This is a genomic window from Streptomyces sp. NPDC002926, assembly GCF_053591755.1.
In genome coordinates this window covers 55382-282904 of the sequence record NZ_JBSFUK010000005.1, presented here as the reverse complement: position 1 = coordinate 282904, position 227523 = coordinate 55382, and the positions used below count along the sequence as shown (strand labels likewise).

222 protein-coding genes, 4 tRNA genes and 1 riboswitch (2 of these 227 only partly in view) are annotated in these 227523 nt (G+C 69.3%); of the genes, 67 read left to right on the top strand and 159 right to left on the bottom strand.

Translation table 11 applies throughout. The annotated features are described in order from the left end of the window. Positions 1-1318, bottom strand: the 5' portion of a protein-coding gene (pcrA, locus tag ACWDZ6_RS12865; RefSeq protein ID WP_451502854.1) for a DNA helicase PcrA. It extends 1154 nt beyond the left edge of the window; the window shows 1318 of its 2472 coding nt (coding positions 1-1318); the start codon lies at positions 1316-1318; its stop codon lies beyond the left edge, outside the window. A gap of 288 nt (positions 1319-1606) precedes the next feature. Then, positions 1607-1769: riboswitch (cyclic di-AMP (ydaO/yuaA leader) on the top strand. 2 nt (positions 1770-1771) lie between these two features. Here pcrA and ACWDZ6_RS12860 point away from each other — a divergent pair. Further along, complete coding sequence (locus ACWDZ6_RS12860) at positions 1772-2950, top strand: NlpC/P60 family protein (protein ID WP_451502853.1); 1179 nt, start codon at positions 1772-1774, stop codon at positions 2948-2950. Between the two features lie 124 nt (positions 2951-3074). Here ACWDZ6_RS12860 and ACWDZ6_RS12855 read toward each other — a convergent pair whose 3' ends face one another. After that, on the bottom strand, positions 3075-3428 hold the full coding sequence (locus tag ACWDZ6_RS12855; protein WP_366730036.1) for a hypothetical protein: 354 nt from the start codon (positions 3426-3428) through the stop codon (positions 3075-3077). Between the two features lie 345 nt (positions 3429-3773). Here ACWDZ6_RS12855 and ACWDZ6_RS12850 point away from each other — a divergent pair, with 345 nt between their 5' ends. Together ACWDZ6_RS12850 and ACWDZ6_RS12845 are read left to right on the top strand one after the other, a co-directional pair. Continuing rightward, entirely contained in the window at positions 3774-4832 is a 1059-nt protein-coding gene (locus tag ACWDZ6_RS12850) for an NlpC/P60 family protein (RefSeq protein ID WP_451502966.1), read from the top strand. A 153-nt stretch (positions 4833-4985) separates the two neighbouring features. Then, on the top strand, positions 4986-5741 hold the full coding sequence (locus ACWDZ6_RS12845) for a GNAT family N-acetyltransferase (RefSeq protein WP_389174274.1): 756 nt from the start codon (positions 4986-4988) through the stop codon (positions 5739-5741). A gap of 73 nt (positions 5742-5814) precedes the next feature. Here the strand turns inward: ACWDZ6_RS12845 and ACWDZ6_RS12840 are convergent, their stop codons facing one another. From ACWDZ6_RS12840 to ACWDZ6_RS12830, 3 genes are all read right to left on the bottom strand, one after another. Continuing rightward, positions 5815-7059: an alpha/beta hydrolase gene (locus ACWDZ6_RS12840; RefSeq protein WP_451502852.1), complete on the bottom strand. Its 1245-nt coding sequence runs from the start codon at positions 7057-7059 to the stop codon at positions 5815-5817. A gap of 70 nt (positions 7060-7129) precedes the next feature. Continuing rightward, a complete protein-coding gene (locus ACWDZ6_RS12835; RefSeq protein WP_366730032.1) occupies positions 7130-7825 on the bottom strand; it encodes a response regulator transcription factor in 696 nt (231 codons plus the stop codon). Beyond that, positions 7822-9123, bottom strand: a complete 1302-nt coding sequence (locus ACWDZ6_RS12830) for a PspC domain-containing protein (RefSeq protein ID WP_451502851.1) — start codon at positions 9121-9123, stop codon at positions 7822-7824. Before ACWDZ6_RS12830 ends, ACWDZ6_RS12835 begins: the two co-directional genes overlap by 4 nt. A gap of 140 nt (positions 9124-9263) precedes the next feature. On the opposite strand from ACWDZ6_RS12830, the gene ACWDZ6_RS12825 reads away from it, so the two are divergent. Continuing rightward, entirely contained in the window at positions 9264-10580 is a 1317-nt protein-coding gene (locus tag ACWDZ6_RS12825) for a PspC domain-containing protein (RefSeq protein ID WP_451502850.1), read from the top strand. A gap of 168 nt (positions 10581-10748) precedes the next feature. Here ACWDZ6_RS12825 and ACWDZ6_RS12820 read toward each other — a convergent pair whose 3' ends face one another. The 3 genes from ACWDZ6_RS12820 to ACWDZ6_RS12810 form a co-directional block, all read right to left on the bottom strand. Then, complete coding sequence (locus ACWDZ6_RS12820) at positions 10749-11270, bottom strand: DoxX family protein (protein ID WP_389174262.1); 522 nt, start codon at positions 11268-11270, stop codon at positions 10749-10751. A 163-nt stretch (positions 11271-11433) separates the two neighbouring features. Next, the gene (locus tag ACWDZ6_RS12815) at positions 11434-12675 is read right to left on the bottom strand and encodes a hypothetical protein (RefSeq protein WP_451502849.1); all 1242 of its coding nucleotides are present in this window, start codon (positions 12673-12675) and stop codon (positions 11434-11436) included. Between the two features lie 136 nt (positions 12676-12811). Further along, positions 12812-13600, bottom strand: a complete 789-nt coding sequence (locus tag ACWDZ6_RS12810) for a class II aldolase/adducin family protein (protein WP_451502848.1) — start codon at positions 13598-13600, stop codon at positions 12812-12814. Between the two features lie 78 nt (positions 13601-13678). Here ACWDZ6_RS12810 and ACWDZ6_RS12805 point away from each other — a divergent pair, with 78 nt between their 5' ends. Beyond that, positions 13679-14167 (top strand): cupin domain-containing protein, encoded by a 489-nt coding sequence (locus tag ACWDZ6_RS12805; protein ID WP_451502847.1) that lies wholly within the window; start codon positions 13679-13681, stop codon positions 14165-14167. Positions 14168-14200: 33 nt separating this feature from the next. On the opposite strand, the gene guaA is transcribed toward ACWDZ6_RS12805, so the two are convergent. Further along, positions 14201-15796 (bottom strand): glutamine-hydrolyzing GMP synthase, encoded by a 1596-nt coding sequence (gene guaA / locus ACWDZ6_RS12800; RefSeq protein ID WP_366730025.1) that lies wholly within the window; start codon positions 15794-15796, stop codon positions 14201-14203. 309 nt (positions 15797-16105) lie between these two features. On the opposite strand from guaA, the gene ACWDZ6_RS12795 reads away from it, so the two are divergent. Further along, on the top strand, positions 16106-16387 hold the full coding sequence (locus ACWDZ6_RS12795; RefSeq protein WP_451502846.1) for a chorismate mutase: 282 nt from the start codon (positions 16106-16108) through the stop codon (positions 16385-16387). Positions 16388-16966: 579 nt separating this feature from the next. On the opposite strand, the gene ACWDZ6_RS12790 is transcribed toward ACWDZ6_RS12795, so the two are convergent. Continuing rightward, on the bottom strand, positions 16967-17398 hold the full coding sequence (locus ACWDZ6_RS12790; protein ID WP_451502845.1) for a hypothetical protein: 432 nt from the start codon (positions 17396-17398) through the stop codon (positions 16967-16969). Between the two features lie 394 nt (positions 17399-17792). On the opposite strand from ACWDZ6_RS12790, the gene ACWDZ6_RS12785 reads away from it, so the two are divergent. Further along, positions 17793-18773, top strand: a complete 981-nt coding sequence (locus ACWDZ6_RS12785) for an LPXTG cell wall anchor domain-containing protein (protein WP_451502844.1) — start codon at positions 17793-17795, stop codon at positions 18771-18773. A gap of 151 nt (positions 18774-18924) precedes the next feature. Here ACWDZ6_RS12785 and ACWDZ6_RS12780 read toward each other — a convergent pair whose 3' ends face one another. The 8 genes from ACWDZ6_RS12780 to ACWDZ6_RS12745 form a co-directional block, all read right to left on the bottom strand. Next, entirely contained in the window at positions 18925-20814 is a 1890-nt protein-coding gene (locus ACWDZ6_RS12780; RefSeq protein WP_451502843.1) for a GMC oxidoreductase, read from the bottom strand. A 28-nt stretch (positions 20815-20842) separates the two neighbouring features. Next, entirely contained in the window at positions 20843-22459 is a 1617-nt protein-coding gene (locus tag ACWDZ6_RS12775; protein ID WP_451502842.1) for a succinic semialdehyde dehydrogenase, read from the bottom strand. Between the two features lie 104 nt (positions 22460-22563). Then, positions 22564-24264 (bottom strand): serine/threonine-protein kinase, encoded by a 1701-nt coding sequence (locus tag ACWDZ6_RS12770; protein WP_451502965.1) that lies wholly within the window; start codon positions 24262-24264, stop codon positions 22564-22566. 264 nt (positions 24265-24528) lie between these two features. Continuing rightward, on the bottom strand, positions 24529-26154 hold the full coding sequence (locus tag ACWDZ6_RS12765) for a protein kinase domain-containing protein (RefSeq protein ID WP_451502841.1): 1626 nt from the start codon (positions 26152-26154) through the stop codon (positions 24529-24531). A 29-nt stretch (positions 26155-26183) separates the two neighbouring features. Beyond that, complete coding sequence (locus ACWDZ6_RS12760; protein ID WP_451502840.1) at positions 26184-27782, bottom strand: serine/threonine-protein kinase; 1599 nt, start codon at positions 27780-27782, stop codon at positions 26184-26186. Positions 27783-27936: 154 nt separating this feature from the next. Then, complete coding sequence (locus ACWDZ6_RS12755; protein ID WP_451502839.1) at positions 27937-30792, bottom strand: protein kinase; 2856 nt, start codon at positions 30790-30792, stop codon at positions 27937-27939. A gap of 140 nt (positions 30793-30932) precedes the next feature. Next, entirely contained in the window at positions 30933-33272 is a 2340-nt protein-coding gene (locus ACWDZ6_RS12750; RefSeq protein WP_451502838.1) for a serine/threonine-protein kinase, read from the bottom strand. 331 nt (positions 33273-33603) lie between these two features. Then, complete coding sequence (locus ACWDZ6_RS12745; RefSeq protein WP_351444808.1) at positions 33604-35310, bottom strand: glycerol-3-phosphate dehydrogenase/oxidase; 1707 nt, start codon at positions 35308-35310, stop codon at positions 33604-33606. Positions 35311-35538: 228 nt separating this feature from the next. Between ACWDZ6_RS12745 and ACWDZ6_RS12740 the strand changes: the two genes are divergently transcribed. Next, positions 35539-36780 carry a nucleotide sugar dehydrogenase gene (locus ACWDZ6_RS12740; protein WP_366730203.1) on the top strand — a complete coding sequence of 414 codons (1242 nt, stop codon included), beginning with the start codon at positions 35539-35541 and terminating at the stop codon, positions 36778-36780. A gap of 111 nt (positions 36781-36891) precedes the next feature. Next, complete coding sequence (locus tag ACWDZ6_RS12735; RefSeq protein WP_451502837.1) at positions 36892-37380, top strand: hypothetical protein; 489 nt, start codon at positions 36892-36894, stop codon at positions 37378-37380. 141 nt (positions 37381-37521) lie between these two features. Here the strand turns inward: ACWDZ6_RS12735 and ACWDZ6_RS12730 are convergent, their stop codons facing one another. The 4 genes from ACWDZ6_RS12730 to ACWDZ6_RS12715 all read right to left on the bottom strand — a co-directional run bounded on the left by ACWDZ6_RS12730 (position 37522) and on the right by ACWDZ6_RS12715 (position 41867). Continuing rightward, positions 37522-38646, bottom strand: coding sequence for a GuaB3 family IMP dehydrogenase-related protein (locus tag ACWDZ6_RS12730; protein ID WP_366730014.1), 1125 nt, complete (start codon positions 38644-38646; stop codon positions 37522-37524). A 112-nt stretch (positions 38647-38758) separates the two neighbouring features. Continuing rightward, entirely contained in the window at positions 38759-40261 is a 1503-nt protein-coding gene (gene guaB, locus ACWDZ6_RS12725; protein WP_366730013.1) for an IMP dehydrogenase, read from the bottom strand. A 164-nt stretch (positions 40262-40425) separates the two neighbouring features. Then, positions 40426-41001 (bottom strand): sigma-70 family RNA polymerase sigma factor, encoded by a 576-nt coding sequence (locus ACWDZ6_RS12720; protein WP_326652003.1) that lies wholly within the window; start codon positions 40999-41001, stop codon positions 40426-40428. Between the two features lie 254 nt (positions 41002-41255). After that, positions 41256-41867, bottom strand: a complete 612-nt coding sequence (locus tag ACWDZ6_RS12715; RefSeq protein ID WP_003948568.1) for a response regulator transcription factor — start codon at positions 41865-41867, stop codon at positions 41256-41258. Positions 41868-42298: 431 nt separating this feature from the next. On the opposite strand from ACWDZ6_RS12715, the gene ACWDZ6_RS12710 reads away from it, so the two are divergent. Beyond that, positions 42299-42622, top strand: a complete 324-nt coding sequence (locus ACWDZ6_RS12710; RefSeq protein WP_326652002.1) for a WhiB family transcriptional regulator — start codon at positions 42299-42301, stop codon at positions 42620-42622. Between the two features lie 51 nt (positions 42623-42673). Here the strand turns inward: ACWDZ6_RS12710 and ACWDZ6_RS12705 are convergent, their stop codons facing one another. Beyond that, entirely contained in the window at positions 42674-43588 is a 915-nt protein-coding gene (locus tag ACWDZ6_RS12705; protein ID WP_451502836.1) for a LysR family transcriptional regulator, read from the bottom strand. An 80-nt stretch (positions 43589-43668) separates the two neighbouring features. Here ACWDZ6_RS12705 and ACWDZ6_RS12700 point away from each other — a divergent pair, with 80 nt between their 5' ends. The 4 genes from ACWDZ6_RS12700 (at position 43669) to ACWDZ6_RS12685 (ending at position 47299) form a co-directional block, all read left to right on the top strand. After that, positions 43669-44337, top strand: a complete 669-nt coding sequence (locus ACWDZ6_RS12700; protein ID WP_451502835.1) for an MOSC domain-containing protein — start codon at positions 43669-43671, stop codon at positions 44335-44337. 96 nt (positions 44338-44433) lie between these two features. After that, positions 44434-45207, top strand: a complete 774-nt coding sequence (locus tag ACWDZ6_RS12695; RefSeq protein WP_326651999.1) for an SDR family NAD(P)-dependent oxidoreductase — start codon at positions 44434-44436, stop codon at positions 45205-45207. Positions 45208-45554: 347 nt separating this feature from the next. Beyond that, complete coding sequence (locus ACWDZ6_RS12690; RefSeq protein WP_451502964.1) at positions 45555-46541, top strand: hydroxyacid dehydrogenase; 987 nt, start codon at positions 45555-45557, stop codon at positions 46539-46541. Between the two features lie 62 nt (positions 46542-46603). Then, positions 46604-47299, top strand: a complete 696-nt coding sequence (locus ACWDZ6_RS12685) for an ester cyclase (RefSeq protein WP_451502834.1) — start codon at positions 46604-46606, stop codon at positions 47297-47299. A gap of 108 nt (positions 47300-47407) precedes the next feature. On the opposite strand, the gene groL is transcribed toward ACWDZ6_RS12685, so the two are convergent. The 4 genes from groL to ACWDZ6_RS12665 all read right to left on the bottom strand — a co-directional run bounded on the left by groL (position 47408) and on the right by ACWDZ6_RS12665 (position 51284). Beyond that, positions 47408-49030 (bottom strand): chaperonin GroEL, encoded by a 1623-nt coding sequence (gene groL, locus ACWDZ6_RS12680; protein ID WP_451502833.1) that lies wholly within the window; start codon positions 49028-49030, stop codon positions 47408-47410. A gap of 95 nt (positions 49031-49125) precedes the next feature. After that, entirely contained in the window at positions 49126-49434 is a 309-nt protein-coding gene (groES, locus tag ACWDZ6_RS12675) for a co-chaperone GroES (RefSeq protein WP_266486653.1), read from the bottom strand. Positions 49435-49722: 288 nt separating this feature from the next. Then, complete coding sequence (locus tag ACWDZ6_RS12670; protein WP_451502832.1) at positions 49723-50361, bottom strand: polysaccharide deacetylase family protein; 639 nt, start codon at positions 50359-50361, stop codon at positions 49723-49725. Then, complete coding sequence (locus ACWDZ6_RS12665) at positions 50358-51284, bottom strand: polysaccharide deacetylase family protein (protein ID WP_451502831.1); 927 nt, start codon at positions 51282-51284, stop codon at positions 50358-50360. Before ACWDZ6_RS12665 ends, ACWDZ6_RS12670 begins: the two co-directional genes overlap by 4 nt. An 83-nt stretch (positions 51285-51367) precedes the next feature. Between ACWDZ6_RS12665 and ACWDZ6_RS12660 the strand changes: the two genes are divergently transcribed. The 7 genes from ACWDZ6_RS12660 to ACWDZ6_RS12630 all read left to right on the top strand — a co-directional run bounded on the left by ACWDZ6_RS12660 (position 51368) and on the right by ACWDZ6_RS12630 (position 56674). Next, the gene (locus ACWDZ6_RS12660; RefSeq protein ID WP_451502830.1) at positions 51368-52546 is read left to right on the top strand and encodes a THUMP-like domain-containing protein; all 1179 of its coding nucleotides are present in this window, start codon (positions 51368-51370) and stop codon (positions 52544-52546) included. Positions 52547-52644: 98 nt separating this feature from the next. Beyond that, complete coding sequence (locus ACWDZ6_RS12655; RefSeq protein ID WP_451502829.1) at positions 52645-53034, top strand: WXG100 family type VII secretion target; 390 nt, start codon at positions 52645-52647, stop codon at positions 53032-53034. A 26-nt stretch (positions 53035-53060) separates the two neighbouring features. Beyond that, a complete protein-coding gene (locus ACWDZ6_RS12650) occupies positions 53061-53360 on the top strand; it encodes a WXG100 family type VII secretion target (RefSeq protein ID WP_389174199.1) in 300 nt (99 codons plus the stop codon). A 77-nt stretch (positions 53361-53437) separates the two neighbouring features. Next, on the top strand, positions 53438-55030 hold the full coding sequence (locus ACWDZ6_RS12645; protein ID WP_451502828.1) for an RNase A-like domain-containing protein: 1593 nt from the start codon (positions 53438-53440) through the stop codon (positions 55028-55030). Between the two features lie 9 nt (positions 55031-55039). Beyond that, complete coding sequence (locus tag ACWDZ6_RS12640; protein ID WP_451502827.1) at positions 55040-55684, top strand: hypothetical protein; 645 nt, start codon at positions 55040-55042, stop codon at positions 55682-55684. A 37-nt stretch (positions 55685-55721) separates the two neighbouring features. Further along, complete coding sequence (locus tag ACWDZ6_RS12635) at positions 55722-56021, top strand: RNase A-like domain-containing protein (RefSeq protein ID WP_366730001.1); 300 nt, start codon at positions 55722-55724, stop codon at positions 56019-56021. An 8-nt stretch (positions 56022-56029) separates the two neighbouring features. Then, positions 56030-56674 carry a contact-dependent growth inhibition system immunity protein gene (locus ACWDZ6_RS12630; protein WP_451502826.1) on the top strand — a complete coding sequence of 215 codons (645 nt, stop codon included), beginning with the start codon at positions 56030-56032 and terminating at the stop codon, positions 56672-56674. A gap of 46 nt (positions 56675-56720) precedes the next feature. On the opposite strand, the gene ACWDZ6_RS12625 is transcribed toward ACWDZ6_RS12630, so the two are convergent. The 7 genes from ACWDZ6_RS12625 to tsaB form a co-directional block, all read right to left on the bottom strand. Then, complete coding sequence (locus tag ACWDZ6_RS12625) at positions 56721-57371, bottom strand: hypothetical protein (protein ID WP_451502825.1); 651 nt, start codon at positions 57369-57371, stop codon at positions 56721-56723. Between the two features lie 169 nt (positions 57372-57540). After that, complete coding sequence (locus ACWDZ6_RS12620; protein WP_451502824.1) at positions 57541-58791, bottom strand: RNA polymerase sigma factor; 1251 nt, start codon at positions 58789-58791, stop codon at positions 57541-57543. 51 nt (positions 58792-58842) lie between these two features. Continuing rightward, entirely contained in the window at positions 58843-59199 is a 357-nt protein-coding gene (locus ACWDZ6_RS12615; protein WP_451502823.1) for a YciI family protein, read from the bottom strand. A 166-nt stretch (positions 59200-59365) separates the two neighbouring features. Beyond that, positions 59366-59626, bottom strand: a complete 261-nt coding sequence (locus ACWDZ6_RS12610) for a hypothetical protein (protein ID WP_351444844.1) — start codon at positions 59624-59626, stop codon at positions 59366-59368. A 13-nt stretch (positions 59627-59639) separates the two neighbouring features. After that, entirely contained in the window at positions 59640-60737 is a 1098-nt protein-coding gene (gene tsaD, locus ACWDZ6_RS12605) for a tRNA (adenosine(37)-N6)-threonylcarbamoyltransferase complex transferase subunit TsaD (RefSeq protein ID WP_451502822.1), read from the bottom strand. A gap of 15 nt (positions 60738-60752) precedes the next feature. Beyond that, positions 60753-61208: a ribosomal protein S18-alanine N-acetyltransferase gene (gene rimI / locus ACWDZ6_RS12600; RefSeq protein WP_326655346.1), complete on the bottom strand. Its 456-nt coding sequence runs from the start codon at positions 61206-61208 to the stop codon at positions 60753-60755. A gap of 29 nt (positions 61209-61237) precedes the next feature. Continuing rightward, the gene (gene tsaB / locus ACWDZ6_RS12595; protein ID WP_366729995.1) at positions 61238-61891 is read right to left on the bottom strand and encodes a tRNA (adenosine(37)-N6)-threonylcarbamoyltransferase complex dimerization subunit type 1 TsaB; all 654 of its coding nucleotides are present in this window, start codon (positions 61889-61891) and stop codon (positions 61238-61240) included. Between the two features lie 104 nt (positions 61892-61995). On the opposite strand from tsaB, the gene ACWDZ6_RS12590 reads away from it, so the two are divergent. Continuing rightward, positions 61996-62556: a L,D-transpeptidase gene (locus tag ACWDZ6_RS12590; protein WP_451502821.1), complete on the top strand. Its 561-nt coding sequence runs from the start codon at positions 61996-61998 to the stop codon at positions 62554-62556. Positions 62557-62683: 127 nt separating this feature from the next. Here ACWDZ6_RS12590 and ACWDZ6_RS12585 read toward each other — a convergent pair whose 3' ends face one another. From ACWDZ6_RS12585 to glmS, 7 genes are all read right to left on the bottom strand, one after another. After that, positions 62684-62875, bottom strand: a complete 192-nt coding sequence (locus ACWDZ6_RS12585; RefSeq protein WP_366729993.1) for a hypothetical protein — start codon at positions 62873-62875, stop codon at positions 62684-62686. 149 nt (positions 62876-63024) lie between these two features. Next, a complete protein-coding gene (tsaE, locus tag ACWDZ6_RS12580) occupies positions 63025-63564 on the bottom strand; it encodes a tRNA (adenosine(37)-N6)-threonylcarbamoyltransferase complex ATPase subunit type 1 TsaE (RefSeq protein ID WP_451502820.1) in 540 nt (179 codons plus the stop codon). Continuing rightward, entirely contained in the window at positions 63536-64762 is a 1227-nt protein-coding gene (locus ACWDZ6_RS12575; protein WP_366729991.1) for an alpha/beta fold hydrolase, read from the bottom strand. Before ACWDZ6_RS12575 ends, tsaE begins: the two co-directional genes overlap by 29 nt. 10 nt (positions 64763-64772) lie before the next feature. Further along, complete coding sequence (gene alr, locus ACWDZ6_RS12570; protein WP_451502819.1) at positions 64773-65930, bottom strand: alanine racemase; 1158 nt, start codon at positions 65928-65930, stop codon at positions 64773-64775. A 153-nt stretch (positions 65931-66083) separates the two neighbouring features. Further along, positions 66084-67520, bottom strand: coding sequence for an NAD(P)H-hydrate dehydratase (locus ACWDZ6_RS12565; protein ID WP_451502818.1), 1437 nt, complete (start codon positions 67518-67520; stop codon positions 66084-66086). Positions 67521-67524: 4 nt separating this feature from the next. Next, positions 67525-67893, bottom strand: coding sequence for a holo-ACP synthase (locus tag ACWDZ6_RS12560; protein WP_326651965.1), 369 nt, complete (start codon positions 67891-67893; stop codon positions 67525-67527). After that, complete coding sequence (gene glmS / locus ACWDZ6_RS12555) at positions 67890-69737, bottom strand: glutamine--fructose-6-phosphate transaminase (isomerizing) (protein ID WP_451502817.1); 1848 nt, start codon at positions 69735-69737, stop codon at positions 67890-67892. The genes ACWDZ6_RS12560 and glmS overlap by 4 nt, the downstream gene beginning before the upstream one ends. On the opposite strand from glmS, the gene ACWDZ6_RS12550 reads away from it, so the two are divergent. The 3 genes from ACWDZ6_RS12550 to ACWDZ6_RS12540 are packed head-to-tail and all read left to right on the top strand — an operon-like array spanning position 69736 to position 71987. Then, positions 69736-70005, top strand: coding sequence for a hypothetical protein (locus ACWDZ6_RS12550; protein ID WP_451502816.1), 270 nt, complete (start codon positions 69736-69738; stop codon positions 70003-70005). The two genes, glmS and ACWDZ6_RS12550, sit on opposite strands and share 2 nt — an antisense overlap. 17 nt (positions 70006-70022) lie before the next feature. Next, complete coding sequence (gene coaA, locus ACWDZ6_RS12545) at positions 70023-71018, top strand: type I pantothenate kinase (protein ID WP_451502815.1); 996 nt, start codon at positions 70023-70025, stop codon at positions 71016-71018. 21 nt (positions 71019-71039) lie between these two features. Then, positions 71040-71987: a DUF389 domain-containing protein gene (locus tag ACWDZ6_RS12540; protein WP_451502814.1), complete on the top strand. Its 948-nt coding sequence runs from the start codon at positions 71040-71042 to the stop codon at positions 71985-71987. Between the two features lie 122 nt (positions 71988-72109). Here the strand turns inward: ACWDZ6_RS12540 and glmM are convergent, their stop codons facing one another. From glmM to ACWDZ6_RS12520, 4 genes are all read right to left on the bottom strand, one after another. Beyond that, positions 72110-73468: a phosphoglucosamine mutase gene (gene glmM / locus ACWDZ6_RS12535; protein ID WP_326651959.1), complete on the bottom strand. Its 1359-nt coding sequence runs from the start codon at positions 73466-73468 to the stop codon at positions 72110-72112. Between the two features lie 142 nt (positions 73469-73610). Then, complete coding sequence (rpsI, locus tag ACWDZ6_RS12530) at positions 73611-74138, bottom strand: 30S ribosomal protein S9 (protein ID WP_351444868.1); 528 nt, start codon at positions 74136-74138, stop codon at positions 73611-73613. 42 nt (positions 74139-74180) lie between these two features. Beyond that, complete coding sequence (gene rplM, locus ACWDZ6_RS12525; RefSeq protein ID WP_108151540.1) at positions 74181-74624, bottom strand: 50S ribosomal protein L13; 444 nt, start codon at positions 74622-74624, stop codon at positions 74181-74183. Positions 74625-74956: 332 nt separating this feature from the next. After that, positions 74957-76579 (bottom strand): ABC-F family ATP-binding cassette domain-containing protein, encoded by a 1623-nt coding sequence (locus ACWDZ6_RS12520; protein ID WP_451502813.1) that lies wholly within the window; start codon positions 76577-76579, stop codon positions 74957-74959. 55 nt (positions 76580-76634) lie between these two features. Between ACWDZ6_RS12520 and ACWDZ6_RS12515 the strand changes: the two genes are divergently transcribed. Continuing rightward, complete coding sequence (locus ACWDZ6_RS12515) at positions 76635-77633, top strand: hypothetical protein (protein ID WP_451502812.1); 999 nt, start codon at positions 76635-76637, stop codon at positions 77631-77633. On the opposite strand, the gene truA is transcribed toward ACWDZ6_RS12515, so the two are convergent. From truA to rpsJ, 31 genes are all read right to left on the bottom strand, one after another. Continuing rightward, entirely contained in the window at positions 77601-78473 is an 873-nt protein-coding gene (truA, locus tag ACWDZ6_RS12510; RefSeq protein ID WP_451502811.1) for a tRNA pseudouridine(38-40) synthase TruA, read from the bottom strand. The genes ACWDZ6_RS12515 and truA overlap by 33 nt on opposite strands. Before the next feature lie 74 nt (positions 78474-78547). Further along, complete coding sequence (gene rplQ / locus ACWDZ6_RS12505) at positions 78548-79030, bottom strand: 50S ribosomal protein L17 (protein WP_326651955.1); 483 nt, start codon at positions 79028-79030, stop codon at positions 78548-78550. A 190-nt stretch (positions 79031-79220) separates the two neighbouring features. Then, positions 79221-80243 (bottom strand): DNA-directed RNA polymerase subunit alpha, encoded by a 1023-nt coding sequence (locus ACWDZ6_RS12500; protein WP_003956430.1) that lies wholly within the window; start codon positions 80241-80243, stop codon positions 79221-79223. Between the two features lie 131 nt (positions 80244-80374). After that, positions 80375-80779 (bottom strand): 30S ribosomal protein S11, encoded by a 405-nt coding sequence (rpsK, locus tag ACWDZ6_RS12495; protein WP_006376016.1) that lies wholly within the window; start codon positions 80777-80779, stop codon positions 80375-80377. Positions 80780-80844: 65 nt separating this feature from the next. Beyond that, a complete protein-coding gene (rpsM, locus tag ACWDZ6_RS12490; RefSeq protein ID WP_326651954.1) occupies positions 80845-81225 on the bottom strand; it encodes a 30S ribosomal protein S13 in 381 nt (126 codons plus the stop codon). Positions 81226-81415: 190 nt separating this feature from the next. Next, complete coding sequence (gene rpmJ / locus ACWDZ6_RS12485) at positions 81416-81529, bottom strand: 50S ribosomal protein L36 (RefSeq protein WP_003956441.1); 114 nt, start codon at positions 81527-81529, stop codon at positions 81416-81418. A 57-nt stretch (positions 81530-81586) separates the two neighbouring features. Further along, positions 81587-81808: a translation initiation factor IF-1 gene (gene infA / locus ACWDZ6_RS12480; protein WP_003956442.1), complete on the bottom strand. Its 222-nt coding sequence runs from the start codon at positions 81806-81808 to the stop codon at positions 81587-81589. Between the two features lie 140 nt (positions 81809-81948). Further along, entirely contained in the window at positions 81949-82791 is an 843-nt protein-coding gene (gene map, locus ACWDZ6_RS12475) for a type I methionyl aminopeptidase (protein ID WP_326651953.1), read from the bottom strand. 100 nt (positions 82792-82891) lie between these two features. Continuing rightward, on the bottom strand, positions 82892-83557 hold the full coding sequence (locus tag ACWDZ6_RS12470; RefSeq protein WP_366729984.1) for an adenylate kinase: 666 nt from the start codon (positions 83555-83557) through the stop codon (positions 82892-82894). Next, positions 83557-84876, bottom strand: coding sequence for a preprotein translocase subunit SecY (secY, locus tag ACWDZ6_RS12465; protein ID WP_351444878.1), 1320 nt, complete (start codon positions 84874-84876; stop codon positions 83557-83559). The genes ACWDZ6_RS12470 and secY overlap by 1 nt, the downstream gene beginning before the upstream one ends. Positions 84877-85127: 251 nt before the next feature. Next, the gene (rplO, locus tag ACWDZ6_RS12460; RefSeq protein ID WP_351444880.1) at positions 85128-85583 is read right to left on the bottom strand and encodes a 50S ribosomal protein L15; all 456 of its coding nucleotides are present in this window, start codon (positions 85581-85583) and stop codon (positions 85128-85130) included. Between the two features lies 1 nt (position 85584). Beyond that, the gene (gene rpmD / locus ACWDZ6_RS12455) at positions 85585-85767 is read right to left on the bottom strand and encodes a 50S ribosomal protein L30 (protein ID WP_093594204.1); all 183 of its coding nucleotides are present in this window, start codon (positions 85765-85767) and stop codon (positions 85585-85587) included. Beyond that, positions 85767-86369 carry a 30S ribosomal protein S5 gene (rpsE, locus tag ACWDZ6_RS12450; RefSeq protein WP_160506669.1) on the bottom strand — a complete coding sequence of 201 codons (603 nt, stop codon included), beginning with the start codon at positions 86367-86369 and terminating at the stop codon, positions 85767-85769. Before rpsE ends, rpmD begins: the two co-directional genes overlap by 1 nt. Positions 86370-86415: 46 nt before the next feature. Beyond that, positions 86416-86799 (bottom strand): 50S ribosomal protein L18, encoded by a 384-nt coding sequence (rplR, locus tag ACWDZ6_RS12445; RefSeq protein WP_093799540.1) that lies wholly within the window; start codon positions 86797-86799, stop codon positions 86416-86418. Positions 86800-86802: 3 nt separating this feature from the next. Further along, on the bottom strand, positions 86803-87342 hold the full coding sequence (gene rplF / locus ACWDZ6_RS12440; protein WP_108151519.1) for a 50S ribosomal protein L6: 540 nt from the start codon (positions 87340-87342) through the stop codon (positions 86803-86805). A gap of 21 nt (positions 87343-87363) precedes the next feature. Continuing rightward, positions 87364-87762, bottom strand: coding sequence for a 30S ribosomal protein S8 (rpsH, locus tag ACWDZ6_RS12435; protein ID WP_003966947.1), 399 nt, complete (start codon positions 87760-87762; stop codon positions 87364-87366). Between the two features lie 210 nt (positions 87763-87972). Next, entirely contained in the window at positions 87973-88158 is a 186-nt protein-coding gene (locus ACWDZ6_RS12430; protein WP_003956452.1) for a type Z 30S ribosomal protein S14, read from the bottom strand. A 2-nt stretch (positions 88159-88160) separates the two neighbouring features. Next, on the bottom strand, positions 88161-88718 hold the full coding sequence (rplE, locus tag ACWDZ6_RS12425; protein WP_351444883.1) for a 50S ribosomal protein L5: 558 nt from the start codon (positions 88716-88718) through the stop codon (positions 88161-88163). Then, the gene (gene rplX, locus ACWDZ6_RS12420) at positions 88718-89041 is read right to left on the bottom strand and encodes a 50S ribosomal protein L24 (protein WP_326651948.1); all 324 of its coding nucleotides are present in this window, start codon (positions 89039-89041) and stop codon (positions 88718-88720) included. The genes rplE and rplX overlap by 1 nt, the downstream gene beginning before the upstream one ends. A 2-nt stretch (positions 89042-89043) precedes the next feature. Beyond that, entirely contained in the window at positions 89044-89412 is a 369-nt protein-coding gene (gene rplN, locus ACWDZ6_RS12415) for a 50S ribosomal protein L14 (protein WP_023539336.1), read from the bottom strand. A 115-nt stretch (positions 89413-89527) separates the two neighbouring features. After that, positions 89528-89812: a 30S ribosomal protein S17 gene (rpsQ, locus tag ACWDZ6_RS12410; RefSeq protein ID WP_326651947.1), complete on the bottom strand. Its 285-nt coding sequence runs from the start codon at positions 89810-89812 to the stop codon at positions 89528-89530. Beyond that, positions 89812-90036, bottom strand: coding sequence for a 50S ribosomal protein L29 (rpmC, locus tag ACWDZ6_RS12405; protein WP_040024284.1), 225 nt, complete (start codon positions 90034-90036; stop codon positions 89812-89814). Before rpmC ends, rpsQ begins: the two co-directional genes overlap by 1 nt. Continuing rightward, complete coding sequence (gene rplP / locus ACWDZ6_RS12400) at positions 90036-90455, bottom strand: 50S ribosomal protein L16 (RefSeq protein WP_014047785.1); 420 nt, start codon at positions 90453-90455, stop codon at positions 90036-90038. The genes rpmC and rplP overlap by 1 nt, the downstream gene beginning before the upstream one ends. Before the next feature lie 5 nt (positions 90456-90460). Continuing rightward, entirely contained in the window at positions 90461-91312 is an 852-nt protein-coding gene (gene rpsC, locus ACWDZ6_RS12395) for a 30S ribosomal protein S3 (RefSeq protein WP_307661679.1), read from the bottom strand. After that, a complete protein-coding gene (gene rplV / locus ACWDZ6_RS12390; protein ID WP_004571827.1) occupies positions 91312-91659 on the bottom strand; it encodes a 50S ribosomal protein L22 in 348 nt (115 codons plus the stop codon). Before rplV ends, rpsC begins: the two co-directional genes overlap by 1 nt. A 40-nt stretch (positions 91660-91699) precedes the next feature. Then, positions 91700-91981 (bottom strand): 30S ribosomal protein S19, encoded by a 282-nt coding sequence (rpsS, locus tag ACWDZ6_RS12385; protein ID WP_003966956.1) that lies wholly within the window; start codon positions 91979-91981, stop codon positions 91700-91702. A 12-nt stretch (positions 91982-91993) separates the two neighbouring features. Beyond that, complete coding sequence (gene rplB, locus ACWDZ6_RS12380) at positions 91994-92830, bottom strand: 50S ribosomal protein L2 (protein ID WP_108151510.1); 837 nt, start codon at positions 92828-92830, stop codon at positions 91994-91996. 39 nt (positions 92831-92869) lie between these two features. Then, positions 92870-93193 (bottom strand): 50S ribosomal protein L23, encoded by a 324-nt coding sequence (gene rplW / locus ACWDZ6_RS12375; protein WP_266479168.1) that lies wholly within the window; start codon positions 93191-93193, stop codon positions 92870-92872. Then, positions 93193-93843, bottom strand: a complete 651-nt coding sequence (rplD, locus tag ACWDZ6_RS12370) for a 50S ribosomal protein L4 (RefSeq protein WP_451502810.1) — start codon at positions 93841-93843, stop codon at positions 93193-93195. Before rplD ends, rplW begins: the two co-directional genes overlap by 1 nt. 5 nt (positions 93844-93848) lie before the next feature. Next, the gene (gene rplC, locus ACWDZ6_RS12365) at positions 93849-94493 is read right to left on the bottom strand and encodes a 50S ribosomal protein L3 (RefSeq protein ID WP_326651944.1); all 645 of its coding nucleotides are present in this window, start codon (positions 94491-94493) and stop codon (positions 93849-93851) included. Positions 94494-94507: 14 nt separating this feature from the next. Continuing rightward, on the bottom strand, positions 94508-94816 hold the full coding sequence (rpsJ, locus tag ACWDZ6_RS12360) for a 30S ribosomal protein S10 (protein WP_003948644.1): 309 nt from the start codon (positions 94814-94816) through the stop codon (positions 94508-94510). Between the two features lie 570 nt (positions 94817-95386). Between rpsJ and ACWDZ6_RS12355 the strand changes: the two genes are divergently transcribed. After that, the gene (locus ACWDZ6_RS12355; RefSeq protein ID WP_451502809.1) at positions 95387-97513 is read left to right on the top strand and encodes a PIG-L family deacetylase; all 2127 of its coding nucleotides are present in this window, start codon (positions 95387-95389) and stop codon (positions 97511-97513) included. Between the two features lie 95 nt (positions 97514-97608). Here ACWDZ6_RS12355 and tuf read toward each other — a convergent pair whose 3' ends face one another. From tuf to ACWDZ6_RS12285, 14 genes are all read right to left on the bottom strand, one after another. Beyond that, the gene (gene tuf, locus ACWDZ6_RS12350; RefSeq protein ID WP_030351429.1) at positions 97609-98802 is read right to left on the bottom strand and encodes an elongation factor Tu; all 1194 of its coding nucleotides are present in this window, start codon (positions 98800-98802) and stop codon (positions 97609-97611) included. A 161-nt stretch (positions 98803-98963) separates the two neighbouring features. Beyond that, complete coding sequence (gene fusA / locus ACWDZ6_RS12345) at positions 98964-101090, bottom strand: elongation factor G (protein ID WP_366730989.1); 2127 nt, start codon at positions 101088-101090, stop codon at positions 98964-98966. 38 nt (positions 101091-101128) lie between these two features. Then, positions 101129-101599, bottom strand: coding sequence for a 30S ribosomal protein S7 (rpsG, locus tag ACWDZ6_RS12340; RefSeq protein WP_014047773.1), 471 nt, complete (start codon positions 101597-101599; stop codon positions 101129-101131). Positions 101600-101601: 2 nt separating this feature from the next. Then, positions 101602-101973: a 30S ribosomal protein S12 gene (gene rpsL / locus ACWDZ6_RS12335; RefSeq protein ID WP_003948652.1), complete on the bottom strand. Its 372-nt coding sequence runs from the start codon at positions 101971-101973 to the stop codon at positions 101602-101604. Between the two features lie 402 nt (positions 101974-102375). Continuing rightward, positions 102376-106290, bottom strand: a complete 3915-nt coding sequence (locus tag ACWDZ6_RS12330; RefSeq protein WP_451502808.1) for a DNA-directed RNA polymerase subunit beta' — start codon at positions 106288-106290, stop codon at positions 102376-102378. Positions 106291-106415: 125 nt separating this feature from the next. Continuing rightward, on the bottom strand, positions 106416-109898 hold the full coding sequence (rpoB, locus tag ACWDZ6_RS12325) for a DNA-directed RNA polymerase subunit beta (protein ID WP_351444897.1): 3483 nt from the start codon (positions 109896-109898) through the stop codon (positions 106416-106418). Positions 109899-110478: 580 nt separating this feature from the next. Continuing rightward, positions 110479-110862 carry a 50S ribosomal protein L7/L12 gene (gene rplL / locus ACWDZ6_RS12320; RefSeq protein WP_451502807.1) on the bottom strand — a complete coding sequence of 128 codons (384 nt, stop codon included), beginning with the start codon at positions 110860-110862 and terminating at the stop codon, positions 110479-110481. Positions 110863-110974: 112 nt separating this feature from the next. Continuing rightward, positions 110975-111505 (bottom strand): 50S ribosomal protein L10, encoded by a 531-nt coding sequence (gene rplJ, locus ACWDZ6_RS12315; protein ID WP_366730992.1) that lies wholly within the window; start codon positions 111503-111505, stop codon positions 110975-110977. Positions 111506-111760: 255 nt separating this feature from the next. Next, complete coding sequence (locus tag ACWDZ6_RS12310) at positions 111761-112663, bottom strand: hypothetical protein (RefSeq protein ID WP_451502806.1); 903 nt, start codon at positions 112661-112663, stop codon at positions 111761-111763. Between the two features lie 159 nt (positions 112664-112822). Beyond that, positions 112823-113545 carry a 50S ribosomal protein L1 gene (gene rplA, locus ACWDZ6_RS12305; protein WP_326651933.1) on the bottom strand — a complete coding sequence of 241 codons (723 nt, stop codon included), beginning with the start codon at positions 113543-113545 and terminating at the stop codon, positions 112823-112825. A 79-nt stretch (positions 113546-113624) separates the two neighbouring features. Continuing rightward, positions 113625-114059 (bottom strand): 50S ribosomal protein L11, encoded by a 435-nt coding sequence (rplK, locus tag ACWDZ6_RS12300; RefSeq protein WP_307661693.1) that lies wholly within the window; start codon positions 114057-114059, stop codon positions 113625-113627. Positions 114060-114233: 174 nt separating this feature from the next. Next, the gene (gene nusG, locus ACWDZ6_RS12295) at positions 114234-115205 is read right to left on the bottom strand and encodes a transcription termination/antitermination protein NusG (protein ID WP_451502805.1); all 972 of its coding nucleotides are present in this window, start codon (positions 115203-115205) and stop codon (positions 114234-114236) included. A gap of 75 nt (positions 115206-115280) precedes the next feature. Then, positions 115281-115568: a preprotein translocase subunit SecE gene (gene secE / locus ACWDZ6_RS12290; protein WP_326651931.1), complete on the bottom strand. Its 288-nt coding sequence runs from the start codon at positions 115566-115568 to the stop codon at positions 115281-115283. A 108-nt stretch (positions 115569-115676) separates the two neighbouring features. Continuing rightward, positions 115677-115749, bottom strand: a tRNA-Trp gene (locus ACWDZ6_RS12285). 170 nt (positions 115750-115919) lie between these two features. On the opposite strand from ACWDZ6_RS12285, the gene ACWDZ6_RS12280 reads away from it, so the two are divergent. Continuing rightward, positions 115920-117146 carry a pyridoxal phosphate-dependent aminotransferase gene (locus ACWDZ6_RS12280; RefSeq protein ID WP_366730995.1) on the top strand — a complete coding sequence of 409 codons (1227 nt, stop codon included), beginning with the start codon at positions 115920-115922 and terminating at the stop codon, positions 117144-117146. Between the two features lie 158 nt (positions 117147-117304). Next, positions 117305-118360 carry an adenosine deaminase gene (locus tag ACWDZ6_RS12275; RefSeq protein ID WP_451502804.1) on the top strand — a complete coding sequence of 352 codons (1056 nt, stop codon included), beginning with the start codon at positions 117305-117307 and terminating at the stop codon, positions 118358-118360. Here the strand turns inward: ACWDZ6_RS12275 and ACWDZ6_RS12270 are convergent. Next, the gene (locus tag ACWDZ6_RS12270; protein WP_351444909.1) at positions 118353-118946 is read right to left on the bottom strand and encodes a TetR/AcrR family transcriptional regulator; all 594 of its coding nucleotides are present in this window, start codon (positions 118944-118946) and stop codon (positions 118353-118355) included. The genes ACWDZ6_RS12275 and ACWDZ6_RS12270 overlap by 8 nt on opposite strands. A gap of 88 nt (positions 118947-119034) precedes the next feature. On the opposite strand from ACWDZ6_RS12270, the gene ACWDZ6_RS12265 reads away from it, so the two are divergent. Continuing rightward, complete coding sequence (locus tag ACWDZ6_RS12265) at positions 119035-119667, top strand: NAD(P)-dependent oxidoreductase (protein ID WP_451502803.1); 633 nt, start codon at positions 119035-119037, stop codon at positions 119665-119667. 65 nt (positions 119668-119732) lie between these two features. Here ACWDZ6_RS12265 and ACWDZ6_RS12260 read toward each other — a convergent pair whose 3' ends face one another. From ACWDZ6_RS12260 to ACWDZ6_RS12225, 8 genes are all read right to left on the bottom strand, one after another. Further along, a complete protein-coding gene (locus ACWDZ6_RS12260; RefSeq protein ID WP_451502802.1) occupies positions 119733-120788 on the bottom strand; it encodes a UDP-N-acetylmuramate dehydrogenase in 1056 nt (351 codons plus the stop codon). Between the two features lie 68 nt (positions 120789-120856). Beyond that, the gene (locus tag ACWDZ6_RS12255) at positions 120857-122299 is read right to left on the bottom strand and encodes an MFS transporter (protein WP_451502801.1); all 1443 of its coding nucleotides are present in this window, start codon (positions 122297-122299) and stop codon (positions 120857-120859) included. 93 nt (positions 122300-122392) lie between these two features. Next, complete coding sequence (locus ACWDZ6_RS12250) at positions 122393-122950, bottom strand: TetR/AcrR family transcriptional regulator (RefSeq protein ID WP_451502800.1); 558 nt, start codon at positions 122948-122950, stop codon at positions 122393-122395. 137 nt (positions 122951-123087) lie between these two features. Continuing rightward, complete coding sequence (locus ACWDZ6_RS12245) at positions 123088-123516, bottom strand: MaoC family dehydratase (RefSeq protein WP_389174100.1); 429 nt, start codon at positions 123514-123516, stop codon at positions 123088-123090. Next, positions 123516-123968 carry a MaoC family dehydratase N-terminal domain-containing protein gene (locus tag ACWDZ6_RS12240; protein ID WP_366731003.1) on the bottom strand — a complete coding sequence of 151 codons (453 nt, stop codon included), beginning with the start codon at positions 123966-123968 and terminating at the stop codon, positions 123516-123518. The genes ACWDZ6_RS12245 and ACWDZ6_RS12240 overlap by 1 nt, the downstream gene beginning before the upstream one ends. 98 nt (positions 123969-124066) lie before the next feature. Beyond that, entirely contained in the window at positions 124067-124231 is a 165-nt protein-coding gene (rpmG, locus tag ACWDZ6_RS12235) for a 50S ribosomal protein L33 (RefSeq protein ID WP_003956487.1), read from the bottom strand. A gap of 89 nt (positions 124232-124320) precedes the next feature. Further along, a tRNA-Met gene (locus ACWDZ6_RS12230) sits at positions 124321-124393 on the bottom strand. Positions 124394-124439: 46 nt separating this feature from the next. After that, a tRNA-Thr gene (locus ACWDZ6_RS12225) sits at positions 124440-124512 on the bottom strand. Positions 124513-124750: 238 nt separating this feature from the next. Between ACWDZ6_RS12225 and ACWDZ6_RS12220 the strand changes: the two genes are divergently transcribed. Together ACWDZ6_RS12220 and ACWDZ6_RS12215 are read left to right on the top strand one after the other, a co-directional pair. Continuing rightward, positions 124751-125983 (top strand): amidohydrolase family protein, encoded by a 1233-nt coding sequence (locus tag ACWDZ6_RS12220; RefSeq protein WP_326651918.1) that lies wholly within the window; start codon positions 124751-124753, stop codon positions 125981-125983. Positions 125984-126074: 91 nt separating this feature from the next. Continuing rightward, positions 126075-126731, top strand: coding sequence for an SDR family oxidoreductase (locus ACWDZ6_RS12215; RefSeq protein WP_451502799.1), 657 nt, complete (start codon positions 126075-126077; stop codon positions 126729-126731). A 215-nt stretch (positions 126732-126946) separates the two neighbouring features. Here ACWDZ6_RS12215 and ACWDZ6_RS12210 read toward each other — a convergent pair. Next, positions 126947-127028 (bottom strand) — tRNA-Tyr (locus tag ACWDZ6_RS12210). Between the two features lie 196 nt (positions 127029-127224). On the opposite strand from ACWDZ6_RS12210, the gene ACWDZ6_RS12205 reads away from it, so the two are divergent. The 3 genes from ACWDZ6_RS12205 to ACWDZ6_RS12195 all read left to right on the top strand — a co-directional run bounded on the left by ACWDZ6_RS12205 (position 127225) and on the right by ACWDZ6_RS12195 (position 129061). Further along, on the top strand, positions 127225-127713 hold the full coding sequence (locus ACWDZ6_RS12205) for a YajQ family cyclic di-GMP-binding protein (protein WP_326651914.1): 489 nt from the start codon (positions 127225-127227) through the stop codon (positions 127711-127713). 176 nt (positions 127714-127889) lie between these two features. Then, entirely contained in the window at positions 127890-128396 is a 507-nt protein-coding gene (locus ACWDZ6_RS12200; protein ID WP_451502798.1) for a methylated-DNA--[protein]-cysteine S-methyltransferase, read from the top strand. Continuing rightward, positions 128393-129061 carry an alpha-ketoglutarate-dependent dioxygenase AlkB family protein gene (locus ACWDZ6_RS12195; RefSeq protein WP_451502797.1) on the top strand — a complete coding sequence of 223 codons (669 nt, stop codon included), beginning with the start codon at positions 128393-128395 and terminating at the stop codon, positions 129059-129061. The genes ACWDZ6_RS12200 and ACWDZ6_RS12195 overlap by 4 nt, the downstream gene beginning before the upstream one ends. Positions 129062-129163: 102 nt before the next feature. Here ACWDZ6_RS12195 and ACWDZ6_RS12190 read toward each other — a convergent pair whose 3' ends face one another. Next, positions 129164-129433 carry a GlsB/YeaQ/YmgE family stress response membrane protein gene (locus ACWDZ6_RS12190; RefSeq protein WP_326651910.1) on the bottom strand — a complete coding sequence of 90 codons (270 nt, stop codon included), beginning with the start codon at positions 129431-129433 and terminating at the stop codon, positions 129164-129166. An 86-nt stretch (positions 129434-129519) separates the two neighbouring features. Here ACWDZ6_RS12190 and ACWDZ6_RS12185 point away from each other — a divergent pair, with 86 nt between their 5' ends. Beyond that, on the top strand, positions 129520-130746 hold the full coding sequence (locus ACWDZ6_RS12185) for an APC family permease (protein WP_451502796.1): 1227 nt from the start codon (positions 129520-129522) through the stop codon (positions 130744-130746). A 76-nt stretch (positions 130747-130822) separates the two neighbouring features. Here ACWDZ6_RS12185 and ACWDZ6_RS12180 read toward each other — a convergent pair whose 3' ends face one another. From ACWDZ6_RS12180 to ACWDZ6_RS12125, 12 genes are all read right to left on the bottom strand, one after another. Next, on the bottom strand, positions 130823-131215 hold the full coding sequence (locus ACWDZ6_RS12180) for a YccF domain-containing protein (protein WP_351444938.1): 393 nt from the start codon (positions 131213-131215) through the stop codon (positions 130823-130825). After that, positions 131212-132075 (bottom strand): zinc metalloprotease HtpX, encoded by an 864-nt coding sequence (gene htpX, locus ACWDZ6_RS12175; RefSeq protein WP_366731009.1) that lies wholly within the window; start codon positions 132073-132075, stop codon positions 131212-131214. The genes ACWDZ6_RS12180 and htpX overlap by 4 nt, the downstream gene beginning before the upstream one ends. Before the next feature lie 149 nt (positions 132076-132224). Continuing rightward, positions 132225-133766, bottom strand: coding sequence for an NADH-quinone oxidoreductase subunit N (locus tag ACWDZ6_RS12170; protein WP_451502795.1), 1542 nt, complete (start codon positions 133764-133766; stop codon positions 132225-132227). Continuing rightward, entirely contained in the window at positions 133763-135316 is a 1554-nt protein-coding gene (locus tag ACWDZ6_RS12165; RefSeq protein WP_451502963.1) for an NADH-quinone oxidoreductase subunit M, read from the bottom strand. Before ACWDZ6_RS12165 ends, ACWDZ6_RS12170 begins: the two co-directional genes overlap by 4 nt. Positions 135317-135343: 27 nt before the next feature. Then, a complete protein-coding gene (locus tag ACWDZ6_RS12160) occupies positions 135344-137350 on the bottom strand; it encodes an NADH-quinone oxidoreductase subunit 5 family protein (RefSeq protein WP_451502794.1) in 2007 nt (668 codons plus the stop codon). Continuing rightward, the gene (gene nuoK, locus ACWDZ6_RS12155; protein ID WP_451502793.1) at positions 137347-137718 is read right to left on the bottom strand and encodes an NADH-quinone oxidoreductase subunit NuoK; all 372 of its coding nucleotides are present in this window, start codon (positions 137716-137718) and stop codon (positions 137347-137349) included. Before nuoK (ACWDZ6_RS12155) ends, ACWDZ6_RS12160 begins: the two co-directional genes overlap by 4 nt. Then, entirely contained in the window at positions 137718-138278 is a 561-nt protein-coding gene (locus ACWDZ6_RS12150) for an NADH-quinone oxidoreductase subunit J family protein (protein ID WP_451502792.1), read from the bottom strand. Before ACWDZ6_RS12150 ends, nuoK (ACWDZ6_RS12155) begins: the two co-directional genes overlap by 1 nt. Next, complete coding sequence (locus tag ACWDZ6_RS12145; protein ID WP_451502791.1) at positions 138275-138940, bottom strand: NuoI/complex I 23 kDa subunit family protein; 666 nt, start codon at positions 138938-138940, stop codon at positions 138275-138277. Before ACWDZ6_RS12145 ends, ACWDZ6_RS12150 begins: the two co-directional genes overlap by 4 nt. Next, positions 138940-139908, bottom strand: a complete 969-nt coding sequence (locus ACWDZ6_RS12140) for a complex I subunit 1/NuoH family protein (RefSeq protein ID WP_451502790.1) — start codon at positions 139906-139908, stop codon at positions 138940-138942. The genes ACWDZ6_RS12145 and ACWDZ6_RS12140 overlap by 1 nt, the downstream gene beginning before the upstream one ends. Further along, a complete protein-coding gene (locus ACWDZ6_RS12135; RefSeq protein ID WP_451502789.1) occupies positions 139905-141206 on the bottom strand; it encodes an NADH-quinone oxidoreductase subunit C in 1302 nt (433 codons plus the stop codon). The genes ACWDZ6_RS12140 and ACWDZ6_RS12135 overlap by 4 nt, the downstream gene beginning before the upstream one ends. Beyond that, positions 141203-141862, bottom strand: a complete 660-nt coding sequence (locus ACWDZ6_RS12130; RefSeq protein WP_451502788.1) for an NADH-quinone oxidoreductase subunit B — start codon at positions 141860-141862, stop codon at positions 141203-141205. The genes ACWDZ6_RS12135 and ACWDZ6_RS12130 overlap by 4 nt, the downstream gene beginning before the upstream one ends. Next, positions 141853-142263: an NADH-quinone oxidoreductase subunit A gene (locus tag ACWDZ6_RS12125; RefSeq protein WP_326651895.1), complete on the bottom strand. Its 411-nt coding sequence runs from the start codon at positions 142261-142263 to the stop codon at positions 141853-141855. Before ACWDZ6_RS12125 ends, ACWDZ6_RS12130 begins: the two co-directional genes overlap by 10 nt. 200 nt (positions 142264-142463) lie before the next feature. On the opposite strand from ACWDZ6_RS12125, the gene ACWDZ6_RS12120 reads away from it, so the two are divergent. The 6 genes from ACWDZ6_RS12120 (at position 142464) to rarD (ending at position 150655) form a co-directional block, all read left to right on the top strand. Then, positions 142464-143648: a sensor histidine kinase gene (locus ACWDZ6_RS12120; protein ID WP_451502787.1), complete on the top strand. Its 1185-nt coding sequence runs from the start codon at positions 142464-142466 to the stop codon at positions 143646-143648. A 270-nt stretch (positions 143649-143918) separates the two neighbouring features. Beyond that, on the top strand, positions 143919-145232 hold the full coding sequence (locus ACWDZ6_RS12115; protein ID WP_451502786.1) for a sensor histidine kinase: 1314 nt from the start codon (positions 143919-143921) through the stop codon (positions 145230-145232). 186 nt (positions 145233-145418) lie between these two features. Continuing rightward, the gene (locus ACWDZ6_RS12110; protein WP_451502962.1) at positions 145419-146078 is read left to right on the top strand and encodes a response regulator; all 660 of its coding nucleotides are present in this window, start codon (positions 145419-145421) and stop codon (positions 146076-146078) included. A gap of 249 nt (positions 146079-146327) precedes the next feature. After that, positions 146328-148268, top strand: a complete 1941-nt coding sequence (locus tag ACWDZ6_RS12105) for a 2-oxoacid:acceptor oxidoreductase subunit alpha (RefSeq protein ID WP_366731020.1) — start codon at positions 146328-146330, stop codon at positions 148266-148268. Next, positions 148261-149310, top strand: coding sequence for a 2-oxoacid:ferredoxin oxidoreductase subunit beta (locus tag ACWDZ6_RS12100; protein ID WP_326651885.1), 1050 nt, complete (start codon positions 148261-148263; stop codon positions 149308-149310). The genes ACWDZ6_RS12105 and ACWDZ6_RS12100 overlap by 8 nt, the downstream gene beginning before the upstream one ends. Positions 149311-149668: 358 nt before the next feature. Next, positions 149669-150655: an EamA family transporter RarD gene (gene rarD / locus ACWDZ6_RS12095; RefSeq protein ID WP_451502785.1), complete on the top strand. Its 987-nt coding sequence runs from the start codon at positions 149669-149671 to the stop codon at positions 150653-150655. Positions 150656-150871: 216 nt separating this feature from the next. On the opposite strand, the gene ACWDZ6_RS12090 is transcribed toward rarD, so the two are convergent. Next, entirely contained in the window at positions 150872-151483 is a 612-nt protein-coding gene (locus ACWDZ6_RS12090; RefSeq protein WP_451502784.1) for a CGNR zinc finger domain-containing protein, read from the bottom strand. 22 nt (positions 151484-151505) lie between these two features. On the opposite strand from ACWDZ6_RS12090, the gene ACWDZ6_RS12085 reads away from it, so the two are divergent. Further along, positions 151506-151955 carry a VOC family protein gene (locus ACWDZ6_RS12085; protein WP_451502783.1) on the top strand — a complete coding sequence of 150 codons (450 nt, stop codon included), beginning with the start codon at positions 151506-151508 and terminating at the stop codon, positions 151953-151955. Positions 151956-151972: 17 nt separating this feature from the next. Here the strand turns inward: ACWDZ6_RS12085 and ACWDZ6_RS12080 are convergent, their stop codons facing one another. Next, positions 151973-152209, bottom strand: a complete 237-nt coding sequence (locus ACWDZ6_RS12080; RefSeq protein WP_451502782.1) for a hypothetical protein — start codon at positions 152207-152209, stop codon at positions 151973-151975. Positions 152210-152476: 267 nt separating this feature from the next. Here ACWDZ6_RS12080 and ACWDZ6_RS12075 point away from each other — a divergent pair, with 267 nt between their 5' ends. Next, positions 152477-153790, top strand: a complete 1314-nt coding sequence (locus tag ACWDZ6_RS12075) for a M28 family metallopeptidase (RefSeq protein ID WP_451502781.1) — start codon at positions 152477-152479, stop codon at positions 153788-153790. A gap of 98 nt (positions 153791-153888) precedes the next feature. Beyond that, positions 153889-154437, top strand: coding sequence for a flavodoxin family protein (locus ACWDZ6_RS12070; RefSeq protein WP_451502780.1), 549 nt, complete (start codon positions 153889-153891; stop codon positions 154435-154437). Between the two features lie 57 nt (positions 154438-154494). On the opposite strand, the gene ACWDZ6_RS12065 is transcribed toward ACWDZ6_RS12070, so the two are convergent. The 5 genes from ACWDZ6_RS12065 to ACWDZ6_RS12045 all read right to left on the bottom strand — a co-directional run bounded on the left by ACWDZ6_RS12065 (position 154495) and on the right by ACWDZ6_RS12045 (position 160113). After that, positions 154495-155373: an ABC transporter permease gene (locus ACWDZ6_RS12065; RefSeq protein WP_451502779.1), complete on the bottom strand. Its 879-nt coding sequence runs from the start codon at positions 155371-155373 to the stop codon at positions 154495-154497. After that, the gene (locus tag ACWDZ6_RS12060) at positions 155360-156298 is read right to left on the bottom strand and encodes an ABC transporter ATP-binding protein (RefSeq protein WP_451502778.1); all 939 of its coding nucleotides are present in this window, start codon (positions 156296-156298) and stop codon (positions 155360-155362) included. Before ACWDZ6_RS12060 ends, ACWDZ6_RS12065 begins: the two co-directional genes overlap by 14 nt. Positions 156299-156393: 95 nt before the next feature. Continuing rightward, positions 156394-157620 carry a LolA family protein gene (locus tag ACWDZ6_RS12055; RefSeq protein WP_451502777.1) on the bottom strand — a complete coding sequence of 409 codons (1227 nt, stop codon included), beginning with the start codon at positions 157618-157620 and terminating at the stop codon, positions 156394-156396. Between the two features lie 175 nt (positions 157621-157795). After that, positions 157796-158809, bottom strand: coding sequence for a CHRD domain-containing protein (locus ACWDZ6_RS12050; protein ID WP_451502776.1), 1014 nt, complete (start codon positions 158807-158809; stop codon positions 157796-157798). A 293-nt stretch (positions 158810-159102) separates the two neighbouring features. Next, complete coding sequence (locus tag ACWDZ6_RS12045) at positions 159103-160113, bottom strand: polyprenyl synthetase family protein (protein ID WP_451502775.1); 1011 nt, start codon at positions 160111-160113, stop codon at positions 159103-159105. Positions 160114-160292: 179 nt separating this feature from the next. On the opposite strand from ACWDZ6_RS12045, the gene ACWDZ6_RS12040 reads away from it, so the two are divergent. From ACWDZ6_RS12040 to ACWDZ6_RS11995, 10 genes are all read left to right on the top strand, one after another. After that, positions 160293-162293: a CocE/NonD family hydrolase gene (locus ACWDZ6_RS12040; protein WP_451502774.1), complete on the top strand. Its 2001-nt coding sequence runs from the start codon at positions 160293-160295 to the stop codon at positions 162291-162293. A gap of 84 nt (positions 162294-162377) precedes the next feature. Next, positions 162378-163610: a fumarylacetoacetase gene (gene fahA, locus ACWDZ6_RS12035; RefSeq protein WP_451502773.1), complete on the top strand. Its 1233-nt coding sequence runs from the start codon at positions 162378-162380 to the stop codon at positions 163608-163610. Continuing rightward, complete coding sequence (locus ACWDZ6_RS12030; protein ID WP_451502772.1) at positions 163607-164293, top strand: GOLPH3/VPS74 family protein; 687 nt, start codon at positions 163607-163609, stop codon at positions 164291-164293. Before fahA ends, ACWDZ6_RS12030 begins: the two co-directional genes overlap by 4 nt. 118 nt (positions 164294-164411) lie before the next feature. After that, positions 164412-165191 carry a GntR family transcriptional regulator gene (locus ACWDZ6_RS12025; RefSeq protein ID WP_451502771.1) on the top strand — a complete coding sequence of 260 codons (780 nt, stop codon included), beginning with the start codon at positions 164412-164414 and terminating at the stop codon, positions 165189-165191. Between the two features lie 61 nt (positions 165192-165252). Then, entirely contained in the window at positions 165253-165480 is a 228-nt protein-coding gene (locus ACWDZ6_RS12020; protein ID WP_266533934.1) for a 4Fe-4S dicluster domain-containing protein, read from the top strand. 22 nt (positions 165481-165502) lie between these two features. Further along, a complete protein-coding gene (locus tag ACWDZ6_RS12015) occupies positions 165503-166858 on the top strand; it encodes an ABC transporter substrate-binding protein (protein ID WP_451502770.1) in 1356 nt (451 codons plus the stop codon). Beyond that, positions 166855-167721: an ABC transporter permease gene (locus ACWDZ6_RS12010; RefSeq protein ID WP_451502769.1), complete on the top strand. Its 867-nt coding sequence runs from the start codon at positions 166855-166857 to the stop codon at positions 167719-167721. The genes ACWDZ6_RS12015 and ACWDZ6_RS12010 overlap by 4 nt, the downstream gene beginning before the upstream one ends. A 110-nt stretch (positions 167722-167831) precedes the next feature. After that, positions 167832-168614, top strand: coding sequence for an ABC transporter ATP-binding protein (locus tag ACWDZ6_RS12005; protein WP_451502768.1), 783 nt, complete (start codon positions 167832-167834; stop codon positions 168612-168614). A gap of 11 nt (positions 168615-168625) precedes the next feature. Next, positions 168626-171319 (top strand): fumarate reductase/succinate dehydrogenase flavoprotein subunit, encoded by a 2694-nt coding sequence (locus ACWDZ6_RS12000; protein WP_451502767.1) that lies wholly within the window; start codon positions 168626-168628, stop codon positions 171317-171319. 168 nt (positions 171320-171487) lie between these two features. Continuing rightward, a complete protein-coding gene (locus tag ACWDZ6_RS11995) occupies positions 171488-172096 on the top strand; it encodes a Uma2 family endonuclease (protein ID WP_451502766.1) in 609 nt (202 codons plus the stop codon). An 89-nt stretch (positions 172097-172185) separates the two neighbouring features. Here ACWDZ6_RS11995 and ACWDZ6_RS11990 read toward each other — a convergent pair whose 3' ends face one another. Next, complete coding sequence (locus ACWDZ6_RS11990) at positions 172186-172395, bottom strand: DUF397 domain-containing protein (RefSeq protein WP_451502765.1); 210 nt, start codon at positions 172393-172395, stop codon at positions 172186-172188. Continuing rightward, positions 172392-173264: a helix-turn-helix domain-containing protein gene (locus ACWDZ6_RS11985; protein ID WP_451502764.1), complete on the bottom strand. Its 873-nt coding sequence runs from the start codon at positions 173262-173264 to the stop codon at positions 172392-172394. Before ACWDZ6_RS11985 ends, ACWDZ6_RS11990 begins: the two co-directional genes overlap by 4 nt. Before the next feature lie 155 nt (positions 173265-173419). Between ACWDZ6_RS11985 and ACWDZ6_RS11980 the strand changes: the two genes are divergently transcribed. Continuing rightward, on the top strand, positions 173420-173833 hold the full coding sequence (locus tag ACWDZ6_RS11980) for an ATP-binding protein (protein WP_451502763.1): 414 nt from the start codon (positions 173420-173422) through the stop codon (positions 173831-173833). A 319-nt stretch (positions 173834-174152) separates the two neighbouring features. Here ACWDZ6_RS11980 and nuoN read toward each other — a convergent pair whose 3' ends face one another. The 14 genes from nuoN to ACWDZ6_RS11910 all read right to left on the bottom strand — a co-directional run bounded on the left by nuoN (position 174153) and on the right by ACWDZ6_RS11910 (position 190289). Beyond that, positions 174153-175802 carry an NADH-quinone oxidoreductase subunit NuoN gene (gene nuoN / locus ACWDZ6_RS11975; RefSeq protein ID WP_451502762.1) on the bottom strand — a complete coding sequence of 550 codons (1650 nt, stop codon included), beginning with the start codon at positions 175800-175802 and terminating at the stop codon, positions 174153-174155. Next, the gene (locus ACWDZ6_RS11970) at positions 175799-177370 is read right to left on the bottom strand and encodes an NADH-quinone oxidoreductase subunit M (RefSeq protein WP_366731042.1); all 1572 of its coding nucleotides are present in this window, start codon (positions 177368-177370) and stop codon (positions 175799-175801) included. The genes nuoN and ACWDZ6_RS11970 overlap by 4 nt, the downstream gene beginning before the upstream one ends. A gap of 1 nt (position 177371) precedes the next feature. Next, entirely contained in the window at positions 177372-179267 is a 1896-nt protein-coding gene (nuoL, locus tag ACWDZ6_RS11965; RefSeq protein ID WP_451502761.1) for an NADH-quinone oxidoreductase subunit L, read from the bottom strand. A 14-nt stretch (positions 179268-179281) separates the two neighbouring features. Then, a complete protein-coding gene (nuoK, locus tag ACWDZ6_RS11960; protein WP_069927518.1) occupies positions 179282-179581 on the bottom strand; it encodes an NADH-quinone oxidoreductase subunit NuoK in 300 nt (99 codons plus the stop codon). Continuing rightward, the gene (locus ACWDZ6_RS11955; RefSeq protein ID WP_451502760.1) at positions 179578-180423 is read right to left on the bottom strand and encodes an NADH-quinone oxidoreductase subunit J; all 846 of its coding nucleotides are present in this window, start codon (positions 180421-180423) and stop codon (positions 179578-179580) included. The genes nuoK (ACWDZ6_RS11960) and ACWDZ6_RS11955 overlap by 4 nt, the downstream gene beginning before the upstream one ends. Then, positions 180420-181007: an NADH-quinone oxidoreductase subunit NuoI gene (gene nuoI, locus ACWDZ6_RS11950; protein ID WP_451502759.1), complete on the bottom strand. Its 588-nt coding sequence runs from the start codon at positions 181005-181007 to the stop codon at positions 180420-180422. The genes ACWDZ6_RS11955 and nuoI overlap by 4 nt, the downstream gene beginning before the upstream one ends. Further along, entirely contained in the window at positions 181000-182418 is a 1419-nt protein-coding gene (gene nuoH, locus ACWDZ6_RS11945; protein WP_389173978.1) for an NADH-quinone oxidoreductase subunit NuoH, read from the bottom strand. Before nuoH ends, nuoI begins: the two co-directional genes overlap by 8 nt. Before the next feature lie 112 nt (positions 182419-182530). Beyond that, positions 182531-185032 (bottom strand): NADH-quinone oxidoreductase subunit G, encoded by a 2502-nt coding sequence (locus ACWDZ6_RS11940; protein ID WP_451502758.1) that lies wholly within the window; start codon positions 185030-185032, stop codon positions 182531-182533. Between the two features lie 97 nt (positions 185033-185129). Next, positions 185130-186479, bottom strand: coding sequence for an NADH-quinone oxidoreductase subunit NuoF (nuoF, locus tag ACWDZ6_RS11935; RefSeq protein WP_351454637.1), 1350 nt, complete (start codon positions 186477-186479; stop codon positions 185130-185132). Continuing rightward, positions 186479-187291, bottom strand: a complete 813-nt coding sequence (gene nuoE, locus ACWDZ6_RS11930) for an NADH-quinone oxidoreductase subunit NuoE (RefSeq protein ID WP_451502961.1) — start codon at positions 187289-187291, stop codon at positions 186479-186481. Before nuoE ends, nuoF begins: the two co-directional genes overlap by 1 nt. A gap of 17 nt (positions 187292-187308) precedes the next feature. Beyond that, positions 187309-188643, bottom strand: coding sequence for an NADH-quinone oxidoreductase subunit D (locus ACWDZ6_RS11925; protein WP_451502757.1), 1335 nt, complete (start codon positions 188641-188643; stop codon positions 187309-187311). Next, positions 188643-189359 (bottom strand): NADH-quinone oxidoreductase subunit C, encoded by a 717-nt coding sequence (locus tag ACWDZ6_RS11920; protein WP_451502756.1) that lies wholly within the window; start codon positions 189357-189359, stop codon positions 188643-188645. The genes ACWDZ6_RS11925 and ACWDZ6_RS11920 overlap by 1 nt, the downstream gene beginning before the upstream one ends. Further along, on the bottom strand, positions 189356-189910 hold the full coding sequence (locus ACWDZ6_RS11915) for a NuoB/complex I 20 kDa subunit family protein (RefSeq protein ID WP_326651827.1): 555 nt from the start codon (positions 189908-189910) through the stop codon (positions 189356-189358). The genes ACWDZ6_RS11920 and ACWDZ6_RS11915 overlap by 4 nt, the downstream gene beginning before the upstream one ends. A gap of 19 nt (positions 189911-189929) precedes the next feature. Next, positions 189930-190289, bottom strand: coding sequence for an NADH-quinone oxidoreductase subunit A (locus ACWDZ6_RS11910; protein WP_313944764.1), 360 nt, complete (start codon positions 190287-190289; stop codon positions 189930-189932). Positions 190290-190981: 692 nt separating this feature from the next. Here ACWDZ6_RS11910 and ACWDZ6_RS11905 point away from each other — a divergent pair. Then, entirely contained in the window at positions 190982-191782 is an 801-nt protein-coding gene (locus tag ACWDZ6_RS11905) for a C40 family peptidase (RefSeq protein WP_451502755.1), read from the top strand. 214 nt (positions 191783-191996) lie between these two features. Here ACWDZ6_RS11905 and ACWDZ6_RS11900 read toward each other — a convergent pair whose 3' ends face one another. Beyond that, positions 191997-193280 (bottom strand): geranylgeranyl reductase family protein, encoded by a 1284-nt coding sequence (locus ACWDZ6_RS11900; RefSeq protein ID WP_326651824.1) that lies wholly within the window; start codon positions 193278-193280, stop codon positions 191997-191999. Positions 193281-193379: 99 nt separating this feature from the next. On the opposite strand from ACWDZ6_RS11900, the gene ACWDZ6_RS11895 reads away from it, so the two are divergent. Next, on the top strand, positions 193380-193898 hold the full coding sequence (locus ACWDZ6_RS11895; RefSeq protein WP_326651823.1) for a GNAT family N-acetyltransferase: 519 nt from the start codon (positions 193380-193382) through the stop codon (positions 193896-193898). Here the strand turns inward: ACWDZ6_RS11895 and ACWDZ6_RS11890 are convergent. The 3 genes from ACWDZ6_RS11890 to ACWDZ6_RS11880 all read right to left on the bottom strand — a co-directional run bounded on the left by ACWDZ6_RS11890 (position 193895) and on the right by ACWDZ6_RS11880 (position 198352). Beyond that, on the bottom strand, positions 193895-196435 hold the full coding sequence (locus tag ACWDZ6_RS11890) for a zinc ribbon domain-containing protein (RefSeq protein WP_451502754.1): 2541 nt from the start codon (positions 196433-196435) through the stop codon (positions 193895-193897). The two genes, ACWDZ6_RS11895 and ACWDZ6_RS11890, sit on opposite strands and share 4 nt — an antisense overlap. 255 nt (positions 196436-196690) lie before the next feature. After that, positions 196691-197602 (bottom strand): glutaminase, encoded by a 912-nt coding sequence (locus ACWDZ6_RS11885; RefSeq protein ID WP_451502753.1) that lies wholly within the window; start codon positions 197600-197602, stop codon positions 196691-196693. Between the two features lie 6 nt (positions 197603-197608). Then, positions 197609-198352: a demethylmenaquinone methyltransferase gene (locus tag ACWDZ6_RS11880; protein WP_451502752.1), complete on the bottom strand. Its 744-nt coding sequence runs from the start codon at positions 198350-198352 to the stop codon at positions 197609-197611. An 81-nt stretch (positions 198353-198433) separates the two neighbouring features. On the opposite strand from ACWDZ6_RS11880, the gene ACWDZ6_RS11875 reads away from it, so the two are divergent. Then, positions 198434-198577, top strand: coding sequence for a hypothetical protein (locus ACWDZ6_RS11875; RefSeq protein WP_451502751.1), 144 nt, complete (start codon positions 198434-198436; stop codon positions 198575-198577). A gap of 1 nt (position 198578) precedes the next feature. On the opposite strand, the gene ACWDZ6_RS11870 is transcribed toward ACWDZ6_RS11875, so the two are convergent. The 3 genes from ACWDZ6_RS11870 to ACWDZ6_RS11860 form a co-directional block, all read right to left on the bottom strand. Continuing rightward, positions 198579-199226 carry an imidazolonepropionase-like domain-containing protein gene (locus ACWDZ6_RS11870; RefSeq protein ID WP_451502750.1) on the bottom strand — a complete coding sequence of 216 codons (648 nt, stop codon included), beginning with the start codon at positions 199224-199226 and terminating at the stop codon, positions 198579-198581. 7 nt (positions 199227-199233) lie between these two features. After that, the gene (mqnC, locus tag ACWDZ6_RS11865; RefSeq protein ID WP_451502749.1) at positions 199234-200433 is read right to left on the bottom strand and encodes a cyclic dehypoxanthinyl futalosine synthase; all 1200 of its coding nucleotides are present in this window, start codon (positions 200431-200433) and stop codon (positions 199234-199236) included. Between the two features lie 193 nt (positions 200434-200626). Continuing rightward, a complete protein-coding gene (locus ACWDZ6_RS11860; protein ID WP_451502748.1) occupies positions 200627-202273 on the bottom strand; it encodes a serine/threonine-protein kinase in 1647 nt (548 codons plus the stop codon). A 203-nt stretch (positions 202274-202476) separates the two neighbouring features. On the opposite strand from ACWDZ6_RS11860, the gene ACWDZ6_RS11855 reads away from it, so the two are divergent. Further along, a complete protein-coding gene (locus ACWDZ6_RS11855; RefSeq protein WP_451502747.1) occupies positions 202477-203526 on the top strand; it encodes an alpha/beta hydrolase in 1050 nt (349 codons plus the stop codon). A gap of 64 nt (positions 203527-203590) precedes the next feature. Here ACWDZ6_RS11855 and ACWDZ6_RS11850 read toward each other — a convergent pair whose 3' ends face one another. Further along, positions 203591-204466 (bottom strand): menaquinone biosynthetic enzyme MqnA/MqnD family protein, encoded by an 876-nt coding sequence (locus ACWDZ6_RS11850; RefSeq protein WP_366731057.1) that lies wholly within the window; start codon positions 204464-204466, stop codon positions 203591-203593. A 299-nt stretch (positions 204467-204765) separates the two neighbouring features. Between ACWDZ6_RS11850 and ACWDZ6_RS11845 the strand changes: the two genes are divergently transcribed. Together ACWDZ6_RS11845 and ACWDZ6_RS11840 are read left to right on the top strand one after the other, a co-directional pair. Then, on the top strand, positions 204766-204969 hold the full coding sequence (locus tag ACWDZ6_RS11845; protein WP_003967102.1) for a cold-shock protein: 204 nt from the start codon (positions 204766-204768) through the stop codon (positions 204967-204969). A 252-nt stretch (positions 204970-205221) separates the two neighbouring features. Next, on the top strand, positions 205222-205668 hold the full coding sequence (locus tag ACWDZ6_RS11840) for a DnaJ family domain-containing protein (RefSeq protein WP_451502746.1): 447 nt from the start codon (positions 205222-205224) through the stop codon (positions 205666-205668). Between the two features lie 8 nt (positions 205669-205676). Here ACWDZ6_RS11840 and ACWDZ6_RS11835 read toward each other — a convergent pair whose 3' ends face one another. The 4 genes from ACWDZ6_RS11835 to ACWDZ6_RS11820 form a co-directional block, all read right to left on the bottom strand. Then, positions 205677-206984: a M1 family metallopeptidase gene (locus tag ACWDZ6_RS11835; RefSeq protein ID WP_451502745.1), complete on the bottom strand. Its 1308-nt coding sequence runs from the start codon at positions 206982-206984 to the stop codon at positions 205677-205679. A 65-nt stretch (positions 206985-207049) separates the two neighbouring features. Next, the gene (locus ACWDZ6_RS11830) at positions 207050-211228 is read right to left on the bottom strand and encodes a Pls/PosA family non-ribosomal peptide synthetase (RefSeq protein WP_451502744.1); all 4179 of its coding nucleotides are present in this window, start codon (positions 211226-211228) and stop codon (positions 207050-207052) included. An 864-nt stretch (positions 211229-212092) separates the two neighbouring features. Then, entirely contained in the window at positions 212093-212740 is a 648-nt protein-coding gene (locus tag ACWDZ6_RS11825; RefSeq protein WP_451502743.1) for a TetR/AcrR family transcriptional regulator, read from the bottom strand. A 171-nt stretch (positions 212741-212911) separates the two neighbouring features. Beyond that, on the bottom strand, positions 212912-213532 hold the full coding sequence (locus tag ACWDZ6_RS11820) for a hypothetical protein (protein WP_451502742.1): 621 nt from the start codon (positions 213530-213532) through the stop codon (positions 212912-212914). Positions 213533-213905: 373 nt separating this feature from the next. Between ACWDZ6_RS11820 and ACWDZ6_RS11815 the strand changes: the two genes are divergently transcribed. Beyond that, complete coding sequence (locus ACWDZ6_RS11815; RefSeq protein ID WP_451502741.1) at positions 213906-214952, top strand: glycosyltransferase; 1047 nt, start codon at positions 213906-213908, stop codon at positions 214950-214952. A 149-nt stretch (positions 214953-215101) separates the two neighbouring features. Here ACWDZ6_RS11815 and ACWDZ6_RS11810 read toward each other — a convergent pair whose 3' ends face one another. From ACWDZ6_RS11810 to ACWDZ6_RS11790, 5 genes are all read right to left on the bottom strand, one after another. Continuing rightward, positions 215102-216451: a dicarboxylate/amino acid:cation symporter gene (locus ACWDZ6_RS11810; RefSeq protein WP_451502740.1), complete on the bottom strand. Its 1350-nt coding sequence runs from the start codon at positions 216449-216451 to the stop codon at positions 215102-215104. A gap of 349 nt (positions 216452-216800) precedes the next feature. Then, on the bottom strand, positions 216801-217097 hold the full coding sequence (locus ACWDZ6_RS11805; RefSeq protein ID WP_451502739.1) for a DUF4229 domain-containing protein: 297 nt from the start codon (positions 217095-217097) through the stop codon (positions 216801-216803). Positions 217098-217174: 77 nt separating this feature from the next. Next, positions 217175-217699: a GNAT family N-acetyltransferase gene (locus ACWDZ6_RS11800; protein ID WP_366731065.1), complete on the bottom strand. Its 525-nt coding sequence runs from the start codon at positions 217697-217699 to the stop codon at positions 217175-217177. A gap of 177 nt (positions 217700-217876) precedes the next feature. Further along, a complete protein-coding gene (gene mqnE, locus ACWDZ6_RS11795; RefSeq protein ID WP_326655336.1) occupies positions 217877-219043 on the bottom strand; it encodes an aminofutalosine synthase MqnE in 1167 nt (388 codons plus the stop codon). A 94-nt stretch (positions 219044-219137) separates the two neighbouring features. Next, positions 219138-219593, bottom strand: a complete 456-nt coding sequence (locus tag ACWDZ6_RS11790) for an Lrp/AsnC family transcriptional regulator (RefSeq protein ID WP_326651803.1) — start codon at positions 219591-219593, stop codon at positions 219138-219140. A gap of 122 nt (positions 219594-219715) precedes the next feature. Between ACWDZ6_RS11790 and ACWDZ6_RS11785 the strand changes: the two genes are divergently transcribed. Next, entirely contained in the window at positions 219716-219862 is a 147-nt protein-coding gene (locus tag ACWDZ6_RS11785) for a hypothetical protein (protein ID WP_326651802.1), read from the top strand. A gap of 6 nt (positions 219863-219868) precedes the next feature. Here the strand turns inward: ACWDZ6_RS11785 and ACWDZ6_RS11780 are convergent, their stop codons facing one another. From ACWDZ6_RS11780 to ACWDZ6_RS11770, 3 genes are read right to left on the bottom strand one after another with little or no spacing between them, the layout of a single operon-like run. Then, a complete protein-coding gene (locus ACWDZ6_RS11780; protein ID WP_366731066.1) occupies positions 219869-220543 on the bottom strand; it encodes a UbiX family flavin prenyltransferase in 675 nt (224 codons plus the stop codon). A gap of 53 nt (positions 220544-220596) precedes the next feature. Beyond that, on the bottom strand, positions 220597-221499 hold the full coding sequence (gene mqnP / locus ACWDZ6_RS11775) for a menaquinone biosynthesis prenyltransferase MqnP (RefSeq protein ID WP_451502738.1): 903 nt from the start codon (positions 221497-221499) through the stop codon (positions 220597-220599). Further along, the gene (locus tag ACWDZ6_RS11770) at positions 221496-222947 is read right to left on the bottom strand and encodes a menaquinone biosynthesis decarboxylase (RefSeq protein ID WP_451502737.1); all 1452 of its coding nucleotides are present in this window, start codon (positions 222945-222947) and stop codon (positions 221496-221498) included. Before ACWDZ6_RS11770 ends, mqnP begins: the two co-directional genes overlap by 4 nt. An 89-nt stretch (positions 222948-223036) precedes the next feature. On the opposite strand from ACWDZ6_RS11770, the gene ACWDZ6_RS11765 reads away from it, so the two are divergent. The 3 genes from ACWDZ6_RS11765 to ACWDZ6_RS11755 are packed head-to-tail and all read left to right on the top strand — an operon-like array spanning position 223037 to position 224815. Next, entirely contained in the window at positions 223037-223447 is a 411-nt protein-coding gene (locus ACWDZ6_RS11765) for a PLD nuclease N-terminal domain-containing protein (RefSeq protein ID WP_366731069.1), read from the top strand. A gap of 5 nt (positions 223448-223452) precedes the next feature. Next, on the top strand, positions 223453-223893 hold the full coding sequence (locus ACWDZ6_RS11760) for a nucleoside deaminase (RefSeq protein ID WP_451502736.1): 441 nt from the start codon (positions 223453-223455) through the stop codon (positions 223891-223893). Beyond that, entirely contained in the window at positions 223886-224815 is a 930-nt protein-coding gene (locus ACWDZ6_RS11755) for an isopenicillin N synthase family dioxygenase (protein WP_451502735.1), read from the top strand. Before ACWDZ6_RS11760 ends, ACWDZ6_RS11755 begins: the two co-directional genes overlap by 8 nt. Here the strand turns inward: ACWDZ6_RS11755 and ACWDZ6_RS11750 are convergent. The 3 genes from ACWDZ6_RS11750 to resB all read right to left on the bottom strand — a co-directional run. Next, a complete protein-coding gene (locus ACWDZ6_RS11750; protein WP_451502734.1) occupies positions 224802-225332 on the bottom strand; it encodes an SRPBCC domain-containing protein in 531 nt (176 codons plus the stop codon). The two genes, ACWDZ6_RS11755 and ACWDZ6_RS11750, sit on opposite strands and share 14 nt — an antisense overlap. A 109-nt stretch (positions 225333-225441) precedes the next feature. Beyond that, the gene (gene ccsB, locus ACWDZ6_RS11745; RefSeq protein WP_451502733.1) at positions 225442-226527 is read right to left on the bottom strand and encodes a c-type cytochrome biogenesis protein CcsB; all 1086 of its coding nucleotides are present in this window, start codon (positions 226525-226527) and stop codon (positions 225442-225444) included. Next, a protein-coding gene (resB, locus tag ACWDZ6_RS11740; protein WP_451502732.1) for a cytochrome c biogenesis protein ResB crosses the window boundary here: on the bottom strand, positions 226524-227523 show its 3' portion. 689 nt of this gene lie beyond the right edge of the window; only the last 1000 of its 1689 coding nucleotides appear in the window; its start codon lies beyond the right edge, outside the window; its stop codon occupies positions 226524-226526. The genes ccsB and resB overlap by 4 nt, the downstream gene beginning before the upstream one ends.

Below are 227523 nucleotides of genomic sequence, written 5' to 3'. Positions count from 1 at the left end.
AGACACGGGACTGGGCGTTCGTACGGTAGAAGACGGCGACGTCGCCGGCCTTCGCGTCGCCCGCGTCCGTCAGCCTGTCGATCTCGTCGGCAACGAACTGCGCCTCGTCGTGCTCGGTGTCCGCGACATAGCCGGTGATCTGCGCGCCGGCGCCGGCGTTCGTCCACAGGTTCTTGGGCCGGCGGCTTTCGTTCCGCTCGATGACGGCGTTGGCGGCGGAGAGGATCGTCTGCGTCGAGCGGTAGTTCTGTTCGAGCATGATCGTCGTCGCGTCCGGGTAGTCCTCCTCGAACTGGAGGATGTTGCGGATGGTCGCGCCGCGGAAGGCGTAGATCGACTGGTCGGCGTCGCCGACGACGCAGAGCTCGGCCGGCGGCAGGTCCTCGTGACCCGTCCCCACCAGCTCGCGTACGAGCGTGTACTGAGCGTGGTTGGTGTCCTGGTACTCGTCCACCAGGACGTGCCGGAAGCGCCGCTGGTAGTGCTCGGCGACGTCAGGGAAGGCCTGGAGGAGGTGGACGGTGGTCATGATGATGTCGTCGAAGTCCAGGGCATTGGCCTCGCGCAGCCTCGCCTGGTACATGCGGTAGGCCTCGGCGAGCGTCTTCTCAAAACCTCCCCCAGAGCCTCCGTCCTGGGAGGTACCCCCATCAGCCTGGTCGGCGAAGGTCTCCTCGTCGATCAGCTCGTTCTTCAGGTTCGAGATCTTCGCGCTGAAGGACTTCGGCGGGAACTTCTTCGGGTCGAGGTCCAGATCGCGGCAGACCAGTGCCATCAGGCGCTTGGAGTCGGCGGCGTCGTAGATCGAGAACGACGAGGTGAAGCCGAGCCTCTTGGACTCCCGGCGCAGGATGCGGACGCACGCGCTGTGGAAGGTCATGACCCACATGGCGTTGGCGCGCGGCCCGACGAGCTGCTCGACGCGTTCCTTCATCTCGCCGGCGGCCTTGTTGGTGAAGGTGATCGCCAGTATCTGGCCGGGGTGCACGCTGCGGGTCCCCAGCAGATGTGCGATCCGGTGGGTCAGCACCCGGGTCTTGCCGGACCCCGCCCCTGCCACGATGAGCAGCGGTGACCCGGTGTGCACGACGGCGGCACGCTGCTGTTCGTTCAGCCCCTCGAGCAGGGCGGCGGGGTCCACGACAGTGCGCGGGGCGCCGTCGCGGTAGTACGGGTCCCGGGCCGGAGGCACGTCGAACGCACCCTGGAAGAGATCGTCCGGGATCTCCTCCGGGGCCGAGTCCTCGGGCGGTGGCGGGTGCTGCTCCGCGCTGGGCCGGAGGTCCGCCAGGAAGCTGTCGTCAAAGAGGCTGCTCATCGCTCTACGAGTCTAGGCCGCCGCAGTGACAGCCCGCGGCCGCATCGGGATACGACTCCGGTCGCGATCCGGGCAGCGACTTCCGCGGCAACACCGGCGACGCAGCGCGACCGGGCCACTCCGCTGCGATGCCGTACGGCGCCGACCCCTGAGCGACTCCCCACTCAGTCGCCAAGGTCACGAAAATGTATCGGACATATCGAACATCAACCTTCACAGCAGCCACACGAGTTGGCTACCGTGCTCGATCAGGCGGCCCGTACCCCCCCTGGCGACTCACGCCGAATCGGGCGGCCTGCGCCGAATTCGGACTTCCCTCACGGGAGTTCGGAACCGGGGACCCACCATGCACAACCGGGGTGAATCGGACCTGTCTTTCTCGGTCCGTAGGGCGATCTTCCGTTCCGCCCGAACCCGACAGCTAACCCGGTAGGCGGTCCACGGAAGAAGGAGATGCCGGCCTTGGCGTCGCATCGCAAACCGCGTGCCCGTACCGGAATTGCCGGAATGGCAGGTCTACGCGCCAACTCCCCCGCCGTCGGGTTCACGACGGCTGCCCTCGCCTCCGTCACCCTGTTGTCGACGCAGAGCGCCAACGCCGCGCCCGCCGAGCCGAAGCCCTCCGTCGAAGAGGTGCAGAAGAAGGTCGACGACCTGTACCGGCAGGCCGGAACCGCGACCGAGAAGTACAACAAGGCCAAGGAATCCACCGACGAGAAGCGGCGCGAGGTCGACCAGCTGCTCGACGACGCCGCGAAGCGCACCGACAAGCTGAACGAGTCCCGGCGCACCCTGGGCAACTACGCGGCCGCGCAGTACCGGACCGGCGCGGTCACCCCGACCGCGGCGCTGCTGCTCGCGGACAGCCCCCAGGCGTACTTCGACCAGACCCAGCTGATGGACCGGATGACCGACCGTCAGCGCACCGTCATCGACGACTACGAGACCCAGCGGGCCGCGGCCGCCAAGCAGCGGGCGGAGGCGACGAAGAGTCTCGAGTCGCTCACGGACTCCCAGCAGGCGCTGCGCACCAGCAAGCGGGAAGTCCAGGCGAAGCTGAGCGAGGCGCGTTCGCTGCTGTCGAAGCTCACCGCCGAGGAGAAGGCGCGGCTCGCGGCGATCGAGCGCGAGAAGGAGGAAGCGGCCCGCCGTAAGGCCGAGGCCAAGGCCAAGGAGGAGGCGCAGGCCCGCGCCGACGCGGAGGCGGAACGAAAGCGCCAGGAGCAGGAGCAGCCGGGCGCAGGCACGGGCACGGGATCCGGCACCGCCGACAGCAGGTACGCGGCCAAGGCCGACAAGGTCCTGTCGTTCGCCCGTTCGCAGCTGGGCAAGCCGTACGTCTGGGGCGCGACGGGCCCGAGCTCGTACGACTGCTCGGGACTGACCCAGGCCGCCTGGAAGGCGGCCGGCGTGGATCTGCCGCGCACCACCTGGGACCAGGTGAAGGTCGGCACGCGGGTCGCGACGAAGGATCTGCTCCCGGGTGACCTGGTCTTCTTCTACGACGACATCAGCCACGTCGGCATCTACATCGGCGACGGCAAGATGATCCACGCGCCCAAGCCCGGCGCGAACGTCCGCGAGGAGTCGATCTACTACATGCCGATCTACGGCAGCGTGCGTCCGGCATAACGGAACAAGTGGAACGCCCGGGCCCGACCGCGCCCGGGCGTTGTCACGTACGGAAGGCGTTGTCACGTACGGAAAGCGCCGCTCTCACATCGGGAGCGCCGCTCTCACATCAGAAGCGGCGCTCTCACGTCCAGAGCGTGGCGATGAAGATGTTCGCGACCGTCAGTCCGCCCACCGCCCCGAACACCGCCTTGTCCACCTTCTCCTCGTCCCGCTTCACATACACCAGGCCCAGGATCACGATCAGCACCGCCATCTTGATGCCGATCTTGAGGTTGTTCACCGGCTGGTCGTCGGCCTGGTTCAGGCCCACCAGCACCACGCCCGTGACCAGCATCGTCAGCGCGCCGTGCAGCATCGCCGGGATGAAGCGCGCCTCTCCCGCGCCCATCGCCTTCATCTGAGTGAGGAAGCCGCCGAGCAGCGACGCGATGCCGATGATGTGCAGGGCGACAAAGACATTGATGAGTACGTCCATGAGGCGGAGCCTAACCGTCCCCATACCACCACCCTCCGGGGAGGTAGGCCTCGTTCGCCTCATCGGTCACACCGGTAGGGGAATGCGGTCCGGCATCATGAGCAGGGCTCTCACAAGGCGCACGCTCGTGTCCACCTTTGGCCAATATCGGTCCTTACGCCTCTTCGCCGTGACCGCCGCGTTTAGCGTCCTCCCTCAGGTGACCGACTTTCCATCGCCGCCGAGCTCCCGGGCGGCCGCCGGTCACCACCGCCGAGGGATCCGGCGGCGGGCCGCTCCCCCTGTGCGGTCCGCCGTCGGACTCCGACTCGGACCGGCAGGGAACGGAAGGACGTGGACGCCGTCGTGGCAGCGCACCGGAAACCCAGGCAGCATCCGCTCACCGGGCCCGCCGCCCGTACCGCCGCCACCCTCGCGCTCGCCGGCGCAGCGACCGCCACCGCTTTCGAAGGCACCGGGCAGGCCGAGCCCCAGTTGAGCCCCGCACAGGTCAAGGCCAAGGTCGACAGGCTGTACCAGGAGGCGGAGGCAGCCACCGAGAAGTACAACGGGGCCAAGGAGCAGGCCGCCGAGGCGCGCGGGTCGCTCGACGCGCTGCGCGACGAGGCAGTGCGCAGGACCGAGCGGCTCAACACCTCGCGGAATGCGCTCGGTTCGATCGCCACCGCCCAGTACCGCGCCAGCGGCATCGACCCCGGTCTGCAGCTCGCGCTCACTTCCGACCCCGACCAGTATCTGGAGCGCGCCGCTCTCGCCGAGCGGGTCGGCGAGCGGCATGCGGACGCGATCTCCGGCGTACACCGACAGCTGGTGGAGATCGCACAGTTGAAGGCACGGGCGAGCGAGCGGATGAGTGCCCTCAGGGCCCGCCAGACCGAGTTGGCGGAGCACAAGGCGACCATCCAGGAGAAGCTGGCCGCCGCGGAGCGTCTGCTGAACCGGATGACAGCCGAGCAGCGCACGGCGTACGACTCGTCCTACGGCGGCGTGGACGGTGCGACGGATGCCCGCGCCGACCGCTCCGCCGCCCCCCGCGGCTCGCTCCGGGCCCCCAATCCCCGTGCCGCGCAAGCCGTCGCGTACGCATACGGAGCACTGGGCAAACCCTACGTCTGGGGTGCGACGGGCCCGAATGCGTACGACTGCTCCGGTCTCACGCAGTCCGCCTGGCGCTCCGCCGGCGTCTCGCTGCCCCGCACCACCTACACCCAGATCAACACCGGCGAACGCGTGTCGCGCTCTCAACTAGCCCCTGGTGACCTGGTGTTCTTCTACTCCGGTGTCTCACATGTCGGCCTCTACATCGGCGGCGGACAGATGATCCACGCTCCCCGTCCAGGCGCCCCCGTCCGTATCGCGCCCATCGACCAGATGCCCTTCGCGGGTGCGGCCCGCCCCGCGTAGCCACCGCACGGCCCAGCCATCACACACACCACGGCTCCCCACACACCACGGCTCTCCACACACCGCAATGCGCTCGAAATCCGCTTGCCCGGCCGCGCACGGAAGTGACACCATCCCCGGCGTCCCAAGATCCCGATCGCGGCAGGAGCCCTCGTGGACCTCGACGTCCAGAACTACGTACGCACGCTCACGCTCCGCTCGCCCGATCACGTCCGCGTCGGCCCCTTCACGGTGCGCTACAACCCCGACTGGGCCATCCCGCCGGCCAATTACGCCATCCCGGACCACGGAGCGGAGCCGACCACCGAAGAGGTCAACGCTCTGATCGCCGTCTTCCGCGAGCGCGACCGGCAGCCACGCCTGGAGTTCCTGCCGTCGTGCGCGCCCGAGGTCGAGCCGGCCCTGCTCGCGGCCGGATTCAGGGTCGAGCACCGCGCGCCACTGCTGGCCTGCACGCCGGGAACCCTCATAGCTCCGCCGCCGGTCGACGGGATCAGCCTCTCCCAGCCCTCCGACGAGGCCGGGTACACCGCCGCGGCGGGCGTGCAGCATCTCGCGTACGGCGAGACGGGCGGCCCCACCGAGGGGGAAATCGCCTGGCTGCGCGGGGCCGTTGAGGGCGGCGGAGTCGCCGGCCTGGCCACGGACGACAAGGACGGCACACCGGTCGCCACGGGCGGCTGCTCCGTCCCGGTCGACGGACTGAGCGAGCTGTGCGGCCTGGCGGTCGCCTCCTCGCACCGCCGCCGCGGCATCGGCGCGGCCCTGTCCGCGTATCTGACGGCCAACGCCTTCGATCGCGGCTGCCGCGTCGTGTGGCTGGAGCCGGGCGACGCGGACATCGAGCGGATCTATGCGGGGATCGGCTACCGGCGGGTCGGCGACAAGACCGACATGTCACTCCAGTAGGCGATCGCTGTCACCTCAGCAAGCCGCCGCAGTCACTCCGGAGGTCACCGCAGTCACTCCAGAGGCCACGCTGTCACTCCAGCAGCCCACCGCCGGCGGCTGCCGCCTGGCCGTCGGAGGACCTCTGACCGTCCTGGGCCTCGTGGGACACCCCGCCGACGCTGGGCCCTCCCCCGTCCGCAGGCGTCCCGCCGTCCACGCCGCCCTGGTGCTGCGGCCGCATCTGCCGCGTCAGCCACTTGAACGCGTAGGGCAGCTCCCTGCTCCACACCTCCGGCAGATGCCCGCCCCACGTCTGCCGTACTTCCACCAGCGTCGGCGCCTTGGACGCCCGCCTCAGGGCGAGCCCCGGCTCGTAGCCGTCCGCGCCCTCGCCCATCGCCAGCAGCGACACACGTGGCGGCGTCTTCGCCGACTTCAGGATGTTCAGGACGTCGTTCTCGCGCCGCAGCTTCGGGTCGGCGCCCGTCAGCGAGCCGCGCTCGACGGCCGGATCGTTGTACCCGGAGAAGCTGACGGCCGCGCTGAAGCGGTCGGGGTGGGCCAGGGCCAGCTTGGCCGCGCCGTGCCCGCCCGCCGAGTAGCCCGCGATGGCCCAGTTCTCCGGGTTGGGGGAGACCCGGAAGTTGTCGGTGACCACCTTGCGTACGTCGACGCTCAGCCAGCTGTCCGCGTTGACCTCACCCGGTATGTTCGCGTACCCGGCGTCGGACTTGCCGAGCAGCATGGTCCGCGGCGAGACCAGGATGAAGGGCGCGACCTTGCCCGACTCGATCAGCGGCTGGACCTTGCTCTGGAACTTCAGCGCCCTGAACCAGCTCTTCGACGAGCCGGGGAAGCCGGAGAGCACCTCGACGGCCGGGAACTTCTTGTTGCGGTACGCGGGGTCGTTGTACTGCGGCGGCAGCCAGACGTAGACCTCACCCTGCACACCCGATATGGAGCCCTTGAGCGAGGTGCGCAGCAAGCCACTGCCGAGCTGAGGGTCGTTGACCTTCGCGAACTTCAGGGGAACCTTGGGCAGCGAGGAAATCTGTCTGCCGCCCGTGCCGCTCGGGCCGAGGTCGATCGCCGAGTCGACATGGTCGGTCGTGCCGAGCAGATCGTCCCAGCTGTCGTAGAGGCCATTGGCGTTGTTCACCGCCACGAAGACCAAGAGCACGGCGGTGGCCTGCGCGAAGAGCACCATGAACAACCGACCGGCGCCCCGCACCAGAGCGGGACCGCGCAGCCGGCTCCACAGCAGCAACGGCAGCAGGACGGCGATCACGACCAACACGATCGTGATCACGAAGAAGGTGTTCCCCGTCAAATTCATCACGCAAAACAAGAGGTGAACTCGGCACATCTGGTTGCCCGGCTATGTACCGGTTACCTCACAACGGACCTTAGACCAGGCGTCGGGCGGTCGCCCATCGGGTCAGTTCGTGCCGATTGGAGAGCTGAAGTTTCCGCAGCACGGCCGATACGTGCGACTCCACCGTCTTCACCGAGATGAACAGCTGCTTCGCGATTTCCTTGTACGCGTAACCCCGCGCGATCAGCCGCAGCACTTCCCGTTCCCGCTGAGTAAGCCGATCGAGGTCCTCGTCCACCGGTGGTGCGTCCGTCGAGGCGAACGCGTCGAGCACGAAGCCCGCGAGCCGCGGGGAGAAAACCGCGTCGCCCTCCTGCACCCGGAAGACCGAGTCGACCAGATCCGTGCCCGTGATCGTCTTGGTGACATAGCCGCGGGCACCGCCCCGGATCACCCCGATGACGTCCTCGGCCGCGTCGGACACGGACAGCGCCAGGAACCGGACGGGATTCTCCGTGGCCCCCATCAGCGAGGCGCAGCGGCGCAGCACCTCCACCCCGCCGCCGCCCGGCAGATGCACATCCAGCAGGACGACCTCGGGACGGGTCGCCGTGATCACGTTGACGGCCTGGTCGACATCGGCGGCCTCGCCGACCACCTCGACGCCGGTGCGGTCGGTCTGGCCGATCTCGGCCTGCACTCCGGTACGGAACATCCGGTGGTCGTCGACGAGCACGACCCGTACACGCCGCTCGGTGGTCTCTCCAGCAGCCTCGGTCTCGGTCATTCGCCCGCCCTCTCCATCTCCAGCTCGACCTCGGTGCCTCCGCCGGGAACCGAGCGCAGTCGCGCCGTTCCGCCGTGGCGCTGCATCCGGCCGATGATCGATTCTCTTACGCCCATCCGGTCCTGGGGCACCGCATCCGGATCGAATCCGGGTCCCCTGTCCCGCACGGACACGAAGACCGTCCGGCCCTCGACCTCCGCGTAGACCTGGACCGCGCCCCCCTCGCCACCGTACTTGGCCGCATTGACCATCGCCTCACGCGCGGCCTGCATCTGTGCGGACAGTTTCTCGTCGAGGGGGCAGTCGCCGACGACCACGACCTCCAGCGGGACCCCGTGCTTGTCCTCCACCTCGGCGGCGGCCTTCTTCACCGCCTCGGCGAGCGTGTCCGGCTCCTCGCCCTCGTCCTTCCCGGTGCCCCCCGGCTTGTAGAGCCAGTTCCGCAGCTCGCGCTCCTGGGCGCGGGCGAGACGGCGCACTTCGCCGCCGTCGTCGGCGTTCCGCTGGATCAGGGTGAGGGTGTGCAGTACGGAGTCATGGACGTGGGCCGCGACTTCGGCACGCTCCTGGGCCCGGATGCGCATGGTCCGTTCCTCCGAGAGGTCCTGCGTCATCCGCACCAGCCACGGCCCCGCGAGCAGAGCGACACCGGCGATGACGGCGATCGCGGCGGTCAGTACGTTGCCGAGCTGGGCCGCCGAGCCGCGGACCACCATGAAGACGGTCAGGCCCATACCGACCAGCGCCACACCGGCGAGTGCCCGGCCCAGCTGCAGCCGCCGGCGGCGCCGGCTGCCCGTCGACAGGGTGGCCCAGCGTGCGCGGCGGGCGTTGTCCGCCTGGCGCCACACCAGCACCACACCGGCACCGATCATCAGTATCGGCCCGACATAACGGTTCGCGCTGCTGCCCATCTCGACATTGCCGACGAAGATCGCGGCGCCGATCATCAACGCGATCGTCGCGAAAACCTGGCCCTTGTCGGGCTTGCGCAGCCGGCGCCGGCCGTCGGGCGTGGTCTCGAAGACGGAGCGCGGCTCGGGGGTCCTGCCGCCGACGCCGAGCGGTACGACGATCCAGAAGACGGCGTACAGCAGCACGCCGAGGCCGTCGGCCATGAAGAGGCCGAGGAAGACCAGTCGTACCCAGATGACGGGCAGTCCCAGATGCCCGGCCAGCCCGCGCGCCACGCCGCCGAGCATCCGGCCGTCGGCACTGCGGTACAGCTTGCGCAGCGGCTGCTCCTCCGGCACGGGGGCGCGGGAGGGACCGACGGGTCGGGGCGCGGCGACTGGCATGCCCCGATCGTCACATGCAAGGACAGGCCGCGGTATCAGGGGCGTCCCTTAAACCGACCCTGAGAGCCGCCCGCGATATCAGGGAAGGGCCAGGGTCGGCGTGGGTGCCATCACAGCGCGGCGCCCGTCACCATGGACATATGAATCAGCCGACCCCACCACCGGCGGCGCATGGCACGCGGCCGGAGGCGCAGCCCGCTGTGGCGCCGCCCGAGGCGCAGCAGTTGCGCCGCACGCCCCGCCAGAAAGTCGTGGCCGGCGTCTGCGGCGGGCTCGGCCGGTACTTCGACATCGACCCGGTGATATTCCGGATCGTCATCGGAGTGCTCTCCGTGACCGGCGGCGTCGGCCTGATCTTCTACGGCTTCGCCTGGCTGCTGATCCCGTCCGAGGACGAGGAGGAGAACGAGGTGCGCCGGCTGCTGTCCGGCCGGGTCGACGGCGCTTCCCTCACCGCCGTACTCCTCGCTCTCATCGGCTGCGGGCTGTTCCTCTCGATGCTGAGCAACGGCGGGACGCTCGCCTTCGCCGCGCTGCTCTCCCTCGCGGTGGCCGGCGCTGCCGTGTGGTCGCAGCGCCGCCGTCTCACCGCGCCCGACGGCGTACCGCTGGACCCGGCGACGGCGCACGCGGTGGCCGAGGCGCCACCCGAGACGAAAGCGCCGCCCGTGACCGACAAGCCCTCGTGGTGGCGGGACCCGATCGTCAAGGACGGCACGACAGGGCCGGTGCCGACCGGCTATCTGTGGGGTCCGGAGAGCGCGGTGGCGGAGGCCGGCGCGACGCGCCGGCCCCGTAGGACCGCGGCTGCCTCCTATGCGCGCGGGCCGCGCGGAATCGGCGGCACCGTCTTCCTTCTCGCGCTCCTCGCGGGCGGCATCGGCACCGGGAGCAGCTGGGACAGCCGGCCGCTGGGCACGAGCCTGCAGATCGGACTCGTCTGCGCGCTGGCGGTGTTCGGGCTGGGTCTGCTGGTCAGCTCGCTGTTCGGCCGAACCGGCTTCGGCACGATCATGATGACGGTGATCACGGCGGTGCTGCTGGCGGGAGCGGCCGCGCTGCCCAAGGACATCACCACCGAGTGGATACGTACGGAGTGGAAGCCGGCCTCGGTCGCCGCAGTCCAGCCGCGGTACGAGCTCGGCTCGGGAGACGCGACGCTCGACCTGTCCTCTCTCACCGTCCCGGCGGGCCGGACGGTTTCGACGAAGGCCGAGGTCGCGGCGGGTCGGCTCAGGGTGGTCGTACCGAAGAACGCGACGGTGCAGCTGCGGGCCGAGGCGGGCATCGGCGATGTCCGTCTGCCCGGCGACGCCCCGAACGACATCGACGTCTCGCCCGATCAGCAACGGCAGAAGACGCTGCCGGCGCCCGTCGGCGCGAAGCCGTCCGGCACGCTGGATCTACGTCTGGAAGTGGGCATCGGACAGGTGGAGGTAACCCGTGCCGCGTCGTGAACTCCGGCATGATTTCCGGCCCGGCAAACTGGTCGCGGGTCTCGCCGTGCTGGCCGCAGCGCTGCTGTACGCGGGCGATGCGGCCGGCTCCTGGCAGACACCGTTCTATGTGGTGTTCCCGGTCGTCTTCGGCGGTCTGTTCCTGGCCGGGGCGGTGAGCCTGATGTACTACGGCATCCGGCGCCGCCGTTTGGCCAGCAGCGCGTCGAGCGAGAACACCGCAGCGCCGGCGAGCACCAGCGGCAGCCAGGCCATCAGATAGGCGAGGTCATTGCCGTAGTAGTACGGCTTCGTCTGCCAGCTCACGGTCAGCCACAGGCTCAGCGAGATGAGCGCCCCGCCGAGCGCGGCCAGCCGGGTCAGCAGTCCGACGAGAGTGCCGATTCCGACGGCGAGCTCACCGAAGGCGATGGCGTAACCGAAGCCCTCGGGGTTCTTGAGCGCCAGGTCGACAAGGGCGGGCACGGCGGAGGTGTCGCGCACGCTGCGCATGATGTCGCCGACGGAACCGGCTCCGCTCGCCGCCATGAACTGGCTGTCCGTGAGCTTGTCGATGCCCGCATAGATGAATGTCACGCCGAGGAAGAGCCTCAGCGGCAGGAGGGCGTAGTGGCTCGCCCGCTCCTTCCAGCCGCCCTGCCCTCCGTCGACCGTTCCGTAGGCCGCTGTCGTGCTGTACGTGTGTGTCATTCCTGGTCCCGCCTTCGGTTGACCCGTCAACTGACCATACGTACGACGAAGCCGCGCGGCTCACCAGGCATGCGGCGCACTCTGTGACAACACCCGGTCCGGCGTAGGTCGTCACCTCAGCCGTCACTCCCGTCACGTGAGTCCCCGACGGGAGTCCCGGACGTCAGTCGGTCACGTCGATGACGCAGCGATTGCTCTCCGCGCCCGATGCCGTCACCACCTGAACATCCACCCGCCCGGGCTCGACCTCCGCCGGGACCGGCACGATGAGCACGGTGTCGGTCGGGTTGGCGAAGCCGCCCGACACCGGGATCAGCGGGACATGGACATGGACGGCGCCGATACGGACGACCATCCGGGCCAACCGGTCAGGAGCCGCGGCACCCGGCGGTACGAAGCAAGCGCCGCGGATCTCGATGTCGTCGCCGGTACGGATCGGGCCGTCCAGGTCCCCGGCCTCGCGGGCCCGGACGACCGAGAACACAACGGGCCGTCCTCCTTCCGCGTGCTTCGCTGCGAAGTACGTCATCGCCGAGACCGCGACCAGCAGCGCGAGCCCCCACGGCAGATCGGGCAGCTGCTCGGGCCGGCGGGCCAGCCGAACCAGCGCGAAGACCGCCGCGGCGGCACTCACCAGCGTGTACTGCACATCCGCGAAGCTGCCGCGGCCGGCGTCGTCGCAGAGCAGATCGGCCGGCCTCGGGCGGTCGGCGCGCACCTTCTGGAGCCGCTTGCCGAGGACGCGTACGGCGACCACGCGGCGTACGACGACGGCGATCGCGCACACGAGCGCGAGGACGGAGAGCACGCCGGCGCCACGGGCGAGACCGAGCCCTTCGATCAGCTTGTCCCGGTGGGCCGCGGTCGAGGCGAACGCCAGCTGGAGGGCCAGCACAAGGACCGCGAACACGACGAGCAGCACCCATGCCATGGCGACGGCGCGCGAGGTCGACAGGCGGTTGTCCTCGCCGATCAGCGGCGCGAGAAGCCCGCCGCGCGACCGGTGCAGGCGTGCCGCGCCGGTCAGCAGCCCGGCGACGGCGAGCGCGGCCAGCAGACCTGCCGTACGCGCAGCCGTCCAGCCCGCGCCGATCGCGGTCACCGTCTGCCCCAGCGCCAGGACCGCGAGGCCGCCCCATAAGACCAGCAGGGTGCGGCACCAGACCAGTCGGAGCCAGGCCTCGCCCACCTCACGGCTGCGATCGGCGACCGTGCGCGCCGATTGCGTCAGCTCGTCCGACACCCACTGGCGCGAGGCGACCGAAGAGTGCGAGAGAGCGACCGGCAGTCCCTGCCCGGTGGCCAGCTCGTCCCGTTTGGCGAGGAAGGCTGCCACTGCCCGCCGATGCCCTTCGCGCGCCCCGTGCGTACATTCGCCGCACTGTCCCGCTTCCTGCACCGCCACGACCGACGCCACCTTCCCCGCCCCGAACCGACTGAACTTCCCCTTGATTGCTGGGAATTGTGCCGTACGGAAGGGGAGCACGCCGCAGCGCCCGAGGCCACGGCGGGTGAATGCGCCACTGCCCGGTTGACCGCGCCTATTCCACGAGGCCGGGTTCGGACCGGCTGATCTGCCGCCACATGGGCTGGTAGTTGATCCATGCGACCAGATCGGTGCCGAGCTGCTCGCGCGTCGCGACCGCGTCCCTGTGCTCGATCAGCACCGGCTTGCCCGCGGCCCGCGCCGCGAGCTGAACCTGCGCGCAGCGCTCCATGGAGATGAACCACCAGGCCGCCGCGTCCACCGAGTCGCCCACGGTCAGGAGCCCGTGGTTGCGCAGGATGACGGCCTTGTACGCACCGAGGGCGCCGGCGATCCGCCGCCCCTCCTCCTCGTCGACGACCACTCCGGTGTAGCGGTCGACCAGGGCGTGGTCCTCGTAGAAAGCGCAGGCTTCCTGTGTGAACGGCTCGATGAGCTCACCGAGCGCGGACAGGGCCCGCCCGTGCAGGGAGTGGGTGTGCGCGACGGCGATGATCTCGGGCCGGGCGCGGTGCACCTGGGCGTGCACGGCGAAAGCGGCCTGATTGACGTGGTGCCGGCCCACCACGACCTGCCCCTCCCCGTTCACGAGGATCAGATCGCCGGCCGTGACATGCGCGAACGGCACGCCGAACGGATTCACCCAGAAGCAGTCGGTGAACTCCGGGTCCCGTGCGGTGATATGACCGGACACCCCGTCCTCGTACCCGAAACGCCCGAACAGCCGCAGCGCCCCGGCGAGCCGCTCCTTCCGGTACGCCCGCTCGTCCGCCACGGACTCATGCACGGGCGGCATGGCGAATCGCAGCTGCTCGACCGGGATGGGAGCGGGCGTCTCAGTCATGGCTGGGAAGCTACCTCCGGGTACCTCAACTGACCAGAGACTTCACGCGCCTCGCACGGCTTCCGCGAGAATGCGCCCATGACCGAACCGACATCCCCACTGGTTTCCCTTCTGGGCCTGGAAAAGCACATCGAGGGCGGCTGGTTCAAGGAGACCTGGAGGACGGCGGGCTCGACGACCCCGCCGGGCTACCCCGGCCCGCGCCCGTACGCGACCGGCATCTACTTCCTGCTCCACCCCGGCGAGGGCTCGCGCTGGCACCGCGTACGCTCCGACGAACTCTGGCTGTGGCACCGCGGCGGCCCGCTGCGTCTGCGCCTCGGCGGCACGGACGAGAAGCCCTCCGAGGCAACGACGCTGGTGCTGGGCCCCTCGCTGGAGTCCGGCGAACGGCCACAGCTCCTGGTCCCGGCCGGCACCTGGCAGGCCGCTGAACCTGCGGGCGACGAACCGGTCCTGGTCACCTGCATCGTCGCGCCGGGCTTCCACTACGAGGACTTCGAGCTGGAGCCTTCCCAGGTCCGCAGCCGCCCCGGAAACGGCGACGCCGCCGCTCACACAAGGTGAGCGGCGGCGTCGCCGTCGGCCCTGCGGAGGGGGCTACTCCCACTCGATGGTGCCCGGCGGCTTGGAGGTCACATCCAGCACCACGCGGTTGACGTCCGCGACCTCGTTGGTGATCCGCGTCGAGATCCTGGCCAGCACGTCGTACGGCATCCGCGTCCAGTCCGCCGTCATCGCGTCCTCCGACGAGACGGGACGGAGCACGATCGGGTGGCCGTAGGTGCGGCCGTCGCCCTGGACGCCCACGGAGCGCACGTCCGCGAGCAGCACCACCGGGCACTGCCAGATGTCGCGGTCCAGGCCGGCCGCCGTGAGCTCCTCGCGGGCGATCGCGTCCGCGTCGCGCAGCAGGTCGAGGCGGTCCTTGGTGACCTCGCCGACGATACGGATGCCGAGGCCCGGGCCCGGGAAGGGCTGGCGCTGGACGATCTCGTCCGGCAGGCCGAGCTCCTGGCCGACCATCCGTACCTCGTCCTTGAACAGCTTGCGCAGGGGCTCGACGAGCTCGAACTCGAGGTCTTCCGGAAGCCCGCCGACGTTGTGGTGGGACTTGATGTTGGCGGTGCCGGTGCCGCCGCCGGACTCGACCACGTCCGGGTAGAGCGTGCCCTGCACGAGGAAGGCGACGTCCTCGCCATGCGCGGCCTCGGCGATGATCTCGGCCTGCGCCTGCTCGAAGACCCGGATGAACTCGCGGCCGATGATCTTCCGCTTCTCCTCGGGGTCGGAGACCCCGGCGAGAGCGTCGAGGAAGCGGTCGGCGGCCTCGACGACCTTCAGCTGCACGCCGGTCGCCGCGACGAAGTCCTTCTCGACCTGCTCCGTCTCACCCTTGCGCATCAGGCCGTGGTCGACGTACACGCAGGTCAGCTGGGAGCCGATGGCCTTCTGCACGAGTGCGGCGGCGACCGCGGAGTCCACGCCGCCGGACAGACCGCAGATGGCGCGCTTGGTGCCGACCTGCGCGCGGATCGCCGCGACCTGCTCCTCGATGACATTGCCGGTGGTCCAGTTCGGCTCGATGCCGGCGCCACGGTAGAGGAAGTGCTCCAGGACCTGCTGGCCGTACGTCGAGTGCATCACCTCGGGGTGGTGCTGGACGCCGTACAGCTTCTTCTCGTCGTTCTCGAAGGCCGCGACCGGCACCACGTCGGTGGACGCGGTGACCGTGAAGCCCTCGGGGGCGGCGGAGCAGGCGTCGCCGTGCGACATCCACACCGGCTGCTCGGCCGGGGTGCCCTCGAAGAGCGTCGAGCCGGTCTTGGAGACGTGCAGCGGCGTACGGCCGTACTCACGCGCTCCCGTGTTGTCGACGGTGCCACCGAGCATCGTCGCCATCAGCTGGAAGCCGTAGCACATACCGAAGACGGGGACACCGGCCTCGAAGAGCGCGCGGTCGAGCCGCGGGGCGCCTTCCGCGTACACGGAGGACGGGCCGCCGGAGAGGATGATCGCCTTCGGGTTCTTGGCCAGCATCTCGGCCACGGGCATCGTGGACGGGACGATCTCGCTGTAGACCCGGGCCTCACGGACGCGGCGGGCGATGAGCTGTGCGTACTGCGCGCCGAAGTCAACAACGAGGACGACGTCCGGGGCGTTGCTGTCGGGGGCGGCGGAGGGTGCTGCTGGCACGGGTGGCGGCCTTCCGGCGGTGGGAGGGGGTCGGTATTTGTCGATTCTACCGGCGCGGCCGGACCGCTTTTCGTCTCACCATCCGAACCCGGTTTTGGCAGCGGTCGGCGCGAGGTCCATACTTCACCCATGCACAAGCAGCTGACCTCCGTCTTTACCTATGGCACCGGCCCGTCCGGCTGCCATGGTCGTGCTGCTTGAGCCACTGACAAGCAACTTCCCAGGCGCCCCGGGCCGACAAGGCCCGGGGCGTTCTGTCATTTCCGGGCCTTGCCGCTCTGGGGCACCGACCCCGACAAGGAGCCCCGCATGACCGTCACGACCGACACCGGAGCCCGTACCGACGAGGCCGCCTCCCTCATCGGCGACGCGCGCGGCCGCATCGACGCGCTCGACGACCGGATCATCGGACTCATCCAGGAACGGATGGCCGTCTCGGCCGTCATTCAGGAGGCCCGGGTCTCCTCCGGCGGCCGCCGGGTGAATCTGTCGCGCGAAATGGAGGTTCTCGGCCATTTCCGCGACGCGCTCGGAAAGCCGGGAACGGCGCTCGCGATGACGCTGCTCGAGCTCTGCCGGGGCCGGATCTGAGGCCGTGTCCGAACCTGCGCAGGCATCCGCTTACGGACCTGAGTTCGGGCGCGTCCTCACCCGTACGGCGCGTGACCGCACGCACCGGGGCTTCGTTGGTACCGATGTCCGTGCCAGCCAGGGGCGGGCCAGGAAGGAAAAACCACGCGTGGCTCCGCTGGGGCGTGTGACGTGCCGCTGGTACGTCGTGGGACCTCGCCCCAGCGCCCGTGACCGGTCGGCAGGGGACAGCAGCCCGGTCACCCCAAGGGCGGTCGGCTCCGGGGACGCCCGGGGCCGACCGCATCCGGTCGAAACGGTTGCGCAGGCCGCAGCCCGTCCAGCACGATGCAAGACAAGTCGTCCCCGTTTCTGCGCAACCACATTGCCAAAGGTCGATACCACTCGTGCGCCCCAAGTGCGCCGGGTCGGCGACCCTCCCCACGCGGCGCTACCCCCCCGGGCGCCGCACCTCGGCACCGGCGCTGCCCTGACGTCGGTGCTGACCACCAGGGGCCCCGCGGATCATGCATCCGCGGGGCCTCTGCTCTGCGCGCAAGCGCAACGTGCTGCGCCTCAGCCTTCGCCGTGTTCTGCGCCTCAGCCTCCGGGAACGACCACGACCGGATCGCCGGGCTTCCAGGTGCCGTCGCTCCACTCGGGCGTGGGGACGGGGAGGCCGGGCGCGGGCGGCGGGTTGGAGCCCCGGTTGGGGTTCTGCGGCCTGGACGGGGCGGGTTGCCCGGCACCGCTCTCCTTCGTACGCCGCGGCGTCGCTGTACGGGTGCTCTGCGTCCTTTCCTTGGACACGGCCGTACGTGAAGGAGCGGGCAGCACGGAAGCCGGCGCCGAGGTGGAGACCGACGGGGACGGCGACGTGGTGGATGACGCGGACGCGGACGGGGACACCGTGGTCTTGGCGGGCGGCGACGCATCCTTCGCGCCCCCGCCCGAACAGGCGGCCGCACCCAGAGCCATGACCACCGTGAGCAGGCACGCGGCTCCCGGCGTCGCTCGCGAGCGAGGGTTCACTTTGTTCGTTCTCCTGTCGTCACTGGTTGGCGCAGGTTCGACCAGGAGCCGAGGGGGAAGGTTGCGCGGCCGTAGATCACGGAATGACGACGAGCCTCAGGTCGGCGAACTCGTCGGGCGCGTCACCCCTCAGGTGGGTCGGCCGGGTAACGCGTCGGGCTCGCCCGGCCTCAGTCGGGATGAACGCCCTCGCCGCCGGACGGGAGTTGCCTGTGACGGGGGCCACATAAAGTTTCTGTGAATCTCAGGGCAACCATTCCAGCCATTCGTGGGTCATGCATGCGAAACAACGGCCACACCCGTGTACCCCCACCCCGGTAGGCCCTCCAGACTCCGTACCGCGTCACGCGGTACGCCAGACTTCACTGAGGTCTTCATGAAGCTTCGCCGCGCTATGGCCGTCGCTGCAGCGACCGCTGTCATAGCCCCCGCCGCGCTCCTGTCGGCTCCGGCCGCGTTCGCGACGGAAACCCCGCTCACCACCGAGTCGTCGCCGGCCGCCTCGCCGAGCGACTCGGTCGACCCGAGCAACGCGGCGACCACGCCGGACGCCCCGGCGAACACGCCGAGCGCCCCGGCCACCACGCCGAGCATCCCGGCGACCGCGCCGAGCGCCACGGCCACCACCCCGAACACCCCGAGCACCCCGGCGGCCACGCCGAGCGAGCCGGGCGAGGGCGACGAGGACCCGGACTTCGAGTGCAAGGCCTCCGCGGTCGACGTGAAGCTCTCCGGCTTCCCGAACAAGATCGTCGCGGGCGACGGCTGGAAGAAGTTCAGCCTCGACGTCAAGAACAACAGCAAGGAGAAGATCGAGAACTTCGGTCTCTTCACCTTCGCCTCGTACGAGGACGACCTGATCGAGGGCGACCAGGACCGCCTGATCGAGAAGTACGCGCACTTCGAGTACTTCGACAAGTCGTCCGGTGAGTGGCACGCGGGCGGCAACCTCTCCGGCATGAACAACGGCTTCTACTTCGACGTGATCGACCTCAAGAAGGCCGAGAACCGCTCGATCAAGCTGCGCGTTCGCATCGACAAGGCGGCCCCTGCGGGCAAGGGCATCGCTCTTGCCGCCGGCGGTTACGACAAGGGCGACGAGTGCTTCGAGGACAGCGACTACTACGAGTTCGACGTTCTCAAGGCCGGCAGCAACGCGGGTGACGTCGATGACGCCAAGCCGAGCGGTGAGAAGCCGAAGGACGTCAAGCCGCAGGGTGGCGCCAAGGAGATCCCGGTCACCGGCAACCTCGCCGAGACCGGTTCCAGCTCCATGCTGCCGACCTTCGGCATCGCCGGTGGCATCGCCATCGTCGCCGGTGCCGGTGTCGTCTTCGCGATGAAGCGCCGCCGCAGCGGCGACGCCACCGCGTAACACCAGGCCCACAAGCCAGAAGGCCGCTGCACTCGGAGGGGGGTGCAGCGGCTTTCGTGTGTCCCGGCGAACGCGAGTCCGGCCTGGGCAGGTCCGGCGAACGTGAGTCCGGCGTCGGTACCTCCCGGCCCCCGTGCGTACGGAGGCCGGATCACTTCTTCGGCGGGACCGCCGGCATACCCAGGAACGGCAGCTTCAGCGCGCCGAATGCCTCCTCAGGGACCGCCGGTGACTTCGGCGCGACCGCCGCCAGCCGTTCGTACGCCGCGCCCTGTTCCGGACGCGGGTCCTCCTCGCCCTTGTTGGGCCAGAACGACATCGCCCGCTCGGCCTGCGCCGTAATGGTCAGGGACGGGTTCACACCGAGGTTCGCCGACACCGCCGCGCCGTCGACGACCGAGATGCCCGGGTGGCCGTAGAGCCGGTGGTACGGATCGATGACGCCGTCCTCGGCGGAGGCGCCGATCGGGCAGCCGCCCAGGAAGTGGGCCGTCAGCGGGGTCCCCATCAGCTCGCCGATGTTCGATCCCGCGAAACCGTTGATCTCCTCGGCGAGCAGCGAGGCCGCGCGCGTCGCCTCGGGAATCTGGTTCGGGTTCGGTGCGCCGTGGCCCTGGCGGGCGGTGAGCAGGCCCTTCCCGATGCCGCCCGGCTTGCGGTACGTGGTCAGCGAGTTGTCCAGCGACTGCATGACCAGTCCGATGATGGTCCGCTCCGACCAGCGGCGGTTGGAGAGCGAGCGGGCCGCGAGCCAGGGGTGCCTGGCCAGATTGCCGAACCAGCCGGCGACCCGCGACCGCGCACTGTAGGGAACCTGGAGGATCGTCATACCACCCATGGCGTTCGAGCCCTTGCCGTAGCGGACCGGCTCGATATGGGTGTTCGCGTCGGGGTGGACCGAGGATGTGATCGCCACTCCTCGCGTGAAGTCGACCTTGTCCACGCCGTGCCGCTTGCGGTAGCGGCGGTTGTCGGTCTGGGCGCCGACGATCGCCTCGGAGTTGGTACGGGTCAGCTCGCCGAGCCGGGCCGAGACATGTGGCAGCAGACCTTGGTCCTTCATGGTGTGCAGCAGGGTCTGGGTGCCGTACGTGCCCGCCGCCACGACCACGCGTCCGGCTCGCAGCAGCTTCGGCTCGGCCTTCTTGCGTGCGTCCGTCGGGACGGTCGTGACGTGGAAGCCGCCCTCCGGGTCCTCGCTGATCGAGGCGACCGTCGTCATCGGGTGGATGACGGCCCCGGCCTTCTCGGCCAGGTAGAGGTAGTTCTCGTTGAGGGTGTTCTTCGCGCCGTGCCGGCAGCCCGTCATGCACTCGCCGCACTCGGTGCACGCCTTGCGGGACGGACCGGCGCCGCCGAAGTACGGATCCTCGACCGTCGAGCCGGGAGCGGCCTTCGACGTACCGTCGGCGTCCTCGCCGTCGCCGAAGAAAACACCGACCGGAGCCATGTGGAAGCTGTCGCCGACACCCATCGCCTGCGCCGTCGCCTTGAGATGCACGTCGGAGGGGGTCATCGTCGGGTTGAGCCGTACGCCCAGCATCCGCTTGGCCTGGTCGTAATAGGGCGACAGCTCCTGCTGCCAGTCCGTGATGTCCTTCCACTGCGGGTCTTCGAAGAAGGGCGTGGGCGGCACGTACAGCGTGTTGGCGTAGTTGAGCGACCCGCCGCCGACGCCCGCGCCCGCCAGCACCATCACCTTGCCGAGCAGATGCACGCGCTGGATTCCGTACAGGCCGAGCGCGGGGGCCCACAGATAGTTCTTGATGTCCCAGGAGTTCTTGGGCAGGGTCTCGGGGGTGAAGCGGCGGCCCGCCTCCAGGACCCCCACCCGGTAACCCTTCTCGGTCAGCCGCAGCGCGGTGACCGAGCCGCCGAAGCCCGAGCCGACGACGATGACGTCGTAGTCGTACGCCGGGTCGGAGTCCGAGTCCGCGGCCGGCGCGGAGACCGGCTCAGGGACCAGTTCGGCGACCGGCTCGGCGACCGGTTGTTCGCCGCTCTCGGCGGCCTGATTCTGGGCAGGGGGTACCTGGGACATGGCTCTCCTCGTACGAAAACAGCGGAAACTAGCGCAGGCGCAAGGCCTTCATCGCCTTCAGGCCGGCGCTCATGAACGCGGCGTACTTCTCGTCGTCCATGCCGAAGGACGGCCCCAGCGGCATCAGTCGCTGCTGGGCGACGGTCTGTGCCTCGGTGTACTTGAGGATGCCCTCGGAGCCGTGCCGCCGGCTGAGGCCGGAGTCCTTCATGCCGCCCATCGGGGACTGGACGCTGCCGTACGCCGGGGCGTAGCCCTCATTGATGTTGACCGTGCCGGTGCGCAGCTTCGCCGCGACCGCGTGGCCGCGCTTGCCGTCCTTGGTCCAGACGCTCGAGTTCAGCCCGTACGGAGTGGCGTTGGCCTGCTCGACGACCTTGTCCTCGTCCGTGAAGCGATAGATGGATACGACCGGGCCGAAGGTCTCCTCGGTGCATACGGCCATCGGCGCCTCGACACCGTCGAGGATGGTCGGCTCGTAGAACAGCGGGCCGATGTCGGGGCGCGCGACGCCGCCCGCGACGAGCGTCGCGCCCTTGGCGACGGCCTCCTCGACATGGCGGGTGACGGTCTCCAGCTGGCGCTCGCCGACGAGCGAGCCCATGTCGGCGCCGTACGCGAGGGACTTGCCGAGGCGCATCGCCTTCGTGCGCGCGGCGAAGCGCTCCACGAACGCGTCGGCGATCGACTCGTGGACGTACAGCCGCTCGATGGAGATGCACAGCTGGCCGGCGGAGGAGAAGCAGGCGCGTACCGCTCCGGCCGCGGCCTTCTCGATGTCCGCGTCCTTCAGCACCAGCATGGCGTTCTTGCCGCCGAGTTCGAGGGAGACGCCGATCAGCCGGGCCGCGGCTCCCTGGGCCACCTCGCGGCCGGTACGGGTGGATCCGGTGAAGGAGACATAGTCGGCGTGCTTGACGACCTCGGGGCCGACGACCGGTCCTTCGCCGAGGACGATCTGGAAGACGCCGGCGGGCAGGCCCGCCTCGATGAGCAGATCGCGGGCCCACAGCGCGGTGAGCGCGGTCTCGGTGTCGGGCTTCATCACGACGGCGTTGCCGGAGACGAACGCGGGCAGCGCATCGCCGACGGAGAGCTCCAACGGGTAGTTCCAGGGCGCGATCTGGCCGATGACGCCGCGCGGCTGGCGCAGTTCGGTGGTCTTGGTGAGGACGGGAACGACACCGGTGTGGCGCTTGGGCTTGAGATAGGCGGGCGCCTTGCGGCCGTAGTGGCGGGCGGCGACGGCGACGGCCTGGACCTCTTCGTGCGCGTGCAGCCGGGCCTTGCCGGTCTCCAGCTGGATGAGATCGAGGACTTCGGCCTGGCGCTCCAGGACCAGATCGTGGAAGCGCAGCAGGACGGCGGCGCGAGCGCGGGCCGGTGTCGCGGCCCAGACGGGCTGGGCGGCGCGGGCGCGTTCGAAGGCCTCCGCCACGTCCTGAGGGGTGGACTCGGGCAGGTCGGCCAGCTTCTCCCCGGTGAACGGGGTGTGGTTGGCGGTACGGCCGGAGCCGACCACACCACGAGTGAGCTGGGCGACCACCTCGGGGGTGACCACATCGGCTGCGGTGCGCGCACCGGCCGGCGCGGCGGCTGTCGGGTTGGTGCCGGGGGCGGCGGCGGTGGCCTGCGAGTCCGTCATGGGGGCGAGGGTATGCCGCATCCGGAACTTTGGGTACCCGTCGGTAACGGCTTTTCACCAGCCCCTCACCATCACGCCAGCGATCGCTGGCAGATAAGGCCTGATCAGGGGCTTGTCTCGGCTTTTCCGAGCTTCAGCCGCTTCCGTACGCCCCGGAAGAGATCCTGTCCAGCGGCCTCTTCCTTGCCGCCGCCGGGCATCTCGACGAGCACCGTGTAGTGCTCGCCGGCCTCGGTGACGACGTAGAACGCCAGACGGTGGACCGGGCTCGCGGTGTCGCCCTCCTGCGCGAAGTACGTCACGTCGAGCAGGGCCGCGTCGACGCCGTGGTGGTTGGCCGGCACGACGGTGCCCTTCGCCTCCGACGCCGTGAACCGGCCCGCGCGCGGGCCACCGCCCTTCAGCCACTTCAACTCGTTCCGCGCCCACCGGACGGCCGTGCCCGTCGTCTTGTCGGCGCGCTTGAGCTCGACCCGGACGGGGTTGCCGCGCTCCTCGAAGGTGATCTCCTTGTCCTTCGCGAGTCCGGCCCCGGAGGTGACGGGTTCACGTCTGTACGTGGAGGGCACGGAGATCTCCGCGTCGAGCCGGGACTCGAGGTGGGGCCGCCAGGTCTGCCAGGCCTCCGGGGTCTCCATGGGCGGTGGTGCGGTACGGGTGGATGCGCCGGCGCGCTTGCCGTTACCGGTGTCGGGCGGGGCAGATGCGTACGCCCAGACCGCGATACCGAGGGCGACGGCTCCTGCTGTCGCGGCGAGCCCGATACGGGCGCGGGCCGGGAGCCTTGGTGGCGTCGAGGGGCCTTGTGCCGCCGCCGGGGCGGGTGCGCGGCCCCCGAGCCGTAAGGTCCCGGAGCCGGCGTCAGCGGCAGCGTCGGCGTCGGCCCTGCCCGAGTCGTCCGTATCCGCCTGCTGGGCCCTCCGCGTCCCGGGCAGCCGGCCGGCTCCGGTCGACCCGGCCGCGGGCCGGTCCACCTCGGATCCCGGCCGCTCCGCCTCCGGACTGCTCTCGGTCTCCGGCGCGGCAGCCGTGGCCGTCGGCCCCAGCGTCGACGCGCTGCCCGCCGCGACCGCCGCCAGTTCCCTCTCCACCTCGTCGACGGGCGACCGGTGTTCCGGGTCCTTCGAGAGCAGGCGGACGATCAACTCCGCCAGTGGGCCCGCCCGGACCGGCTTCGGGGCATCGGCCTGGAGGATCGCCGCGAGCGTCGACTCCAGAGTCGTACGGCGGAACGGCGACCAGCCCTCCACCGCCGCGTACAGCAGCACACCCAGCGACCACAGGTCCGCCTCCGGGCCGGCCATGACGCCCGACATCCGCTCCGGCGCGATGAACTCGAGCGAGCCGACGAACTCACCGCTCACCGTCAGCGGCTCCTCGCCCTGGATCCGCGCGATACCGAAGTCGGTGAGCACCACCCGGCCGTGCGGACCGAGCAGCACATTCGCGGGCTTCACATCCCGGTGGACGATCCCCTTCGCGTGCGCCGCGCCCAGCGCGCCCGCCACGGCCAGCCCGATCCGTGCCGCCTCGGCCGGAGACAGCGAACCGCGCTTGAGTCGTTCGTTCAGGGATTCGCCACGGATCAACTCCATGACGATCCAGGGGAGTCCACCGTCCATCACCACATCGTGGACGGCCACGGCCGCCGGGTGCTCGACCTGGGCCGCGGCCCTGGCCTCCCGCCTCAGCCGTTCGTAGAGCCGCTGCTGGGAAGGGTCGCGGGGATCCCCCGGCAGCCGTGGCTCCTTCACCGCGCAGTCCCGGCCGACGAGTTCGTCGCGCGCCTGCCAGACCGTGCCCATGCCGCCGGATCCGACACGTACGGTCAGCCGGTAGCGGCCGCCGACCAGCCGCCCCTCACCACTGCCGCCGTCGCCTCTGCGAGCCGGCTCCGGCTCCGGCTGCCCCGACGGGCTCACAGATCCTGGTTCAGCGGTCGGCGTCCGTAGCCGGCGGGCTCGTTCGCCCGTCCCCCATTGTTGGTCATGCTCACATCCTGGCCATATCTGGATGTGGATGTCACCGGGGCACAGGAGCGAATACAGACCCGTGACCGTGTCCCCTCGTCACTTTCGCGGCGTGAAGGAGTCGAGCGCGGTGTCGAAGTGCCGTCGCGCCTCGTCGAGTCGGCCGACCGGCGCCGAGACCCAGACGTCGTACATCCTGCCGTTCTCGTCCCAGCAGATGTCGAACGTGTGCCGGGACCCCTCCGCCTGGGAGAAACCGTTCCAGGTGAACTCCCAGAGCGCGGCGGGCAGTCCGTTGTGCGTGGTCGGGGTGACCTTGCCGTCGCGGTAGCCGGGATTGGTGTTCGGCCCGTCGGTGTCCGAGCGTTGCATCGAGCCGAGCGGCCCGTCGGAGGCGGGGTTCTGCAGCCGGACGCCGATTCTGATGCCCTTGTCCGGCGCCATGAAGTAGACCCGTTTGTCGTCCTCGGAGCGGACGAAGCCCTCGGGGACGGCGAGCGCGAACCCGTCCGGGTCGGTCACCGTGACGTAACCCTCCGGCGCCACCGGCGCGTTGGCGGGTACGGGAGCGGAGGTGGTGACGGTCACCGTGGGGTTCGGCTTCGCGACAGGGGCGGGTGACGGTGCGGTACGTACCGGAGGCGTACTGCTCGCGACCGTACGGCCCGGCGTTCCCGCGGCCTGTGCTCCGCCGCCCGGCCCGTCGTCCTGCAGCAGCACCGCGGCCGCTCCGCCCGCTCCGGCCAGCGCGGCGACCAGGACGGCGGCGAGCAGGAGCGGCGCGCGGCGGCGGGGCGCGGACGGGGGCGCCGGCGCGGTGACCGGCTGCCGGGGCGTGGACGGGAGCGGCACGTCATGGCGGGTGGGTGTGTACTGCGCCGCGACGACCGGCAGCGAGCCCGTCGTGATGTACGTGCGCAGCAGCTCCTCCGCCTCCGTCGCACCGAGCCGGCGCTCCGGGTCCCGCTCGAGAAGCCCCAGGACGACGGGCAGCAGCGGGGCTGCCTGCGCGGGCGGGCGGATCTCGTCCTCGACGACGGCGTGCAGGATGCCACCCAACGAGTCACGACGGAACGGCGATTCACCGCTGAGCGCCGCGCACAGCAGCACACCGAGCGACCACAGATCGGACTCGGGGCCGGCCGTGTCGCCCGACATCCGCTCCGGTGCGGTGTACTCCGGCGATCCGACGAACGATCCCGACTCGGTGATCGTCGTGGACCCGGCGAACTGCGCGATACCGAAGTCGGTGAGGACGACCCGTCCGGTGGACTCCTCCAGCAGCACGTTGGCGGGCTTGAGATCCCGGTGCAGCACCCCGAGCCCGTGGGCGGCGCGCAGCGCGCCGAGCAGCGCGAGCCCCATCCGCGCCGCCTCCGCCACATCGAGGGGACCCCGGCGCGAGATCCGTTCGGCGAGCGAGCCGCCGTCGACCAATTCCATGACGATGTACGCGAGTCCGTCGTCCACCACCACGTCATGGACGACGATGACATGCGGATGCTTGACCCGGGCGACGGCGCGGGCCTCGCGCAGGGGTGCGGCCGCCGAGGTGTACGGAGACGCCGGGCGACCGGAGTTCCCGTCGTCCGGATGGAGCTCCTTGACGGCGACACGACGGCCCAGCAGCTCGTCGTCCGCACGCCACACGGTGCCCATGCCCCCGCGCCCAAGCCGGTCCAGGAGCCGGTAGCGGCCCGCGATCAGCCGCGATTCCTCGGACACGCAACTCCCTCTCGATCAGTCTGCGTCCATCATGCCGGAGGCCGCCAGCCGCGGAGCATGGTGTCGAACTGTTCGCGAGTCGTCGCCCAGTCCTCGGCCGGGCCCGACATGTAGAGCGCGTACTCCGTGCCGTCGTCCTCGTAGTACATCTGGTCGATGGCCCGCCGCTTGCCCGGGAAGTCCTTCTTCTCGGTCCAGGTGAACTCCCAGAGCGCGGAGTTCGTCTGGTCACGGAAGGTGTTGGGGCGCAGCTTCACCTTCTGGTACTTGGGCAGGCGCTTGAGGGTCTTCTCGATGTCCAGCATATGCATGTACGGATTCTCGAAGTCCGGCGAAGTGTCACTGCTGATCCGGATGCGATGACGGCCGTTGTCGGGCGTGTAGTCGATCTGGTCGCCGTCCGTCTGGCGTGTCCAGCCCTCCGGTACCAGCAGGCTGAAGCCCTCCGGGTCCTCGACACGGTGCCAGCCGGACGGTGCGGACGCGGGCGCCGAGGCGTCCGGGGTCGACTGGGTGCCCGTACGTCCCGAACCGTCCTTGGCGGCCCCGTACTTCATGGCGGCCAGTCCCGCACCGCCGCCGACGACGGCGGCGAGCACGACCACGATCGCCGCCATGCGCAGCCGGCCGCCGCGCCGTGGCGCCGACGCGGAAGCGGTGCTGTTGATGTCGGTGTCGGCGGTGACCGGGGCAGGGGCGCGCCGCGTCGGCGCGGCCATCCTGGCGGTCTCGGGCCGTGCGTGCCGCTGGGTCGCCCGCTGAGCGGGCACCTGCGGCTGCTTCGCGGCCGGTCCCCGCCCGTCCATCGCCTGCAGCAGCATCCGTTCAGCCTCGGCGGCCGAAGGACGGGTGGCGGGGTCCTTGCGCAACAGCTCCATGATCACGGGCGTGAGCAGGCCCGCCGACTCGGGACGGCGCGGTTCCTCGGCCACCACCGCCTGCATGGTGGCGAGCGGCGAGGAGCGGCGGAACGGCGATTCGCCCTCCACCGCCGCGTAGAGCGTCGCGCCCAGTGACCAGAGGTCGGAAGCGGGCCCCGGATCGGCGCCGCGCACCCGCTCGGGAGCCAAGTAGTCGATGGATCCGACGATTTCCCCGGTGCGGGTAATCGTCGAGTCACCCTCGATCGAGGCGATCCCGAAGTCGGTGATCAGGACCCGGCCATCGCGGCTGAGCAGTACGTTGGCGGGCTTGACGTCCCGGTGGAGCACACCGGCGGCGTGCGCGGCGCCCAGCGCGCGCAGTACGTGCAGCCCGACGCGGGCGGCCTCGAGCGCGTGGATCCGTCCGGACTCCTTGGCCGCGTCGGCCAGCGAAGGCCCGTCGACGTACTGCATGACGATCCAGGGGCGCGAGTCGTGCTCGAGCACGTCATGGACGGTGACGACACCGGGGTGGCTGATCCGGGCGGCGGCCCGGGCCTCTTTCTGGGTGCGGGCATGCAGGACAATCCGGTCGGCCTCGGAGGCATAGCGACCGGCCGTCAACTCCTTGACCGCGACGACCCGGTGCAGCACCTCGTCATGTGCGCGCCAGACCTTGCCCATGCCGCCGCTGCCGATCGTCTCGCTCAGCCGGTAACGCCCGGCGAGCAAGAGACCCTCGCCCGTGCTCTGACTGTGTTCCACGTCCCCCGCCCCGTTCCTTGGGATCACAGGTTACGGAGGTGAAGTACGGGCGCGGAACCTCGGATGGCTCAAGTGACCTCACTGTGATGCTTGTGACTCTGCGCAACGAGAGGCAAAACAGCCGCTAACGGGTGTACAGCAGGAGGACGGATGTCTAACGGGTCGCGCGGTAGGCGTTCGTGGCCTCCTGGTAGGCCTCCGTCACCTTGTCCCGCTGGTTCTCCGGGCCGATCACCTGGACTACGTGATAGCTGCCGTCGACGATCAGGGCGAGGTTGCGTACGTAGACCTCACGGCCGCTGCTGTCCTGCCAGGTGAACTGGCCCTCGGCCATGGCCCGCTGCCCGACGTCGATACGGCGCAGCCCGGTCGCCCCCGCCCAGGAGGAGTCCCGGAACGGCTGGAGCTCTCGCTCCTTGTCGCGCTGGTAGACCAGCGGATCGGTGCCGTTGGCCTTCACCGTGTCCCGGCCGGGGACAACTATCAGGGTGAAATCTCCGTCGGCGTAGCGGACTTGACCGCTGTCGTTGATGGGACGGCGCTGCCAGGTCTTGTCGACGGCGATCTGGAAGCCTTCGGGGTCCTTGCGCAGCGCGTAACCGTGCGGGAGTTTCCCGGCCGGGGCCGATGTCTGGGGCTGCTGGGCACCTCCGGGGCTGCCGTTGGAGGTCGTGGGCGGGCTGTCCGGGGCGGAACGGTCCGGGCTCGCGCCGGTGGCCGAAGGGCGGCCGCCGTTCTTCGGCTGCGGCTGGTCCTGTTGCTCCGAGCCGGACTTCGGCATGAACAGCACCGCGTACGCGACGGCGGCCACCAGGACGACCAGGACGAGCAGCAGGAGGGTGCGGCCGAGCGCCCGCGGCCCGCGCTCACCGCGTCCGCGCCGCTCGCGCCTGGACTTCGCGTGACGGTGGCGGCCGTGGACCACCTCGGCCGAGCCCGCGCGGCGCCTGCGCACCAGCTCGCCCCGGCGGCGTACGACGGGCAACCGCGTGCCGTCGACCACGCTCGACGGCAGCGGCACGACGTCCATGCCGGCCTCGGGCTCGGGCGCGGACCGTACGAGCGAACGCAGCCAGCCGCGCAGCTCCTCGAAGTCCGGTCGTTCGGTGGGGTCCTGGCGCAGCAGCGACTCGACCACGGGGCGCAGCGGACCGCACTCCTCGGCGAACGCGGGCGGCTCGGCGCAGACGAGCTGGACCAGCTCGACGGCGCTCTCCTCGGGGTACGGGGCGTGGCCCTGCACGGCCCGGTAGAGCAGCGCGCCGAGTGCCCAGAGATCGGTCGAGGGGCCGACCGGGGCCGCCAACTGCCAGTTCTCGTGGACGGGTCCGGCCTGCTCGGGCGCCCACCGCTCGGTGACGGCACCGACAACCGCGATGCGGGCCTGCCGGGCGCGCTCGGCAGCCAGTGGCGTGGCGGGGCCGCGGTACGCGGGTGTACTGCCGCTCGCGACGATCTCGTCCCAACGCCCGGTGGGGGCGCCGCTGCCGGCCGCGACGGGCTGCCGCTGGGCGTCCGCGCGCAGTGCGTCCCCACCACCGCCGTGCTCCCAGCTCCCGCCGCTGCCTGCGGCCGGTGCGGAGGGCCGATGGCCGGACCGGGCGCCGGGCAGCGTGGGCCCGGCGCCGTAGGGGTCGCCGCTGCCTTGCGGGGCGTGGCCACTGCCGTGCCGCGGGGCGGGCAGCGCGGGCCGGGCGCCGTAAGGGCTGCCACCGGAGCGGTCACCCGAGCGGTCACGGTCGGAGCGAGGGCCGTTGTCCGGCGCCGCCCGGCGGACCCCGTACGGCAGTTCACCGCCGGCGGGCCTGCCGCCTGTGGGCATGCCAGGAGCGGACATGCCGCTGCCGCCCGCGGGTACGGAGCCGGGTCCTTCACCGCCCGCGAGCGGCCCGTCGTGCCACGTCCCCGCCAGCCGGGCATGGCCGGGGCCGCGAGAGCCGTCACCCGGATACCAGCCGCCCTCGTCCTCCCCGTCGTCCTCGTCGTCGTCGATGTCGTCCACATCGATGGCCGGACGCAGATCGCCCGGCCGCTGGGCCCACCAGTCCGGGTCATAACCGGTCTGCACCGGGCGGTCCAGCGGGTCGCCCGGCGCGCCGTCCTGGGGCCGGTCGCCGCCGGCGCGTGCCGCGGCCCGGGCGCCCGCGCGGTACGCGGCGATCGCGCCCGCCCTGGCGGCGCGGACATCCGGCACACCACCACCACCGGCCCCGCTGCCCGGCAGCGCGACCGGAGCTGCGGACGGAGCCTCGTACGGACCGTCCTCCGCCACGTCGGCGTCGTCGTCGTCCGCATCCACCGAGCGGGCGGCCTCCAGCGCGGCCCGCCCCGGGGATGCGGGAACTCCCGCCGCCGGCAGGGGCTCCAGCTCCGCGTCAAGAACCTCGTCCTGCTGGTCGCTCTCGTCCGGCGGCGCCGGCACCGGGGCATACCCGCAGAGCGCCTCCTCAGCCGCGCCGGAGGCGAGTCCGGTCAGAACCACGCGCCCGTCGTCGCAGACGAGCACCGTACGGACGGTGATGTTCCGGTGGGTCCAGCCGTGCGCATGCAGCACACGGAGCGCGGTGAGCACATCGGAGGCGACCTCGGCCGCCCGGTACGGGCTGAGCGGCTTCTCCGCGAGGAGCGCCGCCAGCGGCCGGGCCGCGACACGTTCGCTCACTATCCAGAGCGAGCCGCCCTCGGCGAAGACGTCGAAGACCTGGTCCAGGCGCGGGTGGTCGGGGATCTGCGCGGCGGCCTGTGCCGCGTCGATGGCCCGCCGCACCGCCGGGTCCGTGGGCCGCCGCGTCGTACGCCCCTGCGCCCTTCTCGGTACCGCGACCCCGGCCATGCCGTCCGCGTCGAGCACCTCCGCGTCCACGACCTCCGGTAACGGCACCTGCCGCACCAGGACTTCCTGTCCGCTGTACGTGTCGAACGCGCGGGTCTCGACCAGTTCGTACGCATCGGAGGGCAGCAGCGGCAGGCGGTAGCGGTCGGCGAGCACCCGTCCCGCATAGTCGTCCACGACGCCTCCCCACGAGCGCGCTGTCCCCCCGGCTGGTCCCGGAAGTCCGCATCAAACCGTCAATTCCGGTCGTTTGACGGCCTCTTACGACCCCTTGCGGCTGCGTACCGTCCGCGAGCTCTCACGATACGTGGCCTTGCTCAGTCCTTGGGCTTGAATGTGGCGAACGCCGTCCTGCGCAGCGTCTCGCACTCCGCGCTCTCCCACTCGCCGGCCTTGCACGTGATCATGATCGAGTAGCCGTGCGTGGCATCCACCCTGAAGCCCCTGTTGAGGACCCGTACCCGCTGACCGCCCTGATTGCGCTCGAACTGCCAGTCGGCGACGGTCGGATAGCCGTTGTACTCGACCTTGCTGATCCCGAGGTGCTTGTAGCCACTGCTGCTGCCTGCGGTTCCCGGCATCGCCGCGTTCCAGGCAGCGGCGGCGTCGTCCTTGGGGCTGGGGTTGAAGTCGACCTGGACGCGCGGGAACCCACTGCGGACGCTGAAAATCCCGCCGGAGTTCTGGCCCGCGATGTCGGTGAGCGTGAAGCCCTTGGGCATCGCCATCGTGAAGTGGAACTGGTCGTTGGACACCATTACGTATCCGGCCGGCAGCCCGTTCCCGCCTGCGGGGCGGTCGGTCTTGGGCTTCCCCGACGGCTTCCCGGCCCCGGCGCCGCTGCCGCCGGTGTTGTCCTTGCCGGCACCCGTGCCCGTGCCCTTGCCCTTACCGGTGTCCTTGCCCTTGCCGGTGCTGCCGTTCGTGGCCCCGGCCGAAGCGGACTTGTCACTCTTGGACTTGCTCTTGCCGCCCTTGGCGCCCTTGTCGTCGCCCAGCGTCAGATAGAGCACCGTGGACAGCACGGCGAGCGCGGCGAGGACCGCGATGATCAACAGCGTGCGGCGCGGCACCACATCGGTGAGGGGCGCCCGCATCGGGGCGGTCCGCGCGGCGGGTGCCTGCGGCGTGGGCCGCGGCTTCGGTTCCGGCTTCGCGGCCGCCGCCGCGTTCCGTACCGAGCGCAGCGCACCGCGCACCCGGTCGGCGGCGGGGTCCTTCGGCTTCGACTGCGGCGGCGCCGGGGGGGCCGGCGGCATCGCTATGGCCCGGGTGGCCTCCGGCGACGGCTCCGGCTCGGCGAACCGTTCCGGCGCCTCGGGCGCGTGCAGTACATCGATGAGCAACGCCCGTGCGCCCGCGTCGTCAAGACGCTGATCGGGGTCCTTGGCGAGCAGGCCGTAAATGACCTCCTCCAGCGGGCCCGCGTTCTTCGGCGGGTCGAGCGGCTCGGTCATCACGGCGGTCAGCGTCGCGATCGCGGAACCCTTGTCGTACGGCGGGCAGCCCTCGACGCTCGCGTACAGCAGCCCTCCCAGCGACCAGAGGTCGGCGGCCGGCCCGGGCTTGTGGCCGCGGGCGCGCTCGGGAGAGATGTACGAAGGGGCGCCGACGAGCATGCCGGTCGAGGTGATCGAGGGGTCGCCCTCGACCTGCGCGATGCCGAAGTCGGTGAGCACCACCCGTCCGTCCGAGCCGATCAGCACATTGGACGGCTTCACATCGCGATGCAGGATGCCCTCGCGGTGCGCGGAACGCAGTACGTCGAGGATCGCCAGGCCGACCTCGGCGGCCCGTCGCGGCGTCAGCGTGCCGTCCTCACGCACGGCTTCGGCGAGGGACTTGCCTTCGACGAGCTCCATGACGATCCACGGGCGGTCGTCCTCGTCGACGACGTCGTAGACGGTCACCGCGCTGTTGTTGCGGATCCGGGCGATCGCCTTGGCCTCGCGCAGCGTGCGCGTGATGAGCCGGCGCTTCTCTTCCTCGTCGATGCTGTTGGGGAAGCGCAGTTCCTTCACGGCGACGGTACGGCCGAGTGTTTCGTCGACGGCCCGCCAGACCGTGCCCATGCCACCGCGCCCGAGCACGCCTCCGAGCCGGTAACGCCCGGCGAGAAGCCGCCCTTCGACCTCGCGTCCGGAGTCCTTCCCGTCCGCGGCAGCCTTGGCAGCACCCTGCCCGGTGCCGGACGCCGCGGCCCCCGACCGGGCCCCGGACGCGACGGCCCCGGCTCCGGACTCGACCCCGGGCCGGGCAGTCCCGGCTTCGGACCCCGCCCCGGACCCGGCCTCGGCCCCGGACGCGGCGGACCCGGTCTCGGACCCGGACGCGGCATCGGCAGACGCGGCCTCGGTGGACCCGGCCTCGGCACCGTGACCGGAAACCTTCTCCGCGCCCCGCCCTGAGACCTGGTCAGACCCCGGCTCCGAGCTCTGCCCGGAGCCTCCGGAACCCTTTGCGGGCTCCGCCCCGGATCGCGCGCCGGCCCCCTTCACGGGCTCAGGATCGGGCCCAGACCCGGGCTCTTTGCCGAGCTCCTTCTTGGAGTCCCTGGACTCCGCGTCGAGCTGCGTTCCGGAATCCTGCCCGGCGTCCCGCTGGGGCTCCTCGGCCGTGTCCCGCTGGGGCTCCCGCGACTGCTCCGCCTCCGACATGCGTCCCCTCTGCGATCCCTGATCTTCGCCCGCGCCTGCCGCTTCCCGCGCGATGCGGTAACCCGCCCTGGCAGGGCCCCCATTGTCCCCTACTCCAGGACCGGCGTATCTCCCGGGTCCGACGTCCGTCAGGACGGGTCCGGAAGCATGGGACCACCCACAATGCCACTACTCGGTGTGAAGTTCACCGCTTGGCTGGTCGTAGCCCTGCCCAGCCAAGCGGATTGCACTCCTCCGCTCCACTCGCCGCCCCGGACCGGCCTCCCCCGAGGCCGGTTTCCGCCGGTTCAGGGCCGGAAGTGCGGAGCCGGTGCCGGACAGCGCCCAGAGGTCAGATCGGCACGATGTCCGGCGCCCCCAGCCGCGCCGCGTCCGCCGTCAGATCGTCCGGCTGCCGCTGCGATTCACGCTCAGCCTCCACCCGCTTCTCGTAGTGCTCCACCTCTTTCTGGATCTGCTCCTTGTCCCAACCCAGCACCGGCGCCATCAGCTCCGCGCATTCGCGTGCACTCCGTGTCCCCCGGTCGAAGGTCTCGATGGATATCCGGGTCCGCCGCGTCAGCACGTCGTCGAGATGCCGCGCCCCTTCGTGCGATGCGGCATAGACGATCTCGGCCCGCAGATAGTCATCCGCACTGCCCAGCGGCTCACCGAGGGCCGGATCGTCGGCGATCAGCGCCAGCAGCTCCTCGATCATCGAGCCGTACCGGTTCAACAGATGCTCCACGCGCACCACATGAAGTCCGCTCCGCGCCGCGATCCTCGCCCGCGCGTTCCACAGCGCGCCGTACCCCTCGGCGCCGACCAGTGGCACGTCCTCCGTGACGCATGCGGCCACTCGCTGGTCGAGCGCGTGCACGGCCTCATCCACCGCGTCCTTCGCCATCACGCGGTACGTCGTGTATTTGCCGCCCGCGACGACCACAAGACCCGGCACCGGATGCGCGACCGTGTGCTCGCGCGACAGTTTGCTGGTCGCGTCCGACTCCCCGGCGAGCAGCGGCCGCAGACCGGCGTACACGCCCTCGACGTCGTCCCGGGTCAGCGGCACCGCCAGCACCGAGTTGACGTGCTCCAGCAGATAGTCGATGTCCGCGCTGGACGCCGCCGGATGGGCCTTGTCGAGGTCCCAGTCGGTGTCCGTCGTCCCCACGATCCAGTGGCGGCCCCACGGGATGACGAACAGCACCGATTTCTCGGTCCGCAGGATCAGCCCGGTCGTCGAGTGGATCCGGTCCTTGGGCACCACCAGATGGATGCCCTTGGACGCGCGCACATGGAACTGCCCGCGCTCCCCGATCAGTGCCTGGGTGTCGTCCGTCCACACACCCGTGGCGTTGACAACCTGTTTGGCCCGGACCTCGTACTCCCCGCCGGCCTCCACATCCTGCACCCGCGCCCCGACGACCCGCTCGCCCTCCCGCAGGAAGCCGATCACCCGGGCCCGGCTGGCGACTTGGGCGCCATAGCTCGCCGCCGTACGCACCAGCGTCGCCACATAGCGTGCGTCGTCCATCTGGGCGTCGTAGTACTGCAAGGCCCCGACCAGGGCGTCCTTCTTCAGACAGGGCGCGACCTGCAGTGCGTGCCGCCGGGAGAGATGGCGGTGGACGGGCAGTCCGCGCCCGTGCCCCGACGACACGGACATCGCGTCGTACAGCGCGACGCCCGATCCGGCGTACAGCCGCTCCCAGCCCTTGTGCTGCAGTGGATACAGGAACGGCACCGGCTTCACCAGATGCGGCGCCAGCCGCTCCAGCAGCAGCCCGCGCTCCTTCAGCGCCTCCCGTACGAGCGCGAAGTCCAGCATCTCCAGATAGCGCAGCCCGCCGTGGATCAGTTTGCTCGATCGGCTCGACGTGCCCGATGCCCAGTCACGCGCCTCGACCAGACCGGTCGAGAGCCCGCGCGTCGCGGCGTCCAGCGCGGTCCCGGCTCCGACCACGCCCGCGCCCACTACCAGCACGTCCAGTTCACGCTCGGCCATCCCGGCGAGCGCCTCCGCGCGCTCCGCGGGTCCCAGTGTCGCTGTCCTCACTGTTGCCTCCCGTCGCCCCCGTGTGTCCCCTGCGGTCGGGCTCACAAGGTCGATTCTGTCCGCCCTGGTCGACTTCAGCCACCGGCTGTGGATAACACTCGGACAGCCACAAGCCCGCAATGCGGCATATCAGTCATATTTATGCCTAGTCTGACATTGCGCACGCTCGTTCTGCCCACAGGGCTTGCGCTCTCTGTCCCCTCCGGCTACGGGAAGGACGCCAACGCCATGCCCGCAGATCTCGCCGTCATCGGACTCGGCCACCTCGGCCTGCCCCTCGCCCAGGCCGCCGTGGCCGTCGGCATCGAGACCATCGGCTACGACACCGACCCACGCCACCTCACGGAACCGGCCGCGGGACGCACCCCTGCCGACATCCGCCGGATGCTCTCGGGGGGCTTCCGGACCGTCACCGACCCGGGCGAGCTCGGCCGCGTACGCACCGCCGTCATCTGCGCCCCCACGCCTCTCGGCGCGGACGGCACCCTCGACCTCACAGCGGTCGCCGAAGCCGCCCGGGCGCTGTCGGCCCGGCTGCGCCCGCACACCACCGTGCTGCTGGAATCGGCCGTCCAGCCCGGCACCACGGAGAACTTCCTCCGCCCCATCCTCGAGGAAGGCTCCGGGCTGCGGGCCGGCCGCGACTTCCACCTCGCCTACTCCCCCAGCCGCGTCGACCCGGGCAGTCGTACGCACGGCTACGCCAACACCCCCAAGGTCATCGGCGGTCTCACCCCGGCCTGCACCGAATCGGCCGCCGCCTTCTACGGCCGGCTCACCGACAAGGTGGTCCGCGCCCGCGGTCCGCGGGAGGCCGAGACCGTCAAGGTCCTCGAGACGAACTTCCGACATGTCAACATCGCCCTGGTCAACGAGATGGCGGTGCTCTGCCACGATCTCGGCGTCGACCTGTGGGATGTCATCCGCTGTGCCGAGACCAAGCCGTTCGGCTTCCAGGCCTTCCGTCCCGGACCCGGCGTCGGCGGCCACGGCGTTCCCCTCGACCCCAACTGCCTCCCGCAGACCGGCCGTACCCCCGGCCACCCCTTGCGGATGGTCGGTCTCGCCCAGGAGATCAACACCCGGATGCCGCAGTACGTCATCCAGCGCTGCGCCACCCTCCTCAACGAACACGGCAAATCGGCCCGCGGCGCGCGCGTGCTGCTCATGGGCATCACCTACAAGCCGGACCTCCCCGACCTCGAGAGCTCCCCGGCGGCGGAGGTCGCCCGCCGTCTGCTGGACCTCGGCGCGGCCGTCAGCTACCACGACCCGTACATCCCCGACTGGCGCGTCAGCGATCAGCCGGTGCCCCGCGCCGACTCGCTCTACGAGGCCGCCGCCAGCGCGGATCTGACGGTGCTTCTCCAGCACCACCGCACGTACGACCTCCAGGGCCTCGCGGTCAAGGCACAGCTCCTGCTGGACACAAGGGGAGCCACCCCGGTCGGCGCGGCGCACCGCCTCTGAGTCCCACAACGGCTCCATAACTGAATGCCGCGGTGTCGGACCGGACTGCTAGTCTCCGGGACCTCCGCTCGCACGGTCGTGCGACGCATTCGTCCCTGGGGGGATTTCCACATGAGCCAGCCTGTTCCACCGCCGTCCGGCAACCCGTTCGCCGGTGAAGGCGCTCCGTACGCCCCGGCTCCGCCGCCGGCCCCGGTCCGCGACAACATCGGCCTCGGCCTGGTGGCCGCCGTCGTCGCCGCCCTGGTCGCCGCAGGCGCGTACGGCGCGATCGGGGGCGCCATCGAACGCGAGATCGGCTACGCGGCCATCGGTGTCGGCTTCCTCGTCGGCTTCGCCGCCGCCAAGGTCGGCGGCCGCAACCCGTCCCTGCCCGTCATCGGCGCGGTGCTCGCGCTCGGCGCCGTGTACCTGGGCCAGCTGGTCGCCATCGCGGTCATCTTCACGAAGCTGGGCGACCTCTCCTTCACGGAGTACTTCTTCGGCCACTTCAGCGACCTGACGAAGGTGTGGAAGGAAGCGGCGGACTTCATGTCGTACGTCTTCCTCGCCGTCGGTGCGGCCGCCGCGTTCGCCGGAGCCAAGAAGGCCCACGGCTGATCCACGCAAGCGAAGGGGCCCCGCACCACCAGGTGCGGGGCCCTCCTGCGTACAGGCCGTACGAGCCGCTCAGACCGTACGAGCCGCTCAGACCGTACGAACGGTACAGATACGACCCGGGCAGCCGTTCAGTCGTCAGCGTCAGCGGCGGTGCTGCGAGTCCGCCACCGTCACCTCGACGCGCTGGAACTCCTTGAGCTCGCTGTAGCCCGTCGTCGCCATCGCCCGGCGCAGCGCGCCGAAGAAGTTCATCGAGCCGTCGGGGCTGTGCGAGGGACCGGTGAGGACCTCCTCGGTGGTGCCCACGATGCCCAGGTCCACCAGCTTGCCGCGCGGCACGTCCTCGTGGGCTGCCTCCATGCCCCAGTGGTGTCCCTTGCCCGGCGCGTCCGTCGCACGGGCCAGCGGGGAGCCGATCATCACCGAGTCCGCGCCACAGGCGATCGCCTTCGGCAGATCCCCGGACCAGCCCACGCCGCCGTCGGCGATGACATGGACGTACCGGCCGCCGGACTCGTCCATGTAGTCGCGGCGCGCCGCGGCCACATCGGCGACGGCCGTCGCCATCGGGACCTGGATGCCCAGAACGTTGCGCGTGGTGTGCGCGGCGCCGCCGCCGAAGCCGACCAGGACGCCCGCGGCGCCCGTACGCATCAGGTGCAGCGCGGCCGTGTAGGTGGCGCAGCCGCCCACGATGACCGGCACATCGAGCTCGTAGATGAACTGCTTCAGGTTCAGCGGCTCGGCGGCGCCCGAGACATGCTCGGCGGAGACCGTCGTACCGCGGATGACGAAGATGTCGACGCCCGCGTCCACCACGGCCTTCGAGAACTGCGCGGTGCGCTGCGGCGAGAGCGCGGCGGCGGTCACCACACCCGAGTCGCGCACCTCCTTGATCCGCTGCCCGATCAGCTCCTCCCTGATCGGAGCCGCGTAGATCTCCTGCAGGCGACGGGTCGCGGCGCCCTCGTCGAGCTGGGCGATCTCGTCGAGCAGCGGCTGCGGGTCGTCGTACCGGGTCCACAGGCCCTCGAGGTTGAGGACGCCCAGACCGCCCAGCTCACCGATGCGGATCGCGGTCTGCGGGGAGACCACCGAGTCCATCGGTGCGGCCAGGAACGGCAGCTCGAAGCGGTAGGCGTCGATCTGCCAGGCGATCGAGACCTCCTTCGGGTCCCGCGTACGCCGGCTCGGTACGACGGCGATGTCATCGAACGCGTACGCCCGGCGGCCGCGCTTTCCGCGCCCGATCTCGATCTCAGTCACGATGTGTGGCCTCTCCTTCTACGTCTGCGCTTCCAGTATCCCCGACCACACGGGAGGGGCGGCCCCGGAACCCCGGGGCCGCCCCTCACCGCATGCGTTCAGCACACAGCTGTCATCGCCTGGTGTAGTTCGGCGCCTCGACCGTCATCTGGATGTCGTGCGGGTGGCTCTCCTTGAGCCCCGCCGACGTGATCCGTACGAACCGGCCGCGGTCCTGCAGCTCCGGCACCGTGCGCCCGCCGACGTAGAACATCGACTGCCGCAGACCGCCTGTCAGCTGGTGCACGACCGCCGAGAGCGGACCACGGTAGGGCACCTGGCCCTCGATGCCCTCGGGCACCAGCTTCTCGTCGGACGCCACGCCCTCCTGGAAGTAACGGTCCTTCGAGAAGGAACGCTGCTCGCCACGGGTCTGCATCGCGCCCAGCGAACCCATGCCGCGGTACGACTTGAACTGCTTGCCATTGATGAAGAGCAGTTCGCCCGGCGACTCCTCGCAGCCGGCGAGCAGCGAACCGAGCATCACCGTGTCCGCGCCCGCGACCAGCGCCTTGGCGATGTCGCCGGAGTACTGCAGACCGCCGTCGCCGATGACCGGGACGCCGGCCGCCCTGGCGGCGAGGGAGGCTTCGTAGATCGCGGTGACCTGCGGTACGCCGATACCGGCGACCACACGTGTCGTACAGATGGAACCCGGTCCGACACCGACCTTGATGCCGTCGACACCGGCGTCGATCAGCGCCTGCGCGCCGTCGCGGGTGGCGATGTTGCCGCCGATGACATCGACACCGGCCGCATTCGACTTGATCTTGGCGACCATGTCTCCGACCAGCCGGGAGTGGCCGTGCGCGGTGTCGACGACGATGAAGTCGACGCCCGCCTCGATCAGGGCCTGGGCCCGCTCGTACGCGTCACCCGCGACACCGACGGCCGCGCCGACGAGCAGCCGGCCGTCCTTGTCCTTCGCGGCATTCGGGTACTTCTCGGCCTTGACGAAGTCCTTGACCGTGATCAGGCCCTTGAGCACACCGGCCTCGTCGACCAGCGGAAGCTTCTCGATCTTGTGCCGGCGCAGCAGCTCCATGGCGTCCACACCGGAGATCCCGACCTTGCCCGTGACCAGCGGCATCGGAGTCATGACCTCGCGCACCTGGCGCGTACGGTCCGACTCGAAGGCCATGTCGCGGTTGGTGACGATGCCGAGCAGCTTGCCCGCGCGGTCGGTCACCGGGACGCCGCTGATACGGAACTTGGCGCACAGCTGGTCGGCCTCGCCGAGCGTCGCGTCCGGATTCACCGTGATCGGGTCGCTGACCATGCCGGACTCGGAGCGCTTGACCAGGTCGACCTGGTTGGCCTGGCCAGCGATGGAGAGATTGCGGTGCAGCACACCGGCGCCGCCCTGCCGGGCCATGGCGATGGCCATCCGGGCCTCGGTGACCTTGTCCATCGCCGCGGACAGCAGCGGGATCTTCACCCGTACGTTCTTCGAGATGTACGAGGAGGTGTCGATCTGGTCGGGCGCCATGTCAGAGGAGCCCGGCAGCAGCAGCACATCGTCGTAGGTCAGCCCGAGTGTCGCGAATTTATCGGGCACTCCGTCGACGTTGGTCATGACACCTTCCCCAAATGGCCTTGATCGGTGCGGATGTCCATGCTAACGGGCTCAGCAGCGGTCTCATTCCACCATCAAGATCAGCGAGCAGCTTTGTACATTCATACGTACGAGAGGTGCTGCTCGGTTCAGTGCCCGGCCAACCGGTCGGTTCAGCACTCGGTCTACTGCTCGGCCAGGGCGCGCAGCCGGCTGAGCGCGCGATGCTGTGCGACGCGCACTGCGCCGGGTGACATTCCCAGCATCTGCCCGGTCTCCTCGGCGGTGAGCCCCACAGCGACCCGCAGAACCAGCAGCTCCCGCTGGTTCTCCGGCAGATTGGCGAGCAGCCTCTTGGCCCACTCGGCATCGTCGCTGAGCAGCGCGCGCTCCTCGGGACCGAGCGAGTCGTCCGGACGCTCCGGCATCTCATTGGACGGCACGGCCGTCGATCCCGGATGCCGCATGGCCGCCCGTTGCAGATCGGCGACCTTGTGGGACGCGATGGCGAAGACGAAAGCCTCGAAGGGCCGCCCGGTGTCCTTGTACCGCGGCAGCGCCATCAGCACCGCGACACAGACCTCCTGCGCAAGATCCTCCACGAAGTGACGCGCGTCGCCCGGCAGTCGGCTCAGCCGCGCCCGGCAGAAGCGCAGCGCCAGCGGATGGACATGCGCGAGGAGGTCGTGCGTAGCCTGCTCGTCGCCATCGACGGCACGGTGAACGAGTGCACCGATCACCGTGGTCTCGTCGTCGCGCATCGGTCCATGGTGCCTTGACGGCTGAGATTCCGTGGCACTGTGTCCAATGTTGTGCACCGAAGCGTTATGAGCAGGTGCGCCGGAACTCATCTCCTGCGCCCTCCCCTCCCGCTCGACCGACTTGTCCCCGAGGAACTCCACACCTCAAGGATGCGGCATCGCGCGGGAAACGGATGCCGACGCCCCTCCGCCGCCCCGCCCACCGAGTGGCGGGCGGGATCCGTCGTACCCCCGTGGCGACCACTCGCGTGTGCCTAGCGGACCAGGCCCCAGCGGAATCCGAGCGCGACGGCGTGCGCCCGGTCCGAGGCTCCCAGCTTCTTGAAAAGCCGCCTGGCATGCGTCTTCACCGTGTCCTCGGAGAGGAAGAGCTCGCGGCCGATCTCGGCGTTCGACCGCCCGTGGCTCATTCCTTCGAGCACCTGGATCTCACGCGCGGTGAGCGTCGGCGCCGCGCCCATTTCCGCCGAACGCAACCGGCGCGGTGCCAGCCGCCAGGTCGGGTCGGCGAGCGCCTGGGTGACCGTCGCACGCAACTCGGCGCGCGAGGCGTCCTTGTGCAGATAGCCGCGGGCACCGGCGGCGACCGCGAGCGCGACGCCGTCCAGGTCCTCGGCGACGGTCAGCATGATGATCCGGGCGCCGGGATCGGCGGAGAGCAACCGTCGGACCGTCTCGACGCCGCCCAGTCCGGGCATGCGTACGTCCATCAGAATCAGGTCCGAGCGGTCGGCGCCCCAGCGGCGGAGGACTTCCTCGCCGTTGGCCGCGGTCGTCACGCGCTCGACGCCGGGCACGGTCGCAACCGCGCGGCGGAGCGCCTCTCGGGCAAGCGGGGAGTCGTCGCAGACGAGGACGGATGTCATGGCCGCCCTCCGCAGCTGATGCGCGTCACCTTGAGCCTCCAGGCTGAGTACGTTTCGTCACCTGTGCGGTTGAACGCTCTCGGACATGTGCCCGAGCGCTTGTTGTTTCAACCGCCTCCGCACTCTCAACGACGGTCACTCGAAAGAGTTACGGGTCGGACAGCCGCCTTCGGCACTCTACGTGAGGGGGCGTGCGCAGAGGAGAGCACCGCAGGTCATCCGCCCTTCATCGGCAAGCTATGCCCCATTTAGCGCCTTTTCTTCCCTTTTCCTGGTGTCTGTGGCTAGATTCGCAATGAGTCATATTTACATCTACTAACACCGTAGATGTACGGTCGTGGTCACGGTACGAGTGCCGGATCCGACTCGTATCGCGTTCTGATCCGACCTGTCCTGTATCCACTCAGCACGGTTTCAAGGGGACAAGCGCTATGGCAGATTTCTCCCGCCTTCCCGGACCCAACGCCGATTTGTGGGACTGGCAGCTCCTCGCAGCCTGCCGTGGGGTGGACAGCTCTCTCTTCTTCCACCCCGAGGGGGAGCGTGGCGCTGCACGGAGTGCGCGCGAGAACTCGGCGAAAGAGGTCTGCATGAGATGCCCGGTCCGCGCGGAGTGCGCGGCGCACGCGCTGGCGGTGCGGGAGCCGTACGGCGTCTGGGGCGGACTGACCGAGGACGAGCGCGAGGAGCTGATGGGGCGCGCACGGCATCGACTGATCCCGGCGACCAGCGTGGGAGGCGTACCGCGAGGCTGACCCCTTCGGTACGAAAAGTTCGAAGAAACGTTCCCGCAGCGACCCCCCGCCCTACGTGAGCAGGGGTCGGTCAGGGCCGTCGTGACGCGGCCAGATCAGCTGGTCGAGCATGGCGGCGACCGCCGGGACCTGCGCCAGGTCCGGGAGCGTGAGCGCGACGATCTCTCGCTGGACCGCGGGCTCCACGGTCACGGTGCGCGCGGCCTTGGGCCGAACCGACTCCATCGCCAGCTCGGGCAGGACCGCGACACCCAGACCGGCGGCGACCAGGCCGATCACCGCCGGGTAGTCGTCGGTGGCGAAGTCGATACGAGGGGTGAAGCCCGCCTCCTCGCAGACCTCGACGAGGTGGCGGCGGCAGCGCGGGCAGCCAGCGATCCAGGACTCGCCGGCCAGATCGCCGATGGCGACGGAGTCCGAACCGGCGAGGCGGTGACCCTCGGGGACGAGGCCCACGAGGCGGTCGGTGAGCAGCGGGCGGGCGACCAGGTCGTCCCACTCCGTGTCCGTCCCGCCGTAACGGAAGGCGAGCGCCACGTCGCAGTCGCCCTCCCGCAGCATTTCCACCGAGCGGGGCGGCTCGGCTTCGACGAGAGAGACGCGGGTGCCGGGGTGGGCCGCGCGCAGGGCGGCGAGCGCGGTCGGCACAAGCGTGGAGCTGCCGCTGGAGAACGAGACCAGCCGGACCCGGCCCGCCCGCAGACCGGCGATGGCGGCGATCTCCTCCTCGGCGGCGGTGAGGCCGGCGAGGATTCCCGAGGCATGCCGGACGAGCGCCTCACCCGCCTGGGTGAGCCGCATCTCGCGACCTGTACGGATCAGCAGCGGGGTTCCCGCCGACGTCTCGAGCGCCTTCATCTGCTGGCTGACGGCGGGCTGGGTGCAGCCCAGCGTGCGCGCGGCCGCCGAGAACGAGCCGGTGGCGGCAACTGCGCGCAGGACACGGAGATGACGGGCTTCGATCACCCTTCGAATATAAGGGACCCTTGGAGGGAAGGCTGCAAAGTGGATGGTTCGTTTGAGGATGGGGGGTTAGCGTGGCGTCCATGAAGCTTCTGACCGTGAATGTGGGGCGGCCGAAGACCGTCGAGTACACCGACTCCGCGGGCGGCGCGACCGGCATCGACAAGCGGCCGGCCGAGGGGGCCGTCCGGGTGATGGAGCCGGGCCCCAAGGGAGAAGGGGCCAGCGGGGTCGTCGGGGACACGGTCTGCGATCTTCGGCACCACGGCGGGACCCACCAGGCCGTGTACGCGTTCGCGCGCGAAGATCTGGACTTCTGGGAGCGGGAGTTGGGGCGGTCGATAGCCAACGGCTCCTTCGGGGAGAACCTCACGACGAGCGGGCTCGATGTGAGCGGGGCGAAGATCGGCGAGCGCTGGCGGATAGGCGACGAGGTGGTGCTGGAGGTGACCAGCGGCCGCATCCCGTGTCGTACGTTCGCGAGCTGGCTGGGTGAGAAGGGCTGGGTCAGGCGCTTCATGCGGCACGGCGCGCCCGGCGCGTATCTGCGGGTCGTCGAGCCCGGCGAGATCCGCGCGGGCGACGCGATCGAGATCGTGCACAGGCCGGATCACGAGGTGACGGTCGAGCTCTCGTTCCGGGCCGACACCACCGAGCGGGAGCTGCTGCCCCAGGTGCTTGCGGCCGGCGAGGCGCTCCACCCCGAGCTGCTGAAGGACGCCCGCGCATACGTCGCCAAGCACGGCGGGTAGGGAAAACCTCGGACAAGGCCCCTGGGTTGCCACGGGAATTCCGGCGGGCAAGGGGCCTCCGCCGCGTTCCCGCACGGGGGCACTAACGTGCCGCCTATGACGACTGCACTGATTACGGGAGCGACCGCGGGGATCGGCGCCGCTTTCGCGCGACGGCTCGCGGCCGAGGGACACAACCTGGTGCTGGTGGCCCGCGACACCAAGCGGCTGCACGAGCAGGCCACCGAGTTGCACGACCGGCACGGCATCGAGGCGGAGGTACTGACCGCCGACCTGTCGCAGGATGCAGGGATCGCCGCGGTCGAGAAGCGGCTCGCCGACCGGAAGAACCCGGTGGACCTGCTGGTCAACAATGCCGGGTTCGGCAACAAGGGACGCTTCCTCGAGGTGTCCATGGCCGACGAACTGACGATGCTGAAGGTGCACTGCGAAGCGGTGCTGCGGCTGACGGCCGCGGCGGCGGAGTCGATGCGGGAGCGCGGCCGGGGCGGGGTGGTGAATGTGGCGTCGGTGGCCGCGTTCGTGCCGCGCGGGACGTACGGCGCTTCGAAGGCATGGGTCGTGCAGTTCACGCAGGGCGCCGCGCGGGATCTGGCGGGGTCGGGCGTACGCCTGATGGCGTTGTGTCCCGGATTCGTGCGGACGGAGTTCCACGAGCGTGCCGGGATGGGCACGGACAACATCCCTGGGTGGATGTGGCTGGACGCGGACAAGGTGGTCTCCACAGCACTGGCGGACCTGGCCCGCGGGAAGTCGCTCTCGATCCCGGACCCGCGCTACAAGGCGCTGATGGGTGCGGTGAAGCTGGCGCCGCGCGGGTTGCTCGGCGGGATCACGTCCAGGACAGGCCGGAAGTACGGCCCGCAGTAGGCACGTTGAGGGAACGATCCGGCCGGCGGAACGTATGGCCGGGGGCGCGGCGGAGATCTCAAGCCAGGGTGTGGACGGGGGCAGGTCCTCCTGGATGCCGTGTTGATCGTCAACATCTACGGGGCCGCACTTCCCCGTACTCGTGAATCCCTTCGGGGTGCGACCTCAAGAGATCTATGAGGAGCTCGAGTTCCACCATGGACGACGCCACTGACCATCGCTCCGGCGAGAACCACGCCGAGAACCGCGGCGAGAACCGCGGCGAGAACCCGGGCGGGCGCCCGGCGGAGACCGCTGGCGAGAACCCGGAGGAAGGCTCCGGCAGCCGCCCGTCCCTCCTCCTCGCCATGGGCCCCGGCATCGCCGAGCGCCTGCTCGACGACCGCCACCGCGACCGTCTCACCGCCCTCGCCCGCACCGACCCGCACCTGGTCGCCCACGATCTGACCGCGCCTTCGCCACCCGTCGCGGACGCGCTCGCCACGGCCGACGTACTGCTGACGTGCTGGGGCACGACCCCACTCACCGCCGAGGTCCTCGACGCGGCCCCGCGGCTGCGCGCAGTCGTCCACGCCGCGGGCTCCGTCAAGCACCACATCACCGAGGCCTGCTGGGAGCGCGGCATCGCGGTGACCTCGGTCGCCGCGGTCAACGCCCTGCCCGTCGCCGAGTACACGCTCGCCGCGATCCTTTTCGCCAACAAGCGCGTTCTGCGCACCCGGCGCCGCTACCGCGCGCTGCGCACCCACCACGACTGGCACGAGGAGCTGGACGGCGCGGGCAACTACGGCCGTACGGTCGGGATCGTCGGCGCGTCGCGGATCGGCCGCCGGGTGATCGAGCTGCTGCGCCCGTTCGACCTGCGGGTTCTGCTGTACGACCCACACGTGGAGTCGGCCGAGGCCGCCCGCCTCGGCGTCGAGACCGTGCCGCTGGACGTGCTCTGCGCCGACAGCGACGTCGTCACGGTCCATGCTCCGCAGATCCCGGCCACTCGCCATATGATCGGCGCCCGGCAGCTGGCACTGATGCCCGACGGCGCCACTCTGGTCAACACCGCGCGCGGTTCGCTGGTCGACGAGGGGGCCCTGCTCGGCGAGCTCATCTCCGGACGCCTCGATGCCGTACTGGATGTGACGGACCCTGAAGTCCCGTCCGCCGACTCGCCCTTGTACGACCTGCCGAACGTCCTGCTCACCCCGCACATCGCAGGCTCTCTCGGCCGCGAGCTGCACCGGATGGCCGACCGGGCTCTGGACGAGGTGGAGCGGTTCGCGGCCGGGCTGCCCTTCGCGGACCCGGTCCACCCAGGGGCACTGAAACATTCCGCTTAACTCATCATTAGTCGCAATTCTCACTAAACTGGACGTATCCCCACCCATTCCAGGGAGGCGTCATGAAATTCGTACAGATAGTCGACTACAAGACCGAGCAGTACGACACCATGAACCAGCTCATGGACAAGTGGGTCGACCAGACCCAGGGCAAGCGGACCGCCACCCACGCCCTCACCGGCAAGGACCGCGCCGACGACTCCCACTACGTCGAGATCGTCGAATTCCAGTCGTACGAAGACGCGATGAAGAACTCCCATCTGCCGGAGACCGACCGGATCTTCCAGGAGATGGTGGCGCTGTGTGACGGGATGCCGTCGTTCACCGACCTCGATGTGGTCCGTGACGAACAGCTGAACGCGGCGGCCGCCCGCCGCTTCTTCCACGAGATCGCCGTCGGAGGCAATCTCGACGCCATCGACGAGCTGTTCGCGTCCGACTACCGGGACCACGACATCCTCAAGGAAGAGGAAACCCTCATCGGGTCGCAGATCCTCCACAACGATGTCAGCAGCTGGCGCGACGCCTTCGACTTCACCTTCAACCTGGACAGGCAGGTGACCGAGGGGGACGACGTCGTGACGCTGTGGACCTGGACCGGCACCCACAAGGGCGACTTCATGGGCATCGCCCCCACGGGCAAGCAGTGCACCATGACCGGCACCACGATCTTCCACTTCGAGGACGGGAAGATCCAGGAAGGCTGGTGGCACTTCGACATCATGCGCCTGATGCGCCAGCTCGGCGCGCTGGGCTAGCCAACACGTTGCCGGGGCCCGCCCCGGCAACGCGCGGCCCAACGCCGAAGGCCCTCGTTCCCACCGCCGAGCGGCGGGGACGAGGGCCTTCGCATGTGTCGTACGGCGTCAGTGGCTGTGACCGTGGCCGTGACCCGCCTCGGCCTCGTCCTCCGCCGGCTTCTCGACGACCAGGGTCTCGGTCGTGAGCAGCAGGGAGGCGATGGACGCGGCGTTCTCCAGCGCGGAGCGCGTGACCTTGACCGGGTCGATGACGCCGGCCTTCACCAGGTCTCCGTACTCACCGGTCGCGGCGTTGAAGCCCTGGCCGGCCTCGAGCTCGGCGACCTTGGAGGTGATGACGTAGCCCTCAAGACCGGCGTTCTCGGCGATCCAGCGCAGCGGCTCGACGACGGCGCGGCGGACGACCGCGACACCGGTGGCCTCGTCGCCCTCCTTGCCGAGGTTGCCATCGAGCACCTTGGCGGCGTGGACGAGAGCGGAGCCACCACCGGAGACGATGCCCTCCTCGACCGCGGCGCGGGTCGCGGAGATGGCGTCCTCCAGACGGTGCTTCTTCTCCTTCAGCTCCACCTCGGTGGCGGCGCCGACCTTGATCACGCACACGCCGCCGGCCAGCTTCGCGAGGCGCTCCTGGAGCTTCTCGCGGTCCCAGTCGGAGTCCGTGGACTCGATCTCGGCCTTGATCTGGTTGATGCGGCCGACGACGTCCTCGTGCTTGCCGCCACCGTCGACGATGGTGGTGTCGTCCTTGGTGACGGTCACGCGGCGGGCGGTGCCCAGCACGTCCAGACCGGCCTGGTCGAGCTTGAGGCCGACCTCCTCGGCGATGACCGTTCCGCCGGTGAGGGCGGCGATGTCGCCGAGCATCGCCTTGCGGCGGTCGCCGAAGCCGGGGGCCTTGACGGCCACCGCGTTGAAGGTGCCGCGGATCTTGTTCACGACCAGGGTGGAGAGCGCCTCGCCCTCGACATCCTCGGCGATGATCAGCAGCGGCTTGGAGCCACCCGCCTGGATGATCTTCTCCAGCAGCGGCAGCAGGTCCTGGATCGAGGAGATCTTGCCCTGGTGGATCAGGATGTACGGGTCGTCGAGGACGGCCTCCATACGCTCCTGGTCGGTCACCATGTACGGGGACAGGTAGCCCTTGTCGAAGGCCATGCCCTCGGTGAAGTCCAGCTCCAGACCGAAGGTGTTGGACTCCTCGACGGTGATGACACCGTCCTTGCCGACCTTGTCCATCGCCTCGGCGATGAGCTCGCCGACCTGCTGGTCCTGCGCGGAGAGCGCGGCCACGGCGGCGATGTCGGCCTTGTCCTCGATCGGACGGGCGGTCGCGAGGAGCTCGTCGCACACGGCCTTGACCGCGGCGTCGATGCCCTTCTTCAGGGCTGCCGGGGAGGCACCCGCGGCCACGTTGCGCAGGCCCTCGCGGACCAGCGCCTGGGCCAGCACGGTGGCGGTGGTGGTGCCGTCGCCCGCGATGTCGTTGGTCTTGGTCGCCACCTCCTTCACCAGCTGGGCACCGAGGTTCTCGTACGGGTCGTCGAGCTCGACCTCACGGGCGATCGTGACACCGTCGTTGGTGATGGTGGGGGCGCCGAACTTCTTGTCGATGACGACGTTGCGGCCGCGGGGGCCGATCGTCACCTTGACCGTGTCGGCAAGCTTGTTGACGCCGCGCTCGAGGGCGCGACGGGCGTCCTCGTCGAACTTCAGGATCTTCGCCATGGGAGCTTCACTGTCCTCTCAAACGAACTGCGCCCCGGGCTCCCGGCTACAAATGTCGCGGGGGCCAGGGGCGCAGATAAAAAACTTCGGGTGAATTACTTCTCGACGATCGCGAGCACGTCGCGAGCCGAGAGGACGAGGTACTCCTCGCCGTTGTACTTCACCTCGGTGCCGCCGTACTTGCTGTACAGCACGACGTCGCCGGTCTTGACGTCGAGCGGAAGTCGCTCGCCGTTCTCGAAGCGACCCGGGCCCACGGCGAGGACGACGCCCTCCTGGGGCTTCTCCTTCGCGGTGTCCGGGATGACCAGGCCAGAGGCCGTGGTCTGCTCGGCGTCGAGCGGCTGGACCACAATGCGGTCCTCGAGCGGCTTGATGGCAACCTTGGAGCTGGCGGTCGTCACGATCCGACCTCCCCCTTCGGAGATCTCACGGGGTTAACTGTCTGGGGTGGCGACCAGGTGGATCCGTCGTCGCGGGTGCCGGATCTGCCCGTCGCCGTGTTGGCACTCTCCAGTGGGGAGTGCCAGACCCGAGACTATGACTGCGGTTAGCACTCGGTCAAGCGGAGTGCCAATCCGGCGGGGCGGTGTCGGAATGCCGGTGCCGGAAAGCCGGTGCCGGTCCGACACGGAGAACGCGGCACGGGCGCCCTCGGTTCCGCACGCACGGCAGCAGCGCGGACCCGGTCCTCACACGTAGTCCTCCAGACGCGCCACCGCGTACCCCTGCGCCTGGATATGGCGCAGCATCCGCCCCGTCGTCCCGGTGTGCGCGAGCACGATGGCGCCGGGCAGCAGTCGTTCACCCTCCACGTACGCCCGTCCCAGCACCACGGCACGGACCCCGCAGTGGGCGGCCGCGCGCAGTGTGTCGGCGTTGTACGCGCCGCGCGGCGGACGGAGCAACCGCTCCCGCCGGCGGCAGATCTCGTCGCGCTGACCCTCGTACGAGAGCGTGCGCAGATCGGTCCCGTCCCCCGTACGGAACGTGCTGATGGGCAACTTCAGATCGCCGACCATCCGCGCGAACTCCGGATCTCGCTCCGCGCCGTGGTCGAAGGTGAGGAAGACGACCTTCTCGCGGGTGGGCACCCGGTCCACCACGTACGGCATCTTCGGCCTGCGCGCGGGCGGTTTCGGCGCGGCCAGGAGCGGCGCGGGCAGCCCCCACCGCTTGTGCGCGGAGCCCGGCACGCCCGGGCCGGAGGGAACCTGCTGCGCGGCCTTGCGCCCGAGGCGCTCGATCGGGTCCACCGACTGCGCGCACCCCGAGGCGAGAAGCGCACCGGCCGCCAGCACTCCGGCCAGCAGCCGGTGCGCGCGTCTCATACGTAGTCCTCCAGCTTTGCCACGGCGTAACCCCTGTCGGTGATCGTCTTCATGACCGACAGGATCAATTCGGGCATGGTGCTGTCCCACTCCTCCGGGCCACGGAAGTGCGTGAGAATGATGTCGCCGGGGTGCAGATCCTGGTCCGCCTCGCGCCACTCCATGTGGTCGGGGAACGCCTCGGCGGCCCACAGCGGCACGGCCTTGACGCCGCACGACTTGGCCACGCGCAGCGTGTCCCGGTTGTAACTGCCGTACGGCGGCCGGAAGAGCGGGGGCCGCTTCCCGAACCGGTCCTCGATCTTGCTCTGCTGGTTGCAGATCTCCCGCTTCTGCTCGGCGTACGAAAGGCCCCGCAGATAGAGGTGGTTGAGGGTGTGGTTCTGCAGCGAGACCCCGCGGTCCTGCATCTCCTTGAAATAGCCGTAGTTGTTGCTGATCAGGTAGTCGCTGAGGAACGCGGTGTACGGGATGCGGAGCTCGCTCATCATCCGCAGCAGTGCGGGGTCCTTCTCCCAGCCGTCGTCGATCGTCAGGAAGACGACCTTCTCCTTGACGGGCACGGTGGTGAACACGGGCGGCAGGGACTCGCCGTCCTCGACCTCGAAGCCCTCGCGGGTGGTGATCCTCGGCTTGACGGCGGGGGGCTGGGGCGCGGCGAGCGGGACCTTCGCCAGGCCCCACTTCTTGGCGGCGACGGCTCGGGCGGCCTGGGCGCGCTTCACCTTCTCCGCGTACGAGGAGAGCGCCCCGGCCGGGCCGTGCCGCTGCCGCTGAGCCGCTTTGGCACCGCCGGAACCACGCGGGGAACCGCCGGAGGACTCCGCCGCACAGGCGGAGCCGAGGGCGGCGACCAGGAGCGCGGCCAGGATCGCGCGGCCCTGAATTGATGTCATTTTTCCTTTTTGTCGTACAGGCTGCATGGCGCCGCATCCTGTCAGCGCGAAGCCCTGGCAACGGCCCGACACCGCCCACCGCGGGCGCACCATCCCCCACCTGGCCCACAATGGGCCGGGTGACCGATCTCGTTCCCTTCTCGACCCTGCTCACCGACGAGGGCCAGGCGCTGCTCGCCGCTTTGCGGGACTACGACCCGGCCCAGGAACTGGCGGTCGCCTCCCGGCTGCGCCGCGAGCACCCGGTCGGGCTGGTCACGGCGGCCCTCACGCAGGCGCGGCTGCGGCAGCGGGCGGTGGCGAAGTTCGGCGCGGCGGACGCACAACGGATGTTCTTCACCCCGAACGGCGTCGAGCAGGCGACCCGCTCCTCGGTCGCGGCGTACCGTGCCGGGCGCTTCACGGCGCTGGGCGTACGCAGCGTGGCGGACCTCTGCAGCGGGATCGGCGGCGACGCGATCGCCCTGGCCCGGGCCGGCATCTCGGTCCTGGCGGTGGACCGCGACCCGCAGACGGCAGAGGTCGCGCGTGCGAACGCGGAGGCGCTGGGCCTGGCCGAGCTGATCGAGGTCCGCTGCGCGGACGTCACGGAGATCGACACGGGCGCCTACGACGCGGTGTTCGTGGACCCGGCCCGACGGGGCGGCCGGGGCAGGATCTTCGACCCGGAGGCGTACTCCCCGCCCCTCTCCTGGGCCATCGGCGCGGCCCGCACCCGCCCGCACGCTGCCCTCAAGATCGCACCCGGCATCCCGCACGAGGCGGTCCCGGACGACGCCGAGGCGGAGTGGATCTCGGACGGCGGCGATGTGAAGGAGGCGGTGCTCTGGTTCGGCACACGGCCGGGCTCGGTCGGTGCGACGCTGCTGCCGGGCCCGCGCTCGCTGACCGGCAGGGGTCTGCCGGACCCCGGGGTCCGCGAGGTCGGCCGTTTCCTGTACGAGCCCGACGGCGCGGTCATCCGCGCGCATCTGGTGGCCGAGGTCGCGGAGGAGCTGGACGGCGGACTGCTCGACGAGACGATCGCGTACATCACGGCGGACGAGCTGCGCCCGACGCCCTACGCGACGGCGTACGAGATCACCGATGAACTCCCCTTCGGCCTGAAGAAGTTGAAGGCGCTGCTGCGGGAGCGCGAGGTCGGCAACCTGACGGTGAAGAAGCGCGGCTCGGCGATCGAGCCGGAGGAACTGCGCCGCAAGGTGAAGCCCAAGGGGCCGAACGCGGCGACCGTGTTTCTGACGAGGGTGGCGGGGGCGCCGACGATGCTGATCGGGCGGCCCGCGTAACAGGGGTCACATCCGGTGCCGGCCTTTGCAACCGCCATGCTGTCAGCGCTCGTTGTTAGGATTTCACGGGGCGCGCGACAGGGGGACAAGGGGGAAGCATGGTGGATCACGCCGATCTCGACGTATCGGACGACGACCTGACCCGGCTCGACGGGGACCTCGACGACATGCAGCGCCACCTGGACAGCCAGGTGCGCCGGATGGACGCGATCGTCGACCGTATCGAGGCGGGCTGGAAGGGCGAGGCGGCCAAGGGCTACCGCGCCCTGCACAGGGGCGCGGCCGAGGACGCCGTACGAATCCGGGAGATCCTCGTCGTCCTCGAAGAGGCGATGCGGGCCGGCCGGGACGGCTTCAGCCAACAGGAGCTGGAAAACCTCCGGCGGATGCGCAGGGCCCAGAGCCAGGTGGACGTGGAGCGCGAGGCGCGCGAGCTCTCCGAGGGCACCGCACCGCCCACGCCGCGCAGCAGCATTCTCGACATCTGACTGACACACACAACGGGGAACAACACATGGCTGACGACCACATAGGCGTCAACTTCGCGACCCTGCGCGAGCTCGCCGGCGAGCTGGAGGACATCCTCAAGAAGCTCAACGACAAGCTCGAGACTCTCTACGACCGCACCGAGAAGGTGGTCCTGAGCTGGGAGGGCGAAGCGCGCGACGCCTTCGTCGACGAACTCGACCGGTGGGACCGGGACATGCAGGACCTCCAGGCCGCCCAGGCCTGGCTCCACGAAGTCGTCACGACCGGGCAGGCCAATTACGGCTCCGCCCACCGCGCAGTCCTCCGCGGCTGGGGAGCCGCCTGATGGGGACTCCGGCCGCGCCGTCCCAGAACGGCACCATCGACGTCACCCCGACCTAGCTGTACGGAGTGTCGGGCAACGTGGCCTTCCAGCAGGAGACCCTGCACAAGGGCGCCAACAGCTTCCTCGACGAGTTGGAGCGATACCCGGACGGCGGTGGCTACGGCACCGCCGCCTGGGCGTTCTCGACCGCCTACCGGAAGGTCGGCAACCGCTTCCTGGAGGTATGGGCCCGGTCCGTCCTCAGCGTGGGCGGCGCCGCGGTGGGTTTCACGACGACGGCCAACAACTATGCGGCGGCCGATGCCGCAACCCATCCGTCCGGCACCGCAACGCCCACCCACCAGGCCCCTCCCACGGTCATCGACAAACTTCCCGCATACCGGTCGGTGACCGACCTCAAGTGGGCCGATATGGATGAGGGCCAGGACGTCTGGGAAAAGGCCCTTGAGGGGCTGGAGGCGGGCGTGCTGGCGATCATGCGGCCGTTGCTGGAGCACGCCTGCCGATTCGGCAAGGCGGCCGAGATCCTGCCGCTGCCCAATCACCACCGGCTGAACTCCGTATCAAAGGCATGGCTGCTTCCCGGCATCTCCGCAGGCTCGGTGGACGGAAACCTCACCGCGGCGCTCACGGGCATCACGAACCAGTCCAACACCGAGTGGTACACCGCGATGCGTACCTTCTGCAGCTCCATCTGGGGTACGACCGACTGGGGAAAGTCCCGCGAGGGCCACGTCTGGTCGCACGACAAGGCCGGCAACACCGGGATGAGCCACCCGGTCTTCAGCGTGCTCATCGACACATGCGACGGCGTCAGCGATGCCGTCATGGCCTACGCCAGGGCGGCCGAGGATGTCCGCAGCGATCTGCACGACATCTACTGGCGCGCCGTGCGCGACGCGCTGCCGCACGTCGACACCAAGGACGGCATCGGTATCAAGGACGTGAAGAGCGTCCTCAAGGGCATCGGCAAAATGGGCAGGAGCCTCGCCGGCGGTATTGTCCTGGAGATCGACGAGGAGGCGCTGAACGCTGCGGTCGAGGCGTACAACAACCGGGTCCAGCGGCAGGTGCCCGAGCTCAACAAGTTGCTGCCCGCACTGGACGAGGCATTCCTGAGCGCGCCCACTTTCCGGGCCGAGTCCGCGCGGGCCGAGGCATTCGGGGCCCGCGCCCTGAACGATTTCAAGAAGAGCCAGCTCTACACCGTGCCCGGCGATGACGAGAGCAACCACAAGTACCCCATCGACCTGGCCAATCAAGAGGGCATCGGCAACAGTCACGTCATCGACAAGCACGTCGGGAAGACGGACGAGCAGCTCGAACAGCGGCTGCGCGACCAGCAAATGATCAGGAATGGCGACATTCGCCCGAAGGCGGCATCGTCCTTCGACGACCTCGCGTCCGCGCAGAAACTGACCCAGGCCGTTATGGACGACCCGGACAATGAGCGCAGGATCCAGAATTGGCTCAACGGCAACCCCGGGGAGTCGTCCAAGCGGAACGTCGGACTCACCTTCAACGACCCGACGGGCCGCACCTGGGACCGCGGGGACTCGTCGGCACACGATGCCTACAATGTCATCGTGACCTTGAAGCCGGTGCCGGGCGGGCATCCCCCGTACGTCGTGCTGACATCCATGCCGACCGACCAGGCACCTCCCCAGTAAGGACACGGAATGGCATTCGACTTCGGCGACCTCTTCGAAGATGGCCCCATTCTGCGGCTTCTCGATTTCACCCACGGGTCCGCACTGGAAGACGAGGTCGTACGGTTCTGCCGTACGGTACGGAACTCCGCCCAGGCCGACTGGGTCATGCCGCTCAACGCGGTGGCCGCGCTGCTCGAGCTCACGGCTGAAAAGGTGAGCGCCGCCGCCCCGGAGACAATCCCGGAGCGTTTCCGTCAGAAGCTGCGCCAAGCAGCCGGAGACACGGCAGGCTCCGAGTATCTGCGCGTGCTGGCCGAGTTGATCCGGCCCTTCGACCGGCAGGCCATCCCGTCGGTCCGCGAACTCCCGCTGGGGTCCCTGGAAATCCGGGTCAGGTTTTCCAGGACCATTGATTTTGGACTGAGCTGGATCGCGCCCGGAGAGTACACGACCGACGAAGAGGCGATCACTGCGGGCGTGGAGAGCGAACACCCTTCCCACTGCCTCGATGTAATCCCATTGCTGGCAGGGGAAGTTCAAGAGCTTTTGATGCTCTTCCCGAGCGAAGAAGAACTCACGCACGCGGTGCGCGGTGAGATCTCCTGGGTCTCTCGTCCGGTCCTTGAGGACATCATCCGGCTGGCTGCGGCGCATATGGCCCAGCCGCACTGACGATTGACGCATCGACCCTCTCGATAGGCAGTTGACCATGCGAACCCGCAGCTCCTCCTACCCCGACCGGGAGACCTCCCAGTGGTGCACTCAGCAGGTGGTGACCCGCAATGAGCAGGTCATCCACCGCTGGCTCGCCCAGTCGACCCGGCAGCGCCTGACCATCGAGGCCTCCTGGCCGTCCCGGTCCGAGCCGACCGGGCGTGTCCTGCTGCAGGCGATGATGCTCGCCGGACGCGACGCCATCGACGTACGTGCCGCACGCGTGATCCTCAAGCGCGACTCCGCGAGCCCGCACGGCTTCACCGTGCACGCCACCTTCCCGATCTACCTCTAGAGGCATCCGTGTCCCTGAAGCCGCTCGAACACGACCGCAAATATGGCGAGTTGGACCAGGTCATCCGCGCGTATCTGGGCCAGCCGGCCGACGACGATCCCGAGAAGCGCTCCGCCGCGCTCGACGCATATCTACGGCACACCTGGCGCACGCGCCCCTGGGCGATCGCCATCGCCGAGCACCAGCTGCGCGAGTACGCCGGCAATCCGCCGGGCCGACTGCGGCTCCGTCTGGGCGAGTTCTATCCCGTACCCGATGTCGGGCTGCCCGACTCCGCGACGCAGGCATGGCTGGAGCAGCTCGCCGACCACCTCAAGCACAGCGTCGAGACCGGCGAGGCCCCGCCGCCCGCCACCCCGCAGACCCACTGGGAGTGGCACGCCCGTTTCCCCGAGCTCGGGCAGCTGCTCGGCGGCTGGTTCTCCCAGGACATGCCGGACGAGTTCGAGAGCCACGACGCCGCGCTCCAGGACTACCTCGACACCACCGACTCCGGCCTGATCGCCCAGCTCACGGGCGAACTGCACGAGCTTCTGGCGCTCCCCCTGAACGAATCCGACTACGTCCTCGCCGTGGCCGAGCTGGGCATGGAGGTCGATCCCCCCTACGCCCCCAGGGTCTGGCTGACCGAGGTCGCCGGGCGGCTCGGCTGACGACGGCCCGCTTCCTCCGGCCGGTAGGCCTGGCTGCCCGCCAGGTTCAGCGATGCGCGCCCTCGCCACGCGCTGCCGACGGCACGCCCGCCAGCAGCCGTACCGCCCAGCGGTAGTGGCTCACTGCCTTCGCGACGCCGAGCAGCCCTGTCAGCCAGAGAATGAAGCCGAAGCCCACCAGCATGGTGACTTCGGCGTATGTCTCCCGGCCGCGCTCCGCCGTTGCCGGGACCGCGAACGAGAGCCACAGCCCCAGCGCGCACAGCAGGAACGACGGCACCAGCCAGAACAGGCTCTCGCCGGGTGAGCGGAAGCGGACGTCTCGGGCCGGGTCGCGTGCCAACGACGACCACTGGGCCAGGCGTTCGCGTACGACCTTGTCGCGCCGGATCCCGAATCCGATCACCAGCCCCGTCGGCAGCATGCCCGCCAGGCCGAGCCCGACGAAAACCGCGACGGTCATGTACGAAAGGACGTCGATGCTCTCCTGGAATGTCTTGAGCGCCGCACCGATCAGGCCCCACCCCGCCGCGAAGCCCGCCGCCGTCAGCCACAGCAGCAGCAGTCGGGGCACACCGATACTCAGCCGGCTCAACTCGCCCATTGCCCTGGCCCGGTCGGCGAGCAATGACTCACGGTCGGGCCACGCCCGTATGTCTTCTGGCGGCGGCGGGGGCGGCAACGTACGTCGGGACATGCGTGCGAGCCTATCGCCTGGTCAGTCGACGAATTCCTGCGTTCGTGGTAAGGCCCTGAGCCGGTCCACACGATCGTGGACCCGGTCGGCGGCAAGGCCCGGCGGGCGAGGCCGAACGAGCATCCGAAGGGGCGACGCAACAGCGGAATCCCAACCGGGCTCCCGACGCTCAAACTTCTGAGGACGCCTGGGCCGCTCGCTTCAGCAGGAGATCCCTCTCCCGTGCGTTGCGCGTCAGCGACGCCGCCCGCTCGAACTCGGCTCGCGCCTCCGCCGGCCGGCCGAGGCGCGCCAGCAGGTCGCCGCGCACGCTGGGCAGCAAGTGGTACTCCTTCAGCGCGGGCTCCGCGGCGAGCGCGTCCACCAACTCCAGCCCCGCCTCCGGGCCGTCCGCCATCGAGACGGCGACCGCACGGTTCAGCTCCACCACGGGGGACGGGGTGAGCGCCGTGAGTCGGCCGTACAGGACGGCGATCGTGGACCAGTCCGTCTCCTCGTAGCGCACCGCTTGTGCGTGGCAGGCGGCGATCGCGGCCTGCAGCGCGTACGGACGCGGGGCACCGCCCGCCGCCGCGTTCGCCCGTGCCAGCGCCGCGAAACCGCGCCGGATCAGCAGCTGGTTCCAGCGGGACCGGTTCTGGTCGGCGAGCAGCACCGGTGCGCCGTCCGGGTCCGTCCTGGCGGCCGTGCGCGAGGCCTGGATCTCCAGCAGTGCGACCAGGCCCTGGACTTCGGGTTCCTTGGGCACCAGGCCGGCCAGCACCCGGGCGAGCCGCAGCGCGTCCTCGCAGAGCGCCGGGCGCTGCCAGTCGTCGCCCGCGGTCGCCGAGTAGCCCTCGTTGAAGACCAGATAGATGACTTCCAGGACCGACGAAAGGCGTTCGGCGCGCTCGGGACCGTACGGGACCTCGAAGGGGACGCCCGCCTTGGCGAGGGTGCGTTTGGCCCGGACGATGCGCTGCGCGACCGTCGGCTCCGTGGCCAGGAAGGCGCGGGCGATCTCCTCGGTGGTCAGCCCGCCGAGGAGCTTCAGAGTGAGGGCGATCCGTGCGTCCGTCGACAGCACGGGATGGCAGGCGGTGAAGATCAGCCGCAGCAGGTCGTCGTCGATGTCGTCGGGCCCCGACGGCTCGGGCGGCGGCTCCACGTCCTCCAGGGCCCGTCCGACCTCCGCCAGCTTGCGGGCGTACGTCTCCTTGCGGCGTACGAGATCGATCGCCCGGTGCTTGGCCGTGGCCATGAGCCAGGCGCCCGGTCTGTCCGGCACACCTGACTCCGGCCACTGCTCCAGCGCGGCGACCAGAGCGTCCTGCGCGAGTTCCTCGGCGATGCCCACGTCCCTCACGATGCGAGTGACGCCGGCGATGATCCGCGCCGACTCGATCCTGAATACCGCTTCCACCGCGCTTGCTGCCGTCACGGCCACCCATCAGAGCAGCAGGGAGGTGGGCGGGCAAGCGGAGCCCGGCGGTCAGCCCTCGGCGATCTCGCGGACCTCGGAGGTGACGTTCCAGTGCTCCTCGTGGATCTCCAGGAAGCGCTTGGTCCACTCGATGGCCTCGGCCTTGTCCTTGGCCTGCAGGATGGCGTAACCGCCGACGACTTCCTTGCTCTCGGTGAAGGGCCCGTCGGTGACGGTCAGCTTTCCGCCGGACCAGGTGACGCGGGTGCCCTGCGAGGTCGGGGTGAGCCCGTTGGTGTCGAGCAGGACACCCGCCTGGGTCATTTCCTCGATCAGCTTCCCCATCCGCTCCATGAGCCCGGCGCTGGGGCCCTCGGCGGGCATCTCGTTCTCGTTGACACGGACCATGGTCAGATAGCGCGGCATGGTGTCTCCTCGGGGTCGGGGGAGCGGGGCCGTTCCCCGCCTCTCACCCCTGCGTCGAACGGGAGACCGCGGGATCGACACTCTCCCCGGAATTCTTCCGGGAGATTTCCGGAGCGGCCATCGGTAGGGCTCATCGGCACGGCAGCGGACCGGGCATCCCTCCCGCTCAGCCGACGCCGAGCGATTCGAAGCGCCACCGGTGCACCGGCCGCGTGATCAAATCGGCTGCGGGCTCCGGCAGTTCGGGCAGTTCCGCGCCAGTGTCGGCCACATCCCACCAGGTGAGGACGAGGACCCTGTCCTGCGCGGCGCGGAAGGTCTCCCGGCGCAGCGGCTCGTGCGCCAGCTCCTGGGCCCGCGCCCATTCGAGCAGCTCCGCGCCCCGGCCCTGAACCGCCCGGGCCTCCCACATCAGCGCGACTGTCATGAGTGCCCGACCGTCATGAGTAGAGGTTGTCCTTGCTGATCTCGTGCACATGGTCATGCGTATGCGTCTGTCCCGGCACATGCGGATCCGTCACCGGCAGCGAGGAGTCCGCCGACAGCTCCCAGTCCGAGGCGGGCCGGTTGCGCGCCACCATCTCCGCCCCCAGCGCGGCCACCATCGCGCCGTTGTCCGTGCACAGCCCCGGCCGGGGCACCCGCAGCCGGATCCCCGCCCGCTCGCACCGCTCCAGGGCCAGCGCCCGCAGCCGGGAGTTGGCGGCCACACCTCCGCCGATCATCAGGTGGTCCACGCCCTGGTCCTTGCAGGCGCGCACCGCCTTGCGGGTCAGCACATCGACGACCGCCTCCTGGAACGACGCGGCCACATCCCGTACCGGCACCTCCTCGCCGGCCGCCCGCTTGGCCTCGATCCAGCGTGCCACCGAGGTCTTGAGCCCCGAGAAGGAGAAGTCGTACGCCGGGTCGCGCGAGCCGGACAGTCCGCGGGGGAAGGCGATCGCGGCCGGGTCGCCCTCCTTCGCCAGCCGGTCGATCACCGGACCCCCGGGGAAGCCGAGGTTCAGCACCCGCGCGATCTTGTCGAAGGCCTCGCCGGCCGCGTCGTCGATCGTCGCGCCCATGGGTCGTACATCGCTGGTGATGTCCGGCGCGAGCAGCAGCGAGGAGTGACCGCCGGATACCAGCAGCGCCATCGTCGGTTCGGGCAGCGGGCCGTGCTCCAGCTGGTCGACGCAGATGTGCGAGGCCAGGTGGTTCACCCCGTACAGCGGCTTGTTAAGGGCGTACGCGTACGCCTTCGCCGCCGAGACCCCGACCAGCAGCGCGCCCGCCAGGCCGGGGCCGGCCGTCACCGCGATGCCGTCGAGGTCGCGCGCCGAGACGCCCGCCTCCTTCAGCGCGCGCTCCACGGTGGGCACCATCGCCTCGAGGTGCGCGCGCGAGGCGATCTCCGGGACCACACCGCCGAAGCGGGCGTGCGCGTCCACGCTCGATGCGACGGCGTCCGCGAGCAGGGTCGTACCGCGGACGATGCCGACCCCGGTCTCGTCGCAGGAGGTCTCGATGCCGAGTACGAGAGGTTCGTCAGCCATCAGTCAGTCCAGCCATCAGTGAGTCTCTGTTCCTTGTACGTGGAGCCGCATGACGAGGGCGTCGACATTGCCGGGCTGGTAGTAGCCGCGGCGGAATCCGATGGGCTCGAAGCCGAAGCGCTCGTACAGCTTCTGGGCCCTGGTGTTGTCCACACGGACTTCGAGGAGCACCTCGTCGCACTCGAAGGCGGTGGCGTGCTGCAGCAGGTCGGTGAGGAGCCGGGAGCCGAGGCCTGTGCCCCACTGGCCGCGGGCGACGGCGATGGTCTGCACGTCAGCGAGACCGCCGGCCGCGGCCAGCCCGGCGTACCCGACGATCTCCCCGTCCTCCTCGGCGACCACGTAGCGGCGGGTGGCCTGCGGGCCGCGCGCATGCGCGAGCTCGGACCAGAACATCCCCGGCGACCAGGCGTCCTCGGGAAAGAGCGCATGCTCGAGCGCGAGCACCGGCTCCAGGTCCCACCAGCGCATCTCGCGCAGCGCAGCGGTCGCTCGTGCGGTCACTTCGGCGTGACCACCTTGTAGTTCTTGGGCACCTGCGCGTCGGGCCGGCGCAGATACAGCGGCAGCGGCGGCAGGAACTCCTCGGCGGCGGCCAGCTTCTCGGCGGCCAGCGCGGCGAGCGCTCCGGCCGAGACAAGCTCGGGCCCGCGCGCGTCCGGAAAGGTGTCGGGGTAGAGCAGCGCACCGGCGCCGACGGCGGGCAGGCCCGCGACCCGCTCCGCGATATCGGCGGGCCGGTCGACGGCGGGGTCGCCCACCCGCTCGCGGGAGGAGTCGTACCGCGCCCAGTAGACCTCCTTGCGCCGCGCGTCCGTCGCGACGACGAAGGGCTCGTCGAGGCCCGACGCGTACGCCAGCCCGTCCAGCGTGCACAGCCCGTGCACCGGCACGCCGAGCACCGAGGCGAAGGTCGTGGCGGTGACCAGGCCGACGCGCAGCCCGGTGTACGGGCCGGGTCCGACCCCGACCACCAGACCGGTGACGGCGTCGAGTTTCACCCCGGCCTCGGCGAGGACGCGGTCGACGGCGGGCAGCAGCAGCTCCCCGTGCCGGCGCGCGTCGACGCGACTGGACTCGGCGACGACGGAACTGCCGTCGTGGAGGGCGGCGGTGACGGCGGGCGTGGCGGTATCAACGGCGAGCAGGAGCACGCAAACAGCCTACGGCTCCGGAGACCGGGCACGGTGCCCCGTCGGACAGGGCGCCTGCTGCTACCGTCACCACGGATACGTACGTACGAAAGGTGGGCGGCAGGGTGGCACGGAGCAGCTCGGGACTGGTGGCCGGGCTCACAGCGGCCGCTCTGGCCGTCGTCGGCTTCCTCGCCTACCAGGCGTCGGCGACCGCCCCCGACCGTCCGGGCACGTCGAGCAGCGCGAGCGCGGCCCCGTCCGCGCAGGCCTCCGGCGGCCCCAGGCACAAGCCCGGCAACCCGCTGACGGTGCCCGCGAAGTCGGGCGCGGGTGTGCGCGTCGTGTACTCGCTGGGCGACCGGCGGGTATGGCTGGTGGGCGAGAAGGCGCAGCTGAGGCGGACCTTCCGGGTCATGCCGTCGACGGTGGGCCCGCGGCCCGGTGTGTACACGGTGAAGTCGCGGTCGGGGACCGTGCCCGGCTCGGACGGGGTTCCGATCGAGCATGTGGTGCGGTTCGCGCGCGTCGGCAATGTGCCGATCGGTTTCAGCGCGGCGCGGGACGGGTCGATGGCCAGCCCGGACCCGGAGAAGAAGACCGGTGGTGTACGGATGAAGCGGGCGGACGGCGACGCGCTGTGGGCGTTCGCGGCGATCGGCACGAAGGTCGTCGTCGTTCCGTAGTCCCGCGGCTCGCACAGCCCGTAGCTCCCGCGGCTCGCACCGCACCCGAATCCGCGCGGCCCCGGTCGTCCCGTGGCGCTCGCGGCCCTGCCGAAATATCGCCCGTATGAATGACGCGGTGTCTGAACTACGCGGCGTCGCGTCGCGGTACAGGCTCCTGGGCGAGGTGTTCCTCGCGGGGCGGTGTGGAGACCGCGCTGGCCGCCGCGCACGACGCCAGCAGATCACTCATCGACGGGGCCGCCGGCTTCAGCGTCGTCGGCTGTGCCGACTGAGCCGACTGCTGCCGTGGCTGCGATCCGTGCTCGGATGCCGTCATGGACGCCTCCTGGGGCTCCGGGGGCAGGCGTGGTTAGGTAGACCTAACCAGGTCTCCGTACCATGTGACCACGCCCGGCACGGCCCGCGCAACACTTTGCCGACGTCTTGTCGGAATAACCAACCTTTCGGGCTCAGCCCGGAGGCGCGTCAGCCGGCCAGGAGTGCCAGATCCACCCGGGCCCAGCGCGCGCCGAACCCGGTCAGGGTGACCTCGCGGCGGTCGTCGTCCGTGTCGCCCACCACCCGGTGGATCAGCACACGCAGCCGGTCCTCCGTGAGCTCCTCGACCTTGCCGTCGCCCCACTCCACGACCACCACCGACTCCGGCAGCGAGACATCGAGATCGAGGTCCTCCATCTCGTTGAGGCCGCCACCCAGCCGGTACGCGTCCACATGGACCAGGGCCGGGCCGCCGGTCAGCGAGGGATGGACGCGCGAGATGACGAAGGTCGGGGACGTGACGGCGCCGCGGACCCCGAGGCCCTCCCCCAGGCCGCGGGTCAGCGTCGTCTTGCCCGCGCCGAGCTCACCGGTGAGCATCACCAGATCGCCGGGGCGCAGCAGTTTCGCGAGTCTGCGCCCCAGCTCCTGCATCTGCTCGGGAGATTCGACGCCGAGGCGGGCGGTGGTGGGGTCGGCGGTGGTGGCGGCGGTGGGTTCAGCCGCCGGGCCGTGCGGTGCTTCCATACGGGCCAACGTTAGCCGCTGCCGGAACCGCCCCGACCCGGACCAACAGGTCCGCAAGCCGGTCCGTGACGACCTCCGGGTGCTCGAGCATCACCAGATGCCCACCGTCCGGCACGATCACCAGCTCCGAGTCCGGCAACAGGTCCGCGATCGCCTCGCTGTGCGAGCTCGGCGTGACCAGGTCCTTGTCACCGGCCAGGACGAGTACCGGCACCTCCAGGAAGATGAGGAGCGACTCGGCCTTGTCGTGCTCCACGAACGCCGGATAGAACTCCGCGACCACATCGATCGGGGTCGACTCGATGAGCCGCTCCGCGAACCGCGCCACGGCCGGGTCCACGTCCTTGGACGAGAAGGAGTACCGCTTGATGAGGCCGGCGAAGAGATCGGCGGTGGCCCGGCGGCCCCGCTCGACCAGTTCGGCCTGTGAGCCGAGTGCCTTGAGCACCCCGGGAAGCACCCGTCGTACCGCGTTCACGCCGGCGACCGGCAGCCCGTAGTTGACCTCGCCGAGATTTCCGCACGAGGTGCCGACGAAGGCGACGCCGACAACCCGCTCCCGTACCAGCTCAGGGAACTGTTCGGCGAGCGCCATGATCGTCATGCCGCCCATGGAGTGGCCCACCAGTACCAGCGGACCCTCGGGCGCGGCCGCGTCGATGACCGCCTTGAGGTCGCGGCCCAGCTGGTCGATGGAGACCGGCACACCGTCGGGGCCGGCCTGCGCCGCGCCGCGGGCCGAACGCCCGTGGCTGCGCTGGTCCCAGTGCACCGTACGCACCAGACCGCGCAGCGCGGCCCGCTGGAAGTGCCAGGAGTCCTGGCTCAGACAGTAGCCGTGACTGAAGATCACGGTGACCGGCGCCGGCGCCTTGCGGCCGAAGAGCCGGCGGCGGCGCTGGCCGCCCGCCTCCGGGTCCACCTCGTCGGCCTCGTAGTAGAGCTCGGTGCCGTCGTCGGCGGGCGCCTTGCCCGGCAGGCCGCGCAGTGAGCCGTACGGCCCGGACGCGTCCAGCGCCAGCCGTGCCTTCTGGCGCATCCCGCGGCCGACCGTCATCCGTTCGATCGCCACGCCCGCCGCCGCACCGGCCGCGATCACACCTATCGCGGCGCCGGCGATGCCCGCCCGGCGCCAGTTGCCCGTCGTGGCAGCCGTCGCCGCGGCCGCCACGGCGTCCCCCGTACTGGTCTCGCTCACCGTGCCGCTCCTACTCGTCGGAGTCCTCGTTCAGATAGACGCGCGGAACCCTCGTTCCGATGCGAGTGACGATCTCGTATGCAATGGTGTCCGCCGCCTGGGCCCAGTCCTCGGCGGTCGGCTCGCCCCGCTCACCCGGTCCGAACAGCAGCGCCTCCGCGCCTTCCGCGACCGCACCGCCGTCCGGGCCGAGGTCGACCACGAACTGGTCCATCGCCACCCGGCCCGCCACCCGGTGCCACTCGCCGCCGACCAGCACCGGGCCGCGGCCCGAGGCATGGCGCGGAATGCCGTCCGCGTAGCCGAGGGGAATCAGGCCGAGGACCGTCTCGCCCCCCGTGACGTAGTGATGCCCGTAGCTGACGCCGTGCCCCGCCGGGACCTGCTTGACCAGCGCCACGGACGCGGCGAGCGTCATCACGGGCCGCAGGCCGAAGTCCGCGGGCGTGCCCAGCTCGGGGCTGGGCGAGACGCCGTACATCGCGATGCCGGTCCGTACGAGATCGAAGTGCGCTTCCGGGAGGGTCAGAGTCGCCGGGGAGTTGGCCATGTGCCGGACCTCGGGCTCGATGCCCGCCTTCTCGGCGTACTCGACCACCTCGCGGAAGACATCCAGCTGCGCGGCGATCGAGGGGTGCCCGGGCTCGTCGGCGCAGGCGAAGTGCGACCACAGGCCGGTGACCTTGACGGTGCCCTCGGCCTCGGCGGCGAGGGCGGCCGCGACCAGCTCGGGCCAGTCGGCGGGCTGACAGCCGTTGCGCCCGAGGCCGGTGTCGGCCTTGAGCTGGATACGGGCCGTGCGCCCGGCATCCCGGGCCGCGGCGGTGACTTCACGCAGCGCCCACAGGCCGCTCACCGACATGTCGAGATCGGCCTCGATGCCTTCGCGCCACGGGTCGCCCGGCGTCCACAGCCAGCACATCACCCGTCCTCGGATGCCGGCGGCGCGCAACGCGAGGGCCTCATGGGGCGTGGCGGTGCCGAGCCACGTGGCGCCGGCCTCCAGCGCCGCCCTGGCGCAGGGCACCATGCCGTGTCCGTACGCGTCCGACTTCACCACGGCCATCAGGGCAGCACGGGGCGCGCGGGCGCGCAGCGCGCGCACATTGGCGCGCAGGGCCGCGAGGTCGATCTCGGCGCGGGCTCGGAAAGGCGGTGTCGTGCTCATCGCGCCCAGTGTCTCAGAGCCGTACGACAACACTCGTACAACCAGGGGCGCGACCAGCGGCGGCTGCGTCACACAGGCGTGTCAGACCTGCGCGTCACACCGGTGCGTCGCACCGGCGCGCCCCACACCACGCCCGCACACCACGCCCGCGCGTCAGTCGTGGACGTCGCGCCAGGCGGCCGGGAGCGTCGCCGCCACCTCGTACGCCGTGATCGGCACGCCGTGGGACGCCGCGTTGCGTGCCGCGAGCCCGTGCAGATACGCGGCGACGGACCCCGCGTCCCGCGCGTCGAGCCCCGCGGCCAGCAGCGAGCCCGCGAGGCCGGAGAGCACATCGCCGCTGCCCGCCGTGGCCAGCCATGGCGTGCCCATCGGATTGACCCGGACCGGGGAGCGGCCGTTGTCCGGCGCGCCGACCAGTGTCGTCGAGCCCTTGAGCAGCACCGTCGCTCCAAAACGCGCGGCCAGCTCCCGTACGGAGGCCAGCCGCGCCGACTCCACCTCCTCGCGCGGTACGCCGAGCAGCGCGGCCGCCTCCCCGGCGTGCGGGGTCAGCAGCGTGGGCGCCTCGCGGTCCCGTACCGCCGCCGCGTCCAGCAGCCGCAGCCCGTCCGCGTCGACCAGCACGGGGACGTCGGAGTCCAGGACTTCGCCCACCACGTCGGCACCGTCACCGATCCCCGGCCCGACGACCCACGCCTGCACCCGTCCCGCCTTCGCGGGCGGTCCTCTGTGCACCAGGGTCTCCGGGAAGCGGGCGATCACCGCGTCGGCCGCGGGCCCGACGTACCGCACGGCCCCGGACCCACCACGCAGCGCGCCCGCCACGGAGAGGACCGCCGCGCCCGGATAGCGCGCGGACCCGGCGACGACGCCGACGACGCCCCGCCGGTATTTGTCGCTCTCCGCGGCCGGCACCGGCAACAGCCGTGCCACATCCTCGTGTTGGAGCGCCTCGAGATCGGGCACGGACGGCAGACGGTCCTCGAGCCCGATGCCGACCAGCCGGACCGTCCCGGCGTACTCCCGCGCCGGGTCGATGAGCAGCCCCGGTTTGTACGTACCGAAGGTCACCGTCGCATCCGCGTGCAGGGCCTCGCCCCGCACCTCCCCGGTGTCCGCCTCGACGCCGCTCGGCAGGTCGACGGCGACCACGACGGCGTTGGATCCGCGCGCGGCCCGCACCACCGGCACCGTGCCGGGACGCAGCCCGCCGCTCCCACCGATCCCGGTGATGCCGTCCATGACCAGGTCCGCGACGGCCAGCACCTCGAAGGGGTCGTCCGCGACCCGTCCGCCGGCACCGAGCAGGGCCGCGAGGCCGCCCTCGTGCGCGCGCGACCCCAGCAGTACCGCCGCGACCCCGGCCCCGCGGCGGGCCAGCCGGGCCCCCGCGTACAGCGCGTCGCCGCCGTTGTCCCCGCTCCCGACGAGCAGGACGACCCGCGCCCCGTACACCCGGCCCAGCAGAGCGGCGCAGGCGGCGGCCAGCCCGGCGGCCGCGCGCTGCATGAGCGCGCCTTCCGGCAGCCGCGCCATCAGCTCGGCCTCGGCGGCCCGTACGGTCTCCACGCTGTAAGCGGTACGCATACGGTCAACCCTCCGCGATCACCACGGCCGACGCCACTCCCGCGTCATGGCTCAGCGAGACGTGCCACGAGCGCACTCCGAGCTCCGCCGCCCGCGCCGCGACCGTCCCGCGCACCCGCAGCCTGGGCTGCCCGCTGTCCTCGACGTACACCTCGGCGTCCGTCCAGTGCAGCCCGCCGGGCGCGCCGAGCGCCTTGGCGACCGCCTCCTTGGCGGCGAACCGTGCCGCCAAGGAGGCATAGCCGCGCTGTTCACCGCTGGGCAGCAGCAACTCCCGGTCCAGGAACACTCGTCCGGCCATCCCCGGCGTACGCCGCATCGAGGCGGCGAAGCGGTCGATCTCGGCCACGTCGATCCCCACCCCGATGATCACTCCACCGTCACCGACTTGGCGAGGTTCCTCGGCTGGTCGACCTCGTTGCCGCGGGCCGTGGCCAGTTCGCACGCGAATACCTGCAGCGGCACGGTCGCGACCAGCGGCTGCAGCAGCGTCGGGGTCGCCGGGATACGGATGAGATGGTCCGCGTACGGCTCGACCGACTCGTCCCCCTCCTCCGCGATCACGATCGTCCGCGCTCCGCGCGCCCGGATCTCCTGGATGTTCGAGACGATCTTGTCGTGCAGCACGGAGCGCCCGCGCGGCGACGGCACGACGACCACCACCGGCAGATCCTCCTCGATCAGCGCGATCGGCCCGTGCTTGAGTTCACCCGCCGCGAACCCCTCCGCGTGCATGTACGCCAGCTCCTTGAGTTTCAGCGCGCCCTCGAGCGCCACCGGATAGCCCACATGCCGCCCCAGGAACAGCACGGTGTTCTTGTCCGCGAGCGAGCGCGCCAGCGCCCGCACCGGCTCCATGGTCTCAAGGACCCGCTCGACCTCGCCCGAGATCTGGGCCAAGTCCCGGATGACGGCCTGGATTTCGTCACCCCACTTGGTGCCGCGCACCTGCCCCAGATACAGCGCCACCAGATAGCAGGCCACCAGCTGCGTCAGAAACGCCTTGGTGGACGCGACGGCGACCTCGGGCCCCGCGTGCGTGTACAGCACGGCGTCCGACTCCCGCGGGATCGTCGAGCCGTTCGTATTGCAGATGGCCAGCACCTTCGCGCCCTGCTCGCGCGCGTGCCGCAGCGCCATCAGGGTGTCCATGGTCTCGCCGGACTGCGAGATCGCGATCACCAGCGTCCGCTGGTCCAGGATCGGGTCCCGGTAGCGGAACTCGCTCGCCAGCTCGACCTCGCAGGGGATACGTGCCCAGTGCTCGATGGCGTACTTGGCGATCATCGCGGCGTGGAAGGCGGTGCCGCAGGCGACGATGACGACCTTGTCGGCCTCCCGCAGCACGGAAACCGGGATCCGCACCTCGTCGAGACTCAGCGAGCCTTCCGCGTCGATCCGGCCGAGGAGGGTGTCGGCGACCGCCTTCGGCTGCTCGGCGATCTCCTTGAGCATGAAGTAGTCGTATCCCCCCTTCTCCGCCGCCGAGACGTCCCAGTCCACGTGGTACGACCGCACCTGAGCGGGCGCCCCGTCGAAGTCCGTCACCGTCACACCGTCCCGGCGCAGCTCCACCACCTGGTCCTGGCCCAGCTCGATGGCGGACCGCGTATGCGCGATGAAGGCGGCCACATCGGAGGCGAGGAAGGACTCACCCTCCCCGACACCCACCACCAGCGGAGAGTTGCGCCGGGCGCCCACCACCACGTCCGGTTCGTCCGCGTGCACCGCGACCAGCGTGAAGGCACCCTCCAGTTGCCGGGACACCTGACGCATGGACTCCGCCAGGTCCCCGCACGACGAGAACGACTCGGCGAGCAGGTGCGCCACGACCTCGGTGTCCGTCTCCGAGTTCAGCTCGTGGCCGCGCGTCTCCAACTCGGCCCGCAGAGCGGCGAAGTTCTCGATGATGCCGTTGTGCACAACGGCGACGCGCCCGGCATTGTCCAGATGAGGATGGGCATTGGCGTCGGTCGGCCCGCCGTGCGTGGCCCACCGGGTGTGGCCGACACCGGTGAAGCCGCTCGGCAGCGGCCGGTCCACCAGCTCCTTCTCCAGATTGACGAGCTTGCCCGCCTTCTTCGCCACGGCGAGACCGCCGTCGGCGAGCACCGCGACACCGGCCGAGTCGTAGCCTCGGTACTCGAGCCGCTTGAGGCCCGCGATGACCACATCAAGCGCCGACTGTCCGCCGACGTACCCCACGATTCCGCACATGTCGGCAGCCTACGGCGGCACACCCGGATTCCGGGACCGTGCGGGCCGTGCTCGCCGGGAGCGCTTCGACGTCACCACCTTCCCGGTGACGGTGAGCTCCGTGCCCCGGGTGCCTTTGGCGGAAGCCGTCACCGTGAGGGTGGGGAGCTCCCTGGCGGGATCGGCCGAGTACGCGGGCTATGTCATGGCACCGACACTCGATGACTGGTTTCCCCCGCGATGTCTCGCATCCCACGTGACCGACTCCACCCCCCACTCATCCACCTGAGCCACGACAATGTTCAGGTGATCTCTTCGCCGCCACGAAGCGCCCACCGCCGGGCCGAACAGGCGTCGACGCCTTATGTCGACCTCACCCGCGCGGAATGGAGCGCCCTGCGCGACAGAACCCCGCTCCCCCTCACCGCGGAGGAGGTCGAAAAGCTGCGCGGACTCGGCGATGTCATCGACCTGGACGAGGTACGGGACGTCTACCTCCCGCTGTCCCGCCTGCTCAATCTGTACGTACAGGCCACGGCCGGTCTGCGCGGCGCGCTCAACACCTTCCTCGGTGACGCCGGCAACGGCCACGGCGAGCAGCGCGGCACACCCTTCGTCATAGGAGTCGCGGGCTCCGTCGCGGTGGGCAAGTCCACCGTCGCCCGTGTCCTCCAGGCGATGCTGGCCCGCTGGCCGGAGCACCCACGCGTCGAGCTGGTCACCACCGACGGCTTCCTCTATCCCATGGAGGAGCTCAGACGGCGCGGCCTGATGTCGCGGAAAGGATTCCCCGAGTCGTACGACCGCCGGGCCCTGACCCGCTTCGTCGCCGACATCAAGGCCGGCAAGGAGGAGGTCACCGCGCCGGTCTACTCCCACCTGATCTACGACATCGTGCCGGACGAGCGCCTCACGGTCCGCCGCCCCGACATCCTGATCGTCGAGGGCCTCAATGTCCTCCAGCCGGCCCTGCCCGGCCAGGACGGCCGCACCCGGGTCGGCCTCGCCGACTACTTCGACTTCAGCGTGTACGTCGACGCGCGCCCCGAAGACATCGAGACCTGGTACCTCAACCGCTTCCGCAAGCTGCGCGAGACGGCGTTCCAGAACCCCTTCTCGTACTTCAGGAAGTACACCCAGGTCTCCGAGGACGAGGCCCTGGACTACGCCCGTACGATGTGGCGCACCATCAACAAGCCCAATCTGCTCGAAAATGTGGCACCGACGCGCGGCCGCGCCACCCTGGTGCTGCGCAAGGGCCCCGACCACAAGGTCCAGCGCCTGTCCCTCCGCAAACTCTGAGGACTCCGAGGAGCCGAGCGCGTGCTGCATCTGCGGCTGATCACCCCCGCCGGCCGGACCGACGAAGTCGTCCGGCTCATCGAGCGGACGGTCGGCACCACACACCTCGCGGTCGTCCCCGGCGCCGCCCGCAATCCCCAGGGCGACCTGGTGCTGTGCGATGTGGCAAGGGAGGCGGGCGACGAGCTGATCAGCGGTCTGCGGGCGCTCGGCATCGACGAGTCCGGCTCGATCGCCGTCGAGAACATCGACCTGTCACTGTCCAGGCGTGCGGACAAGGCGGAGGAAGAGGCTCCGGGCGAGGGCGCGGACGCGGTGCTCTGGGAGCACCTGGTGGACGCGACCCACGAGGAGTCCACGCTCAGCTTCACGTACATCACGTTCCTGGCGCTAGCGACGATGATCGCGGCCTGCGGTGTGGTGCTGGACAACGCGATCCTGATCGTGGGCGCCATGGCGGTGGGGCCGGAGTTCGGCCCGCTGGCCGGCTTCTGCACGGCACTGGTCCAGCGCGCCCCGCGGCTGGCGTGGCGCTCCTTCCTGGCACTGATCGCGGGCTTCGCCGTGGCGATCCTGGTGACGGTGGTCTTCAGCCTCTTCATGGACTCGGTGAACCTCTTCGAGGCGGCCAAGCTGGAGGCGGAACGCCCCAATACGAACTTCATCTACCGCCCGGACTGGTTCTCGTTCGTCGTCGCGGTGCTGGCCGGCGCGGCGGGCATGCTGTCGCTGACGTCGGCGAAATCGGGCGCGCTGGTCGGCGTGGCGATCTCGGTCACCACGGTCCCGGCGGCGGCGAACGCGGCGGTGGCGTTCAGCTACCAGCAGTACAAGCAGGCGTGGGGCTCGACGGAGCAGCTGCTGCTGAATCTGCTGGGCATTGTGCTGGCGGGGACGCTGACGCTGCTGCTCCAGAAGTATCTGTGGGCCAAGCAGCGGCAGCGGGCGGCGGCGAAGTCGCTGCTGTAGAACGCGATATGCCGCGCGGCCCCGTGGGGACCGAGCGGCATATCGACGACTTCCGACTTCTCAGGGCCGGCGACTTCCCGGGCCGACAACTCGCAAGTTCGCCCAGCGCGGACTCTCGCCGGTCAGCCCAGCGCGGACTTGACGACGTCGGCGAGGCGCCCGGCCACCGAGCGGGCCTGCTCGATGTCGGCGGCCTCGACCATGACGCGTACCAGCGGCTCCGTGCCCGACGGACGCAGCAGTACGCGGCCGGTGGCACCCAGCTCGTGCTCCGCCTCGGCGACGGCCGTCGCCAGCTCCGCGGACGTCTTGACCCGCGACCTGTCGACGTCCGGCACATTGATGAGCACCTGCGGCAGCCGCTGCATGACCGCTGCCAGCTCCGCCAGCGAACGGCCCGTCGCGGCGACGCGGGCCGCCAGCATCAGGCCGGTGAGCGTGCCGTCGCCGGTCGTCGCGTGGTCGAGCACGATCACGTGACCGGACTGCTCGCCGCCCAGCGCGTACCCCTCGGCCTTCATCGACTCCAGGACGTACCGGTCGCCGACCGCGGTCTGCACCAGCTGCACACCCTCGCGCTCCATCGCCAGCTTGAAGCCGAGGTTGGACATGACGGTGGCGACGACGGTGTCCCCGCGCAGCGTTCCGGCCTCGCGCATGGCGAGCGCCAGCACGGCGAGGATCTGGTCGCCGTCGACCTCCTCGCCGGCGCCGTCCACGGCGAGGCAGCGGTCCGCGTCGCCGTCGTGCGCGATGCCGAGGGCCGCGCCGTGCTCGAGGACGGCCGCCTTCAGCAGCCCGAGGTGCGTGGATCCGCACCCGTCGTTGATGTTGAGCCCGTCCGGCTCGGCGCCGATCGTGATGACCTCGGCCCCGGCCCGCGCGAACGCCTCGGGCGAGACCCGGGAGGCCGCGCCGTGCGCCTCGTCGAGGACGACCTTGAGCCCGTCGAGCCGGTTCGGCAGTACGGCGATCAGATGCGCGACGTACTTGTCGAAGCCCTCGTCGTAGTCGGTCACGCGACCGACACCGGCGCCGGTCGGCCGCTTCCACGGCTCGCCGGTGCGGTGCTGCTCGTACACGGTCTCGATACGGTCCTCGAGCTCATCGGCCAGCTTGTGCCCGCCACGGGCGAAGAACTTGATGCCGTTGTCCGGCATGGCGTTGTGGCTCGCGGAGAGCATCACACCGAGGTCGGCACCCAGCGCACCGGTGAGGTACGCCACGGCAGGGGTCGGCAGCACACCGACGCGCAGGACGTCCACGCCCGCGCTCGCGAGACCCGCCACGACGGCGGCCTCCAGGAACTCACCCGAAGCACGGGGGTCACGCCCGACCACCGCCGTCGGCCGATGGCCCGCGAATGTGCCCGCCTCGGCAAGCACATGCGCCGCAGCGACCGACAGGCCGAGCGCGAGCTCAGCCGTCAGATCCGCGTTGGCGACACCGCGCACACCGTCCGTGCCGAAGAGTCGTCCCACAGCTGTCCTCCGAAAATGCTCCGAAAATGCAAGCCTCTGAGCGCATAGCCCGTTATACGCCCGAGCTGGTCCGTAAACGAACGCCCCGGCAGCACGGAGTGCCGCCGGGGCGAACGAAAAGCCGTACAGGCCAGCGTGCGATTTAGCGCTTGCTGTACTGCGGGGCCTTACGGGCCTTCTTGAGACCGGCCTTCTTGCGCTCGACCGCGCGGTCGTCGCGGCTCAGGAAGCCGGCCTTCTTCAGCGGGGCGCGGTTGTTGTCCACGTCCGCCTCGTTCAGGGCGCGGGCCACACCGAGGCGCAGGGCGCCGGCCTGGCCGGAGACGCCGCCACCCGAGATACGGGCGATGACGTCGTAGCGGTTGTCGAGCTCGAGCACCTTGAAGGGCTCGTTGACTTCCTGCTGGTGCACCTTGTTGGGGAAGTAGTCCTCAAGGGTGCGACCGTTGATCTTCCACTTGCCGGTGCCCGGAACGATCCGGACGCGGGCAATGGCGTTCTTGCGACGGCCCAGGCCGGCAGCCGGCTGGGGGTCGCCGAAGCGGGACGCCAGCGACTCGCTGGTGTACTCGCCCTCGACGGGGGTCTCCGACTCGAAGGTGGTCACCTCGGCGAAGGTCTCTTCGCCCTCGGTGCCCTCGACGGCGGTCTCAACAGTGGTCTCGGCCACGATTCTCCTCAGATTTCTTTCGTTCTTAGGGGGTGGCCGGAACTACTGCGCGACCTGGGTGATCTCGAACGGGACCGGCTGCTGAGCAGCGTGCGGGTGCTGGTCGCCCGCGTAGATCTTCAGCTTCGAGAGCATCTGACGACCCAGGGTGTTCTTGGGGATCATGCCCTTGATGGCCTTCTCCACAGCCTTCTCCGGGCTCTTGGCAAGCAGCTCGTCGTAGCGGACGGAGCGGAGACCACCCGGGTACCCGGAGTGGCGGTACGCCATCTTCTGGGTCTTCTTGTTGCCGGAGAGGTGAACCTTCTCGGCGTTGATGATGATGACGAAGTCGCCCATGTCCATGTGGGGGGCGTAAATCGGCTTGTGCTTGCCCCGGAGGAGGTTCGCTGCCGTAGTCGCCAGACGGCCCAGGACAATGTCCTGCGCGTCGATGATGTGCCACTGGCGCGTGACATCGCCGGGCTTGGGGCTGTACGTACGCACGGTCGTAGCCTTCGCTTCTTCAGTGAGTGGGTCCTGACAGGGCCACCCGGACGATCACGACAGCCATGGCGACACCTCGGGGACGCAACCCGTGTGCCTGCCGCTGGTCATCGGCCCGGCGGACCGGCGTAAGGGCCTCTCACGTGAGAATGAACAAGCCAATACGCATAACGAACCAGAAGAATACCCGTGGTCCCCCGCCCGGGTCAAAATTCCCCATGCCGCCGGGGGCCCGTGGACCCCATATTACGCGTGGGCAGGTGTGCCGGGCACCCGTACGCCCGGTCCGCCGGGCGCCCGCACCAAGCCCCGGCCCCGGCGCACCCCCGACGTCACCGCGCCCGCTCCACCCGCCGCTCGTCCCACACCGGCTCCGCCGTCTCACGCACCACCCCGTCCGAGCCGAACACCAGATACCGGTCGAAAGATTTCGCGAACCACCTGTCGTGCGTGACCGCCAGCACCGTCCCCTCGTACGCCTCCAGCCCCTCCTGCAGCGCCTCGGCCGACTCGAGGTCCAGGTTGTCCGTCGGCTCGTCCAGCAGCAGCGCCGTGGTGCCGGCCAGCTCCAGCAGCAGGATCTGGAACCGCGCCTGCTGCCCGCCCGACAGCTTCTCGAAAGGCAGGTCCCCCTGCCGCTCCAGCTCGTACCGCCGCAGGACCGACATCGCCCCGCCCCGGTCCTTGGCATGCTCCGTCCACAGGATGTCGACCAGCGTCCGCCCCAGCAGCTCGGGATGGGCGTGCGTCTGGGCGAAGTGCCCGGGCACCACCCGCGCGCCCAGCTTCCACGCCCCCGCGTGCGCCACCGAACCGTCTCCCGCCAGCAGCCGCAGGAAATGCGACTTGCCCGAGCCGTTCGAACCGAGCACGGCCACCCGCTCCCCGTAGAAGACCTCCAGGTCGAACGGCTTCATCAGCCCGGAAAGCTCGAGCCCGGCACAGGTCAGGGCCCGCACCCCGGTCCGCCCGCCCCGCAGCCTCATCCGGATCTCCTGCTCGCGCGGCGGCTCCGGCGGCGGTCCCGCGTCCTCGAACTTCTTGAAGCGGGTCTGCATCGCCCGGTAGCGCGACGCCATGTCGGGGCTGATCGCCGCCTGGTTCCGCAACCGCAGCACCAGCGCCTTCAGCCGCGCATGCTCCTCGTCCCAGCGCCGCTTGAGCTCCTCGAAGCGGGCGAACCGCTCCTTGCGGGCCTCGTGATACGTACCGAAGCCGCCACCGTGCACCCACACGTCCGACCCCGCCGGACTCGGCTCCACACTCACGATCCGCTCCGCCGCCCGCGACAGCAGCTCCCGGTCGTGCGAGACGAAGAGGACCGTCTTACGGGTCTCCTTCAGCCGCTCCTCCAGCCACCGCTTGCCGGGCACGTCCAGATAGTTGTCCGGTTCGTCGAGCAGCAGCACCTCGTCCGGCCCCCGCAGCAGCGCCTCGAGCACCAGCCGCTTCTGCTCGCCCCCGCTCAGCGTCCTCAGCTCGCGGAACTGCGCCTTCTCGTACGGGACACCCAGCGCCGCCATCGTGCACATGTCCCAGACGGTCTCGGCCTCGTACCCCCGCGCCTCCGCCCAGTCGCTCAGCGCCTGCGCGTACTTCATCTGCGCGGCCTCGTCGTCGACCGTCATGATCAGATGCTCCGCGGCGTCCACTTCGGAAGCCGCTTCCCTGATCCGCGGCTGGGCCACCGACACCAGCAGATCCCGTACGGTCCGCTCGTCCCGCACCGATCCGACGAACTGCCGCATCACTCCGAGTCCGCCGCTTACCGACACCGTCCCGCCGTGCGGCTGCAGCTCCCCCGCCATCAGCCGCAGCAGTGTCGTCTTCCCGGCGCCATTGGCACCTACCAGGGCCACCACCGCGCCCTCCCCCACCCGGAACGAGGCGTCGCCGAGGAGCACCCGTCCGTCCGGTAGGTAGTACTCCAGATGCGCGGCCTCAAGATGTCCCATGCTCCGATTCTCGCCGCCGTCACCGCTCTCGCCCAACAGGTTTAGGATGCGCGGCATGAGCTTTGGGCAGGGGGGACCTCAGTGGAGCCCCGGTGGACAGAACCAGGACCCGTACGGGGGACAGAGCCAGGACCCGTACGGAGGGCAGCGCCAGGACCCGTACGGGGGGCAGTTCCAGGACCCGTACAACCCCGTCCCGGCCCCACCGGACCCGTTCGGCCTGCGGGCGGGCGCGGCGGCGGACACACCGGACTGGGCCGCACTCGCCGACGCCTCCGCCACCCGCGCCCGCCGCAGGCGGTGGCTGCTGGTCGGCGGTGGCGCGCTCGCGACCGCCGCGATCGCCGGCATCGTGGCGACCGCGATCGTCTCCTCCAACAGTGAGGACAAGGCCGGGTCCGCCGACAAGAACGCGAGCGAACTGCCCGCGGCTCCCGACCTGCCCAGCGACACCACCCAGCCCGAGCCGTCCTTCTCCTCGGTGGCCCCCCTGCCCCCGCCGAACCCGAAGGACTTCATCTCCGACAAGAAGAAGGACACCGCGCCGCTCAGCGCCGACACCCTCTTCCCGGGCAAGAAGCTGACGATGGGCGACCGCGCCTACACCAAGGGCGCCACGGCCCGCACCGGCAACTGCGCCTCCGTCACCAGCGGCGCTCTCGGCCCGGTCCTCGAGAACAACGGCTGCGAGCAGGTCTTCCGCGCCACCTACACCGCCAATGGCATCGCGGTCACCGTCGGCGTGGCCACCTTCGAGAACGAGGCGAAGGCCAAGAAGGCCGTGCAGCAGGCCAGGGGCAGCGTGGCGCCACTGCCCGGCTCCGGTGTCCCCGCGTTCTGCAAGGGCGGCCCGGTCTGCCGGTCCACGTACAACTCCTACGGCCGGTACGCCTACTTCACCATCACCGGCTACACCAAGGCCAAGTCCGTCACCAAGGGCGACTCCAAGGCCTTCCAGATCGGTGACGACCTGGCGGAGTTCACCTTCCGTCAGATCGTCCGCCGCGGTGAGGCCCAGGCCTCAGCAGCAGCCACCGCTCCCGCCGGACAGTGAACCGGGCAAGGTCCGCTTGTTGCGGGCCTCCCGGTTCCGGGCGGCCAGCAACTCGTCGGCGGGGTAGCCGACTTCCTCGAGCGTGAGGCCGTGCGGCCGTACGACATGGACGGCCGAGTCCCGTATGCCCGCGGCCAGTACCTTCGCGGGCCACTCCACCGGCCGGTGCCCGTCGCCCACGAACAGCAGCGCACCGACCAGCGAACGCACCATGTTGTGACAGAAGGCGTCCGCCCGCACGGTCGCGGTGATGATCCCGGCCTCGTCCCGCTCCCAGCGCAGCGTCTGCAGCGTACGAATCGTCGTGGCGCCCTCGCGCTTCTTGCAGTACGCCGCGAAGTCGTGCTCCCCGACCAGCCCGGCCGCCGCGGCGTTCATGGCCGTCACGTCCAACGGCCAGTCGTGCCACAGCACATGGCCGCGCAGCAGCGGGTCCACGCCACCGGGGTTGTCGGTCACCCGGTACGCGTACCGCCGCCAGATCGCCGAGAAGCGCGCGTTGAACCCGGCAGGCGCCTCGGCCACACTCCAGACCCGTACATCGCGCGAGAGCCGCCCGGCCAGCCGCTTCAGCAGCTTCTCCCGGTGCTCGTCCCACACGTCCAGCGGCAGATCGACATGCGCGACCTGCCCGCGCGCGTGCACGCCCGCGTCCGTGCGGCCCGCGACGGTCAGTTCGTACGTCGTGGCGGACCGCGTCACGGTACGCAGCGCGTCCTCGATCTCCCCCTGGACCGTCCGCAGGCCACTGGGCTGCTTGGCCCATCCGGAGAAGTCCTTGCCGTCGTACGACAGATCCAGCCTGACCCGTACGTATCCGGGCTTCACCTCATCGCTCACGCGCTGATCCTCTCAATGCGGAACGGGCCCGCACCCCCGAAGGGATACGGGCCCGTCCGACAGCCTCAGAACGCTCAGGCGTCCTTGGACTCGTCCGCCGGAGCGGCGTCCTCGACGACCTCGTCCTTCTTGAGGGCGTCTTCCTTGACCGCGCGCTTGGCAGCGGCCTCGGCCTCGGCAACGGTCGCCTTCTTCGCGATCTCACCCTCGACCAGCTCGATCACGGCCATCGGGGCGTTGTCGCCACGACGGCCACCGATCTTGGTGATACGGGTGTAGCCACCCGGGCGCTCGGCGTACCGCGGAGCGATCTCGGTGAAGAGCGTGTGCACGATGCTCTTGTCCGTGATCGTCTGCAGGACCAGGCGACGGTTGTGGATGTCGCCCTTCTTCGCCTTGGTGATCAGGCGCTCGGCGACCGGACGAAGGCGGCGGGCCTTGGCCTCGGTCGTGGTGATGCGGCCGTGCTCGAAGAGCGACTTCGCGAGGTTCGCAAGAAGCAGCTTCTCGTGCGCGGCGCTGCCGCCCAGACGGGCACCCTTGGCGGGCTTCGGCATGGTGTTTCTCCTTGTGTGCTGCACCGGCCGTATCAGGTACCGGTGTCAGTTCCCGCGAGGCGGCCGCCCAGCGGAAGTCGTAATCACACGCGAACGGCGCCTTCCGGCCCGTCCGGCGTTCGAGGACAAGTCCCCGGCCCCGGCACGGGGCACCCGGAAGCAAATCCCGGGCACCCCCGCCGGAGGATGATCAGTACTGCTCGGTCTCCACGAAGCCCGCGTCCGCGTCGTCGTCGGCGCCGAAGGCGTCGGCGGCGGCGGTCGGGTCGAATCCGGGCGGGCTGTCCTTGAGCGCCAGGCCCATGCCGGCCAGCTTCGCCTTGACCTCGTCGATCGACTTCGCACCGAAGTTGCGGATGTCGAGCAGGTCCGCCTCGGAACGCGCCACGAGCTCACCCACGGAGTGGATGCCCTCGCGCTTGAGGCAGTTGTACGAGCGAACGGTGAGCTCGAGCTCCTCGATCGGCAGCGCAAGATCGGCGGCGAGCGCGGCGTCCGTCGGGGACGGACCCATGTCGATGCCCTCGGCGTCGATGTTGAGCTCGCGCGCCAGACCGAACAGCTCGACCAGGGTCTTACCGGCCGAAGCCATGGCGTCACGCGGACGCATGGCCTGCTTGGTCTCGACGTCGACGATCAGCTTGTCGAAGTCGGTGCGCTGCTCGACACGGGTCGCCTCGACCTTGTACGTGACCTTGAGCACCGGCGAGTAGATGGAGTCGACCGGGATACGGCCGATCTCCTGGCCCACCTGCTTGTTCTGCACGGCGGAGACATAGCCGCGACCGCGCTCGACGGTCAGCTCCATCTCCAGCTTGCCCTTGCCGTTCAGCGTGGCGAGCACCAGGTCGGGGTTGTGCACCTCGACACCGGCCGGCGGGGCGATGTCAGCAGCGGTGACCAGGCCGGGACCCTGCTTGCGCAGGTACATCACGACCGGCTCGTCGTGCTCCGAGGAGACGACCAGCTGCTTGATGTTCAGGATGAGGTCGGTGACGTCCTCCTTGACGCCCGGCACGGTGGTGAACTCGTGCAGGACACCGTCGATCCGGATGCTGGTGACAGCAGCGCCGGGGATCGAGGAGAGGAGCGTACGGCGAAGGGAGTTGCCGAGCGTGTAGCCGAAACCCGGCTCCAGCGGCTCGATGACGAACCGCGAGCGGTACTCGTCGACGACCTCTTCGGTCAGCGAGGGACGCTGAGCGATAAGCATGAGAAATGCCTCCAGTCTTGGCACCCACTATTTGATGCCAACAGAAACAAGGGTACGGGCGGTACGGCACCTAAGCGCCGTACCGCCCGCAAACCATCCCTATTCCCCCCGTGAAGGGGGCAGGGACAGGGTCAGACGCGGCGACGCTTCGGAGGGCGGCAGCCGTTGTGCGGGGTGGGGGTGACGTCCTGGATCGAACCGACCTCGAGGCCCGTGGCCTGGAGGGAGCGGATCGCGGTCTCACGGCCGGAGCCGGGACCCTTGACGAAGACGTCGACCTTGCGCATGCCGTGCTCCTGCGCGCGGCGGGCGGCCGACTCGGCGGCCATCTGCGCGGCGAAGGGGGTGGACTTGCGCGAGCCCTTGAAGCCGACGTGGCCGGCGGAGGCCCAGGAGATCACGTTGCCCGCGGGGTCGGTGATCGAAACGATGGTGTTGTTGAACGTGCTCTTGATGTGGGCGTGCCCATGAGCGACGTTCTTCTTTTCCTTGCGGCGCACCTTCTTGGCAGCGCCCTGACGACCCTTGGGGGGCATCTATTACTCCTACGGGAGGTGGTCGGTCCTACAGCGAAGACCGCTGATGAGCGTCCGGCTGAGGACTACTTCTTGCCCGGCTTCTTCTTGCCGGCGATCGCGCGACGCGGGCCCTTGCGGGTACGTGCGTTCGTGCTCGTGCGCTGACCGTGGACCGGCAGGCCACGGCGGTGCCGCAGACCCTGGTAGCAGCCGATCTCGACCTTGCGGCGAATGTCCGCCTGGACCTCGCGACGGAGGTCACCCTCGGTCTTGAGGTTGGCGTCCACGTACTCGCGCAGCTTGACCAGGTCTTCCTCGGCCAGGTCACGAACGCGGGTGTTGGGGTCGACACCGGTGGCGGCGAGCGCTTCCTTGGACCGGGTGCGCCCGATACCGAAGACGTAGGTGAGGGCGATCTCAACGCGCTTTTCGCGCGGGAGGTCAACGCCGGAAAGGCGTGCCATTCATGGCTCCTGTTGATTTCGGAGGTCTTCCGCAGAGCCGTTCCGTGGCCGCCGACCCGAAGAGGTGGGTGGTACGGACCAGGTCCCCGGCCTCCGCCGGAGGTATCGCCAGCCCTAGGGCCAGGCGGGCTCTGCGTATGTACTTTTTACGTGCGTCGCGCGAAGAACTGCGAGTGCAGGTGGTCGTGCGTCAGCCCTGGCGCTGCTTGTGGCGCAGGTTGTCGCAGATGACCATGACCCGGCCGTGACGGCGGATCACCTTGCACTTGTCGCAGATCTTCTTGACGCTCGGCTTGACCTTCATGGGGTGAGGTTCTCCGGGTCAGTGCCGGCACCCCACGTAATGGGGTGACAGCAAGATCTACTTGTACCGGTAGACGATCCGGCCACGCGTCAGGTCGTACGGAGACAGCTCCACAACGACCCGGTCGTCCGGAAGGATACGGATGTAGTGCATCCGCATCTTGCCGGAGATATGCGCGAGGACCTTGTGACCGTTCTGGAGTTCCACCTTGAACATGGCGTTCGGGAGGGACTCGATCACGGTGCCCTCAATTTCGATGGCACCTTGCTTCTTGGCCACGCTTCGCCTTTCGAATCGGCTACCTTGATCGACTCGCGCTACCGTATGCAGACACACGGATACACAAGAGCCGACGCATCAGTCTACGACAGGGCACTCGAAAAGACGAATCCGGCAAGTCTGCCCACCCGCGGAGATCCTTAAGCGGAGGCGAGGGGGTCGGGCGCGGCCGTGATGCCCAGCTCCGCCAGCTTGGCCCGGCCGCAGTCCGGCGCCGTCAGCACCAGCGGGCCCTCCTCGGTCAGCGCGATCGAGTGCTCCCAGTGCGAGGACCAGGTGCCGTCCGTGGTGATGACGGTCCACTCGTCCTGCAGGACCTCGGTGTGCGGGGTGCCGAGCGAGACCATCGGCTCGATCGCCAGGCAGAGACCGGGGACCAGCTTCGGGCCGCGGCCGCGCTTCTTCGAGACGTAGTTGAGCAGATGGGGGTCCATGTGCATCTCGGTGCCGATGCCGTGGCCGCCGTACTCCTCGATGATCCCGTACTTGCCGGTCGCGGGACGCGGCTGACGGCGGATGTACGTCTCGATGGCGCGGGAGACGTCGATCAGCCGGTTGCCGTTCTTCATCGCGGCGATGCCGGCCCACATCGACTCCTCGGTGACCCGGGAGAGCTCGATCAGCTCCGGTGCGTGGCCGGTGCCGACGAAGGCGGTGTACGCGGCGTCACCGTGCCAGCCGTCGATGACCGCGCCGGCGTCGATGGAGATGATGTCGCCGTCCTTGAGGACGGTCTTCTCGTCCGGGATGCCGTGGACGACAACCTCGTTGACCGAGGTGCAGATCGTCGCGGGGAACCCGCCGTACCCCAGAAAGTTGGACTTCGCACCGTGGTCGGCGATCACCTTGCGGGCGACCTCGTCCAGATCCCTGGTGGTGGCGCCCGGCACCGCTGCCTCACGGGTGGCCGCGTGGATGGCCGCGACGACCAGCCCCGCCTCACGCATCTTCGCGATCTGCTCGGGGGTCTTGATCTGCACCATTGCGGCAGGCGCCTTTCTGGGTCGACTTGGCAAAGAGGCTATTCAACAATACGGCCGCGGCGCCCGTAGGACACCGCGGCCGTACTGGTGGCGGATCTGCTCAGGCCTGCGCGGCCCGGTCCACCTGAAGTGCTTCCATCGCCCGGGCCGTCACGTCGGTGACCTTGCCGAGCGCGGAGATGGTGACCACCAGGTCCTGGGCCCTGTAGTAGTCGATGATCGGCTCGGTCTGCGTGTGGTAGACCTCGAGCCGCGTGCGCACGGTCTCCTCGGAGTCGTCGTCGCGCTGGTACAGCTCGCCGCCGCACTCGTCGCAGACGCCCTCGGCCTTCGGCGGGGAGTACGACACGTGGTAGACGTGCGCGCTGTTGTTACGGCAGACACGACGGCCCGCGATCCGCTTCACGACCTCGTCCTCGGGGACCTCCAGGTCGAGCACGGCGTCCAGCTTCAGGGCCGCGCCCTTGAGGTAGTCGTCGAGCGCCTCGGCCTGCCCGACATTGCGCGGGAAGCCGTCGAGCAGGAAGCCGTTCTCGGCGTCCGGCTGCTGCAGGCGGTCCTTCGCCATCCCGACGGTGACCTCGTCGGGTACCAGCTTGCCGGCGTCCATGTACGCCTTGGCCTGCTTGCCGAGCTCCGTGCCCTGACTGATGTTGGCGCGGAAGAGGTCGCCCGTGGAGATGTGCGGGATCGACAGGTTCTTGGCAAGGAACGCAGCCTGCGTTCCCTTGCCGGCACCGGGCGGTCCGACGAGGACGATTCGCATCAGCGGAGGAACCCTTCGTAATTACGCTGCTGGAGCTGGCTCTCGATCTGCTTCACGGTCTCCAGACCCACACCCACGATGATGAGGATGCTCGTCCCGCCGAACGGGAAGTTCTGGTTCGCGCCTCCGAAGCCTGCCAACGCCATCGTCGGGACAAGAGCAATCAGACCCAGGTACAGCGAGCCCGGCCAAGTGATCCGGTTGAGCACGTAGCTCAGATACTCGGCAGTAGGGCGGCCAGCCCGGATGCCCGGGATGAAGCCACCATACTTCTTCATGTTGTCGGCGACTTCCTCGGGGTTGAACGAAATCGCCACATAGAAGAAGGCGAAGAACACGATCAGGAGGAAGTACGTGACGATGTAATACGGGTGGTCACCCTTGACGAAGTGCGTCTGGATCCAGGTCTTCCAGCCCGCCTGGGAGTTGGAGAACTGGGCGACCAGCGCCGGGATGTAGAGCAGCGACGACGCGAAGATGACGGGAATCACACCCGCCTGGTTGACCTTGAGCGGGATGTATGTGGACGTACCGCCGTACGACCGCCGCCCGATCATGCGCTTCGCGTACTGCACCGGGATACGGCGCTGAGCCTGCTCGACGAAGACCACCAGGGCGACCATCACGAAGCCGATCAGGATGACCGTGCCGAACTCGATCCAGCCCTTGGCGAGCTTGCCGGTCTGCTTGATGGCCCACAGGGCGCCCGGGAAGCCGGCGGCGATCGAGATGAACATCAGGATGGACATGCCGTTGCCGATGCCGCGGTCGGTGATGAGCTCACCGAGCCACATGACGGCCGCGGTGCCCGCGGTCATGGTCACCACCATGACGATGGTGGTGAAGATCGAGCGGTTGGGAACGATCTGGTCGGCCACCTGGCAGCCGCTGAAGAGCGCACCGCTGCGGGCGGTGGCCACCAGGCCGGTGCCCTGCAGTACGGCGAGCGCCACCGTGAGGTAACGCGTGTACTGCGTGATCTTCGCCGTGCCGGCCGAACCCTCCTTCTTGAGGGCCTCCAGCCGCGGGATGACCACGGTCAGCAGCTGCAGAATGATGCTCGCCGTGATGTAGGGCATGATGCCGAGCGCGAAGATGGTGATCTGCAGCAGCGCGCCACCACTGAACATGTTCACCAGGCCGAACAGGCTGTTGTTGCCCTTCTGGGCCGCATCCACACAGATCTGTACGTTCTGGTAATTCACCCCCGGGACCGGGATATGTGACCCCAGCCGGTACAGCACGATGATGGCGAGTGTGAAGAGCAGCTTCTTGCGCAGGTCGGGCGTCTTGAACGCCCGGGCGAACGCGGTGAGCACGGTGCCTCCTGCGACCCCCGCGCTACTGCGTCAGAGGTGACGGTATTGAGGATCGACGGATACGAATCAGGCAAATCCGCACGGTCCTGGTCGGACAGACCGAGCGGCCCGGGGGCAGAACCCCCTTTGTTTACAGCAACAGTGCACGCCACCTTACCGGCGACTGTGCCCCCCTAGGAACGACCAACCGGGGATGCCCCTTTTGGGAGGCATCCCCGGTCGGTTTTCAGCTTTCAGCCACTGAACTCGTCTCAGACGAGCTCGGTGACGGTGCCGCCGGCAGCGGCAATCTTCTCCTTGGCGGAGCCGGAGACGGCGTCAACCGCCACCTGCAGCGCCACGGAGATCTCGCCCTGGCCCAGGACCTTGACGAGGCTGTTCTTGCGTACCGCGCCCTTGGCGACCAGATCGGCCACCGTGACCTCTCCACCCTCGGGGTAGAGAGCGCCGAGCTTGTCCAGGTTCACGACCTGGTACTCGGTGCGGAACGGGTTCTTGAAGCCCTTGAGCTTCGGAAGACGCATGTGGAGGGGCATCTGCCCGCCCTCGAAGCGCTCCGGAACCTGGTAACGGGCCTTGGTGCCCTTGGTACCACGACCTGCGGTCTTACCCTTGGACGCCTCGCCACGACCCACACGGGTCTTGGCGGTCTTGGCGCCCGGGGCAGGACGGAGGTTGTGGACCTTCAGCGGGTTCTGCTCCGCCATGTCAGTCGACCTCCTCAACCGTCACGAGGTGGCGGACGGTGTGCACCATTCCGCGGAACTCGGGGCGGTCATCCTTGACAACCACGTCGTGCAGGCGCTTGAGCCCGAGCGAACGAAGGGTGTCGCGGTGGTTCTGCTTGCTGCCGATGTACGACTTCGTCTGCGTGATCTTGAGGCGAGCCATTACGCACCCGCTCCCGCACGTGCACGAAGCAGAGCCGCGGGGGCGACGTCCTCGAGGGGCAGACCACGGCGAGCCGCGATCTCCTCGGGACGCTGCAGGCCCTTGAGGGCCGCCACGGTCGCGTGCACGATGTTGATCGCATTGGACGAGCCGAGCGACTTCGACAGGATGTCGTGAACGCCAGCGCACTCGAGCACGGCACGCACCGGGCCACCGGCGATAACGCCGGTACCGGGGGAAGCCGGCTTGAGCAGGACGACGCCCGCAGCCTTCTCGCCCGTGATCGGGTGAGGGATCGTGCCCTGGATACGCGGGACCTTGAAGAAGTTCTTCTTGGCCTCTTCCACGCCCTTGGCGATGGCCGCGGGAACTTCCTTGGCCTTGCCGTATCCGACACCTACAGTGCCGTCACCATCGCCCACCACGACCAGCGCGGTGAAGCTGAAGCGGCGACCACCCTTGACAACCTTGGCGACGCGGTTGATCGCGACAACGCGCTCAACGTATGCGGTCTTCTCGGCGGCAGCGCCACCGTCGCGACCCTTCCGGTCCCGCCGCTCGCCGCCACCGGCACCGCTTCCGCGGCGCTGGGGTCCAGCCATTGGATTTACCTCTCTCTGTTACGTCCGTTAGTCCCGGAACCGGGGCTTAGAACTTCAGCCCGGCTTCGCGGGCGGCGTCAGCCAGAGCGGCAATGCGCCCGGCGTACCTGTTGCCACCGCGGTCGAACACGACGGCCTCGACACCGGCAGCCTTCGCACGCTCGGCGACAAGCGCGCCGACCTGCTGGGCCTGGGCGCTCTTGTCGCCCTCGCCACCACGGATCGAGGTGTCCAGGGTCGACGCCGACGCGAGCGTGTGGCCCGCGATGTCGTCGATGACCTGCGCAACGATGTTGCGGTTGGAGCGCGTCACGACCAGGCGCGGACGCTCCGGCGTACCGGAGACATGCTTGCGGACGCGGATGTGGCGGCGCTTGATGGCAGCGCGCTTGTACGCGTCGCCCTTGGCAATCTTTACACCGTATGCCATGGCTTACTTACCCGCCTTTCCGACCTTGCGGCGGATGACCTCGCCCGCGTACTTGACGCCCTTGGCCTTGTACGGGTCGGGCTTACGCAGCTTGCGGATGTTCGCGGCGACCTCGCCGACCTTCTGCTTGTCGATGCCCTCGACCGAGAACTTGGTCGGCGACTCGACCTTGAAGGAGATGCCCTCGGGCGCCTCCACGAGGATCGAGTGGCTGTAGCCGAGCTGGAACTCCAGGTTGGAGCCCTTCGCGGCGACGCGGTAACCGACACCGCTGATCTCGAGCGCCTTGACGTAACCCTGGGTCACGCCGGTGATCATGTTCGCCACCAGCGTGCGGGACAGGCCGTGCAGGGCCTTGTTCTGACGCTCGTCGTTCGGACGGGTGACGTTGAGAACGCCCTCCTCGCCCTTAACGATCTCGATCGGCGCGGCAACGGTGTGGGAGAGGGAACCCTTGGGGCCCTTCACGGCGACCGTACGGCCATCGATGGTGACGTCCACACCGGCGGGAACCTGGATGGGGAGCTTGCCGATTCGCGACATTAGCTTTTCCTCCGTTCCCTACTACCAGACGTAGGCGAGGACTTCCCCACCTACGCCCTTCTTGCCTGCCTGCTGTCCGGTCAGGAGACCGTGGGACGTGGAGATGATCGCCACTCCCAGGCCGCCAAGCACCTTCGGCAGGTTGGTGGACTTCGCGTACACGCGCAGACCCGGCTTGGAGATGCGCTTGATGCCGGCGATCGAACGCTCGCGGTTCGGGCCGAACTTCAGCTCCAGGACGAGGTTCTTGCCGACTTCGGCATCCTCGACCTTCCAGCCGGTGATGAAGCCCTCCTGCTGGAGGATCTCCGCGATGTGCGACTTGATCTTGCTGTGCGGCATCACGACGGAGTCGTGGTACGCCGAGTTCGCGTTACGCAGACGCGTGAGCATGTCTGCGATGGGATCAGTCATGGTCATGAATTGGCCTTCGGCCTCTCTCGCCGGGGTTTCCTGTATGCGCCATCCCTCTCCCCACTCATTGGCGGGACGGGTGCGGTGCGGGGACCTACGGCGTAGTAAGTCGGTCAGGGCGGCAGGCGCCCAACCCCACAAGCCTACGGCATGTGAGGGAGGGCTCCCGCCGACCAGATACTTACCGAGAGCCTCCGGTAATTCCCAAGTAGGGAATTACCAGGAGCTCTTGGTCACGCCCGGCAGCTCGCCACGGTGAGCCATCTCACGAAGGCACACGCGGCACAGGCCGAACTTGCGGTAGACGGAGTGGGGCCGGCCGCAGCGCTGGCAGCGGGTGTACGCGCGCACACCGAACTTCGGCTTGCGGGCGGCCTTAGCGATCAGAGCCTTCTTCGCCACGGTCAGTTCTCCTTGAACGGGAAGCCGAGGTGACGAAGCAGGGCACGACCCTCGTCGTCGTTGGTCGCCGTGGTGACCACGGTGATGTCCATGCCCCGGACCCGGTCGATCTTGTCCTGGTCGATCTCGTGGAACATGACCTGCTCCGTGAGACCGAAGGTGTAGTTGCCACGGCCGTCGAACTGCTTGGGCGACAGACCACGGAAGTCACGGATACGCGGCAGCGCGAGCGACAGCGTACGGTCCAGGAACTCCCACATGCGGTCACCGCGGAGGGTGACGTGGCAGCCGATCGGCTGACCCTCACGCAGCTTGAACTGCGCGATGGACTTCCGAGCCTTGGTGACGGCCGGCTTCTGGCCAGTGATCGTGGTGAGGTCGCGGATGGCGCCCTCGATCAGCTTGGAGTCGCGGGCGGCGTCGCCCACACCCATGTTGACCACGATCTTGACGAGACCGGGAATCTGCATGACGTTCTCGTACGAGAACTCCTCACGCAGCTTGCCCGTGATCTCCTCGCGGTACTTCGTCTTGAGACGCGGAGTCGTGGTGGTAGTCATCAGATGTCCTCACCCGTCCGCTTGGCAACGCGGATCTTGTTGCCCTCGTCGTCGAAGCGGTAACCGACGCGCGTCACGACCTTGTTGCCGTCCTTCTCCACGACGAGCTGAACGTTGCTCACGTGAATCGGGGCCTCGGTCGTCACAATGCCACCGGTCTGCGAACCGCGAGCGGTCTGGCCGGCCTTGGTGTGCTTCTTGACCCGGTTGACACCCTCGACGAGGACACGGTTCTCAACAGGGTAGGCCACGATGACCTTGCCCTGCTTGCCCTTGTCCTTACCGGTGATGACCTGAACCAGGTCGCCCTTCTTGATCTTCATGCTTACAGCACCTCCGGCGCGAGCGAGATGATCTTCATGAACTTCTTCTCGCGCAGCTCACGGCCCACCGGGCCGAAGATACGGGTGCCGCGAGGGTCGCCGTCGTTCTTGAGAATGACGGCGGCGTTCTCGTCGAAGCGGATGTACGAGCCGTCCTGACGACGACGCTCCTTGACGGTGCGAACGATGACCGCCTTGATGACGTCACCCTTCTTCACGTTGCCACCGGGGATCGCGTCCTTGACGGTGGCGACGATGACGTCACCGATGCCCGCGTAGCGGCGACCGGAACCACCGAGAACACGGATGCAAAGGATCTCCTTGGCACCAGTGTTGTCGGCGACACGCAGTCGCGACTCCTGCTGGATCACGTCTATCTCCTGATCGTCTGCCGGTTCCCGGCGGGGGCCGGCTGTTTCTGAATGTCACAGCGCAGCCCCCGCCGAGCCTGGCGGAACTGACTTGAAGGGTTACCCCTTCAAGTAATTACTTGGCCTTCTCGAGGATCTCGACGATGCGCCAGCGCTTGGTCGCCGACAGCGGACGCGTCTCCATGATGAGGACGCGGTCGCCGACGCCGGCAGCGTTCTGCTCGTCGTGCGCCTTGAGCTTGTTCGTACGGCGGATGACCTTGCCGTACAGCGCGTGCTTGACGCGGTCCTCGACAGCGACGACGACGGTCTTGTCCATCTTGTCGCTGACGACCAGACCCTCGCGGGTCTTGCGGAAACCGCGGTCGGTCTTGTTCTCGGTCACGTTGCTCTCGCTCATCAGGCGCTCTCCACCGTCTCGATGCCCAGCTCGCGCTCACGCATCAGGGTGTAGATCCGCGCGATGTCCTTGCGAACGGCCTTCAGCCGGCCGTGGTTCTCGAGCTGACCGGTCGCCGCCTGAAAGCGGAGGTTGAACAGCTCTTCCTTGGCCTCGCGAAGCTTGGCAACAAGCTCCTCGTCGCCCAGTTCGCGCAGCTCGGACGCCTTAGTAACGGCCGCCATCACGACTCACCTGCCTCGCGCCGCACGATCCGGCACTTCATCGGAAGCTTGTGAGCAGCGCGGGTAAGCGCCTCACGCGCAATCTTCTCGTTCGGGTAGGACAGCTCGAACATCACCCGACCGGGCTTGACGTTCGCGATCCACCACTCGGGGGAGCCCTTACCGGAACCCATGCGGGTCTCGGCAGGCTTCTTCGTCAGCGGGCGGTCCGGGTAGATGTTGATCCAGACCTTGCCGCCACGCTTGATGTGGCGGGTCATCGCGATACGAGCCGCCTCGATCTGGCGGTTGGTCACGTACGCCGGAGTGAGGGCCTGAATGCCGTACTCGCCGAACGCAACCTGCGTACCACCCTTGGACATACCGCTGCGCTTGGGGTGGTGCTGCTTGCGGTGCTTGACCCTACGGGGGATCAGCATTTCGGTCAGGCCTCCGTTCCGGTGCTCTCAGCAGCCGGAGCAGCGGCAGCGGCGGGAGCCTCGGCCTTGGGGGCCTCGGCTGCCGGCGCAGACTGCTGCGGCTTGCGACCACCGCGGCCGCCCCGCTCGCCACCACGACCGCCACGGCCACCGGCCGGACGGTCGCCGGCGCCACCACGGGCCGGGCGGTTACCCGCACGGGCCGCAGCGTTCTCGGCGCGGACCTCGGCGATGTTCTTGACGTCGCCCTTGTAGATCCAGACCTTCACACCGATACGGCCGAAGGTCGTCTTGGCCTCGAAGAAGCCGTAGTCGACGTTCGCACGGAGCGTGTGCAGGGGCACGCGGCCCTCGCGGTAGAACTCCGAGCGGGACATCTCGGCGCCGCCGAGACGGCCGCCGCACTGGATCTTGATGCCCTTGGCGCCGGCCTTCATCGTGCCCTGCATGCTCTTACGCATGGCGCGACGGAAGGAGACGCGGGAGGAGAGCTGCTCGGCGACGGCCTGGGCCACCAGCTGAGCGTCCACCTCGGGGTTCTTGACCTCGAGGATGTTCAGCTGGACCTGCTTGCCGGTCAGCTTCTCCAGCTCGCCACGGATGCGGTCGGCCTCGGCGCCACGGCGGCCGATGACGATGCCCGGGCGGGCGGTGTGGATGTCAACGCGGACGCGGTCGCGGGTGCGCTCGATCTCAACCTTCGAGATACCGGCTCGCTCCATGCCCTTCGTCATCATGCGACGAATGGCGACGTCTTCCTTGACGTAGTCCTTGTACAGCTTGTCGGCGTACCAGCGGGACTTGAAGTCCGTGGTGATGCCGAGCCGGAACCCATGCGGGTTAACCTTCTGGCCCATTACCGGGTTCCTTCCTTGCTGCTGACGACCACGGTGATGTGGCTGGTCCGCTTACGGATCCGGTAGGCACGGCCCTGAGCACGCGGACGGAACCGCTTCAGGGTCGGACCCTCGTCCACGTACGCCTCGCTGATGACCAGCGAAGAGGCGTCGGTGTGGTCGTAGTTGTGTGCAGCGTTGGCAATGGCGCTGTCAAGCACCTTGCCAACCGGCACGCTCGCGGCCTGCGGGGCGAAACGCAGGACCGCCTGAGCCTCCGTGGCATCCATGCCACGGATGAGGTCCACCACTCGGCGGGCCTTCATGGGCGTGACGCGGATGTACCGCGCCTGGGCCCTGGCTTCCATGGTTGTCCCTTCGGTGTAAGTCATAGTCAGTCACCCCGCGTTAGCGGCGCTTCGACTTCCGGTCGTCCTTGACGTGGCCGCGGAAGGTGCGAGTCGGCGAGAACTCGCCGAGCTTGTGGCCGACCATCGACTCGGTGACGAACACCGGGACGTGGATCTTGCCGTTGTGCACCGCGATCGTGTGGCCGAGCATGGCCGGGACGATCATCGAGCGACGGGACCAGGTCTTGATGACGTTCTTGGTGCCGGCTTCGTTCTGGACATCCACCTTCTTGATGAGGTGTCCGTCGACGAAGGGCCCCTTCTTGAGACTGCGCGGCATCTAAACCCGCTCCTAGCGCTTCTTGTTCGTCTTGCGGCGGCGGACGATGTACTTGCTCGATGCCTTCTTCGGCGAGCGAGTACGACCCTCCTTCTGACCCCACGGGCTGACCGGGTGGCGACCACCGGAGGTCTTGCCCTCACCACCACCGTGCGGGTGGTCAACCGGGTTCATCGCGACACCGCGGACGGTCGGGCGAACGCCCTTCCAGCGCAGACGGCCGGCCTTGCCCCAGTTGATGTTCGACTGCTCGGCGTTGCCGACCTCGCCAATGGTGGCGCGGCAGCGGGCGTCGACCAGCCGGATCTCACCGGAAGGCATACGAAGGTGGGCCATCGTGCCCTCCTTCGCCAGCAGCTGCACGGAGGCACCCGCGGAACGGGCGAACTTCGCGCCGCCGCCGGGCCGCAGCTCGATGGCGTGGATGGTCGTACCGACCGGGATGTTGCGCAGCGCCAGGTTGTTGCCGGGCTTGATGTCGGCGGCCGGGCCGTTCTCGACACGGTCGCCCTGCGTCAGGCCCTTGGGCGCGATGATGTAGCGCTTCTCGCCGTCTGCGTAGTGCAGAAGCGCGATGCGCGCGGTGCGGTTCGGGTCGTACTCGATGTGAGCGACCTTGGCCGGCACGCCGTCCTTGTCGTGACGACGGAAGTCGATCACGCGGTAGGCGCGCTTGTGGCCACCGCCCTGGTGACGGACGGTCACACGACCGGTGTTGTTACGGCCGCCCTTGCTGTGCAGGGGGCGGACCAGCGACTTCTCCGGCGTGGACCGCGTGATCTCGACAAAGTCGGCGACGCTGGAGCCACGACGGCCCGGGGTCGTCGGCTTGTACTTGCGGATACCCATTTCTCAGTCCTCGTCCGATTCCGGACGACTCGACCTCCGTCAGGAGGTCGGGCCGCCGAAGATGTCGATTCGGTCGCCCTCAGCGAGGGTCACGATGGCGCGCTTGGTGTTGGCGCGCTTGCCGAAACCGGTCTTGGTGCGCTTGCGCTTACCCTGACGGTTGATCGTGTTGACCCCGGTGACCTTGACCGAGAAGACCGCCTCGACGGCCTGCTTGATCTGGGTCTTGTTGGAGCCGGGCGCGACGATGAACGTGTACTTGTTCTCGTCGAGCAGGGCGTAGCTCTTCTCGGAGACAACCGGCTTGACGAGAACGTCGCGCGGGTCCGTGAAGGTCTTGCTGGTGACGGTCGCCTCGGACATCAGGCGTCGCTCCCTTCGGTCTCAGCGGCCTTGGGGCCAGACACGAAGGACTCGAAGGCGGCCTTGGTGAAGACCACGTCGTCCGAGACGAGCACGTCGTACGTGTTCAGCTGGCCCGGCTCCAGGAGGTGCACCTGGGGCAGGTTGCGGGCGGAGAGCCACGCGGCCTCGTCGGCCCGCTCGACAACCAGGAGCACGTGCTTGCGCTCGCTGATCTTGCCCAGCAGGGTCTTCGCGGCCTTGGTGGAGACCTCGCCCTCGATCACGCCGGTGACGACGTGAATACGGGAGTTGCGGGCCCGGTCGGAGAGGGCACCGCGCAGGGCGGCGGCCTTCATCTTCTTCGGGGTCCGCTGCGAGTAGTCACGCGGCGTGGGGCCGTGGACGACGCCACCGCCGGCGAACTGCGGCGCACGGGTCGAACCCTGACGGGCGCGGCCGGTGCCCTTCTGACGGTAAGGCTTCCTACCGCCACCACGGACCTCGCCACGGCGCTTGACCTTGTGCGTGCCCTGACGGGCGGCGGCCAGCTGCGCGACGACGACCTGGTGGAGCAGCGGGATGCTGACCTTGGCGTCGAAGATCTCGGCCGGGAGCTCGACGGTCCCGGACTTGTCGCCGGAGGGCGACAGAATGTCAATGGTGCTCATAGTCCTCAGACCCCCTTGGCCGCAGTGCGGACGAGGACGAGGCCGCCGTTCGGACCAGGAACCGCGCCCTTGATGAGCAGCAGGCCCTTCTCCGCGTCAACCGCGTGGATGGTCAGGTTCTGGGTGGTGACCCGCTCGTTGCCCATGCGGCCCGCCATGCGCATGCCCTTGAAGACACGCCCAGGGGTGGCACAGCCACCGATGGAGCCGGGAGAGCGGTGCTTGCGCTGGGTACCGTGACCGGCGCCGAGGCCCTTGAAGTTGTGACGCTTCATGACACCGGCGAAGCCCTTGCCCTTGCTCTTGCCCGTGACGTCAACCTTGACGCCGGACTCGAACACCTCGGCAGTGATCTCCTGGCCGAGCGTGTACTCGCTGGCGTCGGAGGTACGGAGCTCCACCAGGTGGCGGCGCGGGGTCACGTCGGCCTTGGCGAAGTGGCCCTTGAGGGGCTTGTTCACCTTGCGCGGGTCGATCTCGCCGAAGGCGATCTGGACCGACTCGTAGCCGTCGGAGTCATTCGTACGGACCTGGGTAACGACGCAGGGCCCGGCCTTGACGACGGTCACCGGGACGACACGGTTGTTCTCGTCCCAGACCTGGGTCATGCCGAGCTTCTCGCCCAGGACGCCCTTGATCTGCTTTGCCATCTCTTCCGCGCCTCTCAGAGCTTGATCTCGATGTCAACGCCGGCCGGAAGGTCCAGGCGCATCAACGAGTCAACGGTCTTGGGCGTCGGGTCGAGAATGTCGATCAGGCGCTTGTGCGTGCGCATCTCGAAGTGCTCGCGCGAGTCCTTGTACTTGTGCGGCGACTTGATGACGCAGTACACGTTCTTCTCAGTGGGCAGCGGCACCGGGCCCGCGACCGACGCACCAGTGCGGGTCACCGTCTCGACGATCTTCTTCGCCGAGGAGTCGATGACCTCATGGTCGTAGGCCTTGAGCCGGATGCGGATCTTCTGTCCCGCCATGGCTACTAGTAGTCCTGTCTCTCGAAACGCTCTGGAACCCGAGGGCTGCGCTCTTTGCAAGCGCCGTTCTCTCCGACCCACGCGGTCGGGCGTGTCGCATTCCCTCTACGAAGATCTCCCGAAGGATTTCCCAGCCAAGGGGTGCGGGCCTGAGACCGCGAGCCGGGGGGAAACTCCCACCGGGTGCCTGGTTTGCACCCCGCTGACACTTCCCGAAAGATTCCCGTACGTCCGCCTCAGCGCTGCCTTACGGCAGATAGGGCGACGAGTACTGTGGGACTCGCTTCCGGTCCTCCCGACGGGAGGCGCGCAACATCGGCACTCAACCGAGCAACCTGGCTAGTGTGCCATATGGGGCAGAGCCCTGGCCAATCGCGGCCGGAGAGCGTACCCCACCGGCCCGCTCCGCACCCACAAGCAGCCGACGCCCAGGCAACCTTGCGTGTCGAAACGCCGTCTAGTTGAGCGCGGACCGGCTCTGACCAGCCCGTCCGCCATCATCTGAGATTAACGGTACGCAGCACGGGGGGCCCGTTTGCCCGCTGCGAGCGGAGCGGACGGAGCGGACAGATGCAGATCGCGCATGCCCTGGGGAAGGCTGCCGCGCGTTTCACCGGCCCGAGCAGACGAAATGTGCTCACCGCCACAGCCGTTGTCGCCACGGCGGCGGCCCTCAGCTCGTGTTCCGTGCCCGCACCGCGGCGCGCCGCTCCGACGGCCGACCCCGCGCCGGGCATGCCGATCTCCACCTCCCGGCGGGCGCAGCTGATGCAGATCCTGGCCCACCCGGACGACGATCTGTACTTCATGAACCCCGACACCCAGCGGATGCTGGACGCCGGGATTCCGCTGGTCTGCGTGTATGTCACCGCCGGCGAGGCGGACGGCGTCAACAAGGCGCCCGGCCGGCCGCGGCCGGCCGCCGACAAGAGGGCCTACTCCTCCGCACGCCACCAGGGGCTGCGGCAGGCGTACGCGACACTGCTCGGGCTGCCCAGGTTCACCGACTGGCAGCAGGGCGTCGCCACGCTGCGCGGCGACCGGCGCGCCGAGATAAACACTCTTGCCAACGGCTCCCGCCGGGTCGAGCTGATCTTCCTCAACCTCGCGATGCACACCACGCGCGGCGGCCGCATGGGCCTGCCCGCCCTGTGGAAGGACCGGGAGCAGAATCTCCCGACCGTCATCGCCGAGGACTCCACCGTGCGCAAGCCTGGCACGTACGACTACGACCAGCTCATCGACGTACTCGTGGGGCTGCTGGACCGCTACCGGCCCACGGTCGTGCAGACCCTGGACCCCGACCCGGACATCCAGCACAGCGACGAGGCGACCCGTAGGAAGGACAGCGAGCAGCGCGGCTACTCGGACCATGCGGACCACACCGCGGTGGCCTCCTTCAGCTGGGCGGCCCTGGTGCGCTGGGTGGCCGAGGCGACCCAGGAGGGCGGCCGGGTGCCCGCCTTCGTCGCCACGTCGTTCCGCGGTTACTACAACCGCCACTGGCCCAAGAACCTGCCGGAGAGCGTGCTCGGGCACAAGGCCGCCAGTCTGGTCCCGTACGGCGGCGACCCCGACTGGAAGTGCGGCAATGCCGCGGGCTGCGGCGACTACAACGTCGGCGGCAAGCGTCCGCTGACCAACAAGAAGGGCTGGGTGCGCTCCACCCACCACCGCTACCCGGGGGCGCGCCCGGCGGTCGCCGCGCAGCCCGACGGCAGGCTCGCCGCCTACGGAGTGCTGGGGCTGCGCGCGGTGCGCTGGCTCGAGAGCGAGCGCGGCAGCGGCCGCTGGGGCGACCCGGACGACCTCGGCGGTGGTCCGCTCGCGCCGACGCTCGGCGCGGCGACGCTGAAGGACGGCCGGCAGCTGCTCTTCGGGCTGCGTTTCTCGGCTCTCGGCGGCCGCGGCGGCGCCAACAGCAGGGAGATCGTGCTGCTGGAACAGCGTTCCGCGGGCGGCCCCTTCCTGCCCTGGCAGGGGCTCGGCAATCCGGAGCGCGGCGACGACCGGGGCCGGCGGATCGGCGTGCCGGTGGCGGTCACGGCCCCCGACGGCCGCGTCCATCTCTTCGTACGCAACGCGGACCAGGGCATCAGCACGCGGGTCCGCGACACGGAGGGCCGCTGGGACCGCTGGGAAGACCTTCAGGGCGGCGAGATCCAGGACGGACTGTCCATGGTGGTGGACGGGACCGGGCGCGTACATGTCTTCGGTGCCGGGCACGACAGCGTGCACCACTGGACACAGGACGCGCCGGGACAGCCGCTCACCCATCAGCCGGCCGGGCCACTGCCGGTCTCCGTGGACAGTCCCACCGCGGTGGCCGGCCCCAACGGCACTGTGGAGCTGCTGTACCGCGTGGAGCGTGTCACGAAGTCCGGGGGACCCGGGACGGCCTCCCCCGCGCTGACATCCGTGCGCTCCGACGGAGTCCGCACCCCCGGCGTCCGCTTCGACGGCTACGGTCCGGTGAGCGCGGCGGCGGCCCCGCACGGACCGGTACTCCTCGGCAAGGACCTCGACGGACAGCTCCAACTACGGGTCGCGGGAAGGGTGTTGACCCGCAGGAAGGGCACACTGCCGTCGCTGGACACACCGGCCCTGCACCTCGGCGGCTCGGGTGCCACGGTCGTGGGTCTGGGAGCGGACGCCCACCCCTGGACCTGGTCGCCCGAGGCAGGAACCGCCGGCTAGCCGCGGCCTCGGGCGGCAACGCAACGCGAAGGGCCCCGCACCAGTGTGCGGGGCCCTTGCTGATGCTCCGGGGAGCAACCAGATCAGATCAGCAATTACTTGTTGATCTTGGTGACCTGGCCGGCGCCGACGGTCCGGCCACCCTCACGGATGGCGAACTTGAGGCCCTCCTCCATGGCGACGGGCTGGATCAGCTCGACGGTCATGACGGTGTTGTCGCCCGGCATGACCATCTCGGTGCCCTCGGGGAGGGTCACCACGCCGGTCACGTCCGTGGTACGGAAGTAGAACTGCGGGCGGTAGTTGTTGAAGAACGGGGTGTGACGGCCACCCTCGTCCTTCGACAGGATGTAGGCCTGGGCCTCGAAGCTGGTGTGCGGCGTAACCGAACCCGGCTTGATGATGACCTGGCCGCGCTCGACATCCTCGCGCTTGATGCCACGGAGAAGCAGACCGACGTTCTCACCGGCCTGGCCCTCGTCGAGCAGCTTGCGGAACATCTCGATGCCGGTGACCGTGGTGGTGGTCTTCTCGGTCTTGATACCGACGATGTCGACGGTCTCGTTGACCTTGAGGACACCACGCTCGATACGACCGGTGACGACGGTGCCACGACCGGTGATCGTGAAGACGTCCTCGATCGGCATCAGGAACGGCTTGTCGACGTCACGCTCGGGCTGCGGGATGGACTCGTCAACGGCCTTCATCAGGTCGAGAACGGTCTGGCCCCACTCGGCGTCGCCCTCGAGCGCCTTGAGCGCCGAGACCTTGACGACCGGCAGGTCGTCGCCCGGGAACTCGTACTCGGAGAGGAGCTCACGCACCTCGAGCTCGACGAGCTCCAGGATCTCCTCGTCGTCCACCATGTCGGCCTTGTTCAGGGCGACAACGATGTACGGAACGCCGACCTGGCGGGCCAGGAGCACGTGCTCCTTGGTCTGCGGCATCGGGCCGTCGGTGGCGGCGACCACGAGGATGGCGCCGTCCATCTGCGCCGCACCCGTGATCATGTTCTTGATGTAGTCCGCGTGACCGGGGCAGTCGACGTGCGCGTAGTGACGCGACTCGGTCTGGTACTCGACATGCGCGATGGAGATGGTGATACCGCGCTGGCGCTCCTCAGGAGCCTTGTCGATCTGGTCGAAGGCCGAGGCCTCGTTCAGGTCCGGGTACGCGTCATGCAGCACCTTGGTAATGGCGGCCGTGAGGGTCGTCTTACCGTGGTCAATGTGACCGATGGTGCCGATGTTGACGTGCGGCTTAGTCCGCTCGAACTTCGCCTTCGCCACTGGGTCCTCCTGTGGAGTGGTTCTGTACGCCTTGCTTCATCGGCGCCAGGTGATCTTTGCTGGGATGCCGGGGCCCGGGGGCGTCCGCCGCATTGCTCTCGCTCTGCGCCGGACGCCCGTCCAGGCACCGGTGACAAGCCTAAAGCGTGAACTCCGGAGAGTTACTCGCCCTTGGCCTTCGCGATGATCTCCTCGGCGACGTTCCGCGGAACCTCGGCGTAGGAGTCGAACTGCATCGAGTAGCTTGCGCGACCCGAGGTCTTGCTGCGGAGGTCTCCGACGTAGCCGAACATCTCCGAGAGGGGCACGAGGCCCTTCACGACGCGAGCACCGCTGCGCTCGTCCATGGCCTGGATCTGGCCACGGCGCGAGTTGAGGTCGCCGATCACATCGCCCATGTAGTCCTCGGGCGTGGTGACCTCGACGGCCATCATCGGCTCGAGGAGCACGGGGGACGCCTTGCGGGCACCCTCCTTGAACGCCTGCGAACCAGCGATCTTGAACGCGAGTTCGGAGGAGTCGACCTCGTGGTAACCACCGTCGAGAAGGGTGACGCGGACGCCCACCATCTCGTAGCCGGCCAGGATGCCGAACTGCATGGCTTCCTGCGCACCCGCGTCCACCGAAGGGATGTACTCACGGGGGATGCGGCCACCGGTGACCTTGTTCACGAACTCGTAGGTCGCGTCGCCGCCCTCGATGGGCTCCAGCGCGATCTGCACCTTCGCGAACTGACCGGTACCACCGGTCTGCTTCTTGTGCGTGTAGTCGATACGCTCGACGGCCTTGCGGATCGTCTCGCGGTACGCGACCTGCGGCTTGCCGACGTTCGCCTCGACGCGGAACTCGCGCCGCATGCGGTCGACGAGCACCTCGAGGTGAAGCTCACCCATACCACCGATGATGGTCTGGCCGGTCTCCTCGTCCGAGTGGACCTGGAAGGAGGGGTCCTCCTCCGCGAGACGCTGGATGGCGACACCCAGCTTCTCCTGGTCACCCTTGGACTTGGGCTCGATCGCGACCTGGATGACCGGCGCCGGGAAGTCCATGGACTCCAGGATCACCGCGTTCTTGTCGTCGCACAGCGTCTCACCAGTGGTGGTCTGCTTCAGGCCCATGACGGCGACGATGTCGCCGGCGCCCACCGACTCGATCTCCTCACGCTTGTTCGCGTGCATACGGTAGATCTTGCCGATGCGCTCCTTCTTGCCCTTGGTGGGGTTCAGCACAGCGGTGCCGGACTCCAGGCGACCCGAGTAGACCCGGATGAAGGTGAGCTTGCCCAGGTGCGGGTCGCTCGCGATCTTGAAGGCCAGGGCGGCCAGCGGCTCGTCGTCGGACGGGCGGCGCGTGATGACCTTCTCCGGGTCCTTGACGTCGTGGCCCTCAATGCCTTCGACGTCCAGGGGGGAGGGGAGGTAGCGCACAACCGCGTCGAGCAGGGGCTGAACGCCCTTGTTCTTGAACGCGGTACCGCAGAAGACGGGGGTGACGGTGGTGCCGCCGCCCTTGCCGGACGCGATGGTGATACGACGGATCGCCTGGTAGAGCTGCTCCTCGGTGGGCTCTTCGCCCTCGAGGTACAGCTCCATCATCTCGTCGTCGTTCTCCGAGACGGCCTCGAGCAGCTTGCCGCGCCACTCCTCGGCAGCCTCGGTGTGCGTGGCCGGGATGTCGACGACGTCGTACATCTCGCCCTTGGTGGCCTCGGCGGACCAGACCAGAGCCTTCATACGAACCAGGTCGATGACGCCCTTGAAGTCCGCCTCGGCACCGATCGGCAGCTGCATCACGATCGGGGTCGCGCCGAGGCGGTCCACGATCATGTCGACGCAGCGGTGGAACTCGGCACCGGTGCGGTCGAGCTTGTTGACGAAGCAGATACGCGGAACGCCGTAGCGGTCCGCCTGACGCCACACAGTCTCGGACTGCGGCTCAACGCCGGCGACACCGTCGAACACCGTGACGGCACCGTCGAGCACGCGGAGCGAACGCTCCACCTCGACCGTGAAGTCGACGTGACCCGGGGTGTCGATGATGTTGATGGTGTGATCGACGTCCTCGAGCGGCCAGTGACAGGTCGTCGCGGCGGACGTGATCGTAATGCCGCGCTCCTGCTCCTGCTCCATCCAGTCCATCGTGGCAGCGCCGTCGTGGACCTCACCGATCTTGTAGCTCACACCGGTGTAAAACAGGATGCGCTCGGTGGTCGTCGTCTTGCCCGCGTCGATGTGGGCCATGATCCCAATATTGCGGACCTTGGCCAGGTCAAGCGAAGTGGTGGCCATAAGGCTCAATCTTCTCTCGGTCTCGATGTGGGTAGCGACTACCAGCGGTAGTGCGCGAAGGCCTTGTTGGACTCGGCCATCTTGTGCGTGTCCTCACGCTTCTTGACCGCAGCGCCGAGGCCGTTGGAGGCGTCGAGCAGCTCGTTCATGAGGCGTTCGGTCATGGTCTTCTCGCGACGGGCGCGGGAGTAACCCACGACCCAGCGGAGAGCGAGGGTGGCGGCGCGACCGGGCTTGACCTCGATCGGCACCTGGTAGGTGGCGCCACCGACACGGCGGGACTTGACCTCGAGAGACGGCTTGACGTTCTCGAGAGCGCGCTTCAGCGTGATGACCGGGTCAGCGCCGGTCTTCTCGCGGAGGCCTTCCATGGCGCCGTAGACGATCCGCTCGGCAGTGGAACGCTTGCCGTTGAGCAGGATCTTGTTGATCAGCGAGGTGACAAGAGGAGAACCGTAGACCGGGTCGATGATGACCGGGCGCTTCGGGGCAGGGCCCTTACGAGGCATTCTTACTTCTCCTTCTTGGCGCCGTAGCGGCTGCGGGCCTGCTTGCGGTTCTTGACACCCTGGGTGTCGAGGGAACCGCGGATGATCTTGTAACGAACACCCGGCAGGTCCTTCACACGGCCACCACGCACGAGCACGATGGAGTGCTCCTGCAGGTTGTGTCCCTCACCCGGAATGTAGGCCGTGACCTCGATGCCGGAGGTCAGACGCACACGCGCGACCTTCCGCAGCGCCGAGTTCGGCTTCTTCGGGGTGGTCGTGAACACACGCGTGCAGACACCACGACGCTGAGGGGAACCCTCGAGCGCGGGCGTCTTGTTCTTCTCGACCTTGTCCTGCCGGCCCTTCCGGACCAGCTGCTGGATCGTAGGCACTACTTCTCCGGTTTCTGTGTGCCGTTCGTGAAGCTAACCTGGAACGTCGCCGACCCACGCGGTCGGGTGTGTCGAATACTGCAGACTCCCCCGCAAAGGGCAGAGAGCGCAGATCACAGTGGCCATTCTTCGAACTCGCCGTGCGGTTGAGGACACGCACACGAGCCCAGGCACACCCCAGGCACAAGGACAGAGCGTACCTACCGCATCGGCTCCGGTCAAAACAAATGCACACGCGCAGGACGCACCAGCCTGCAACATACTTCCCCTGGCTCCGCCGGGGATACCCCAAACCCTGGCTCCGCCGGGGATAGCCCAAACCCTCGCTCCGCCGGGGACACGCCACAGGGCGGCCGTCCCGCGAGGGATGACCGCCCTGTGGCGTTGCTACTGGCCTACTGCCTACTGGTTGTACGGACCGTAGTCGTAGTCCTCCAGCGGAACGGCCTGGCCGGAGCCGGTGCCGAACGGCGAGTAGTCGATGTCGTCGTAGCCGACGGCCGAGTACATCGCGGCCTTGGCCTCCTCGGTGGGCTCCACCCGGATGTTGCGGTAGCGGGACAGGCCCGTACCGGCCGGGATGAGCTTACCGATGATGACGTTCTCCTTGAGGCCGATCAGGGAGTCCGACTTGGCGTTGATCGCCGCGTCGGTCAGAACCCTGGTCGTCTCCTGGAAGGACGCCGCCGACAGCCACGACTCGGTGGCGAGCGAGGCCTTGGTGATACCCATCAGCTGCGGACGGCCGGAGGCCGGGTGGCCGCCTTCCGTGACCACACGACGGTTCTCGGTCTCGAACTTCGAGCGCTCCACGAGCTCGCCGGGCAGCAGCTCGGCGTCGCCGGACTCGATGATCGTCACACGGCGCAGCATCTGCCGGATGATGATCTCGATGTGCTTGTCGTGGATCGACACACCCTGCGAGTTGTAGACCTTCTGGACCTCGCCGACCAGGTGGACCTGGACCGCGCGCTGACCGAGGATCCGCAGCACGTCGTGCGGGTTGGTGGCACCCACGGTGAGCTTCTGGCCCACCTCGACGTGGTCGCCCTCACTCACCAGCAGACGGGCGCGCTTCGAGATCGGGAACGGCGTCTCTTCGCTGCCGTCGTCGGGGGTGACGACGAGCTTCTTGGTCTTCTCGGTCTCCTCGATACGGACGCGGCCTGCCGCCTCCGAGATCGGGGCGACACCCTTGGGCGTACGAGCCTCGAAGAGCTCGACGACACGGGGCAGACCCTGGGTGATGTCGTCACCGGCCACACCACCGGTGTGGAAGGTACGCATCGTCAGCTGAGTACCGGGCTCACCGATGGACTGGGCGGCGATGATGCCGACCGCCTCACCGATGTCCACCAGCTTGCCGGTGGCGAGCGAACGGCCGTAGCAGTACGCACAGGTGCCGACCGCGGACTCACAGGTCAGGACCGAGCGGGTCTTGACCTCCTCGACACCCGCGGCGACGACCGCGTCGATGAGCACATCGCCCAGGTCGACATTGGCCGGCGCGATGACCTTGCCGTCGACGACGACGTCCTCGGCGAGCATACGGGCGTACACGGACGTCTCGACGTCCTCCGCCTTGCGCAGCACACCATCGGCGCCGCGCTCGGCGATCCGCAGCTTGAGGCCGCGGTCGGTGCCGCAGTCCTCTTCGCGGATGATGACGTCCTGCGAGACGTCCACCAGACGACGGGTCAGGTAACCCGAGTCGGCGGTACGCAGGGCGGTGTCCGCCAGACCCTTACGGGCACCGTGGGTGGAGATGAAGTACTCCAGCACGGTGAGACCCTCACGGAACGACGCCTTGATGGGCCGCGGGATGGTCTCGTTCTTGGCGTTCGACACCAGACCACGCATACCGGCGATCTGACGCATCTGCATCATGTTTCCTCGGGCACCCGAGTCAACCATCATGAAGATGGGGTTCGTCTTCGGGAAGTTCGCGTTCATCGCCTCGGCAACCTCATTGGTCGCCTTGGTCCAGATCGCGATGAGTTCCTGCGTGCGCTCGTCCTTGGTGATCAGACCGCGCTCGTACTGCTTCTGGACCTTCTCGTCCTGCGCCTCGTAGCCCGCGACGATCGCCTTCTTGGCCTCGGGGACCACGACGTCGGAGATGGCCACGGTGACACCGGAACGGGTCGCCCAGTAGAAGCCGGCCGCCTTCAGGTTGTCGAGCGTCGCCGCCACGATGACCTTGGGGTAGCGCTCGGCGAGGTCGTTGACGATCTCGGAGAGCTGCTTCTTGCCCACCGAGTAGTCGACGAACGGGTAGTCCTCGGGCAGCAGCTCGTTGAAGAGCGCGCGGCCCAGGCTCGTACGCAGCCGGAAGGTGTCACCCTGCTGCCACTCGCCCGCGGCGGAGCCGCTGGTGTCGCCCTCTTCCTGCGGCGGGGTCCAGCCGCGCGGCGGGATGGTGCCCACCGGGAAGCGGATGTCGACCTTCGCCTGGAGCGAGAGCTCGCGGGCGTCGAATGCCATGATCGCCTCGGCCGTGGAGCCGAAGGACCGGCCCTCGCCGATGACCTTGCGCTCTTCCTCGTCGGTCGTGAGGAAGAACAGGCCCAGCACCATGTCCTGGGTCGGCATGGTGACCGGACGGCCGTCGGCCGGCTTCAGGATGTTGTTCGAGGACAGCATCAGGATGCGGGCCTCGGCCTGCGCCTCCGCGGAGAGCGGCAGGTGCACGGCCATCTGGTCACCGTCGAAGTCCGCGTTGAACGCGGTGCAGACGAGCGGGTGGATCTGGATGGCCTTGCCCTCGACCAGCTGCGGCTCGAAGGCCTGGATGCCGAGGCGGTGCAGCGTAGGAGCACGGTTCAGCAGAACCGGGTGCTCGGCGATGACCTCTTCGAGGACGTCGTACACGACCGTGCGGCCGCGCTCGACCATGCGCTTCGCCGACTTGATGTTCTGCGCGTGGTTGAGGTCGACCAGGCGCTTCATCACGAACGGCTTGAAGAGCTCCAGCGCCATGGCCTTCGGCAGACCGCACTGGTGCAGCTTGAGCTGCGGGCCGACGACGATGACGGAACGGGCCGAGTAGTCGACTCGCTTGCCGAGCAGGTTCTGACGGAAACGACCCTGCTTGCCCTTCAGCATGTCGCTGAGGGACTTCAGCGGGCGGTTACCGGGACCGGTCACCGGGCGACCGCGGCGGCCGTTGTCGAACAGCGCGTCGACGGCCTCCTGCAGCATCCGCTTCTCGTTGTTCACGATGATCTCGGGGGCACCGAGGTCAAGGAGACGCTTGAGGCGGTTGTTGCGGTTGATCACACGGCGGTACAGGTCGTTCAGGTCGGAGGTCGCGAAGCGGCCACCGTCCAGCTGCACCATCGGACGCAGGTCCGGCGGGATGACCGGCACGCAGTCCAGCACCATGCCCTTGGGGCTGTTGCTGGTCTGCAGGAACGCGGAGACGACCTTGAGGCGCTTGAGCGCACGGGTCTTCTTCTGGCCCTTGCCGGTACGGATGATCTCGCGGAGACGCTCGGCCTCCTCCTCGAGGTCGAAGGACTCCAGGCGCTTCTGCAGCGCCGCGGCACCCATCGAGCCGTCGAAGTACGTGCCGAAGCGGTCACGCAGCTCGCGGTAGAGCAGCTCGTCGCCCTCGAGGTCCTGGACCTTGAGGTTCTTGAAGCGGCTCCACACCTCATCAAGACGGTCGATCTCGCGCTGCGCACGGTCACGCAGCTGCTTCATCTCACGCTCGGCGCCCTCGCGCACCTTGCGGCGCACGTCGGCCTTGGCACCCTCGGCCTCGAGCTCGGCCAGGTCGGTCTCGAGCTTCTTGGCGCGGGCCTCGAGGTCGGCGTCACGGCGGTTCTCGACCTGCTGGCGCTCGACGGAGACATGGGCCTCCAGCGAGGGCAGGTCGCGCGTCCGGCGCTCCTCGTCCACGAACGTGATCATGTAAGCGGCGAAGTAGATGACCTTCTCAAGGTCCTTCGGCGCAAGGTCGAGCAGGTAGCCGAGGCGCGACGGGACGCCCTTGAAGTACCAGATATGGGTAACAGGCGCGGCCAGCTCAATGTGGCCCATCCGCTCACGGCGCACCTTGGCGCGGGTGACCTCGACGCCACAGCGCTCACAGATGATGCCCTTGAAGCGGACACGCTTGTACTTACCGCAGTAGCACTCCCAGTCCCGGGTCGGACCGAAGATCTTCTCGCAGAAGAGTCCGTCCTTCTCGGGCTTGAGCGTGCGGTAGTTGATGGTCTCCGGCTTCTTGACCTCGCCGTGGGACCACTGTCGGATGTCGTCCGCGGTCGCAAGGCCGATCCGCAGCTCGTCGAAGAAGTTGACGTCGAGCACTATGCGTCAATCCCTCTCAGGGGTTCGTGCCCCTCGCTGTGAAGCGAGATATCGGGCGCTAAATCATGGTCTGTACGGGTCCGGGGCAGGGTCGGGACCTCACGAGGAGGTCCCGACCAGACCCGTCAGACCTCTTCGACGCTGCTCGGCTCACGCCGGGACAGGTCGATACCGAGCTCTTCCGCAGCGCGGAAGACGTCCTCGTCCGTGTCGCGCATCTCGATGGACATGCCGTCCGAGGACAGCACCTCCACGTTGAGACAGAGCGACTGCATTTCCTTGATGAGCACCTTGAAGGACTCGGGAATGCCGGGCTCGGGGATGTTCTCGCCCTTGACGATGGCCTCGTAGACCTTCACGCGGCCGGTGACGTCGTCGGACTTGATGGTCAGAAGCTCCTGGAGGGCGTACGCGGCGCCATAAGCCTCCAGCGCCCACACCTCCATCTCACCGAATCGCTGGCCACCGAACTGGGCCTTACCGCCCAGCGGCTGCTGGGTGATCATCGAGTACGGACCGGTCGAGCGGGCGTGCAGCTTGTCGTCGACCAGGTGGTGGAGCTTGAGGATGTACATGTACCCGATCGAGACCGGGTCCGGGAACGGCTCACCGGAGCGGCCGTCGAACAGGTTGGCCTTGCCGGACGGCTGCACCATCCGGTTGCCGTCGCGGTTCGGGATCGTGGACTCGAAGAGACCGGCGATCTCGTCCTCGCGCGCACCGTCGAAGACCGGCGTGGCGACGTTCGTACCGGGCGAGACCTCGTCCGCGCCGATCGCCTTCAGCCGCTCCATCCAGTCCTCGCTGCCCTCGACCTTCCAGCCCTGGCTGGCGAGCCAGCCGAGGTGGATCTCGAGGACCTGTCCCGGGTTCATTCGGGACGGGACACCCAGCGGGTTGAGGATGATGTCGACCGGGGTGCCGTCCTCCAGGAACGGCATGTCCTCGATCGGCAGGATCTTCGAGATGACGCCCTTGTTGCCGTGACGGCCGGCGAGCTTGTCACCATCGGTGATCTTGCGCTTCTGCGCGACGTAGACGCGAACCAGCTGGTTCACGCCCGGCGGCAGCTCGTCGCCCTCTTCGCGGTCGAAGACGCGCACGCCGATGATCTTGCCGGTCTCGCCGTGCGGCACCTTCAGCGAGGTGTCACGGACCTCACGCGCCTTCTCACCGAAGATCGCGCGGAGCAGTCGCTCCTCCGGGGTCAGCTCGGTCTCGCCCTTGGGCGTGACCTTGCCGACCAGGATGTCGCCGGCGACGACCTCGGCACCGATACGGATGATGCCGCGCTCGTCGAGGTCGGCGAGGACCTCCTCGGAGACGTTCGGGATGTCCCGGGTGATCTCCTCCGGGCCGAGCTTGGTGTCACGGGCGTCGACCTCGTGCTCCTCGATGTGGATCGAGGAGAGGACGTCGTCCTGCACGAGGCGCTGCGACAGGATGATCGCGTCCTCGTAGTTGTGACCCTCCCACGGCATGAAGGCGACCAGCAGGTTCTTGCCGAGCGCCATCTCACCCTGCTGGGTGGCCGGACCGTCGGCGAGGACCTGGCCCTCGACCACCCGGGCGCCCTCGTCCACGACAACCTTCTGGTTGACCGAGGTGCCCTGGTTGGAGCGGGAGAACTTCGCGATGCGGTACGTGGTGTACGTGCCGTCGTCGTTGGCGACGGTGATGTAGTCCGCGGAGACCTCCTGGACAACACCTTCCTTCTCCGCCTTGATGACGTCGCCGGCGTCGACCGCACAGCGGTACTCCATGCCGGTGCCGACCAGCGGCGCCTCGGACGTGATCAGCGGCACGGCCTGGCGCATCATGTTCGCGCCCATGAGGGCACGGTTGGCGTCGTCGTGCTCGAGGAACGGGATCATGGCGGTCGCGACCGACACCATCTGGCGCGGCGAGACGTCCATGTAGTCCACGTCGGAGCCCGGGACGTAGTCGACCTCGCCGCCACGGCGGCGGACCAGGACACGGGCTTCGGCGAAGCGCATGTCGTCGGTCAGCGCGGCGTTGGCCTGCGCGATGACGAACCGGTCTTCCTCGTCGGCGGTCAGGTAGTCGACCTCGTCGGTCACCTGGTCGTCGACGACCTTGCGGTACGGCGTCTCGACGAAGCCGAACGCGTTGACCCGGCCGTAGGAGGCAAGCGAGCCGATCAGACCGATGTTCGGGCCTTCAGGGGTCTCGATCGGGCACATGCGGCCGTAGTGGGACGGGTGCACGTCACGGACCTCGAAGCCGGCCCGCTCACGGGAGAGACCACCCGGGCCAAGCGCCGACAGACGGCGCTTGTGGGTGAGACCCGACAGCGGGTTGTTCTGGTCCATGAACTGCGACAGCTGGCTGGTGCCGAAGAACTCCTTGATGGAGGCGACGACCGGCCGGATGTTGATCAGGGTCTGCGGCGTGATCGCCTCGACGTCCTGGGTCGTCATGCGCTCACGCACGACGCGCTCCATACGAGCCAGACCCGTACGGACCTGGTTCTGGATGAGCTCGCCGACGTTGCGCAGACGACGGTTGCCGAAGTGGTCGATGTCGTCGGTCTCGACGACGATCTGGGTGCCGCTCTCGCCCACCGTCTCGGTCTCACCGGCGTGCAGCTTGACCAGGTACTTGATGGTCGCGATGACGTCGTCGGTGGTGAGCACGCCGGCGTCCAGCGGCTCATCCGCGCCGAGCTTCTTGTTCACCTTGTAGCGGCCGACCTTGGCGAGGTCGTAGCGCTTCGGGTTGAAGTAGAGGTTCTCGAGCAGCGTCTGAGCGGCCTCGCGTGTCGGGGGCTCGCCCGGACGCAGCTTGCGGTAGATGTCGAGCAGCGCGTCGTCCTGGCCCTGGGTGTGGTCCTTCTCCAGGGTGGCGCGCATGGACTCGTACTCGCCGAACTCCTCGAGGATCTGCTCGGTGGTCCAACCGAGAGCCTTGAGAAGGACGGTCACGGACTGCTTGCGCTTGCGGTCGATGCGGACACCGACCATGTCGCGCTTGTCGATCTCCATCTCGAGCCAGGCACCCCGGGAAGGGATGATCTTGGCCGTGAAGATGTCCTTGTCGGACGTCTTGTCGATGTTGGAGTCGAAGTAGACACCCGGCGAGCGGACCAACTGGGACACCACGACACGCTCGGTGCCGTTGATGACGAAGGTGCCCTTGTTGGTCATGAGCGGGAAGTCGCCCATGAAGACCGTCTGGGACTTGATCTCGCCGGTCTCGTTGTTGGTGAACTCGGCGGTCACGAAGAGCGGGGCAGCGTACGTGAAGTCGCGCTCCTTGCACTCGTCGATGGAGTTCTTCGGAGGCTCGAAGCGGTGGTCGCGGAAAGTAAGCGACATCGACCCGGAGAAGTCCTCGATCGGCGAGATCTCCTCGAAGATCTCTTCAAGACCGGACTTGGTGGGGACATCTTGTCCGCTGTCCAGAGCCGCCTCGACACGAGCCTTCCAAGCGGCGTTCCCGAGCAGCCAGTCAAAGCTCTCGGTCTGCAGCGCGAGGAGGTTCGGAACCTCGAGGGGCTCCTTGATTTTTGCAAAGGAGATGCGCAGCGGGGCGGTGCTGGCGCCGTTGTTCGTATTCGCGGTCGAGGCGTTGCGCGAGGCGGCCAAGAGGGGGTCCTTCCGAGGGCTCGGACTCACTACGCGCGTACCGGTCCCATGCTGGGCACGGAGATAGAAATCCCAGTTCAGGGATGATTCAATCAACGGTGCTCGTGCGTGGGGATGCCCCTGGTGACGGGCAGGGGGCAGCTAACAGGCAGCGCAAAGGGTCAGTGTAGCCACTTGGCACACTGATGTCCAGTGCGGGTTTTCGAGACCCTCGTTGTTCTCAACTCCGCGGCAAGCCCTCGCGCCATGTGGCGCACATCGATACTGCCCGTTCGGTCGTCGATCCATGCCTCGGATCCGGATCGTTGTGACGACGCGTCCTGAGAATTGCGCGCTACGTGCGGTTCGTCAAGGCCCCCCCACTCAAACTGGCTGCTGGGATCGTCACTGACCAGCGTCAGGGGCGCACGGCGAAGATCACGATACCCACACAAAACGGAAATGCACGGCAGGCCTCGCGGGAACGCCGAAGGGCGACCACCCAGATGGGTGATCGCCCTTCGCTGTGCCCCTTGCGGTCCCTCAGCGGAACCGGCTGTCGCCGGTATGCGCCTGTCGGCGCGCGGCAGGGCTCAGAAGGTCACTTGACCTCGACGGAGGCGCCGGCGCCCTTGAGGGACTCGGCAGCCTTCTCAGCGGCCTCCTTGGCGACCTTCTCGAGGACCGGCTTCGGGGCGCCGTCGACGAGGTCCTTGGCCTCCTTCAGGCCCAGGGAGGTCAGCTCGCGCACGACCTTGATCACCTGGATCTTCTTCTCGCCGGCGCCGGTGAGGATGACGTCGAACTCGTCCTGCTCGGCCTCGGCCTCGACCGGGGCGGCAGCGGCGCCACCAGCGGCAACGGCGACCGGGGCAGCGGCGGTGACGTCGAACTTCTCCTCGAAGGCCTTCACGAACTCAGAGAGCTCGATGAGGGTCATCTCCTCGAACTGCGCGAGCAGGTCGTCCTGGGTGAGCTTCGCCATGATGGCGGTCCTTCCACTAATTCGGCAGGTGCCGGATGTATATGTCGGCGGGCGTACAGCGGCCCGCTGCGACCGGCCGCGTTATGCGGCGACGGTCAATGCGCGAGCCGAATTACTCGGCACCGCCCTGCTCGGCCTTCTTGGCACGAAGCGCCTCCGCGGTGCGGACGAACTTCGAGGGAAGCGCCTGGAAGAGCGCGGCAGCCTGGGACTGCTTGCTCTTCATGGCGCCCGCCAGCTTGGCGAGCAGAACCTCGCGGGACTCGAGGTCCGCAAGCTTCTTGATCTCATCGGCGGACAGCGCCTTACCGTCAAGGACACCGCCCTTGATGATGAGGTTGGGGTTGTCCTTGGCGAAGTCACGAAGACCCTTCGCCGACTCCACCGGGTCACCGGTGACGAAGGCAACCGCTGTCGGACCGTTGAACAGGTCGTCGAGCGCGTTGATCCCGGCCTCGTTGGCCGCAATCTTGGTCAGCGTGTTCTTCACCACGGCGTACTGGGCGTTCTCACCGAGCGAACGGCGCAGCTGCTTGAGCTGAGCCACGGTGAGACCCCGGTACTCGGTCAGCACGGCGGCGTTCGAGCTGCGGAACTGGTCCGCGAGCTCGGCTACCGCGGCAGCCTTGTCGGGCCTTGCCATAGAGCGTCGGCCTCCTTCCGGGTGATGAGGACCGCTCAGAAGGGGCTGAACAAAACGAAACGCCCCGGCGCAGGCGCACGGGGCGCAGTTCAACCGGAATGAATCCGGGAACTGTCCACAGTCACCTGCGCAGGACGTCCGCAGTCAGCGGATCCTTCGGTCACTGCACCCTCCTGCGAGGACACAGCAACGACCAGCGGTCTTTGGCTTCTGTGGAAGAGTACGTGAAGGGTTCCGCGCCAGGCAAATCGGCGCTTACGAGGCCCCCGCCTGCTGCTTCATGAGCTTGGTGAAGTCCACCGTGTCGGAGGCCGGCGGAGCCTCGGCCGAGGCCGCGGTGCCGTAGTCGGAGTAGAAGACCGTCGAGTTGAACGTGCCGGTCTTCAGCTGACCGCTTTCGGACTTCTTCACCAGCAGATCGTTCTTGTCGACCCAGATGTCGACCTTCTCGGTCGTGACGCCTGCCTTGCTGAGCTGCTCCTTGAAGGCGCTCAGCCGGTCGGGGCTGAGCGCGGTGGTCTTCTCCGTCAGCTTCGCGACGTCGACCGTGCCGGAGTAGTGCGTGGCCGAGACGCCCCGCACCTTCTCTTCGCCCACCTTCTTCACATCGCCCGAGGCGAGCAGAGCCTTCACTCCCTTGTCCGGAGTGGCGTTCTGCATCTGGTCCTTCATGACATCACCGGAGGCGCCCATCAGCTTGGACAGATCGGCGTAGCCGTACCGGATCCAGTGCTTGCCGCCGGTCTGTGCGGCGAGGGCGTCGCCCAGGTTCGCGTAGTACGCATCGCTCAGATAGCGGGCCTTCACGGCCCCGTCGCCACCTGCCTGCTTCATGGCGTCCGCCATGGTGCCGCCGGTGTACCGCATATCCATGGTGCCGGTCACGCCGTCGGCCCAGTCCAGGGCACCGCTCATCGTCGTCGACATGGCAGAGCCCATCACCATCGTGCCGTCGACCTTGGCGGAGCTGGCTCCTGCGGTCTTCTTCTCGACGGCGCGCAGCGCGGCGATCGGGCTGACCGCGGCCACGCCCCCGCTCCCGGCCTTCTTCCCGTCTCCGGCGCCGTTGCTGCCGCCGCCCTGGCAGCCCGCGGCTCCCGCGATCACGGCGACCGCCGCCAGCGAGACGCCCGCGCGCCTGAATCCGGACGTGCTCATAGAACCCCACCCCTTGTTTCTCAGTGAACTCCCAGCACCGTAACGCAGCCCTACGACAGCGCGTACGAATAAAGCCGGTCCCCGCACCTCGGTGAGAGGTGCGGGGACCGGCTTCGTTACGCGAGCTTCTTTACGCGAGACCCGCGGCTGCCGTCAGATTCAGACGGAAGCCGGGTCCTCCTCGACGAGGAGGTTGCGGGTGCGGTTGGAGTCCAGCGGGATGCCGGGGCCCATCGTCGTGGCCAGGGTCGCCTTCTTGATGTAGCGGCCCTTCGCGGCGGACGGCTTCAGACGGAGGATCTCCTCCAGCGCCGCGGCGTAGTTCTCGACCAGCTTCGTCTCGTCGAAGGAAACCTTGCCGATGATGAAGTGCAGGTTCGAGTGCTTGTCGACGCGGAACTCGATCTTGCCGCCCTTGATGTCGTTGACAGCCTTGGTGACATCGGGGGTGACGGTGCCGGTCTTCGGGTTCGGCATCAGACCACGCGGACCGAGCACGCGGCCGAGGCGGCCGACCTTGCCCATGAGGTCCGGGGTGGCGACGACGGCGTCGAAGTCCAGACGGCCCTTCGCAACCTCGTCGATCAGTTCGTCGGAGCCGACGATGTCGGCGCCCGCGGCTTCCGCCGCCGCAGCACGGTCACCGGTCGCGAAGACCAGGACCCGGGCGGTCTTGCCGGTGCCGTGCGGAAGGTTGACGGTGCCACGGACCATCTGGTCGGCCTTGCGCGGGTCAACGCCCAGGCGGAAGGCGACCTCGACGGTGCCGTCGAACTTGGTGCCGGCGGTGTCCTTGGCGAGACGGACAGCCTCGAGCGGGGCGTAGTTGCGCTCCCGGTCGATCTTGGCGTCCGCAGCGCGGAGAGTCTTGCTGCGCTTCACTTCTGCTCCTGTGGTTTCGAGTGTGGAGTCGTGGTGCGGACCAGCGCGGGCCCTACCACTGAGGTCTACGGGGAGCTGATCAGCCCTCGACCGTGATGCCCATGGAGCGGGCGGTGCCGGCGATGATCTTCGACGCGGCGTCCAGGTCGTTGGCGTTCAGGTCGGGCATCTTGACCGTGGCGATCTCGCGGACCTGGGCGCCGGTGAGCTTGGCAACCTTGGTCTTGTGCGGCTCGCCGGAGCCCTTGTCCACACCCGCGGCCTTGAGGATCAGCTTGGCGGCCGGCGGAGTCTTGGTGATGAAGGTGAAGGAACGGTCCTCGTAGACCGTGATCTCCACCGGCACGACCATGCCACGCTGCGACTCGGTCGCGGCGTTGTAGGCCTTGCAGAACTCCATGATGTTGACGCCGTGCTGACCGAGCGCGGGACCGACCGGCGGAGCCGGGTTGGCCGCGCCGGCCTGGATCTGGAGCTTGATAAGCCCCGTGACCTTCTTCTTCTTGGGAGGCATTGCTCTCTCCGGGTCCTAGTGAGAGTTTTCAGCGCTCCATCCAGTCGTCCGGACGGAGGCATACCGCACAACGATAACGGGTATAGCTGTGCGGCCAAAAACCGAGCAGGTCAGAGCGGCTGAGAAAGCCGTTCTGACCTGTTCGGAGGCGTATGTTCCAGGGAACCGGTGGGACTAGTTCTTCTGGATCTGGTCGAAGCTGAGCTCGACCGGGGTCTCGCGGCCGAAGATCTCGACGAGGCCCTTGACCTTCTTCGAGTCGGCGTTGATCTCGTTGATCGTGGCCTGCAGCGTCGCGAACGGGCCGTCGGTGACGGTGACCGAGTCGCCGACCTCGAAGTCCAGCACCTGGACCTCGACCTTGCGGGACGGCGCCGGCTTGCCCTCGGCCTCGGCGGCCTCGCGAGCGGCCTTCTCCTCGGCCTCCGGGGCGAGCATCTTGACGATCTCGTCCAGGGTCAGCGGGTACGGGTCGTAGGCGTTGCCCACGAAGCCGGTGACGCCAGGGGTGTTGCGGACGACGCCCCAGGACTCGTTGGTCAGGTCCATGCGGACGAGCACATAGCCGGGAAGCTTGTTCTGGCGGACGTTCTTGCGCTCGCCGTTCTTGATCTGGACGATCTCTTCCTCGGGCACTTCGGCCTGGTAGATGAAGTCCTCGACGTTCAGCGAGACGGCACGCTGCTCCAGATTCGCCTTCACGCGCTTCTCGTACCCGGCGTACGTGTGGATGACGTACCACTCGCCGGGCAGTCCGCGAAGTTCGTCGCGGAGAGCGGTAACCGCGTCGACCGGGGCCTCGGGCTCGGCAGCCTCGGCGTCGGCAGCCTCTTCGGCATCGCCGTCGGCCGCGGCAGGCTCTTCGACGTCGCCGTCGGTCACGGCGGTCTCGTCCTCTTCCACCTCGGCAAGGGCGGTGGCGTCGCCCTCGACGTGCATCGCGTCCCGCTCGGCCGGCTCGCCCGCGGCGGCGTCGGCAGCCTCGGCGAGGTCGACCTCGTCGGCCCCTTCGACGATGTCGAGCGCGTCGTCGTCGAGCGCGTCGATGTCGACCGTGTCCGGCGCAGCCTCGGCCGCCTCGGCCGTCGCCGCAGTCTCTTCGCCCTCCACGGGCTCGACGGCGTCGTTCAGGTTCGGGTCAGACACGGTGGCTGCTTCTTCCTGGATACAGATGGGGTGGAACATGCGAAAGAGGCGCCGCTGCCGGCGCCCTCCGCGGGATCAGCCGAAGACGTACTTGACGGCTTCCTGGAACCCATAGTCAATCACGGTCACCAGACCAATCATGACGACTACGAAGACAATCACCACTGTGGTGTACGTGGTCAGCTGGCTGCGGGTGGGCCAGACGACCTTGCGCAGCTCCGCGATGATCTGCCGGTAGAAGAGCGCGAGACGGCCCAGAGGGCCCTTCTTCCCGCGCTTGCCACCCTTGCGGGTCCTCTTCTTCGACTCCGGCGCCTCGTCATCGGCATCAGGCATGTCGATGGAGCCCACGGCGTCCGTCACGATCTTTCACCTGATTCCGGGTCGTGGCCGCGCCGCGCCCGGTGGAGCCGCACGGCGGTTCAATGAATGTACGTACATGCGCACACAACCTGGCGAAGGTGTGTGTAGCAGGGCCGGAGGGACTTGAACCCCCAACCGCTGGTTTTGGAGACCAGTGCTCTACCAATTGAGCTACGACCCTTTGTGGTTTCCCCAACCTACCCCATCCGTAGATGTGGTTGGTGAGGGCCAACGACGAGTGAGTGTACGTGGTCGCAGGCCCGGCGTCGAACAGATAGCTCCTGGCCGGTTCCTGTCCGCTACTCGAAACCCCTGTACCGGGTCCGTTTGCGGTCTGGGACGATGGCCCGTATGAGCGCTGCAACCCCTCCCACCGAGCGCCGGGTCTCCGCCCGCATCGGCGCGATCTCCGAGTCCGCGACCCTCGCCGTCGACGCCAAGGCAAAGGCCCTCAAGGCCGCCGGGCGCCCGGTGATCGGCTTCGGCGCGGGTGAGCCGGACTTCCCGACACCCGACTACATCGTCGAGGCCGCGATCGAGGCCTGCCGCAACCCGAAGTACCACCGCTACACACCGGCCGGCGGGCTCCCCGAGCTCAAGGCCGCCATCGCCGCGAAGACGCTGCGCGACTCCGGCTACGAGGTCGACGCCTCCCAGATCCTGGTCACCAACGGTGGCAAGCAGGCGATCTACGAGGCGTTCGCGGCGATCCTGGACCCGGGCGACGAGGTCATCGTGCCGGCTCCGTACTGGACGACCTACCCCGAGTCGATCCGCCTCGCGGGCGGTGTACCGGTCGACGTCGTGGCCGACGAGACCACCGGTTACCGGGTCTCCGTCGAGCAGCTGGAGGCGGCGCGCACGGAGCGTACGAAGGTCGTTCTCTTCGTCTCGCCCTCGAACCCGACGGGTGCGGTCTACAGCGAGGCCGACGCCGAAGCGATCGGCCGCTGGGCCGCCGAACACGGCCTGTGGGTTCTCACCGACGAGATCTACGAGCACCTGGTCTACGGCGACGCGAAGTTCACCTCGCTCCCCACGATCGTCCCCGAGCTGCGCGAGAAGTGCATCGTCGTCAACGGTGTCGCCAAGACGTACGCGATGACCGGCTGGCGCGTGGGGTGGATGATCGCCCCCAAGGACGTGATCAAGGCCGCGACCAACCTGCAGTCGCACGCCACGTCGAACGTCTCCAATGTCGCGCAGATCGCGGCGCTGGCAGCGGTCTCCGGGAACCTGGACGCGGTCGCCGAGATGCGGACCGCCTTCGACCGGCGCCGCCAGACCATCGTGCGGATGCTGAACGAGATCGACGGTGTGCTCTGCCCGACCCCCGAGGGCGCGTTCTACGCGTACCCCTCGGTGAAGGCGCTGCTGGGCAAGGAGATCCGCGGGAAGCGTCCGCAGACCTCAGTCGATCTTGCCGCGCTGATTCTGGACGAGGTCGAGGTGGCAGTGGTCCCCGGCGAGGCATTCGGTACGCCGGGCTATCTGCGGCTTTCGTACGCGCTGGGCGACGAGGACCTGGTCGAGGGTGTCTCGCGGATCCAGAAGCTGCTGGCCGAGGCGCGCGACTGAGCCTCCTCCCGTGAGTGGGCCGACGGGCTCCCGGCTTCGGCCGGGGGCCCGTTTCCCGTTCCCCTTCCGCGTTCCCCCTTCCCGTTTCTTCGTTCGGGCAAGGACCCGATCGGGGAAAGGGGCTGCCGGACGGCGGGCAGGTGCGGCAAGATCCTTCAATGGAGCAAGTTCGTGCCCGCGGCGGAGCCGCTGAAAGAGACCTCAGGCTGCTGCCGAAAGCCCATCTGCATCTGCACTTCACCGGGTCGATGCGGCCCACCACCTTGCTCGAGCTCGCCAACAAGTACGGCGTCCATCTGCCCGATGCCCTGACCAGCGGCGAACCGCCGAAGCTACGGGCGACCGACGAGCGCGGCTGGTTCCGCTTCCAGCGGCTCTACGACATCGCGCGGTCCTGTCTGCGCTCGCCCGAGGACATCCAGCGGCTGGTGCGCGAGGCGGCCGAGGAGGACGTGCGGGACGGCTCGGGATGGCTTGAGATCCAGGTCGACCCGACCTCGTACGCCCCCATGCTGGGCGGGCTGATCCCGGCTCTGGAGGTCATCCTGGACGCGGTGGAGCGCGCCGGACGGGAGACCGGTCTCGGTATGCGGGTGGTGGTCGCGGCCAACCGTATGAAGCATCCGCTGGACGCCCGTACCCTCGCCCGCCTGGCGGTGCGGTACGCAGACCGGGGTGTCGTCGGTTTCGGCCTTTCCAACGACGAACGCCGGGGCATGGCACGGGACTTCGACCGCGCCTTCGCGATCGCCAGGGAGGGCGGTCTGCTGGCGGCGCCGCACGGCGGCGAGCTGACCGGACCCGCGTCGGTACGGGACTGCCTGGACGATCTGCGCGCCTCGCGGATCGGCCACGGCGTACGGGCCGCGGAGGACCCACGGCTGCTGCGGAAGCTGGCCGAGCGGGGGGTGACCTGCGAGGTGTGCCCCTCCTCGAATGTGGCCCTGGGGGTGTACGAGAAGCCGACGGACGTACCGCTGCGGACGCTGTTCGACGCCGGGGTGCCGATGGCGCTCGGGGCGGACGACCCGCTGCTCTTCGGCTCACGGCTGGCGGCGCAGTACGAGCTGGCGCGCAGGCACCACGGTTTCACCGACCCGGAGCTGGCGGAGCTGGCCCGGCAGTCCGTGCGCGGCTCGGCGGCGCCGGAGGAGGTCAGGAACAAGCTGCTGTCCGGCATCGACGACTGGCTGACCGCCCCGCCGGTCAGCTGATTCCGCGCAGCAGAGTGCGGGCGATTCCGGCGGCGAACTCGTCGAGCGGCTGCGGAGGCTTTCCGTCGTCGGTCATGTCGTACGCGAAGGCCCGCTGGGCACAGGCACCGAGAAGCAGGGACGCGCCCGCGTAGGTGTCCGCGTCGGCGCGCACCCGGCCGGCATCCTGCTCGGCGCGCAGATAGGCGTCGAGGCCCCGGATCGGCATGTGCGGGCCTGCGCCCAGCTCGCGCAGGGCCGCGTCGTGGCGCTGCTTGAGCCGGGGGTCGGCGTAGAGCGAGGCGGCGATCGGGAAGCTCTGGGCGTAGAAGAGCGCGGCCTCGCGGGCGATCTCCGTGAGGTTCTGCTCGACGGTGCGCCGCGCCGGGTCGGCGGTCAGTCCGTCCAACAGCGGCGTGAGCCTGGGCAGCCGCTCCCTCAGTACGGTCACGAAGAGCTCCTCCTTGCTCGCGAAGTACTTGTAGAGCGCCGCCTCCGAGCAGCCGGCCGCCTTGGCGATCTCCTTGGTGGTGGCACGGGCGAGGCCGATGGTGAGCAGGAGCTCATGCGCGGCATCGAGGATCCGGGCGCGGGCCGGCTTCTGCATGGAACCTCCGACAGGGCCTTGACGGGTGAGTGAATACTTACCCACTCTAGGGGTGAGTGAATACTTACCAACCTTGGAGGTGCGGTCCATGAGACTCACGGTTTTCGGCGCCACCGGCGGAATCGGGCAGGAGATCGTCACGCAGGCACTGGCGGCGGGGCACGAGGTGACCGCGGTGGTGCGCGACCCTGCGCGGTTCACGGTCACGGGCCCCGGACTGCAGGTGTTCCGCGCGGATCTGAAGGAGGGCGAGTCACTGCGGGAGGCTGTCGCCGGGCGCGACGCGGTGCTCTCGGGTCTCGGCGCACGCAGGCGCTCGGACGCCGGGATCGCGGCGAAGCTGACGCGCTCGGTGCTCTGGGCGATGGAGGCGGAGGGAACACGTCGCCTGCTGGTGGTGAGCGCGGCCCCGCTCGGCCAGGTCCCGGAGCGCCAGCCGCTGCTGGACCGCATGATTCTGGCGGTCGTCGGCGCGGCACTGAAGGCTGTGTACGACGACCTCCGGAACATGGAGGAGGAGCTGGCACGCAGCGCGACGGACTGGACTTCGGTACGTCCGCCGCGGCTGCTGGACAAGCCACTCACGGGCTCGTACCGGACGGTCGTCGGCGGCGGTCCGCGCCGCGGCAGGGTGATCGGCAGGGCGGATGTGGCACACGCGATGCTGGCGATGGTCGACGATCCGGCGACGGCGAAGCAGGGAGTCGGGGTCGCGTACTAGGAGTCGGGCTCGCGCGTATACGCGTACCAGTCGCGGAACTGGTCGCGTACTGAGGGAGTCAGCTCCTACAGGCTGACGCCGACCGTCACCGGCTCATTGACCAGCGTCACGCCGAACGCCTCGCGCACACCCGCCACAACCTCGCGGGCGAGCGCCAGCAGGTCCTCCGTGGTGGCCTCGCCCCGGTTGGTGAGGGCGAGCGTGTGTTTGGTGGAGATCCGCGCGGGCCCGGTGCCGTATCCCTTGGTGAAGCCGGCCTTGTCGATCAGCCAGGCCGCCGAGGTCTTGGTGCGCCCCTCCCCCGCCGGGAAGGCCGGCGGCGCGGTGTCCGGGCCGAGGCGGTCGTGGACGCGTGCCAGAAAGGCCTCGTACGCGGCCTGCTCAAGGATCGGATTGGTGAAGAAGGACCCGGCGGACCAGGTGTCGTGGTCCTCGGGGTCCAGCACCATGCCCTTGCCTGCGCGCAGCTTGAGTACGGCCTCGCGGGCGGCGGCGGCCGGGACGCGGTCGCCGGCCCCGACGCCCAGGGCGCGGGCCGTCTCGGCGTACTTCAGAGGGGCCGACAGTCCGTCCGCGTCCTCCAGCTCGAAGCGGACGCGCAGCACGACGTAGCGCTCGGGGTCCTGCTTGAAGCGGCTGTGGCGGTACGAGAAGGCGCACTCCGCATTCGGGACGGTGACCTTCTCGCCGGTGCGGCGGTCGTAGGCGACGACCTCGGTGATGGTGCGGGAGACTTCCTGGCCGTAAGCGCCGACGTTCTGGATCGGCGTCGCGCCGGCCGAGCCGGGGATGCCGGCCAGGCACTCGATGCCGGCGAGCCCTGCTTCGACGGTGCGGGTGACCGCGTCCGTCCAGACCTCGCCCGCCGCCAACTCCAGCTTTGTACCGGAGAGTTCGAAGCCCCGCGTGGCGATGCGGAGCGCGGTGCCGTCGAAGCCCTTGTCCCCGATGACCAGATTGCTGCCACCGCCGATGATCAGCAGCGGGATCCCTGCGGCGTCCGCCTCGCGTACGACAGCGACCACCTCGTCGTCGGTGGTGGCCGTGACGAGGCGGGTCGCGGGGCCGCCGAGCCGGAAGGTGGTCAGGGGGGCGAGGGGAGCGTCGTGGAGTTCCTGCACGGGGACAAGGGTACGGTCCGTGCCCCTCCGCTCGGACGGGGCCACGGATCGTATGCGTACTCCGGCCGTCATACGGCGATGGGCTCGCGCTCCTCGGCGGCCGGGGACGGCTCCTGGGGACCGGCCTCCGCCGTGCGGCGGCGGCCGGGGATCAGCAGGGCGGTCAGTGCCGCGAGGGCTACCGCTCCCGCGCCTATCCAGAGCGCCGGGACGGTGCCGTCGGTGAAGGCGTCGGCGGTCTCGTAGCCGCCCCGGGCCGCGAAGACAGCACCGAGAACGGCGACACCGAGGGCTCCGCCGACCTCACGCAGGGCGTTGTTGGCGCCGGAGGCAATGCCCTGTTCGGCGGGGCGGACGCTGGACATGACCACGCTGGCAGCGGGGGCGAAGTAGAGCGCCATGCCGATACCGCCGAGGATCAGGCCTGGAAGCTGGGCGGCGTACGAGACACCGGGCTCGAGGACCAGGGCGAAGAGCCCGAGGCCGATCGCCTGGAGGGCGAGGCCGGTGGCGACGACCGGGCGGCCGCCGATCTTGTCGGAGAGGTATCCGGCGATCGGCGCGACGATCAGCGGCATTCCGGTCCAGGGGAGCATCCGCAGGCCGGCCTCGGTGGGCGAGTAGCCGGCGACGCCCTGCAGGAACTGGCTGAGCAGGAAGATCGAACCGAACATCCCCAGGAACATCAGCAGGCTCGCGATATTGATCCCGAAGAAGGCGCGGTTACGGAAGAGCCGCATGGGGAGCATGGGGTTCTTGTTGTTGAAGCCGTGGTAGACGAAGCCGGCGAGCAGTGCGGTGCCCACGATCAGGCCCGCGAGGACCGGGGTGCTGGTCCAGCCGTCGGCGTTGCCGTTGACCAGCGCGTAGACGATGCCGAAGAGGCCGCCGCTGACGAGGAGGGTGCCGGGGACGTCGATCCGGGCGTTCGGGGCGTACGACTCGTCGAGGCGCAGCCGGGCGAGCGGCAGCAGGGCCAGTCCGATCGGGACGTTCAGCCAGAAGATCCACTGCCACGAGATGTGTTCGGTGAGGCTGCCGCCGATGAGAGGGCCGCTGGCGACGGCGAGGCCGGTGACGGCGCTGAATATGCCGAGGGCCGCGCCACGGCGAGCGGCGGGCACGGCCGCCGTGAGCAGGGTCAGGGTGAGCGGCATCATGACCGCGGCGCCGACGCCCTGGACGGCGCGGGCGGCGATGAGGGCGTCGATACCGGGTGCGAGCGCGGCCGCGGCGGAGGCGCCGGTGAAGATCGCGAGGCCGGCTATGAAGAGCTTCCGGCGGCCGAAGCGGTCACCGAGGGCCGCACCGAACATGAGCAGTACGGCGAAGGTGAGGGTGTACGCGCTCACCGTCCATTCGAGGTCCTCCAGCGCACCGCCGAGATCCTTGCGGATGGAGGGGAGTGCGGTGGTGACGACGAGGTTGTCGAGGGCCGCCATGAAGCCGGCGACGCTGGTGATGACAAGGGCCCAGGCGGCGCTGCCGCGGCGGGCTGCTTGCTGGTTCACTGCTCCCCCATAGGGTTAGTTATTGATTACTAACTTTTGCGGACAGAACTCCCCCACCCCCGAAGAGGCAGGACCTTGCGACCGGCTTTGCGGCTAGCGCGGAACCCCGATGTCGGACATGTCGAGCCCGGACCACACCCGGTGATCCTCCGGGAATCCCAGCGCCACCAGGACGTTGATCAGCATTCCGCAACCGAGGAAGTCGGTCACTTCCTTCACATCCCCGGCGAAGGCGACCTGCGCCTGGTCCCAGATCTCGGCCCAGGCCGCCCTGATCCGCTCACCGAACTCGTAGTCCCCCGCCACCTCAGCGGAGGCCACGGCGACATACGTCTGCATCTGCATCAGCAGCTTGTCCCTGTCCTCGATGAGCCCCATATACGCCGCCGCCATCGCCTCCAGCGGCGAGCTGTCGGGGCGCCGCTCGAGGGCGTCGGCGAATGCCTTCGGGGTCTCCTCCAGGCAGCGGAGTGCGGCCGCGAGGAACAGCTCCCGCTTGTTCTTGAAGAGACGAAAGAGGTACGGCTGCGATACGCCGACCCGCTTGGCGATCGCCTCGGTGGAGGTGCCGTTGTAGCCGCCGCGCGCGAATTCGGTGATCGCGGCGCGGATGACGCTCTCGCGTCGCTCGTCTGCGCTCATCCTGGCCATGGGACTAAGTTAGTGGCCAATCACTAACTGAGTCAAGAGGCAGTCACAGCGGCAGACGAGGTACGGAGCAGCAGACGAAGTAAGGGGCACCCGCCCGTGCGGGTGCCCCTTACGCGTCTCTACCGGTCTTCGGTGCCTCAGGCGAGCCGGACCACGGCCCGGGACATTCCCAGCACCTTCTGTCCGGCACTCATCGCCGTCAGGTCGACGCGTACCCGGTTGTCGTCCAGCTTCACCGCAACCTTGCCGCTGACCTCGATCAGCGCGCCGTTCTCGTCGTTCGGCACGATGACGGGCCTGGTGAAGCGGACGCCGTACTCGACGACCGCGCCCGGGTCGCCGACCCAGTCCGTCACCACCCGGATCGCCTCGGCCATGGTGAACATTCCGTGCGCGATCACATCCGGAAGCCCGACCTCTGTGGCGAACTTCTCGTTCCAGTGGATCGGGTTGAAGTCCCCGGAGGCGCCCGCGTACTGCACCAGTGTGGCGCGCGTCACGGGAAAGTTCTGCGCCGGCAGCTCGGTGCCGACCTCGACGTCCGCGTAAGAGATCTTCGCCGTCATCACGCCTCCTCGGCGCCGCGCGCCACCAGCTTGGTCCACGCGGTCACGACATGCTCGCCCGACTCGTCGCGCACCTCACCGCGGATATCCACGATGTCGTTGCCGGCAAGGGACTTGATGGCCTCGATGGTCGAGGTGACCGTCAGCCGGTCCCCGGCCCGCACCGGCCGTGTGTACGCGAACTTCTGGTCGCCGTGCACGACGCGGCTGTAGTCCAGTCCCAACTGCGGATCCTGAATAACCTGTTCCGCAGCCTTGAAAGTGATCGCGAAGGCGAAAGTCGGCGGAGCGATCACATCGGCGTGGCCGAGCGCCTTGGCGGCCTCCTGGTCGGTGTACGCGGGGTTGGCGTCACCCACCGCCTCGGCGAACTCCCGGATCTTTTCCCGGCCGACCTCGTAAGGCGGGGTGGGCGGATAGGTCCGCCCCACGAAGGACTGGTCGAGCGCCATGGACTGGCTCCCTCCTGATGGATTGACCCTGCTGGATTGACCACAACAAACGACACGAGGCCGCCCCCAGTGGGGACGGCCTCGTATACGAGCCTGATTCAGCGCGTTTCGCGGTGCGCCGTGTGCGAGTTGCAGCGCGGGCAGTGCTTCTTCATCTCAAGACGGTCCGGGTTGTTACGCCGGTTCTTCTTGGTGATGTAGTTCCGCTCCTTGCACTCCACGCAGGCCAGCGTGATCTTCGGGCGGACGTCGGTGGCAGCCACGTGAGTGCTCCTTGGACGGACTAATGAACGGATGAACGCATAAAAGAGTAGCCGATCGGAGGACCGACCCCACAATCGGCTACTGTCTGTAGCGGTGACCGGACTTGAACCGGTGACACAGCGATTATGAGCCGCTTGCTCTACCGACTGAGCTACACCGCTGCGATACCGGATCACCTCACCCGAAGGTGAGGATCTCCGACATCAGAGCCCCAATACGGAATCGAACCGTAGACCTTCTCCTTACCATGGAGACGCTCTACCGACTGAGCTATTGGGGCGAGCGATGAAGACATTACACGGTCGGTCGCCGATCGCCCAAATCCGTTTCGTGGCCCGCTGCCCGGTGCCCGGCCCGGCTTCCGCCCCGCCTGTCCCGTACGCCACTGGTGGCCACATCGGTACGACTATTGCGCTCCTCCGCGAAGCGCGCTCCGAGCGCCCCTAGGCTCGTCTCACGCTGCGTGATCCTGCCCTTCGTCACGCCGCCCGAGCCCCACCGCCCCACGCAGGAGCGCGATGCCCGACAGCCAGCCGCAGCCCCCCGACGGCGCCACCGCGGACACCACTGTGCTGCTCCTGTGCGGCGCCCGGCTCACGGACGGCCGCACCGTCGACGTACGGCTCAGTGGCGGACGTATCGAGGCGGTCGGTACCGCGGGCAGCCTCACCCCGCACTCCGCCCGCGTGGACCTGCGGGGCTATTTGCTGCTGCCCGCACCCGCCGAGCCGCACGCCCATGGCGACACCGCGCTCACGGCCGACTCCCCCGGCCCCGTCTCGTACGACACCGAAGACGTCCAGCGGCGGGCCACCGAGGCCGCGCTGCTGCAGCTCGGACACGGGGCGACGGCGCTGCGCTCGCACGTACGGATCGGAGATGTGCAGGGCCTCGGCCCGCTCGAGGCGGTGCTTCAGGCGCGACGCTCGCTGCGCGGGCTGGCGGATCTGACGGCCGTCGCGGTGCCCGGGCTGCTCACGGGCGTCGCCGGGGCGGACGGTCTGGCGATACTGCGCGACGCGGTGAAGATGGGCGCCGGGGTGGTGGGCGGCTGTCCGGACGCCGATCCCGATCCGACCGGGTACGCGGAAGCGGTGCTGGAGGTCGCCGCCGAGCACGGCTGCCCCGTCGACCTGCACACCCACGGCGACGATCCGGCCCGGCTCGCACGGCTGGTGGCAATGGCGGGCGGGCTGCGGCCCGGAGTGGTGATCGGGCCGTGCGCGGGGCTCGCCCGACTGCCGCGCGAGTCGGCGTCCAGGGTCGCCGACCAGCTCGCGGCGGCCGGCGTGACGGTGGTCTGTGTGCCCCAGGGCGGCTGCGCGGCCGTAGAACACCGGGGCAACGCACCGGTGCGGCTGCTGCGCGCGGCCGGAGTGCGGGTCGCGGCGGGCAGCGGGGCGCTGCGGGACGTCTCGAACCCGGTGGGCCGCGGGGATCCGCTCGAGGCCGCGTACCTGCTGGCCTCGCAGGGCAGGATGCGGGCCAAGGACGCGTACGGGGCCGTGGCCGGGTCCGCCCGGGAGGCGATGGGGCTCCCCGAGGTGCGGGTGGAGGCCGGTTTCCCGGCGGAGCTGCTGGCGGTGCGCGGCGAGCGGATCTCGGGCGTGCTGTCGCTCGCGTACAGCCGGATCGTCATTCACCGCGGGCGGGTGGTGGCCCGTACCAGCGCGGTGCGTGAGTACTGCGACTCGGCGGTCGCCGTCGCGCTCGAACTGCCGCGGCAGGGGCGGCCGGACACCGGTCCCTGAGCCGCGGCCACGCCCCGGACCGACCGGCCGGTGCGCGGAGAGCACTCCGGTCCCTGAGCGAGCACCGCGCTTGAGACGTACCGTCGTAGTCATGCGCATTGTCATCGCTGGAGGACATGGTCAGATCGCGCTCCGTCTTGAGCGGCTGCTCTCGGCGCGCGGACACGAGGTCGCGGGCATCATCCGCAAGCCCGAACAGGGCGACGACCTACGGGCAGCGGGGGCCGAACCGGTCCTCCTGGACCTGGAGTCGGCCTCGGTCGAGGAGGTCGCGGCGGTGCTCCAGGGCGCCGACGCGGCGGTGTTCGCGGCGGGCGCGGGCCCGGGCAGCGGCATCGTCCGCAAGGAGACGGTCGACCAGGGCGCCGCGATGCTCTTCGCGGACGCGGCGGAACGGGCAGGCGTACGGCGGTTCCTCGTCGTGTCGTCGATGGGCGCGGGCGCACAGCACCCGGGCGACACGGAGTTCGACGCCTATCTTCGGGCGAAGGGAGCCGCGGACGCCTACGTACGGTCCAAGTCCGGGCTGGAGTGGACGATTCTGCGGCCGGGCACCCTGACGAACGACGCGGGCACCGGTCTCGTACAGCTGAAAGCCTCGACGGGCCGCGGGACAGTGCCGCGTGACGATGTGGCAGCGGTGCTCGCGGAGCTCGTGGAGTCGCCGGCAACGGCCGGGCTGACGCTGGAACTGATCAGCGGCTCGGTGCCCGTCGCCGTCGCGGTCAAGGACGTTGCCGGAAACTGAGCGACTGGGTGCTGTCCCGACGAATTTCCGGCCCCCGCACGGTCCTTGACGTCATGACCGGTCTTCATGGACATCGCCATGGACGGCATGTCGGAGGTCGAAGCGGCGGAAGGGGCTCGGGACTCCCGAGCCGGACTGCTGCCTCCTGCTTGATCCCGTACATGACGATGGCCCCCGGTCCGCGTTTCCGCAGATCGGGGGCCATCGTCATCACGTGGCGGCGCCAGGATTCGAACCTGGGTAGGCAGAGCCGACGGATTTACAGTCCGTTCCCATTGGCCACTCGGGCACACCGCCATGGGATGTCGCCCGGAATGTCACCCGCTGTGGGGTGGTGCTCCGTGGCAACGACGTAAACGATACCTGATGCCCGGGGGTGCTTGGCGACCGGATTGATCAGCCCTCGGGACGGGTGCGGGTGGCTAGGCTTGCGGGAGCGGTTCGGGCAGTTCCGGCCGCGCCTCCACGCACCCGATACAAGGAGCCACAGGACATGGCCGACTCCAGTTTCGACATCGTCTCGAAGGTCGAGCGGCAGGAGGTCGACAACGCCCTCAACCAGGCCGCGAAGGAGATCTCTCAGCGCTACGACTTCAAGAACGTCGGGGCTTCGATCGCCTGGTCCGGCGAGAAGATCCTTATGCAGGCCAATTCCGAGGAGCGGGTCACCGCCATCCTCGACGTCTTCCAGTCCAAGCTGGTCAAGCGCGGGATCTCACTCAAGGCGCTGGACGCGGGCGAGCCGCAGCTGTCCGGCAAGGAGTACAAGATCTTCGCCTCGATCGAGGAGGGCATCTCCCAGGAGAACGCCAAGAAGGTCGCGAAGATCATCCGCGATGAGGGCCCGAAGGGCGTCAAGGCGCAGGTCCAGGGCGATGAACTGCGGGTCAGCTCGAAGAGCCGGGACGATCTGCAGGCCGTGCAGGCGCTGCTGAAGGGGCAGGACTTCGAGTTCGCGCTGCAGTTCGTGAACTACCGCTGACTCCGGCGGCCGCGCGCCGGGCGGACCGGGGGGCGGAGCGACCGGGTCTCTCCGCCCCCGCCCTGTGCGGTGTCCTGTGTGGCGTGACGTCCGAATCCCGCCAGCTTCGGCGGGCCCGGGGTCGCAGACTCGTAGGCGTAGGGCAATAGGACACGCTGCGAGGAAGGGAACAAGCCATGACGGTCTACGCGACCATCGACAGCCCGCTGGGCGCATTGCTGCTGGTCGGCGAGGAGTCCGCCACGGCGAAGGGCGGCACCGCACTCGCCTCGCTCTCGCTGACCGGACAGAAGGGCGCCGTCGTCGTCCAGGACGGGTGGCGGCGTGACCCGGATGCCTTCGAGGAGATCGGCAACCAGCTCAGGTCGTACTTCGGGGGACTGCTGACGCACTTCGAGATCGAGTACGTCGACGGCGGGACGGAGTTCCAGCGGCGGGTGTGGCAGGCGCTGGAGGAGATTCCGTACGGGGAGACGGCGAGCTACGGGGAGATCGCCCGGCGGGTCGGCACATCGGCGGTGGGTGTACGCGCCGTGGGGACCGCGATCGGCCGCAATCCGCTGCTGGTCGTACGGCCGTGCCACCGGGTGATCGGGACGGACGGGGCCCTTCGGGGGTACGCGGGCGGGATCGAGCGCAAGCGGCGACTCCTCGGGCTCGAGGGCGCACTGGCGGCATCGTGAGCGGAACCCTGTTCCCCAGGGAACGGGCGGTCGTCGCTCCCGGCGCCGTCCATGTGCCGGGGTGGCTCCCCGTGGACCGGCAGCGGGAACTGGTCGAGGCCTGCCGGACCTGGGCGCGCGGTCCCGTACCGCTCCGGCACACCGCGCTGCCGGGCGGCGGCGTGATGTCCGTACAGACCGTGTGCGTCGGATGGCACTGGCAGCCGTACCGGTACTCCCGTACCGCGGACGATGTGAACGGCGCACGGGTCGCCGAATTCCCGGACTGGCTGGTGGATTTGGGGCGTGCGGCGCTGGTCGGGGCGTACGGCGGGGATCAGGGGCACTCCCCCGCCGACTACAGCCCCGACACCGCGCTGATCAACTTCTATGACGGCGCGGCGAGGATGGGCATGCACCGGGACAAGGAAGAGCGGTCCGGTGCGCCGGTGGTGTCGCTGAGCATCGGCGACACCTGCGTCTTCCGATTCGGGAACACCGGGACGCGAGGGCGGCCGTACACGGATGTGGAGCTGGCGTCCGGAGACCTGTTCGTCTTCGGAGGGCCGGCGCGCTTCGCGTACCACGGGGTGCCGAAGGTGTACGCGGGGACGGCCGACCCGGCGACGGGGATGAGCGGTGGACGTCTGAACATCACCCTGCGGGAGACGGGACTGGCGGACTGACCGGCCCCGGGCGGGGTCCGGTCCGAAGTCCGGGGTCGGGGTCCTCCACGGTTCTCGGCGGGGGCAGGCGGGTCGGGCTACTGCGGGTCCCGGCAGCGCCGGCTAGCGCGAGCGGGAGTGGCCGAAGAGGATCCGGTAGGCGATCAGCAGGACGAGCGCGCCGCCGATGGCCGCGGCCCAAGTGGCGCCGTCGTAGAACTCGTTGGTGATCGGCCGGTCCAGGAAGCGGGCCGATATCCATCCGCCGGTGAAGGCACCGGCGATGCCGATGAGAGTGGTGCCGATCAGGCCGCCGGGGTCACGTCCCGGGAGCAGGATCTTGGCTATGGCCCCGGCAAGCAGTCCGAGGATGATCCAGCTGATGATTCCCATGCCGTGAACCTGCCTTTCGTACGGTGTTGCTGTGGAGGACGCCGGGCGGATGCGCCGCGGTTGCGGAGATCAGTAGCCTGCGACGCATGGCGGAGGAGTTGCGGCGGTCACTGGGGGTCTTCGACGCGGTCGTGATCGGGCTGGGGTCGATGGTCGGGGCGGGCATCTTCGTGGCACTGGGCCCGGCGGCCGGGGCGGCCGGGTCGGCCGGGTCGGGACTGCTGCTCGGGCTGGCGCTGGCCGCGGTGGTCGCGTACTGCAACGCCATGTCGTCGGCACGGCTCGCCGCGCTGTATCCGGAATCCGGCGGTACCTATGTGTACGGACGGGAGCGGCTCGGCGAGTTCTGGGGGTATCTGGCGGGCTGGGCATTCGTCGTGGGGAAGACCGCGTCGTGTGCGGCGATGGCGCTGACGGTCGGAGCATATGCGTGGCCGGCCCAGGCACATGCGGTGGCGGTCGCCGCGGTGGTGGCGCTGACTGCCGTGAACTACCGGGGTGTTCAGAAATCGGCCTGGCTGACGCGGGCGATCGTGTCGGTGGTGCTGGCGGTCCTCGCTGCGGTCGTGGTGGTCTCCCTCGGATCGGGGGCTGCGGACTTCGGACGGCTGGATGTGGGCGCGGACGCCTCGGCCGTCGGGGTGCTGCAGGCGGCGGGGCTGCTGTTCTTCGCCTTCGCCGGGTACGCGCGGATCGCCACGCTGGGCGAGGAGGTGCGCGATCCGGCACGGACCATTCCGCGCGCCGTCCCACTGGCGCTGGGGATCGCGCTGCTGGTCTATGTGTGCGTCGCGGTTTCGGTCCTCTCTGTGCTGGGAGTCGCTGATGTGGGAAGGGCGACGGCTCCGCTCGCCGATGCCGTACGTGCGGCGGACGCCCCGTGGATGGCGCCCGTCGTTCAGGTGGGGGCCGCGGTGGCGGCGCTCGGGTCTCTGCTCGCGCTGATTCTCGGCGTCTCCCGTACGACGCTGGCAATGGCACGGGACGGCCATCTGCCGGGAGCGCTGGCCGCTGTGCACCCGCGGTTCCAGGTGCCGCACCGCGCGGAGCTGGCCGTGGGAGCGGTCGTCGCGGTGGCGGCGGCGACGGCGGATGTGCGCGGGGCGATCGGCTTCTCGTCGTTCGGAGTGCTGGTGTACTACACAATCGCCAACGCCTCGGCCTGGACCCTGAGTTCCCGGAGCCGTGTTGTGGCGAGTACTGGCCTCGTGGGTTGCCTGGTGCTGGCCTTCGCGCTACCGCTTTCGTCCGTGATCGCGGGCACTGCGGTACTGGCGGTGGGCGCGGCTGTGTACGGGGTGCGGGGGCGCTGAGGCCTCACATCGGTGGACCGGCGCGTACTGCCCGGCAGTTGACCACCCGGCCACCCCGGCCACTCCCGCCTCGTGGCTATTGGGAGGTGAACGGCTGGTCCGTGCGGACGATCTCCTTGCCGAAGGGCAGCAGGGAGACCGGGAGCAGCTTGAAGTTGGCGATGCCCAGCGGGATGCCGATGATCGTGAGGCACAGGGCGATGCCGGTGAAAATATGGCCGAGCGCCAGCCACCAGCCCGCCAGGACGAGCCACAGCACATTGCCGACGCAGGACGGCGCGCCCGCGTCGTGCCGCTCGACCACGGTGTAGCCGAAGGGCCAAAGAGCGTAGACACCGATCCGGAACGCGGCCAGGCCGAATGGGATGCCGATGATCGTGATGCAGAGAAGGACGCCGGCAAGGAGATAGGCGAGGAAGAGCCAGAAGCCGCTCAGGACCAGCCATATGACGTTCAGGATTGTCTTCACGGTCGGTGACCTGCCATTTGCTCGAGTCGGGCGATGCGTTCAGTCATCGGTGGGTGGGTGGAGAACATTCTGGAGAGACCTTGGCCCTGGCCGAAGGGATTCGCGATCATCATGTGGCTCGCGGTCTCGAGTCGCGGCTCGGCGGGCAGCGGCAACTGCTTCGTACCGGCGTCGAGTTTGCGCAGGGCGCCTGCCAGGGCGAGCGGGTCTCCGGTGAGCTGAGCGCCTGAGGCGTCGGCCTCGTACTCGCGCGAGCGGCTGACGGCGAGCTGAATCACGGAAGCGGCCAGCGGGCCCAGGATCATGAGCAGCAGCATGCCGACGAGGCCCGGCCCGTCGTCGTCGTCGGAACGGCCGATGGGGATCAGCCAGGCGAAGTTCACCAGGAACATCACCACGGAGGCGAGCGCGCCGGCGACCGAGGAGATGAGGATGTCGCGGTTGTAGACGTGGCTCAGCTCGTGGCCGATGACGCCGCGCAGCTCGCGTTCGTCGAGGATCCGCAGGATCCCCTCGGTGCAACAGACCGCGGCATTGCGCGGGTTGCGGCCGGTGGCGAAGGCATTGGGGGCCTGGGTCGGCGAGATGTAGAGGCGGGGCATGGGCTGGCGGGCGGCGGTCGAGAGCTCGCGGACGATGCGGTAGAGCGCGGGTGCCTCGAATTCGCTTACGGGACGGGCGCGCATGGCCCGCAGAGCCAGCTTGTCGCTGTTCCAGTAGGCATACGCGTTGGTGCCGAGCGCCACGACGAGCGCGATGAGCAGGCCCGTACGGCCGAAGAAGCTGCCGATGACGAGGATGAGTGCGGACAGTCCTCCGAGGAGTACGGCGGTCTTCAGCCCGTTGTGCCGGCGGTGCACGGTACGCCCTCCAAATGGTGCGGCAGGGGAACCCTTTGCGTGGTGGTGCTCCACTCACCAGTGGACCCTTCTCTACTGGTCAACGCCAGGCGAAGGACGCTAGTTCCCTTGTGCTTCCGGCCCTGGACTGGGCCGTTCGGGTGGCGCGCTCAGAACAGGCTGCTCGCCGCGAAGCGAAGGACCAGCTCGGGATAGCCGGAGAGGACGACGCCGGCGACGGCGGTCAGGACGATGGCGACCGTGATGGGCGTGGGGGCACTCCTGCGGACCGGTTCGGCCTTCTCGGCATCCTCTTCGGCGGGCTCCGTGGCGGCCTCGGGGGTGCGGAAGAGGATCGCCGTCCACTGCAGGTAGTAGTAGAGGGCGATCACGACATTGATGGCCATGATGACGGCCAGCCAGCCGAGGCCCGCGTCGACGGCCGAGGAGAAGACGGTCACCTTGGCGAACAGCCCGATGATGCCGGGCGGCAGACCGGCCAGACAGAGCAGGAAGAAGCCCATGGCGAGGGCGGCGAACGGCCGGGTGGCGTAGAGGCCACGGTAGTCGGAGATCCGGTTCAGCGGCTTCGTACGGGCGACGAGCGCCGCGACCGCGAAGGCCCCGAGGTTCACCACGGCGTACATCAGGGCGTACGCGACGGTCGCGCCGATCTGGTCGTCGGTGGAGTACGCGGCGGCCGCGATCGGCACCAGGAGGTAGCCGGCCTGCCCCACGGAGGACCAGGCCAGCAGACGTACCGCGCTCCACGCGCGCGTGGCCGACTGGCGCAGCGCCGCGACATTGCCCGCCGTCATGGTGAGACCGGCGAGGACGGCGATGGCCGGACCCCAGACGTCCGCGTATCCGGGGAACGCGATGACCGTCACCAGGATGAGGCCGGAGAAACCGACCGCCTTTCCGACGACGGAGAGGTACGCGGCGATGGGCAGCGGAGCGCCCACATAGGTGTCGGGGACCCAGAAGTGGAACGGGACCGCGGCCGTCTTGAAGGCGAAGCCGACGAGGGTCAGGACGACGCCTGTCTTGGCGACGGTGTCCAGCTGACCAGGGACGTTGTCGAGCCCGGCGGCGATCTGCGTGAGGTGGAGGGTGCCCGTCGCCGCGTACACGAAGCTCACGCCGAGGAGCATCACCGCGGTCGCGGTGACCGAGGAGAGGAAGAACTTGAGCGCCGCTTCGCTCGAGAGCCGGTCCCCGCGCCTCAGGCCGACGAGCGCGAAGGCGGGCAGCGAGGCGACCTCGAGGGCGACGACGAGGGTGGCGAGGTCGCGCGAGGCGGGCAGCAGGGCGGCGCCGGCCGCGGAGGAGAGCAGCAGGAACCAGAACTCCCCTGCGGGAAGCTTCTTCCTGGTGTCGTGGAGCGAGAGCAGCCCGGTGAGCAGCGCACCCCCGAGCACCAGGAACTGGATGACCAGCGCGAAGTGATCGGCTGTGTAGCTGCAGGCGTCGGTGTCCGTCGTGAGGCAGAACGTCGCGCGGTTGCCCTTGCGCAGCGGCAGGAGGGTGACGAGCGCGACGGCGAGGCCGGCGATCGCGACTGCTCCGAGCAGCTGCTTGCGCTTCTCCGGCACGAAGAGGTCGGCGACCAGCACGATCAGGGCGACCACCGCGGTGATGGTGGGCGGCGCGATCGCGAGCCAGTCGACGGACTGGACGAGGCTGGTGACACTGTCGGCTGCCACGGTCACGACTTGCCTCCTGCGAGGAGCTTCTGCACGGCGGGGTCGGTGAGGCCGAGGAGGACCGCGGGCCACAGTCCGGCGAGGACGGTGAGGGCGACGAGCGGGGTCCAGGCGGCGAATTCGTACGACTGGATGTCGGCGAGCTCCGGTGTCTCCTCGGCGGGCCTCGCGCCCATGCAGACACGGCGTACGACGACGAGGAGGTACGCGGCGGTGAGCAGCGTGCCGAAGGCGGCGATCGTCATGAAGGTGAGGAAGGCGGGGCGGCTGAGGCCCTCGGCGGGGTCGAAGGCACCGAACATCGCGAGCATCTCGCCCCAGAAGCCGGCCAGGCCGGGCAGACCGAGGGAGGCGACGGCGCCGAAGGCGAGGAAACCGCCGAGGCGCGGAGCGCGGCCGTAGAGCGCGGCGCCGGTCGCGCCGGCGAGGGTGTCGAGGTCGGCGGTGCCGTAACGGTCCTTGAGTGCTCCGACCAGGAAGAAGAGCAGGCCGGTGATGAGGCCGTGGGCGATGTTGGCGAAGAGCGCGCCGTTGACGCCGGTGGGGGTCATCGTGGCGATGCCGAGGAGCACGAAGCCCATGTGGCCGACGGAGGAGTACGCGATCAGGCGCTTGAGATCGCCACCCGCGCCCTGCTTGGCGAGTGCGAGGCAGGCGAGGGATCCGTAGATGATGCCGGCGACGGCGAAGGCGGCGAGATACGGCGCGAAGGTCCGCATACCGTCGGGGGCGATGGGGAGCACGATACGGACGAATCCGTACGTACCCATCTTCAGCAGCACGCCGGCGAGGAGGACGGAGCCGACGGTCGGCGCAGCGGTGTGGGCGTCGGGAAGCCAGCTGTGCAGCGGCCACATCGGCGTCTTCACGGCAAGGCCGATACCGATCGCCAGAACCGCGATGACCTGCACGGATGCGGTGAGCTCACGGCCGTTGTCAGTGGCGAGTGCCACCATGTCGAAGGTGCCGGTCTTCAGCCCGATCAGCAGCAGGCCGAGCAGCATCACGACGGAGCCGAGCAGCGTATAGAGGATGAACCTCCAGGCGGCGGCCTGCCGTGCCTCGCCGCCCCAGCGGGCGATGAGGAAGTACATCGGGATGAGGACCATCTCGAAGGCCAGGAAAAAGAGCAGCAGATCGAGGACGGCGAAGGTCGCGAGAGTCCCGGATTCGAGGACGAGCAGCAGCGCGACGAAGGCCTTCGGGGACGGGCCCGAAGGCATCTTGAAGTAGCTGTACAGCGCGCAGAGGAAGGTCAGCAGCGCGGTCAGGACGACAAGGGGGAGAGAAATGCCGTCAATGCCCAAGTGGATCCGCACATCGAGTGCGGCGATCCAGCTGATGTCCGTCGTGGCCTGCATCCTGGACGGGTTGTCATGGTCGAAGCCGAGGGCCAGGACGATCGCGGCGACGAGGATGACACCGGTGACGGTCACGCCGTGGCGCAGGACAGCCTGGTCGGGGCCCTTGCCCCGCAGGCCGGGCGGGGCGGGCAGGAGCGCGGCCGCGGCACCGACGAGCGGGCCGACGACGATGAACGCGAGAAGGAACTGCATCACGGACTCGCTGATATCGATCACGGCTCACGATCCGGCGTTGACGTTGGCAAGGACGACGGCGGCGATCGCCAGGGCGACGGAACCGGCAAGCAGCGCGCCGAGGTAGGTCTGCACATTTCCGGTCTGGGCTCGGCGCACGGCGGCGCCGAGCCAGCCCGCTCCGGTACCCGAGCCGCGTACGTATGTCTCGACGACCTCGCGGTCGAGGAAGCGGACCAGCTGGGCGGCGGCCAGGACGGGGCGTACGAACAGAGCGGAGTAGACGGCGTCGAGGTGGAAGCCGACTGCGGCGTGGCGGTGGAGCGGGCCGAGCAGGAGGCGGCCGGGGTCGCTCGGATCGGGGGCGGCCGCGGCATCGCCGAAGGCGGCGGTGTGGGCGGCGATGGCTTCGGCCTCGGAAACCGACGGCGCGGCGTCCGGGTGGGCGGCAACAGCACCCAGGGGCGTGGGAGCGGGGCCCTGCCGGAACTGCAGGGCGCGCCAGGTGCCATAGGTGACGAGTCCGCCGACGAGGGCGATACCGGTGCCGAGTACGGCGGTGGTGACGGTCGGGGTGAGGCCGCGGCCGTCGAACCAGTCGTCGATGTAGGCCAGAGTCAGCCCGAAACCGAGTGAGGGGATGGCCAGAACCCAGAGCACGGCGTTCATGGCGATGGGCTCCCTGCGGTGTTCGGGGGCCTCGGCTCCTCGGCCGCGGAAGGTGAGCAGCCAGAGGCGGGTCGCGTACGCGGCGGTGAGGAGGGCGGTCAGCAGACCTGCGACGAGCACTGTCCACCCAGCGGCCCCGGGTGCGATGTCGGTTTCGCCGAGCGCGGCGTGCTCGGCGGCCACGAGGACGGCTTCCTTGGAGAAGAAGCCGGCGAAGGGAGGGATCGCGGCGAGCGCGAACAGGGCGATGGTCATCGTCCAGTAGGCGTCGGGAACGCGCTTCGCGAGGCCGCTCATCCGGGACATGGTGGCGAGCGAGTTGGTGCCGGAGGCGTGGATGATCACGCCGGCGGCAAGGAAGAGCAGTGCCTTGAACGCTCCGTGCGACATGAGGTGGAAGACGGCGGCACCACGGTCACCGACGGCCAGGGCACCCGACATATAGCCGAGCTGGCCGATCGTCGAGTAGGCGAGGACGCGCTTGATGTCGTCCTGGGCGAGGGCCGCGAGCCCCGAGCCGACCATGGTGATCGCGGCCATGACGGCGAGGACGATGAGGGCCGCCGCGGAAGCGGCGAAGACAGGAAGGAGACGGGCGACAAAGTAGATACCGGCCGCGACCATCGTCGCGGCGTGGATCAGCGCGGAGACGGGGGTGGGGCCCGCCATCGCGTCGGGCAGCCAGGTGTGCAGCGGGAACTGCGCCGACTTGCCCGCCACACCCGCGAGGAGCAGCAGCGCGACGAGGGTGGGGTGCTGGATGCCACCGGCCTCGACGGAGCCGAGGATCCCGGTGATCTGGAACGTGCCGGCGTCGGCAGCGAGCGCGAACAGGCCGATCAGAAAGGGGACATCGCCGAGTTTGGTCACCAGGAAGGCCTTGAGGGAGGCGGCGCGCGCCTCGGCCGTCTCCCAGTAGTGGCCGACGAGGAAGTACGAGCAGATGCCCATGATCTCCCAGCCGACCATGAGGACCATCAGGTCGCCGGAGTAGACGACGAGCAGCATCGCGGAGGTGAAGAGGGAGACGAGGGCCGCGTAGGACGGGTAGCGCGGGTCGTCGCGGAGATAACCCGTCGAGTAGATCTGCACACACGACGCGACCACCCCGACCAGCACGGCGACGAGGACCGCGAATCCGTCGAGGTACAGGGCGAGGTCGATCGGGACCGACCCGGTGGGGGTGAGCTGAGTGGAGACGTCGATCGCCTTCCCCCCGCCCTGGCGGATCGCCACGACGACGGCGATGGCGGCCGCGGCAAGGGTCGGCAGGACGGCCAGGGGCCGTACGAAACCGGGGGCGATGCGGCCGAGCAACAGACCGGCCGCGGCGCCCAGGAAGGGAAGGAGGGGGACGAGGACAGCGAGGGTCGTGGTGGTCACGCGGCGGCCTCCGCCTTGTTCGCCGGGGCAGTCGCGTCGGGAACGTCGGGGGTGTCGTCCGGGCCCTCGACCGTGTCGCGGAGTCTGTCGACGTCCGAGGTTCCGCGGTTGCGGTAGACCGACAGGACGATCGCCAGGCCGATGCCGATCTCCGCGGCGGCGATGGCGATGGTGAAGAGGGTGAGCGCCTGGCCGGCGTGGAGGGTGTCGCGCAGCCAGACGTCGAAGGCGACGAGGTTGAGGTTGACGGCGTTGAGCATCAGCTCGACGGACATCAGCACAAGGATCGCGTTGCGGCGTGCGAGTACTCCGAACAGCCCGACGCTGAAAAGGAGGACGGCGAGCACGGCGGGATAGGCGAGGTGCATCAGCTCTTCCCCTCGGGATCCTTGGCGTCCTTGCGGGACAGGACAATCGCGCCGACGAGGGCGGCGAGCAGCAGTACGGAGAGCGCCTCGAAAGGCAGCACCCAGTGCCGGAAAAGGATCTCGCCGGACACCCGGGTGGAGCCCTGGGCCGGACCGTCCAGGTCGATCCAGGTCGTACGGAACGCGTCCACGACCACCCAGACCAGGGAGCCCCCGGCGGCAACTGCCACGGCGAGGGCGACCCAGCCGTTGCCGGAGTCGGCGTCCGGGGAGCGGCCGATGGGGGCCCTGGTGAGCATCAGCCCGAAGAGAAGGAGGACGACCACGGAACCGACGTAGATCAGGACCTGCACCCAGGCGATGAACTCCGCCGTCAGCAGCAGGTACTCGACGGCGAGGCCACCGAGCGCCACGACCAGCCAGAGGGCCGCGTGCACCAGCTGCGTGGTCCTGACGGTTATGACGGCCGCGCCGAGTGTGGCGAGGCCGACGAGGACGAAGGCGATCTCGACGCCCGTCGGGGAGAGGAAGCCGTGGGTTCCGGCTGCGGCGAGCATCATGCCGGGCCTCCCTCGCCCGCGGGCGGCGTGGCCGGTGGGCTGCCGTCGGACGGTGGGGTGCTCCCGGCCCGGGTGGTGCCGTCGGCTCGGGTGGTGGTGCCGTCGGCCGGTGGCTCGGTGGTGGCCTCCGCCTCCGCCTGCGCGGCCGCGAGCTTCTCGGCCGCCTTGCGGGCGGCGCCGATCTCCTTCGGCTCCTCGGCGGCCGGATCGAGCGCGGGCGGCGCGGGCACCGTCCACATCCACTCGCGGAGCTTGTCGCGTTCATGGGTGAGCTCGCGGATGTCCGTCTCCGCGTACTCGAACTCCGGGGACCAGAACAGCGCGTCGAACGGACAGACCTCGATGCAGATACCGCAGTACATACAGAGCGCGAAGTCGATGGCGAAGCGGTCGAGGACATTGCGGCTGCGCTCGCGGCCGCCGGGGGCCGCGGCCGGGACCGTCTCCTTGTGGGAGTCGATGTAGATGCACCAGTCGGGGCACTCACGGGCGCAGAGCATGCAGACCGTGCAGTTCTCGTCGAAGAGAGCGATCACGCCGCGGCTGCGGGGCGGGAGTTCGGGCTGGACGTCCGGGTACTGCGCGGTGACGGTCTTCTTCGTCATCGTCCGCAGGGTGACGGCGAGGCCCTTCGCGAGGCCGGATCCGGGGATCGGAGGCATTACTGGATCACCACCTTCACGATGCCGGTGAGGGCGATCTGGGCGAGGGCGAGCGGGACGAGCGTGGTCCAGGCGAGTTTCTGCAGCTGGTCCTCGCGCATCCGTGGATAGGTCACGCGAAGCCAGATGACGACGAAGGCGAGCACGGCCGTCTTGAGCAGGGTCCAGACCCAGCCGAGGCCGTCGGCCCCGAACGGGCCGTGCCAGCCGCCCAGGAAAAGGACGGTGGTCAGAGCGCACAGGACGACGATGCCCGCGTACTCGGCGAGCAGGAAAAGCGCGAAACGAAGGCCGGTGTACTCGGTGTACGCACCGAAGATGATCTCCGAGTCGGCGACCGGCATGTCGAACGGTGGGCGCTGGAGTTCGGCGAGGCCCGCGACGAAGAAGACCATGGCGCCCACGATCTGCCAGGGCAGCCACCACCACTCGAAGGCGTTCAGGATGCCGGGCAGCGAGACGGTGCCGGCCGCCATGGCGACGGAGGCGGCGGTCAGCAGCATCGGCAGCTCGTACGCCAGCAGTTGCGCGGCGGTACGGAGACCGCCCAGGAGGGAGAACTTGTTGGCCGAGGCCCAGCCCGCCATCAGCGAGCCGAGCACCCCGATACCCATCACGGCGAGCACGAAGAAGATGCCCGCGTCGACGACCATCCCGACCGCGCTCTCCCCCGGGCCGATCGGGATCGCGACCAGAACAAGGAGGTACGGAAGGAGGGCGACGGCGGGGGCGAGCTGGAAGATACGGCGGTCGGCGTTGGCCGGGACCACGTCCTCCTTCTGCGCGAACTTCACACCGTCGGCGACGAGCTGGGCCCAGCCGTGGAATCCGCCCGCGTACATGGGGCCGAGGCGGCCCTGCATATGGGCCATCACCTTGTGCTCGGTCTGCCCGATGACGAGAGGAAGGACGAGGAACACGGCGAAGATGATGACCAGCCGGCTGGCGACGTCGAGAGCGTCGTTCACGCGTCTCCTCCGGGGCGTTCGGCCGAGCCGGGTGCGGATTCGTCGGTCTCGGGCGGGGTGGGTCCGTCCGGGGCGGGCCCGGTGCGGGCGGGTTCTTCGGCAGCCGCGGGCGCCTCAGGTGCCGGAGCCTCTGCCGCGGGAGTCTCAGGTGCGGGAGCCCCAGATGCCGGAGTCTCAGGTGCGGGAGTCCCAGCCGCGGGCGCCTCGGGTGCCGGGCCCTCTGCCACGGGAGTCCCAGGTGCGGGCGCCGCAGGTGCCGGAGCCTCTGCCGCGGGAGCCTCAGGTGCCCGAGCCCCAGATGCCGAGACCTCTGCCACGGGAGCCTCAGGTGCCGAGACCTCTGCCACGGGAGCCTCAGGTGCCGGCGCCTCAGGTGCGGCTGCGTCGTCGAAGGCGGGGCGCGGCTTGTGCCAGGGGGCTGCCGAATCGCGGGTCCCCTTCGCCGACTCCTGCGAATGCGCCTCGGGCGTCGCGGGCTCACTGGGCGTCGCGGGCTTGACCTCCGTCGACTCCGTCCGCTGCGCCGCCGAGCCCTCCGACACGCTCCGGGCACGACGAGGCGTGGCCGGAGCGGCCGGGGCCTCGGGGGTCGTCGGCGTCGCCTCCGGTGCCTGGGACGCCGAGCCCTCCGAGACGCTACGGGCACGACGCGGCGGGCGGTCGCCGGTGGCGGCGGCCGTGCGCCCCGCCCTCGCCGGGCGGGCGGGGGCAGGCGGGAGCTGGCCCTTGAGGGGGCCCCATTCGTTCGGGTCCGGGACGCCGGGCGGGAGCATCTGGCGGCGCTTGGGGCCGCCGTGCTCCGACTCCCCCGGCTCCTTCGCGCCCGGCCACGCCTTCACGACCCGGGCCGCCAGGACGAAGTCCTTGCGCAGCGGGTGGCCCTCGAAACCGTCCGGCAGAAGCAGCGGGACAAGGTGCGGGTGATCGGTGAAGGAAACGCCGAACATCTCGTGCGTCTCACGCTCGTGCCAGGCGGCGCCCGCGTAGATCTCGACGGCGGACGGGAGTTCGGGTGCCTCGTGCGGGACCGTGGTGCGCACCATCAGGCGGCGCACGCTCCGGCCCTCGAGGGACACGACGTGCGCGCAGACCCGGAAGCCCGTGCCCGGTTCGTCGACCGCGCTCAGCCAGTCGAAATAGGTGCAGCCCAGCTTGTCGCGTGCGATCTCGAGCGCGGCGATCCAGGAGCCGACGGGGACGTCGACCGTAAGCAGGTCGTAGGCCCGCTCGGCGGTGGCCTCCTCGCCGAAGATCTCGGCGGCGGCTTCCGGAAGGCGGTCGTAGGCGGTGGCGGTCACTCGGCACTCTCCCCCGGAGCCGGACCCGTGCCCGGAACCGGCGCGGCCGGCGGCCGCACCAGGCCGCTCTGCAGAGCAGCGGCGGAGGGACGCTCGGAGTACCGCTCGCTCAGCGACTCGCGCGCGATCTTCTCCTGCAGCTTCAGGATGCCCTGCAGCAGCGCCTCGGGCCGCGGCGGGCAGCCGGGCACGTACACATCGACCGGAATGATCTGGTCGACGCCCTTGGTCACGGAGTACGAATCCCAGTACGGGCCGCCGCAGTTGGAGCAGGCCCCGAAGGAGATGACGTACTTGGGCTCGGGCATCTGCTCGTACAGGCGCTTCACCGCGGGCGCCATCTTGTCCGTCACGGTGCCCGAGACGACCATCAGGTCCGCCTGGCGCGGGCCGGGCGCGAAGGGGATCACGCCGAGCCGGATGAAGTCGTGGCGCGCCATCGAGGCGGCGATGAACTCGATCGCGCAGCAGGCGAGCCCGAAGTTGAAGACCCACAGGCTGTAGCGGCGACCCCAGTTGAGGACCACCTTCATGGGTTCCGGGGCGAGGCGCGAGAGGACGCCCAGGCGCTTCGGCTCCGGCAGGAGTTGCGGGGTCCTCGCGGTCGAGGTGGAGGGGATCTCCGTGGTCGAGGGGATCTCCGGGGTCACGTCCATGTCAGGACGCCCTTCTTCCATGCGTAAAGCAGACCCACGGCCAGGAAGCCGAGGAAGATGAACATCTCCACGAGCGTCGTCGCGCCGTATCCGGCGGCGGCGAAGATCGTCGCCCACGGGAAGAGGAAGATCGAGTCGACGGCGAAGATCACGTACAGAAAGGCATATACGTAGTAGCGGACCTGGGTGTGCGCCCAGCCCTCCCCCACCGGGTCCACTCCGCATTCGTACGTCAGCAGCTTCTCCGGCGTGGGTACCACGGGCCGCAGCAGCCGCCCCGCCCCGAAGGCCACGGCGACGAACAGCACGCCGATCAGCGCGAGCAGTCCGACAACCGAATAGCTCTCGAAATAGCTGGCGAAGTGGTCCGCCGCGAGCACGGCCACGGTCGGTTCCGGCACGTCCGCCCCTCGCTCCCTGAGCTCGTTGATGATCTAGGTGATCTATTCGACGATCTATTCGACGATCTCTACGCACGCGAGTCTAGGCCCTGCTAAAGAGACGGTAAGCAGTCACGTCTCGCATCAGGTGGGGTTATCCCTACTTCGTCCCACCCATGTACCCCATGGCGTGCGGCGACCCGGCCCGGCAGGGTGGGCGCATGACCGCAAGCATCGCCGTTCCCGACAACGACCGGCCGCCACCCGCGCGCTTCGCCTTCGGCCGCCACACCTGGACGGAGATCGCGTATCTCCTCGCCAATCTGCCGATCGCCCTGGCCGGGTTTGTTTACGTGGTGTTCATGATTTCCACCGGTGCGGCACTGTCGGTGACGGTGATCGGTCTGCCGCTCCTCGCCTTGGGACTCGCGGGCGCGCGCGGGCTCGGCAAGGCGGAGCGGGCCCGGGCCCGCGCGCTGCTCGGTGTACGGATGGACGAGCCGAGCCCGCTGCGCGGATCCCGGCGCCGCGAGGGAATCTTCCCCTGGCTGTGGGCGGGCCTGAAGGACCCGGTGGCGTGGCGGTCGGTGCTGTATTCCTTCATCCGGCTGCCCTGGGGCGTGCTGACCTTCACGATCACGCTGGTGGGCTTGTTCGTGCTCTGGCCCGTACTCCCCTTCATCGTGCGCGGACTGACCAACGCCGACCGGGCGATGGTCCGCGGTCTGCTCTCCCCCTCCGACGAACTGGAGCGGCGTATCGCCGAGTTGGAGTCGGACCGTGGCGTGGTGGTCGACACGGCCGCGGCGGATCTGCGCCGTATCGAGCGCGATCTTCACGACGGCGCACAGGCCCGGCTCGTGGCACTCGCCATGGGGCTCGGTCTGGCCAAGGAGAAGCTGAGCGGGGACGCGCTGGACACAGCCGCCGCCGCGGCGATGGTCGACGAGGCGCACGGCGAAGTGAAGCTGGCGCTCCAGGAGCTGCGCGATCTGGCCCGCGGCATCCATCCCGCCGTACTGACCGACCGCGGACTGGACGCAGCGCTCTCCTCCGTCGCCGCACGCTGTACGGCCCCGGTGAAGGTGACGGTCGATCTGACGGAGCGGCCGGCCGAGGCCATCGAGGGCATCGCGTACTTCACGGTCTCCGAGCTGCTCCAGAACGTCAGCAAGCACGCGCAGGCGAAGAACGTCTCGGTGGATGTCTGGCGGGCGAACGAGCGGTTGCTGATCCAGGTCCAGGACGACGGACGCGGCGGTGCGTCACTGGACGGCGGTACGGGCATGGCAGGTCTGGCCGAGCGACTGGGGGCGGTGGACGGGCTCTTCGTTCTGGACTCGCCGGTAGGCGGGCCGACCGTCGTCACGGCGGAGCTGCCCTGGCGCGAGCGCGGCAGGCGCTGACACCTCGCGTGCCGCAGCCCGCGCTGCGATGTCCGGCAGCCCTCGGCCGAACGCCCCACCCCGACGCGTCCGGCATCCGGCAGCCCGCCCCCGAACCCCCCGCCCCGACGCGTCCGGCGCCCCGCGCCCCGCACTCCGAAGATGGCCGCAAGGCGCCCCCATGGTGGGGAAAACCCCCGCCTCAAGACGGTAACCGCCCTCATGGTGTGCGGCCCGCGCCCCCAGCAGTCTTGAGTCATGACAGCCCGCAGCGCAGAACGGACGACTTCGATGGCCACGGATTACCGACCGGAGCCCCGGGACCACTTCCTCCCTCCGGCGCTGCGCGCGCCGCTGGAGGGCCGTACCTGGCGCGAGTTCGGCTATCTGCTGCTGAGCCTCCCGATGAGCATCGTGTTCTTCACCTTCGCCATCGCGACCGTCTCGCTCGGCGCCGGGCTGCTCATCACCTTCCTCGGCATCCCGGTGCTGGCCGCCGGTCTGGCCGGCCTCCGCGGTCTCGGCGCGGTGGAGCGGGCCCGGGCCCGGGGCCTGCTGGACCTCGACGTCGGCGACCCCGCTCCGGTGCGCGCCCGTACGAATGGGCTGATGTCCTGGGTCGGCGCCGTCCTCAAGAGCGGGGCGTCCTGGCGGCACCTGCTCTATGCGGTGCTGCACTTCCCGTGGGCGATCTTCGCCTTCGTCGTCGCGACGGTCTTCTGGGTCAACGGCCTGGCTCTGCTGACGTACCCGCTGTGGGGGTGGGTCCTCCCGCGCTACCTCGACGAGCCGGGCATCTCGATCTACGGCGACAGTCACGGAAACCAGCTGTACCTCGACACACCCTTCGAGATCGGCGCCATCACCGTGGTCGGCCTGGTCCTCGTCCTCGTGACCCCCTGGCTGGTTCGCGGTCTGGTCGCCGTGGACCGGGTGATGGTCGCCGGGCTCCTCGGGCCTTCCAGGCTCGACACTCGCGTCGTCGAGCTGGAGTCGGACCGCGGCGTGGTCGTCGACACGGCGGCCGCCGATCTGCGCCGTATCGAACGCGATCTTCACGACGGCGCGCAGGCCCGCCTGGTCGCACTCGCCATGGACCTCGGTCTCGCCAAGGAGAAACTGCTCGAGGATCCCGACGCGGCCGCCCGCATGGTGGACGAGGCGCACGGCGAGGTGAAGGTGGCACTGCAGGAGCTGCGCGATCTGGCCCGCGGCATCCATCCCGCCGTACTGACCGACCGCGGACTGGACGCAGCGCTCTCCTCCGTCGCCTCGCGCTGCACCGTCCCGGTGAGCGTGGAGGTGGAACTGCCCGCCAGGCCGGCTCCCGCCATCGAGGGAATCGCCTACTTCACCGTGTCCGAGCTGCTGCAGAACGTGAGCAAGCATGCGCAGGCAGCCCGTGCCACGGTGGATGTCTGGCGCTCCCAGGACCGGCTGATGCTGCAGGTCACGGACGACGGCCGGGGCGGCGCGGACACCTCGGCCGGCAGCGGCCTCGCGGGTCTGGCGGAGCGGCTCGACGCGGTGGACGGCATCCTGGCCGTGGACTCACCGGCCGGCGGCCCGACGACCGTGACGGCCGAGCTTCCCTGGCGCGGCTGAACCGCCCCCACCCCATGAAGCCGAACCGCGCCAACCCCACAAAACCGCCCCCGGACACGCCCGGCAAGCCCCCAATCCCCTCGATTCCCCGAGCCTGGGCGCGGTCCGGTCCGGATACTGGGATGCTGGAGGACGCAGGGGTGGGAAGCGGATCGACATGGGGGCTTCAGGGTCGTGGAGGACAGAGTGCGGGTCGTCATCGCCGAGGATTCAGTGCTGCTTCGGGAGGGCCTGACCCGGCTGCTGACCGACCGCGGGCACGATGTCGTGGCCGGCGTGGGGGACGCGGAAGCGCTGCTCAAGACGATGGGCGACCTGGCCGCGCAGGACGCGCTGCCGGATGTGGTGGTCGCGGATGTGCGGATGCCGCCCACTCATACGGATGAGGGCGTACGGGCGGCGGTGCGGCTGCGCAAGGACCACCCCGGGATCGGGGTGCTGGTCCTTTCGCAGTACGTCGAGGAGCAGTACGCCACCGAGCTGCTCGCGAGCAGCAGCCGCGGCGTGGGCTATCTGCTCAAGGACCGGGTCGCCGAGGTGCGTGAGTTCGTGGACGCCGTGGTCCGGGTGGCGCGGGGCGGCACCGCGCTGGACCCCGAGGTCGTGGCGCAGCTGCTGGGCCGCAGCCGTAAGCAGGATGTGCTGACCGGGCTCACGCCGCGCGAGCGTGAAGTCCTCGGCCTCATGGCCGAGGGCCGGACGAACTCCGCGGTCGCCAAGCAGCTCGTGGTGAGCGACGGCGCGGTCGAGAAGCACGTCAGCAATATCTTCCTGAAGCTCGGACTCTCCCCCAGTGATGGGGATCATCGGCGTGTACTGGCGGTGCTGACCTACCTCAACTCCTAATTGACTGACACTCTGTCAGATATCGAGTGGAACGGCAGAGGCAGAACCGAATAATGAACAGGGAGCGTCTTTACACACGGACCAGGGGGGCGGAGCGGAGCATGGCAGACCAGGGCATCAGAGCGTCTCAAAAAGACGTCCGGCATATGAGCGGTCCAGGGAAGGCCACCCTTACGGACGTAGGGTGGCATTGGGACGGCCGGTGGGCCGGCCGGGCCCGAGCAGCCGCCTCGAGGGAGGTCCAGTTCAGTGACCAGCCAGGTCAGTAGCCCAGCCGAGCAGGCCGATGACGAGGCCGATGAGGCTCTCGTCGGGGAGCAGCGCAGACCCGCCGGCGAGAAGGAAGTCCGCCGCCTGGATCGGGTGATCATCCGCTTCGCGGGTGACTCCGGTGACGGTATGCAGCTCACGGGTGACAGGTTCACCTCGGAGACCGCGTCGTTCGGCAACGACCTCTCCACGCTTCCGAACTTCCCCGCCGAGATCCGGGCGCCTGCCGGAACACTCCCGGGCGTCTCCAGCTTCCAGCTGCATTTCGCAGACCACGACATCCTCACCCCGGGCGACGCGCCGAACGTGCTGGTCGCCATGAACCCCGCCGCCCTCAAGGCGAACATCGCCGATGTGCCGCGCGGCGGCGAGATCATCGTCAACACCGACGAATTCGCCAAGCGGGCGATGGCCAAGGTCGGCTACGACACCTCGCCCCTGGACGACGGCTCACTGCAGGCCTACCGCGTCCACCCGGTGCCGCTGACGACACTCACCGTCGAGGCGCTGAAGGAGCACGGGCTCTCCCGCAAGGAGGCCGAGCGCTCCAAGAACATGTTCGCGCTGGGGCTCCTGAGCTGGATGTACCACCGGCCGACCGAGGGCACCGAGACCTTCCTGCGCACCAAGTTCGCCAAGAAGCCGCAGATCGCCGAGGCGAACATCGCGGCGTTCCGGGCAGGCTGGAACTTCGGCGAGACGACCGAGGACTTCGCCGTCTCCTACGAGGTCGCGCCCGCGAGCAAGGCGTTCCCCACCGGCACCTACCGCAATATCTCCGGCAACCTGGCCCTCTCCTACGGGCTGATCGCCGCGAGCAAGCAGGCCGATCTGCCGCTCTACCTGGGCTCGTACCCCATCACCCCGGCCTCCGACATCCTGCACGAGCTCTCCAAGCACAAGAATTTCGGCGTACGGACCTTCCAGGCCGAGGACGAGATCGCGGGCATCGGCGCGGCGCTGGGCGCGGCCTTCGGCGGCGCGCTCGGCGTCACCACCACCTCCGGCCCCGGTGTCGCGCTCAAGTCGGAGACCATCGGGCTGGCGGTCTCCCTGGAGCTGCCGCTGCTCATCGTGGACATCCAGCGCGGCGGCCCCTCGACCGGTCTGCCCACCAAGACCGAGCAGGCCGATCTGCTGCAGGCGATGTACGGACGCAACGGCGAGGCACCGGTGCCGATCGTCGCGCCCCGTACGCCCGGCGACTGCTTCGACGCCGCTCTCGAGGCGGCCCGGATCGCGCTCGCCTACCGCACCCCGGTGCTGCTGCTGAGCGACGGCTATCTGGCCAACGGCTCCGAGCCGTGGCGGATCCCCGACATCGACGAACTCCCGGATCTGCGCGTGCAGTTCGCCACCGGCCCGAACCACGAGCTGGCGGACGGAACGGAGGTGTTCTGGCCGTACAAGCGTGATCCGCAGACCCTTGCGCGTCCCTGGGCGGTTCCGGGGACGCCAGGACTCGAGCACCGCATCGGCGGCATCGAGAAGCAGGACGGCACCGGCAATATCTCCTACGACCCCGCCAACCACGACTTCATGGTCCGCACCCGCCAGGCCAAGATCGACGGCATCGAGGTCGACGACGTAGCGGTCGACGACCCGCACAGTGCGACCACACTGGTCCTGGGCTGGGGCTCGACCTACGGTCCGATCACCGCCGCCGTACGCCGGCTGCGCACCGCCGGCCTTCCCATCGCGCAGGCCCATCTGCGCCACCTGAACCCGTTCCCGAGGAATCTCGGGGAGGTGCTGGGGCGTTACCAGAAGGTAGTGGTACCCGAGATGAACCTCGGCCAGCTCGCCACCCTGATCCGGGCGAGGTATCTGGTCGACGCGAAGAGCTACAACCAGGTCAACGGCATGCCGTTCAAGGCCGAGCAGCTCGCAGAAGCTCTCAAGGAGGCCATCAATGACTGAGGCGCTCTCGCTGGTGCCCAAGGCCGACGCCAAGCAGTCCATGAAGGACTTCAAGTCCGACCAGGAAGTGCGCTGGTGCCCAGGCTGCGGTGACTACGCGATCCTCGCCGCCGTTCAGGGCTTCATGCCCGAGCTCGGCCTGGCGAAGGAGAACATCGTCTTCGTCTCCGGAATCGGCTGCTCCTCCCGCTTCCCGTACTACATGAACACCTACGGGATGCACTCCATCCACGGCCGCGCTCCCGCCATCGCGACCGGGCTCGCCTCCTCGCGCCGCGATCTGTCGGTCTGGGTCGTCACCGGCGACGGCGACGCCCTCTCCATCGGCGGCAACCACCTGATCCATGCGCTGCGCCGCAATGTGAATCTCAAGATCCTGCTGTTCAACAACCGCATCTACGGACTCACCAAGGGCCAGTACAGCCCGACCTCCGAGGTCGGCAAGATCACCAAGTCGACGCCGATGGGCTCGCTGGACGCGCCCTTCAACCCGGTGTCGCTGGCGATCGGCGCCGAGGCGTCCTTCGTCGCCCGCACCGTCGACTCCGACCGCAAGCACCTCACCGAGGTGCTGCGCCAGGCCGCCGACCACCGGGGGACGGCGCTGGTGGAGATCTACCAGAACTGCAACATCTTCAACGACGGCGCCTTCGAGGTACTCAAGGACAAGCAGCAGGCGGAGGAGGCGGTCATCCGCCTCGAGCACGGAGCTCCGATCCGCTTCGGAAACGACGGCAACAAGGGTGTCGTGAGGGACGCGGCAACCGGCGATCTGAAGGTCGTTGCCGTCACCCCCGAGAACGAGTCGCAGATCCTGGTCCACGACGCGCACAGCGCCAGCCCGACCACGGCCTTCGCGCTCTCCCGCCTCGCCGACCCGGACACGCTTCACCACACCCCCATCGGGGTGCTGCGCAGTGTGGACCGGCCGGTCTACGACACGATGATGTCCGACCAGCTCGACACCGCCATCGAACAGAACGGCAAGGGCGACCTGGCCGCGCTGCTCGCCGGCAACGACACCTGGACCGTCGTCGGCTGACCCACCACGCACCCGTCCGGGGCCCGGATCTCCCGTCAGGAGGTCCGGGCTTCGTCGTACGCCGCGCAGCGCCACCAGGACCTCCTCGCCCGCCGCTCCGTCCAGCGGACCGCCCCCTCGGGCGCCGCCTTCCGGCCCGCACGACGGGCGGCCCGGGACGGCCGGCCGTGCCACGACCCCCGCTCGCCGACCGGGTCGCTTCGGCTCTCGCGACGCGCTCCCGCGGCGGTCCGAACCGTCCGGACGACACCGTACGGCGGACCAAGATCCGTCATGACCGTATGGCGATACGGACATGACAGCCCGACCCCGCGCCGCGTACCTTCGACGGGGTGATGCACCCAGGGCGGGAGGGCCAGTGAAGTCGGACGGCGAACAGCGGGCGGGACTGCTGTACGGGATCGGGGCCTACGGGATGTGGGGCCTGGTCCCGCTCTTCTGGCCGCTGCTGAAGCCGTCCGGGGCGGTGGAGATCCTCGCCCATCGGATGGTCTGGTCACTGGTCGTCGTCGGCATCGCGCTGCTGGCGCTGAAGCGGTGGGGCTGGATCCGCGAGCTGATACGACAGCCCCGGAAACTGGGACTCATCACGGTCGCGGCGGCGGTCATCACCGTCAACTGGGGCGTCTACATCTGGGCCGTCAACTCGGGCCATGTCGTCGAGGCCTCGCTCGGCTACTTCATCAACCCGCTGGTCACCATCGCGATGGGTGTACTGCTGCTGAAGGAGCGGCTACGCCCGATGCAGTGGGCGGCGGTCGCCACGGGCTGCGCGGCGGTGCTGGTGCTGGCGATCGGCTACGGACAGCCGCCGTGGATCTCGCTCACGCTCGCGTTCTCGTTCGCCACGTACGGCCTGGTCAAGAAGAAGGTCAACATCGGCGGTCTCGAGTCGCTGGCCGCGGAGACCGCGATCCAGTTCCTCCCGGCGCTGGGCTTTCTGGTCTGGCTCGGCGCGGACGGCGCGGCCACCTTCGGCGCGCACGGCGCGGGCCATGCGGCGCTGCTGGCCGCGACCGGCGTGGTGACCGCCGCGCCGCTGGTCTGCTTCGGCGCGGCGGCGATCCGGGTGCCGCTCTCCACGCTGGGGCTGTTGCAGTATCTGGCCCCGGTCTTCCAGTTCCTGCTGGGGATCCTGTACTTCCACGAGGCGATGCCCGCGGAGCGGTGGGCGGGCTTCGCGCTGGTGTGGCTGGCGCTGACCTGCCTGACGTGGGACGCGCTGCGGACGGCTCGGCGTACGAAGGCGGCGCTGCGCCTCGCGGCTGCGGCCGCGGCGGCCTCAGCCGCCCCGGCGTCGGCTCCCGCGCCGGCCCTCGCGCCACAGACGGAACCGACGGCCTGACGCGCGGCCTCGCGGGGCGCTGCTGCGGCCGAGCCCCGCGTTCCGCGGCAGCCGCGGCACCGCCAGCCGCGAGGCCCGGTCGGCAGAACCGACCGAGTCCGCGGCCTTGCACGCTCACATCGAGCACACGGGCACACGAGGGACGTCGGACCGTCAGAGGGCGAACCGCCCCGCCACCCCGCGCCGGCCGTCGGCATCAGCCCGCCATCGGCGACATCATTCGTCTCCTTCTGCGAGTTCCGCGTGGCGGACGCGGTGCGCCCGGACCTTGCTGCGGTTGCCGCACCGTTCCATCGCACACCAGCGGCGACGGCCCGGGCGTGAGGTGTCGACGAAGGTCAGACAGCAGTCGTGCGAGCCGCATTCGCGGATGCGGTGTGCGTACGGACCGGTGAAGAGGTCCACCGCATCGCGCGCCACGGCCGACAGAAGCTGGGTGCCGGTGGCCCCGGGCGCCCAGTCGCGGCGGCCCCGGTCGGTGATCCGGGGCGCGAGCGGGGTCTGCGCCGCGGCCTCGTTGACCACGGCCAGATCGGTGGGGCTCAGCGCGCGGCCGTGCACCCGATCGGCGGTCAGCCGCCACAGGGCGTCCCTGAGGAGCCGGGCAGCCGCCACCTCGTCGTGCGCGACGACCGGCTCAAGGCCGTCCGGCAGGCGGCTCTCCCCCGCCCAGCGCACCAGGTCGGCGGGCTCGTGAAGCACCTCGTACCGCGCGAAGTCGCCGGGTCCTCCGGTGGTCAGCAACTCCAGGCAGAGCGCGCCGGGGTCGAACCGATAGGAACGCCCTTCCGGCGTACGCAGGGTGAGTCCTCTTGCAGGCTCGCTCATGTAACCACTATAACTGGTTAGCATGGCACTGCACTGGAAGCTTGTCATCGATACGTCCGACCCACACGCACAGGCCGACTTCTGGTCCGCGACCCTCGGCTACGAGCTCGAGGACCACAGCCCCCTCATCGAGCGCCTGCGCGGACACGGTCAGCTGCCGGACGATTCGACGGTCCGTTCACACGGCCGGGACGCCTTGCGCGATTACGCCGCCGTCCGGCATCCGGACGACCCCTTCGACGAGGACAGCGGGATGGGCCTCGGCCGCAGGCTCCTCTTCCAGCGCGTCCCTGAGGGGAAGACGACGAAGAACCGTCTCCATCTCGACCTGCACGTCGGCCCGGAGCGCCGCGAGGCGGAAGTCGCACGGCTGGAGGGCCTGGGAGCGAGGGTTCTGTACCACGCGGACGAACCGGTGGGCGTCTGGTCGACCATGGCCGACCCCGAGGGCAATGAGTTCTGCGTGGAGTAGCCGGGCAGCGGATCCTCCTACTCCGATTCCTTCCAGGTGAAGGACTCCAGCCCCTCGCACTCCTCCTCGGCCCCTCGCCGACGGCGGCGAACCCGCCGTGTGCCCAGCGCAAGGACGCCCACCAGCAGACCCATCGCGCACACGGTGAGGAGCAGTGCGAGCACACCGACGCGCAGAACCTGCCGGACCAGGGCCTCCAGGACGGGGAACGGGTCGACGTGCATATGCATGGGCGCCGGCGCGGGCTTGGTCATGCCCACAGCTTGCGGCTCGACCGCGTCATCCGCTCCCGACCTGCGGACCTCGTGCTCCAACAGCGCCACGGCATTGACCATTCCGCGATCCGTCCAGTCCGCTATACGAACGCGGCTGTCCGGTTTCCGCCCTTGACGGTTAGTCAAACTCTCGCTGAACTCTCAACACGCACTGCGCACCACCAGCTCCAGCGCCCTGGGACCCGCCATCCCGGGGCGTCTCGCACGTTCCGTCCTGTCCCCGTACGGAATCCGGAGCCCCCACACATGAACTCTTCCGCCCCCAGACGCGCGGCCGCGGCCGCCGCACTCGCCCTCGCCGGACTGCTCGTCGGCGCGGCGCCCGCGGCACCGGCACCCGCGGCACCGGCACCCGCGCTTGCCGCTCCCGACATACCGCTCGCCAACGTCAAGGCGCATCTCACCCAGCTCCAGTCGATAGCCACCGCCAACGGCGGCAACCGCGCGCACGGCCGGACCGGCTACAAGGCGTCCATCGACTACGTGAAGGCCAAGCTGGACGCGGCCGGATTCACCACGTCCCTCCAGCAGTTCACCTCGAGCGGCGCGACCGGCTACAACCTGATCGCCGACTGGCCGGGCGGTGACGCCAACCAGACCCTGATGGCCGGCTCGCACCTCGACTCGGTCAACGCGGGCGCCGGGATCAACGACAACGGCTCCGGCTCGGCGGCCGTCCTGGAGACCGCGCTGGCCGTCTCCCGCGCCCAGTTCAAGCCGGAAAAGCATCTGCGGTTCGGCTGGTGGGGGGCCGAGGAGCTGGGTCTGGTCGGGTCGAAGTACTACGTCAACAACCTTCCCGCCGCCGAGCGTTCGAAGATCTCGGGCTATCTGAACTTCGACATGATCGGCTCACCGAACCCCGGTTACTTCGTCTACGACGACGACCCGGCCATCGAGAAGACCTTCAAGGACTACTTCGCGGGGCTCAGCATCCCGACCGAGATCGAGACCGAGGGCGACGGCCGCTCCGACCACGCCCCGTTCAAGAACGCGGGCGTCCCCGTCGGCGGCCTGTTCACCGGCGCCGACTACACCAAGACGGCGGCCCAGGCCCAGAAGTGGGGCGGCACGGCCGGCCAGGCATTCGACCGCTGCTACCACTCCTCCTGCGACACCGCGGCGAACATCAACGACACCGCGCTCGACCGCAACAGCGATGCGATCGCGCACGCGATCTGGACACTGTCCGCCGGGACGACCACACCGCCGGGTGACGTGTACGAGAACACCGCCGACGTCGCGATCCCGGACAACGGCGCTGCTGTCACCTCGACGGTCAACGTCACGGGCCGCACGGGCAACGCCCCGGCCACCCTCAAGGTCGGCGTGGACATCATCCACACCTGGCGCGGCGACCTGGTCGTCGACCTGATCGCCCCGGACGGAACGGTCTACAACCTGAAGCCGTTCAGCTCCTCCGACTCGGCCGACAACGTCCAGACGACCTACACGGTCAACGCCTCCTCCGAGGTCGCCAACGGCGCCTGGAAGCTGAGCGTCCAGGACAAGGCGGCATGGGACACCGGCTACATCAACAGCTTCAAGCTCACTTTCTGAGAGGTCCCACGACCGCCACCCCCCACAGGCTGCATGCGTGTGCATATACTGCGCACGCATGCAGTCGTCTTTGGTACGCGCACGAGGGGCACACACTCATGACCCGGAAGTTCCTGTTCCTGCTGGGCAGCAGCCGCACCGGCGGCAACACCGAGACGCTGGCCCGCCTGGCCGCCGAACAGCTTCCGGCCGGGGCCGAGCAGGTCTGGCTGCGGCTGTCCGAGCTCCCACTGGCCGAGTTCGAGGACCTGCGCCACGAGGGCGAGGGCAGCTACCCCGTACCCACCGGGCATGCCGAGGCCCTGCTGGACGCCACGCTGGAGGCGACCGACCTCGTCATCGCGTCGCCGCTGTACTGGTACAGCGTCTCGGCATCGGTCAAGCGCTATCTGGACCACTGGTCGGGCTGGCTGCGCGTGCCGGGTACGGACTTCAGGGCACGGATGGCCGGGCGCACGCTATGGGGTGTGACCTCGTACGCGAGCACGGCCGACAAGGCCGAGCCACTCATCGGCACCCTGCGCAACACCGCGGACTTCATGGGCATGCACTTCGGCGGCGTCCTGCTCGGCAACGGCACCCGGCCGGGTCAGGTGGAGAACGACAGCGACGCGACCGCCCGGGCCAAGGAGTTCTTCACCGGGTAAGGCCCTTCAGGTGGAGAGACCCTTCATCCGGTGAAGACCTCCAGGCAAAGAGCTCCTTCACGCGGTGATGTCCTTCGCGGTGAAGCGCGCCCACGCCGCCGACCCGAACACCGCCACGTACACCCCCTGCAGACCGAGGTTCTTCGCTACCTCGTCCCAGTAGACCGGCTCCCGCATCAGGTCCGAGAACGACATCCAGTAGTGCGGGAAGAGGTAGGGATGGATCGCGTGCAGCTGCGGAATCCCGTCCAGGATCTGCACCGTGATCAGCAGTCCGACGGTCGTCGCCATCGCCGCGATACCACTGCCGGTGAGCGTCGAGATGAAGAGACCGAGCGCCGCGATCCCGCTCAGCGACGCGGCAACGACGGCCGCGACCAGCGCGGCCCTCAGCAGTCCGTCGCCGAAGGAGATCCGGGTGCCGGAAATGGTCGTGACATCGCCGAGCGGGAAGAGCAGCGAGCCGACCGCGAGCGCGGACACCGCCACGACCAGGGTCCCGACCAGGCAGAAGGAGCAGGCGGTGGCGTACTTGGCGAGCAGCAGCCGGCTGCGTCCGGCCGGGGCGACCAGTAGATAGCGCAGGGTGCCGGAGTTCGCCTCGCCCGCGATCGCATCACCCGCGACGACGCCGATCGCCATCGGGAGGAAGACCGGCAGGGTCGCGGCGAGCGCGGCGAAGACCAGGAACAGGCCGTTGTTGGTGATCTGGGCGATGAAGGCGGGGCCGCCACCGCGGCCGCCGCCGGCCGGACCGCCGCCGCTCGTCTCGACCCTGATGGCGATGCCGATCAGTACGGGTACGGCGGCCAGCACGCCCAGCAGCGCGAGCGTGCGCCCGCGGCGGAAGGTGGTGGTCAGCTCGGAGCGGAAGAGGCCGAACGTCCACAGCGGACTGCTCGTCCTTTCGCGTACGAGCGTGTCAGCCTGCGACATCGAAGCCCTCTCCGGTCAGCGCGACGAAGGCGTCCTCGAGCGAGACGCGCTCGACGCCGAAGCCTCGTACCCGTACGCCGCCCTGCACCAGCGCGGCATTGATCTCCGCCAACTCCGTTTCGATGGCGGGCAGTTCCCCCGTCACCCGATACTCGGCCACGGCCAGATCAGTGACCCCCAGCTCCTTCAGGAGCCGGGCGGCGTCGGCAGGGTCGGGAGTGGTGACGGCAAGCCGCCCCCGCGCGCCCGCCGCGAGATCGGCGACCCGGCCCTGGGTGAGGAGCCGGCCCCGGGCCATCACCGCGGCGTGTGTGCAGACCTGCTCGATCTCGTCGAGCAGATGGGACGAGAGAAAGACCGTGGTGCCGTCGGCCGCCAGCTCCCGCACCAGAGAACGGATCTCCCGCATGCCCTGCGGATCGAGGCCGTTCGTCGGCTCGTCGAGTACCAGCAGCTTCCGTGGCTGCAGCAGCGCGGCGGCCAGCCCCAGCCGCTGTTTCATCCCGAGCGAGTACGCCTTGGCCTTCTTGCCCGCGGCCTGCGCCAGCCCGACCCGGTCCAGCGCGGCGGCGACACGGGTGCGCCGCGTCCGGGGATCGGCGCTCGGGTCGGCGGAGTCGTAGCGCAGCAGATTGTCGCGGCCGCTCAGGAACCCGTACAGCGCGGGCCCTTCGATCAGTGCGCCCACCTGCGGCAGTACGGTGCGGACCGCGCGCGGCATGGGCATACCGAGGACCGTGGCGCTGCCGGCGGTCGGCTCGATGAGCCCCATCAGCATCCGGATGGTGGTGGTCTTGCCGGAGCCGTTGGGACCGAGGAACCCGAAGACACTGCCGTCGGGCACGCTGAGATCGAGCCGTTCGACGGCCAACTGCCCGCCCCGGTAGCGCTTGGTGAGCCCCTGCGTCTCGATGACGGCTGTCATTCCGGTCCCCCGTTCACTCGTCAGCGGTCCGCCCCACCGTACGGAGCGTACGGCGGGGCGGACGGTAAGCGCGCGTCGTCATGTCCGACCTGGTGTTACTTTGCCTCGTTCGCGGCCTTCACGAGCGCGTCCTTGGTCACGGCGCCGACGTAGACGGTGCCGTCGTCCGTCATCAGGGCGTTGACCAGGCGGGTCTTGAAGACCGTGCCCGAGCCGAACTTCCCGTTCACCTGGTCACCCAGCGCGTCCAGGAACTTCTTGGCCTCCGGCGGCACATCGCCGTCCTTCGGCGTGGTGGGCTGCTGACCGCCCGGCGTCTCGATCTTGGCGATGGCGTTCCAGCCCTTGCCGATGACGTTCAGACCCTGGAAGCCCTCCAGGCCCATGAAGTCCTCGTGGCCCTTGAAGCCCTCGTGGTCCTTCGCTCCCTTGTCCTGCTTCAGCTCGTCGGCCTCTGTCACCTTCGCGCCCTTGGGCGGGGTGAAGTCGAAGGTCGACGCGTCCGGCTTGGAGAAGTCGACCTTGGTGAAGCCGACGTCGATCGCGGCCTTGCCGCCACTGCTCGGGGTGAGCGTGAACTTCAGCGGCACGCCGTTCTTGGCGTCCACCGCGACCTTGATCGAGCCGATCGTCGAGCCGCTCTGCTTGGGCTTGATGACCAGCTGGTAGGCATCGCGGCCGGCCACCTGCGCCGTACCGCCGACGGTCACCGAGGTGGTGTCGTCCGCGGCCTTGAGCGCCTCTGCGGCGAACTCCTTGGGCGTGCTCGGGAGGTCCTTCGGCGGGGCCCCGTGCTCCTTGCCGGAGCCGTCGTCCTTGCGGCCGTCCTTGGCGTGATAGGCCTCGTTCGAGGCGCTGTCGTACGCCCAGACCTCGTCGCCGTTGTGGATCAGGCTGTACTCGGCGGTGTCCTCCAGGATCGACACCTTCCCCTTGTCGGGGCCGTCCGCCGCGACCCGCAGGGTGTGCGAGCCGGTGGCCAGCTCCATCAGCTTGCCGTCGGGAGAAGCGGACGAGGACCCGTCCCGCTCGCCGCCCAGGCCCGCCAGGCCGCCCAGCGACGGGATACCGAGGTCGGTGTTGATCTTCACCGTGCCGGAGAGCTGCTGGGCGTCCGACGCGGCCATCTTCTCGATGAGTTCCTGCGCGCTGATCTTCGGCAGATCGGGGTCACCGGAGGCAGCGAGCGCCGGGACGAGCCCGATGGTCGCCGCCGCCACCCCGGCCACCGCGGCCGGGACGATGTAGCGCGCTGCCCTGCGGCGGCCCGCTGCGAGGTCCTTGGCCTCTTCGGTGGTCTGTGCGCTGTCGTTCGGTGCCATGGTGTGCCCTACCTCCGTGGTTGGTCAGGCGTCGTAGTAATCATCTGACCAAATCGGACGTGCGGAAGCGTCAGACCCCGGGAGCAACTTGGCGTACTGCTCTGGGATGACGGCAGAGGCGCGGCGCCTCCCCCGGCCGGTGGGGGAAGCGCCGTAAGCCCTGTTGCCGTACCGGTTACCTCTGGATGAAGACGTAGTCCGCCCCGTAGGGGACGCCGACGATCGTTCCCTGCTCGCAGCCGCCGGCCGGCGCGACGCCGCCCACGGTATTCAGCCGGAAGATCTCCTGGGTGTTCGCCAACAGCCCCCGCTTCTTGCCGGACTGGGTGGCCTGGAGGTCCAGCTCGGGGATGTTCTTGGCTCCGTTCGGTGTCTTGCTGATCAGCTTTCCGGTGACCGCGCTGTGGTCCTGTGCGACCCACTGCGGCGTGCCGGAGTTGGGGGCGATGAAGGAGTGGTCGATGTGGCCGCCGAGGACTGCGCGCACATCACGCTGCTGGAACGAGAACGTGCCGTCCTCGCCCTTCTTGCACTCGTAGATCTGCTTGCCCTTGACGACGGAGGCCTGGAAGTTGTCGAGCGCCTTGCCGAAGCCGAAGCCGTTGGTCACCTTGTGGAACTGGCCGCGGACCGCTCCGCCCGGGAACTCTGCGGTGTGCAGATTGGCGTAGAACCCGTTCGGGTCCGTCGTGAAAGCGTCGAGCACGGCCTTGTCCGTGACCTTGACCGTGCCGGTGACGGCGCCGGTCCAGCCCTTGCTCCTCGTCGCGCCCTTGCTCAGCAGCCCGGTGAAGTCGATCTTGATGCCGCCGTTGCTGCCTTTCGCGCCCTGGTGGATGTGGAGGGCGGTCGGCTTGTCGGTGCCGCGGAACTTCACCGCGACGGACACCTTGTCCCCCTTGACCTTCACGAACTCCAGCGCGGCACCGTCGCGGTCACCGACGGCGGGCCCGCCCTGGACCGGCACCTCGCTCGCGCCGTTCAGGCTCGCCACGAAAAGGGCGGCGCCTCGGTCGGAGCCGCCACCGACGCCGCTCTGTACGGCGACCTCCGCGCCGCTGCCCGGGTGGCCCGAGTGCCCGGCGGCGGAGCTGTTGCCGGCCGCGAAGGCCGGCAGGACGGCGAGGGCGACACCGGCCGCGGCAGCGACAGCGATGGTACCGACAAGGATGGTCTTGTTCCGCTTCATTACGAAATCTCCCCGTACACGATGCCAACGCCCACTGCGTCAGCTTCTGGGCAGGAGTACAGAGTGGATCCGAGGTTAGACTCAATCCAACAAGGTGACCTGCGTCACAGATCTCGAGAAGACACGCCACCTCCGCCGGGAGGGTGTACGGGAGGTGTCGTACAGGCAAACAGAGGGTCCGGCAGGGCGCCCTGCGCGTGTCCCCGACAGGGCGCGCGGCGTCGGACCCGCCCGCGGTCCCGCCGGCCGGCCGTGATCCCGGCCGTCAGCGCGCGGAGCCGGCCCGTGTGCGGTCAGCCCGCGCGGTGGACCACCGCGTCGCAGAGCTCTTCCAGAGCGGCCTTGGCGTAGCAGTCGGGCAGCGGGGCGAGCATCGCCCGCGCCTCTTCCGCGTACCGCACGGTGTCCCGCCTGGCCTGCTCGAGCGCCGGATGCGCGCGCAGCAGCCGCAGCGCCTCGGCATGGCGGTCGTCGTCCGTCAGATCCCCGTCGAGCAGCGCGACGAGCTCCAGGTCCTCGGGCCGTTCGTGCGCGGCTGCCTGCGCGCGCAGATGCAGCACGGGCAGGGTCGGGATGCCCTCGCGCAGATCCGTGCCGGGCGTCTTGCCCGACTCGTGCGAGTCGCTGGCGATGTCGAGTACGTCGTCGGCGAGCTGGAAGGCCACACCGAGCCGCTCCCCGTACTGGGTGAGGATGTCCACGACGCCCTCGTCGGCGCCCGACATCATCGCGCCGAACCGCCCCGAGACCGCGATCAGCGAGCCCGTCTTGCCCCCGATGACATCGAGGTAGTGCTCGGCCGGGTCGCGGCCGTCGCGCGGCCCCGCGGTCTCCAGGATCTGACCGGTGACCAGGCGCTCGAAGGCCTCCGCCTGGATGCGTACGGCCTCCGGACCCAGATCGGCCAGTATGTGCGAGGCCCTCGCGAACAGGAAGTCGCCGGTCAGCACGGCGACGGAGTTCCCCCAGCGCACGTTGGCGCTGTCCACTCCGCGCCGGACCTCGGCCTCGTCCATCACATCGTCGTGGTACAGCGTCGCGAGATGGGTCAGCTCGACGACCACGGCCGAGGGCACGACACCCGGCGCGTGCGGATCACCGAACTGGGCGGCGAGCATCACCAGCAGCGGCCGGAAGCGCTTGCCCCCGGCGCGTACAAGATGCCGTGCGGCCTCCGTGATGAAGGGCACCTCGCTCTTGGTGGCATCGAGGAGTCCCGCCTCGACAGCCGCCAATCCGGTCTGGACATCGGCCTCAAGAGCCTGGTCCCGCACGCTCAGCCCGAACGGCCCGACGACGGTCACGAGGGGATCTCCTGTCTGCTGACGATCACACGGATTGTCGATGTGTCGCTGGATTCACTCAAGTCAGCGTATCCGGTCGCCTTTCGATCACCGTGGGCGCCTTCCCGCCTCCCCCGGTATGTTCGTGATCAGCTCATACACCTATGAGTGGGCCTTTTGTCCTGAACCGAGGTCCTGTCATGCGCATCCGTACCGAGTTCCCGTACGACACCGGCCACGAGGACGTCCGGATCCCGCTCCCGGACGGGACGAGGCTGTATGCGCGTGTCTGGCGGCCGCTCACCGACGAGCCCGTACCTGCCCTCCTCGAGTATCTGCCGCACCGGCTCAGCGACGTGACCGCGCCGCGCGACCACCAGCGTCATCCCTGGTACGCGGGCCACGGCTACGCCTCCGTACGGGTCGACATCCGCGGACACGGCAACAGCGAGGGCATGCCGGGCGACGCGTACGACACGGCCGGGCCCGCCGACGGGGTCGCCGTCGTCAACTGGCTGGCCCGGCAGCCGTGGTGCACCGGCCGGGTCGGCATGTTCGGGATCGCCTGGGGCGGCTGCAGCGCGCTCCGGATCGCGGCACTCGCACCCGAGCCGCTGAAGGCGGTCGTCACGGTCTGCGCGGCCGACGACCCGTACGACAACGACATGCACTACATGGGCGGTTCGGTGCTCGCCGCCGGTATGCACGCCTGGTCCGCCACCCTGCTCGCCTTCGCCGCGCGCCCGCCCGACCCCCTCTTCGTCGGCGACGAGTGGCGCGAGATGTGGCTGAAGCGGCTGGAAGGCGTCGTCCCGCGCATCCACACCTGGCTCGCCCACCAGATCCGCGACGACTACTGGAAGCACGGCGGCGTCCGCGAGGACTACTCGGCGATCGACGCGGCGGTACTGGCCGTGGGCGGCTGGCACGACCCGTACCGGGACACGGTGCTGCGGCTGGTGGAGCATCTTCCGCCCGATCGTGTACGTGGGCTGATCGGCCCGTGGTCGCACCAGTACCCGGACCGGGGGCGTCCTCCCGGACCCGCGATCGGCTTCCTTCAGGAGACCCTGCGCTGGTGGGACCACCACCTCAAGGGTCTCGAGAACGACGTCATGGCCGAGCCCCCGCTGCGCTCATGGATCAGCGAGTCGCATCCGCCCGCGACGACGTACACCGAGCTGCCGGGCCGCTGGGTGGGTCTCGCCGCTTGGCCCTCGCCGCACATCGCCACCGTCCCGTACGCGCTCCGGGGCGCGCCGGTGATCGTCGACTCGCCGCTCCACACCGGCCTGGACGCCGGCCGCTTCCTGCCCTCCGGGAACGACGCCGACCTGCCGCCCGACCAGCGCGACGAGGACGCCTGCTCGGCCTGCTTCGAGTTCCCGGTCACCGGCGACCCGATCGAGATCCTCGGCCGCCCCCGGGTGATCCTGCGGCTGCGCCTTGACGTGCCCCACGGCCAGGCGATCGCCCGGCTCTGCGACATCGCCCCGGACGGCTCGTCCGCCCTGGTGACCCGGGGCGTACTCAACCTCTCCGCCCGCCACGGCCGCGATCGCTCCGACGCCTGGCCGCCCGGCGGGACGGAGGACGTCGCCTTCGAGCTCAACGCCATCGGCCACACCTTCCCGCCGGGCCACCGCATCCGGCTCGCCGTCTCCTCCTCCTACTGGCCCTGGATCTGGCCGCAGACCACCTCGGCCGGCTTCACGCTCGACCCGGCGGGCTCCCGCCTCGAACTGCCCGTACACGAGAGAGGCGAGAACACGGCGGACAAGATCACCTTCGGGGAACCCGAACAGTCCGAGCCGCTCGGCGTCAGCGTCCCCGTGACCTTGGACGAGCAGCGCCCGGAGCGCCTGGTGATCCGGGACGTGGCGAAGGGCGAATGGCGCCTGGAGGTCGACCCGCGCCCCGGCGGCACCCGCGTCCATCCGGACGGCCTGGAGTTCACCGAGGACGCCCTGGAGACGTACACGATCCAGGAGAACGACCCGCTCTCCGCGCACACCCGCTCCGACTGGACGACCCGGCTGCACCGGCCGGAGCTCGCCTGGGACGTCCGGATCGAGACGCGCTCGGAAATCACCTGCGACGCGGCCGACTTCATCACCTCGAACGAGGTGGTGTGCAAGGACGGCCGCGAGATCGTCTTCCACCGCACCTGGGAGAAACGCATCCCGCGCATGGCGGGCTGACCCGGTCGGACGTGCGGCCTGCCGCCGCGGGGCAACGTCCACGTAACGTGTCACTCACACCCGTGGAAAGCGAGGCAAGCACCGATGCCCGAGCAGAGCCCGCTCGATCTGGCCGAGGGCGATCCCTTCGGCCCGCACAACCTCCCGTACGGCGTCTTCACCACCGCCGACGAGCCCGACCGCCGCCGGCTCGGCGTCCGCATCGGCGACCAGGTACTCGACGCGGGAGCGGCGGCGCACGCCCTCGGCTCCCCCTACGCCGCCCTGCTGGCGCAGCCGAGCCTCAATCCGCTGCTCGCCGCGGGCCGCACCGCCTGGCGCGACGTACGCCGCGCGCTCACCGCCTGGGTCACGGTGCCCGCCCACCGGCCGGACATCGAACCGCTGCTCCACCCGCTCGGCTCGGTCACGCTGCACCTCCCGTACGACGTCGCGGACTATGTCGACTTCTACGCGAGCGAGCACCACGCCACCAACGTCGGCAAGATCTTCCGGCCGGACGGGGAGGCACTGACCCCCAACTGGAAGCATCTGCCGATCGGTTACCACGGCCGCTCCGGCACGGTCGTCGTCTCCGGCACGGACGTGATACGCCCCCGTGGCCAGCGCAAGACCCCCGCCGACGCCGCGCCGCTCTTCGGCCCGTCCGTGAAGCTCGACATCGAGGCCGAGGTCGGCTTCCTCGTCGGCACCCCCTCCGAGCCGGGCAGGCCGGTCGCACTCGCCGACTTCCGCGACCATGTGTTCGGGCTCTCGCTCCTCAACGACTGGTCGGCGCGCGACATCCAGGCCTGGGAGTACGTCCCGCTCGGCCCGTTCCTCGGAAAGTCCTTCGCCACGTCCGTATCCGCCTGGGTGACGCCGCTCGAGGCCCTGGACGCGGCCAGGGCCCCCGCGCCCGTCAGGGACTTCGACCTGCTCCCCTATCTCGACGACTCCGCCGAGGAGGAGCCGGGCGGCTTCGACCTGCGCATCACGGTGGCGATCAACGGCCATGTGGTCGCCGAGCCGCCGTTCGCCACCATGTACTGGACGGCCGCCCAGCAACTGGCCCATATGACGGTCAACGGCGCCTCGCTCCGTACGGGAGACCTCTTCGGCTCCGGCACCGTCAGCGGCCCCGAGGTCCACCAGCGCGGCTCGCTGCTCGAGCTCACGTGGAACGGCCGGGACGCGCTCGAACTGCCGGAGGGCAAGCGGACCTTCCTGGAGGACGGCGATGTGGTGACCATGACCGCCTGGGCGCCGGGCCCGGACGGCGTACGGGTGGGCCTGGGCGAAGTGACCGGCCGGATCGTACCGAGCATCGGGCAATGACCGAACTCACCCTGCCCGAGGAGTTGTTGCTGCTTGCCCTCGACCCGGTGACGGGCCGCCGGCACTGCGGGCGGCGCTATCTGCAGTACGGGCTGGCCGGCGCCGCCCTGGCCGAGCTCGAGCTCCAGGGCAGGGTCGCCGAGGCACACGGCCGGGTGACGGTGGTCAACCCACTGCCGCCGCAGGACCGGCTGTCGGCGCAGATCCTGGCGAGCCTCCCGGCCCCGGGCAGGAGCCGGTTCGGCGACGGCATACGCGCCCGGCCCTGGGTCAGGCGCACCGGGCGTGAGGTCGAGGAGCTGTGCGTGCACCAATTGGTGGGACGTGGTGCGCTGCGGGTGGAGACCCGCCGCCTCCTGGGTCTCATCCCGTACCACCGCTACCCGGCGGCGGCCGAGGACTGGTCGGCGCCGGTGCGGGGGCGCTACGCCGCGTCGGTGTCGGCCGGCTTCCCGGACCGCCGCGGCCGGCTGCTCGCCGCCTTCACCTTGGCGATCGGTCTTGCCGGGGTGCTGAATCCGCGATTCAGGACCTGGCGGGCGCGAGGGGCGCTGCGGGCTCTCGTACGGGAGGAGTGGGCGCCGTACGCGGTGCACCGCGCCGTACAGCAGGACAAGAAGTCGAGCAGCAGCGGCGGCTTCGGGGGCGACGGAGGGGGCGGCGGCGACGGGGGCGGCGACTGACGCCCCCGGGGTGGCAGATCTTTCCGCCACCACCACAGACATGCAGGTCAGAGCGGTGCGACGCGACGCCTTGAGTGGCGCAACACTCTGGCAACACCACCGTCGGCACAGCGTCGGTATGGTCCGACGCATGCCTGAACGTATCCGTGATCACACCGTGCCGGTCGCCGCCGCCCGACGGCGGCGGCTGCGCGCGGACCAGGCGCGGCAGCTCGCCGATCTGCTGCGCCACCAGGTCCGCACCGGTGGCTTCCCCGGCGGCGTACTGCCGCTGGAAGGCGCGATCGGGGACGACTACCGGGTGTCCCGCAACACGGTCAGGCAGGCCCTGGATCTGCTCCGTACGGAAGGGCTGGTCGAACGGCAGCCGGGCGTCGGCACCGTCGTGGTGTCCGAGAAGTACTCGCACGGCCTCGACCGACTGCAGGGCCTCGCCGAAACCCTGCACGAACACGGCGACGTCACCAACGAAGTCCGTACGGTCGGCCCGGTCGCCGCGCCCGCACCCGTGGCCCGGCGGCTCGGCCTCACGGAGCACACCGACGTGCTCTGCATCGAGCGGCTGCGCCGGCTGAACGGTCTGCCGCTCTCCCTCGACCTCACCTACATCCCGATGGACATCGGCACCGGCCTGCTCGGCTGCGACCTGGAGCACACCGATGTGTTCCGGTTGCTCGAAACGCTCACCGGGCAGCCGCTGGGCACGGCCGAGATCACTCTGGAGGCCGTCAACGCCGACGCGCACTCCGCCGCCGTACTCGAAGCCCCGCGCGGCACGGCCGTACTCATGCTGGAACGACTCACCCATCTCTCCGACGGACGGCCCGTGGACCTGGAGTTCATCCGCTTCCGCGGCGACCGCATCACCATGAGCGGGCTGCTCCACCGCTGCGTCTGACCCTCACCCGCACGGCTTTGCCCGTACGCCCTTCACCCGCACCCCTTTCCTGGAGACAGCCATGCCTCTGGCCCCCCAGCGCGCCGACGTCCCCGTGACCATCGACGAGTCGAAGTGCATCGACGGCTGCACCCTCTGCGTCGACATGTGCCCGCTCGACTCCCTCGCGATCAATCCGGACAGCGGCAAGGCCTTCATGCACGTCGACGAGTGCTGGTACTGCGGCCCGTGCGCGGCCCGGTGTCCCACGGACGCGGTCACGGTCAACATGCCCTATCTGCTGCGGTAAAGCCCGAGAGGTACGAACTCCCATGTCACGCAAGCCAGTTGCGCTCCTCGCCGCCACCCTGCTGTTGCCGCTCACCGGCTGCGGCGGCGAGGCGAACGCGGGCGGCTCCGGCACGGTCACGGTGACCGTCGGCTACCAGTCCAAGACCATCAACACCGTCACGGCCGGCACGCTGCTCCGGTCGCTCGGCTACTTCGAGCGTGAGCTCGCCGCACGCGGCAAGCGTGACGGCGTCACCTACAAGGTCAAGTGGCAGGACTACGCCACGGGCGCGCCGATCACCGCCCAGATGACCGCCGGAAAGATCGACATCGGTTCGATGGGCGACTTCCCGCTGCTGATCAACGCGGCTCGCGGCAAACAGCTGAACCGGCCGACGCGGCTGGTCTCGGTCACCGGCTACAACCTGCGCGGCGGCCTCAACACGGTGGTGACGGCACCGGATTCGAAGGCGGCATCGCTGAAGGATCTGCGCGGCAAGAAGGTGTCGACAAGTGTCGGTTCGGCGGCCGACGGCACGCTCGTACGGGCGCTCCAGCGGTCGGACATCGACCCGGAGAAGGACATCCGCAAGCTCAACCAGCAGCCGGCGGTGGGTGCCTCGGCACTGCAGGCGGGCAGCGTGGACGCGCTTTCGCAGTTCGTGGCGTGGCCGGGGCTGCTCGCGTTCCAGGGCAGGGCGAAGGCGCTGTACGACGGGGCGGAGCTGAACCTGCCGACGTTCCACGGGGTCACCGCGCGCGAGGACTTCGCGAAGAAGCGGCCCGCGCTGCTCGAGGACTTCCTGCGGGCGCAGGCCGACGCGACGGAGTATCTGCGCGCGCACCCGGTGACGGCCGCGGAGTCGGTGGCGAAGGCGACCGGGCTGCCGGCCGAGGTGGTCTACCTCTACAACGGCGCCAACGGCATCGCCACCTTCGACCCGACGATCAAGCCCCGGCTGGTGGACGCCCTGAAGAAGGACGTGCCGGTGCTGAAGTCGGCGAAGCTGGTGGGCGACGTGGATGTGGACGCGTTCGTCGACGACCAGTATGTGAAGCGGGCCTTCGGCGACGGCTACGCGAAGGCACTCGGCGCCACGTCCGCGGCCGCGAGGAGCGAGGTGTGGCTGACGGGCAAGACCGTCACGCAGTCCTTCGACTCCCCCGCGGAGCTGCTGCGTCATGTCGCCGCCCATCGGGACGCGGTCCGTGCGGCATACGTCCCCGACGCCACCACCGGAACGCTCTGGTTCGCCGACAAGGCGGTGTGGGTGGCGGACGGCACGGCACTGCGGCCCTTCGTCGCGCCGTCCACGGCCGCCGCGTATGTCGCGGCGCACCCGAATGCCCGTACCGTTCCGTACGCCGATGCGCTGAAGCAGGCGTCGGCGTCATGACCACCGCATGGCCCCGGTACGCCCTGCGCGCCCTCTCGCTTGCCGCCGTGCTCGGCCTGTGGCAGCTGCTGACCGCGTTCGACGTGAATGTGTGGCTGCGTTTCGAGCAGTTCCCGACGGTTGTGGACGTCGCGCGAGAGTTCGGGGAGCGGATCGGCAGCGGCCCGTACTGGCAGGACCTGACCGACAGCCTCACCCGTATCGTCACCGGCTTCGCGCTGGCGGCGGTCGCGGGTGTGGCCATCGGCACGGCCGTCGCCCGCTCCCGCCTGGCGGCGGACCTGCTCGGCCCGGTCCTGGAAGTGCTGCGGCCCATCCCGGCGATCGCCCTGGTGCCGGTGGCGATCCTGCTCTTCCCCAGCAATGAGCAGGGCATCGTCTTCATCACCTTCACCGCGGCGTTCTTCCCGGTCATGGTCTCGACCCGCCACGCGGTGCGCGCCCTGACCCCGGTCTGGGAGGAGGCGGTCCTCACGATGGGCGGCGGCAGGTGGCGTGTGCTGGGCTCGGTGGTCCTGCCGGGGGCGCTCCCCGGGATCCTCGGCGGGCTTTCGGTGGGCATCGGCGTCTCGTGGATCTGTGTGATCTCGGCGGAGATGATCTCCGGTGAGTACGGGGTGGGTTACCGCACCTGGCAGGACTACACGGTGGTCGACTACCCGGGCGTGTTCGTCGGCATGGCGACGATCGGCGTGCTGGGCTGGCTGACCTCGACGGCGGTGGAGCTGGCCGGGCGCCGGGTGACGCGGTGGCTCCCGCGGACGGAACACGCGGAGCCGGTGGCCAAGGTCCGGCGCTCCCGGGGGATTTCCCCCACCCCGCCCCTTCCCGGACAGGTACAGGTCAGCCCCGCCGGCGATTGAGGCGCGGGGTCCGGGGCGGAGCCCCGTGGCCCGCCGCAGGCGCCCCCACCCGCACCGCACGCACGCACCCCCACCGCACGCACGCACGCACGCACAAGGAGGCGTAACCCATGACCACCCCCTCCCACACGCTCTCCCCCGCCACGAAAACCCCACCCCGCGGCGCCCGCCTCACACTCTCCCGCGTCGCCCTCGGCCGCCCCGGAGCCACCGTCCTCGAGGGGCTCGATCTCGACATCGTGTCCGGGGAGATCCTGACCGTCGTCGGGCCCTCCGGCTGCGGGAAGTCCACCCTGCTGCGCACCCTCGCCGGGCTCCTTCCCGCGCGAGGCGGGACGGTCGAACAGGACGGCGCCCCCATCACCGCCCCCCACGCCGAACGGGCTCTGGTCTTCCAGGAGGATGCGCTGCTCCCCTGGCGCACCGTCCGGTCCAACGTCGAACTGCCCCTCGCGATCAAGGGTGTTCCGCGTGCCGAGCGTCGCCGTCGCGCCGAGGCGTGGCTGGCGCGTGTCGGGCTGGACGGGCACGGGGCCAAGCTCGCGCACCGGATCTCCGGCGGCCAGCGGCAGCGCGTCCAGCTCGCGCGTGCCCTCGCCGCCGAACCGAGGGCCGTGCTGATGGACGAGCCCTTCGGGGCGCTCGACGCGCAGACCCGGGCCGGGATGCAGCAGCTGCTCGTCGAGGTGCTGCGCGGCACCGGCGCCACCGTCGTCTTCGTCACGCACGACGTGGACGAGGCGCTCTTCCTCGGCGACCGCGTAGCGCTCCTCGGCACCGGCCGCGTCCTCGATGTGCCGAAGCCGCGCGAGCGGGCCGCGCACTCCGACCCCTCCACCGTCGCGCTGCGCCGCGAGGTCCTTGAATCCCTCGGCAGCAACACCACCGACTGAAAGGCACGACCGTGCAGATTCCCGCTCTCTCCGACGCCGAGGAGCTCACCTGCGACGTCCTCGTCATCGGCGGCGGCACGGCCGGCACCATGGCGGCGCTCACCGCGGCCGAGCACGGCAGAGACGTCCTCCTGCTGGAGAAGGCGCATGTACGCCACTCCGGCGCCCTCGCCATGGGCATGGACGGCGTCAACAACGCCGTGATCCCCGGCCGCGCCGAACCCGACGACTACGTCGCCGAGATCACCCGCGCCAACGACGGCATCGTCGACCAGTCCACCGTCCGTCAGACGGCGACCCGTGGCTTCGGCATGGTCCAGCGACTCGAGTCGTACGGCGTGAAGTTCGAGAAGGACGAACACGGCGAGTACGCGGTCCGCCAGGTGCACCGCTCCGGCTCGTACGTACTGCCCATGCCCGAGGGCAAGGACGTCAAGAAGGTCCTCTACCGGCAGCTGCGCCGCCGCGAGATGCGCGAGCGCATCCGGATCGAGAACCGGGTGATGCCGGTACGGGTCCTCACCGCCGGGGGAAAGGCCGTCGGAGCCGCCGGCTTCAACACCCGTACGGGCGAGTTCGTGAAGGTACGAGCGGGCGCGGTGATTCTCGCCACCGGCGCCTGCGGCCGTCTCGGACTCCCCGCCTCCGGCTATCTCTACGGCACGTACGAGAATCCCACCAACGCCGGTGACGGCTACGCCATGGCCTACCACGCGGGCGCCGAGCTCACCGGCATCGAATGCTTCCAGATCAACCCGCTGATCAAGGACTACAACGGCCCGGCCTGCGCCTACGTCGCCAATCCCTTCGGTGGCTACCAGGTCAACCGGCACGGCGAGCGCTTCGTCGACTCCGACTACTGGTCGGGCCAGATGATGGCCGAGTTCGCGAACGAACTCGCCTCCGACCGCGGCCCGGTCTACCTCAAGCTCAGCCACCTCCCCGAGGAGTCCATCAGCGCGCTGGAAGGCATCCTGCACTCCACCGAACGCCCCACCCGCGGCACCTTCCACGCGAACCGCGGCCACGACTACCGCACCCACGACGTCGAGATGCACATCTCGGAGATCGGCCTGTGCGGCGGCCACTCGGCCTCGGGCGTACGCGTCGACGACCACGCCCGCACCACCGTGCCCGGTCTGTACGCCGCCGGCGATCTGGCCTGCGTCCCGCACAACTACATGATCGGCGCCTTCGTCTTCGGCGATCTGGCGGGCGCCGACGCGTCCCGGTACCGGGCGTACGAGGGCGAGTTGCCCGCCGACCAGCTGCGCGACGCCCACGAACTGGTCTACCGGCCCCTCCGCAACCCGGAAGGACCGCCCCAGCCGCAGGTCGAGTACAAACTCCGCCGCTTCGTGAACGACTACGTCGCCCCGCCCAAGTCCGGCGCCCGGCTCTCCCTCGCCGTGGACCACTTCGAGCGGATGCGCGGCGAGATCGCGGAGATGGGTGCCGAGACCCCGCACGAGCTGATGCGCTGCGCCGAGGTCACCTTCATCCGCGACTGCGCCGAGATGGCGGCCCGCTCCTCCCTCGCCCGTACGGAGTCCCGCTGGGGCCTCTACCACGAACGTACGGACCATCCGCAGCGCGACGACGAGGACTGGCTGCACCACCTGGACCTGCGCAAATCCCCTTCCGGGACGATGGAGTTCACGGCACGGCCGGTTGCGCCCTACCTCGTCCCCATCGAGGAGTACGCCCCCACCGGCGGCGCATCACGCCACCTCGGCGAGGTCCATGGGGAACAGGTCGCCACGGCGGGCCCCCGGGACATCGCGCCGGTCGGCTCCGGCGTGCGCGCCCCGGTCCGGCAGGACGCCGTCGCCGCCTCCCACTCTCCCCGGATCCTGGAGCTTCTCGGCCTCGCCGAGGAGGAGCCCGAACTCCCCCAGCTGCGTCCCTTCCTGACCGACCCGGACCCTGCCGTGCGCCGCGCCGCCGTCGCCGCGCTCACCGAGACCGTCCCGCCGGGTACCGGCCCGGCGCTCGCCGCGACACTCGCGGACTCGGACCCCGGCGTCCGTACCGCCGCCGCGGCATCCCTGCGCGAGCTGGTCGAAGTCCTGCCCCCGGAGCCGGACTTGTCCCGGAGTCTCACCGAGGCGCTCGGCAACGACGACCCTCAGGTCCGGGCCGCCGCGCTCGATGTACTGCGCGCGCTGCGCCTGGGCGACGCCACCGCCTATGCCCGTACGCTCGACGACCCGGACATCGAGGTGCGCATCGAGGCCGTACGCGCTCTGGTGTCGGTGGACGCCCTCGATGTCGTCGCCCGCGCCACCACCGACCCCGCCCGCGAGGTCCGCGTCGCCGTGGCGCGCAGCCTGGACGACCCGGAGGCCCTGGAGCCCCTGGTCCAGGACCCGGACATCCTCGTCCGCGCGGCGGCACTCGCCGCGCTCGCCGGCGCCGGCTGCCCCGCGCCGTACGCCGTCGCGGCCGTCACCGCGCTGGCCGACCCGTCCTGGCAGGTCCGCGCGGGAGCCGCCACCGCTCTGGGCGCGGCGGATCCGGAACTGGCCGTGCCCGCCCTGGCCAAGGCCGTCGGCGACCCGAACGCCGATGTCCGGAAGCAGGCCGTGCTGGCCCTGCTCAGGCACTCCGCCCGCGAGGACGCCCGCGCCGCACTCGCCACCGCGGTCACCGACCCGGACGCGGACGTCCGCGCCTACGCCTCCCGGGCGGTCACTCCGGCCTGAGCGGCGGCAGATCAGGCGGGTGGGCGTGATCATTCCGGTCGCGGACGCCCATGGTGACGGAGGGCGCGTCAACGGCACGTGATTCGTTCACACGTGCGTGGGGGCCTTGTCCCGTACCCGCCGGATACGCTGATCAGACCCGCGAGACTCCGTCCCATGGGAGCACTGATGAGCGTCGAACCCGAGGCCCCGAAGGCCGGCTGGCCGGTCCCGCCCGTGGGTGGCTGGACCGCCGATGACCTGGACCAGCTTCCGAACCTGCCTCCGCACACGGAGCTGATCGACGGGAGCCTTGTCTTCGTGAGTCCGCAGACGATCTTTCATGAGCGCGCGATCGACTTCATCAAGTGGCAGCTGCAGTCGGTCGCGCCCGCTGACCTTGAGGTCTTCCGCGAGTTCACCATCGACGTCGACTGGCAGAACAGGCCGGAGCCCGATGTGATCGTCGTCCAGGGAGATGTCGTCAAGGACCGGACGCAGACCCGGTTCCCTGCAGAGTCCGTAGTGCTGGCCATCGAGGTCGTCTCCACCGAATCCGTGACTCGGGATCGCGAGACCAAGCCGGTGAAGTACGCACGCGCCAAGATCCCCCACTACTGGCGGGTGGAGGACGTGGACGGCCGGGCTGTGGTCTATGTCTTCGAGCTCGAGCCGGCCACGGGCGCTTACACCAGCACCGGGATCTTCCACGACCGGATGAAGGTCTCCGTCCCCTTCCCCGTCGATCTCGACCTCACTCAGATCAAGCCCCGCCGAAACAGGACCGCCGAAGAGTAGCCGGTCGGTCGCGCGCGAAGGCCCGGCACCTCACCGAGGCGCCGGGCGCCCCGGACCTGATGGATGGCGGTGCACCGTCCCCCGGCGGGTCAGGGCCTGGACGTGTACGTCACGAAAGCCGCCCACTGGGGTGCGGTGAACGCGAGCCGGGGGCCCTGGGTGTTCTTGGAGTCGCGGACGTGGACCGTGCCGGGGGTGGTCGCGACCTCGACGCAATCGTTGCCGTTACTGCTGTCGCTGTAGCTGCTCTTGAACCAGTCCAGCCCGGTGCTGTCCACAGCGGAGGACTTGTCGCTCATGTGTCTCCCAGCGCTTTCTCGATGAAGGCCAGAGACTCCCGAGGGGTGAGAGCCTGGGCCCGGATGATCCCATACCGCAACTCAAGGATCCGGAGCTCTTTCGGATCGGAGATCGGACGGCTGGTGAGCTGGCCTTCGTCGTGGCCCACTGCCGAACCGTCCTTGAACTTCAGCACCTGGATCCGACCGCCCATTCCGGCGTGGTCGTCACGGTCGGTCGGCATCACCTGGATCTCGACGTTCCGCAACTGGCCTACCTCCAACAGGCGTTCGAGCTGCTTGCGCAGGACCATTCTGCCTCCGATCGGGCGGCGGAGGGTCACCTCTTCTTGGACGAATGTGAGCGCGGGAGCTGGGGACCGGTCGAAGATCGGCCGTCGGGCCATACGCGCAGCCACCATTCGCTCCACCTCGTCCTTCGAGTACGCGGGCCGCCATGTCTCGATCAGCGCCCGCGCGTACTCCTCGGTCTGGAGCAGGCCGTGCAGGTTGTGGTTGCCGTACGCCCCGACCTCGACCGCCTGCGCCTCCAGTTTCGCCAGGTCCCGCACCTTCTTCGGGTATCGCGCCTCCGCGATGTCCTTCTTCATCGCGGCGATCTTTCCGCCCGCGCCCAGGACTTCGTCCGCCTTCTCCAGGAACTCGGGCCTCGGGATGCGCTTCCCGGCCTCCACCTTGTAGATCAGGTTCTCGCCGTACCCGATTGCCGCCCCGAATTCGGCCGGCCTCAGCCCCGCCGACTCCCGCCAGAGTCTGATCTGGTGACCCAGCGCCGCCACGACCGCGCTGGACTCATCGTCCGGGTCGACGTCCCAGCCGGGTTCGTCCGCCCCGTCCGCGTACCCCGTACCGTCACCGCCCACGTCCATGCGCGCCCACCTCCCAGGTGCCTGTCCCCAACGCCGCCCACGGCCGGAATGTCACGGTGGACAGCCTGTACAGGCCTGGACGGCCCCCTGACAGTCACCGTACGCATCGGCGTCATCACTGTTCAGGCTACTCACGCACGGCCACGCTGAGTTACGTGAATCCAGAAATCACCCAAGCCGGCACCGTCGTCCGCCAGTTCAGCGTGCAGCTCTCCGCCACCCGCAGAGGCGCCCGTCTCGCCCGTCTGCTGGCGACGGAGCAACTCCGCTCCTGGGGACTCCCGTTCGAGTCGGCGGCGCACGTCATCGCCGAACTCGCCGCCAACGCCGCGCATCACGGCCGCGTCCCGGGACGGGACTTCCGCCTCGCCCTCACCGCCGCCGCGGGCACTCTCCGTATCGAGGTGACCGACACCCGCGGTGACCGCCTCCCCGTCACCCGGCAACCCGGTGACGACGAGTCCGGACGCGGCCTCGTCCTCGTCGACGCCTTCGCCGACCGGTGGGGCGTCACCCCGGGCCCCGCGCCCTGCAAAACCGTGTGGGCCGAGTTTGATCTCGCACCCTGACCCGGCCCCACCGGAACGCGGAGCCGCACGTCTCGGTAAGCCACGACTCCCGGCTGCTGATCTCGGAGCAGGACGTACACCGTCTCGCCCCGGCCGTCACCACCTGGCTCGCGCGGGGCCGCTCCCGAGGCCATACGCCGCACCCTCACCGCGAGCCTCCCGCCCGATCCGCGCCACCCGGCCGAGTCCCGGGCCCCGAGCCGGGCCGCTGTCGCGGCTGCGCGAGAGCCGGCGCGCTCCTCGCGGCATGAAAAGGCACTCGCCGTGGCGTCGTTGAAACCAAGACACCACGGCGAGCGCCGGACCGGGCCCCGGACCGCTACCGCACGAACACGCTCGCCTGGCTCGCCAGGTCCAGGAAGTACTGCGGTGCCACACCGAGCACCAGCGTCACCGCCACACCGACCCCGATCGTCGTCATCGTCAGCGGCGACGGCACGGCGACCGTGGGGCCGTCCGCCTTCGGCTCGCTGAAGAACATCAGCACGATGACCCGGATGTAGAAGAACGCGGCGATCGCGGACGAGATCACACCGATCACGACCAGCACACCCGCGCCGCCCTCCGCCGCCGCCTTGAAGACCGCGAACTTTCCGGTGAAGCCGGAGGTCAGCGGAATGCCTGCGAAGGCGAGCAGGAACACCGCGAAGACCGCGGCGACCAGCGGTGAACGCCGCCCGAGCCCCGCCCACTTGGACAGATGCGTCGCCTCGCCGCCCGCGTCCCGCACCAGCGTGACCACCGCGAACGCGCCGATCGTCACAAAGGAGTACGCGCCCAGGTAGAAGAGGACGGACGAGACACCGTCGGGCGTCGTCGCGATGACACCGGCGAGGATGAAGCCGGCGTGCGCGATCGAGGAGTACGCGAGCAGCCGCTTGATGTCGGTCTGCGTGATCGCGACGATCGCGCCGCCCAGCATGGTGACGATCGCGATGGCCCACATGACCGGCCGCCAGTCCCAGCTCAGCCCCGGCAGCACGACGTACAGCAGCCGCAGCAGCGCGCCGAACGCGGCGACCTTGGTGGCCGCGGCCATGAAGCCGGTGACCGGAGTCGGCGCGCCCTGGTAGACGTCCGGCGTCCACATGTGGAACGGCACCGCGCCGACCTTGAAGAGCAGCCCCGCCAGGATCATCGCGCCGCCGATCAGCAGCAGCGCGTCGTTCCCCATGGTGTCGGCGAGCGCCGGATCGATGGTGCGGACGCTGCCGTCGACGACGTCCGCGATCCTGGCGTACGAGACGGAGCCCGCGTACCCGTACAGCAGGGCGATACCGAACAGCAGGAAGGCCGACGAGAAGGCACCGAGCAGGAAGTACTTCACCGCGGCCTCCTGCGACAGCAGCCGCTTGCGGCGGGCGACGGCGCACAGGAGGTAGAGCGGGAGCGAGAAGACTTCCAGTGCCACGAAGAGCGTCAGCAGATCGTTGGCGGCGGGGAAGACCAGCATGCCGGTGATCGCGAAGAGCACCAGCGGGAAGACCTCGGTGGTGGTGAACCCGGCCTTGACCGCGGCCTTTTCGCTGTCGCTGCCGGGCACGGACGCGGCCTGCGCGGCGAACGAGTCGATGCGGTTGCCGTGTGCCTCGGGGTCGAGACGACGCTCCGCGAAGGTGAAGACGGCGACCAGCGACGCCAGCAGGATCGTGCCCTGCAGGAAGAGGGCCGGACCATCGACCGCAATCGCGCCCATCGCCGCGATATGCGCCTTTGTGGTGCCGTATCCGCCGGCCGCGAGCCCGACGACCGCGGCGAAAGCGGCGGTCAGGGCAAGGACGGTGAGGAACACCTGCACGTGGTAGCGGGCCTTGCGCGGGACGAAGGCCTCCACGAGCACACCCACGACGGCGGCGCCGACGACGATCAGCGCGGGTGCCAGTTGGGCGTACTCGACACTCGGGGCCGGGATCTTGTCGATCGGCTCGGCCGCCGTCGTCCACAGGCTGTGGACAACTGTAGTGCTCACTTGGCCGCCTCCACCTCGGGCTGGGGGTCCTTCTTCTGTACATCGGACATCGTGTGCTCCACCGCCGGGTTGACGATGTCCGTCAGCGGCTTCGGGAAGACGCCGAGGAAGAGCAGCAGTGCGATCAGCGGCGTGACCACCACCAACTCACGCGCCCTGAGGTCCGGCATCTTCGACACCTCGGCCTTCACCGGGCCCGTCATCGTCCGCTGGTAGAGGACGAGGGTGTAGAGCGCGGCGAGCACGATGCCGATCGTGGCGACGATCCCGGCCACCGGGTAGCGCGAGAACGTGCCGACGAGAACCAGGAACTCGCTCACGAACGGCGCGAGACCCGGCAGGGAGAGCGTCGCCAGACCGCCGATCAGGAAGGTGCCGGCGAGCACCGGGGCGACCTTCTGCACCCCGCCGTAGTCCGCGATGAGCCGCGAGCCGCGCCGGGAGATGAGGAAGCCGGCCACCAGCATCAGCGCGGCGGTCGAGATCCCGTGGTTGACCATGTAGAGCGTCGCGCCCGACTGGCCCTGGGTGGTCATCGCGAAGATGCCCAGGATGATGAAGCCGAAGTGCGAGATCGAGGCGTAGGCGACCAGCCGCTTGATATCGCGCTGGCCGACCGCGAGCAGCGCTCCGTAGACGATGCTGATCAGCGCGAGCACCAGGATCACCGGTGTGGCCCACTTGGACGCCTCCGGGAACAGCTGGAGGCAGAAGCGCAGCATCGCGAAGGTGCCGACCTTGTCGACGACCGCGGTGATCAGTACCGCGACCGGCGCGGTCGCCTCGCCCATGGCGTTGGGCAGCCAGGTGTGCAGCGGCCACAGCGGCGCCTTGATCGCGAAGGCGAAGAAGAAGCCGAGGAAGAGCAGCCGCTCCGTGGTGGTCGACATGTCCAGCGTGCCGTTCGCCCGCGCCGCGGCGATCTCGCTGAGCGAGAAGCTCCCGGCGACGACATTCAGCCCGATGACCGCGGCCAGCATGATCAGGCCGCCGACCAGGTTGTAGAGCAGGAACTTCACGGCCGCGTACGACCGTTGGGTCGCCGCGGCCTCGTCGCCGCCCGCGTGCGCCCCGTCCCCGAAACCGCCGATGAGGAAGTACATCGGGATGAGCATGGCTTCGAACAGGATGTAGAAGAGGAAGACGTCGGTGGCCTCGAAGGAGAGGATCACCATCGCCTCGACGGCGAGGATCATCGCGAAGAAGCCCTGGGTCGGGCGCCAGCGCGAACTCTTTGTCTCCAGGGGGTCGGCGTCGTGCCATCCCGCCAGGATCACAAAGGGGATCAGCAGCGCGGTCAGCGCCAGGAGCGCCACCCCGATGCCGTCCACGCCCAGTTCGTACCGGACTCCGAAGTCCTTGATCCAGGTATGGGATTCGGTGAGCTGATAGCGGGCACCGCCGGGCTCGAAACGTACGAGCACGACCGCGGCCAGTACGAGCGTGGCGAGCGAGAAGAGCAGCGCCAGCCACTTGGCGGCGTTGCGCCTCGCGGCCGGCACGGCGGCGGTGGCGATGGCGCCGATCGCCGGGATCGCCGCCGTGGCCGTCAGGATCGGGAAGGACATCTCAGACCGCCCTCATCAGCAGGGTCGCGGCGATGACGATCGCAGTACCGCCGAACATCGAGATCGCATAGGAGCGGGCGTAGCCGTTCTGCAGCTTGCGCAGCCGGCCCGAAAGACCGCCGAACGAAGCGGCCGTGCCATTGACCACACCGTCGACCAGGGTGTGGTCGACGTAGACCAGGGAGCGGGTGAGGTGTTCGCCGCCGCGGACCAGGACCACATGGTTGAAGTCGTCCTGGAGGAGATCGCGGCGGGCGGCCCGGGTGAGCAGCGAGCCGCGCGGCGCGAGCACCGGCACCGGCTTGCGTCCGTACATCCCCCAGGCGATGGCGACGCCGATGACCAGAACCACCATGGTGGCGAGGGTGACCGTCGTCGCGCTGACCGGGGAGTCTCCGTGGTCGTACCCGGTCACCGGCTCCAGCCACTTCAGGAACCGTTCGCCGATGCTGAAGAACCCACCGGCGAAGACCGAGCCGAAGGCGAGGATGACCATAGGGATGGTCATCGTCTTCGGCGACTCGTGCGGGTGCGGCTCATGGCCTTCGGCGTCGCGCTGCCAGCGCTTCTCGCCGAAGAAGGTCATCAGCATCACGCGCGTCATGTAGAACGCGGTGATGGCCGCGCCCAGCAGCGCCGCGCCGCCCAGGATCCAGCCCTCCGTACCGCCCTTGGCGAAGGCCGCCTCGATGATCTTGTCCTTGGAGAAGAAGCCGGACAGACCCGGGAAGCCGATGATGGCCAGGTAGCCGAGGCCGAAGGTGACGAAGGTGATCGGCATGTAGGTGCGCAGGCCGCCGTACTTGCGCATGTCGACCTCGTCGTTCATGCCGTGCATGACCGATCCGGCGCCGAGGAAGAGCCCGGCCTTGAAGAAGCCGTGCGTCACCAGGTGCATGATCGCGAAGACGTAGCCGATCGGACCGAGGCCCGCCGCCAGGACCATGTAGCCGATCTGCGACATCGTCGAACCGGCCAGCGCCTTCTTGATGTCGTCCTTCGCGCAACCGACGATCGCACCGAAGAGGAGCGTCACCGCGCCGACGGCCACGACCGCCAACTGGGCGTCCGGCGCCGCGTTGAAGATCGCGCCGGACCGGGTGATGAGGTACACGCCGGCGGTCACCATGGTCGCCGCGTGGATCAGGGCCGAGACCGGAGTCGGGCCCTCCATCGCGTCGCCGAGCCAGGACTGCAGCGGCACCTGGGCGGACTTGCCGCATGCCGCGAGCAGCAGCAGCAGGCCGATGGCCGTCAGCTTGCCCTCGCTCGTCTCGCCGGTCGACTGCAGCACCGGCCCGAAGGTGAAGGTCCCGAAGGTGGTGAACATCAGCATGATCGCGATCGACAGGCCCATATCGCCGACGCGGTTGACGAGGAATGCCTTCTTCGCCGCGGTCGCCGCGCTGGGCTTGTGCTGCCAGAAGCCGATCAGCAGGTACGAGGCGAGACCGACGCCTTCCCAGCCGACGTACAGCAGAAGGTAGTTGTCGGCGAGGACGAGCAGCAGCATCGCCGCGAGGAAGAGGTTCAGATAGCCGAAGAAGCGGCGTCGCCGTTCGTCGTGCTCCATGTACCCGATGGAGTAGATGTGGATCAGCGAGCCCACACCGGTGATCAGCAGGACGAATGTCATCGACAGCTGGTCGAGCTGGAAGGCGACGTCCGCCTGGAAGTCCCCGACCGAGATCCAGCTGAACAGCGTGCTGTGCAGGGTGCGTTCCTCCGCGCCCTTGCCCAGCATGTTGACGAAGAGCACCGCGCCGATCACGAACGACAGGGCCGCGAACAGCGTGCCGATCCAGTGGCCGCTGCGGTCGAGCCGCCGCCCGCCGCACAGCAGGACCGCCGCTCCGAGCAAGGGCGCCGCGACGAGCAGCGCAATCAGGTTCTCCACGATTCAGCGACCCCTTACAGCTTCATCAGGCTGGCGTCGTCGACCGAGGCCGAGTGGCGGGAACGGAACAGCGACACGATGATCGCGAGCCCGACCACGACCTCCGCGGCGGCGACGACCATCGTGAAGAAGGCGATGATCTGGCCGTCGAGATTGCCGTGCATCCGGGAGAAGGCGACAAACGCGAGGTTGCAGGCGTTCAGCATCAGCTCGACGCACATGAAGACGACAATCGCGTTCCGCCGGATCAGCACCCCGGCGGCGCCGATGGTGAACAACAGCGCCGCGAGATACAGATAGTTGACGGGATTCACTTCGTGACCTCCCCTTTGCGCGATGGCTGCGATTCCTGCGACTCCCGGTCACGCCCGAGCCGCTCCTCGGAGCGCTGCTCCAGCGCCTTGAGGTCGTTCAGCGCGTCGCGCGACACATCGCGGATCTGGCCGCGCTCCCGCAGCGTCTTGCTGACGGTGAGCGCCGACGTGGTGCCGTCCGGCAGCAGACCGGGGATGTCCACGGCGTTGTGCCGGGCGTAGACACCGGGCGCGGGCAGCGGCGGCAGTTGCTTCCCGCGTACGCGCTCCTCGGACATCTCGCGCTGCGTCTTGGCGCGCTCGGTGCGCTCCCGGTGCGTGAGCACCATCGCTCCGACGGCCGCCGTGATCAGCAGCGCGCCGGTGATCTCGAAGGCGAAGACGTACTTGGTGAAGATGAGCCGGGCCAGTCCCTCGACATTGCCGCCGTGTGCGCTGTTGGCCGCGCCGAGACCGTTGAAGGTCTTCAGCGAGGCATTGGCGATTCCGGCGATCAGCAGTACGCCGAAGCCGAGCCCGCAGGCGGCGGCCCACCAGCGCTGGCCCTTCAGCGTCTCCTTGAGCGAGTCGGCCGCGGTGACACCGACCAGCATGACGACGAAGAGGAAGAGCATCATGATCGCGCCGGTGTAGACGATGATCTGGACGACACCGAGGAAGTACGCGCCGTTGGCGAGGTAGAAGACCGCCAGAATGATCATGGTTCCGGCGAGACTCAGCGCGCTGTGCACGGCCCGCTTCATCAGGATCGTGCCGAGCGCCCCGACGACGGCGATGGTGCCGAGGACCCAGAACTGAAAGGCCTCACCCGTCGATGTGGTGGAGGCGGCAAGCGTGTTCATACGTCCACCTCCTCGTGATTCTCCTCCTTGGAGGCGGCGACCTGCTGGACCGTGCCGGGGGCGGCCTCCGTGACCAGGCCCCGGTAGTAGTCCTGCTCGTCCGTGCCCGGGAAGATCGAGTGCGGGGAGTCGACCATGCCCTCCTCGAGTCCGGCGAGCAGCTGCTCCTTCGTATAGATGAGGTTCTCGCGGCTGCTGTCGGCCAGTTCGAACTCGTTCGTCATCGTCAGCGCCCGGGTCGGGCAGGCCTCGATGCACAGTCCGCACAGGATGCAGCGGGCGTAGTTGATCTGGTAGACGCGGCCGTAGCGCTCACCCGGGGAGTAGCGCTCCTCGTCGGTGTTGTCCGCGCCCTCCACATAGATCGCGTCCGCCGGACAGGCCCAGGCGCACAGCTCGCATCCGATGCACTTCTCGAGCCCGTCGGGATGGCGGTTGAGCTGGTGCCTGCCGTGGAAGCGCGGCGCCGTGACCTTCTGCTCCTCCGGGTACTGCTCGGTCAGCCGCTTCTTGAACATGGCCTTGAAGGTCACGCCGAAGCCGGCAACCGGATTCTGGAACTTGTCCTCGGATTCCTCAGACACCGTCAGCCTCCTTTCCGTCACTCGCCCCGGGGGTTCGGGGGTCGCCCCCGGAAATGTCGCTGCCGGTGCCACCACTGACAATCAACTCGCGCTCATGGCGCGGCCGTCGGCGGGGCACGGGCGGCAGGGTCTGTCCCGGCAGTGGCGGTACGGGGAAACCGCCCGCCATCGGGTCGAAGGCCGGCGGCTCGCCCTTGGCGGCCTCCGCCTCCTTCTCCTTCTTGCCGCGGAACATGTCTGCGACGAAGGAGAGCAGCAGCACCGCGATTACCGCGCCGCCGACGTACAGCACGATCTGCTGGAAGTCGTAGTTCTCGTTCCGCAGCGCCCGTACGGTCGCCACCAGCATCAGCCAGACCACCGATACCGGGATCAGGACCTTCCAGCCGAGCTTCATCAGCTGGTCGTAGCGGACCCGGGGCAGTGTGCCGCGCAGCCAGATGAAGAAGAACAGCAGCAGCTGGACCTTGATGACGAACCAGAGCATCGGCCACCAGCCGTGGTTCGCGCCCTCCCAGAAGGCGGAGACCGGGTACGGAGCCCGCCAGCCGCCCAGGAAGAGGGTGACCGAGACCGCCGAGACGGTGACCATGTTGACGTACTCGGCCAGCATGAACATCGCGAACTTGATCGAGCTGTACTCGGTGTTGAAGCCGCCGACGAGGTCGCCCTCGGACTCCGGCATGTCGAAGGGGGCGCGGTTGGTCTCGGCCACCATCGTGACGATGTAGATGATGAAGGAGACCGGCAGCAGGATGATGTACCAGCGGTCCGCCTGCGCCTCGACGATCTTCGAGGTCGACATCGATCCGGAGTAGAGGAAGACGGAGGCGAAGGCCGCGCCCATGGCGATCTCGTACGAGATCATCTGCGCGCAGGAACGGAGTCCGCCGAGCAGCGGGTACGTCGAGCCCGACGACCAGCCGGCGAGGACGATGCCGTAGATGCCGACCGAGGCGACCGCGAGGATGTAGAGCATCGCGATCGGCAGGTCGGTGAGTTGCATCGTGGTGCGGTGGCCGAAGATCGAGATCTCGTTGCCGGCCGGGCCGAAGGGGATCACGGCGATCGCCATGAAGGCCGGGATCGCGGCGACGATCGGCGCGAGGACATAGACGACCTTGTCCGCGCGCTTGACGATGACGTCTTCCTTCAGCATCAGCTTGATGCCGTCGGCGAGGGACTGGAGCATGCCCCAGGGCCCGTGCCGGTTGGGGCCGATGCGCAGCTGCATCCAGGCGACGACCTTGCGCTCCCACACGATGGAGAAGAGCACGGTGATCATCAGGAAGGCGAAGCAGAACACTGCCTTGATGACGACGAGCCACCAGGGATCGCGCCCGAACATCGAGAGATCCTCGGCCGCGAGGACGCTCCGCTGGGCTTCCGCGATATGGGCGAGGGCAGTCACGCTCGCACCTCCGTTGCGGGGACGGCCAGGGCTGCGCCCGGCCTGACGACGTGGGTACGGGGCCGGGCGACCGCGGTGCGCGGCCCGCGGCCCGCGACCGCGGTGAGGGCGGTCATGACTGGACCTCCGCTGCGTCGGTCGCGGCGGCCGCCGGGCCGATGCGGACAAGCTGTCCGGGGACAGCGCCGGTGTCCGAAGTGACGCCGCCGCCCACCGAGTTCAGTGGCAGCCACACCACCCGGTCGGGCATCTCGCTCACCTGGAGCGGGAGCCGGACCGAGCCGGCCGGGCCGCTGACCGCCAGGACGTCGCCGTCCTTGACACCCGTCTCGGCCGCGGTCGCCGCGGAGAGCCGGGCGACCGCCGCATGGCGAGTGCCCGCCAGCGCCTCGTCGCCCTGCTGCAGCAGACCCTGGTCGAGCAGCAGCCGGTGTCCCGCGAGGACCGCCTCGCCCTCGCCCGGCCGGGGCAGGGACTGCGCGGGCTCCGACGGTTCGGTGGCCCGGGGGCCCTCCCAGCCGCCGAGCCGGTCCAGCTCCCTGCGTACGGACTTGAGATCCGGCAGGCCGAAGCTGACGTCGAGCGCGTCCGCGAGCATGTGCAGCACCCTCGCGTCGCTCGGCGCCAGTCGGCGCGTCATCTGCTCCGGCTTGAGCGAGGCCTCGAACAGCCTGGCCCTGCCCTCCCAGTTGAGGAACGTGCCCGGCTTCTCGGCGACGGCCGCGACCGGGAAGACCACGTCCGCGCGCTCGGTGACCTCGCTCGGCCTCAGCTCCAGAGAGACCAGGAAGCCGACCGCGTCGAGTGCTTCCCGCGCGCGCGCCGGGTCGGGCAGGTCCGCGATCTCGACGCCCGCCACCAGCAGCGCGCCCAGTTCGCCGGTGGCCGCGGCCTCGACGATCTGGCCGGTGTCGCGGCCGTAGCGGTGCGGGAGTTCGCGTACGCGCCAGGCCGCCGCGGTTTCCTCACGGGCCCGCGGGTCGGTGGCCGGGCGGCCGCCGGGCAGCAGCGAGGGGATCGCGCCCGCCTCGATGGCGCCGCGTTCACCCGCCCTGCGCGGGATCCACACCAGCTGGGCACCGGTCGCGGTGGCGGCCCGTGCGGCGGCGGTGAGTCCGCCGGGCACGGCCGCGAGCCGCTCGCCGACCACGATCACCGCGCCTTCGGAGCGCAGCGCCTCGGCCGCCTCGGCCCCGTCGCCCTCCAGACCGGTGCCGGCCGCCAGCGCGTCCAGCCATTCGGCCTCGGTGCCGGGGGCGGCGGCCAGCAGCGTGCCGCCCGCCTTCTCCAGACCCCGGGTGGCGTGTGTGGCCAGCGCGAAGGTGCGCTGGCCGTGCCCGCGATGCGCCTTGCGCAGTCGCAGGAAGACGCCGGGCACCTCTTCCTCGGACTCGAAGCCGGCCAGCAGTACGGCCGGGGCCTTCTCCAGGGAGGTGTAGGTGATACCGCTGCCGTCCAGATCCCGGCCCCGCCCGGCGACGCGGGCGGCCAGGAAGTCGGCCTCCTCGCCGCTGTGCACGCGCGCCCGGAAGTCGACGTCATTGGTGTCGAGGGCGACCCGCGCGAACTTGGCGTACGCATAGGCGTCCTCGACGGTGAGCCTGCCGCCCACGAGGACACCGGCCCTGCCGCGGGCCGCGCTCAGCCCGCGGGCCGCCGCCTCCAGCGCCTCGGGCCAGCTCGCCGGCTCCAGGACGCCTTCGTCATTGCGTACGAGGGGGTTCGTGAGCCGGTCCGGCTTCTGCGCGTAACGGAAGCCGAAGCGCCCCTTGTCACAGAGCCATTCCTCGTTGACCTCGGGGTCCTCCGCCGCGAGGCGTCGCATGACCTTGCCGCGCCGGTGGTCGGTGCGGGTCGCGCAGCCGCCGGCGCAGTGCTCGCACACGCTCGGCGATGAGACCAGGTCGAAGGGGCGGGAGCGGAACCGGTACGCCGCCGAGGTCAGCGCGCCCACCGGGCAGATCTGAATGGTGTTGCCGGAGAAGTACGACTCGAAGGGGTCGCCCTCACCCGTGCCGACCTGCTGGAGCGCGCCCCGCTCGAGCAGCTCGATCATCGGGTCGCCCGCGATCTGGTTGGAGAAGCGGGTGCAGCGGGCGCAGAGCACGCACCGCTCACGGTCGAGCAGCACCTGTGTGGAGATCGGCACGGGCTTCTCGTACGTCCGCTTGCGTCCTTCGAAGCGGGTGTCCGGGTCGCCGACCTGCATGGCCTGGTTCTGCAGGGGGCATTCGCCGCCCTTGTCGCAGACCGGGCAGTCCAGCGGGTGGTTGATCAGCAGCAGCTCCATCACACCGCGCTGGGCCTTCTCGGCGACCGGCGAGGTGAGCTGCGACTTGACGACCATGCCGTCGGTGCAGGTGATGGTGCAGGACGCCATCGGCTTGCGCTGGCCCTCGACCTCGACGATGCACTGGCGGCAGGCGCCGGCCGGGTCGAGGAGTGGGTGGTCGCAGAACCGCGGGATCTCGATGCCGAGCAGCTCGGCGGCCCGGATGACCAGCGTCCCCTTGGGGACGGAGATCTCGATGCCGTCGATCGTCAGCGAGACGAGGTCTTCCGGCGGGACGGCCGCGCTGCCGCCTCCGGAGGGGTTGGACGTCGTGACGGTCATGCCCGTACCTCCGCACGAGGTGAGTCGGACTGCGGTGCTCGGCCCGCAGGGCGGTCTGCGGCGAAGCCGCGGCCGGGGCTCGGCGCATACGCCTCAGTCATGCGGTCACCTCCAGGTGCTTGTCGGCCCAGACGGTCGACTTGGCAGGGTCGAAGGGGCAGCCCTTGCCGGTGATGTGCTGCTCGTACTCCTCGCGGAAGTACTTGAGCGAGGAGAAGATCGGGGACGCGGCACCGTCGCCCAGCGCGCAGAAGGACTTGCCGTTGATGTTGTCGGCGATGTCGGCCAGCTTGTCGAGATCGGACATGACGCCCTTGCCGGCCTCGATGTCGCGCAGCAACTGCACAAGCCAGTACGTGCCTTCGCGGCAGGGCGTGCACTTGCCGCAGGACTCGTGGGCGTAGAACTCGGTCCACCGCGTCACGGCCCGCACGACGCAGGTGGTCTCGTCGAAGCACTGCAGCGCCTTGGTGCCGAGCATCGAACCGGCCGCGCCGACACCCTCGTAGTCCAGCGGGACGTCGAGGTGCTCGTCGGTGAACATCGGGGTCGAGGAACCGCCCGGCGTCCAGAACTTGAGTCGGTGCCCGGCCCTGATCCCGCCGCTCATGTCGAGCAGCTGGCGCAGCGTGATGCCGAGCGGGGCCTCGTACTGGCCCGGGTTGGTGACGTGGCCGCTGAGCGAGTAGAGCGTGAAGCCCGGGGACTTCTCGCTGCCCATCGACTTGAACCAGTCCTTGCCGCGCTGGAGGATCGCGGGAACGGACGCGATGGACTCGACGTTGTTCACCACAGTGGGGCACGCGTAGAGACCGGCGACCGCGGGGAAGGGGGGTCGCAGCCGGGGCTGGCCGCGACGGCCCTCCAGGGAGTCCAGCAGCGCGGTCTCCTCACCGCAGATGTACGCGCCCGCGCCCGCGTGCACGGTGAGTTCGAGGTCGAGTCCGCTGCCGAGGATGTTCTTGCCGAGGTAGCCCGCCTCGTAGGCCTCGCGTACGGCTTCGTGCAGCCGCCGCAGTACGGGGACGACTTCACCGCGCAGATAGATGAAGGCGTGATTCGACCGGATCGCATAGCAGGCGATCACGATCCCCTCGATGAGGGAATGCGGGTTGGCGAAGAGGAGCGGGATGTCCTTGCAGGTCCCGGGCTCCGATTCGTCGGCGTTGACAACCAGATAGTGCGGCTTTCCGTCCCCCTGCGGAATGAACTGCCACTTCATTCCGGTGGGGAAGCCGGCGCCGCCGCGACCGCGCAGTCCGGAGTCCTTCACGTACGCGATGAGGTCGTCCGGCGACATGGCCAGCGCCTTGCGCAGTCCCTCGTACCCCTCGTGCCGCCGGTAGGTGTCCAGCGTCCAGGGCTCGGCCTCGTCCCAGAAGGCGGAGAGGACGGGCGCGAGGAGCTTCTCGGGACTCGTCTCGTTGATCTCGGGTGCCAAGGTCATCACTCCCCCTCCTCGGCTGCGGGTCCGGCCGGGTGCGCGGGGTCGGAGTCCGAGGTCTGCTGCGGTGCGTCGTGCGAGCTGAGATGCGCGGAACCGGGCTGCGGGGCCTCGTGGGGGACCTCACCCCGCGGGGCGACCACCCGGGGGGCCGGCTGCTCTCCCTTGGCGAGGCGCAGACCGATCAGCGAGGCGGGTCCCGCACCGCCGGTCGCCGCGACGGCGCCGGGGCGCCGGTCGGGGAAGCCCGCGAGGATCCGCGCGGTCTCCTTGTACGTACAGAGGGGAGCGCCGCGGGTGGGTTCGACCTGCCGTCCCGCACGCAGATCGTCGACGAGCCGCTTGGCGGTCTCCGGCGTCTGGTTGTCGAAGAACTCCCAGTTGATCATCACCACGGGGGCGAAGTCGCAGGCCGCGTTGCACTCGATGTGCTCGAGGGTGACCTTGCCGTCCTCGGTCGTCTCGTTGTTGCCGACGCCGAGGTGCTCCTTGAGCTCCTCGAAAATGGCGTCGCCGCCCATCACCGCGCAGAGCGTGTTCGTGCAGACCCCGACCTGGTAATCGCCGGAGGGCTTGCGCCGGTACATCGAGTAGAAGGTGGACACCGCGGTGACCTCGGCAGTGGTCAGCTCCAGCATCTCGGCGCAGAACCGGACGCCGGTGCGGGTGACGTACCCCTCCTCCGCCTGCACCAGGTGCAGCAGCGGCAGCAGGGCGGACCGGCTGTCGGGGTAGCGGGCGATGATCTCCTTCGCATCCGCTTCGAGCCTGGCACGCACATCGGCCGGGTAGTCGGGGGCGGGGAGCTGTGGCATCCCCAAGCTGATGTCTGTCACCGGTCGACGCCTCCCATCACGGGGTCGATGGACGCGACGGCGACGATGACGTCGGCGACCTGGCCGCCTTCGCACATCGCCGCCATGGCCTGCAGATTGGTGAAGGACGGGTCACGGAAGTGGACCCGGTAGGGGCGGGTGCCGCCGTCGCTCACGACATGCACGCCGAGCTCGCCCTTGGGGGATTCGACTGCGGTGTACGACTGTCCGGCCGGGACCCGGAAGCCCTCGGTCACCAGCTTGAAGTGGTGGATCAGGGCCTCCATGGAGGTGCCCATGATCTTCTTGATGTGGTCGAGGGAGTTGCCGAGCCCGTCGGGACCGAGGGCGAGCTGCGCGGGCCAGGCGATCTTCTTGTCGGCGACCATCACCGGTCCCGGCTCGAGCCGGTCCAGGCACTGTTCGACGATGCGCAGCGACTGCCGCATCTCCTCCAGGCGGATGAGGAAGCGGCCGTAGGCGTCGCAGCTGTCGGCGGTCGGGACGTCGAACTCGTACGTCTCGTAACCGCAGTAGGGGTCGGTCTTGCGCAGATCGTGCGCGAGACCGGCGGAGCGCAGGATCGGTCCGGTCGCGCCGAGCGCCAGGCATCCGGTCAGATCGAGATAGCCGATGTCCTGCATACGGGCCTTGAAGATCGGGTTGCCGGTGGCGAGCTTGTCGTACTCCGGCAGGTTCTTCTTCATCGTCTTCACGAACTCGCGAAGCTGGTCGATTGCGCCGGGCGGCAGGTCCTGGGCGAGTCCGCCGGGCCGGATGAACGCGTGGTTCATCCGCAGGCCGGTGATCAACTCATAGATATCGAGAATCAGTTCACGATCCCGGAATCCGTAGATCATGATCGTGGTGGCGCCGAGCTCCATACCGCCGGTGGCGATGCACACCAGGTGGGAGGAGAGCCGGTTGAGCTCCATCAGCAGGACGCGGATGACCGTCGCCCGGTCCGGGACCTCGTCGGTGATGCCGAGCAGCTTCTCCACACCCAGGCAGTACGCCGCCTCGTTGAAGAACGGCGTCAGATAATCCATGCGCGTGACGAAGGTGGTGCCCTGCACCCAGGTCCGGTACTCGAGGTTCTTCTCGATGCCGGTGTGCAGATAGCCGATGCCGCAACGGGCCTCGGTGACCGTCTCGCCGTCGATCTCCAGGATCAGCCGGAGCACACCGTGCGTGGAGGGGTGCTGCGGACCCATGTTGACGACGATCCGCTCGTCGTCGGCCTTGGCCGCGGACTGGACGACCTCGTCCCAGTCGCCGCCGGTGACCGTATATACGGTCCCTTCGGTGGTCTCGCGGGGGGAAGCGGGGGAAGTTCCCTGTGAAGCAGACATCAGCTGTACGACCTCCGCTGGTCCGGAGCCGGGATCTGGGCGCCCTTGTACTCGACGGCGATGCCGCCGAGTGGATAGTCCTTGCGCTGCGGGAAGCCCTGCCAGTCGTCCGGCATCATGATCCGGGTGAGGGCGGGGTGGCCGTCGAAGACGAGCCCGAAGAAGTCGTACGTCTCGCGCTCGTGCCAGTCGTTGGTCGGATAGACCGAGACCAGGGACGGCACGTGCGGGTCGCTGTCCGGTGCGGAGACCTCGAGGCGGATCAGCCGGCCGTGGGTGAGCGAGCGCAGGTGGTAGACGGCGTGCAGCTCGCGGCCCTTGTCCTCGAGGTAGTGGACACCGGAGACACCCGTACAGAGCTCGAAGCGCAGGGCCGGGTCGTCGCGCAGGGTCTGCGCCACGGTGAGCAGATGCTCGCGGGCGATGTGGAAGGTGAGCTCGCCGCGGTCGACGACCGTCTTTTCGATGGCGTTCTCGGGGACGACTCCCTGCTCCTCCAGCGCGCCTTCGAGCTCGTCGGCGATCTCGTCGAAGTAGCCGCCGTAGGGGCGGTGGGAGGCGCCCGGCAGGGTCACCGTCCTGACGAGACCGCCGTAGCCACTCGTATCGCCGCCGTTGTCGGCGCCGAACATGCCCTTGCGTACGCCGATGACATCGCCGGACTCGTCCCGTGGCGATGGGACGTTGTTGCCGTTGGTGTTCGTGCTGTCACTCACCGCAGCAGCCCCTTCATCTCGATGGTGGGGAGCGCCTTGAGAGCCGCTTCCTCCGCCTCGCGGGCCGCTTCCTCCGCGTTCACGCCGAGCTTGGAGGTCTGGATCTTGTGGTGCAGCTTGAGAATCGCGTCGATCAGCATCTCCGGACGCGGCGGGCAACCAGGCAAATAGATATCGACGGGGACAATATGATCAACACCCTGCACAATCGCATAATTGTTGAACATTCCGCCTGATGAGGCACAAACACCCATGGAGATAACCCACTTGGGGTTGGGCATCTGGTCGTAGACCTGCCTCAGGACGGGCGCCATCTTCTGACTCACCCGGCCGGCGACGATCATCAGGTCGGCCTGGCGCGGCGAGCCGCGGAAGACCTCCATGCCGAAGCGGGCCAGGTCGTAACGGCCGGCGCCGGTCGTCATCATCTCGATGGCGCAGCAGGCCAGACCGAAGGTGGCCGGGAAGACGGATGACTTGCGCACCCAGCCCGAGGCCTGTTCGACGGTGGTCAGCAGAAAACCGCTCGGCAGCTTCTCTTCGATTCCCATTGGTGTGCTCCTCAGCCCCTCAGTCCCATTCCAGGCCGCCGCGCCGCCATACATACGCGTAGGCGACGAAGACGGTGAGCACGAAGAGCAGCATCTCCACGAGCCCGAAAAGCCCCAGGGCGTCGAAGGTGACCGCCCAGGGGTAGAGGAAGACGATCTCGATGTCGAAGACGATGAAGAGCATCGCCGTCAGGTAGTACTTGATGGGAAAACGGCCGCCTCCGGCCGGCGTGGGAGTCGGCTCGATGCCGCACTCGTACGCCTCTTGTTTTGCCCGGTTATAGCGCTTGGGGCCGATAAGCGTGGCCATGACCACGGAGAAGATCGCAAACCCTGCCCCGAGGGCGCCGAGCACAAGGATGGGCGCGTAAGCATTCACCCTCCTCGCTCCTTCCAGTCGTCCTTGACCGTTGGACCGCACCGGGCATCCGCCTCGCCGCCTCGCGAAGATCGTGCACATGTGAGGCAGTTCACAAGCCCGACTGCTCCGCATCCTATGCCTGCCGGTCTGTGATCTGCGACACGGGGTGCGACTACGTCTTTGTGATCTCCACCACCCGGCGAACGATCATGAAGTCGGATGAGCGGTGATCTTCATACGCGAAGCGCCCGAGTGGTCACCAGACGTGACATCCGGTGGCGTTACCGCTGGTCAGGGGCGTCGCGCTCTATCAAGAGGCGGCCCGTACGGGCAAATTGGCAATGGGCCGCAACGGGTGATAGTGGACTCCGGGTCACCCGCGCGGGGGACCCGCGCGGATCCGGGTGGACACGTGCCCGCATTCACGAGCCACCCGGCACCGGGACGTTGACCTTTCTGTGACCTGTACCACTCGCCCGGTTCATCAACAAAAGGGGCCTTGGCCATCGGCGTGAAGGGATGGTAAGCGCCAGGCAATTCGGACCTTTTACGGAAAGCCAATGATCACAGCCGTGATCATGCATGCCCGAATTGCCCGTTACGGCGTCAATAAAGGCCGGAGGAGCGCGGATTCAAACGTTCCGATCACAACTGTGGTGCAACACACGTTTCTTGAAGGGAACCGGGAGGCCCTGATAGCGGTTGTACTCATGTCCCACACCGCTCACATACCCAGCCACCGGAAGCCCCGCCGCAGCGCCTCGAAGTTGGCGCTTCGGGCCGGAGTTGCCGGTGGCGTTCTCAGCACCATCGCAGTGGCTGGCGCTGCCGGGCCGGCGAACGCCGAGCCGGTGACCGAGACCATCGAGATGCCGGCGCTGACGTCCGGTCTCTCGCTCTCCGCCGCCGTCTCGCAGTCCGCCGAGGCCAGCCAGGAGATCGCGCTCGACCTCGAGTTGCAGGCCCAGGAGGACGCGGCGGCCGCCAAGGCCGCGCAGACCGCCAAGAAGGCCAAGGCCGAGGCCGACCGCAAGGCTGAGGCCAAGGAGAAGGCCGAGGCGAAGAAGCGCGCCGACGCCGAGACCCAGGGGCGCGCCTCCCGGTCCTCCGAGCGCACCACGCTCTCCGCCTCCGCCAACACCTCCTCGAACGCCACGGGCTCCGCGGCGACCGTTGTGGCCTTCCTCAAGGCACAGCTCGGCGACGCCTACGTCATGGGCGCCACCGGACCCAACTCGTGGGACTGCTCCAGCCTGGTCCAGGCCGCCTTCCGGCAGGTCGGCGTCGACCTGCCCCGTGTCTCGCAGGACCAGTCGGTGGCCGGCACCCAGGTGGGCACCAGCAACCTCCAGGTCGGCGACATCCTCTACTGGGGCGGCGCCGGCAGCGCGTACCATGTCGGCGTCTACATCGGCGACGGCCAGTACCTCGACGCGGCCAACCCCGGCAAGGGCGTCGTCATCCAGGATCTGTCGGGCTACCCGGCGAGCGGCGCGGTCCGCGTTCTCTGACCGCCCCACGCACCGACAGTCACGCTTCGAAGGGCCGCGGCTCCCCCGCTCGGGGGTGGAGCCGCGGCCCTTCGTCCGTTCACGCGGCCACGCCCCCGGAGACCGGTCGTGCGGGGCGGGCACAGCATCCTCACAACGGGTACGCCCCGCCTTCGAGGTGAGGGCGGGGCGCCTTCGCGGCGAGGGCGGGCCGAACGGCCGGTGGTGAGCCGTATCAGGCCTTCGGGGCCACCTTCGAGAGCCCGTTGATGATCCGGTCCATCGCGTCGCCGCCCGTCGGGTCGGTGAGGTTGGCCAGCATCTTCAGGGTGAACTTCATCAGCAGCGGGTGCGTCAGACCGCGCTGCGTCGCGATCTTCATGACCTTCGGGTTGCCGATGAGCTTCACGAAGGCGCGGCCCAGGGTGTAGTAGCCGCCGTACGTGTCCTTGAGGATCTTCGGGTAGCGGTGCAGCGCCAGCTCCCGCTGCGCCGGGGTCTGCCGGGCGTGCGCCTGCACGATCACGTCGGCGGCGATCTGCCCGGACTCCATGGCGTACGCGATGCCCTCGCCGTTGAACGGGTTGACCAGGCCGCCCGCGTCGCCGACCAGCAGCAGGCCCTTGGTGTAGTGCGGCTGGCGGTTGAAGGCCATCGGGAGCGCGGCGCCGCGGATCGGCATCGTCATGTTCTCCTCGGTGTAGCCCCAGTCCTCCGGCATCGAGGCGCACCAGGCCTTCAGCACCTCGCGCCAGTCCAGCTCCTTGAAGGCGGCGGAAGTGTTCAGTACGCCGAGGCCGACGTTCGAGGTGCCGTCACCCATGCCGAAGATCCAGCCGTAGCCGGGGAGGAGCCGGTCCTCGGTGCCCCGGCGGTCCCAGAGTTCCAGCCAGGACTCCAGATAGTCGTCGTCGTGGCGCGGCGAGGTGAAGTACGTCCGTACGGCGACACCCATCGGACGGTCCTCGCGGCGGTGCAACCCCATGGCGAGGGAGAGCCGGGTCGAATTGCCGTCGGCTGCGACGACGAGCGGTGCGTGGAAGGTGACCGGGGTCTTCTCCTCCCCCAGCTTGGCGTTGACGCCGGTGATGCGGCCGGTCCGCTCGTCGATGATCGGGGCCCCGACATTGCACCGCTCGTACAGCCGGGCGCCCGCCTTCTGCGCCTGCCTGGCCAGTTGCTCGTCGAAGTCGTCACGCTTGCGTACGAGTCCGTAGTCCGGGAAGGAGGCGAGATCCGGCCAGTCGAGCTGGAGCCGCACGCCGCCGCCGATGATCCGCAGGCCCTTGTTGCGCAGCCAGCCGGCCTCCTCGGAGATGTCGATGCCCATCGCCACCAGCTGCTTCGTGGCACGTGGCGTCAGGCCGTCGCCGCAGACCTTCTCGCGCGGGAAGGCCGTCTTCTCGAGGAGGAGGACGTCGAGGCCCGCCTTGGCAAGGTAGTACGCGGTCGTGGAGCCGGCCGGGCCTGCCCCGACGACGATCACATCGGCGGTGTGTTCGGAGAGGGGCTCGGTCACGGCGGGTTCTCCCGAAGACTCGATATTGCGTACCGAAAGGCACAGGACATGTGCAGTCTATGGGGGGCTACTGATCCACAAACTGAAGGGCTCCCCCCTATGACCAGGCCGCTCCCCGCCGTACAGCTGCGTGTGCCCACCGACGAGGACGCCCTGACCTGGCACCGGGTCTTCAACGACCCGGAAGTGATGGAGTTCCACGGCGGGAAGGCGGCGGAGCTCTCCGTCTACGAGGAGCTGACCGCCCGGCAGCGCAGACACGACGCCGAACACGGCTTCTGCTTCTGGACCATGCTCGACGAGGACGGCGAGGTCATCGGCTTCACCGGCGCGCAGCCCTGGCCGCACGAGACCTTCGGCCCGGTCGGCGAGATCGAGATCGGCTGGCGGCTGGCCCGGGCCGCGTGGGGCAAGGGATACGCGACCGCCGCCGCCCGCACCACGCTGGAGCGGGTACGGGCGGCCGGGGTGGAGCGGGTGGTGGCGATGGTGAACGCGCGCAATGAGCGTTCGATCGCGGTGATCCGGCGGCTGGGGATGGAGCTGGCCGAGACGTTCACGACGCCGGCGTCCCAGCAGAAGGGATACCGCTTCCGGCTGGAGCTCCAGCAGCCCTAGCCCACTTTGAAGGTGTTGAGTGCGGTCGAGAAGACCACATCCTTGTCCCGGTCCCAGAGATCGGCGCGGTCGGCGGCGAGGATCGCGTACTCCGTGCCGTCCGCCGCGACGAACGCCTGGTCGATGACATGCCGCTGCAGGCCGCCCTCGTCCGGCTCGGGGATGTGCGTGAACTCCCAGAGCGCGCCCGGCCGTCCCTGATAGGTGTTCTTGATCAGCTGATCGCGCTCGTACCGGGTCTCGGGAGTCTCCAGGTGCTTCTTCTCCAGGGTGATGAAGTTCTCGTACGAGGTCATCGGCGTGTTCTTGATGACGCCGATCTGGAGATACGAACCGCCTGTCGGGGCTTCGTAGTAGACCTGGCTGCCCGACTGCCGGCGCCGCCAGCCGTCCATCACCGCGACGGTGAACCCGGCGGGGTCCTGCTTCAGCACAAAGCCTTGCGGGAGCGTGGCACCGCCCGGCGGAGGTGACGACGGGCCCGTGGACGGGGTGGCGGAGGGGCCGCCGGCGGGACTTCCGGAAGGGGATACCGAGGCCGGTGGGGCCTGCCGGGGGGAAGGAGACTGCGATACGGCCGGCTGCCCGTTCTTCGCCTCGTCGGGCGTGTCGTGGTTCTTCTTCAGGAGCAGTGCCCCGGCCGTGGCGCCACCGCCGATGACGAACGCGGCGGTGAGGGTGGCCGTCCACACGAGGACCTTGCGCCTGCGTTCGGCGGCGGCCGCCGCGGCGGCGGGATCGTGGGCGGCGGCCGGTGAGGCAGCCGCGGCGCCGGACGGTGAGGCGGAGAGCTGAACGGTGTTCGGGTGGTACGCGCCCGGGACCGGGGGCTGCGGGGCGGCGGGAGAAGGCACGGGCGCGGCGGGCGCGTCGGCCACGAACGGGGTCGCCGGGACGGCGGGAGAAGGCGCGGGCACGGCGGGCGCGTCGGCCACGAACGGGGTGGCCGGAGCGGGGGGAGCAGTCGGGCCGGCCGGCGCTCCGGGCGCGTACGCCGGGCCAGGTCCATATGCCGGGCCAGGTCCGTACGCCGGGCCGGGCACGTACGCCGGCAGCGTCGGCACCGCCGCCTGCTGCCCCACCATCCGCAGCACGTACGGGCCCAGGAACGTCGCCGCACCCACCCACAGCAGGCCGAACAGCAGCGCGTCCGCAACGCTCGGGGCGAACTCCGATGCGCCCCTGCCGCCCCAGTCCGACAGGCCGCCCGCCATGTCGGCGGAGACCCCGCTCACGCCCATGAACAGCAGGACAAGGCCCAGCGAGAAGCCTCCGGCCAGCAACTGTTCGCGACGGTCCGCCGAGCGGCGGGCCGCCCAGACGCCGAGCGTGAGCGCGCAGACCACGCCGAGGGCCACCGCCCCGGCGACCGCGCCGCCGCCCCACACATCACCGATCTCCGAGAGACCGAAGCTGCCGTGTTCCGCGCTGGAGCCGATCAGGCTGAACTGGCCCTGGACGTCGTACTTCACCGGTACGCCCCAGCTCAGCCCGAGGACCGCCAAGCCGATGTTCGGCAGGATCGGAAGGGCGATGAGCAGGGCCGTACCGTCCACGTCGTCGGCGTTGGCGTACACGATGAAGCCGACCAGCGAGCACAGGGCCACGACCACGCCGAGCGCCCGCACCGCCGTCCCCAGGGCACGCACCGTCGACCCGGCGGCGGGCCGCTGCGCCAGCCATGCGGCGAGGTCGTCGCGCTGGAGCACTCCGGCGGTCACCGCGAGCGAGATCGCCAGCGCGCCGAGCGCGGCCAGCAGCGGCGACGAGGAGATCTCCACGCCCGCGATGTCCGGCTGCGCGAACAGACCGAGTACCAGCACCACGCCGGTGACCAGCACCGAGATCCGTAGGGCCGCTTCCAGCCCGGCACCCCTCGTACGCAGCATCCGCGCGCCCAGGAAGAGCGCGCCGATCCACAGCACGGTCACCGTCAGCGGCACCAGCGAGAGCGAGGCACTGCCCTGGGCGATCGCGTCCATGCCCGAGCCGGAGCCGCCCGAGGTACCGGGATATCCGGAGCCACCGTCGCCGTACATCCCGTCCGGGGAACCGCCGCCGAAGGACCCGGAGTCCGAGCCGCCGGAGCCGAACGGCGTGGAACTGGCGGCCTTCACCTCGAAGCCACCGCCGAACGCCTGCAGCAGCATCGCGAGCGCGATCCGCAGCCGGTCGCTCCAGCCGACGACGACCTCGTCGTCCTGACCGTACGAGGGGATGGCGAGTGCCACCGCGAGTGCGAGCAGCAGTCCGGCCGGCCAGGCTGCGGCCTTCGCCGAGGCGAGCCAGTCGCCACGGAACGCCCGGCCGAAGAAAGCCCCGACGGGCGACGGACGAGCGGGCGCGGGCGCGGCGGGCGCCCCGGGAGGAGCGGCGGGCAGGGCCGGAGGAAGGGCGGGAAGGGCGGCGGGAGCGGCCGCCGGAGGCATCGCGGGCGGCGCCGCCGAGGCTTCCGGCGGCCGCTCCCGCCCGCATTTCATACAGAAGCGTGCCTCGTCCGGGGACGGGTTTCCGCAGTGCGGGCAGTACGACGCCATGGGGAGTGCTCCGAGGTGACAGGCGGGGACGGGAGATAAGCAAGCCGTAAACAACTGACTCATCTTCCTCACCCGCCGGTTCCCGTCAACTCGCCGCTGATACAAGCCGGTTCAAGCCAGGGCCTCGGTCTCCGTCTCGCGGCGACGTCCTTCACCCGGCCGGACGGGCCCACCGCCGCAGCGATCGGGGCCGGGACGGCACATGCGGTGGCGTCGTCCGGAGCGACAGGGGCCTTCCCGGCCGCCGTTCTCCGGCTAGAAGACCGACAGTCCGGTCAGCGTCGTGAAGCGGTCCAGCGCCGCCACACCTGCCACCGAGTTGCCCTGCTCGTCCAGACCCGGGCTCCATACGGACAGCGTGCAGCGCCCGGGCACGACCGCGACGATCCCGCCGCCCACGCCGCTCTTGCCCGGCAGTCCGACCCGGTAGGCGAACTCTCCGGCCGCGTCGTACGTACCGCAGGTGAGCATCACGGCGTTGATCTGCTTGGCCTCGCTGAGGGTCAGCAGGCGGGAGCCGTCGGCGCGCAGCCCGTGGCGGGCCAGGAAGCGGGCCGCCAGGGCCAGATCGGCGCAGCTCATCTCGATCGCGCACTGCCAGAAGTAGTGCTCGAGGAGGGTGGGGACAGGGTTGGTGATATTGCCGTAGGAGGCCATGAAGTGGGCCAGGGCGGCGTTGCGGTCACCGAACGCGGACTCCGACTCGGCGACCTCCGCGTCGAAGGCGAGTTCCGGGTTGCCGCTCTCCTGCCGCAGGAATTCCAGGAGTTCGCTGCTCGCGTCGCCGGTCAGGGTCTGCAGACGGTCGGTGACGACGAGCGCGCCCGCGTTGATGAAGGGATTGCGCGGGATCCCGTTCTCGTACTCGAGCTGCACCAGCGAGTTGAACGGGTTGCCGGAGGGCTCACGGCCGACCCGCTCCCAGAGGCTGTCGCCGCCGTGGGCCAGCACCAGCGCGAGCGTGAAGACCTTGGTGATCGACTGGGTGGAGAAGGGGCGTTGCCAGTCGCCGACTCCGTACACATTGCCGTCCACATCCGCGAGGGCCATGCCGAAGCGGTGCGGGTCGACGGAGGCGAGTGCGGGGATGTACTCGGCGGGCCTGCCGCTGCCGACCTGCTGTGTGACGTCCTGGGCGACCCGTTCCAGGACGGACTGGTAGTTCATCGGGGCTTACTGGGACCGGTCCTGGGACCGCGCCGCGGACGGGAACGAAGACGCGGACGCGGGCTTGGTGCCGCGGTGCAGCGCCACCACCCCACCCGTCAGATTCCGCCACGCGACCTTGGACCAGCCGGCCTGCCGCAGCCGCTCCGCCAGCCCCGGCTGGTCGGGCCAGGCGCGGATGGACTCGGCGAGATAGACGTACGCATCGGGGTTGGACGAGACGGCCCGCGCCACCGGCGGCAGCGCCCGCATCAGGTACTCGGTGTACACGGTCCGGAACGGCGCCCAGGTCGGCTGCGAGAACTCACAGATCACGACCCGCCCGCCCGGCTTGGTCACCCGGTACAGCTCGCGCAGCGCGGCGTCCGTGTCCTGCACATTGCGCAGCCCGAAGGAGATCGTCACGGTGTCGAAGACATCGTCGCCGAACGGCAGCTTCGTCGCGTCGCCCGCGGTGAGCGGCAGCCAGGGGTTGCGCTTCTTGCCCTCGCGCAGCATGCCGAGGGAGAAGTCGCACGGCACGACATACGCGCCGGTGACGGTGAACGGCAGCGAAGAGGTGCCGGTGCCGGCGGCCAGGTCGAGGACCTTCTGCGCCGGGCGGGCGTTCACCGCCTTCGCGACCTCCTTGCGCCACAGCCTGGCCTGGCCGAGCGAGAGCACATCGTTGGTCAGGTCGTAGTTCGCCGCCACGCCGTCGAACATCGAGGCGACTTCGTGCGGCTGCTTGTCCAGGGATGCTCGGGTCACGCACCCCATTCAAGCAGCACGCCTCCCGGCCGGAATCACCGGAACTGTCCCAGGCGCCTGTCGCCTCCCGCAGACCTCCTGATGGCGTACGCGCGGAGCCCGGGCAAGGCGATGATCACCACGCCGAGAAGCACCACGCCGCAGAAGCACCACGCCGAAGAAGCCGAGGGCGGCCCACCAGGACCTGGTCCCTTCGCGGTCACCGTCCTCGTCGTTCCGGCATGAGTCAGCGCGCCCGGTATACGAGCCGCCCGTCGAGGACGGTGGCCACGCAGCTCCCGGCGCCGGCGGTCCGCAGAGCGGCCTCGTCCGTCGCATCGAACACGGCGAAGTCGGCCCGGGCACCGACGGCCAGGGGGGCGTGCACGGAGCCCGCGAGGTCATGCCCCTCCACGAAGGGGTCGAGGTCCGGGCCGCCGACGAGAATTCCCGGGGCGCCCACCGACGGGACGACGGTAAGTCCGGATCGGGCGACGGCGGTCCGCAGGACCGGGTCGTCCAGCGTGACCGCCAGCGCCGTGGTGCCGTGCCGCAGCATCCTCTGCAGCCCGCGGCGCACGCTGCCCGCCCAGCGGGCAGCGTCCAGCTCCAGCGCCTCCAGCTCCGCTCCGGACAGCGGCAGTTCACCGAGCTCGCCGGACTCCCGCGGGTCGGGGTGGTAGCAGCGCTTCAGCAACCAGGTGCCGTGCCACTGACGCAGGCCGGGTGTCAGAACACCGGGCCAGTGGCGGACGCGGGCCCGCGGACGGTCCGCCGCCAGCTCCCGGTACGGGCCGATGGCCGCGATCCGGTTGCCGTCGACGACGACCGCACCGTCCGGCACCGGCGCCGCGCCGACCGGCAGAACCAGCGGCGCGGCGTGAATCGTCAGCAAGACAGCCTCAGTTGGACGCAAGCAGTTTCAGCTCGGGATGCGCCGTACCGCCCGCGATCGCCGTCGACGAGATGTGCGAGGCCACGCGCTCGTCGACCGGGTCGTTCGCCGGGTCGTCGTGCACCACGATGTGCTCGTACGTCGTCGTCCGCTGCGCCGGGACACGGCCCGACTTGCGGATCAGGTCGATGATCTCCATCCGGTTCGACCGGTGCTTCGCGCCCGCCGCGGAGACCACGTTCTCCTCGAGCATGATCGATCCCAGGTCGTCCGCGCCGTAGTGCAGCGAGAGCTGGCCGACCTCCTTGCCCGTGGTCAGCCACGAGCCCTGGATGTGGGCCACATTGTCGAGGAAGAGCCGCGCGATCGCGATCATGCGCAGGTACTCGAAGAGCGTCGCCTGCGTACGGCCCTTGAGGTGGTTGTTCTCCGGCTGGTACGTGTACGGGATGAAGGCCCGGAAGCCGCCCGTCCGGTCCTGCACCTCGCGGATCATCCGCAGATGCTCGATCCGCTCGGCGTTGGTCTCGCCGGTGCCCATCAGCATCGTCGACGTCGACTCGACGCCCAGCCGGTGCGCGGCCTCCATGATCTCCAGCCAGCGCTCGCCGGACTCCTTGAGCGGCGCGATCGCCTTGCGCGGCCGCTCGGGCAGCAACTCGGCGCCGGCGCCCGCGAAGGAGTCGAGCCCGGCGCTGTGGATGCGCTGGATCGCCTCCTCGACGGAGACCTTGGAGATACGGGCCATGTGCTCGACCTCGGAGGCGCCGAGGGAGTGGATGACCAGCTGCGGGTACGCCTTCTTGATCGCGGCGAAGTGCTTCTCGTAGTACTCGACGCCATAGTCCGGGTGGTGCCCGCCCTGGAACATGATCTGCGTGCCGCCGAGCTCCACGGTCTCGGCGCAGCGCCGCAGAATGTCGTCGAGGTCGCGCGTCCAGCCCTTCTCGACGTCCTTCGGCGGGGCGTAGAAGGCGCAGAACTTGCACGCCGTGACGCACACGTTGGTGTAGTTGATGTTGCGCTCGATGATGTACGTCGCGATGTGCTCCGTACCGGCGTACCGGCGCCGGCGTACGGCGTCCGCCGCGGCGCCCAGCGCGTGCAGCGGCGCGGAACGGTAGAGGTCGAGCGCCTCCTCCGGGGTGATCCGGCCCCCATCGGCAGCACGGTCCAGCACGGACTGAAGGTCGGCCTTCTCGGTCACCGGGCGTCACCTTTCGGCGGTGTTTCAGAGCATCTGCGGGCCGATCCAGCGTACGCCAGCCGTTGTGGCGATCCGCGGGCGCGGTCGCGAGGCACGGCGGCCGGTCGCCGCTCCCGGTCCATCCCGGTCAGCCCGGTCCATCCCGCCAGCCCGGCCTGTCCGGTGAGTCCGTCCGTCCGGTGAGTCCGTCCGGTCACCGCTCCCGGTCCAACAGCGCACGCGGGTCGCCCGCCCGTGGTTCCTGGGACGTGTACTGCATGCGGGCTCCGGTGAGTCGCAGCTTCACCGTGTGCGTGCCCGGCGTGCAGTTGTTTCCCGCCTTGCCGCTGGACTTGCCGTCGGCGACGAGTTCGGTCGTGGTCGCGCTCCGCAGCACCAGGTTGTCCTCGCAGGCGAAGTTCCCGAGGACGTCGAACTGGTTGACCGTGCCGATCTTCGCGCCGGCCTTCCCGGTGCCGATCACGACCCTGAAGGTCCCGGCGCTGATCTTGCTGCCGGCGAGTTCGACGTCGAACGGCCCCTTCCAGGCGCCGATGAAGGCCTTCGGCACCTCCTTCGCCGACTCGCCCGGCTCGGTCGGCTCGGCCGCTGAACCGTCCGAGGGCTCCGCCGACGGGCTGCCCGCCGGCGGCCGGGCCGCCGTGTCGCTGCCCTTGTCGTTCCTACCCGGGAGCAGATCGAACAGCACCGCGCCGCCGAACGTCACCGCAGCCAGCGCGCCCGCCACCGCCAGGGCCACCGTGCAGCTCACCTTCCGGCCACCGCGCTCGCCCGGAGCACCGGATCTCGTCGGTACGGAGTCGGCCGTCACCGACACGGACAGCCGCGCGTTGGAGGCACCCTGCGTCGGCGGCGGCGCGTCCCGGGGCGGCTCCACCGGCGGCCCGAAGACCCCGACCGCCGGGCTGCTGAACGCGACCGGCCCCGACACCACCGGGTCCGGGGAAGGTTCCAGGTTCAGCAGTGTCACCGCCGCCCTGCTGACCTCTTCCACCAGCGGTCCCGGCAGCCACCCGGCCCCGACCAGTCCGGCCGCCCCGCCGGGCGCGAGCCTGCTCGCGATCTCGGCCGGCGCGGGCCGCGCCGCCGGGTTCTTGGCGAGGCAGTCGGCGACCAGCTCCCGCAAGTCGCCCTCGAGGGAGCCCAGTTCGGGCTCCTCATGCACCACCTTGTAGAGCAGCGCGGCCGAGGAGTCGCCCGGGAAGGGCGCCTCGCCCGTCGCCGCGTACGCAAGCACCGCGCCCAGCGAGAAGACATCCGCCGCTGCCGTGACGCCCTTGCCGAGGATCTGTTCCGGCGACATATAGCCGGGCGAGCCGACCGAGACCCCGGTGGAGGTGAGCGAGGCGGTGCCGTCGGTGGCCCGGGCGATCCCGAAGTCGATCAGCCGCGGACCGTCCAGCGTGAGCAGCACATTGGACGGCTTCACATCCCGGTGCACCAGCTCCAGCGCATGCACGGCCGCCAGTGCCTCCGCGAGTCCGGCGCCCAGCACCCGTACCGCGGGGACGGGCAGTGGACCGTGCGAGCTCACCGCCTGGGACAGGGCCGGACCGGCCACATAGCCGGTGGCGACCCACGGCACGGAGGCCTCCGGGTCGGCGTCCAGCACCGGCGCCGTCCACTTCCCGCCGACCCGCCGCGCCGCCTCCACCTCACGTCTGAACCGCGCCCGGAACTCCTCGTCCAGCGCGAAATGCGGATGGACGACCTTCACAGCGACCGTACGGCCGCCGGCACTGCGCCCCAGATAGACGCGGCCCATTCCCCCCGCTCCGAGCCTGCCGAGCAGCCGGTACGCACCGATGCTCCGCGGGTCGCCCGGATCCAGCGGCTGCATCTGCACTCCCCCGATTGCCTTGCTTTTCGCCTTGTGTTGCACGTGCTGCGCTTCAGCCTAGGGCCCGCCGTGGGCCGCATCACGAGGATTCCCGCCGCCCGGGAGCCAACCGAACAGAGCCAACCGTCATCTCCCTGTGCGTAAATCACACGTCTTGTCCGAAACCGTCCGTGCCGACGGTGCCAGAACCTTCGGAGCCTTCCATGAAACGCCTGTCCAAGGCCCTCATAGCCGCCGTCGCCATCGGCTCTGTCGCGCTCGTCGCCGGGTGCTCGGACGAAGGCGATCCGGTCTCCTTCGACGGCCCCGGTGCCAAGTCCCCCGCCGGGCAGCCGGGTGGCGGCGCACAGGACAGCGACGGCGGCCGGGGGGCGGACGAAGCCGCCGCGAAGACCCTGATGCCGACGGGCCCGAAGGCCTCGTTCACCACGCAGAACACCCTCGACGACGGCACGAAGATCGGCGTCACCACGCTGGAGGGCGCCAAGTCCGGTTTCACGGGCAAGGTATGGGTGTGGGCGCCGAAGCAGTACTTCGACCCGCAGTACGCGAACAGCGGTTTCCCCGTACTGATAGCGCTGCCCGGCGGCAACGGCTATCCGAAGAACTACTGGATGGGCACCGACCTCAAGCTGCAGAGCAGCATCAGCAAGTGGTCGAAGGAAGGCAAGAGCCTCCCGTTCGTCGTGGTGATGCCGGTACTCAATCCGGACGCCAAGTACTACTACGACGGCAGCGACATACCGGGGCAGCCGAAAATGGGCACCTGGATGACCGAGGACGTCCCCGACTTCGTCAAGGCCAATTTCCGTACCTTCAAGTCCCGCGACGGCTGGGCCTTCATGGGCTCCTCATCCGGCGCGTTCGTCGGGCTGAAGTCCGTACTGCAGCACCCGGGCAAGTTCAAGGCCGTGATCGCTTCCGGCCCGGACACCGTGCCCGACTCCCCGCTGTGGGGCAGCCATACGAAGGAGCGGGCCGCCAACAATCCGGAGAAGCTCGCGAAGGCCCTTTCCACCAAACCCGCGGGCAAGGACAAGGACGTCTGTCTCGCGTTCCAGATAGGCAGCAAGGAGGCCGGGATGAACAACCTCAAGCGCTTCATCCGGGACTACGGCAAAGGCCCGGTGAAAACCCGCCTGCAGATCATCCAGGGCGGCGAGCACAACGCCAAGACCTATGTGAAGGGCATGGGGGACGGGACCATTCAGTGGATCAGCGCGCACATGCAGGCGCCCATCCCCAGCTCGTAGACCGCCCCGCGGACCGCCCGGATCCGAAGATCCCCACCCCGTGGACGGTCCGCCCCGCAGACCGTCAGCCGCCGAGCAGCTCGACCGTCACATCCGCCGCGAACCCGGTCGTCGGGCCGGTACGGCGCGCGAATTCCCGTACGCCGGCGAGCTGCTCGGGCCCGAAGCGGAAGTCCAGTGTCGTGAAGTAGCGCTCCAGCAGCTCCGCGTCGAAGATCTCCCAGCGCGCCGCCTGCTCCGCGACCTTGGTGACCTCCTCCAGGGACAGGTCCCGCGAGGCGAGGAAGGCCTCGTGCACCCTCTCCACGACGAAGGGCTCGCGCGCCAGATAGTCCTTGCGCGCCGCCCACACCGCGAACACGAAGGGCAGTCCCGTCCACTGCTTCCACATCAGCCCCAGGTCGTGGACCTGGAGGCCGAGCCTCGGGGCGTCGTGCAGCGAAGCGCGCAGCGCGGCGTCCCCGATCAGCACGGCCGCCTCCGCCTCCTGCATCATCAGGCCCAGGTCGGGCGGACACGAGTAGTAGTCGGGCGTCACCTTGTACTGCTCGGCGAGCAGCAGCTGCGCCAGCCGTACCGACGTGCGCGAGGTGGAACCGAGCGCCACCCGCGCCCCGTCCAGCTGTTCCAGCGGAACCTGGGACACGATCACGCAGGACATGACAGGCCCGTCGCAGCCGACCGCGAGGTCGGGGAATGCGACCAGCTGATCGGCGTTGCGCAGGAATTCCACGAGGGTGATCGGCGCGATGTCGAGCTCGCCTCGCACGAGCTTCTCGCTGAGCTTCTCCGGGGTGTCCTTCGTCAGCTCGAAATCGAGGAGAGTTCCGGTCCGCGCCAGCCCCCAGTACAGGGGCAGACAGTTCAGGAACTGGATGTGGCCGACACGGGGCCGGCTGCGACGGTGGTCGGTTGCTGTGCTTTCTCCAAGACTGTCCACATCGCGAGGCTAGCCCCGCGGCCGGCGGTTGACGGCGCCGGGGCCGGGCCCAGGACGCACGACTTCCCGCGCCCCGTCCGAGCTGCACCGTCAGCCGATTTGGGTCCCGTCCAACTCACGGGTGACGTGATCTTTCCCTCTACCGCTGCGCACACGCTGCGTGCTAGGCTCGACGCAAGTTGCAGTTTGGTTTCCCTTGCAGTACAGAGCCTGCGGAGCATGTAACCCGCAGGCTTTTGTAGTTTTCAGACTTCTTGCAGGTTCTGGAGCAGGGCAACCCTTTGGCCCAAGGAGGGCTTATGGCTACCGGAACCGTCAAGTGGTTCAACGCTGAAAAGGGCTTCGGCTTCATCGCCCAGGACGGCGGCGGCCCGGATGTCTTCGTCCACTACTCCGCGATCAACGCGTCTGGTTTCCGCTCTCTCGAGGAGAACCAGGTCGTGAACTTCGACGTCACCCAGGGCCCGAAGGGCCCGCAGGCGGAGAACGTCACCCCGGCCTAGTCAGCCAGGGTCGGCGATCGCGCACGACTCAGCAGTACCAAGGAGCCCCGTTCCGTATGGATCGGGGCTCCTGCCTTGTCGCTCGAGAACGCCGCCGTGTTGATCTTCCGCGTGCCCATGGCCCGCGCTGCGTGCGGCTGGAGGGGCACCACGGTGCCGGGACGCCGCCCCGGTGTTCCCACGGCCACGGACGCCCCGGGCCCGCGCGCCCCGCCCCGCCTACCCTGGAGGCAGGAGACGGGAGGAGCGGACGTGACCGAACGCAAACCCCCTGGTGTCAGCTTCGAGTCGTGGGTGGAGAGGCAGATCAGGGAAGCGACGGAGCGGGGCGACTTCTCGTCCCTGGCCGGCTTCGGGAAACCGCTGCCGGACGACACCGCACCGTACGACGAACTGTGGTGGGTCAAGGACAAGTTGCACCGCGAGGGCGTCTCCGTGCTGCCTGGGACGCTCGCCCTGCGCAAGGAGGCCGAGGACGCCCGGGAGGCGGTCGGCAGCGCCGCGACGGAAGCCCGCGTGCGGTCCGTCCTCACCGCGGTCAACGAGAAGATCGAGGCGGCGATCCGCCGCCCGCCGCCGGGCCCGCCGCTGGGACTGAAGCCCTTCGACGTCGAGGCTGTCGTACGCGAATGGCGGGCGCGGAGGGCTGAGGCGCACCCCCTGACCGGCCCTGACCGGACCGGCCCTGACCGGCCCTGACGTGCGGGTCAGTGGCGCGGCTGCGGCAGGGCCGGGAGCTTCTCGTCGTACAGCCACATGGTGAAAAGACCGTCGAGCGGATGCGCCGAGTGCCGCTGCGCGAGAGCGATGAACTCCTCGGTGGTCACCGTGCCGTGCCGGTGGGTCGTGGTCCACTCGCGCAGCACCGCCACGAAGGCCGCGTGCCCGATCACCGTGCGCAGCGCGTGCAGCGTGAGGCCGCCCCGCTCGTAGACCTGGTCGTCGAACAGCCGCCGCAGACCCGGATCGCCGATCTTGATGTCCTGCCGCATCAGGGCGAGACGGGCCCGTGACTTCGCCGCGAGAGCCGCCGCCGACGGCCCGCCCGACACCTCGGACCACAGCCACTCCGCGTACTTCGCGAAGCCCTCGTTGAGCCAGATGTGCCGCCAGTCGGCGACGGTCAGACTGTTGCCGAACCACTGATGGGCCAGCTCGTGCGCGACCAGGCGCTCACTGCCGCGCCGCCCGTCGACATGGTTGGCGCCGAAGATCGACAGGCCCTGCGCCTCGACGGGCACGTCCAGTTCCTCGTCCACCACCACGACCGCGTAGTCGTCGAAGGGGTAGGGGCCGAAGAGGTCCGTGAAGGCCGTCATCATCTGCGGCTGGCGGGCGAAGTCGTACTCGAAGCGCTCGAGCAGGCCGCGGGGCACGGCGGCCGGCTGCGGCACCCGCCCGGCATGCGCCACGTCGACCAGTTCGTACGGGCCGATCTGGACCGTCGCGAGATAGCTGGCCATCGGCGCCGACTGCTCGTACACCCATGTGGTGGTGGAGGAACTGATCGTCCGGGAGACGAGTGAGCCGTTGGCGACCACGGTGTACGGCGACGGAGTGGTCACCGTGATCCGGTAGGCGGCCTTGTCGTCCGGGCGGTCGTTGCACGGAAACCAGGACCGGGCACCGTTCGGCTGGGAGGCCACGAGCGCCCCTTCCTCCAGCTGGTCCCAGCCGAGGTCTCCCCAGTCGCGCGTGCGGACGGGGTGAGGGACGCCGGTGTAGCGCACCTCGACGGTGAACGGCGTCCCGGCGCGCAGCGGCCTGGCGGGCCGTACGCGCAGCTTGTCGGCGCGGTGCGTGTACCGGGCCGGGCGGGCGCCGTCCACCAGGACGCGGTTGATCCGGAACGGGCCGAGGTCCAGGGCGATTTCGGACAGTGCGCGCCGGGCGACAGCGGTGATCCGGGCCCGGCCGGAGAGCCGGCCGGTGTGCGGGCGGTAGTCCAGCTCCACGTCGTACTCCGTGGTCCGGTAGCCGCTGTCGCCGTGCTGCGGAAGGTACGAATCCGTCACCCTTGTGCGTCCTCTGTGTCTTGCTCGTATTGCTCGTATTGCCTGTCCTGCGCGTGTTCTGCGTGCTACGGCTTCCACGCCGCGATGGGGTTGCCCAGCCAGCGGGTGTCCGCGGGCACCCGCTCTCCGCGCATCACCAGCGAGGCCGGACCGACCGCTGCCCGGGCGCCGATGACCGCTCCGGGCAGCGCGATGCCGTGCGGACCGAGCGTCGCGCCCGTTCCGAGAACGACATTGTCCATGCGCATGATCCGGTCGTGGAAGAGGTGCGTCTGAACAACACAGCCGCGATTGACGCTCGCGCCGACACCGACGGTGACCAGGTCGGCCTCCGGCAGCCAGTACGTCTCGCACCAGGCGCCGCGGCCGATGCGGGCGCCGAGCCCACGCAGCCACTGGTTCATCAGCGGTGTGCCGGCGGTCGCCCCGACCAGCCACGGCACGGCGAGCACCTCCACAAAGGTGTCCGCGAGCTCGTTGCGCCATACGAAGGACGACCACAACGGGTGCTCGACCGCCCGGAAACGGCCGACGAGCAGCCACTTCGCCGCGATCGCGACGACACAGGCCACCACTCCCCCGACGAACAGCAACGCGCCGCCGCACAGCACCGCGAGGGCGAGGCCGAGGCGGTCTGCCAGCAGCTCGAAGGCGGCGAGCGCGAGTACGGCGAGCGCCACGCTGCACATGACCGGCACGATCCGGCACATCTCGACGGCCGCCCGCGCCCACTTCAGCCGCTTCGGCGGGTCGAAGGTACGGCTCTGGTCACCTTCCTCCGCGGCCCGCGGCAGCTTCATCGGCGGCATACCGAGCCAGGAGCTGCCCGCCTTCGCCCGCTTCGGGGTCGATGACAGCACGCCGACGAGGCCGCGCTTGGGTACGGAGCGGCCCGCGGCCGTCATGCCGGAGTTGCCGAGGAAGGCCAGCTTGCCGACCCGCGCCTCGGCGATCCGCAGCCAGCCTCCGCCGAGTTCGTACGAGGCGACCATCGTGTCGTCGGCGAGGAACGCGCCGTCGCCGACCGTCGTCATCGCGGGCAGCGCCAGCACGGTCGACGCCTCGACACCGCGGCCCACCTTCATGCCCAGCGCCCGCAGCCACACGGGCGTGAACAGGCTCGCGTACAGCGGAAAGAGGTGCACCCGGGCCATGTCCATCAGCCGCTCGGTCGCCCACGCCTGCCAGGCGATCCGCCCGTGGACCGGGTAGTAGCCCTCGCGCAGCCCGATGCCGAGCAGCCGCACACCGGCGAGAACGATCAGCGCGTACGTGATCACGGAGACGACCGTCGCGAGTGGCACGGCGGTCAGCGCGGCCGTCAGCGCCTGGCCGAGGCCGGTCCGGCCGTGCACGAACAGGCCGATCACCAGCAGGCCGGGCAGCGCCGCGAGCGCGGGCAGCAGCCCGAGGACCACCGAAGTGAGCGTGTAGACCGCCGTCCAGCGGCGCTTGCGCGGCGGGCGGCCGTCGGGCGTGTGCCGATTGGCCTTCCCCTTGCGTGCGGCCGGCACGCCGGCCCAGCGCTCGCAGGCGGGAACCGCGCCCGTCACACCCGACCCGGGGGCGATCTCGGCGCGCTTGCCGATCCGCGCGCCGGGGAAGAGCGTGCTGCGGGCGCCGACGGTGGCTCCGGCGCCGATGCGGACGGCACCGATGTGCAGCCGGTCGCCGTCGAGCCAGTGCCCGGACAGATCCACCTCGGGCTCGACCGCGCAGCCCTTGCCGAGCCGCAGCATGCCGGTCACCGGCGGCAGGGCGTGCAGATCGACGCCCTCGCCGATACGGACGCCGAGCGCCCGCGCGTAGTACGTGAGCCACACCCCGGCGAGGCTGGTCGCGCCGCTGAGCTCGGCGAGGCGTTCCGCCGTCCACAGCCGTAGGTGCGTGCTGCCGCCGCGCCGGTACGTGCCGGGGCGCAGACCGCGCAGCAGCAGCCGCGCGCCGCCTGCCGCGATCACGATCCGTCCGGGCGGGCTGACCACGAGCAGCCAGCCGAGCCCCACCCACCACCAGGACACCGTCGGCACCCACGGCAGCCCGATGACATTGCCGACCGCGGCCGCGACCACGCCCCAGCGCAGCCCGGCGATGCCGAGCAGCGGAAGCATCAGCAGCACTTGCACGACGCCGGACAGGCGCGGCACCGGCTGGACATCCCGCTGTGCCGTCGCGCCCGCGGAGGGCTCCTCCAGCGTCCGGGCGAGCGCGCCGAGTGTCGGGTTCTGGTAGATGTCGCCGACCGATCCGGCGGCGTACCGCTCCCGGATCCGGGACACCAGTTGGGCGGCGGCCAGACTGCCGCCGCCGCTCGCGAAGAAGTCCGCGTCGGCGCTGTTCACCGGAGCCCCGAGAAGATCGGTCCACTGCTCGGCCAGCCAGGCCTCGGTGGCGGTGAGCTCGGTCCGACCGGTGGCCGGAGTGTCCGGAGCGGGCAGCGGCCACGGCAGGGCGGCCCGGTCCACCTTCCCCGAGGTACGGGTCGGGAGGGTGTCCACGACGGCGAGCAGGGGCACGAGGGCGGCGGGCAGCTCCTTGCGCAGTCGCGCGACGGCGTCGGCCTGGTCGAAGGAGTCCACGACGAAGGGCGCCGCGTCGAGGGGCGCCGCGCCGGAGGAGTCCACGTCGAGGGTCCCCGCGCCGGCCGCCGGCTCCGGCGCGTCGGCGGGGCCGTTGCCGTCTGTGGCGGTGGAGGCCGGGGCGTGGGCACCGGCGCCGGCCACCGGGCCCGGGGCCGGTTCGGCGACCGCGCCGTCGACGGGGCCGGGGGCCGCGGAGCCCGCGTCGTCCGCCGTATCCGCCGTATCCGCGGTCTCCGCGGTGTCAGCGGTGGCAGCGGTCGTCAGGTCGCCGTCCACCGGCCGGTCGCCGACAGGCTCGCTCGGCACCACATAGCCGACCAGCAGTTGATGGCCGCCGGCCGTCGTACGGACCGCAGCCGCGGCTCCCGCGACGCCCGGCAGCGCCTGCAGCGCCGCATCGATCTCGCCGAGTTCGATGCGACGGCCACCGAGCTTGATCTGCTCGTCCGCCCGGCCCACGAAGAGCAGGCCGTCCTCCTCCGCCCGGACCAGGTCGCCGCTGCGGTAGGCGCGGGCCCAGCCGAGCGCGGGCAGTGGCGCGTACTTCTCCGCGTCCTTCTCGGCGTCCAGGTAGCGGGCGAGGCCGACGCCGCCGATGACGAGCTCGCCGGTCCCTCCCATGGGGACGAGGTCACCGGCGCCGTCCACGACGGCGAGCTCCCAGCCGTCGAGCGGCAGCCCGATCCGTACCGGTCCTTCGCCGGTCAGCGGCGCCGCGCAGGCGACGACCGTGGCCTCGGTCGGGCCGTACGTGTTCCAGACCTCACGGCCCGTGACGGCCATCCGCTCGGCCAGCTCGGGCGGGCACGCCTCACCGCCGAATATCAGCAGCCGGACGTCGTCGAGCGCCTCGGCGGGCCAGAGGGCCGCGAGTGTGGGGACCGTCGACACGACGGTGATGCGCTGCTCGACCAGCCAGGGGCCCAGGTCGAGGCCGGTGCGTACGAGGGAGCGGGGTGCGGGCACGAGGCAGGCGCCGTGCCGCCAGGCGAGCCACATCTCCTCGCAGGAGGCGTCGAAGGCGACGGAGAGCCCGGCGAGGACCCGGTCGCCGGGGCCGAGGGGCTCCTTCGCCAGGAAGATCCGGGCCTCGGCGTCGATGAAGGCGGCGGCGCTGCGGTGGCTGACGGCGACGCCCTTGGGCCTGCCGGTGGAGCCCGAGGTGAAGATGATCCAAGCGTCGTCACCCGGGCCCGGCCGACTGCCTGTGGCTCCCGCCGCGGTACCGAACGGCTCGAAGGCCCGGCCCTCGCCGATCACGGCGCTCACCGCCGCCTCGGTGAAGACCAGCTCGGCCCGCTCGTCGGGGTCCTCGGCGTCGACCGGGACATACGCCGCGCCCGCCGCGAGCACGGCGAGGATCGAGACATACAGGTCGGCGGTTCCTGACGGCACGCGTACACCGACACGGTCGCCGACGCCTATTCCGGCGGCGGCGAGGCGCAGTCGCAGGGACTCGACCTCGTCGAGCAGCGCGCGGTAGGTGAGCGGCGCGTCACCGTCGTCGACAGCTGGTGCGTCCGGGTGACGTCGCGCGGTCTCGTCGAGGATGTCGAGGAGAGTGCGTTCGGAGGCGGCACTTCCCGCGGTGAAGAGCGCGGGCGCCGGTGCCTCGTCGAGCAGCGGATCGAGGAGAGCCGGTGACTCCGGGGCCAAAGTCATACAGCGCACCGATCGTCGGCCGACAGGGCGCTCAGTGCTGAGTGGCTCCGGTGGATGCCAGGCTGGCTCGTACGCATCTCTCACTCTCCGTAGGTCGTGTGGAGTGCGCTGCGAATCCCCATTCCGCGCACGGCAAACGAGGAGTTTATCCAGCCTTGGCCCATCTCGCCTGATGTAGCGACAGGGCCGACCGGTCCGCATCGGCCCGCCCAGCTCCTGGTCGAATCGCATCGCCCCTGCTCAGGACCGGCACCGGGGCCGCCCTCACCACCCCCGTACGGCACGGGCCGCGGACGCCGATTGTGGCGAACCGCACTCGTGGTCACGCCGTGTTCGTCCGCACTGTGGGCAACCGGGCCTTCTCAGAAGGTCACCGGGCCGTCTTCGCGTACAGTGCCTCGGTCTCCGCCGCGAAGTCCCGATCGACCGCTGCCCACTTGAGCTCGCAGCGCGACCGCGCGACTCCTCGTACTCGACCGGTTACCGACTCCCGAGTGATCTTACTTCGGAGTAAATCCACGACCGCGCAGGGAGCTTGGACCATGGCCGGTCGCCATGCGCACCGACGGCCGGCACACCGGCCCTCGAAGAGGCGCACGGTGGGGCCGAGTCGATCGCGCCCCTGGCAGCGGCAACATCGGGTTCGTCAGCATCCGCGGCCAGACCCTGCTGGGGGCGCAAGACCTGGCACCCGAACCGCCCCTGGCCCTCACCCTGGCGCGCGGGGCGCCGGCCTCGCCACTGAAGCGGCAGCAAGTGACGTACGTACGGGCGGAGTTCGATGTCCCGGTACCGCGCCCACGACCGTGACGTACACGGCCGAGGACTCGGCTCTCCCACTCCGCAGCGGCGACCGCGTCCACCTCATCGGGAGGACCAGCGCTGACCTTTCATAAGGTCCCCGAGCCCCATCCAGGCGAAGTTCATCAGCGTCCCCGCCGCTTCCTTCGCCGAGACGCCCTCGGTCTCGTTCGCCCACCCCGCGAGCGACTCCGCCGCGCCCACCAGCGCCTGCGCGAGCCCCCCGACATCCCGGTCGGCCAGCTCGGGGTTGTGCTGGGTCTCGCATGCCGCGGCCCCGATCAGCCCGGTCACGAAGGCCACTATCTCGTGCCGCATCGCCGCCACTTCGGCGGCGAACGGCTCTCCGTGCGTCCGCGCCTGCCGGTGCAGGATCGCCCAGCCGTCCGGGTTCTCGGCGGTGTGTGTGAAGAACGCCGCGAGCCCCGACCACAGCTGCCGGTCCGCCGCGAGCCCCGGCTCGGCTCCCGCCCGCACGGCCACGATCAGCGCTTCGGCCTCGCGCCGTATGCACGCCGTGAAGAGGTCTTCCTTGGAGTTCAAGTACAGGTAGACCAACGGCTTGGAGACCCCGGCCAGTTCAGCGATCTCATCCATCGAGGCCGCCCGGTAGCCGCGCTGCCCGAAGGTCCGCACCGCGGCGTCCATCATCTGCCGCTCGCGCACGGCGCGCGGCATGCGTTTGCTTTTGACGCCCTTCACAGCACCCATGTCAGACATCCTCCCGCCCCACACATCCTTACTTCGCGGTAAGCCTACGGCCCCCGGGAAGAGCCCAAAAACGCGGAACGGCCCCCCTTCCGGCAAGGAAGGGGGACCGCACCACGATTCGGACCGGGTCAGTACTGCAACCCGACCTGAACCTCCAACTGTGTCGAGCGCCTAGGCCGACGGCGTTACCTGCGGCGTCCAGACCTCGGTGCACGCCAGGCTCGGCGGGGTGGGGGGAGGCCCAATCGTCGCGAAGGTCAGGGTGCACGTGGTCTCGAACACGGTTCCGGCCGTGGTCAGCACGTGCACCGAGGCCGAGTTCAGCACCCCGTTGCTGGACACCGAGACGGAGCAGGCGCCCGCCGGGAAACCGCCGCCCGGGGTGTTGCTGATGTTCTCCCAGTCGAAGACGCCACCGGGGACCGTCCGGATGCCCGCGAAGGCAGCGGCCTGCAGCGGTCCGGCCGAGCCGTCAGGGTCGATGATCGCAGCGGCGACCTGGTGGGAGGCGACCGGGGCGACCACGAGGGGGTTGTAGTGGTCAAGGTCGTTGCACGGACCGACCGGCCCAGTGGCGCCGATCGGACCCTGGGGACCTCCAGGACCCTGGGGGCCCTGTCCGCCACAGCCGCCGTTGCCGTTGCCGTTGCCGTTGACTACGGCCTTCCCGCTCTCCGCCGAGACCTGGCATTGGTCCCCACCCGGGGCTGCCACGCTCACGCTGGCGGGTGCCACGGAACTGGGCGCTGCGGCAATCGCGGGGCTCGCGATCCCCGCGAGCATGAGGACCATCGACGCGATGGTACCGCCGGTCAGCCAGGCACTGCTTCTGGGAAGCGGACCCAGAGAGGACCTGGTCCTGTTCTCAGGATTCATTCACTGCTCCTTTTGGAACCGGATCTTGGAACCGGATCGGATGATGCGGCGGAAGCCGGTTCAGGCTTCCCTCGGAATCATCGGTTCGCAGGAGCAATGCCTTGAGAGTCTCGCAGAGCTATCAACATGATGGCGTATCAGGGGAACTCCAATGGGCGCATACGCGACAGCGAACCCTTTACCGAGGTCGGCGTGCCGCCACGGGGCCCGAAGCCCGCTCTGCGTAGGGTCGCCCGGTCCGACCCGCCCGGGAAATGGTGTTGCCATGAAGCCGTCCATGTGCTTGTGCATGATCGTCAAGAACGAGGCGAAAGTCATCGAGCGATGCCTCGCCTCCGCGCGTGACCTCGTGGACACCTGGGTGATCTCCGACACCGGCTCGACCGATGGAACCCAGCGGCTGGTCCGTACGGCGATGCACGGCATCCCGGGCGAGCTGCACGACGAGCCCTGGGTCAACTTCGGCCACAACCGGACCCTGAACATCAGGCGCGCCCGCGGCAAGGCCGACTATCTGCTCCTCCTCGACGCCGACCACGTGATCCGCCGGGACGGCCCCCTGCCCAGGCTGACCGCCGACGCCTACCTGCTGCGGCACGAAGGCGCGACCGAGTACCGCATCAGCCGCCTCGTCAGCGGCAGTGTCGCCTGGCGGTACGAGGGCGTCACCCACGAGTACCTCACCGCAGACACGCGGCACCGCCAGGCGAATCTCGACGCGCTCGTCATCGAGGACTTCTACGACGGGGGCTCACGGCGCGACAAGTTCGAGCGCGACGCGCGTCTGCTGAGCGCCGAGCTGGAGCGCGACCCCACCAATACCCGCACGGTCTTCTATCTGGCGCAGACCATGCGCGACATGGGCAGCACCGAGGAGGCGATCGCCCTGTACGAGCGCCGTGCCGGGATGGGGGGCTGGGCCGAAGAGGTCTACTGCTCGCTGTTGCAGGCCGGGATTCTCAGGGCCGACTCGGACGACTGGCCTGGAGCGGTGAAGTCCTTCTCCCGCGCCTGGGAGTCGCGTCCGAGCGGCTCGAAGCGTGTTACGAACTCGCCCTGCGGCTGCGCGGAATGGGCCGCCATCAGGCCGCGCACGCGATCGTCCGCGCCGGGCTGGGCAAGGAGCAGCCGGACGACCTGCTGTTCGTCCAGCCGTGGGTGTACCGCTGGACTGTTGTTCGAGTTCTCGATCACTGCCTACTGGGTGGGCGACTACGCCGGCTCGCTCGAGGCGTGCGACCGCCTTCTGGCGATGCCCGACCTGCCCGACATCTACCGCAAGCAGACGGTGACCAACCGCGAGTTCGCCGCGACGCGAAGTGACCACGGTCCCTGAACCCGCCACCGCGGGGCGGGTGGCAGGGGCACCGCGTACGGGATCGAAGGAGAACTGAATCCCCGCGCAGACGCCCGGCCGTACCGCCGACGGCTGTGCCCGCACCCGGAAATCCGGGTGCGGGCACGAGCGTCCCAGACCGTTGTGACCTAGGCGGCGACCGGCACGGCCACCTTCTGCTCGGCCTCGCGGGCGTCGTACTCGTCGATCGGCGAGGACTTCGCCGAGTTGTAGGCGTCGTGGTCGAGGATCTTCTCGCGGGCCGCGACGATGACCGGAACCAGTGCTTGACCTGCGACGTTCGTGGCAGTCCTCATCATGTCCAGGATGGGGTCGATCGCCATCAGCAGCCCCACACCCTCCAGCGGCAGACCCAGCGTGGAGAGAGTCAGCGTCAGCATGACCGTCGCGCCGGTCAGTCCGGCGGTGGCCGCCGAGCCGACGACCGAGACGAAGGCGATCAGCAGGTAGTCCTGGATGCCGAGCTGCACATCGAAGATCTGCGCGATGAAGATCGCGGCGAGCGCCGGGTATATCGCCGCGCAGCCGTCCATCTTGGTCGTCGCGCCGAACGGAACGGCGAACGAGGCGTACTCCTTCGGCACGCCGAGACGCTCGGTGACCTTCTGCGTGACCGGCATCGTGCCGACCGAGGAGCGGGAGACGAAGGCCAGCTGGATGGCCGGCCAGGCGCCCTTGTAGAACTGGACCGGGTTGACCTTGGCGACGGTCGCCAGCAGCAGCGGGTAGACGCCGAAGAGCACCAGCGCGCAGCCGATGTAGACGTCCGCGGTGAACGTCGCGTACTTGCTGATCAGGTTCCAGCCGTAGTCGGCGATGGCGAAGCCGATGAGGCCGACGGTACCGACGGGCGCCAGTCGGATGACCCACCAGAGGGCCTTCTGCAGCAGCTCGAGCACGGCCTCGCTGAGCGTGAGGATGGGCTTGGCCTTCTCGCCGAGCGCCAGCGCGGCGATACCGGCGACGACGGCCAGGAAGACGATCTGGAGAACCTCGAGCGTGGCGAACGGCGTGATGATGTCCGTCGGGACGATTCCGGTGAGGAAGTCGATCCAGGTCCCGTGGTGGTCGGGGGCCTTGCCGTCCTTCGGCGTGAGTCCGGTTCCCGCGCCCGGGTTGGTGAGCAGGCCGATCGCGAGGCCGATGGCGACCGCGATCAGCGACGTGATCATGAACCAGAGAAGCGTGCGGGTGGCCAGTCTGGCGGCGTTGTTGACCTTACGGAGGTTGGTGATCGACACCAGGATCGCGAAGAAGACGAGCGGCGCGACGGCCAGCTTCAGCAGCTGGACGAAGATCGAGCCGATCTGGTCGAGCGTGTCCTTCAGCCAGCCGATGTCCTGGCTGCGGGCGAGCCAGCCGAGCAGGACGCCGAGCGCCAGACCGGCGGCGATCTGGGCCCAGAACGGGACCTTGGGTATACGGAAGCCGGAGCCCGAGGGCTTCCCGGCCGTGGTGGACGCGGTGTTCGCGGACACGGAGGACACACTCCAGACAGGGCGTAAAGACATACGGGGACAGGGGTGCGGCGCCCATGCGCGATTGCGCGGCGCCGCTGTGATGCCGGGGTCAGACCGAGCGGCAACAGACCGCGGACATACAGCGGCACAGATCGACATGCAGGCGCGCCACGAGCGGGATGCTCACGGCGTCGTGGTGGCGCACTGCTGTCTTCATGCGAAACACGTTAACACTTTAACTTTGTGAACCTCAAAGCTCCCCTTGGGGTCCGGGGCCGGCACGGCACGCCGGAAACGCCGACGCCCCGGCAGGGGAGCGACTGCTCCTGCCGGGGCGCGGGTTGAGTGTGAAAAGGCTTACGCGGGCCTACTGGACGGCGCCGTCCTCCTGCGAACGGTTCGCGTCGAGCCTGGCCTTGGCCCGGTCGACCTTGCCGACGATCTGCTCGGACATGGCGTCACGCTGCTTGCGCAGCAGTATGAAGCTGAGCGGCGCGGACACGACGAGCGCGAGCAGGATCACCCAGACGAAGTTGGAGTCGCCGAGCCCCTTGGGCAGCACGCCGACCTGGACCAGGGTGCCCACGAGGACGAAGCAGCCGATGAAGATGGCGAGGCGCAGCCTGGTGTACCGGATCGCGGCGCTCGACTTGGCAGCGGACACGGCGGGCCTTCTCTCTTCGTACGACGGCACGTGCCCGTCCAGTGAAGCACGCCCCGCCCTGTCCGATTCACGTGGGTTCAGATCAGCGGCAGCAGCATCACGATGTCGTCGCGGTCGTCGCCATCGGCGACCCGGATCCCTCCGGGCACGCGTCCGACCTCCTTGTAGCCGCAGGCGGCGTAGAAGCGGTCGGCTCCGGTGCCGCCACGGCAGGTGAGCCGTATCGCCTCGATGCCGTCGAAGGTCCGGGCGGCATCGGCGGCCGCGGCCATCAGTTCGCGGCCGTACCCGTTGCCCTGGTACTTGGGGTGCACCATCACCGTGTAGAGCCAGACCCAGTGCCGCATCAGCCGGTGCATGTTGTACGTGAAGAAGGCGGTGGCCGCGACAGCGCCTTCTTCGTCGTAACCAACGAGCAGCCGGGTGCGACCCTCGGCCATCGCGACCAGATGCTTCACGAACTCGGGCCGCACGGCGTCGTCGGTCACCGGCGGCACAAACCCGACGGCGCCGTCCGCGTTGGACACGTCGGCCCAGAGCGATACGACCCCGTCCCGCAGGGGGCGGTCGATCGGCGGATCCAACTCAAAGGTAAGGCCCATGAGTCGAGATTAGCCATTACAAGTCGCGTTGCTCAACCCGTGTCCACAACGCGAGAAGCCCCGGCATCGGCCGGGGCTTTCGGGTGGAAGCCGGGGCGCGCCCGGCCTGTGGTGAAGTCCGCGACCGGCCCGCGGCGGCGTGTGGACGCGGCCCCGCACCCAAGGACGGACGAGGGGTCAGAACCGCATCGGCTGCGGCGACTCGCGCCGGTCGGCGTCCGGACCCGGGTACTCGCGGATGATCTCGTACCGCGTGTTCCGCTCCACCGGGCGGAAGCCCGCATCGCGAATCAGGTCCAGCAGGTCGTCGCGGGTCAGCTTGTTGGGCGTGCCGTAGTTGTCCGCGTCATGCGTGATCTTGTACTCGACGACCGAGCCGTCCATGTCGTCCGCGCCGTGCTGCAGCGCGAGCTGCGCGGTCTGCACACCGTGCATCACCCAGAACACCTTGACGTGCGGCACGTTGTCGAACAGCAGCCGCGAGACCGCGAAGGTCTTCAGCGCCTCGGCACCGGTCGCCATCGTCGTGCGCGCCTGCAGCCGGTTGCGGACCTTGCCGTCCTGCATGTCCACGAAGTCGTGCTGGTAGCGCAGCGGGATGAAGACCTGGAAACCGCCGGTCTCGTCCTGCAGCTCACGCAGCCGCAGCACATGGTCGACGCGGTGGCGGGGCTCCTCGATATGGCCGTAGAGCATCGTGCTCGGGGTCTTGAGACCCTTCGAGTGCGCGAGGCGGTGGATGCGCGACCAGTCTTCCCAGTGGGTGCGGTGGTCGACGATGTGCTGCCGGACCTCCCAGTCGAAGATCTCCGCGCCGCCGCCGGTCAGCGACTCCAGACCGGCCTCGATCAGCTCGTCGAGGATGTCGGACGCGGACATCCCGGAGATGGTCTCGAAGTGGTGGATCTCGGTGGCGGTGAAGGCCTTCAGGGAGACGTTCGGCAGAGCCTTCTTGAGCTCGCTGAGCGAGCGCGGGTAGTACCGCCACGGCAGGTTGGGGTGGAGCCCGTTGACGATGTGCAGCTCGGTGAGGTTCTCGCCCTCCATCGCCTTGGCGAGGCGGACGGCCTCCTCGATACGCATGGTGTACGCGTCCTTCTCGCCCGGCTTGCGCTGGAACGAGCAGTAGGCACACGACGCGGTGCACACATTCGTCATATTGAGGTGGCGGTTGACGTTGAAGTGGACGACGTCGCCGTTCTTGCGCGTCCTCACCTCGTGCGCGAGGCCGCCGAGCCACGCCAGGTCGTCCGACTCGTAGAGGGCGATACCGTCCTCGCGGGTCAGCCGCTCCCCGGCCCGGACCTTCTCCTCCAGCTCGCGCTTGAGGCCCACATCTTGAATAGATGCAGTCACTTAGGCCGCCTCCCATTTGTCTACGCCGTGCTGTCCCGGGGGACACCTCCGGGACCCCCCGGAGGCTCCACCAACCGTACGCCTAGCCCTCCTCGGGCAGATCGCCGACCCGGTTCTCCCACTTCGTGGAGAGCACGATCGTCGTGCGCGTACGGGAGACGCCCCTCGTGCCGGAGAGCCGGCGGATCGTCTTCTCCAGACCGTCGACATTGTCGGCCCGCACCTTGAGCATGTACGAGTCGTCGCCCGCGATGAACCAGCAGTCCTCGATCTCGGCGAGGTCCTTCAGCCGGCGCGCCACGTCATCGTGGTCGGCGGCGTCGGAGAGCGAGATCCCGATCAGCGCCGTGACACCGAGACCGAGCGAGGCGGCGTCGACGGTGGCCCGGTAACCGGTGATGACGCCTGCCGCCTCGAGGCGGTTGATGCGATCGGTGACGGAGGGCCCCGAGAGCCCGACGAGCCGGCCGAGCTCCGCGTACGAAGCCCGGCCGTTCTCCCTGAGCGCCTGGATGAGCTGCCTGTCCACCGCGTCCATATGCCTGGACCCTTCCATTGTTCAGCGATCACGCAAGATTACGTATAGAATCTAAGGCATGCAGGGTCAAAGACCCTGCGAATCTTTCAGACGATCAGCAATAGTCCTTCGAACTTTCAGGAGTGAGCTTCACCGTGTACTCGACCGAGATGGCCTACGCCCACATGCGACAGCTGCAGGAGCTGGCCAACCGCTCGCGTGCCCATCAGCCCGCTGCCGCCCACCGGATCGACAAGACCCGCACGGCTCGCCGCGCCAAGAAGCGCTGACCCGGGCTAATCCGAACGAGAGCCACCCAGCTCTCCCTCCCAACGGCGGTACAGCTGATGCGGCACTCCTGCCGCGTCCAGCACCCGCCCGGCGACGAAGTCCACCAGATCCTGGATGTGCGTCGCCCCCGCGTAGAACGCCGGAGAGGCGGGCAGAACCACGGCGCCCGCCTCGTCCAGCGTCACCAGATGCCTGAGAGTCTGCCCGTTCAGCGGAGTCTCCCGCACCGCGACCACAAGCTTCCGCCTCTCCTTGAGCGTCACGCTCGCCGCGCGCTGCAGCAGATCCTTCGAGAGCCCGAGCGCCACCCCGGCCACACACGCCGTCGACGCCGGCACGATCAGCATCCCCTTCACCGGATACGAACCGGACGAAGGCCCGGCAGCCAGATCCCCAGCGGCCCAGTGCCGTACGTCATCGACATCGACCCTGAAGGTGCCCGGCTTGCCGTCGGCCCCGCGCCCCAGCCACTCCCGCAGATCCTCGCGCCAGTGCGCGTCGCGGAAGGCGATCCCGGTCTCGTCGAGCAGCGTCAGCCGCGAGGCACGGCTGACCACCAGGTCCACGCTCTCGCCCGCGGCCAGCAGCCCGCGCAGTACAGCGGCGGCGTACGGCGTCCCGGACGCCCCGGAGACCCCCACCACCCACGGCTGACGGCTCTTCACTTCCACAGGCTCCACACCTCTGACAATATCCGGCAGCGCGCGGTCTTCGGCCGCCAGTGCGCCATGGCTTACGCGGTCAGGCCGCGCACCAGCAGATCGAGCAGCGCACACCCGAAGAGTGCGATCCCGATGAAGCCGTTGACCGTGAAGAACGCACGGTTGAGACGGGACAGGTCGTGCGGCGTCACGATCGAGTGCTCGTACAGGAACGCCGCGGCGACGATCACCAGGCCCAGCCAGAAGAACCCGCCCGCGTCCGTGGCCAGCGCGTACCAGACCAGCAGAACCGTCGTGACGACATGCGAGACGCGCGCGCCGTACAGCGCGGCCGGGATGCCGAAGCGGGCCGGTACGGACATCACGCCCTGCGCACGGTCCGCCTGGACGTCCTGGCAGCCGAAGATCAGGTCGAAGCCGCCGATCCAGACGCCGACCGCGAGACCGAGGATCACCGCGTCCCAGGACCACTGGCCGGTGATCGCGATCCACGCGCCGACCGGGCCCATCGCCTGGGCGAGTCCGAGAATGGCGTGCGGGAAGTTCGTGAACCGCTTGCCGTACGGATAGACCACCATCGGGATCACCGCGATGGGGGCGAGCGCGAGACACAGCGGGTTCAGCGCGGCGGCCGCCCCGAGGAAGACGACGACGGCGACCAGCGCGCCGGTCCAGGCCGACCTCACCGAGACCGCGCCGGTCACCAGCTCGCGTCCCGCGGTACGCGGATTACGGGCGTCGATCTCGCGGTCGATGATGCGGTTGCAGGCCATCGCGAAGGTGCGCAGGCCCACCATCGCGATCGTCACCAGCAGCAGCCGTCCCCAGTGAATGTTCTCGTCCAGCCGGAACATCGCGGTCAGCGAGGCGATGTACGCGAAAGGGAGCGCGAAGACCGAGTGCTCGATCATCACCAGCCGGAGGAACGCCTTGGTCCCACCGGGTTGCGGGACTGCGGCGGCGGCACTGCTCACAGGCCGTACTCCTTCCAGCGGCGGTCGACCTTCGCCGCCGTCTCCGGGTCGGACTCGACCATGTTCGGCCAGCCGCCGTCCCGTACGTACCCCTCCTCGGGGAGTTTCTTCGTCGCGTCGATGCCCGCCTTGCCGCCCCAGAACTGCTGGTACGAGGCGTGGTCGAGGTGGTCGACCGGGCCTTCGACGACGGTCAGGTCACGGGCGTAGTCGGTGTTGCCGAGCGCCCGCCACGAGACCTCGTGCAGATCGTGGACGTCGCAGTCGGCGTCCACGACGACGATCAGTTTCGTCAGCGACATCATGTGCGCGCCCCAGATGGCGTGCATGACCTTCTGCGCGTGCTTCGGGTACTTCTTGTCGATCGAGACGATCGCGCAGTTGTGGAAGCCGCCGGACTCGGGCAGGTGGTAGTCCACGATGTCCGGCACGATGATCTTGAGCAGGGGGAGGAAGAACCGCTCCGTGGCCCGGCCCAGCGGACCGTCCTCCGTCGGCGGCCGGCCCACCACGATCGACTGCAGCAGCGGGCGCTTGCGCATCGTGACGCAGTCGATGGTCAGTGCCGGGAAGGGCTCCTGCGGAGTGTAGAAGCCGGTGTGGTCGCCGAACGGCCCCTCGGGCAGCGTCTCGCCGGGCTCCAGCCACCCCTCGATGACGACCTCGGCGTTCGCCGGGACCTGCAGCGGCACCGTCTTGCAGTCGACCATCTCGATCCGCTTGCCCTGGACGAAGCCCGCGAAGAGGTACTCGTCGATATCGCCGGGCAGCGGCGCGGTGGACGCGTACGTCACGGCCGGGGGGCAGCCGAAGGCGATCGCGACCGGCAGCCGCTCACCGCGTTTGGCCGCCACCTGGTAGTGGTTGCGGCTGTCCTTGTGGATCTGCCAGTGCATGCCGATGGTGCGCCTGTCGTGGCGCTGCAGCCGGTACAGACCGAGGTTGCGTACGCCCGTCTCCGGGTGCTTGGTGTGCGTGAGGCCCAGGTTGAAGAAGGAGCCGCCGTCCTCCGGCCAGGTGAACAGCGCCGGCAACTGGTCCAGGTCCACATCGTCGCCGCGCAGGACCACCTCCTGCACCGGCGCGTCCTTCACCTTCTTCGGCGGCACATGCACCATCGTGCCGAGCTTGCCGAAGGCCTCCCGCACGCCGACGAAGCCGTGCGGCAGCTCCGGCTTGAGCAGCCCGCCGATCTTGTCGCTGATCTCCGCGTAGGACTTCAGGCCGAGCGCCTTGAGCAGCCGGCGGTCCGTACCGAAGACGTTCATCGCGAGCGGCATCGCGGATCCGCGCACCTTCTCGAAGAGCAGCGCGGGACCCCCGGCCTTGTTCACGCGGTCGACGATCTCCCCGACCTCCAGATACGGATCAACCTCGGCCTTGATGCGCTTGAGGTCTCCCTCGCGCTCCAGCGCCCGGAGCAGGGAGCGAAGATCGTCGTAAGCCATGCCAACCAGTATCGGCCACCCACTACCCTGTACCCGTCACCGGGGCCTACGGGGCCCCGCCACCGCTCCCCCGAGGGGATCGCACCACCATGCTCCGGTATCTGCCCTTCCTGCTGGTCCTGGCGCTGTGGATCTACGCCTTCATCGACTGCCTCAACACCCCCGAGCAAGAGGTCAAGCACCTCCCCAAGGTGGTGTGGATCATCATCGTGCTGCTCTTCGGCGAGGTGCTGATCGGCCCGGTCGCCTGGCTCGTCGCCGGCAAGGCGCGCAAGGTCTCCGCCGACGGCGGCACACCCTCCGAGCGGCACCGCAGCCACCGCACGGAGTGGGTCGCGCCCGACGACAACCCCGACTTCCTCAAGTCCCTCAAGGACGAGGCCGCACCGTCCAAAGAGGTGAAGGACGAGGCGCTCCTCAAGGACTGGGAGGCGGATCTGCGCCGCCGCGAGGAGGAGCTCAAGCGCCGCGAGAACGGCGACGACCCCCAGCAGTCCTGAACGCCATGGAGTACGAGCCGTGGCTTTCGACAGCGCTCGACGAGGCGCGGGCCGGGCTGGCCGAGGGCGGGATTCCCATCGGGGCCGCGCTGTACGGCGCGGACGGGAAGCTGCTGGGCCGCGGCCACAACCGCCGCGTACAGGACGGCGATCCGTCGATGCACGCCGAGACGGCGGCCTTCCGGGCGGCCGGCCGGCAGCGCTCGTACCGGGGTACGACGATGGTGACGACCCTATCGCCGTGCTGGTACTGCAGCGGTCTGGTCCGGCAGTTCGGGATCTCCCGGGTGGTGGTCGGCGAGGCGGCCACCTTCCACGGCGGGCACGACTGGCTGGCCGAACACGGCGTGGAGATCGTGCTGTTGGACGACGCCGAGTGCAGGAACCTGATGCGTGACTTCATCGAGGCCAACCCCGAACTGTGGAACGAGGACATCGGTGACTGAATCCAGGATTCCGGGCATCGACCTGCGCCCTTGGCTCACCGGGGACGCGTCCGCGCGCGCGGAGATCGCGGCGAGGGTCGACCAGGCCCTGCGGACCGCCGGATTCCTCCTGGTCACGGGACACGGAATCGATCCAGGGCTGCGGGCGCAGATCCGGGAGGCGGCACGGCAGTTCTTCCGGCTGCCGTCCGGCGTCAAGGAGCCGTACGCCGTCAAGGTCGGTGGACGCGGCTGGCTGGGACCCGGCGCCGAGGCGAACGCGTACGCCGAAGGTATGCAGACTCCGCCGGACCTGAAGGAGTCGCTGTCCTTCGCGGCCGAGGACCCCACCGGCGACCCCGCGGTCGACGCCGAGTGGTTCCTGCCCAACACCTGGCCGGCGGAGGTACCGGAACTGAAAGAGCTGGTCGAGACGTACCTCGGGCAGCTGCGGGCACTCTCCGACCTGCTGCTGGAGCTCCTCGGGGTCGCGCTGGGCGAGGCCGGGGACTTCTTCACCCGGCACACCGGGCATCCCACCTGGGGCTTCAACATCAACTGGTATCCGGGGAGGGACACCGTCGGCGAGCCGCAGCCCGGACAGTTCCGCATCGGTCCGCACACCGACTTCGGCACGGTCACGGTCCTGGACCGGCAGGCGGGCAAGGGCGGGCTGCAGGTGTTCACCGACGAGGGCGGCTGGGAGGACGCGCCGTACGACCCGGAGGCGTTCACCATCAACATCGGGGATCTGATGGCCCGCTGGACGGGCGACCGCTGGCGCTCGGGCCGCCACCGGGTGCTGCCGCCGCCGGCGGATGAACCGGCCGAGGAGCTGATCTCACTCGTCTACTTCTACGAGTGCGATCCGGGAACCGACGTCCGTGGCATCGACTCGCACACCTATCTGCGCGCCCAGCTCGACGCGATCACGGCCTGCTGACGTCACGCTCCCGGTCCGCGTACGCCTCGTGCAACTCCTGCCTGCGCTGCGGAGTCCAGCCGGACCAGTCCACCGGCCGCCCGTCGAGCGCGTCGACGAGGTACTCGAAATGGTCGTGCCAGCACGCCAGGCGCTCCGGACGCCGCTCGTCGTCGCCGTGGAACTCGTTGGTGAACCGGACCGTCGTGCCGGTGCCGCCGGCCGGCTCCAGATGGAAGCGCATCCGGCCGTGGACGTCCACGGTGTACTCGGCGACGTGCTCGACGTCCCAGGCGGTGATGCGGCCCTCGACGGGCATGTGCCGTCCCTCGGCACCCGCGGCCGGCCGGTGCAGCGTGACCGCGCCACCGAGCCGGGGCTCGAGCACATCGGCGGCCGCGAGCCAGCCCCGCAGGCCCCCGGGTGTGGCCACGGCAGCCCAGACCCGGTCCACAGGGTGGGGCAGGCGGAGCTCGAAGTGGAGGGTCTGCGTGCCTCCCTCGCTCCGGCCGGTGCCATGGTCGACGGCGGAGGTCATGGCACCAGCCTCGCGCGCAGTCGGCCGTTCCGCACGCCTGCGCCGCTACCGCGTCCGGCGCGCCCGGCCCTCCGGATCCGAACCTCGGGGCCTGGCGCCGGCGTAACGGTCAGACGCCGGCGTAGGAGTGCTTGCCGGTGACGAAGATGTTCACGCCGTAGTAGTTGAAGAGCCAGCAGCCGAAAGCGATGAGCGCCAGGGTTGCCGCCTTGCGGCCCTTCCAGCCTGCTGTCGCGCGGGCGTGCAGATAGCAGGCGTACGCGACCCAGGTGATGAAGGACCAGACCTCCTTGGGGTCCCAGCCCCAGTAGCGGCCCCAGGCGTCACCGGCCCAGATCGCACCCGCGATGATCGTGAAGGTCCAGAGCGGGAAGACCGCGGCGTTGATGCGGTACGCGAACTTGTCGAGCGAGGCGGCCGCGGGCAGCCGTTCCAGGACCGAGGTCGCGAAGGCGCCGGGCTGCTCGCCGCGGGCGAGCTTGTTCTCGTAGCTGTCACGGAACAGATAGAGAAGAGTGCCGACCGCGCCGAGGTAGAAGACCGCACCGCAGAAGATCGCGGTGGAGACGTGGATCCACAGCCAGTACGAATGCAGGGCGGGGACCAGCTGGTCGCTGGCGGTGTACAGCCAGGTGGTGGCGATGCCGAGGTCGGCGAGGACGGTCGCGACCAACAGCAGGCCCATCCAGCGGACATTCTTCCCGGCGAGCAGGAAGCCGAGGTACGCGCCGACCGCCACCGTGGAGAAGGTGAGGGAGAACTCGTACATGTTGCCCCAGGGGGCCCGCTGCACCGACAGCGCGCGGGCGACGACGCCGCCGGCCTCGACGAGGAAGCCGAGGACGGTCAGCGAGACGGCGATCCGGCCGTACAGATCGCCCTTCTCGGTGCCGCCTGCCGCGCCGGGTCCGTCCGGGACGTCACGCGTCCCGGCCGCGGAGCGGGTGATGACCTTGGGCTTGTCCAGTACGGCGGTGCCCCCGCCCTGCTGCTTGACCTGGACCTTCACCGAGCCGGCCGCGGCAGCGGTGCCGGTCAGCGCGGCGGCGGTACGGCCCACCTTGCTGCGGCTGCCGAAGACCCATTCGGCGATATGGGCGAGAAAGGCCATCGTGTAGACGGCCATCGACGAATAGATCAGCACATTGCTGATGTGCGCCAGATTCTCGTTGGTGGTTGCGGCGGCGAGAGTCACTTCTCAGCCCCTTCAGCAGATACATCTGCGGTATCGGGATCCGGCGCGGTCGGCGCCACTGCATGGAGCGTGACCGCCAGATCGGCCAGCTCCTCGGGAAGCTTCGGGGACTCGCTGCGGCCGAGCCCCGCCATTTCGACGACGGTCACGCCGTCCTCCCCCGCCACGGCCCGGACCCAGACGCGCCGGCGCTGGATGAACAGCGAGCCGACGAGGCCCCCGATGGCGGCGATCGCGCCGGTCAGCGCCCATCCACTGCCCGGCTGCTGCGAGATCTGGAAGCTGGCCCACTCCTTCACTTCCTTCTCGAAGGTGATGGAGCCCGCGCCGTCCGGCAGCGTCATCTTCTCGCCGGGCAGCAGCCGTGCCTTGAGGATCTGGCCCTTGGCGTCCTTGAACTGCGTCAGCTTGCGGGTGTCGAGCTGGTACACGTTCTGCGGCAGACCGGCGTTGACGCCGAGGCTGCCGTGGTAGCCGGTGAGGGCGAGCACCGGGAACTCGAGACCCGGGAACTGCGAGAACATCGTGCCCTTGCCCGCGCCCCCGAAGGTCGGCACGAAGAACGCCTGGAAGCCCAGCTGGTCCTTCTTGCCCTTCTTGTCGCGGTAGCCGTCCATCACCTTGATCGCGCCGGTCGATGTGATGTTGTTGTCGATCGGCAGCAACGGCACCGCGCCGTTGAAGACGACATTGCCGCGGCCGTCGCGGACGGTGACGACGGGTGCGTATCCGTGCGACAGCAGATAGACCTTGGTGCCGTCGACGACCAGGGGCTTGTTCACCTGGATGACGGACTTCTTGTCCGGCCCGCCGCCCTGCGAGTAGCTGACGTCGGCCTCGAAGGTGCGCGCCGTGCCGCGCTGCGACCCCTTCTCCTCGTACGTACCCGTGAACTTGTCCAGCCTGAAGCTGAACGGCACGAGCTCGTCCGAACTGAACATCGAGCCGGACTTGAAGTCGTCGTACTGGGTGAGCGTGTTGGAGAACCCGTCGCCC

Excerpts from the sequence above, each read along its gene's own strand:
- ACWDZ6_RS12860 (WP_451502853.1), top strand. The coding sequence starts at position 1,772 with ATGCCGGCCTTGGCGTCGCATCGCAAACCGCGTGCCCGTACCGGAATT.
- ACWDZ6_RS12855 (WP_366730036.1), bottom strand. The coding sequence starts at position 3,428 with ATGGACGTACTCATCAATGTCTTTGTCGCCCTGCACATCATCGGCATC.
- ACWDZ6_RS12840 (WP_451502852.1), bottom strand. The coding sequence starts at position 7,059 with ATGAATTTGACGGGGAACACCTTCTTCGTGATCACGATCGTGTTGGTC.
- ACWDZ6_RS12835 (WP_366730032.1), bottom strand. The coding sequence starts at position 7,825 with ATGACCGAGACCGAGGCTGCTGGAGAGACCACCGAGCGGCGTGTACGG.
- ACWDZ6_RS12830 (WP_451502851.1), bottom strand. The coding sequence starts at position 9,123 with ATGCCAGTCGCCGCGCCCCGACCCGTCGGTCCCTCCCGCGCCCCCGTG.
- ACWDZ6_RS12825 (WP_451502850.1), top strand. The coding sequence starts at position 9,264 with ATGAATCAGCCGACCCCACCACCGGCGGCGCATGGCACGCGGCCGGAG.
- ACWDZ6_RS12820 (WP_389174262.1), bottom strand. The coding sequence starts at position 11,270 with ATGACACACACGTACAGCACGACAGCGGCCTACGGAACGGTCGACGGA.
- ACWDZ6_RS12810 (WP_451502848.1), bottom strand. The coding sequence starts at position 13,600 with ATGACTGAGACGCCCGCTCCCATCCCGGTCGAGCAGCTGCGATTCGCC.
- ACWDZ6_RS12805 (WP_451502847.1), top strand. The coding sequence starts at position 13,679 with ATGACCGAACCGACATCCCCACTGGTTTCCCTTCTGGGCCTGGAAAAG.
- ACWDZ6_RS12795 (WP_451502846.1), top strand. The coding sequence starts at position 16,106 with ATGACCGTCACGACCGACACCGGAGCCCGTACCGACGAGGCCGCCTCC.
- ACWDZ6_RS12785 (WP_451502844.1), top strand. The coding sequence starts at position 17,793 with ATGGCCGTCGCTGCAGCGACCGCTGTCATAGCCCCCGCCGCGCTCCTG.
- ACWDZ6_RS12780 (WP_451502843.1), bottom strand. The coding sequence starts at position 20,814 with ATGTCCCAGGTACCCCCTGCCCAGAATCAGGCCGCCGAGAGCGGCGAA.
- ACWDZ6_RS12775 (WP_451502842.1), bottom strand. The coding sequence starts at position 22,459 with ATGACGGACTCGCAGGCCACCGCCGCCGCCCCCGGCACCAACCCGACA.
- ACWDZ6_RS12770 (WP_451502965.1), bottom strand. The coding sequence starts at position 24,264 with ATGGGCACGGTCTGGCAGGCGCGCGACGAACTCGTCGGCCGGGACTGC.
- ACWDZ6_RS12750 (WP_451502838.1), bottom strand. The coding sequence starts at position 33,272 with ATGTCGGAGGCGGAGCAGTCGCGGGAGCCCCAGCGGGACACGGCCGAG.
- ACWDZ6_RS12740 (WP_366730203.1), top strand. The coding sequence starts at position 35,539 with ATGCCCGCAGATCTCGCCGTCATCGGACTCGGCCACCTCGGCCTGCCC.
- ACWDZ6_RS12735 (WP_451502837.1), top strand. The coding sequence starts at position 36,892 with ATGAGCCAGCCTGTTCCACCGCCGTCCGGCAACCCGTTCGCCGGTGAA.
- guaB (WP_366730013.1), bottom strand. The coding sequence starts at position 40,261 with ATGACCAACGTCGACGGAGTGCCCGATAAATTCGCGACACTCGGGCTG.
- ACWDZ6_RS12720 (WP_326652003.1), bottom strand. The coding sequence starts at position 41,001 with ATGCGCGACGACGAGACCACGGTGATCGGTGCACTCGTTCACCGTGCC.
- ACWDZ6_RS12715 (WP_003948568.1), bottom strand. The coding sequence starts at position 41,867 with ATGACATCCGTCCTCGTCTGCGACGACTCCCCGCTTGCCCGAGAGGCG.
- ACWDZ6_RS12710 (WP_326652002.1), top strand. The coding sequence starts at position 42,299 with ATGGCAGATTTCTCCCGCCTTCCCGGACCCAACGCCGATTTGTGGGAC.
- ACWDZ6_RS12700 (WP_451502835.1), top strand. The coding sequence starts at position 43,669 with ATGAAGCTTCTGACCGTGAATGTGGGGCGGCCGAAGACCGTCGAGTAC.
- ACWDZ6_RS12695 (WP_326651999.1), top strand. The coding sequence starts at position 44,434 with ATGACGACTGCACTGATTACGGGAGCGACCGCGGGGATCGGCGCCGCT.
- ACWDZ6_RS12690 (WP_451502964.1), top strand. The coding sequence starts at position 45,555 with ATGGGCCCCGGCATCGCCGAGCGCCTGCTCGACGACCGCCACCGCGAC.
- ACWDZ6_RS12685 (WP_451502834.1), top strand. The coding sequence starts at position 46,604 with ATGAAATTCGTACAGATAGTCGACTACAAGACCGAGCAGTACGACACC.
- groL (WP_451502833.1), bottom strand. The coding sequence starts at position 49,030 with ATGGCGAAGATCCTGAAGTTCGACGAGGACGCCCGTCGCGCCCTCGAG.
- ACWDZ6_RS12670 (WP_451502832.1), bottom strand. The coding sequence starts at position 50,361 with ATGAGACGCGCGCACCGGCTGCTGGCCGGAGTGCTGGCGGCCGGTGCG.
- ACWDZ6_RS12665 (WP_451502831.1), bottom strand. The coding sequence starts at position 51,284 with ATGCAGCCTGTACGACAAAAAGGAAAAATGACATCAATTCAGGGCCGC.
- ACWDZ6_RS12660 (WP_451502830.1), top strand. The coding sequence starts at position 51,368 with ATGGGCCGGGTGACCGATCTCGTTCCCTTCTCGACCCTGCTCACCGAC.
- ACWDZ6_RS12655 (WP_451502829.1), top strand. The coding sequence starts at position 52,645 with ATGGTGGATCACGCCGATCTCGACGTATCGGACGACGACCTGACCCGG.
- ACWDZ6_RS12650 (WP_389174199.1), top strand. The coding sequence starts at position 53,061 with ATGGCTGACGACCACATAGGCGTCAACTTCGCGACCCTGCGCGAGCTC.
- ACWDZ6_RS12640 (WP_451502827.1), top strand. The coding sequence starts at position 55,040 with ATGGCATTCGACTTCGGCGACCTCTTCGAAGATGGCCCCATTCTGCGG.
- ACWDZ6_RS12635 (WP_366730001.1), top strand. The coding sequence starts at position 55,722 with ATGCGAACCCGCAGCTCCTCCTACCCCGACCGGGAGACCTCCCAGTGG.
- ACWDZ6_RS12625 (WP_451502825.1), bottom strand. The coding sequence starts at position 57,371 with ATGTCCCGACGTACGTTGCCGCCCCCGCCGCCGCCAGAAGACATACGG.
- ACWDZ6_RS12615 (WP_451502823.1), bottom strand. The coding sequence starts at position 59,199 with ATGCCGCGCTATCTGACCATGGTCCGTGTCAACGAGAACGAGATGCCC.
- ACWDZ6_RS12610 (WP_351444844.1), bottom strand. The coding sequence starts at position 59,626 with ATGACAGTCGCGCTGATGTGGGAGGCCCGGGCGGTTCAGGGCCGGGGC.
- tsaD (WP_451502822.1), bottom strand. The coding sequence starts at position 60,737 with ATGGCTGACGAACCTCTCGTACTCGGCATCGAGACCTCCTGCGACGAG.
- rimI (WP_326655346.1), bottom strand. The coding sequence starts at position 61,208 with ATGCGCTGGTGGGACCTGGAGCCGGTGCTCGCGCTCGAGCATGCGCTC.
- ACWDZ6_RS12585 (WP_366729993.1), bottom strand. The coding sequence starts at position 62,875 with ATGACGGCATCCGAGCACGGATCGCAGCCACGGCAGCAGTCGGCTCAG.
- tsaE (WP_451502820.1), bottom strand. The coding sequence starts at position 63,564 with ATGGAAGCACCGCACGGCCCGGCGGCTGAACCCACCGCCGCCACCACC.
- alr (WP_451502819.1), bottom strand. The coding sequence starts at position 65,930 with ATGAGCACGACACCGCCTTTCCGAGCCCGCGCCGAGATCGACCTCGCG.
- ACWDZ6_RS12565 (WP_451502818.1), bottom strand. The coding sequence starts at position 67,520 with ATGCGTACCGCTTACAGCGTGGAGACCGTACGGGCCGCCGAGGCCGAG.
- ACWDZ6_RS12550 (WP_451502816.1), top strand. The coding sequence starts at position 69,736 with ATGTCGGCAGCCTACGGCGGCACACCCGGATTCCGGGACCGTGCGGGC.
- glmS (WP_451502817.1), bottom strand. The coding sequence starts at position 69,737 with ATGTGCGGAATCGTGGGGTACGTCGGCGGACAGTCGGCGCTTGATGTG.
- ACWDZ6_RS12520 (WP_451502813.1), bottom strand. The coding sequence starts at position 76,579 with ATGGGACATCTTGAGGCCGCGCATCTGGAGTACTACCTACCGGACGGA.
- ACWDZ6_RS12515 (WP_451502812.1), top strand. The coding sequence starts at position 76,635 with ATGAGCTTTGGGCAGGGGGGACCTCAGTGGAGCCCCGGTGGACAGAAC.
- rplQ (WP_326651955.1), bottom strand. The coding sequence starts at position 79,030 with ATGCCGAAGCCCGCCAAGGGTGCCCGTCTGGGCGGCAGCGCCGCGCAC.
- ACWDZ6_RS12500 (WP_003956430.1), bottom strand. The coding sequence starts at position 80,243 with ATGCTTATCGCTCAGCGTCCCTCGCTGACCGAAGAGGTCGTCGACGAG.
- rpsK (WP_006376016.1), bottom strand. The coding sequence starts at position 80,779 with ATGCCCCCCAAGGGTCGTCAGGGCGCTGCCAAGAAGGTGCGCCGCAAG.
- rpsM (WP_326651954.1), bottom strand. The coding sequence starts at position 81,225 with ATGGCACGCCTTTCCGGCGTTGACCTCCCGCGCGAAAAGCGCGTTGAG.
- rpmJ (WP_003956441.1), bottom strand. The coding sequence starts at position 81,529 with ATGAAGGTCAAGCCGAGCGTCAAGAAGATCTGCGACAAGTGCAAGGTG.
- map (WP_326651953.1), bottom strand. The coding sequence starts at position 82,791 with ATGGTGCAGATCAAGACCCCCGAGCAGATCGCGAAGATGCGTGAGGCG.
- ACWDZ6_RS12470 (WP_366729984.1), bottom strand. The coding sequence starts at position 83,557 with ATGCGAATCGTCCTCGTCGGACCGCCCGGTGCCGGCAAGGGAACGCAG.
- rplO (WP_351444880.1), bottom strand. The coding sequence starts at position 85,583 with ATGGCGGAGCAGAACCCGCTGAAGGTCCACAACCTCCGTCCTGCCCCG.
- rpmD (WP_093594204.1), bottom strand. The coding sequence starts at position 85,767 with ATGGCTCGCCTCAAGATCACGCAGACGAAGTCGTACATCGGCAGCAAG.
- rpsE (WP_160506669.1), bottom strand. The coding sequence starts at position 86,369 with ATGGCTGGACCCCAGCGCCGCGGAAGCGGTGCCGGTGGCGGCGAGCGG.
- rplR (WP_093799540.1), bottom strand. The coding sequence starts at position 86,799 with ATGGCATACGGTGTAAAGATTGCCAAGGGCGACGCGTACAAGCGCGCT.
- rplF (WP_108151519.1), bottom strand. The coding sequence starts at position 87,342 with ATGTCGCGAATCGGCAAGCTCCCCATCCAGGTTCCCGCCGGTGTGGAC.
- rpsH (WP_003966947.1), bottom strand. The coding sequence starts at position 87,762 with ATGACCATGACTGATCCCATCGCAGACATGCTCACGCGTCTGCGTAAC.
- rplE (WP_351444883.1), bottom strand. The coding sequence starts at position 88,718 with ATGACTACCACCACGACTCCGCGTCTCAAGACGAAGTACCGCGAGGAG.
- rplX (WP_326651948.1), bottom strand. The coding sequence starts at position 89,041 with ATGAAGATCAAGAAGGGCGACCTGGTTCAGGTCATCACCGGTAAGGAC.
- rpsQ (WP_326651947.1), bottom strand. The coding sequence starts at position 89,812 with ATGAGCGAGAGCAACGTGACCGAGAACAAGACCGACCGCGGTTTCCGC.
- rpmC (WP_040024284.1), bottom strand. The coding sequence starts at position 90,036 with ATGGCGGCCGTTACTAAGGCGTCCGAGCTGCGCGAACTGGGCGACGAG.
- rplP (WP_014047785.1), bottom strand. The coding sequence starts at position 90,455 with ATGCTGATCCCCCGTAGGGTCAAGCACCGCAAGCAGCACCACCCCAAG.
- rpsC (WP_307661679.1), bottom strand. The coding sequence starts at position 91,312 with ATGGGCCAGAAGGTTAACCCGCATGGGTTCCGGCTCGGCATCACCACG.
- rplV (WP_004571827.1), bottom strand. The coding sequence starts at position 91,659 with ATGGAAGCCAGGGCCCAGGCGCGGTACATCCGCGTCACGCCCATGAAG.
- rpsS (WP_003966956.1), bottom strand. The coding sequence starts at position 91,981 with ATGCCGCGCAGTCTCAAGAAGGGGCCCTTCGTCGACGGACACCTCATC.
- rplB (WP_108151510.1), bottom strand. The coding sequence starts at position 92,830 with ATGGGTATCCGCAAGTACAAGCCGACGACCCCGGGCCGTCGTGGCTCC.
- rplW (WP_266479168.1), bottom strand. The coding sequence starts at position 93,193 with ATGTCCGAGGCGACCGTCACCAGCAAGACCTTCACGGACCCGCGCGAC.
- rplD (WP_451502810.1), bottom strand. The coding sequence starts at position 93,843 with ATGAGCACCATTGACATTCTGTCGCCCTCCGGCGACAAGTCCGGGACC.
- rplC (WP_326651944.1), bottom strand. The coding sequence starts at position 94,493 with ATGGCAAAGCAGATCAAGGGCGTCCTGGGCGAGAAGCTCGGCATGACC.
- rpsJ (WP_003948644.1), bottom strand. The coding sequence starts at position 94,816 with ATGGCGGGACAGAAGATCCGCATCCGGCTCAAGGCCTACGACCATGAG.
- ACWDZ6_RS12355 (WP_451502809.1), top strand. The coding sequence starts at position 95,387 with ATGCAGATCGCGCATGCCCTGGGGAAGGCTGCCGCGCGTTTCACCGGC.
- fusA (WP_366730989.1), bottom strand. The coding sequence starts at position 101,090 with ATGGCCACCACTTCGCTTGACCTGGCCAAGGTCCGCAATATTGGGATC.
- rpsG (WP_014047773.1), bottom strand. The coding sequence starts at position 101,599 with ATGCCTCGTAAGGGCCCTGCCCCGAAGCGCCCGGTCATCATCGACCCG.
- rplL (WP_451502807.1), bottom strand. The coding sequence starts at position 110,862 with ATGGCGAAGCTCACCCAGGACGACCTGCTCGCGCAGTTCGAGGAGATG.
- rplJ (WP_366730992.1), bottom strand. The coding sequence starts at position 111,505 with ATGGCAAGGCCCGACAAGGCTGCCGCGGTAGCCGAGCTCGCGGACCAG.
- ACWDZ6_RS12310 (WP_451502806.1), bottom strand. The coding sequence starts at position 112,663 with ATGAGCACGTCCGGATTCAGGCGCGCGGGCGTCTCGCTGGCGGCGGTC.
- rplK (WP_307661693.1), bottom strand. The coding sequence starts at position 114,059 with ATGCCTCCCAAGAAGAAGAAGGTCACGGGGCTTATCAAGCTCCAGATC.
- ACWDZ6_RS12280 (WP_366730995.1), top strand. The coding sequence starts at position 115,920 with ATGAGCGCTGCAACCCCTCCCACCGAGCGCCGGGTCTCCGCCCGCATC.
- ACWDZ6_RS12275 (WP_451502804.1), top strand. The coding sequence starts at position 117,305 with ATGGAGCAAGTTCGTGCCCGCGGCGGAGCCGCTGAAAGAGACCTCAGG.
- ACWDZ6_RS12270 (WP_351444909.1), bottom strand. The coding sequence starts at position 118,946 with ATGCAGAAGCCGGCCCGCGCCCGGATCCTCGATGCCGCGCATGAGCTC.
- ACWDZ6_RS12265 (WP_451502803.1), top strand. The coding sequence starts at position 119,035 with ATGAGACTCACGGTTTTCGGCGCCACCGGCGGAATCGGGCAGGAGATC.
- ACWDZ6_RS12250 (WP_451502800.1), bottom strand. The coding sequence starts at position 122,950 with ATGGCCAGGATGAGCGCAGACGAGCGACGCGAGAGCGTCATCCGCGCC.
- ACWDZ6_RS12245 (WP_389174100.1), bottom strand. The coding sequence starts at position 123,516 with ATGACGGCGAAGATCTCTTACGCGGACGTCGAGGTCGGCACCGAGCTG.
- ACWDZ6_RS12240 (WP_366731003.1), bottom strand. The coding sequence starts at position 123,968 with ATGGCGCTCGACCAGTCCTTCGTGGGGCGGACCTATCCGCCCACCCCG.
- ACWDZ6_RS12220 (WP_326651918.1), top strand. The coding sequence starts at position 124,751 with ATGCCCGACAGCCAGCCGCAGCCCCCCGACGGCGCCACCGCGGACACC.
- ACWDZ6_RS12215 (WP_451502799.1), top strand. The coding sequence starts at position 126,075 with ATGCGCATTGTCATCGCTGGAGGACATGGTCAGATCGCGCTCCGTCTT.
- ACWDZ6_RS12205 (WP_326651914.1), top strand. The coding sequence starts at position 127,225 with ATGGCCGACTCCAGTTTCGACATCGTCTCGAAGGTCGAGCGGCAGGAG.
- ACWDZ6_RS12200 (WP_451502798.1), top strand. The coding sequence starts at position 127,890 with ATGACGGTCTACGCGACCATCGACAGCCCGCTGGGCGCATTGCTGCTG.
- ACWDZ6_RS12190 (WP_326651910.1), bottom strand. The coding sequence starts at position 129,433 with ATGGGAATCATCAGCTGGATCATCCTCGGACTGCTTGCCGGGGCCATA.
- ACWDZ6_RS12185 (WP_451502796.1), top strand. The coding sequence starts at position 129,520 with ATGGCGGAGGAGTTGCGGCGGTCACTGGGGGTCTTCGACGCGGTCGTG.
- ACWDZ6_RS12165 (WP_451502963.1), bottom strand. The coding sequence starts at position 135,316 with ATGCAGTTCCTTCTCGCGTTCATCGTCGTCGGCCCGCTCGTCGGTGCC.
- nuoK (WP_451502793.1), bottom strand. The coding sequence starts at position 137,718 with ATGCACCTCGCCTATCCCGCCGTGCTCGCCGTCCTCCTTTTCAGCGTC.
- ACWDZ6_RS12150 (WP_451502792.1), bottom strand. The coding sequence starts at position 138,278 with ATGATGCTCGCCGCAGCCGGAACCCACGGCTTCCTCTCCCCGACGGGC.
- ACWDZ6_RS12145 (WP_451502791.1), bottom strand. The coding sequence starts at position 138,940 with ATGCCTCCGATCCCCGGATCCGGCCTCGCGAAGGGCCTCGCCGTCACC.
- ACWDZ6_RS12130 (WP_451502788.1), bottom strand. The coding sequence starts at position 141,862 with ATGGACGTGACCCCGGAGATCCCCTCGACCACGGAGATCCCCTCCACC.
- ACWDZ6_RS12120 (WP_451502787.1), top strand. The coding sequence starts at position 142,464 with ATGACCGCAAGCATCGCCGTTCCCGACAACGACCGGCCGCCACCCGCG.
- ACWDZ6_RS12115 (WP_451502786.1), top strand. The coding sequence starts at position 143,919 with ATGGCCACGGATTACCGACCGGAGCCCCGGGACCACTTCCTCCCTCCG.
- ACWDZ6_RS12100 (WP_326651885.1), top strand. The coding sequence starts at position 148,261 with ATGACTGAGGCGCTCTCGCTGGTGCCCAAGGCCGACGCCAAGCAGTCC.
- ACWDZ6_RS12090 (WP_451502784.1), bottom strand. The coding sequence starts at position 151,483 with ATGAGCGAGCCTGCAAGAGGACTCACCCTGCGTACGCCGGAAGGGCGT.
- ACWDZ6_RS12085 (WP_451502783.1), top strand. The coding sequence starts at position 151,506 with ATGGCACTGCACTGGAAGCTTGTCATCGATACGTCCGACCCACACGCA.
- ACWDZ6_RS12080 (WP_451502782.1), bottom strand. The coding sequence starts at position 152,209 with ATGACCAAGCCCGCGCCGGCGCCCATGCATATGCACGTCGACCCGTTC.
- ACWDZ6_RS12075 (WP_451502781.1), top strand. The coding sequence starts at position 152,477 with ATGAACTCTTCCGCCCCCAGACGCGCGGCCGCGGCCGCCGCACTCGCC.
- ACWDZ6_RS12070 (WP_451502780.1), top strand. The coding sequence starts at position 153,889 with ATGACCCGGAAGTTCCTGTTCCTGCTGGGCAGCAGCCGCACCGGCGGC.
- ACWDZ6_RS12065 (WP_451502779.1), bottom strand. The coding sequence starts at position 155,373 with ATGTCGCAGGCTGACACGCTCGTACGCGAAAGGACGAGCAGTCCGCTG.
- ACWDZ6_RS12060 (WP_451502778.1), bottom strand. The coding sequence starts at position 156,298 with ATGACAGCCGTCATCGAGACGCAGGGGCTCACCAAGCGCTACCGGGGC.
- ACWDZ6_RS12055 (WP_451502777.1), bottom strand. The coding sequence starts at position 157,620 with ATGGCACCGAACGACAGCGCACAGACCACCGAAGAGGCCAAGGACCTC.
- ACWDZ6_RS12050 (WP_451502776.1), bottom strand. The coding sequence starts at position 158,809 with ATGAAGCGGAACAAGACCATCCTTGTCGGTACCATCGCTGTCGCTGCC.
- ACWDZ6_RS12040 (WP_451502774.1), top strand. The coding sequence starts at position 160,293 with ATGCGCATCCGTACCGAGTTCCCGTACGACACCGGCCACGAGGACGTC.
- fahA (WP_451502773.1), top strand. The coding sequence starts at position 162,378 with ATGCCCGAGCAGAGCCCGCTCGATCTGGCCGAGGGCGATCCCTTCGGC.
- ACWDZ6_RS12030 (WP_451502772.1), top strand. The coding sequence starts at position 163,607 with ATGACCGAACTCACCCTGCCCGAGGAGTTGTTGCTGCTTGCCCTCGAC.
- ACWDZ6_RS12025 (WP_451502771.1), top strand. The coding sequence starts at position 164,412 with ATGGTCCGACGCATGCCTGAACGTATCCGTGATCACACCGTGCCGGTC.
- ACWDZ6_RS12020 (WP_266533934.1), top strand. The coding sequence starts at position 165,253 with ATGCCTCTGGCCCCCCAGCGCGCCGACGTCCCCGTGACCATCGACGAG.
- ACWDZ6_RS12015 (WP_451502770.1), top strand. The coding sequence starts at position 165,503 with ATGTCACGCAAGCCAGTTGCGCTCCTCGCCGCCACCCTGCTGTTGCCG.
- ACWDZ6_RS12010 (WP_451502769.1), top strand. The coding sequence starts at position 166,855 with ATGACCACCGCATGGCCCCGGTACGCCCTGCGCGCCCTCTCGCTTGCC.
- ACWDZ6_RS12005 (WP_451502768.1), top strand. The coding sequence starts at position 167,832 with ATGACCACCCCCTCCCACACGCTCTCCCCCGCCACGAAAACCCCACCC.
- ACWDZ6_RS11995 (WP_451502766.1), top strand. The coding sequence starts at position 171,488 with ATGAGCGTCGAACCCGAGGCCCCGAAGGCCGGCTGGCCGGTCCCGCCC.
- ACWDZ6_RS11990 (WP_451502765.1), bottom strand. The coding sequence starts at position 172,395 with ATGAGCGACAAGTCCTCCGCTGTGGACAGCACCGGGCTGGACTGGTTC.
- ACWDZ6_RS11985 (WP_451502764.1), bottom strand. The coding sequence starts at position 173,264 with ATGGACGTGGGCGGTGACGGTACGGGGTACGCGGACGGGGCGGACGAA.
- ACWDZ6_RS11970 (WP_366731042.1), bottom strand. The coding sequence starts at position 177,370 with ATGTCCTTCCCGATCCTGACGGCCACGGCGGCGATCCCGGCGATCGGC.
- ACWDZ6_RS11955 (WP_451502760.1), bottom strand. The coding sequence starts at position 180,423 with ATGAACACGCTTGCCGCCTCCACCACATCGACGGGTGAGGCCTTTCAG.
- ACWDZ6_RS11940 (WP_451502758.1), bottom strand. The coding sequence starts at position 185,032 with ATGACCGTCACGACGTCCAACCCCTCCGGAGGCGGCAGCGCGGCCGTC.
- nuoF (WP_351454637.1), bottom strand. The coding sequence starts at position 186,479 with ATGACCTTGGCACCCGAGATCAACGAGACGAGTCCCGAGAAGCTCCTC.
- nuoE (WP_451502961.1), bottom strand. The coding sequence starts at position 187,291 with ATGCCACAGCTCCCCGCCCCCGACTACCCGGCCGATGTGCGTGCCAGG.
- ACWDZ6_RS11925 (WP_451502757.1), bottom strand. The coding sequence starts at position 188,643 with ATGTCTGCTTCACAGGGAACTTCCCCCGCTTCCCCCCGCGAGACCACC.
- ACWDZ6_RS11915 (WP_326651827.1), bottom strand. The coding sequence starts at position 189,910 with ATGGGAATCGAAGAGAAGCTGCCGAGCGGTTTTCTGCTGACCACCGTC.
- ACWDZ6_RS11905 (WP_451502755.1), top strand. The coding sequence starts at position 190,982 with ATGTCCCACACCGCTCACATACCCAGCCACCGGAAGCCCCGCCGCAGC.
- ACWDZ6_RS11895 (WP_326651823.1), top strand. The coding sequence starts at position 193,380 with ATGACCAGGCCGCTCCCCGCCGTACAGCTGCGTGTGCCCACCGACGAG.
- ACWDZ6_RS11890 (WP_451502754.1), bottom strand. The coding sequence starts at position 196,435 with ATGGCGTCGTACTGCCCGCACTGCGGAAACCCGTCCCCGGACGAGGCA.
- ACWDZ6_RS11885 (WP_451502753.1), bottom strand. The coding sequence starts at position 197,602 with ATGAACTACCAGTCCGTCCTGGAACGGGTCGCCCAGGACGTCACACAG.
- ACWDZ6_RS11875 (WP_451502751.1), top strand. The coding sequence starts at position 198,434 with ATGGCGTACGCGCGGAGCCCGGGCAAGGCGATGATCACCACGCCGAGA.
- ACWDZ6_RS11860 (WP_451502748.1), bottom strand. The coding sequence starts at position 202,273 with ATGCAGCCGCTGGATCCGGGCGACCCGCGGAGCATCGGTGCGTACCGG.
- ACWDZ6_RS11855 (WP_451502747.1), top strand. The coding sequence starts at position 202,477 with ATGAAACGCCTGTCCAAGGCCCTCATAGCCGCCGTCGCCATCGGCTCT.
- ACWDZ6_RS11845 (WP_003967102.1), top strand. The coding sequence starts at position 204,766 with ATGGCTACCGGAACCGTCAAGTGGTTCAACGCTGAAAAGGGCTTCGGC.
- ACWDZ6_RS11830 (WP_451502744.1), bottom strand. The coding sequence starts at position 211,228 with ATGACTTTGGCCCCGGAGTCACCGGCTCTCCTCGATCCGCTGCTCGAC.
- ACWDZ6_RS11825 (WP_451502743.1), bottom strand. The coding sequence starts at position 212,740 with ATGGGTGCTGTGAAGGGCGTCAAAAGCAAACGCATGCCGCGCGCCGTG.
- ACWDZ6_RS11820 (WP_451502742.1), bottom strand. The coding sequence starts at position 213,532 with ATGGTCCTCATGCTCGCGGGGATCGCGAGCCCCGCGATTGCCGCAGCG.
- ACWDZ6_RS11815 (WP_451502741.1), top strand. The coding sequence starts at position 213,906 with ATGATCGTCAAGAACGAGGCGAAAGTCATCGAGCGATGCCTCGCCTCC.
- ACWDZ6_RS11800 (WP_366731065.1), bottom strand. The coding sequence starts at position 217,699 with ATGGGCCTTACCTTTGAGTTGGATCCGCCGATCGACCGCCCCCTGCGG.
- ACWDZ6_RS11790 (WP_326651803.1), bottom strand. The coding sequence starts at position 219,593 with ATGGACGCGGTGGACAGGCAGCTCATCCAGGCGCTCAGGGAGAACGGC.
- ACWDZ6_RS11770 (WP_451502737.1), bottom strand. The coding sequence starts at position 222,947 with ATGGCTTACGACGATCTTCGCTCCCTGCTCCGGGCGCTGGAGCGCGAG.
- ACWDZ6_RS11765 (WP_366731069.1), top strand. The coding sequence starts at position 223,037 with ATGCTCCGGTATCTGCCCTTCCTGCTGGTCCTGGCGCTGTGGATCTAC.
- ACWDZ6_RS11760 (WP_451502736.1), top strand. The coding sequence starts at position 223,453 with ATGGAGTACGAGCCGTGGCTTTCGACAGCGCTCGACGAGGCGCGGGCC.
- ACWDZ6_RS11750 (WP_451502734.1), bottom strand. The coding sequence starts at position 225,332 with ATGACCTCCGCCGTCGACCATGGCACCGGCCGGAGCGAGGGAGGCACG.